Below are 230,686 nucleotides of genomic sequence, written 5' to 3' on the forward strand. Positions count from 1 at the left end.
ATCATAAATGCTTTATCACAGAACCCGGAACACAATATGTGGAAGTTCAATTAACGACGACAAAAGGAATAACGAAATCGATGAATGCCAGTGTTTCGCATTATAAAGATCCGATGTATGGACCACTGAATATCATTCGGTTTCAGGAAGTGGAAAAAGCAAGACAGGAAGAACAAAACAAAATTGCGAAGATGATTACTCACTCTATCCTGTCTGCACAAGAAAATGAGCGAAAGCGAATTTCCCGTGAGCTGCATGATGGGATTGGACAGTCCCTGTATAGCATTCTCATTCAGACAGAAGTGATGAAGTCTTTATTAGAAGAGGAAAAGGAGTCTGTGATCGATAAGCCATTAGATGCCCTGCAGGAGTCAATTCGAAACACGATTGAGGATATTCGCGATTTATCTGTCGAGCTTAGACCTTCTGCACTTGATGATATGGGACTTGTGGCTGCACTTCGTAACTATGTCCGGCTGTATGGTCAGAAATTTGGCATTCAAGTGCTGCTCACCATTGAAGGGGATAGTGAGTTGTTACCGTCTGCTCATGAAATTGCATTTTACCGAATTATACAAGAAGCTCTTACTAATGCAGCTAAATATTCACGTACAGAAGTAGTTGAAGTAAAACTGAAAATTGAACCGAGACTAGCGGAGCTTCTGATTCGCGATTACGGCGTAGGATTTACGGTGACCTCTGAACTTCGTCAAGGAGTTGGTCTTTACAGTATGGAAGAGCGAGTGAATATTCTCCAAGGTGAATTTGATATTAAATCGAGTCCAAATGAAGGAACTGTGATTGAAGTGAAAGTGCCCATTGACGAATCAAGTACCTTTTAAGAAGAGAGGATTATAGAATAGATATGGATATAAAAGTACTAATAGTGGATGACCATGCGGTGGTTCGCAGCGGGATTCGGGCTGTGCTGGATACAAAGCCGGGAATAACGGTGGTAGGTGAAGCGTCAGATGGAAGATCGTGTATAAAAAAAGCGCTTGAGCTAAAACCTGATATTGTGCTCATGGATCTGAGTATGCCAAATGGACGAGATGGACTATATACGACTAGTGAGCTTTTGCAATCCATGCCAGAGGTAAAGGTAATTATCTTAACCATGCATAACGATGAACAGTATTTGTTCAGGGCACTGAAGTCAGGAGCATCCGGATATGTATTAAAATCGGCTCCCATTTCAGAACTCGTAACTGCGATCAAGCAGGTGCAGCAAGGGATGGTCTATTTACAGCCAGCGGATACGAAAAAAGTGATACAAGCTTATTTGCACGGAAACGCAGAGGATGCTGTAGACCGATTTGAAACGTTAACAGAGCGGGAAAAAGAAATATTTACGCTAGTCGCTAAAGGTTATACCAATAAAGAAGTCGCGGAACTCCTTACAATCAGCGTGAAAACGGTGGAGAATCATAAAGGAAATATCATGGAAAAACTGAAACTGAGTAACCGCCGTGAGCTCATGGAATTCGCCTTTAAAAGGGGGTTGCTCGAATTTGACTGAACCTTCTAGCCACCATCAAACAATCCAAAAACAAATACAAACGGAACTAGAGCAGCTTAAATCGGAATTAGAACTAGACTTTATTGCTGTAGCACTTGCTGATGAGAATTATCGAGATATTCATTGGAAAATGGCGCTCGGGGCGAACACAGAACGCTATAAAAAAATTATGGTTCGTATGGGAAAAGGGATGGCTGGAAGAGTGCTGAAGACAAAAGCCCCTTATATCGTCAACTATTTTCCAGAGGAAGTACAAGATGAAATGCTGGAATATCCGATATTCCTCATTGAGTCCATCCGTTCGGGTATGGGGGTATCGGTTGACTCCTCACGGCCTGAACAAAAGTTATCCTATGGTGTATTACTTGTCGGGCAACGGGAAGAACGGATATTCAGCCCGCAAGAAGTCGAACGAGTGGAACAAAGTGCTGCAGCGCTCGCTGCTCTCTATGACCATACCGCTTCGTTTGTCTCCTTAGTAGAGCCAGATGAAGCAGAACAAGCAGATCTGACAGGTCCATTGCTACAGAAACTACGGAGTTTGCATAATGAAGGAGTTCAGTGTGAACTGCTGGATCAGCGGCTTACCCGCCTATCAAGTCATCGTCAGCAAGAAATTGCAGAAGTCTTAGATGTTTTGGTACATGATTATTATAGCGGACTGTCTAATGCCAAGATCACGATGGAGCAGGACGCCATAGGGTATACATTCGTCGTGTATGAAGGAGAGGGAGCCTGCTCCCATACTCATGAGACTTTCCATACGCTGCGAGAACTTTTAAGATCCCTCAAGTCCGATCTTGAAGTATCTGTAGCACAGAATCGTCAGTCCGTACGATTCGCCATTCCTACCCGCCAACTTTTGGATGAGATTCACTGGGAAGTATAGACTAAATAAAATAGGTGTATGAAGGGGGAATTCCTAGAGAACAATTGAGGGAATTCCCCAATTCTTTTTTACCCTCTCTATAAGGATAATGAAATCATAGCAGTTAGAGTCTTATGAGGAGGATAGGTCATGAAACCACCTAAAGCAATACTTCCCTTACAAACCCTAAGTTTGGTCTTAGGTTTTGCGGTTTGGGGTATTTTATCATCATTAATCGTATTTATTAAGGACGGAATTCCATTAACGGCAGGACAATTGTCTCTTGTTACCGCAGTACCTGTCGTACTTGGTTCGATCTTGCGAATTCCATTTGGTTTTTGGACGAACAAATACGGAGCTCGCAATATGTTTTTGGTCAGCTTCCTTGTACTGCTGATCCCGGTATTTTACATTAGCCGAGCAGATAGTTTCATTGATTTAATTATTGGAGGTTTGTTCCTGGGGATCTCGGGTGCAACATTCTCTGTCGGTGTTACTTCACTGCCTAAATACTATCCAAAAGAAAAACATGGTCTCGTTAATGGTATTTATGGACTTGGTAACTTAGGGTCCGCACTTAGTACATTCTTCGCACCGGTGCTTGCAGAGCAATTTGGATGGCGTGCTACCGTGCAAATTTATATGATTGTCCTTGCTGTCTTTGTCCTTGCTAACTTCTTCCTTGGTGATCGAAAAGAAGCAAAATTGAATACTTCACTGAAAGACCAAATTAAAGGTGTATATAAGAATGAAAAGTTATGGTTATTATGCTTCTTCTACTTTATTACCTTTGGTGCTTTCGTTGCTTTCACTGTATTCTTGCCGAATCATCTCGTGAATACTTTTGGAATCAGTAAAGTGGATGCTGGACTGCGCGCAGCTGGATTCATTACACTCGCAACATTTATGCGTACAACAGGAGGATGGCTTGGTGACAAATTCAATCCATTCAAAATCTTGCTGTTCGTGTTCGCTGGTCTAACAATCGGCGGTGTAATTCTTGCGTTCTCTCCAGGACTTTCACTCTTTACCGTAGGATGCTTGCTCATCGGACTATGTGCAGGGATTGGTAATGGTACGATTTTCAAATTGGTACCTCTTTATTTTGCAAAACAATCGGGTATTGCAAATGGTCTGATCTCAGCTCTAGGGGGACTCGGTGGTTTCTTCCCGCCGCTAATGCTTTCCTCTCTATTTGCAATTACAGGTCACTACGCGATCGGGTTCATGGCCTTGGCGATGGTTTCCTTGTGCAGTATCCTTCTCGTACTATATATGTACTGGCAAGATCGTATGAAACTTGCTGAGAAAATCGTGAACACGACGTCGCAGGCTGTACTTGTGACGAACTCTAAAGGAATCATTCAGACTATTAACCCGGCCTTTACGGAGATTACGGGTTATACTACTGAGGAGGCTATCGGTAAAACTCCTGGATTCTTGAAATCTGGTAAACATGATGGTTCCTTCTATGATTTGATGTGGAAGCAGATTAAAGAGAAGAAATCCTGGTCAGGCAACATTTGGAACAAGAAAAAGAACGGAAATCTATATCTGCAGTATTTAACGATTAACGGCATTCAAAATGATGTTGGAGAAATTAACTATTATGTAGGTGTATTTAGTGAAGTAGATCCGAAAGAGGTTCAAAATGCTTCGCTTAAGGTAGATCGTAATACAAAACAAAAATAAAGGGATACAAGCATAAACCGCCGTAGATAGTGAATACCTTTAAGTGCCGGTAACGTTTATGCAAAATATTCTGTAGGATATTGGCTGTGGAGCTTAGGCGCTTCACAGCCATTTCCGCATTATATTCGTCCTGGGTATGGGGGAATTCCCTATATTCTGTGCGGGCTGTGTGGCTGTGTAGCTGTCTAGAATATGATCTCATGATCTAGCCGAAAGGGCTTCTGCCAGAACATAATGATATGATGATGTTTAATGGAATTTAAAAAAAGGGAGGTGCTGCTATGTTATCAGGAATGAATCAAGAAGAAGAGGCGTTAAACCTAGGCAGTCTGCCTGTACTGCAGGTGATTGGCTATAAGAACAGCGGAAAAACAACCTTATGCTGCAAGTTAATTTCCGCATTATCGGCAAAAGGAGTTCGTGTTGGTTCAGCTAAACGTGATGCACATACATTTGAGCTGGACGATGCGGGTACAGATAGTTCCAAACATCTGGCCAGCGGCGCAGTAGAAACCGTACTTACATCGCAGACAGCGACTCGCATGATGCGAGGATCGGAGACATCTTTAGATCAAATTGCAGAGCACATGAAGGGGAGAGTAGACCTTTTGCTTGCAGAAGGGTTCAAAACAGCTCCTTATCCAAAAATTGCACTGCTTCGTGATCACAATGATATGGAAAGTTTGCTGAGACAAGCTTCTAATATCAAGTTATTCCTTAGCTGGCAGGATTCTCTCGTCTTCGAAGGAATTCAGTGGCAGCGAGATAACGGCTATGCAGAGATACCGATCATTTTCATGAATAACGAAACGAATGTGATTCAGCACTCTATTTCCCTCGCATTATCTCTTCTATCCGAGTAATAAGTTCACCCTCGCATTCAGTACATGAACATCGGGGAATCCCTACCTTGGAATGGGGGAGTTCCCCCCTCTTAATCACCCTAATCTTGCGTATACAATAGAAGTATCAAAATGCGCAAGGAGCTGGGAAGATGAATAAAACCAATCCTCTACTACAAAGATTAAAATTTTTCCGTAAGCGCGAAAAGAACTCGGAAGGATGGAGTGAAGTTACTCTTGCCGACCGTTCTTCTGAAGAAATGTATCGGAATCGTTGGCAACATGACAAAGTGGTACGTTCAACACATGGCGTCAACTGTACAGGTTCTTGCAGCTGGAAAATTTTTGTTAAAGATGGCATTGTTACTTGGGAAACACAGCAAACTGATTATCCTACGACTGGGCCGGATATGCCGGAATTTGAACCTCGCGGTTGCCCGCGTGGAGCAAGCTTTTCTTGGTATCTCTATAGTCCGCTGCGTGTGAAATATCCATACATTCGCGGTAAATTGCTTGAACTATGGAGAGAAGCGAAACGTGAGCATAAGGATCCTGTGAAAGCATGGAATTCGATTGTTGCAGATAAGAACAAAAAATTAACATATAAATCAGCACGGGGTAAAGGTGGAATGGTCCGCGCATCCTGGGATGAAGTATCCGAGATCATCTCTGCTTCCATGCTGCACACAATTAAGCAGAACGGACCAGACCGCATCATTGGATTCTCTCCAATCCCTGCGATGTCCATGGTAAGTTATGCAGCAGGATCTCGTTTCCTTTCTCTTGTGGGATCTCCGCTGCTTAGTTTCTATGACTGGTATGCAGATTTGCCTCCGGCATCACCGCAAATTTGGGGGGATCAAACGGATGTTCCAGAAAGTAGTGACTGGTACAATTCCAGCTACTTGCTAGTATGGGGTTCAAACCTGCCGATGACGAGAACACCGGATGCTCACTTCATGACAGAAGCACGGTACCGTGGAACGAAAGTGGTATCCATTAGTCCGGACTACGCGGAATTTGTAAGATTCGCAGATAAGTGGCTCCCAGCAAAACAAGGGACGGACGGAGCACTAGCGATGGCAATGGGCCACGTTATTTTAAATGAATTCTATGTGAAACAAAGCACACCTTATTTCAATGAATATTCTAAAAAATATACGGATTTCCCATTCCTCGTTATGTTGGATGAGAAAGACGGCGCCTTTACGGCAAATCGCTTCCTGACTGCTAAAGATCTTGGTGTGGATACCAATAATGCAGAGTGGAAAACCGTATTGATCGATGAGAATTCAGGCGAGCTTCGCATCCCGAACGGAACCATCGGTTCACGCTGGGGAGAAGAAGGAAAATGGAACCTCGAAATGGTGGATACCCTTACTGGGGAAGAAATTTCTCCACAGCTTGGACTTGGTACAACAGCGGACGGTGAACTGACTATTAAGTTCCCTTACTTTGACGACGAAGGAAATACCGTTGTTACTCGTAACATTCCATACCGTACGATCACGAATTCAAATGGGGAAACGTACCGAGTAACTAGCGTATTTGATCTTATGCTTGCCCACTACGGTGTTGATGCCGTAAACGGAAGCAATTACGATGATGCGAACACGGTATATTCACCTGCATGGCAAGAACAGATTACAGGCGTAGATCGTGAATCTGTCATTCAGATTGCACGTGAATTTGCTCAGAATGCAGTGGATAGTAAAGGTCGTTCCATGATTATCGTGGGTGCCGGTATTAACCACTGGTACAACTCCGATACCATCTACCGCAGTGTACTGAACCTTGTATTAATGACAGGCTGCCAAGGTGTGAATGGCGGAGGCTGGGCGCACTATGTTGGACAAGAAAAACTTCGTCCTGCAGAAGGCTGGGCTAATGTTGCGTTTGCACGTGACTGGACGATGCCGCCGCGTCAGCAAAATGGTACATCTTTCTTCTATTTTGCTACGAATCAGTGGAGATTTGAATCAAATCCAGTAGATGGACATACATCTGCTTTGGTAGATGGAGCACGTTATTCTCACTATGCGGATTACAACGTCATGGCTGCTCGTCTAGGATGGCTGCCTTCGTATCCGCAATTTAATAGAAACTCGATTGAAGTTGCGAAAGAAGCTTCCGAGCAAGGTCACAATACACCGGAAGACGTAGCAAATTATGTTGCTAAGCAGCTGAAAGATCGTAAAATGCAGTTTGCAATTGAAGATCCAGATGCGGAAGTAAACCATCCAAAAGTCATGTTTGTATGGCGTGCGAACTTGATCTCAAGTTCTGGTAAAGGTCATGAGTACTTCCTGAAATATTTACTTGGAGCACACAACGGACTGCTGAATGATGATTCCGAAACGATTCGTCCGAAGGAAATCAAATGGCATGACAACGCAGCGGAAGGCAAACTTGACTTAATGGTAGACATCGATTTCCGCATGTCCGGAACAGCGGTTTATTCCGATATCGTGCTTCCTGCAGCGACTTGGTATGAGAAGAGCGACCTGTCTTCTACAGATATGCATCCGTTCATCCACCCATTTAACCCGGCTGTAGCGCCGCTATGGGAATCCAAATCTGACTGGGAGACATTTAAGACGATTGCCAAAACATTCTCTGAAATGGCAGAAAGCCAGTTCACAGAACCGCAGCGTGATGTGGTAGCAGTTCCGCTTCAGCATGATACACCAGATGAATTGTCTCAGCCTTTCGGCCGAATTTTGGATTGGAGTAAAGGTGAGATTGACGCAATTCCAGGCAAAACCATGCCGAAGTTTGTAGTTGTAGAACGTGATTATGCTTCTGTGTATAAGAAAATGACAGCACTTGGACCTAACATCAAAGATAAACCTTATGGTATTAAGGGCATTAACTGGTCTGCAGCAGAAGAATATGAACTCATGAAAAAAGTGAATGGCGTAGTGGAGGAACCTGGTATTAGCGAAGGATGTCCGAAACTCGTAACAGACCGTCACATGGCGGAAGCGATCCTGTCCTTGTCCACGACAAGTAACGGTAAGATGGCGGTTAGAGCTTGGGAATCCCTCGAGCAAAAAACAGCACTTAAACTGAAAGATCTGGCGGAAGACCGGATGGAAGAACGATTCACTTTCAACGAGATTACAACACAGCCAAAAACCGTAATCACTTCACCTGCTTTCAGTGGTTCTGAACAACATGGTCGTCGTTATTCACCATTTACAACCAATGTAGAGCGCCTGATTCCTTATCGTACGCTTACAGGTCGTCAGCATTACTTCCTTGATCATGAAATGTTGACGGAGTTCGGTGAAAACATGGCGATTTATAAACCGACGATGAAACATGCACCTTTCCATACCAATAAAAAACGTCCAGCGACGAAAGGGAAAGAGATTGTACTGAACTTCATGACACCGCATAGTAAGTGGTCGATTCACAGTATGTATTTTGACTCTCTGCCAATGCTCACCTTGTTCCGCGGAGGACCAACGATTTGGGTCAATAAGGACGATGCAGCAGATGCAGATATTAAAGATAACGACTGGATTGAGTGCTTCAACCAAAATGGTGCGGTCGTTGCTCGTGCCGTTGTTACGCACCGTATGCCTCGCGGAATGGCTTACATGCACCATGCGCAGGACCGCACAATTAACGTGCCTGCAACCGATGTGACGACAACACGCGGTGGTACACACAACAGTCCGACACGGATTCACGTGAAACCAACGCACATGATTGGCGGCTATGCCCAACTGAGCTACGGATTTAACTACTATGGACCTACAGGAAACCAACGGGATCTGTATGTTGTGATCCGCAAACTTGAGGAGGTGAACTGGCTTGAAGATTAAAGCGCAAATCGGAATGGTCATGAACTTAGATAAATGTATTGGATGTCATACCTGCTCGGTCACTTGTAAGAACACATGGACAAACCGTAAAGGTGCCGAGTACATGTGGTTCAACAATGTAGAGACAAAGCCAGGTATTGGATATCCAAAACAATGGGAGAACCAAGATAAATATAAAGGCGGTTGGGAACTGAAAAAAGACGGCAAGCTTGAACTTCGTTCAGGCAGCCGTGCGAATCGCCTAAAAAATATTTTCCACAACCCGGATCAACCAACAATCGATGATTACTACGAGCCATGGGATTATGATTATGAGAAACTTCAGCAGAGTCCTGAGCTTAAACACCAGCCAGTAGCACGTCCGAAATCGCAGATCACTGGTGAATATATGAACCTGGAGTGGGGACCAAACTGGGAAGATGACCTAGCCGGGGTACATGAGTCAGGATACGAAGATCCGAATATGAAGGGGATTGAAGAATCCGTTCGTATGGAGTTTGAACAGGTATTTATGATGTACTTGCCGCGTATTTGTGAGCACTGCATTAACCCAGCCTGTGTATCGAGCTGTCCTTCCGGAGCAATGTACAAACGCGAAGAAGACGGAATCGTTCTGGTTGATCAGAATGCTTGCCGCTCTTGGAGATTCTGCGTATCCAGCTGTCCATATAAAAAAGTGTACTTCAACTGGCAAACAAACAAAGCAGAGAAATGTACACTTTGCTTCCCGCGGCTTGAGCAAGGACTGCCTACGATTTGCTCCGAGACTTGCGTAGGAAGAATTCGTTACCTGGGCGTTATGCTCTATGATGCGGATAAAGTGGAAGCAGCTGCATCCGTTACAAACGAGAAAGATCTTTATGAATCACAGCTTAATGTATTCCTGGATCCGAACGATCCTGAAGTCATTGCTGCAGCGAGAGCTGCGAATATTCCAGAAGACTGGATTGAGCACGCACAGCGTTCACCGATCTACAAGATGGTAGTCGACTGGAAGATTGCACTTCCGCTTCATCCGGAATACCGGACATTGCCAATGGTATGGTATGTACCGCCGCTCAGCCCAATTACGAACATGGTGGAAGGGAAAGGCGCATCAGCGGTACCGGAAGATATTTTCCCGGCAATTGATGACATGCGTATTCCTGTTCAGTATCTGGCAAACTTATTGACTGCTGGAGATACCGATGTGGTTACGAATGTGCTGAAAAAGATGGCTGTTATGCGTTCACATATGCGTTCTCGTAACTTAAACAAAACACCTGATCTTGACATACTGAAACAATTCGGTATGACGGAAAAAGATACAGAAGAAATGTACCGTTTACTTGCAATTGCGAAATACGAAGATCGATTTGTCATTCCTTCCGCACACCGAGAGGAGTTCGCAGATCTCTACTCCGAACAAGGAGGCTGCGGGTTCACGAATATGGCAGGCGGACCTGGACCTTGTGGCGGATGAGTCTTACGTTTCCATCGAATCGAAAAGGAGTGATCGGATATGAAAGAGATAACGCTGCGTTCAAGCTGGATGCTCTTCTCACAGCTATTGCAATACCCGGATGCAACATGGCAAGAAACGTCAGATGACATGTATGTTGACTGGTGCCATTTGATCCAGGAAGAGAACGAAGAAGTGAGAGATACTCTGCAAACCTTAGCTGGTGACTGTATTGCCTCCTTTGCGGGTATGGATGCAGAGGCAATTACATCCGCCTATGTTAAGACGTTTGATTTCAATAAGAAATCAAATTTGTATCTAACTTATGGACAACTGGGTGAAGATCGGGAACGTGGTCCTGCCTTGCTGCGTTTGAAGCAGCTCTATGAAGAAGAGGACATGATCATGGATACGGATGAATTACCTGATTTTCTGCCGCTGGTGCTTGAATATGTGGCTGTTGCAGAGATGGACAGAGGCATAGGGCTTTTAGTCTCTTTCCGTAAAGCACTCGAACAGTTGCAATCAGCACTAGATAAGCAAAATAGTCCTTATCGATATGTTATGGAAGCCATACTGTGGATACTGGATCATTCCGGTATCACGGAAGGGTTAATCGAAATATCAGCTCCGGCTGCATGCGGAAGCATGCCTTCTGCACAAGGCTGCGGTCCGATGTGGGCCGCTGCTGGATATGGACAAGTTAAGGAGGGAACCTCATGACTTGGGGGAGTCAATTTTTCTGGGTGATTTATCCCTATATCATACTCATCTTGTTTTTGGTGGGTCTTTATTATCGCTATCAAACAGATCAGTTTGGCTGGACAGCGAAATCGAGTGAACTCTTAGAGAAGAAGAAGCTGCGTCTTGGAAGTAATTTGTTCCACATTGGAATTATCCTTGTCTTCTTTGGTCATGTAGGTGGTATTCTTATCCCTAAATCTTGGCTTTCAGCACTCGGAGTTTCAGATCATGTGTATCATTTAATGGCACTTTCGATTGGGACTATTGCCGGAATCATGACGCTGATTGGTTGTATTATTCTTGTTGTTCGCCGTCTATCTGACGTTCGTATTCGGAGAACCAGCAGCTTTGGAGATATGTTATCCATCATCCTCCTTACTCTCATTGTCGTTGTTGGCATGAGTGCTACTCTCTTCAATATGGCAGGCAGCGGAGAGTTTGATTACCGGGAGACTATTGGTCCATGGCTTCGAGGGGTGCTCATCTTTAGACCGGATGCTGCACTCATGAGCGAGGTGCCTCTCATTTTCCAAATTCATGTAGTTCTAGGGCTATCGTTATTTGCGGTATTCCCTTTCACAAGACTTGTGCATATGCTCAGCATGCCTATCAAATATTTGAGACGCAGCTATGTAGTGTATCGCAAACGGGGTTAATAGGTTTTTTAAAAAATAGATATAGATATCATATGATTCGGATGTATTGAAAAAGGGCATGGTCCGCTTAGGCGGAATCCATGCCGCTTTTTTCTAAACAGGAGGTAGAGGAAGGAGGGATCGTGTGAATCAGGGTCGCTATAGCAGACAGGAGAATTTTCAGCCGATTGGTATACAGGGGCAGCAGCTTCTCTCTGATGCACATGTACTCATCATCGGTGCCGGTGCGCTTGGTTCAGGGAATGCGGAAATTCTTGCTCGATCGGGAGTAGGGACGATTTCGATCATTGATCGTGATGTGGTGGAAATGAGCAATCTGCAGCGTCAATCTTTATATGCAGAACAAGATGTAAGCGAGCAGCTTCCTAAAGCGATTGCAGCAGCGAATCGATTACAGCAGATTAACTCAGATATTCGGGTAAATCCGTATGTAATGGATTGTTCGGCACGGGACCTTCAGAACATTTTGGAGAATCACAACATCGATTTAATTCTGGATGCGACGGACCATTTTCCTATCCGCTATATGATGAATGATATATCCTACAAATATCAAATTCCTTGGATTTATGGAGCTTGCTCCGGTAGTTTTGGTGCGGTGTATAACTTTATCCCTGGAAAAACACCTTGTCTTCATTGCTTACTGAAGCGCATGCCTATCGGTTCTGCTTCTTGTGATATCGAGGGGATTATAGCCCCTGCTGTACAAAGAGTAGTTTCTACGCAATCTGCCGAAGCGCTCAAATGGCTGACCGGGAACAAAAGGTTGATGTCTGATCGTTTTATGGTATTTGATCTATGGACGAATATGTCACAGGCGATCCGGGTTCATCATGATGCAGGACATCACAACTGTCAAACCTGTGGAGCCGAGCCGACTTATCCTTACCTGAGATATGATACAGAGATCAAAACGGAGGTATTATGCGGCCGAACCTCTGTATGGGTCCGTTATCCGAGAGAAGAATTACTTGATCTCGAAGGGGTTGCTAAACGTGCAATGGGGAAAGATACTGGCGTAAGAGTGACTCCCCATCTTATTCAGATTGAAGAAGAGAATTTCAGGCTTGTTATTTTTCAAGATGGACGGGCACTCATTCATGGTACTTCGGATCCTGTAGAAGCTAAGAAACTGTATCAGCGATATGTGATGTGAATTTATGGTAAAGAAGGTGGTCCTTTATGAAAATATTATGTTTTGCGCATTTAAGTGAGCAATTAGGAACACATGAATTGAACTTAGATCTGGGTTCGATCACGGTTGCTGACTTTCGATTCGAGATGAAAAGACGTTACCCTGAGCTATTACTTGATCACGTGATGATTGCGGTTAACGAACAATTCGCAGATGAAGAGGATCAGATTGGTCCTAACGATACGGTAGCTTTGCTTCCGCCTGTTAGCGGCGGGTAAGGAGTAAGACGATGAATAAGGATAAACTAACCCATTTTAATGAACAGGGCCGGGCTCATATGGTTGATGTTACGGATAAAAAAGAAACGAAACGGATGGCTGTGGTGAGAAGCCAGATCCAAATGCAGCCGGAAACCTTAAAAAGAATTAAGGAAGGTTCCATGGAAAAAGGTGATGTCCTTGCTGTAGCCCAAATTGCCGGCATCATGGCAGCAAAAAAAACATCCGATATCATTCCCATGTGTCATCCCATCCCGCTGACAGGGATTGATATTACCTTTGAATTCGTAAGTGAAGAGGTCCTATCCTTTGAAGTGACAGTGAAGACAACCGGCGTAACGGGTGTAGAGATGGAAGCTTTAACAGCAGCACAAACCGTAGGATTAACGATATATGATATGTGTAAAGCGATCGATAAAGGGATGATTCTCGGACCTACTTATCTAGAGCGCAAGCAAGGTGGAAAAAGCGGTGACTACCATCGCCAAAACCCATGAAATATAAAGGAAAGAAAGGAGGCCGAAAGTGGACAGTTCATTATTCGTGATCACCGATCAACCGATCGAAACAGATGAAGTGATTAGCAAAGTAAAACGCAGGGAAGCAGGAGCAATTACTCTTTTTTTAGGTACAGTGCGGGAACTTACCTTTGGTAAACGCACCTTATTTCTAGAATATGAAGCTTATCCCTCTATGGCAGTTAAACAATTAGAACGTATTGGTGAGGAAGTACGCGAACGCTGGGCAGATACATGTGTAGCTATCACCCATCGTATAGGCAGGCTTGAAATTTCTGATGTTGCTGTTGCGATTGTGGTCTCTTCTCCCCACCGAAAAGCAGCTTATGAAGCGAATGAATATATTATTGAACGGATTAAACAGATTGTACCGATCTGGAAAAAAGAATACGGTGAAGATGGTTCGGAGTGGATTGGAGATCAATTAAACCAAGTCAGCTATCCAGAAGGCCGTCCTTTACTTCATGATCTACTCAAAGAAGATACGGAACATGCATAAGTAACATGGTTACAAACCACCCTATTTTATAAGAAAGGAGTTGATGAGCGGATGACAGTACCTCGCCTTATAGATTCGTTTGGCCGAAAACATGAATACTTACGAATATCAGTGACAGACCGCTGTAATTTACGCTGTGTTTACTGTATGCCGGAAGAAGGAATGGAATTTGAACCTTCGGATAAGATACTTACTTATGATGAAATCGCTGACGTCGTGCGGGTTGTTGCAGAAATGGGAATATCCAAAATCAGACTGACAGGAGGAGAACCCCTTGTCCGAAAAGAACTGGAGAAACTAGTGGGTATGATCTCTCATATTCCTGGGATTGAAGATATTGCTCTTACAACGAACGGAATTTTTCTAGGACCTCGTGCAGCGAAATTAAAAGAAGCGGGCCTGACACGGGTGAATATAAGTTTGGACTCCTTACGCCCAGATCGGTTTAAAATGATTACACGCGGAGGCAATGTTCAAAAGGTGCTGGACAGCATAGATACTTGTCTCAAAGTGGGACTGACTCCCATCAAGCTGAATGTACTCCTCATGAAGGGGGTTAATGATGATGAAATTGCTGATTTTATTTCCCTGACGAAAGATCGGGATATCCATGTGCGTTTCATCGAATATATGCCCATCGGACACAGTGACGAACAGTGGAAAAGTCTCTACCTGCCACTCAGCACAGTGAAAGAAGTATGTACCCAGCAGGAATGGGATTATGAAAGTGTAGACAATGTTAAGGGGAACGGACCCGCACAGAATTATCGACTAAAAGGTGCCGTCGGCAGTTTTGGCTTGATTCATCCGGTTAGTGAACATTTTTGTCAGTCTTGCAACCGTCTGCGTCTTACTGCTGATGGGTATATCAAGCCTTGTCTTGCATGGACTGAACAATTCCAAGTCCGAAAGGTAATCGGGGATGACGAAGCACTGCGGCAAATGTTTCTAGAGGCGATTGGTACGAAGCCCGAACATCATGAAATGTATAAGTTCCTGCAGGGTGGACAAGAAACAACTCATACACCTACTCACCGAAGAATGTCACAGATTGGTGGATAGGAGGGGGAAATATGAGGTTTTTTTCTAAGAAAGATATGAAATATGTTGTTCTTTTTTTCACATTTTTTTTGCTATTATTGGGGTGCGAGAATCAACAGGTTCAGAAGCAGACAGATGGTAAAGAAATAGAGATTACAGTATCTGCCGCAGCGAGTCTAACCGATGCTCTACAAGAAATTCAAGATAACTATAGAGCAGAAAATCCTGATGTTACGATCTATTTTAACTTCGGTGGATCGGGCGCATTGCAGCAGCAGATTGAGCGAGGGGCCCCAGTTGATCTGTTTATTTCTGCATCCAAATCTTATATAGAAGCTCTTGCTCAGGAGGGCATGATTGCAGAAGACGAGCAGACTACCTTGCTCACGAATGAACTTACGGTGATTACCACAGCGGATGATAAGACAACGATTCGAAATTTGAGCGATTTGCTGAGAACAGAAGTTAGCAGTATAGCCATTGGGATTCCTGAAACCGTACCCGCTGGTAAGTACGCGAAAGAAGCGCTTCAGCATGGAAACATATGGGGAGAGGTAGAGTCCAAGATGATTCAAGCGAAAGATGTGCGTCAGGTTCTGCAATATGTGGAGACGAAAAATGTAGAGGCAGGTTTTGTATACAAAACAGATGCGCTCTCTTCAGATAAAGTAAGAATCGCCTATACGGTGGATCCCTCATTCTATACTCCCATTGAATATCCTGTAGGTGTAATTCATTCTTCAGCAAATAAACAAGAGGTTATGGAATTCTACACTTATTTGCAATCGGAGGAAGCAATGTCTATTTTCAAAAAATATGGTTTCTCGGCTCCTGGTGAGTAGACATGGATATAGACTTTGTGCAGATATGGAGTCCGATACGCCTCTCCCTGCAGGTCGCTGCTATCTCCAGTGTTCTTAGTACCTGCGCTGGTATTTTTATCGCTTGGTGTATGTCTATTTCCAGATTCCCAGGGAAAGTGATCGCCGAGACGTTATTCATGCTCCCGCTGGTGTTGCCTCCGACCGTGATCGGTTTTTTGCTGCTTGTATTTCTCGGTAGAAACAGCTGGGTTGGACAGGTTATCGAAAGTATCTTCTCTACTTCGATTATTTTCTCCTGGGGAGCTGCAGTTATTGCTTCAATAGTCGTATCTTTTCCGCTGGTGTACCAGACGATGAAGAACGGGTTTGCTGCGATTGATACGAACCTTATGGATGCAGCGCGGTCTAGTGGTGCAAGTGAATGGCAGGTATTTCGTTATGTTACCTTACCTATAGCTCTTCCTTCGGTCATGACCGCTTATATTCTTAGTTTTGCACGCAGTCTTGGGGAGTTCGGTGCAACCCTTATGATAGCGGGAAATATCCCAGGTAAGACACAAACGGTTCCAACGGCGATTTTTGTTGCGGTGGAGTCTGGGAATATGACGATGGCCTGGCTGTGGACGATCTCGATCATTCTTATATCGTTTCTGCTTCTGCTTCTGACGAGAATGAAGAAAACGAGTTGAATAAACTACAGAAGAGAGGACCATACCGATGAAGCAGAATAAAATAGTGATTCCTCATGAACATGGGGGATGGGCCATGATTAGTGTTCCGTTCTTATTTGGCGTGATGGCAGGGACACCTCGCTTTAGCCATATTCTTTTATTTATAGCGTGGTTGTTCTTGTACTTAGCTTCGTATCCTTTATTACAGGCGATAAAAAGAAAAAAACAGCGGACACATTTATTAAAATATGCCGTCATTTATGGCGTAATTGCTATAGCAGCGCTCCTGTATCCTCTTATTGACAAACCTCAATTATTTTATTTCGGAATCCCATTCCTGATCTTATTAAGTGTGAACATATGGCATGTTAAGAAGAAAGCGGAACGAGCTATTTTGAATGATTTCTGTGCCATTGTGATCTTTTCCTTGGGAGGAGCTGCATCTTACTTGTATGCAGGCGGTTCCTGGGATGCAGAGATGCTGACCATTGTGCTCTATAACTTACTTTACTTCATGGGAACAGCGCTGTTCGTGAAAACGATATTTCGAGAAAGAGGCAATTCAGCTTGGGAGAAAGCAGCTAAAATCTATCATATATTGATTCTGTTCATTCCATTTATATTAGGTCAACCTTGGATGGTCTTACCTTATATTTTCCCGCTGGTGCGTGCGTTTCTGTACGCTGGGAAATCCATGAAGCCCATGAAAGCAGGAATTCTGGAGGTGATTGGAGCATTACAATTTATTATCATCTCGTGGTTCGTGTATTGAAGAGGACATCCATTATCATCGAGAAAAAGAGTATAAGTGTAGCAATTGCAATAATTAGACGAGAAATAGACCGATCCAGCGTGATGGCGGTCTATTTTTTATACGATCATAACGGGCTTTTGAGATGATAATGTTAAAAAATAGAGCAACTATCGACCTAAACTGCTCCATGCTACCTGTTGTAACGTTTTTTCGTTAGCGTAATGAGAGAACCTTATTTTTTCTCTAGTAGGACCCACATAACCTCAGGTTCATCTCCTACTAGGGTTATCATCCGCTCCTCATTAACCTTAGATGTTTTCCTTTATCCAAGAACGCAACTTATCAACATAGAAAGATCGTTCATCTGGATCTGACTGAGGACCCGTTGACAGATAAAGTTGATCATTAACATATCTAGGGGCATGGAGATGAAGTCCTTAAAAGCAGGGGCCAACATTAGTTGTGCTTTTTTTAGCTGTTGACTTTAAAAATCCATGCTGATAATATTAGTTTCACAGTCTAACAGTTAGATTGTGAAACTAATATTATGAAGGAGGGTTTAAATGAAAATGGATGAAAAGCAATTTGAAAACTACGTCGATACGTTTGTTCAGAGAACTCAATCAATATCAATTAATATGCAATCTATACAAAAGGAATTTTTTAAAGCGAGCAGTATTACCCCTGACCAGTTTAATTTAATGAATGTCATTAATACTACTGAGCATTGCACATCGAGTTTTTTAGCTAAAGCGCTTAATGTCAAAAAAAGCTCTATCACTGCTATAGTGAATCGCTTAACTGATAAAGGCTTAATTAAACGTGAGTTTAATGAGAAAGATAAACGAGAGGTTTTCCTTGAATTAACAGAAGAAGGACAGAACAAATTATCTGAAGAAAAGGAGAAAATATTAGAAATATTAAAACCTTTAAGAAATAACCTCACTGTTGAAGAAATAGAGAAATTAAACCTGTATTTATCTATGATTGATACGCAATTGAATCTAGTTAAGAAGGATATAATTAAACATGAAATTTAATATAAGATTATACGGCGTTATTGTTGGTTTACTATTCATCTTGTTGTCTTGGGCACAGACATTTTTTATCAATTATCTAATCCCATTAGGATTAGTAGCAATTGTTTTGTCTATAACCAATATTATAGTAGTTAAGAAGCGCTTAAATGAAAAGCTTTATCGTGGCTTGCTAGGCATTTCTGTTTTGTTCATAGCTATAGAATCCTCTGGATGATCTTTAATAAGATTGGATTATTTGCAGTTGCACAAGTTTCATTTATATTAACAGGATTTACACTAATTGTTTATGCCTTAGGGATCTATACGAAAATGAATCGAAATTTCAAATCGATAGTGTTGAGAATTGGTATATGGATTTCTCTAATCGTTTTAATTTCGGTTACTGCATTTTTATTAATTTTTGTAATTTCTCCAAAACCAGTTACTTTATATTTGCAAAGTACTAATGGGGCAGAAAATACTTACAATGTACAGCCATCAACAACCAAAATTATTGATGGTAAATATCAGTTGACTAGTAATATTCAATACGGAGAAAAATATCCACGAAGTAATTTAAATATCATTACACCAAATGGTCAATTTGACGAAAAGCGTCCAACATATTTTTATGTTCATGGTGGCGGCTTTATAATGGGAGACTCAATGCAAGGAGATCCTAACGCAGAATCGGCCAATAATGCTACGTTATACCATTATGAAAAAATGATTGATCAAGGTTATAACGTAGTAACAATAAACTACGCATTGGCTCCTCAATATGTACACCCAACACCTGTCATACAATTAACTGAAGCTGTGCAATTCATGCAAAAAAATGGAGATAAATTCGGTATTAATATGGATGACGTAGTCTTTGCCGGTGGTAGTTCTGGAGGATATATAGTTACAGAATTTACAACAATCCAAGCAAACCCTAAGTTTGCAAAAGAAGTGGGAATTGATCCCATTATTGAACTAAAGAATATTAAAGCTTTAGTATTAGAATCATCCCCGTTTGATGCGAATCGCGGCCATAGAACGGTAAAAGAAAGTGTATTTACTGACTATGTCTTCGGTCAAAGTTTGGCTGCGTATATCAATGAGCCGGTGATCAGCAGTGATAAAGAAAAATTAGAGCTTCTAAATTTAATTCCAAAAGCGACGAGTAATTTTCCTCCAACCTTTATTAGTGACGGGAACACTGGTACATTTGCAGACCAGGCGGAGGATTATTATCACCAATTAAAAGAACTTGGGGTTAAAACCGACTTGTACATTCCTGATATAAATGAAGGTGAAGAAGGTCATGGTTTTATGGTGCAAAATATTGAGAGTATAGCAGCGCAAACTTACCTTGAAAGAAAATTTGATTTTCTAGATAGTTTAGATTGATCTTTGAACAGAAAGTGAAACTATAGAAACACTTCTTTAACTGGAGTCGATGTATTTTAATCACTCTTGTTAGAGAAGTGTTTTTTCGACTTTTTCTGAGTGCATTGGAAAGAAGCTTTAAATATTGATACTTGAAAATTTTAGATCATTAGTAATTATTGTGGGGTGACAAAACTTTTGCTATTTTCGATTCAGTTTCTTTGACTCTTCATTTGGATTGCACTGGTTATTCATGTAGAAGTGCAAAACGATCCACCAAAGATTTTACCTAAATTCCATAATGCTCACTTTGGTGATTCCTAGCAGTTTGAGAAACCAGATCCAGATGCAGGACTGAAACTCCTTATTCACTCCATTTATGATGAACCTCACTATCGATGGTATTAAACTATTCTGCCAGCTACAGAAAAAGCAACCGGTCTGTTGATCGGTTGCTTACTTGTTCTTTTGAACTATCGTTTTTCCGTTAGCGTAACAATAAATTTAGATTATAGCATTGAATCCGCTATTTTTTGGATTTCCTGATCATCAAGTGGCCTTCCTGTAAAATCAGTAATTATATACTGTATTCCTGAGTGAACAAAAGTTAAGCTTTTATAATCTCTAGTTAACAAAATAGCTGGAACTTCTCCTTTTAAGAATAATTTCTTTGCATAGGAAGCTCCATCATAATGCTTAATACGATCAAATTTTTTATTCTCTTTACTAATGCTTAATAATATTTGATCTCCTGCCTCAAATCCATAATATCGGACTTCTATTTGTTCTTTACTGATATCTTTTGTTTCAGTTTTTTTTATATTGTAAGGAAGAAACGTAGGAAGAGTTATTTTTAACCCACTCCGATTTTCATATGACTTGATAACTTTCTCTTCAGTTTGATCAATGTTCACCCATTCGTTATGTCCTGATACGTTTATCATCACCATTAATACGAGTACTATGTAGTTAAACAATCTTGTTCCTCCTTAATAAAAGATCCATGTTTTTATTAAGGTTACCTGAGCAAAACTTATTATTCATCGAGATAAAGTTTCGTACATTTCGTCACGCTATCCTACTCTGCTGGTTTGTAAATAAAAGAGAGCAGTTGCCAAGTGGTAAGCTGCTCCCTGCTGTGTTCATCTAACGTTTATTCTGTTAGCTCAATGAAGAACTCGGAATATAAATACTAAATTACTATTTACTTTCTAACAGCTATCCCGTATTTTTCTGGATGATTGATGTACTCTTCATAATTAAGTGATCCTTTAAACTCAAATAACTTAGATGTATTGTTGTATTCAAACACCAGTAGTTGTCCACGAATGCCAGAATGCGTTCCGTCATCTTTCACACCAATAATGTTTGAGGAAATTTGGATGAATTCGTTATTACTGCTTACAGTTACATTGGATGGTGGAATAATTGTTGGTTCAACCTTTTGGTTAGGTTTAAAGGCAATGATCAACAAGCTTAACAGTATTCCAGTTAATATTATCTTCGTGTAGTTTTCATTCATAATATCCTCCTAAGACGCTTTTTTAAATAGCATATGTTTATATTCACCAAGTACCATAAAACCCTTTGTGAGGAATATTTATGTGTCTGTTTAATCAACTTTCCTGCCGGTTTACATAACTAAAAGGAGCAACTGCCAACTGGCAAGCTGCTCCTCCATACATTGGGGATGATATTCCTATAAGCTTAAAGAAAAGCAACCGGTTTATTGATCAGTTGCTTACTTTTTCTTCTTGAACCATATTTTCGCTAACAATATTGAATCTAATAGTCTCTCATAAATCACAACACGTCATCTAAAGAGAAGGTTACGATCAAATTTCTGAATCGAGATCTTTATTTATCCTCTATTAGCTCATCAAATTTTTCAACGAAATTTGATATCTTAGAATCTAATTCTTGATCTGCTTCACCGTTCATATAATAATAGACTATCAAATTACCATTATTCACAAGAAAAGTTTTATACTTAGGATCTTTGAAAGATTTTTCTTGTTCCTCTGCTTCTTCTGTATCTTTAAGAAAATATATAGCAAAATTCGCATCTTTATTTAAAAAATAATGATAATAATTTTCCTCCATATTATCCCCGAATGTTACTTCGATTCCTTCATTACTTAACATGTCTCCAACTTTTTTAGGAGATATCTTGTCTCCACAAGCAGTTAATAACAAAGTTAAACAGAAACATATTGCTAAAGACCATAACTTTTTCATTAGTTACTCCTTATTTCTCTTATTTTTTAATGTGTAAATGATATTGTAAATCTGCAGATGAACCTAATGCAGATGATACTTTAAAATAATAGGTTCCTGGACTTAGATATACATCGTTCCGTTCATCATAACCATCAGCACTATCTGCAAGTCTCGCGACTTGTGTTCCAGAACTGTTAAATATAGTAACATTATAGTTATAACTACCTTTAGGATTATTTAATATTACCTTATGATAGCCACCTGTTGTAGCTTGAAATTTCCAGTAGTCAGGATCTTGAGTTGAGGTAATTGTTCCTCCTCCCCATTCATTAACTAATATGTCATCTGGAGAAACAGCCATTGAGTTATTGTCTTCCCATTCATATCTGTACCTTTGATTATCTGGAGCCGTAAATTCCGGGTCAAAAGGAACAAGAATTGCACTAGAATTACCATTCACACAATATTTCCCACACCCGTAGTTAGTTCCTTCTTGTGCAGTTATTTTATACATACTCTTTGTACTATCAGTATTATCCAATTTAACTGTCGAATAATACCACTTACCTGATACAAATTCATTAGGATCGTATGATCCTACAGAAACATCTGGTTCACTTTTACTACCTGCAACACCCCAGCTGTTTAAAATTTGTGTATCTAAATATGGATCCGGAAAATTAGATTCAAAAGCTGATCCCGCTGCATCCCTAGCAAAGGCTTTATTTTCGTAATCATAAAAAACTGCTGAATGCTCATAAGTATCAAATGTAGAATCATAGAAACCTACTGTAGCACTCCTAAAATAAATTTGTTGATGACTAAATCTTTCATAACTTGAAGTAACATATATACTAGAGTCTCCTTTCCAAGGAACCCAATCTTCAGCTGGAGCAGCATTTACATTAGAAACACCTATAAAAATCATCATTGTCGCAAGAACTATCGATATGAATTTTTTAAACATTAATTTTGTACCTCCGACGTAACCGTGTTAATTGGTTTCCAATTTTCATTATCTCCAGTTACTTTTTCTACTAATCTAACTTCTTCCTGTGACTTTAATTTTAAAAGATTTTCACCAGTTCCCTTTACTTTTAAGCCATATATTTTTAGTCCGTCATTGTTAAGTTCATTCAATCTCTCTTTAAATACATGAATAAGTTCTTTTTTTGCTTCCACAGAACGTTGTTCCTCTTGTGCTTTTTCTGCATTGGGATTTTGTTCTAATATAAGTGATCTTTCTTTTAGAGAAACTTCTTCCTCATAATTTTCAATTTGATTTACAAGCATAGTTTTGAGATCATCTTCATATTTAACCACTGCATCTTCAATTGTTTGGTCCTCTTCTAAAATAAATCCACCGCTGATTACTTCGTCTTCATACGTGTATGCATGATACATTGCTTCGATTTCTATTCCCGTTTCAGTTGAAATCGCTTTAGCAATTTCAACTTCATGCTGTCCATCTAAGGAGATTAATGCCTCTATTTCTTGATTCGTGTTCTCTTCTAGTATTTTCAGCTCTTTCTCTGAAGTATTAATTCTATCACTAATTGTGAATTCATCTGAATTAAGAGCTGGATTCTCTGCCTTTAAAGTTGGTGTATTAAATACGATTCCAATTGCCATTAGAGTAGTAAAAAATAGACCTCCTATAATCAGTTTATTTTTTTTGTTTTTCATACGTCCTCCTGAGTTGTATTGTTTATTTTCAATTGGAAACTATATACTAATATTATCAGAAAATACAGGAAAAATATAACAATTAATATTCTCTATGCTAGATAGAACTAAGAAAGTTATCATCTTAATAGTCGATAATATAAGAGGCACTTTAAGTGTAGAAAGTATCACACTGTAATACTTTCTACATACATTTTAGAGAGGTTAATGATGCTAGCATTAAAATATACAGAGTTCCCAGATACATATATTGAATTCTCAAATAGAGGAATATAACCCTCTTCCAACAGAAATAGATTGCGATAACTATAAATTTTAGAAATGAAAAAAATCAGATACAAAACTTAAATAGCTTCAATTTCATTTAGTTTTTGTTCAAGATTATTTATATCTTCATTTTTCTTGGCTACAAGTTTTAAAAAGTTATTCCGAAGTCTCAGCATTAATTAAACTAATCTGTTCGTTAGCTAAAAGAAAAAGCAACCGGTCTTTTGAGCGGCTGCTTACTTGTTCTTATTGAGCTATCGTTTTACAGTTAGCTTAATGAGTTATCTCTAATAAAATCAATCATTCGGCAATGTCCAACCCCCTTAATTAATTTCAGGTGGTCCCTCCAGAAGCAAATTGATATAACCCAATTGAAATTAAAAACAGTACGAGAAAGATAATTCCGATTAGTACTACTATCTTGAATGTTCCAGAAGATTGCGATTTATGTTTGAGTTGACTTTCGACACTTATCAATCGATCTTTAATTTCTTGAATTTCTTTTTCGTGTTCCATTATTTCTCCCCTTCACTTAGGTTCATACTTTTTTTAATTAAGTGATTTTTCTTAGAATTACTGCTGTACAGACAGATACAACACTAGCTAAGTTTTTTCGTTAGCGTAAACATCAAATTATATCGATAAAGATGGATAAAGATGAAATGATTTGTTGCTGTAAATTATTACTTAAACCCTCTCAAATCGGAGTACAATGTTTTCAAGATTATCCTTGCTAGCCTTTACCTGAATACCTTGGGACTGTATAACCGTATGGGTTGGAGATAATGATTTTATAGCAAATATATCATCGATTTTTAACATCACACTTTTATAGATTTATTACTCATGGATTTGCATAGCTACCGCTTTAAGGTAATCAACTGTCACATCAGGATCAACAGTTGCAATTACATAGAGATGATCGTTTGATACTATATATACGACTTTTGGTTGGTCATCTATAATTACTGCTTTGTATCCATTAATTTCCTCTACACTGATTTTAGCGGCATCATAATATTCCGAATTTTTAAAATATTCTACTGTTGATTCTTGAGTTCCCTGTATATCATTTTGAAAAATTTGGATCTCAGATCCACTTTTCAGCTTATAATCAACTCTAGTTTGAATTTCATCACCAAAATCAGTTGCCAAAGCGTTCAAATCAATAATTGGGTTTTCACTAATTTCTGTGACTGCAGCTTTAGACTTGCTAGAAAGAGGCTTGCCTACTAAATCCAAAGGAATATGATTTCCTGCTTGATAAACCTCTAATAAAGGAGTAGTTGTATACGAGTAGTCAGTTGATACATCAGCAGTTTGTTCCACTTTATATGAAGCTGTTATTGTTTCATCACTGGCGTATACATTCAAGGTATATGCTCCTCCAAGAAGTAATGTAGCAGCAAGACTACAGGAAAGTATTTTTTTCTTCATTTTTATCCATCCCCTATATACTTATATATTTTTTCCTTGCTCTTTAAATATTACTAGAGAAGTATATCACGTCATCGTTATACTCATCAGTCATAATTTACCAATATTAATATTATTTCTATAATGACTCTTTAGTAATAGGGAATAATATTAACAAACATGCATACATCCACAAAACATCTATACTACACAGCTACCACACATTTATTGAACTATACTGCCCGTTAACTTAACGAAAGGCAATTGTAATTTTTACTGTTTCCTATCAATAAATATCCAAGTGTAATATATCAACCAAAATACAATAGGAACCAGCAACACATAATGTCTCTGATTTGCTGGAAAAAAGTAAAGTAAAAATAGCCCGATTATAAACATTGGTGGCATTAGAATAAAGAACTTCTTCTTATCCAGGTGCATCCCCTCTATTTCGTTTTTTTTTGTTTAATTCTAACAAAAAAACCACCCTATAACATAATTGACTTGCTGGTTAGCCGAACAGACTACCAAAGATCGACGGCTTGTTGTCATGGTGCTATCGTTTCTCGTTTGCTTGAATCAACTTTCTAAACATATCAGCTTTGGTTCATAAAGTATTCTACCTTTGATGCATGATCTCTCTATGTGCCGTTTCGAAATTTCATGTGAGAAAAGAAGGGGATAAGTGCAATAATATGGAACAACTACATAGCCATTAACATTACTGATGAACATATAAATGAGGTTAGAAAATGAATAAGGATAGAAATTGGACCGTTTTATTTATTGGTGGGGCATCGGGAAGTGGTAAATCAAGTATTGCTTATGAGATTGCTAGATTTTACGGGGTGAATGTCTTGGAAGTAGATGATGTTCATCTATCTGTAAAAACAGTTACAACAAAGGAGCATTTTCCTGTAATTCATTATTGGGATTCTGTTAAAGATGGGAAAAATGTTGGAGTTGACGGGACGGTAGACTGGCTGATTGATGTCAGCAAAGAGATGGCTCCAGTATTAAGAGAGCTTGCAAACAGGCATATTGAAGATAAATTACCTATCATTATTGAAGGCGATTTTATCCATCCCGCATTTACATTATCTTTCGATAACCCACAGGTGAAATCAATATCTGTACATGAATCAGATAAAAATCAAATCGTGCAGAATTATTTAGCAAGAGAAGGTGGCGAATTACAACATGACAGAGCTGAAGTAAGTATTTCATATGGAAATTGGATAGCAGATACCTGTAAGAGAAATGAAATTAAACTAATTGAATCAAAACCTTGGAACGCTGCTTTGAGCAGAGCTATAAATTGCTTATTGTAAACCTATGAGGAGCTAATGCAGCCCATTGAAATATCCTGCTGATATGACTTAATGAGGTATCATTACTTGTATATCATGTGACATGGGTTCCTTAGTTCGGACACTTCATACGTATTTTTAATACGCTGTACTAAGGGAAAAAGGGGGGTGTGATTGATAATTTAAATGAGATCATGGCGACAAGAGGTTTTTGTCAAAAGCAGAATTCAAGAATAAATAACAATATTACTTTATACTCAAAATAACTTCATCTAACAACAAACTTATACATCAAATATGATGTGGAGAGGGAGTGTCTTCCGTGGAAATGAAAGATGAGAAAGGAAATGTACTAGGAATACTAGACATCGACTCGCTTAACAGGGACAACGTGATGGAGGCCATTATTAAGGAATTAAAGCCTGGTATGGGTAAGGGAATTTATATTGCAGATACGGGTGAAAAAAAGATTAGTCAACAAACGAATTATAAAGCAGTAGAATGGACAGCAGGTCTTACTGCTTTAAGAGAAAAGGCCTCTCCGTGGGAACTCTCATTCCCTGTGGATGCGGAACTTGAGAATATTCAGGTGTACTATGGATTTGATAATTTAACGAACCAAGAAATAGATGAGATGATAGAGGAAAGCAGAAGTACGGGAAAGCACGTAGTGCTGCGAGATCTGAGGCCAAATCATACGTTAGTCGGTTTAAGCGTCACATATAACAAGGGAGGACGAGATTTTGAGTTCCGTATATTTGGAACTACCAAAAGCCGAATTCGATTATCCGATCTAGAGGACTATACATATGAAAATATACAGATACGAGGGAATGCAGCCGTGTATATTGGAGATGGTGATAAGCAACAATTAATCTGGATTGAGATGGACTCTCATGACAAGGCACTTCAATATGAGATAATAACAAAAGATAGTGACCGGGATTGGGTTATATCGATTGCTGAGAATTTGTTATAAAAAAACCCCTTTGTGCGCTGCACTTCAGGCCGGATGGACCGTGCCGAAGTGAATCACAAAGGGGTTATCTTTTTGTTATTTTTTCGATTTTGCCGAATTCATAAACCAGTAGGCCATTCCTACAAAAACGGAGCCGCCAACGATATTCCCAAGAGTAACAGGAATCATATTATGCAGCCATCCTGCAAGTGTAATCGTTTCTGGGTGCCCAGGCAGCATAAGAGCAATGGTCATGAGTGACATATTGGCTACACTATGCTCGAATCCTGCCGCAATAAATGCGTACAGCATCCACCAGATGAGAATAAGTTTCGCTGTATCTTCTTTCGTTCTCATCGATGTCCATATAGCCAAGCATACGAGCCAGTTACATAAAATGCCGCGGAAAAACAATTGGTCGATAGGCATGGTCATTTTTCCTGCAGCGGCTGTAAAGAGCAGGTGATCTGGCGGGATTTTCCCAAACACACCAGATCCATAGATCAGAAGGCAGAGTACGACAGCACCAAGCAAGTTGCCGAAGAAGACGATTGCCCAATTCTTAAATGTAAAAGCCCAAGAGGTTTGCTTCGATAAACTGCTTACCGTGAAGAGCATATTATTACCCGTAAATAATTCGGAACCCGCAAAGATGACAAGTGTGAGTGCAATGCCGAAGGACATCCCCATGACGAGCTGAACGGCTGGAGAGCCTGCGGCTTTGAATGAACCGCCTACTGTAAAAATGAGCATAATACCAATTCCGACATAAGCCCCTGCAAGCATGGCAGCAATGAAGTAACGCAACAAACTTGTTTGCATAAGCTTTTTTTTCGCTTCTACTGACTGATTAACTAGTTCGATCGTTGATTGGAACATCGTCTTCCCCTGCCTTATCTATGGTTACGAATAACGATTTAGTTAATAGTGTCTAATTAACCTAATATTACCTCATTGTAACATATATTTTATTTTCTTCTACAAGAACGGGGAAGGTGCGAACTTGACCTTCGTCCGGTGCTTGAACGCATCCATCCCGCATATCAATTTTCCAATCATACAAAGGGTCATACACATAGTGTCCAGAGACAATCCCTTCGTTCAAAGGTCCGCCTTTAGGATGAGGACTGCGATCCTCCAGTGCATAGATTTGTTCAGCAGTTTTAAATATAGCAAGACTTTGCCCCTCAATTACAACCGTTCTTCCTACACGTTCTAAAAATTCATCTGTTGTTCCGATATAAACTGACTTTTCGGTGATCGTGTTAGACATCTATGAACACTCCTTTTTTGCATAGTATACTTAAGATTTCGTTACGACTACTTTTTCAAATAAAGTTTCTTTCAGTTTTGGATCTTTCAGCACTTTTTGCCATGGATCTTCCGTACGGCTTAGTGCGATATCCATTCGCTTCGCAAGCTGTTTCCGTTGTTCAACATCTGCTACCGTATTACGTTGAATAAGATCTAGTCCCACACGTTCTACCCAGTCCGAAGTACGTTCTAAATATTTAGCTGTTTCTCTGTAGAACTGAAGTACAGCAGCACTGATTTCAATTAGTTCTTCATCTGTTTTTACTTTGCATAGCAGGTCAGCAAGTCTTGCTTTAATACCGCCGTTACCGCCTACATAAATTTCCCAACCGCCGTCATTACCGACAATACCAATATCTTTTGTACAAGATTCTGCACAGTTACGAGGGCATCCGTTTACTGCAAATTTAACTTTCGCAGGGAAGTCAACACGTTCAAATTTACGTTCAATCAGTTCACCGATATGGAGGGAATCCTGTGTACCAAAACGGCAATAAGCGGATCCGACACAAGTTTTAACGGTACGCAGAGATTTCGCATAAGCATAACCAGATGGCATATTTAGCTCTTCCCACACTTTAGGCAGATCTTCTTTTTTCACGCCCATCATACCGATCCGTTGACCGCCTGTCATTTTCACAAGAGGCAGATTATATTTAATCGATACATCGGCAATTTTTTTCAAATCCTGAGGTGTTGTCATACCGCCATACATCCGAGGAACAACAGTATAGGTTCCGTCTTTTTGAATATTCGCGTTCATACGCTCATTAACAAAGCGAGAAGCTGGCTCATCTTGATAAGTGGTTGGCCACAGCATACCGAGATAGTAGTTCAGAGCAGGGCGGCACTTCGAGCATCCTTCTGGTTGACTCCATCCGAGAGCTTTCGTTACTTCTGCAACGGTATGAAGGTTCTGCTGTTTAATTGCCTCCACAACCTCATCTCTCGACATGGTTGTACAGCCGCAGATGCCTTCTTTAACTTCTGCATCAAAACCATTTCCGAGGACAAGCTGCATTACTTGTTCTACCAGCGGTTTACATCCGCCGCAAGAGCGGGATGCGCCTGTTTTCATTTTCACTTGATCGAGCGTAGTAAGTCCGTCAATAGTAACAGCATCGACAATCATTTTTTTCGTTACGCCATTACATCCGCAGACGATATCGTCGTCCGTTAATTCAGCAGCTACGTTTACTTTCGCTCCGCCGCCGCAGCATCCGCCTGTACCTGTTAGTTCTGCATATAATTCTTCGGTCATGAGTTCGCCTTTTTTAACGAAACGTTCAAGACGGGAAGAGTCATCAATGTCCCCAAATAGAACAGCACCAACGATGACGTTGTCCTGCATTACAATCTTCTTATACGTACCTTTCCATCCGTCATGCATGGTAATGGTTGTATGTTGTTTTTCTTCCATAAAAGTACCAGTTGAGAATACATCAACGCCCGAAATTTTAAGTTTTGTCGAGCAGATCGATCCTTCGTATGGTTTCGTCTCTACACCTGCAAGGGTTTTCGCAAGTACCGCACCTTGCTCGAATAATGGTGCAACAAGGCCATAGCATGTACCGCGGTGTTCCGTACATTCTCCGACTGCGAATACATCAGGTACGGAAGTTTGCATGTAATCATCAACAACAATACCGCGGTTGACTTCGATTCCACTATTGCTTGCAAGTTCCGTATTTGGTCGAATACCAACAGACATAACGACTAACTCTGCTTCGAGCTCCGTACCATCTGTAAAAGTAAGTCCAGTAACGCGGGTATCCCCTTTTAAAGCAGTGGTTTGTTTACCTAATGCGAATTTAATACCTTGGCTTTCCAGTTCTTTTTCAAGCATTTTAGCTGCAGTTACATCTAGTTGACGTTCCATTAGATAATCAGGCAGATGAACAACCGTTACATCCATACCCAGCTGAACAAGTCCTTTTGCTGCTTCCAGGCCTAACAGTCCTCCGCCGATGACAGCTGCTTTTTTATACTTCGCTGCTGCTTCAATCATCGTCTCACAGTCTTCAATATCGCGGAAGCCAATGACCCCTTCGAGATCCGAACCCGGAATAGGGAGAATAAATGGGTTTGAACCTGTTGCGATAATAAGTCGATCATAGTCAACTTCTGATCCATCATCCATTTGAACTGTTTTTTGTTCTGTATTAATTTTTGTACCGCGTTTACCTGTAATCAGGTGGATACCGGCTGATTCATACCAAGCACGGTCATTAATTACAATATCATCAATCGTCTTGCTTCCCTCTAATACATAAGAAAGCATGATACGATTATAGTTAGGGTGGGGCTCAGCACCAATTACTGTAATGCTGTACTGATCTGTAAGTTTAAGGAGCTGTTCAATTGTATTCATACCAGCCATTCCGTTACCAACAACAACAAGCTTTTGTTTTTGAGTCATAGTTAGTTCCTCCTCGTTGATTCCACTGATATCCTGCTTAGTTCTCTGTCTAATTCATTATTATCTTTTAAAAGTAAGTGAGGTAAAAAAGTATGTGGTTTTTTTCACATGTATATTCAAAAAAGAGACTGTTATACGCTATTACATAACGTTTATTAATGTTTTCTTGATGTATCCAATAATAAACAATATAAATAATAGTTATTGTGCGAAAAATCACATTCAGCTTGTATTTTATGAAGAAATAGTGGAAGGAGGGAAAGAAGTGTTAGAAAGAAGTGTTATCCAAGTTTTTATATTATAACAGTAAAAGGTAGCATCCTTCTGTCATGAGATGTATATTTATGGAATAATCATATTCTGATTTCCAATCGATTGACTTAGGAGGTTTCTATGAAAGAATTACCGATGATTCCATTACAAAGACTTTCCTTACGGCCGTTTCGTCAAGAAGATGCCGAGCAGGTCCAGCAACTAGCAGGCGATAAGTATATTGCTGAGATGACATTATATATCCCGCATCCCTATGAGGATGGAATGGCAAAAGAATGGATCGACACACACAGTGAACAATTTAATAAAGAAAGATCACTCACCTTAGCTATTGTACATAAAGAGGAAGACTATTTGATTGGCGCTATCACGATTGGATGGAATAAGCAATTTGATCACGGGGAGCTCGCTTACTGGATTGGAAATGAATATAAGAGTAATGGCTATTGTACAGAGGCTGCAAAAGGGATTGTGCAATACGCTTTTGAAGAGATGAAACTGAACCGAATCTACGCTCGTCATTTAGCGAGGAATCCTGCATCAGGTAAAGTCATGCAAAAGATCGGTATGAAATATGAAGGATTATTAAGACAGCATGTTAAGAAATGGGGCGAATATGAAGACCTCGTATGTTACGGATTGTTAAGGGACGAGTACATATTTTGAAAGGTAGGTTAAGGAGGGATTGTCACGAAGATAATTAGAATCAGTTTAGCTGCTTGTCTGCTATCTAATCTAGGACTACTGATCGGATGCAGCGGACAAAACGAAAATCTCGTGAATGAAGTGTATACAGAATCCCAAAACATTACCCAAATAGACCAAGCAGATAAGGGAACGGCTATTCCTTATAAACAACTTCGTTACACTAAGGCTTCATCTGATTTTTCCTGGGAAGGGAGCACCAAGGAGCTGCCTGAGGAAATCATAGATCGATACGATAGTTATGCGAATTCAGTACCTGGTGGATTTGTGATACAAGAAACGCCTTCTGAATATTTTATATGTGTGAATTTTGGTAAGAAAGAGTCCGTAACTAAGGGATTTAAGATTAATTCTTTAGCTATGCATGATATAAATTCAGAGAGAAGCTTTTTAAGAATACATGCTATCCCTGTGTCTTATGAAGACGCGATGGATGAGAAAGTACATGGAGTAGTCACTATAAGAGCACTGATCAGTGTGGCGAAGAAAGATTTGCCTGAGGGCATTGAGATCAATGAGATGATCTTGAGTGTGGAAGAGGAGAAGGAGTAATTTGTATTCGCTAACAATATAGACTATCCCTAGAGGTGAGAAAAAGAATGGCAAACATTATTTTAATCGGACCCATTTGTGCGGGGAAATCAACGGTGGCTGAGTTATTAGCTCAACATACGGGAATGCCGAGATGTTCGCTAGATGACATAAGATATCAATATTATGAAGAATTAAATTATGATCACGATCATGCACTGCAATTGCAAGAAAAGTATGGTTTTTGGGAGAAGTATAAATATTGGAAGCCTTTTGAAGCTCACTTGGTTGCTCGGGTTCTCGAAGAATACAGAGATCATATTATTGATTTTGGCGCAGGCCATTCTGTTTATGAGGAGGAAGCTTTATTCCAAAAAGTAGACCGAGCGCTGCATAACGAACCTTTTGTTTTTCTATTAATCCCTTCGATAGATAAAGAAGAGTCAGCACAGATTTTATGTGAACGCTCTGAACTTGATTTTAATCGATATTTTGTTGAGCATGAATCGAATGAAAGGCTAGCAAAACATATAATATACACGAAAAATCAAACTCCTGAAGAAACGATGAGAGAAATGATGAATTATATATCTTTAATTTAATAGAAGAAAATAAGGGAGGGATTTTATTGGGCATTGAATGGTATGACATGATCGCGAGACGAAATGGCGGTTATAAAGGAAGAGCGGAATGTACAGTCGAAGGTCGTTCTGCGGAAGACATTTTTGAAGAGCGATTAATTGATCTGATTCCAAACTATCATTCTATCCTAGATGCAGGCTGCGGTCATGGGGAGTTTACGTTAAAGATGTCCAAGTATACGAATAACATCATTGGATTTGATAACTCTCAAGAACTCATCAAGATTGCACAAACTTTATTACAAAACAGTTCCGTTCAAAATGTTGACTTTGTTTACGCTACAACTAAATCCGAGATGCCTTTTGAAGATGGCCAGTTTGATCTGATTTATGACCGCAGGGGACCGACATCCATTATTAATCATAATCGATTATTAAGACCGGGTGGCATGATATTTGGAATTCATACGAATGTAGACAAGGTAAAAGTAAGGTTGGTGGAAAAGGGTTATCAAGAAATCAAAATCGAGGAATACAACGACTCTGTTACTTATTTTCCGAATGAACAAGAGTTTGCTAAGTTTCTATCTGACTTCCCTGGTAATCCAGACTATACAAAGTCAGAGCTGAAAGACGAACTAGAGAAGAAATTAAATGAAAATATCATGAACGGAAGAATTGGTGTTAGAGAACATAAATTCATTTGGAGTGCGATTAAGCCTGGTTCATAATTTGATAATTCATATACTTAGGAGCTGATCTTGGTGACAAGAAAAAGAAATGTAGCCGTGCTGCTGTATGAACATGTCGATGGATTAGATTTTTGCGGAGCATTCGATATATTTGCCACCGCAAGCGATTGGGGAAAAGACTTTTATACATATACGGTGAGCGAGAAGTCAGAGTTATTAAATACGATAAGTTCTTTTACCGTTGCTCCTAAATATAACTTTAGTGATTGTCCGAAGCCCGATATTCTAGTCGTTCCTGGAGGTATAGGGGCTAGGACGGAAATGAATAACTCAGAACTGACATCGTGGATTAGGTGTACCTCGGAAAATGCAGAAATCGTACTATCCATATGTACAGGTGCCCTACTACTAGCAAAGGCAGATTTGTTAAGTGGACTGAAAGTAACAACGAATCAGCGGGCTATGGACTTGTTAGCACAAGTCGCACCTAAAGATTGTGAAATTGTAAGAAATGTTAGATATGTAGACAACGGCAAAATTGTGATGTCCGCAGGCGTTACGGCTGGAATGGATGCTTCTTTACGTGTTGTCTCCAAGTTATTAGGTGAAGAGCGTGCTGTAGAAACTGCTTCTAGATTAGAGTATAGATGGAATCGAGAAATTCTGTAGTCAAATAGTTGAGAATTCATTTATTCGCCGCATGAAATCCAAAACAACATACTAAAGAAATAACAGAAACATAAGTATCAGAAAGGAGAACTGACTATGAAAAACATAGGTAGGGTATTTATTTTTCTCGTTATATTGCTGATAGGTTGTCAGAATCAAGATGCTGCAGATGTGACTTGGGGAAGTAAACACTCGATCAGCATAGAAGACATTAGCAGAGTTGATCTACAGATGGGGGACGGCACTGTCATAACCCTGCCACAAGAAGAGATGGTTCGTTATCTGGATGCAATAAGCAACGGTGTATTTGATAAAGGACAGCTTGATATTCGTCCAGCAGACTATGCGGCAGAACTAACTTTAAAGAACGGGAATAAAAGAGGATTATCTGTGTGGATATCGGATGGATCAAATCTATTTATGGATCATGAGGATCCGGGACATTATATATTAGATGAGAAAGCCAAAGCGACGATGATGGAGATTGTAAACGAGAAAGAAGAGCGATGAACGGAAATACAAATATCATTTTCATATAAAAAAATAGAATAGGAGTGTAGTCGATGAGTTTGATAACGAATGAAGATATACAGCTGATTAATGACGCGAAAAAAACAATAAAAGAATTATATAAAGAGGGAAAACACCATGTCGGAGCAGCAATAAGAACGAGAACCGGCAAGATTTATTCAGCCGTTCATTTAGAGGCCTATATCGGAAGAGTGTCCGTTTGTGCGGAAGCTGTTGTATTAGGGAAAGCGATTTCAGAGGGAGAATGCGATTTTGATACGATTGTGGCAGTAAGACATCCGGATCTCTGTGAAGAAGCACAAGAAATAGAAGTCGTATCTCCTTGCGGGATGTGTAGAGAATTAATAAGTGATTATGGACCAGAGATAAATGTAATTTTAAAGAAAGATAATCAGTACATAAAAGTAAAAGTTAGTGAATTGCTTCCGGAGAAATATACAAGAGGGGAATAGAATAGGATGAGCCGCCCATATCAACTAATTCTTGATGCAGCTGGAGTACTTATCACCAATCTTTCTCCGACATTTTGGTATGAGATTGCGGAAAAAGCGGATATCTCGCATGAACATTTACGAGCCCAGTATAAACAGGAAATTCGTGAATCTTTATGGTCTGGAAAAATAAGTGAAGATGATTTTTGGCAATGGCTTAAGAAACAGTGTCATTCAATAGAAATCGAAGAAGCAAAACGGATCCTATTCAAACATCTGGAGGATCTTCCCGCTTTTGATTATATCCCTGTTTGGAGTAAGTTCTCTGACATTCATATTCTTAGCAATCACCGGGCAGAATGGATCGAACCGTTATTTAGACCCATGTTACCCTATATAAAGAGTCTCACAATTTCAAGTGAAGTTGGACTGTGTAAACCTGACCCTAAAATATACGAGCTTGTTCATAAGAAACTGAATCCATATGGACAAGTTTGGTATATAGATGACCAAGAAAAAAACCTAAAACCCGCACAAGAAAGGTTATGGAACACCTATATTGCAGATCAGAACGCAAAATGGATTGAACATGTAAATGGGCTATTAGGACTCCGAGTAGGATTTATATGAACAATGGCAGTATTTCGTGTGGAGGCGTATTGTTTAATGTTGATTCAGTCCTGCTTTTGAAAATCAAATATGGTGCTAATCAAGGTATGTAGATGTTATCAGGTGGCTTCCTTGAATCGGGTGAGTCCATTGAAGAAACGGCCATTAGAGAATTTAAAGAAGAAACAGATTAAATACGAAAACAGCACGGGTAGTTTGTCTTCGTCCTGGTGAGATTTTTGGATGAAGAACGACTTTTGGCGCAGCCAACTGGAGAGATTCAGTCAAAACACCGAACAAGCAATATGTATAGATCATATAATTATTACTTACCAAACCTATTGTAAAAGGAGAAACTTCAGTGAATCCTATTTTTATGGAGTATGCGAAAGACTTGGCTTTATCAGGAGATATAAAAGAGGACATTACCTCTTTTTTTAAACTCAATCAAGATTTAAGAACATTACAGCATACACTTGAGGTTGCTGAGGAAGCGGAACGAATTGCCAAGCTATATGGGATTGATCCGGACAAAATGGTATGTGCCGCATTATTACATGATATCAGCAATGTAGTTCCAGTCTCTTCAATGATTCGAATTTCGAAAACGCTGTCAATTGAAGTGTTAGAGCAAGAACTCACGTATGACCGAAGCGTGCATCAAAAACTTTCAAAATATATGGCTGAAGATATTTTTGGAATCACTGATGACGAGATATTAGGAGCTATTGAAAGTCATACTACCCATAAGCCACATGCGAATATGACGGATAAGGTCTTGTTTGTCTCGGATAAAATCTCATGGAAGTTACCGGGAGAACATCTGTATTTAAAAGAAATGAGAAACAAGGTAGATGAGCTGGCTATAGACGAAGCCATTCTAATTTATCTGAACTATATTTGGGGACAAAGGGAGAAACTGAAGCTCGTCCATCCATGGTTGATCTCAGCTAGAGAAGAGCTATTGCAGCTAACCTATGAAAAATAATTTGGATAGTCGACTTCAAAATTAGGAGGTACGGGCGTATGAGATACAGAAAAGTGCTGCATTATGATGCGTTTTCCTCTACACCTAATAAAGGTAATCCGGCAGGGGTTGTACTGGATGCAGATGATTTAGATGAGGAGTCAATGCAGTATATAGCACAATCTGTAGGTTTTAATGAGACGGTATTTGTGCTGAGATCAGAGAAGGCAGATGTGAAATTGAGGTATTTCACCCCGGGACATGAAATCAATTTATGTGGACATGCAACTATTGCTGCTATGTATTGTTTAAAGTCTTTAGGGATGCTTCACACGGATCGAAATGAGATTGAAATCGAAACGAATGTTGGAGTATTGCCTATCTTTTTTGAGACAAGAAATGGCGAGCACTTTATTACCATGAAGCAAGACAAACCTCAGTTTACAGAGTTCAAAGGGTCAATATCGAAGCTTGCTGAAAGTATCGGGATCACCGAAGAAGAAATTGATGCCACAATGCCGATTGTGTATGGAAGTACGGGAACTTGGACCCTGTTACTACCTATCAAAAATGTATATAGTTTCTCTAAAATGAAGCCCACTAATTCTATGTTCCCTAAGATTCTTACCCAAAATTCAAAAGCATCCATTCATCCGTTCAGCTTGGAAACGGTAGATGAGAATGCTTTTATGCATGCAAGACATTTTTCCTCTCCCTATTCAGGAACGATGGAAGATGCTATAACGGGAACAGCTTCTGGAGTGATGGGCGCTTATTATCTAACTTATCTAAACCAAGATATTTCTGAGGTGAATTTTCTTGTTGAGCAAGGGCAAGAAGTAGGGCGAGAGGGAAGTGTATGGGTAACTGTTAACCGTGGTGAGCGGAATATGGACGTATATGTGTCAGGGACAGGCGTCTATGTCAGAGAATTCGAAGTGTCGTATGCCTTAGCGGAGGAGAGCATATAGTGAATGAATCCTATCCTATTCAGTTTGAGCCTGCAAAGATCTAATTCCGTCCTTAGAAACTTGGCTTAATAGGTAAACATTTAATAATGAGATGAGGTGAGGGAGATGGGAACTACATTTTTTCTTGTAAGGCATGGAATAAAGGAAAAAGCGATTGGAGACGTTCCAATCACTGCACAAGGTATCATTCAAGCACAAACTACTGCTGAGCATATTAGTAAGATATCGATCCATGCAATCATCTCTAGTCCGCTTCGAAGATCGATAGAAACGGCAGCGTATATTGCTGCTAAAACAAATGTAGAGATCATCGTAGATGACCGTTTACGAGAGCGTGCAAACTGGGGAGATCTACCGGAACAGACATTTGAGGAATTTATTCAGATGTGGGATAAATGCACTCGGGAACCAGACTTTATTCCTCCTACAGGTGATTCTGTGAAATCCGCTTGTAAAAGAATGTCCTCCTTATTAACGAGTCTAGCAGTACAGTATCCTTCTGGAAGTAATATTATCATTGTTACCCATGGGGGACTCATTACTGATTATATTGCGAATACATTTTCAGAGGATGTGCTCCATCATTTTCATCCCGAGTTTGTTGCAGAACAAAACAGTTTAGTATCTGAATGCTCTATTACAACACTTACTTTTGATGGTCAAAATTATATGATTGATCGTTTTGCCTCAATAGAACATTTATTGAATGAACATGAGGAAAATACAATATGAAAATTATGGTCATTGGTTCAAGCGGTTCCGGTAAGTCAACATTTTCACGTGAACTTGGGGAAGTATTGAATGTACCTGTGTACCATCTAGATCTCTATTACTGGAAGCCAGGTTGGATCGAAACCCCGAAGGCTGAATGGGATGATTTTAACCGGCAATTAGTCGCGAAAGATCAGTGGATTATAGATGGACATTATGGAAGAACACTGGATATACGGTTACAAGCAGCGGACGTTATTCTATTTTTCGATATATCACCTGTGATTACCACATACCGAGTACTCAAACGCAGAGTACAATATCATGGCAAGACAAGACCTGATTTAAATGAAGGTTGTCCGGAGTCGATTGATTGGGCGTTTATTAAGTATGGATGGAATTTCAGGAAAGATAAGAGACCGAATATATTAAAAAAGCTAGAGGAATATGCAGATAAGAAAATCATCATTATTAATAGCCCTGGCGAAGCCCGAAGCTTATTAAATAAGATCAGAACAGATGGAATATTAGACTTATGATGAGAGGTGATTTCCATACAATTTAGTATACTGAATCAATATGTATCTGAGATCCAGAGGCAGATTAATGCTACAGCCGCTGCAACATATATTATTCAAAACGATGTAGTCGTTAATGAGTGGTATTCAGGACGGCATGACTCATTCAGTTCATCTAGAATGGTTGATGCAGAGTCCCAATTTAATGTGGCTTCTGTTAGAAAGACTTACCTCGGATTTGCAATTAGTTTGCTTATCGAATCTGGAATGATTCACAGCATAGATGATGAAGTTGAACTATACATAAACGAAGCTCCAGATCTGGTAAAGGGAATAACGATACGGCATTGTTTAACTCATACGCATGGTCTGGATATTCGTGAAGGGAAGGTAGTGAGCTCTTTTTTGCCTGGTACAGACTGGGCTTATACGAATACGGGTATTAACCTTCTAATTGAGTTGGTTCAATGTGTAACAGGCACATCACTAGCCGACTATATTCAACATACATTATTAGAACCAGCGGGACTAGTTGAGACGGGCTGGCGAACTCAGTATGAAGAACGATTAATCTATAATTACTATCGTGACGAGGATAATTGTGTGGGACCGAATGACAGTCCTGCAGGGGAGCAGAGTAATCTATTTGTCAGTGCCAGGGAATTAGCATTGTGGGGGAATCTGCATCTTAACAAAGGGAAAATGCAGGGTAAACAGGTCTTTCCAGAATCTATTTTTGATAGAATTACAACTACTCAAACACCAGAGACATTGCCATCTCATTTACCGAGACAGGGCTTCATTTGGTGGCTGCAAAGAAGCAAATCACCCTTAAATCAAATAGGCAGTAATGTACCTGAAGGGTCATATCAAGTTCTTGGTATAACCGGATGTGCTTGTCTGGTCATTCCTAAATATCAAGCGGTAGCGGTACGGATGTATAATCAAGTACACAACAAGAGTGGTTATAACTATTTGGAGGATATAAGAGAGTTTGGAAATAAAGTGATTGAGGCATTGGATATGAATTCAGAAGAGGTAATTGGAAAGGCCGGAAAGATATATTGAAGTTCAGATCTGGGATGATGATGTGATTAAGAGATATCAATAACCTTACATGACGAAGGAGTATCCTATGAACGCACAAGAATTAGCAATACAAGCTTGTGAAATTTCTAAAGAATATCTCAAACCAGGCATTTCCGAAAAACAATTTGCAGATATCTGTGAAAAAATAATGTATTCTCTAGGAGCAGAAGATGTATGGTACCCCATGCTTGTCAATTTCAATACGAATTCGAGATATTGCACCCGGGCGAACCATTTACCCTCTGATGATGTTTATTTATTGAAGGATGACATAGTACTGATCGATTTTAGCCCAAAGGTAAACGGTTATTGGGGGGATTATTCAGAAACCATCGTGATTGGTGAAAATGAAGCATATTCCCGTCTTGCAGCAGACGCAAAGTTTATTTTTGATCAGACCTTTGATTACGCAAAAAGATGTAATACTATCGGAGAATTATTTACCTTTTGTGAGAGCCTAATAGGATCAATGGGCTATCAATTACTAGACCCAAATGGGAATATTGGACATTCCATTGAAGACGAGAACAACCAAGCAAAGAGGATATTTATAAGTCTCGACAACAGCAATACGTTATTAAGAGGAAAAAGGTGGGCCATTGAACCTCATATAGGCAAAGGTAACTATGGGGCAAAGTTTGAAAATGTAATAAACCTTTGATTAATCATCATCATAGCAGTTAGGAACTTTAGATAATATAAATTAAAGGATATGGTTGAGATTATAAAAAGAAGAGTGCTACTTATTTTCATGGCGATAATTATCATTACTGTTGTCTTAACACCCATCACATACGTGCAGGTAAACAAATACAAATACGCGGATAGAGTAACGAATTATCTATTGGAAGAAGAAAAATACAGCAGAGAAGATATAGAATCGGTAAAAGGGGTTTGGGGAAAGAAGTTACCTTCTTTTTATACACTCGTGACCTTTAAGGATGAACCTTACGTGGAATATGTGTACTTTGCTCATAATGAAATTATGCAATTTGACTATCGATTGACTGAAGAAGGTAAGGAAAAAGGTGTGACGAAATCAAAGCTGAAACATTATGTACCCCATAATTAGAGGAGGGTGTTCCCATGATTATTTATTCAGAGGAAAAAGTACAGAATGCGAGCGATGTAGCCCAAGTTTTTAAAAATTCCGGAATTAAACGACCTCATGAAGACTACGAAAGAATACAAAGAATGATAGATAACGCGGATCTATTCATTACAGCTTGGACGAACGGGAAAATGATCGGAGTGGCAAGAGCGATAACGGATTATTCGTATTGCTGCTATTTATCTGATCTAGCAGTAGATTCAGCCTACCAAAAGGATGGAATTGGAACAGAACTGGTCCGTCGTGTACAAACTCTAATTGGCGATGAGTGTTCTTTGGTACTTCTTTCTGCACCGGGAGCAGTAGAGTATTACCCTCGAATAGGATTTGAAAAAGCAGATCATGCGTTTGTAATGAAAAGAAAGAAATAATCAGAAACCACACATAGACTAACATAAAATATATTAAAGGGTGAAAAACATGTCTCATCAAGGTTTTACGAACTGTCTTCAAATGTTCCCAAGCACGGATATGGACAAAACAGCAGCATTTTATGTAAACATCGGTTTTCGGGAAGTGCGTTATCTTGATTCGGAAGAGCCTCATATTTGTCTGTATAAAGATCGAATTGAAATTGTTTTAACCCAATCAAATAATGAAAAGATCGTTCCGAATCGAGAAATGCATGGCTACGGTTATGATGCTTATTTTATAACAGATAACCAAGAGCAAATGGAGAAGGATCTCGGTAATTTAGGCGTAACGATTGTAAGGCCGCTGACCACGACCGACTATAACAATAAGGAGTTTGTATTTGAAGATATTGACCGGCGATGGATTGCAGTTGGCAAGAAACAACAATGAAGGTAGGGAAATCAGCTGAAGAGTAGTAAGTTTCTATGGTTTCTATGTTGGCATATGAAGCTCAGGGAGGTGGACTAATGAAACATTTTACTTTTGATATTCCTATGGTAAAAAGAGTCTATAAAAAGACGCATCGTGACTTATCTTTGTACATTAGCACACCGGAATCAGAAGGAGAAAATAGACCGGCTTTATTATTTTTTAATGGTGGAAGTTTCAAGAAAGATCCAATAACTCCAGACCAATTTCAGTATCAAGCTAAACATTTTTCAAGTAAAGGGATTGTAAGTATTTGTGTTGATTATCGGAATGGATCGGATGAGGATTTCACACCTGTACAAGCGATTTGTGATGTGAAATCCAGCATTCGGTGGGTTAAGGATCACCACCTAGAGTTAGGGATAGATCCGAATCGTATTATGGTGTGCGGTGCATCGGCGGGCGGATATATTACCGTTTCGGCTTTCATGTTCCCAGAGATCGATGATGAAATGAATAAGGTAACCGATTATAACGTGAGCGAGCTGATTATTTTTGCGGCGGGTATGGATGCCGTTGATATTACAACTCGGCTTTTTCCTGATTTGGTGCCTATGTCGTTAGCGTTCTCGCCTAAGCATCATATCAAGCATTGTTTACCGCGGACCCTGTGGATGTGTGGGACTGGGGATGTTCTATATGAAGAAAATAAAGAATTCATCTACCAGATGAAGGAAGCTGGAAATGATATAAGGTTTTTGACCTATGATGGTATGGAGCATGGATTTTTTAATTACGGAAGGCATGAGAACCTGTATTTTGAAAAAACAACAAAAGATATAGAGAACTACCTAAAGGAAATGCATTATATCCTGGCAGATTAAAGGCGTTACCTCTACATAATATCTAATAAAGGAAAAGAGGGTTGTTATATGAGCTATCAGTTCAATCGAGAATGGCTTGTTAAGAAATTTCAGGAGATAGAGAGACGGATTCTCCTTGTCGTGGAACAGCTCAGTGAGGAAGAATTGAATTGGAAACCGAATGAGCAGAGTCATAGTATTACTAATTTAGTCCTTCATATAGAAGGGAATATAAAAGAAAGAATCGCCAAGGGAATATTAAAACAAAACATAGTCCGAGATCGGGAAGCTGAATTTTCAGCTGTATTTATTTCGAAGGCCGAGTTAACTACAAGAGTAAAAGAAAATTTCAAATCTTTAACGGATATCGTGAGTAAACTGACAGATCGGGAATTAGAGCAAACGCAATTAGTCAGGAATAAGGAACGAACCAATATAGACATGTTGCATCAATGCGCAGCTCATTATTCCGAACATATGGGGCAGATCTTCTACATTGCGAAGCTGTGCCTAAATGAAGACTACAAATCAACTTCTATCTAACGAAAGAAGACACACTTTAATATTAGTCTCTTAAGCAGTAAAGCGAAAACTTGATTTTTGCTGAGCTGCTTTTTTTTATTTCTAGAATAGGAAGCAAATTAGGTGAAGATAAATTCTTTCATATGGTTTAAAATACAAAATAAGGAATTTTGAAAGAGGGAGGGGGGCTTAAACGGATGGCTACTGTAGGATTACTTGGAATGATTCATGATGAAGAGCTCAGACAGGAATATCATTGTACATTACCGCTTTATAAAGAAGCAATATTAGATTTTGCCCCGGATGTGATCTGCGGTGAAGTTCATCCGCTTAGTTGGAAGAGATACCTGCAAGATAACACGGATAAGGGATATTGGGGAGAGCCGGCAAGTGAATACGGGGATCTGATCTTACCATTATGTGAAGAAAAACAAATACAATTTATCCCGATTGATTGGTTTGAACTAGATGTATGGAATAATTTTGGTCCTTTTGTAAATTTGCCTGATGATCAGAAGAATATCTATGAATTAATGGAGAAAGATTGGTTTACAGAGCAGCTGCAAACGTCATTGCATGGAGAGATTCCATTTAACTCCAAAGAATTTGATGTGATAACAAAACAGAAATATGCATGGCTAAAGGATCTTAATGAAAGATCATATCAACTCAGGTGGAATATTCGTAATCAGATTATGGTTGAGAGAGTGAGAAATACGTACGAGAAATATCCGGACAAAAGAATTCTATGTACAGTAGGAGCAGATCATAACTACTTTTTTGAAGAAGAATTAAGGAAGGATCCTATCGAATTTATTTATCCGATTCGGTAATAAGCGTGAAACAAATAGGATGATGGAGGCATAATCATGGCGACTTGGGTTACTCATTTTAGAATTGCTGAGAGATTAATAGACTTGGGGTTACCTGTGAGTAAAGAAGAATTTTTAGTAGGGAATATTGGTCCGGATTGTGGGATTTACCGTGAGGGAGCAGGATTCATTCCACCAAAAGAAGCAACTCATTTTCAAATCGATAGAAAAATAGACGCAGACTTATTTTATAATCAGTACCTTCTTCATCATGAGAAAGATATTCATACGAAAAAGCAATCTTTTTATCTGGGCTATTATCTTCATCTCGTGACCGATCAGGAGTGGAGCAAAAGTTACCAAGCTAAAAAGAAAGAACCATTATATCAAGAGATACTAGGTACACCTGAATATTGGAGTTTAGTTAAAGGGGATTGGTATGGCATTGACTTTCAGTATTTAAATAACAACAAAGATCAACTCTTCTGGACTACATTTCAAAATATTACCGACTTTCCGGATTATTTAGATATTTTCCCGAAAGGACAAGTGGCTGAGCAGATTAGACGGATCACATCGTTTTATCTGGAAAATACAGTTCCGATTGATCATCAATTTATTTATCTCACAGAAAGTGAAGTTGATCAATTTGTAGAACATACCGTGTCTAGGATCATGGAGATACTAGATGCCCGTATAGGCACAAATAGGAGGAGAGATGAATATGATACAATCCATTGATACGAAGCTAAAAGAAATGAATATAACTTTGCCAGCTTCAAGTCATCCTGCTGCTCAGTATACAAATTATGTTATTGTTAATGGAATCATGTTTGTTTCTGGTAAAGGACCCTCTGGTCAGCCGAAAGGTAAACTTGGCTCTACATACACAACGGAAGAAGGATATGAGTTCGCTAGAACCACAGGAATTGAGATTTTAGCTGTACTAAAAGAGGCACTAGGCAGTTTAGACAAAGTGAAACGTGTTGTGAAGATTCAAGGTTTTGTGAACGCAGAACCTGGCTTTGAAGAGCACCATAAAGTGTTAAATGGGACATCTGATCTCATGTATGAGGTCTTTGGAGAAAAAGGAGTTCACGCAAGGTCTGTATTAGGGGCTGTATCGGTAAGAGATAATCTTCCCATCATAGTAGATTCTATATTTGAAGTGGAAGAATAGACAACCCGTGAAGTCTTAGAAAGTTCTATTACACTTATAAACCGAAGAGATTGGAGCTAACACATGAGTCAGAATACGATCGGAATCGATCTTGGTGGTACGAACATCAAGGCAGCTATTTTTGATGAAAAATATAAAACGGTAGTTGAAAAAAACGTTCAAACGGAAGCAATTCATGGCCCTGCACATGTACTAAATCGAATCAAAGAAACCATCATTGAAATGTTGAAAATCTCTAATTTATCGCAATCTGACATAAAGTGTATGGGAATGGGCATCCCCGGTCTCTTGAATCCGGATGAAGGACTCTCGATCTTCTCCCCTAATTTTCCTGGCTGGGAGAACATCCATGTTGTAAATGAGATGGAGCGTTATTTTGGCATTCCCACTTTTATCGACAATGATGTTCGTGTAAATCTTTATGGTGAGTGGCGATTTGGATCAGGTATTGGATTCGATAATGTTGTGTTAATTACCTTAGGAACCGGATTGGGGTCAGGAATCATCAGTGGGGGCAATGTGTTGTATGGAAAGACCTCAAGTGCTGGGGAAATAGGCCACATGAATATGTACAGACAAGGTCGCCCTTGCAAGTGTGGCAGTTCTGGGTGCCTCGGAAGATATGTTTCGGCTGTAGGCATGGTGAATACATTCATTGAACGGCTGAATGATGGCCATCAAAGTATTATTCAAGAATGGATTCAAGAAGATCAAAGCCAAATTACGGCTAAAATGATTTCTGATGCGTATGATTTGGGAGATAGAACAGCAATGGATGTGATGCAAGAGACGGGGAGAATCTTAGGATTCGGCCTCTCTAACGTCATTAATTTATACAATCCTGAAGTGATTATTGTCGGCGGGGGCATGTCTGCTGCTGGAGATCGATTGCTGAATGTTGTTCGGGAGACAACTGCTAAGCATGCATTAAAGCTATCCAACGAAGCATGTAAGATTCAGGAAGCTCAGTTGGGCGGAAAAGCAGGCATGATTGGTGCAGCTGTATACGCAAATGAACGTATTACCAAGAAGCTCTCCAATAGAATTGAAATAGAAACCTGATTTGTGATGAGGGGGAGAAGCAGTGAAAACGTCAGAAACATCTAATTCATCCATTGTTATTAGATCCGCTTCATTATCAGAAGCACCCATCATTCTAAACCTGTGGCAAAATTCAGCTAAGTGGCTTAATTCGAAAGGAATATACCAGTGGCGCCCGGAGTTTTTTAATGTCGATCAAGTTATAGAATTTCTAACCAATGGTTCTGACGTTTATATTGCTGAGCTAAATTCGGAAGCAGTGGGAACTTATATTATTACATGGTCAGACCCGTATATCTGGGGGGAACTGGATAATAATGATTCAGGATATATTCACCGATTTGCAGTAAATAGAGATTACATAGGAAAGAAAATTGGATATACCCTCCTAAAAACCGCGGAACAGCAGATTAAAACCAAAGGGAAAACTTTTGTAAGACTGGACTGCATGGCCGCTAACAACAAGCTAAATGCATACTATCAAGATTATGGCTTTAATTATATAAGAACGATAAATGGAGAAGGATGGAGCGCTAATCTGTATGAAAAGCAGTAAAAATGCAGTGATTTAGCGGTAATAAGGTAACATGATAAGTACTATAGAACATTTTAATAACGTTATAAAAAACATTTTATGGATTTTTATCTCGTATTTTATTTTGTTATCCTGTATATTTAACTACAAACTTTTATGCGTTTTGACAAAGAGAAGCCTACAGACTTTAATACAACAAAGGAGTGCATCGAAAAAGTGTCCATGATAACGAAAGAAATTACAGATCAAAACATGCTTGTTGCTACAGAGTATGTTCATTCCGTTTATGAGTCGGTTGTTGCAAGAAATCCACAGGAGTTTGAATTCCACCAAGCGGTAAAAGAAATCCTCGATTCTCTTATTCCCGTTATCGCTGCTCATCCGAAGTACCGGGAAAACAGCTTGCTTGAACAGCTGGTTGAACCTGAACGTGTTATTACTTTCAAAGTACCTTGGGTTGACGATCAAGGTAAGGTACAAGTAAACCGCGGATTCCGTGTTCAGTTTAACAGTGCGATTGGTCCGTATAAAGGTGGACTGCGCTTCCATCCTTCCGTGTATGCAGGGATTGTGAAGTTCTTAGGCTTCGAACAAATCTTTAAAAATGCATTGACGGGTCTGCCGATCGGCGGCGGTAAAGGCGGTTCTGATTTTGATCCAAAAGGAAAATCGGATATGGAAGTTATGCGCTTTACACAAAGCTTTATGACTGAACTATATAAGTACATTGGTTCAGATGCGGACGTTCCAGCAGGGGACATCGGTGTAGGCGCAAGAGAAATTGGTTATATGTTTGGACAATACAAACGACTTACAAGCAGTCATGAATCCGGTGTCTTGACGGGTAAAGGACTACAGTATGGCGGCAGTCTTGCACGGAAGGAAGCAACTGGATTTGGATGTGTGTACTTTGTTGACGAGATGTTGAAATCGAAAGATCTTAGCTTCGAAGGCAGTACGGTTGTTGTCTCCGGTTCCGGAAATGTATCGATCTATGCGATTCAAAAAGCTCAAGAACTGGGTGCGAAGGTAGTGGCTTGCAGTGACTCCGGTGGATATATATATGATCCAGAAGGTATCAATCTTGAGACAGTGAAATATCTAAAAGAAGTAGAACGTCTGCGGATCAGCGAGTATGTAAAAGAGCATCCTCATGCTACTTATACAGAAGGCTGCGAAGGAATCTGGTCTATCCCTTGTGACATTGCACTTCCTTGTGCAACACAAAATGAGATTGATGAACATTCTGCTATTTTGCTGGTTAAAAATGGAGTAAAAGCAATCGGTGAAGGAGCTAACATGCCTTCTACGCTGGATGCGATTGATATTTTCCATGAGCATGGCGTTTTGTTTGGACCGGCAAAAGCTGCTAATGCAGGCGGTGTAGCCGTATCAGCACTTGAAATGTCACAGAACAGCATGCGTTTGTCCTGGTCATTTGAAGAAGTGGATACCAGACTGCAAGAGATCATGCGTAACATTTATAGCAGCAGCGTTGAAGCAGCTGAACAATACGGTTGTTCAGGTAACCTGGTTGCTGGGGCAAACATTGCAGGTTTCCTTAAAGTAGCAGATGCAATGCTCGCTCACGGAATTGTCTAATAAAATGATAGTAAAGCTGTTATCAGCTGGTTAAGAATAAAGCCGTCTTCCATAGGAAGGCGGTTTTTAATTCTAAATTTTCATGTGAACGGAATGGAAATTTCCATTTTAATGATTAGATAGAGGGTTTTTACAGACAGGTCAAGAAGTATAGAGGTTATCGCTAAAACTGTACGAAGGGAGGAAGAGAATGAAACGTGTGAATCGTAAGTTCAATTGGATTCTAGGATTCGTTGGATTCATAATTAGCCTCTTCATTATAACTGCTCCAGATGAAGTGGATTACAATGAATGGCTTTCAAGTAAACAAGGCATTATCTGTGATCATAGTGGTTTGGAATCGGGATGCAAGATGGGAGATAGAGCGATTAATCGTGATACAAGCGAAATTAAAAATGCGAGGATATATTTGCAGGTAAGAGAAACTTTTTCTCAACCAAATAAGGAGTATGACATAAAAGCAGTTGGGGTATTGAATCACTTTTTTGATATGTCATCTTTTACGATATATGACTAATGAGCTGAATATCAAAGCTTTCTATTACAGCAAAGAAAGGAGTTCATAAGGATGAATATCCTCTGGGATTTTGATGGTACCTTGTTTAATACATACCCTGCTTATACTGAAATTCTTTATGAGATTCTTGATCATGGGGTCCCTAAAAAGAAATACATAATCACCTGAAAATTTCATTTACCAATGCTGTTCAGTATTACGATTTATCAGAGGAACAGGTAAAAAGACTGTTTGCCATGGAGAAAGCAGTACACCCAGCAGATACCCCGCCCTTTCCGTTCGTGGAGGACGTAGTAAAGTTTGCTGATCTAAATGTAATCATGACACATAAACCTCGTAAAGACGTGGAACATATTTTGAATTATTACGGCTGGGGAGATTACTTTACAGAGATTGTTGCTATAGATGATGGTTATCCGAGAAAACCTGATCCCGCATCGTATATGTATTTACATCATAAATATAAGATTGATCTTGTGATTGGTGATCGTGAGATTGATATCATCCCAGCGAAGTCCATTGGAATAAAAACATGTCTGTTTCAGAACAGTGCTCCGGGTGCAGATGTATACTTGTCGGCATATGAGAACTTTTTTGAGCAAAATAAAAAACCTCCAAATTATATTGGAGGATAGAAAATCATTTACTATCAGATCCTGATTGAGCGAGTACAGACCCTGCTAAGGATTTTGAGGTTTTACTAGCAGAGTTACTTTGCAAAACATGCGATGCTTTCTTAGACAATTTCTTAGAAGAAACTTTATTTGCGCTTGATTTAGCCATGATATGACACCTCTCTTCGTTTTGATTTTATATATATGTAATAAACCGCTGAGTTCATTGTAAACATTGATGCATGGAGGAAGAGTAAATGAATATCCAATTACGAGAACTGTGCGAAAGAGATCCGGAGATCATTTCGAATGCTTTTAAACAACAAGGCTGGGAAAAGCCTTTAGACTTATATGTAAGATATTCGGAGGAACAGAAACGTGGTGAACGTGTATCGATTGTTGCAGAAGTGGATGGTGATTTTGCCGGATATGTTAATGTGTTATGGGATTCGTATTATCCATCATTTCGAGAAAGAAGGATTCCAGAGATTAATGATTTCAATGTATTAATGAAGTATCGCCGATTAGGCATTGGCTCTAAATTGATGGATAAAGCAGAGGAGATCATTAAAGAACGGTCTGATTTTGCCGGAATAGGGGTAGGGTTATTTACGGATTACGGAAATGCTCAAATCTTATATGCAAAACGAGGTTATATCCCCGACGGCAGAGGAATACATAATGGTCAAGAGTATCTTGAATACGGAGATGTCGTTGCAATCAATGATGATCTTACTCTTTATTTAACTAAAAAACTGAACAAGCGAGAGATTTGCATCAAAAATATAATAGAAGAACAAGCAGAACAGTTTTGGAGAATAAGACTAGAATCATTAAGAGTAAGCCCGGAGGCATTTGGAACTTCTTACGAAGATTCTGTTGGTATTCCAATCAGTGAAGTTGTGAAAATGATCAAGAATGAGCATGACGAGTATATTTTAGGAGCTTTTACAGAAGACGATCAAATCGTAGGTATTGCAGGTTTCAAAAAAGGAAGAGGAATGAAGTTTACACATAAAGGTATGGTATGGGGAGTGTATGTAACGCCTGATTATCGAGGAAAAGGAATCGGCAAGAGTCTCATGGAAGAGATATTAAACCGAGGAAAAGAAAGTGAAGAGTTAAAGCAGATCAATCTCAGTGTGATCACGGTAAATAGATTCGCTGTAGAACTCTATAAGAGACTAGGGTTCGAGTCATATGGTATTGAAAAGAATGCTTTAGAGTATATGGGCGAGGCGTATGATGAAGAGCATATGACTTATTTTTATAAGTAAACTACAACAAGTTTGAATCAGAAAGAAGTGAAGGTAGCATGATAGGAACGTTTCTTATTGTTCTATTACTGTTAATAGAGAATCATAAAAGGACGGGAAGGATGATCAAATGAAGTTCATCGTTTCGGCAAGTGTCATTGTAATGAATGAGAGTAATCAGATTTTACTGATGAAAGGTCGCAGAGGTTGGGAGATGCCTCAGGGATGTGTAGAAGAAGGTGAGTCTATACGTCAGGCAGCGATTCGTGAAGTGAAAGAAGAAACAGGGATTGATATTGAATTGATTGATTTTTGTGGTACCTATCAGAATATAACACGAGGCGTATGTAATCATATTTTCACCGGCAAACCGATTGGCGGTGAACTTACGACAAGTACAGAGAGTGACGAAGTTGGCTATTTTTCACTAGAAGAAGCAGATCAGTTAATTACCTGGGGGAATTTCAAAGAAAGAGTTCATCTTGCATTAGATAAAGAGAAGCACCCTTTTCTTATTGAGTTTACAGAATAAACGATCTTGTGTACTTGAAAATTGAACGGAGGAACCAAAGTGGCAAAAATAGCAAAGAATCTTACTGATTTAATTGGTAACACACCGTTATTAGAACTTGTTAATTTTTCTTCGAATCATCATCTAGAGACGAATCTTATTGCTAAATTAGAATACTTTAACCCTGCGGGCAGTGTAAAAGACCGGATTGGACTTGCAATGATTCAAGATGCGGAAGAGAAGGGCGTTATTAACAAAGACACAGTCATTATAGAACCGACCAGCGGAAATACAGGAGTAGGGCTTGCTTTTGCGGCTGCAGCGTTAGGATATAAGTTAATGATTACGCTTCCCGAAAGTTTCAGTATGGAACGCCGAAAATTATTATCTGCTTTGGGTGCCGAATTAGTTCTCACTCCTGCTCAAGAAGGGATGGCTGGAGCTATCAAAAAGGCTGAAGAAATTGCCGGTACGATTCCTAATTCCTATATTCCGCAGCAATTTCAGAATCCTGCTAACCCTGAGATCCACAGGCAGACAACAGCAGAAGAAATATGGAGAGATACGGACGGGGAAGTGGATATTTTTATTAGTGGGGTAGGAACAGGCGGAACCATCTCAGGCGTAGGTGAAATTCTCAAGCAGAGAAATCCATCGGTTACAATTATTGCGGTTGAACCATTCGATTCACCGGTTCTTTCCGGCGGAAATAAGGGATTACATAAAATTCAAGGGATTGGTGCTGGATTTGTACCCGGTAATTTTCATCGTTCAGTCGTAGACGAGATCATTCAAGTGAAAAATGAAGATGCATATGAAACAACACGGCAGTTAGCGAGAAGTGAAGGGTTGCTAATAGGTATTTCATCTGGAGCAGCGACGTTCGCCGCACTACAAGTCGCAAACAGACCAGAAAATAAAGGTAAAAAAATTGTTGTATTACTCCCAGATACCGGAGAGCGTTATCTATCGGTACCCGGTCTATTTGCAGAAGTATAAAAGTAGAGCAGTTGCATGCTGAATGTAGCTGCTCTTTTTTATTGAGTGATTCATGCCCAGTCCTTAATCCCATGGGAGAAAACAAGTGAAAGTCTATCAATGCTCAAGAGTCATATGTATAATTATGGTAAATGAAAGTAAAGGAGAATGAAATGAATAGATCCATTAATTTAGACGGCATTGTTCATCTTTTTCAGGAAGAATTGCAAGATTCTCTTACTGGCATATACTTGCATGGTTCAATGGCGATGGGATGTTTTCATCCAGATCATAGCGATATAGACATCTTAGTGGTCGTTACGTCGAAACAATCCAGAGATACATATAAGAGAATAGCAGCCGGACTTATTCGGATGGAGGAAAAGCTGCATCTGACAAAAGGCATAGAGTTAAGTGTAGTGCTCAAAAAATATACAGATGAATTCGTATATCCTACTCCGTTTGAATTTCATTATTCTTTAGCACATCAGGAGAAATATAAATCGGACCCCGATTATCTATGTGGTGGTTACGAAGATACGGACTTAGCAGCTCATTTCGTAGTTACCTATCATCGGGGGATTGTACTTTATGGAGAACCCATTAAAGAAGTTTTTTCCGCGATTGATAGATCCTACTTTATCGCATCGATTCAATCTGATGTAAAGGATGCGCCAGAAGGGATTACTGAGAATCCGGTGTACTTTGTATTGAATTTATGCAGAGTATTATTCTTTCTCAAAGAAGAGATTGTGTCTTCCAAAAAAGAGGGCGGAGAATGGGCTGCCGAGGTTGTACCTATGAAATATGCAGCTATCATACATGACTGTCTTGCTGCATATCAAGGTAAAGAGGATACGTTTAAGCAGGATGACCAGCTTTTACTTGAGTTTGCTTCTTATATGTTAGATGAAATCGATAACGTGGGGAGTGTTAACGAATGGAAGAGGTAAAATGGCTTACATGGGCAAAACAGATCCAGGCAATCAGTCAGAATGGTCTCGCGTATGGTAAAGATATTTATGATATTGAGAGATACGAGCAGCTGAGAAGCTTAAGCGTTGAAATATTAAATACATATACGAAAGTCGATTCAAATCAGATTACCGATTTGTTCGCAAGTGAGACCGGGTATGCCACTCCAAAGGTGGATGTCAGGGGTGTTATTTTCCAGGACAATAAAATACTTCTCGTTAAAGAAAAAGCAGATGGTGCGTGGGCACTTCCTGGGGGATGGGCAGATATCGGGTTATCTCCACGGGAAATTGTAGTGAAAGAAGTAAAAGAAGAATCGGGATTTGATGTCGTACCTCGGCGGTTACTTGCTGTATTGGATAAAAATAAGCATCACCATGCCCCTTCTCCTTACCATGTGTACAAAATATTTATATGTTGCGACATCATTGGCGGAAGTGCGATGGAAGGAATGGAAACCAGTGAAGTGAATTTCTTTGATCGGTCTAATCTACCACAGCTCTCAGAGGAGAGAAATACATATGGTCAGGTCCAACTCATGTTTGAAAAAGGTTTACAAGCGAATAGTGAAGTGATATTCGACTGACGAAGATAAGAGAACCAATATAAAACGAAACTATATGAGTTACTAGGCATCTTCTGAATTTCAACGATTTAGAGAGGAGTAATCAAATCAATATTCAAAAAGTTAAATACATTACATTTATCGCGGCCATATCTTTGTTGCTGAATATGATATTAATTACGATGTTGATAACGAAAAACAACAGAATCGATGATGCAATTTCAAGCCATACTTTTCAAGTTCAAACCGATTTGGTGGAATTAGAGAGCACAATTCATTATCAAATGGAACAAGGTTGGAATGATGATAACGTTGTTTTAGAGAAAATGGAAGATATCAGAGAAGAATTAAATTCGTTCACGAAACTAGGTCAAAGCTTAGGAAGGTTAACAAAAGAACAAGAAAGAGAGCTTTCTATTCTTTATAACTATGTATCCAAATATCCTGATTATACAGGTGTTCCTAATACTATTCTAAGTTCTGCAGATAGAAAAAAGATAGAAGTACTAGCAAGCAATCTCCCCAAAGCAGGTTGGGGAATGAACATTAGCTTTAGTGGCGATTGGGACAGCTTTTCTGAAAAATTAAATAAATTACTTAAACAAAGTACTCATTAGAATGGCTGGTGATCTTATGATAACGGAACTAGAGATACATGAGTTTTATAAGGTGAAACCGATGATGGATCAGTGTAGAAATATAGAAGCTCGGGCAGTAGTGAATGGGATGAATCCCGGTTTCGTTTATGTAGATCACGAGACGGCGATTACTGCGACGATTGTGTGGGTTCAAGGTCAATCCGGATTTCATATTGCTGGCGATCCACATAGTGAGTCTTTCATAACTGGACTAGAAACTTACATGATCAATGAGATTGAACCTAGACTCAAAAAGCTGAGTATTGATGCTGTGGAAATAAGTGTGGAAAATGATCTCTGGGCAGAAGCACTGCAAATGATATTTAGACAGCGAAGTCTATTTAGTGACAATCAATATGTGTACAAAATTAATGATTTCAATTCAGATGAACCAATCAGTAAGCATCTAGAGGATACAATGATCCTAAGATTGGATAGAGATTTATTTGAATCTAGCAAATATGAAAACCAAAAATTTCTGAAGCAAAAGATTACACGTTTCTGGGATTCCTAGGAGAAGTTTTTACAATACGGTATTGGCTATATGGCTGAACATAAGAATAAAATCGTTGGTCTATGTTTTTCTGCTTTCGTAGTGGACCGCGTGCATGCGGTAGATATAGAAACACTAACAGAATATAGGAATCAACATGTGGGCACAGCAGTTGCTTACGCATTCATAGAAGAGTGCAAACGTAAGGGAGTAGATCCTTACTGGGATTGCATGCCTGAGAATATAGGCTCAAACCGTCTTGCGAAAAAGATGGGAATGTCTCTTTCGTTCGACTATCCAATTGTCTGGTATAACATTCCCTAATAAAATAATGGAGGTCATCTAATTGATAGACATGAATCAGATTTTTCTTATTACTGATATTCCGGGGTTTACCCCTCAGGTCAGCCGTCTACTTTCGATGATGAACTATGCGAGATTTACCACTTTAGAAGAGGTGAAGGATTTAACTGTACAAGAGTTAGATTTTTTAATGGACTCTAACAGTAATTCAATAGGTGCGCTGTTGATGCATTTTGCAGCAGTGGAATATGCTTACCAGGTGGGAACGTTTGAGAAACGGGAATTGAATGAGGAAGAAATAGCGATCTGGGGTGTTGCCTTAAGCCTTGGGGAAGAAGGGCGAGAAAAGATTAAAGGAAATGAACTAAGCTATTATACCGAGCAATTAGAAGCAGTGAGACATCGAACTTATGAATTATTTAGAACGGTAAATGATGAATGGCTCTACACAGAAGAAGAGTTTTGGGCTCAGCAGCAAGCCAATTATTATTTTATGTGGTTTCATGTGTTTGAAGATGAGATCAATCACCGAGGGCAGATTCGAATGATACGAAAGAGAATGGATAAGTAAACTGATATAAATAAAAGTTGATTTTGCAGCCGTCTCCTCTGTGAAATCAACTTTTTTATATGCTTTGGATTTGGAGTAGAAAAAGTTAAAAATTATCAAATCATACATAACGTTATTTTAATAATGTCAAGTAAAATGTTTTAAAATTTTTTAAGGTGTTTAAATCTAGAACAAGCAAGCGTCACTAAGAAATCAAAAAAACAAAAAATACGAATTACTAAAACAAAAAAAGAGAGAATCTCAAGGAGGAAATTATTATGTTAAACAAAAACACAAACCATTTGGAAGATGTAAAGAAAACAGACAAGGTACATGCAAATGAAAGAATCGTAGGTTCATTCAGAACTGAAGAAGAAGCTAGCCGAGCTATTGAGCAGCTGAAAGCGAAAGGTTATAGCGTTGATGACATTTCAGTAATTGCGAAAGATAAAAAAGATATGAAAGCAATTAGTGACGAGACAGGAACAAAAGCACCTGAGGGTGTAGCAACTGGTGCAACAGCAGGTGGACTGGTTGGCGGTATCGCTGGTCTATTAGCTGGATTAGGACTTATGGCTATTCCCGTATTCGGTCCGATCATGGTAGCTGGTCCAATTGCAGTTACACTTACAGGAACTGCAGTTGGAGCAGGTGCCGGCGGACTGGTTGGAGGCTTGATTGGTCTGGGTATTCCAGAAGACGAAGCGAAAGAATATGAGTCTAACGTAAAAGAAGGACAAATCTTGGTACTCGTAGAAGACAAAGCAGACACTAGAAATAGTGTACACGATATCTTCCGTAATAATAATGCGACAAATGCACACCTTTTTAATAGAAATCAACAAGGAGTTCGTAATTCTTCCGTAACGTCTACTCCTGATACAGCAGCTGCAAATGCGGACCGTAGAACAGCAACGGATTTAGATCGTAAAGTAACTCCTGAGAATGTTGGCAATGGCCGTTTTGATTCCGGTGAAGATGAAAAGACAATGCGTCTGCGTGAAGAACAACTGGATGTATCTAAAAATAAGGCTAAAGTTGGCGAAGTAGAAGTTCACAAAGAAGTAGTTGAAGAACAAAAAACGATTGATGTTCCTGTAAGTCATGAAGAAGTTGTAATTGAACGCAAAGCCGTTCATGATAATGCAACAAACGAACCAATCGGTAAAGATGAAAGCATTCGTATTCCTGTAAGTGAAGAGCAAGTAGAAGTTAATAAACGTAATGTAGTAACAGGCGAAGTGGAAGTTCACAAAGAAACGGTTCAAAATACGGAACAAGTTCAAGATACAGTAAAACGTGAAGAAGCTCGCATTTCCCGTGAAGGTGAACCCGCTGTGAATGCAGATGTGGATGCTACGACTGCACGTGATGGACTTAACCGTGGTACTGTAAATGATACTGCAGTTAACCGTCCAAGACGCTAATCTTGGTACAATGAACGAAAATAAACCGAATAAAATAAACCCGATGAGTCTCATACTCATCGGGTTTATTTCTGTAGAAATAAGGTTACAATCTACAATCCTAGAAAGAGAACTATATTCACAAGGAGCTGTTCGATGTACTTAAGTTGACTACGGGTTCTTCTTTAACGAATTTCACGAATAGGAACCTTACCAAAGGACCTATCAATAGTAATTGAGCAGGATAGGCAACAATAACATTTTTGAGAACCGTCCGTCCATAGTTTGCAAGGATCGAACCTTCGATACCATTCATGATCATGGATGTAATAAGACCGTATACTGACATGCAGAGGACCATACCTATAACCATACAAGTAGATGTAGCAAGAATGACATATAGCGACTTGGATTTATCAAATGGCAAGGAAAACGCGGCTTTTCGAGCACTAGGTCCAACAATAAACGATTCTACTAAAAAAGCAATTACAAATGTTAAGGCAAACTGTGATAAAATACCAGAAATAGGTAGTGTGGTTAACAGTCCATTCAAATACATATTGTAAAAGAACATGACACATACCATTCCAAAACACATCATTAATCCAAAAATAATTCCTTCTTTTTTGTTACTAGGCAATTTCTTTTTCTTCCTTTCGTTTTGCAGATAAGCTTTAGTATAGTGACATAAAAATTTCTTAGTAAGTGAACATTTTGTGAACTTTGATACAGAATTTATAAATTTTCTTTCTTAGTACAGTGAATCTATGGAGATCGGACTCGTTTTTAATCCTAGAGAAGAAGGTGTGAATGATGGATCAATATACCCACCTTGGTGTATATGGCATTCTCGTCAAAGATGAACAGATCTTACTCGTTCAAAAATCGAGAGGGCCGCATAAAGGGAAATGGGATCTCCTTGGTGGATCCATTGAGTTTGGCGAAGAGCCTTTGTTTACGCTGAAGAGAGAGTTTCTAGAAGAGACAGGGATTGAAGATATAGAAGCAGTTATTCATAGTGCTCCCTCCTATACTCTTATTCATCCGTTTAGAGAAAATCAGTTAGAGGAAATGCATCATATCGGGATAATCTACAGCGTTCGTATTAAGAATGAGAATTATATTTTGAAGGAAAGTGGAGATGGTCATGATTCTCTTGGAGCAAAATGGTTTTATAAGGGAGAATTAATGGAACTGGAAGTGACACCGTTTGTAGAAGGAATAAGAAGACAGCTTTTATGAAATAGAATCTGATTTTGATTTGGATGGGAGAACTATGCACTCGAACGGTTATTGTAAAGATCGCACTTTTGACGTAACGATTCTGATATGAGAGGGGACTTACGGATATGCCTTGGCCAATGATCCATTTTGCAGTAGCGAACGAAATATATGAGGGGCAGGTGTCCTCTGCTTTCTTACTGGGAAGTATTGCACCAGATGCAATTCATGCAAGGGAAGGGGCAACACGAAGAGAGAAAATGCAGTCTCACTTTGTCAGGGACGATCGCCTGGCTGATCCCGTGCTGCTTACTAGTAAGTACCTGAAGTATATTGATCTAAGTGAAGATCCGGCGTGGAAAGCATACATAGCAGGATATTTCATACATATCTTTACCGATGAACGATGGACGGCAACACTTTATGCTGACTTTGAGCGCAAGGTTCAGAAGGACGCGGTGAAGATTCGAAAGATATACAACGAAGAAGTAAGTCAGCTGGAGTATCATCTTCTACGGAGCAGCTACCGGATTGATAACATTCTTACCCAATTTGAGACAGCTAAAGGGTTTGAGGTGGCCCCTTTTGTGAGTGCGGAAGAAGTAGAAACGTATCGTGATATGAAGCTGGAGTGGCTAAGGAATCCGAAGAATGAACCGGGAATTGAGCTGATTTATTTTACAGAAGAAAGGGTTCATGACTTTATTAAAAAAACAGCGGATGAAGCTAAAGAACTTCTCAAAGCTTGGGAAGCGTTAGAAAAACGGACGATTCAAGGGTGAACTTACGGTCTATCTTACCTATGAATGGAGGAGAACCACGATGAAAAAGATTGTAGCAGGAGGTATTTTATTTCTTGGTGGACTAATGGAAAAAACTTATTTGATCCTCCAGAAATTACGTTCGGGGCTGTTAAACTTAGAGAAAAAATAGGTGTGTTTTATGAATTTGGTGGTCAGGCGGAAAGAAAATTCCCTGATCAAGATCTGCCTTTTCAGGCGGTAGGATTCGAAAACAACGTAAAAGAAGACGACAGCTATGTTGTCGGTGTTAAAGTAAATCTTAACTCCCATATTGTCTCAGTCTCACTTGGATATCACAAGAAGATCTACAATGAACCCTATGAGATCAGTATGAAGGACATCGAAGCTCATCCTGACAAGTATCTTGTCGAAGAAGTGAAGGATGGTTACGCGCTGTTTGTCATGGATGAATATACACAAGAAGGTTGGACCATAAGAGGTTTTGATAAGGAAGGGAATATGGTTGCTGACAAATTGTTCTCTGCTGAGCCGCGGTATACGAACTGGTAAAGAGTACATACAGCTTTAGAAACGGAAGCTAGAAAACAATAAACAAATCTGAAAGGGGAAGGGAATGCAAACTTTTTTCAGATATAACTGGATTGTAAGAGAACAGTGGTACGAGTGGTGTAAGGATCTCCCGGAAGAGGAATTATTGCGTCCACGAACGGGAGGAGTCGGAAGCATTTTACAGACCCTTTTTCATATCGTAGATGTAGAGTGGAGCTGGATTCGAAGACTGCAAGGTAAACCTGATGATCTAGAGAATTTTGATGAATATGCTTCGCTTCAGAAGGTAAGAGAGCTTGATCAGCGATTCAAACCTGAAGTGGAAGCATTCGTTGCTGCATGGGACAATTCGATGGAGTCCCGAGTATTTTACGATTATAGGCGTGATGGCAGTTTTGATATGGATGCTTGGGGTGAAGTAATGCGCCATATTATTGCACATCAGATTCACCATATGGGACAGCTATCTGTTTGGGCAAGAGAAAAAGGAATTCAGAAGAATCCCGTTTCTCCTAATGTTATAGGTAAGAATCTAATTGCAGTTCAGCAAAAATGAGAGGTGAAAACGAAGATGGAACAATGGGAATACAAAACGATGAAATATAAAACAGGTGGGTTCTTGGGAGGGAAAGTAGATACGGAGGAGTTCGAACAGGAACTAAATGAATATGGACTGGATGGCTGGGAAATCGTATCCTGTTTTGATACAAGTATTTCGCAAGGTGCATCAAAGGATGTGATTGTCGTCTTTAAAAGAAGAAGACAGTTATAAGCAGCAAAGCGAACTCACTTAATCGGAGATTGTCTCTATTGATATAATCTGATCGTGCACCTGGTAGTACAAAGGAGCGCCGAGAAGTAGAAGAACAACAAATAAGATCATTAAATTACGAAATAATTTCACGTTCTTCTCTTTCTTCGCATAGAGCCAGAAAGGAAAGCAGATACAGGCTGCCAGCAGAAAAAATAACTCAGCGATAACGATCACTGGAGCATAATCCTCAAGTCTCATTAATCTCACCTCGTCTTTTTTTATCCAATTATAGAATATTTTTCTTTGCCTTGCGATAAAAAATTTCCAATCAGGGGGCTAATAGATGAAATTCAAAGCGGTGTTTCTCGATTTCTATGGCACATTAGTACATGAAGATGATGATATTTTGCCACTGATTTATGATGAAGTGAAACGCTACAGCTCGGATCATATAGAAAATCTAGAGACAAACCATATTGGGAAGTATTGGTCCACCGCTTTTTTTGACCTGTCGAGAGAAAGTTATGGTGACTCGTTTCTCACGCAAAGGGAGATCGGTATTCAATCTTTAACAGATACAGTTCGGCATTTCAAATCATCTTGTATAGCAGAAGATATCATTCAAACTCAGTTTAATCACTGGATTCAGCCTCGATTATACGAGGATACTCTCCCTTTTTTGGAATCGATCGCTGGAAACCCTATCTACATTCTATCCAATATTGATAGGAACGATATAATGTCTGCCTTAAGCTTTCATGGGATTTCGGTAACGGACGTAATAACAAGTGAAGATGTGAGATCTTACAAACCAAGAAGTGAATTATTTGAAGAGGGACTGCGCAGAAGTGGATGTACAGCACATGAAGTGATCCATATAGGGGATTCTCTTGCGAGTGATATTGAGGGTGCTCAGCGTCTTGGCATCAAAGCAATCTGGATCAATAGGCTTGGTAGAAAGCTGCCGGATCACTATAAACCAGATTACATCTATCGTAATTTAAGTGAAATAAACTTGGAGTCTTTATCATAAAAATAGAGAAGGGATACCCGCAAATGGGTTCCCTTCTCTTTACTTTTTATAATCTTCTAAAAAAACCATAAGTTGTTCTCTGGGCATAGGACGGCCAGTGAGATAACCCTGAACTTCATGACATCCTAGATTACGCAGCAAGGACAGCTGTTGTTCTGTCTCTACCCCTTCAGCGATAACCCGCATACCTAATCGGTCTGCTAATTCAATAATGGTTTGTACAACCTTTGCTTCATTTATGTTCATGGCAATATCTTGAATGAGTGAACGGTCAATTTTAATATATTTGAATGGAAAGCGGTTCAGCATACTTAGTGAAGAGAACCCTGTCCCGAAATCATCAATTGATAATGATATACCCAGTTCTACCAAAGCACGGCAGATTTCTAGTGACTTTTTTAAATCGAATATTGCTGTACTTTCCGTGATTTCAAGACATATATTCCGCGGGGTAAGTTTATATTGCTGAAGCAATTCCGCAACGCGTTTTGCAAACAAAGGCTCTCTAAGCTGATGGGCAGACAAATTGACGGAAACCAAAATATCAACATATCCCTCATCTACCAATTGTTTCGTTTGTTTAAAAGCAGCATTCAAAACCCAGTCACCAATGAGTTTTATCATTCCTGTATCTTCCGCAATCGGTATGAATTGAGCAGGGGATACGAATCCCAGTTCAGGTGACTTCCATCGAATTAAAGCTTCTAACCCAAGAATACGATTTGTATGCGTATCGATCTGCGGTTGGTAGTATAATGTGAATTCATCATTTGCTAGAGCCGTGCTGAGGCCATTCACAATAGTTAAATTTCGTTCGGCCATGGCTTTGAGGTTTGGAGTATATGCATAGTATTGGTTACGTCCTGCTTGTTTTGCAGCATACATCGCAGTGTCTGAACTGCTGTACAATGCTTCGATGGTTCTGCCGTCCTCAGGCGCTATGCTAATACCAACCGATGCAGTAACGGTATATGGTTTTCCAAAGATATGAATGGGCTGCTGTAGAGAGGATAAAAGCTGATTAGCATAACAAATAGCCTGACCACTGTGGTTTACTGGCACGGTTATGGCAAATTCATCCCCGCCCAGCCGGGATATAACTGCAGAAGACGGCATACTATTACGAATCTGATGTGCAACATGTTGCAGTAAAAAATCCCCAGCCGAGTGACCAAGCGTATCATTTATCCATTTAAATTGATCAAGGTCTATCATAATGACAGCTGTCTGCCGATCTTCTAAATCAGAATTTTGAAGTGCCTGCTCTAAATTTTCCATAAAATGAAGCCGGTTTCCGAGTCCTGTTAAATTATCCTCATAAGCTAGTTTTTGCAGTTTTGCCTCCGCATTCTTTGTTTCTGTGATGTCACGTGTAACTAAATAACAGAAAATCTGATCATCGATTTCCAAATAGGCGCTGTCGATCTCCACGATCTTTGTTTCATGTAAAAATGTATTGATCCTCTGTTCGATATGAATAGGTGTCATCGTGTCAAATCGATCTTTATATAATTCTTTCATCATTTGCCGATCTTCCTCAGGGATAAGGGCGTTTAGATCAATCCCTTCTTCTGAAATCGCATTCGGAATTCCAATCGATCTCCGAAAGGCTTCATTCATTTCTACGGCAAATCCTGATTGGTTTACGAGTGCAATGCCTTGTCTTGATAAAGAAAATAGAACTTCAAACCTGCGATTAGGAGAAGCTAGGAAATCATAATGAACCATGGCGGAGCGGATAAAATAAGCCCAAATGAGTATACAGTACGCAGGCATGATTTCGTAAGGGAGTATTCTAAAAAGAATCTCAGTGCCAAATGAATCTTTTAATAAGGAAATGACAGACCAGAAGACAGCCCATATGAGACTGAAGACAAGCCCTTGTTTGATCCTGTGCTGACGAAGACGCTCTTTTCGCGACCAATTCTTAGATCTTCGCTGACGGTTGCCAATCCATGAAAAGAGAAACAACATCAAAAAATTATAACCTGATATCACCATAATCATTACTAACAGATAAGAGTCCAACTGTTCAGAACGCCCTAATATACTTTGTGTACTAGACACCGAAGTTTCCGGGGCATTCATTAAGATGGGAAAGATACCGATCGACGGGACTAAACAAAGCAGATGCCGGAATATCGGTTTTATTCGTACTTTGCTAACCAAGCTATAGAGATAAAGCCCGAGCGTCATGGTTACAAATATGCTGATGTACTTTACATACATCGTTACATATAAACCAGTTTCAATCGGCAGTGTTTTTGCCCAAAATCCTCCCAGAAAAAATAAACTAAGCGAAAACAATAGCAGCATGCTTAAGCGGTTTATTGTACTTCGAGGATTTTTGAAATAAACTTCAATTCCCATTGCGAATAAAATTAAAAACGGGATAAATAAACATATAATTTGTAGGATCATGTTGTACATTACCATCGCTCCATCAATTAGACTTCAGTAATAACTCTTATTCATATATCGTCGGGTATAAAGTTTTTTTTATATCTCCTAACTTAAGCAAGGCAAGATTCTATTTTACAGTATTTAACTGGTGAATATAAAAAGGTTGAATATTAATTATAGATGTGGAATCATAAAAAATATAATAATTGGAAAATAAAGCTTGTAGTTCATTTTTTGAAAATTATAAGGGGTGAGGAGAATTCATTAATGAAAAAGAGAAGGTATACAACAAAGCTCTCCCGAAAAGAATGTCTATCCTTTATAAAAGAAAATATCGATTTTATCCGCTTTGATTTTTATAACGAATTCTTTCGTGGATGGACGAAGTTCGGCATTTTTAGCATTTCGTATAACGATGGGGAACACAAGAGGAGAAGAATCATACGTAATAAGGCGGTAGGCCGGATTTCTGTAAAAGATGGAAAAACCCATGTTCGTTTTCGTCTATATAAAGGATGGACAGATCCCTTTTCTTATATCTACACGATGTTTCTTTTTCTATGTATATATTTATTCATGGGCCCCCCGTTTCTTTCTGAAATGTTTCTCCTTTGCGTAAGCCTGTTACCTGCGATTATAATTGTATATTCTTGGTTATACACGATTTTATCAGAAGATGGCCATTCCAATGAGGCGCTTTTGCTTGCTTATGTAGAGCGAGTATTTGAGCTGGAACCGGAGATGAAGCAGAGAAAATGATAAGTCATAAAAAGAAGAGGTTTTATATATGGATCAGTGCAGTCGTAATTACTTGTATTGTTGCTGCATTTTATTATCATCGGGATCTACCCTTCCATCACAATATAGAGGCAGTAATCTATTCTCCAGATACAACATTTGAGAAAAAGACAACGGTAATACTGGATGGGGAAAAATACAAAAGATTATCGGGGAAGCACCGGATTTCAGGAGAGATTAGGGTGGACGAAGAGTTATCATATCACTTTACTGCCGATTTGGAAGGAAACCAGTACGTATATATAGTTCCTTATTATGACGAGAGTGGAAATCAGCGTGCGCTTGGGGTAATTCATATTTCTAAAGACTTGGATCAGGTATGGCTGAGTTCAAGTGAACTTAACAGCCGTTATCAACTTGATGATGGGTATGTCTACGGTCCAGCAAGTTCCAAAAGGGATGTAGACGATTCGTTAACGAAGATGCTTTATGGTGAATGAGCAGCGTAAACTTTCGTGTTATAAGGAAAAGGAGTGAAATATAATGGTTTGTTATCACATTGGTGTTTTCATTTTTAATAGGTGTATTATGTGTGAAATTCGGAATGGATAACTCAAAACAAAGTAAATACAACGAGGAAATGCTGCAAGAGCTTAGGGATATTAAGGAATTACTTGAGCAAAGAAGAGAAAATTAGAGAATAGTAGGGAAAAGCAGGGGAAGTAGATTACACTTTACAGCGTGACCAACACACTCTATGAATGATACAGACTACAAGAATGAGCACACAGAAGGATTTTGCACGATGGATGTAACAACCCCGATTCCGTGGAGAAGATATTTTGCTAGAACATTTGATTATATGGTTCACGCTGCTCTGTTTCTAACTATTGGGTTATTGATAATACAAGTCTCATGCAACTATTAGATCGCAGTTCAGCGGCTATTGATTTTTTGATGCTTATCGTGTGGATTGTGGTTCGTGAGGTATGCTCTCGCATTGAATTAGCATAAAACGGTGGTTTAGGTCTGCGATGTACCGTATGATAGGAACAGGTTCGACGAATATCTATATAGGAAAAGAGAGGGATACACCGTTTCATGAAAATTACGATGGATTTAACAAAAGAAGATTATTGGAATATGAACAAGTATGTCATGTTCCATATTCCGAAGCACCGAAACCTGCTGATGCTCACATTCATCAGCCTGCCGATTATTATCATTGCACTGCTTCGTTTCGTGTTGGACTACTCATGGATATATTCTATTATTATCGGAATCCTGGTGAGTGCATTATCTGCGTTTTATATGATTTTTTCGATTAAACGCAAGGTCATGAGGGTTGTAAAAACAAACGCGGGAACGGTCGGTCAACATACAATTGAACTTAGTGGGGAAGGTATGTACGAAACCACCGAATATAATAATCTAGAGTATTCCTGGAAAGAGATCGAAGCGATTAAATCAGATAAGGAATATATTTATATTTTCGTCAATAGTGTTCAGGCGATCAACATTCCTAAACGTGCTTTTGCGGACGATAAACAAGAGCAGGCATTTGTACATCAACTCGAGCAATATACTCATAAGAAAATATCTTAATAAACAAGGCCAAGAGCGATATAAAGCTTTTGGTCTTTTTTTGCGATTTTATACAGGATAGTCGCATCCCAGTCACGAAAGAAAACAAAGAATCCCGTCATTTACGCAATTATGAAGTCATAAAGTAAATAGATCATTAAGAAAAGAGTTTGAGTTAGGGACGATTCTTAGAGGAGGAATGAATGATGGAACAAACCACATCAAGCATGACTTTTTTTCGTGACAGTTTAAAGGTACAGGTGTACGCAGACCGCAAACAGATGGGGCTTGCTGCAGCTGTACTTGTGGCAGATCAGATGAGAATTCTGCTTCAAAAGCAGGAGCGAGTCCGCTTGATTTTTGCTGCAGCTCCGTCTCAGAATGAGTTTTTGGATGCGCTGGGAGAAGCGGAAGGAATAGAGTGGGAACGGATTGATGCCTTTCATATGGATGAATATGTAGGGTTGCCGGAGTCTGCTTCACAGCGGTTTGGTCTATTTTTAAAGCGTGGTTTGTTTGATCGTGTTCCGCTTGGGAATGTTCATTATATTAATCCATCTAAGGATGCAGAGGAAGAGTGCATTCGTTATACGAAACTGCTGACTGCTTCTCCGATAGATATTGTCTGTATGGGGATTGGGGAGAACGGACACATCGCTTTTAACGATCCGCCAGTCGCAGATTTTTCTGATCCCGTCTGGATGAAACGTGTAGAGCTGGATGAGGCATGCCGTGAACAACAGGTGAATGATGGATGTTTTACGAGTCTTGATCAAGTTCCAACCCATGCGTTGACCCTTACTATTCCAGCACTATTATCCGGAAAATATATCTACTGTATGGTTCCAGGTCCGCTCAAACGAACAGCCGTTACAGCAACCTTAACGGGACCTATAGAACCAAGTTGCCCCGCTTCTATACTGCGAACGCATCAAGGAGCGATTTTGTTCCTAGATGAAGCATCATATAATTCTGAGCTGGGTCTTGGAAAGGATTGATCTGGGCCTATGAGTGAATATAACGATGCTGTTGTGGAAGGAATTCACTACAGGACAGGGGAGAGAATCAGACTCATCTGTAAAGATGGAAAGATCAGTGAAATCATAGTCTTATCTAACACTCCAGATAAATGTAATGAGAGGAGCCATCCTTTTGGTGAGGAGAAGGAGGAACTGCCTCTGATCGGTCCGGGACTCGTTGATCTTCAGATTAATGGATTCCAAGGCTACGACTTCAATAATCGGCATCTAACTCCGGAAACGGTAAAGTCGGTAACAAGATTACTGCGGCAGCAAGGCGTGACATCCTATTATCCAACGCTAATTACAAAGAGTTCAGAACATATTGAGCGAGCCCTTCGCACTATAGCTGCAGCCTGCACGGAGGATCTAGAAGTGGCAAGCATGATATCCGGAATTCATGTAGAAGGCCCTTATATCTCGCCCAAGGATGGTGCTAGGGGAGCACATGCTTTGAAGTGGGTGAGAAAGCCAGACTTTGAGGAATTTACGCAGTGGCAACAAGCTGCAGAAGGCAGAATTAAACTAATTACACTCTCACCAGAATGGGAAAATGCAGAGGTTTTTATCCGTCAATGTGTAGCCGCAGGAATTACTATCTCCATTGGTCATACCTCTGCGTCATCCTCTCAGATCAAGGCTGCGGTTGCTGCTGGAGCATCGATGTCAACCCATTTTGGCAATGGTATACAAGCAGAGCTTCCTCGTCATCCGAATGTCCTATGGGCACAGCTTGCAGCAGATGAGTTATCATGTTGTCTCATTGCGGATGGGTTTCATCTCCCAAAGGAAGTGCTTAAAGTAGCCCTGAAGGTAAAAGGAGATCAGGCGCTGCTCGTAAGTGATGCCGTTGCCCTCTGCGGAATGCCGCCAGGGTATTATGATACGCCTGTTGGGGGCAAAGTGGTCCTTACACCGGAAGGTAGACTACATCTAGCCGAGTCCCCCGAACTGCTTGCTGGCTCTGCACAGCTGCTGACTAGAGGGATCGAACATCTTACTAGAAGCGGGATCTGCCGTTTAGAACGTGCCTGGGATATGGCTTCTGTAATTCCCTCTTCCATGATGGGCTTATCTTCAGCACGTGGAATTGAGGTTGGAGCACCAGCGGATGTACTCCTGGCTTCCTGGGATGGCGATCAGTTCAAGGTCCTTCGTACGTATAAAGAAGGAAAGTGCAGCGAGTAGAGCAGACCTCTAATAAAATCACGTTTTTTATCATTGAAGAAGAAACTACGCCCACTCTATTGTTGTTATTACATATGAGCTAATCATAAAAGAGAAAACAAAATAGAGCGGAGAGTGAGTGACATGAGTGTGGCAGCAGGTAAACCTGCGGGATTTTGGAGACGCTTGGGAGCATATTTCTTAGATTCCTTTGTTATTGGCATTTTAATGAATACATTTATCGGTTTAGTAGGTGAAACAGCAACAGAAGTGCTACTAATGCTATACTTTTTGCTGCTGCCTGTGTATTGGAATGGATTTACGGTAGGCAAGTATCTATGTGGTATCCAAATTCGAAGAGTACTGGATAAATCACCTCCAACCGTAAAGAACATGTTACTCCGATTTTTTGTAGGCTCTTTTGTGTACGCTGTCTCACTAGGAATAGTTCAGATCGTTAGTGGTTATTTTGTTATAACTCGGGAAGATAAACGTTCCATTCATGATCTCATTGCCGGTACAGAGGTTGTACGAAGATAATCATCAAAAGTTTCTACTGCAAAACCGACTGTGACATAAAGAGCAGTTGGTTTTTTTATCAAAGAGGTAACAAAACCAGCTTATAATACGTCCTTTACTTATAACCTTACAACTCGTAATAACAGGTTATGGGAGGATTTTCATCATGGTAAGTGGTTCTAATCGCCAGCGGGGTACCCTTAAAAAGTGGATCCTGGCGCTCAGTATGATCATGTTAGTCTTTGTGCTGCTCAATCCGGCTGAAGGCAGATACTATGGTTGGCTGGAGCGAGAATATGGAATTACACTCGAAGAGTACGATTATTTGGATGGAAAGACTTTTGTTAAAGATGGGGAACGAATGTATGAAGCAGGACATACCCGAAATGCTTTGTTTTTCACAATAAAAGATATGAAATATTACGATATGGATCATAACGAATTAGTATATGAGATTAGCACGGTAGGGATACTCGGAACTTTTTTTGAAAGAAAATAAGGATAGGGGGAAGATACCATGAAGCCTATTAAAAGATCTAAACTCCGTATTAAGCTCGGAACGGCCTATTATCGCAGTAGACGATATGTAGAGTGGTATTTTGGAGGAACTCGGTTCGCTCAAAAACAAAGCAGTACCGTATTACCATATAAAGTTGCATCCCATAAGACTCCGCTGTTACGAAAGTTAAAGGATGTAGATATGTGGCTGCAGCATAACAAGATTATCAATTTGAAGATTGCGATGAAACGTTTGAATGGGATTATCATTCAGCCTGGGGAGACATTTTCTTATTGGAAGCTAATCGGAAATCCTAACCGCAGAAAGGGATATGTGGAAGGAATGGTGTTGTTCTATGGTGGCTTTAAACCCGGAATTGGGGGCGGCTTGTGTCAGTTGTCTAATCTCCTCTACTGGATTACCTTGCATACCCCTCTACAGATAACAGAGAGGCATCGACATAGTTATGATGTGTTCCCTGACTCAGGCCGAAGTCAGCCATTTGGAAGTGGAGCAACCTGCGCCTATAACTACCTCGATCTAAGAATTACCAATCCTACGGACCGGCCGTACCAGCTTACTCTACAAATCACAGATGAATTTCTAATCGGTTCATGGAATAGTGTAGTTCCACAGGAGCTGACCTATGAAGTGTATGAGAAGGAGCATCGGATTACCCAGGAACACTGGGGCGGACATATGAGACATAACCTGCTATACCGGCGTGTATGGAATCAGCAGGAGGAACTAATTGATGATCAGTATATTACAGAGAATCATGCGCTGATGATGTATCAGCCATTTTTGAAATCGGAGAATGAGGTGAATGAACAGCAGGAGCAAGCGTAGGATCACCTTGAAGGGCTGAATGCAATGCTCCAGCTACAAGGACAAATAGGTAGGAGGTTGAGCGTGAGAAGGAAGGACAGAATGCGGAGATCAGGTGTTTTTCTACTTTTATTCGTATGTTTCCTATGTGCTGTGTTTATACAAGGCTGTACTTCTTCTCGTCCTGCTCTTCAGAGGACAACATTATCCGAGATTTACCCAGGTGATATAACAAAGGTGGACAGAGTAGAACTGCTTGATGCCACAACGGGTAGAACGAAATGGCTGGATGATCCGGTTGAGATCCGTCTATGGATTGGAGGTTTAAACGATGTGGTACTCATTCCAGAAGAGAATCAGGAGGGGAGTGTCGGCGGGATGTATGTGATCGGATTCTACGAAGGTGAAGAAAGGAAACTTTGGTCTAGTCCGCAATCCATAGGAGATGTTTATTATGAAACAAACGAGCTTTTTACAGGTCAAATTCGGTTACTATTCGAGCGTGAATTCAGTACACCGTAAGGGAGGGGAACGTCAGGAAAAGTCTCAATAGATTACATAAGTGAAAATCAATGAAAATTCGAAAGGGGAAGATGCTCAGATGGAACATATTAAAGCGGTTATTTTTGACCTAGACAATACGCTGCTGGATCGAACAACGACCTTTCGAAAGTTTGCAGAAGGGTTTATGAGGCAATATTTTGCGCATATCGAATCAATGGATCTATGGCTTGAACAAATGATTGAGCGGGATGAAGATGGATATAAAAATAAGCCTGTGCTGTTCGCAGAGCTGCTGAGCGAATTCCCATGGGACAACGACCAAGATAAACCGCTCGTCGATGATCTGATGAAATACTATGCTGAGAACTACGTAACAAGTGCTGTCCTTATGGAACAGGCAGAAGATGTCATTGCCTATGCGAGTGAAAAGTACAAGACAGGGATCATTACGAATGGCAGAAATGCGGTTCAGTATGGCAAGATTGATCATCTTGGGCTAAGAGAATATTTTGATGTGATTGTGGTATCCGAGGAGGCGGGATGCAAGAAACCGGACCCGCGTATTTTTCAAGTGGCATTGGAGCGGCTAAACGTAAAACCTGAGGAATGCTTATTTATTGGGGATCATCCGATTAACGATGTGGAAGGGGCACACACGCTGGGAATGCACACGATCTGGATGAGGGTTAACCAGCCTTGGTGTGAAGCGAATAAGGCAAAACCACTATACACCATCAATCAGATTGGGGAACTGCTACACCTAATGTAATTGTCTTCCTTCTTTCTTACCGGTTAACTTCCTTAACTTCTGATCCTGTTCTTAATTTTCACTTTCCTTCTGGACAGCTACAGCATAGAAATAACTAAGCATCGAGATGATTTGAACAATGGTAAGTGGATTTCTCCAATGATCGGATTGCAAAGAAAGGATCGTAGAAGTGAAGAACACGAGCAAAGAAAAATACTTCAAATAATGCTGGCTTCCCATACGGAAAATGAGCAAGACACAGAATAACAGGGCGATACAAAGCAGGACGATCATGATCATGGTAAAACTCCTTTACTATTCATGAATATAACGAAGCTAATATTAATAAATATTTTATTGGGATTATATAACAAATATTAAAAGAGTGTCTATGTTTGATTTATTATGGGGTGTCAATTGTGACTGTCAATTACAGCAAGCAGCATGAGTCCTTTTATAAAGAATGTGGGTTTACACCTTGCGGCGGTGCAGTATGGAGGTCTAGAAAGGAAGAAGAGGAATGAGGATACAAGCGGCTCGCAAACTAAAAATAGGCGTCGGTGTGTTACTTGTTGTGATCGGTGTCTTCCTTGTTCTATCTAGTAACTCAGGAAACAAGAAGGAGACAGAGATTCATACCACAGCCCAGAAAATCGCCGTAGAAAAGACAGAACTGTATTTAATGAATGGCGCTGGAGAACGGTGGGCGGTCCAGGACTATATGATCTTAATCAGCAATGGACAAATCCTAAGAGGTAATGCAGAGCTTACGTATACAGGAGATCCAAGCGATCTGGCTCAAACACGGAATTTTGAGATTATCTTCTACGAAATAAATAAGGAACAAGAGAAAGTGGGAGTTTTTTCGATGGAGTATCATCTAGTCAGCAGCAGCAAAACGGTAGACAACCCTCTAAATATTTTAGACAATGCAAAAAACCTCGGCACTAACATTCATGAGTATTCTTATGACGAGTTAAAAAAGGATGAAACCACCTATGAATCTACTTTTGCTGAAATTATATGGGATGACGAAAGTGGAAAGAACCATAAAGAAGTGGTGGATCTGAGCATACGTAGACAAGTAAAGGTAGATCCATATCCACAAGAAGAGACATCTTCGGAAAATAAGTAGAAGTTCATTTTTCGTGAGAAGCTAATTAAAGATTTACATATAACTAGAGAGTATTAGAAATGAGGATATGTATGAACTTATTTTCAAAGCGTCGTTTCTTTATTCTATCCGTGATTACCTGCATATTCTTAATATCAGGTTGTGGCGGTCCAAGTAGACAAGATGTTATGAATCATTTAGAACCTTCCGGTCAAGAAAAGTATGCTGTGCATTTGTTTTACGAAGATAGCTTGCCCATGACGGAAACAAATGAATTAAATATCTTTCATAACTCTCATCCTATTTTTCTAGATACCATTAATAAAATTCAATTTTGGAATCAAGACATAGAGCCTTATAAGAAATGGGCCAAGGTACTTGGTATTAAGGATTTTCCCGTGTATTTGGTCATGAATGCTGAAGGAATTGTATTAGAAACTCCCTATCTAAGCAGAGTAAAAGAATTTTTGACGGATGAATTGTTGCCAAACGACACTAATTCAAATTAGTAAATAACCTCACTAGAAAGTCAAAAAAAGAGGATTCAGAATGAATTCTGAATCCTCTTTGTAATGACATTATTCTTTCAGCCAGATTAAATAAATTTTATTTTGATCTTACATTTTGAAGCACAATGTTGCTGTGAGGCAGTGACGGTATGTCGTTAAAGCTATAACTGAAGTCTTGTTCTGGGATTTCATAACTCATTTTATTCACAAGATAGTCTAGGCTTTCCTTCATAATCTCAATCGTAATAAACTCCCCAGCACAGCGATGTCCAGTATCGTAATCACCGCCGCCTTGCGGGATGAAATTAAACGGGGTTCCTCTCCAGTCTTTAAAACGATCCGGTCTAAACTGTTCCGGCTGATCCCACAAATCAGGATGGTGATTGGTACCATATAGGTCGAGTAGTGTAAGTTCGCCCTCCTTAAATTCATAGCCTTGCCATGTGAAATCTTCCTTCACTCTTGCTCCGCTAAAAGGGAAGAATGGATAAAAACGGCGGACTTCCTGCACAAAGTTTTGTAAGTAAGTTTCATCGCCGGAGGCTATGTTTTCACGTTCTTCCGGTTGCTGAATCACAGCTAAAGCCGTAAAAGTAATATAGATGGAGACTGCTACAATGGGCCGAATGATATTAAGAACTTCAACGGATGCCGTCTCCGGTTCAAGCAACTCTCCCTTTAAGTCACGATGCCAAGAGAAGGTGTAGAGCGCAGTATCTTCTGCTGGATGAATTTTGCCTTCTCGTACCTCTTCTACAAGACCGGTTATCCATTTCTCCGCTTTGGAACGTGCTCGTTTACCCTTCATATGCGCTACGCCTATCGCGGCAGTTGCTTCGATCATGGCACCGAGCCATCCACTTTTTTCTTTCACTTCATCCATTGCTAGAGGGACACCTGCCCATTCACAGGCAATACGGCACAAAAGCTCCTGTGATTCCTCATAGATTTCAATTTCTTTTTTTGTTTCCCAGCGACCCACGGCAAGGCCCCAATGTTTACTCGTAATCTCTCTTATTTTCTGCAGACCTTCCCGAGACATAAGCGACATGAACATTGCTTTTCGGTGATGGTGTTCTTCTCCATCTAAGGTTTGCACTCCGCCTTCACCAAAAAGTGTTTTTAATACTCGCTTGGGAGCTGCACCTTCTCTAACAAATTTCTCATTGTCATAAAAAAGCTGAGCTGCTTCTTCCCCGCGCATGCAGATCGCTTTTTCCCCAAGCAGCCGTGTCTCAAACAGGTTGGATTGAAATCCAATCGCGCGATTTGTGATATATAAGTAACCTTCTTTGAGAACGTTTAGCGTATTATCTAATCCTTCTTCTTTTGGAAAGGATCTTGTTTCTTCCATTAGATATGACACCTCCTGAATTTGAATTCTATGTACACTTGTATTATTAGATTAATACCCGAATATGAATTCTTTATAACAGAAGGTGAGAAGGAGAAGGGCTATTTTCGCATGTCACTCATTACTAAGAGTTATATATTAATTTCATTTCCTTACATATGTAGTTGTTTCACTGCTGACCGCTACGGTCCCTGCAGGGATTGAATAAGCATAGCAGCTGCCATCTTCTCTAATTTCTAAGGCATTTAATTGTTTTCCATATGCACAGGCTCCGTCAATTCCAATTTTATCGTCCTGAAACCAAATATCAGCTCGCTCGTGTAAATGGACGGTAGGCGTATGACCAAAGACAACGATTTTGTCGAGATTCGTGGCCTGATCATGAAACATCTCTCTAATCCATATAAAATCATCTTCAGGTTGCTCCTTAAAATTGGCATAAAAAGGATTGATCCCTGCGTGTACAAAGAGATGGGTAGCGTTTTCATAATATAAAGGCAAGGAAGAAAGGAATTCTAAATGGTGGGAAAAATGAGTTTTAATATAAGTTTTTGCTTGTTCATAAGTTTCCTGATTCAGCTCTTCATGAGCGCAGGATAAATCACAGTAACTGGCTAACGTTTGACGAGCACCATTTCTAATCCACCGTGCATCTTCATCCTTTAGTATCGCATCGAGAAACAGTTGATCGTGATTGCCTTTGAGAACAATGACCCCGTGATCACGGTGAAGTGTCATAATTTGGTCAACGACCTCTTTGCTGCGCGGGCCGCGATCGACGTAATCTCCTAATAGTATAAGCTGATCTTGCTCGGCTTGATATTTTACTTTGTGGAGTAAGGCGTTAAATTCGTTATAACACCCATGTAAATCACTGATAACAATGGTTCTGATACTGAGCACTCCTTTCAAAAAGATAGATAAAAACAAAGCCAGATTTCATTATTTTCCATTATATCTGAATCAAACGGATTTTGGGACATTATAATCTATCGTTTATAAAATCTTCGATACGTTTAATTAATTATTAACAACAACGAAATGTAAAGGGAGAGAACATACATGGCAGATAATAGAGAGCGCCCGACAAATCGCAAGAAAAATATGACGATCATCGGTATAATCGCAGTGGTTCTTATCATAGCAGCCTTCTTGATGAACTACTTTGGTAACTATACAACAGTAACGGGCGGTTAGGATAAATTACATTATATACAAAATATACAAAAAAATATTGCTACATACGATAAGCCCTTGCTTTGAGCAAGGGTCTTTTTGTATTTTCATAAATGAACAATAAAAACGTAGATAACCCATAAATTGTAAGATAAACTGATGAAAAGGAGGTACCTATGGTGAAATGTCTAATTTTTCTAGGAATGGTTATCCTTCTAGTTGGATGTGGGAGTACGTCTTATAAGACCATTCCACAGCCGAAAGTGCAAGCGGAAGAACCGTTTGTACAGGATCCTTTGGAATCAGAGAGCAAACCTCTCACATCTCTATCTCCTCAGTACTTAGATGAGAGTAAATATACAGGAGATGAACTTCAAATCGTAAGATTAATCAACCAGAGAGCTGAGTATTTGTGGGAAGGTAACGAAGAAGAATATCTGACGTTATTGACAGAGGATAGTCCCGTATCTCAAATTCCAGATTATCAGATTCAAGAAACTTGTGATAGAAGATGAGATCGCTGTTCAAGAACAGAAGCAAATCTATCAGGCTGCGTGCAGAATCAAAGAAATTTATATAGACAAAACAGAGAGTTCTAGAGGGTATGTATTCAAAAAAGATAAACATGATGCGCAAGCAGTTTGGAAGATAGCAGATATTGATTAAGGTGATTGGTCTTGTATTGTATTTTTATTTTTATTAATTGTAGGCACTCAGTGAAAAAGGAGACAAGAGTAATGAACCTCGCCAATCGGATTACCATCGCTAGAATCACACTGATTCCTTTGTTTATGCTCTGTTTTTACTCTTATTCCAATGTCGTAAATTCGGGACATGCCCCGATCTGGACTACAACGAGCTATGTCTTGACTGTATTTTTGTTTGTTCTTGCTGCGGGGACAGATAAGCTTGATGGTTATGTGGCTCGAAAATATAATCAAATTACGAATTTGGGTAAGCTGCTTGATCCATTGGCAGATAAGTTGCTCATCTCTGCTGCCCTAATTATGATGGCAGAAGCAGGCATGGTTCCCGGATGGATGGCTTTCATTATTATCGGCCGTGAATTTGCAATTACTGCTTTAAGAATGGCTGCTTCTGGGAGAGGGATAGCTCTTGCGGCAGATCAGTTTGGTAAAATAAAAATGGTCCTGCAGGTGATCGCCATTACGGCTGTACTTTTACATAACTTTCCGTTCAGTTTGATTACGACTTTCCCTGTCGATCAGACACTTTTAGTTGCAGCTACCTTCGTAACCCTGTTATCAGGATGTAACTATATCATCCGTAACCTGTCCTATTTTAAAAATTAAGAGGTGAAAGAATAATGCATGAATTACGTGAACGCATTCCTACAAGGAAACCGGGAGTGTCCCTTTCGGATATTGCTTACACAGAGACAAAACTTCAAGCTTTATTTCCTGCGCAATATAAAGAGCTCGTACAGCTGGTGAATCAAGCTGAAATTGATGAGTGGATTCTCTATCCTATAAAAGATAACCAGCGGCTCGCTAAAACATCCGATGATATTATCCGAAATAACGAATTGATAGATTTGAGTGATTTCCCAGAGCGTTATATTGCGATCGCTGAAGATGGAACAGGTGATCTTCTGTGCTATGCTGTGGGTGAACAAAATCAGATGAGTGAGACGATCTACTATTACGATCATGAGTCCAATGAAATGGAGCCAATCTACGAGAATCTCGCATCCATGATTGTAGAATTATCGGAGGAATGATAGGTGATAACATCATGATAAGAAATAAAGAAACAGGGGAACATTATATTTGGGGAGCAGGCTGTGATGGCTGGAAGCTTGTGAATGATCCGAGTCTAAGCATTATTCATGAAAAGATGCCATCAGGTACATGTGAATCAAGACATTACCATGAGGTAGCAAGACAATTTTTCTTCATTCTCTCTGGCGCTGTAGAACTAGAGGTGGATGGAGTTACCTACAGCCTCTCACCACAGGAAGGGATGGAAGTTCAAGCGGGAACTCCACACCAGATCTTCAATCGTTCGGAAGAAGATGCAGAGTTTCTCGTTATCTCCTCACCGAGATCAGCCGGAGATCGGGTGGAGCTTACCTAATGAGAGGAAATTTCACCTTAGTGGTATGATCTCCTTCTAGTAGACAAGAATAAAAAGACTTCTGGCATTTATAATCAAAAAGCCTCTCGTCCAAAGGGCGAGAGGCTTTAGTGCTAATACCTCGGATATATATTTATCCTTATCAGCGTTGTTCAATTAAGAATGTTTCTCCTGTTTTATCATATATCGTAACCCTCTACAAATCGTAATGCACACGCAGCATGGTAATTCGCTAAATCTTTTGCAAACTGCTCATCAGGAAATCCTCTATGAAGCAGTTTCAAACCACCCGATAGTAAGGATATATGATGGTGGAAACGGTAGAATAACATCCGATCAGGATCAAGCTTATCGTTCTTTAGATATCGGTAGAAATCCCCAAATCGTATTTCTAAAAAACTATGTTCATGCTCGATATCAAAGAACATTGCCCCCTCGATGTCAATCAAAAAGGGTTCAAGCTTGTCATTAACAAGCACATGGTTTGGGCCTAATTCCCCGTGAATGAACTCATACTGCGTTCTTGGTTTAATTCTTGATTCAAGTTCATACAAAATATCGATTAATTTGTTTTGATTGACACCAATGTCCTTCATATATTGTGAAGCATATGATAACTGTATCTTGGCATTTTCCATTTGCTCGTAATGGCAGTTCTCGGTCCCCATCTCACGATGATCCGCTTTGCCAAAAGAATGCCTTTCGTTAGCATGCATACGAGCCAGCATATCCCCCAGCCGTTCAAACACTTTATCCTGAACTTGTGAATCGGAATGATCATAATAAGATTCTGCCGTCTGTCCGTCCACATATTCAACAAGCGCATAATCAAATGGGTAACGCGTTTTTTCGGTATTGAGATCATAAAGAGTGGGGGTCTTGATTCCATGTTGTATTAGATACGTGTTATTTAATTCAAAGAGATGACTACCATAAGAATGTTGATGAATATCACCATCTTCTATATCTTCTTTAAAATAATTCATGGATAAATCCCATATATACAAAACGCAGACGAAGCCATTACTGCACGTAATCTTATAGACCACTTTCTGTGCACCGCCATGCATTTTCGTTACACTGCTAGCTAAATAACCGGTACCAAAAACTTTTTTCATATAATCCTCTAGATCAGTCTGGTCGAGATGGCATGTAAAGTTCACTAAACAACACTCCAATTTAAGTTTTTGCCGGCTACATCATTGTAGATAAATTTCCTGCCAAAATATAGACTTTTTCTTCATGAAGGATTATGATGTTGAATAAGGTCTTGAAAAAAACAAACAAAAATCCTTTGGGTTAGAATCCAAAGGATTTTTTTGATGAAACTCCACCGGCATTTAACTACGCCTTAAAATTATATAAAGGTTTAATAATCTCTACTATCTCCAGCGCATCCTTCGTATTCTCCAAAATCTCCTCGATCGGTTTATAAGCCATAGGGGCTTCATCGAGCGTTTTGGTACTAACGGAAGAAGTCCACACATCACGCATGGTATCCTTAAAATCATTCATATGAATGAGGTCTTTCGCACGTGAGCGGCTCATGAGTCTTCCAGCCCCATGGGGAGCAGAATAGTTCCAATCCGGATTTCCTTTTCCAATCGCAATAATGGAACCGTCACGCATATTGATCGGAATAATCACTTTTTCATCTTTTTTGGCTGAAATGGCACCCTTCCGTATGATCTTATCTTCTGGGTTAATATAGTTATGAATGGTAGTGAATTTGTCTAGATTCTTGTAGTCGAGCTGCAAAAATTCAGCAATTGCTTTGGACATGCCCCGACGATTTAGCAAAGCAAACTCTTGAGCGGCATACATATCTTCTAAGTACTCATCAGCCCCTGCACCTTCAAGAAACATCAGCGGTTTGGGCACTCTGTAGAGTTCCAGCTCCGCGTCATACTTTTGAATAACAGCTGGGATAGAGTCTGCATCCCCAGAAGCACGTAATAAGCGAAGTTCTTCCTCGCGTTGCTCCATGAGCTCTTGTAACCGGCTGGTGCAATAACGTTCTGCCTTTTTCTGATGGTAAGTTGCCACTTGAAGGCCCAGATTCCGGCTTCCCGAGTGAATGACCAGAATTTTGTTACCTTCCGAATCTACATTAATCTCTATAAAATGGTTGCCTCCGCCAAGAGAACCAATGCTTCGCTGATGTTTTTCATAGTCTGTCCCTGTTTTTTTAGAGATTCGCTTGATCTGTTCCTGGAGAGCAGGTTTCTCCAGTTTATGCATCACCTTTTGATGGATGGAGTGACCATGTGGAACTTTGTGCCTGATAAAATGATCCAGTCGAGCAAAATCAATTTCTATTTTTCCAAGATAGGTTACCTCCATACCACATCCAATATCAACGCCGATGAGATTAGGAACGACCCGACCTTTTAATTGTTGAGTGTAGCCGATAACGCAACCTTTTCCGGCATGGGAGTCCGGCATGATACGAACTTTCGCTCCTTCAAAGGCTTTCTGGTTACATAGTTCAAGCACTTGGCCGTAGGCCGTTTCCTCCAGGTGTGATGTGAAAATTTTAGCTGTATTATACTTTCCGATCGCTTCAAACATACAAAATTCTCCTTATAATTCTCTCGTTATTCTAATGAAGAGTATATCATCCGATAATTTCCTTAGTGTAGTTACTAATTACTTTAAAACATTTAATACGTAAGCTCATTCTTTAATAACAAGTCCAAAAATCTTAGTGAATAGAATAGCCTGTGCTGGAGAAATAATACAACCTTGAAGATCTTCAAGCGTAACACCCAGGTTGAAAAATTCATTGTTACTGAGATCAATTCCCTTAAGGCTTGCTCCAGAGAACTGTGACTCGTTTAACATACAACGCTCAAACTCAACCTTTGTGAATTCCGAATGATAGAAGTCTGACTTCAGCATAGAACAGTTTTCAAAAGACACCTGTTTCATGTTACTGAACCGGAACGTAGCATAATCACCTGCGCAATCTTGAAATACGATGTTCCGAAGAGTGGCAGCTGTGAGGTCCATCCCGATAATTTTGCAATGTTCGAATCGTACCCGGTGAAGAACAGCCTCATTAAAATCCACATTAGATAAGTCGCAGTGAGTGAATACAACATCCGTTAGTTCGGCACTTGGAAAGGATACCTGGCTAAATGTAACATGGCTAAATTGCATCTGATCAAACAGAACTTTTTCAGCCGTAACATAGGAAATTTCTTGTTCTTCGCATACCGACTGTATCCATTCTGTTCGGTCGTCTATCATTGCACTGGAGAGATCTAGTGTATTTAGCTGATGAGGCAGTTTGGGGCGGATGATTTTGAGTGGAGATTTCTCTGTATTTGGCATGGTAAAATATTCCTCCTGCGTTTTAATGTTTTATGTAAATAAATCTGAGTTTATAGCTATAGAGAAGTGTGCCTTCACGTATTGTAACAAAAACGAGATATCTTTTGATGGGTTAAATGTTCGTAAACATGGTTTGTCTTGTTATAATAAGGGTAACGGAGCATAATAGCGAGTAATGACGGGACACGATAAACCGTGTGATGATAGCTACGTTTATATTTATAGATAGGGAGTGCTTGTGCAATGAGACAACAATTTCTGATGAGTTCGTGGAAGACGGCGTCCAAGTTAGTATCGTCCTATTTTAAGAAAAGCTGGTCCATTCACGACTATCCTACCGAATATAGACAGATATCTGGCCAAGACACGGGAGAAGAGCAGTTTCCCTGGGAAGCACGGATTATTAACTGGTACTGGATGAGCGGAAAAGGACATACGAAGCAAGAAGCATTTAAGGCTTTGCAAGAGAATTTTATAGATTATCAGGCAAAAGGAAATGATCTGCCTAGACCAGGAAGTAAATCAGGAGTGGTGTTTACTTCAGTGGAGCAGATTAACTATTTAGAGCCAGAAGGCATTATTCTATTCAAAGAGATATTTGGATTGGATTATTACGGCATGTTTATATCAGATGATACGACGCTGTATGATTTCTGCGATACAAAAGAAAAAGCCCAGCGGAAAATCGCCAAAATTCAGGAGAAGTATGGGATTAGGGTGGAGGATATTTCGGGGCTGCGAATTGTGGGTATTCTGGAACGTATGCGGGAAGCAGGCGTGTGAGTGGTTTTACTTGTATAAAATAAATAGATCCATTTTGCAAATGTATGGCAAAATGGACGGTATGGAGGACCCGGTCTTTAAGATTTTAATATCTTAAGCCGGTTTTTTTATTGTTTTTTATAACTCTGTTTATGTACGGAGGATAGTTAAAAATAAATACTTTGAACCTTTTCCGGCTCTAGGCATATGCTGACCTCATAACACTGCAACTTAAAAGACCTTTTGGGTTTTATTCCCTTGGCGCCAACTTATCCCCGTAGTTCAGGAGCAGATTTAATGACAGCATTTCAGCTCGGACAACTGCTTGGAGTACTTAAAACAAGTGTTCGTAACTATGCAATTGCAATAACTGAGACAGCAACCCCACAGGTTCGTGAGATGCTGAAAAAACATTTGAATGCAGGAATCGATCTTCATGCTAAGGTATTTAATTATATGCTCGAAAGAGGCCTGTATCCTTCCTATGATCTTCCAAAATTACTGCAAAATGATGTTAAAAATGCCCAGACAGCGGTGTCTTTGTAGGAATATATAAATATCTAAAATAAGGGAGGTGCTCTCAATAGAGAGTTACCTCCTTTGACTATTTTATAGACAATTCTTTAAAAATAGTAGAGTATCATCGTTTAATAATTTATAAGACGGTTAATTAATAGACATGCAGGAGGTAAGATTACTTTCTGTAAACTAATCCAACATAAGGAGTGATTTCAAATGGCTAATAATAATCGCAATGATAAGATGAGCCGCGAGGAAGCAGGACGTATGGGTGGAGAAGCAACAGCAAAAAATCATGATAAGGAATTCTACCAAGAGATTGGCGAAAAGGGTGGAGAAGCTACCTCCAAAAATCATGATAAAGAGTTCTACCAGGAGATTGGCGAAAAAGGTGGAGAAGCTACCTCCAAAAATCATGGTAAAGAGTTCTACCAAGAGATTGGTGAAAAGGGCGGAGAAGCTCGCAGCAACTCTAATAATGATGGTAAAATGAGCCGGGAAGAAGCCGGCCGTAAGGGTGGACAAGCAAGTTCTCGCTCATAATAATGAATTTTCAAAAACATGATCTGTTTAAGTTTAATGAACCAGATTACTTGTGATGGATAATAAATATTGTTTAACTAGTAAGAGGATGACTTCTGATCACCATCGGAGGTCATCCTCTTATTCGTCTGTCTTATTCGTCTGTCAGAAGATTTAGAAGATAATGTTCTCAATATAAATTATGAAAGCGTTTAATCAGAGGTGGTGGTAAAATAAGGTTGGATGTGAGGGGGAGGCATAAATCACAATGAAAAAGATGCTCTTTGTATACGGACTTTTACTATTCGCCTTTCTAATTTATGTCTTTCAATACATGTCAGAGGATAACAGACAGGGAGATCCAGCAGGTATGGGATTAAGAGGCGAGATCTCGGAGAAATATGTCATGATCACCTTTCAATCGGGGCTTGAATATTGGAAGAGCGTACTTAAAGGCTTTGAGGATGCTGCGGATGCCATGAATGTATCTATCGAATACCGAGGAGCAACCAATTACGATATTCATGAACAGATTACGGTGCTGGAGCAGGCAATTGCCAAAAAACCAGCAGGTATTGCACTCTCGGCTATGAATTCCCATGCCCTTACAGCCGTCATTAATCGTGCGGTGGATGAAGGAATTCCCGTTGTGTTATTCGATGCAGGTGTCCCAAACAGCAAGGCATACTCCTTTTTGGCCACGAACAATTACAATGCGGGAGCGACCGCTGCCAAACAGATGTCTGAGCTCATTGGCGGGCAAGGGGAAGTTGCGGTTATTACCTTGCCTGGGCAACAGAATCATATTGAACGGACCAAAGGGTTTACGGAGACGATGAAAGAGTCTTATCCGGATATTGAGGTGGTTGATACGGTGGATGGCAAAGGACGTATCGAAGTTTCAAGAAGACAAACAGAGAAGCTGCTGGAGAAACATCCTCATCTTGCGGGGATTTTTATTACGGAAGCAACTGGGGGTGTCGGCGTTGGAGAAGTGGTTAAAGCGAGGATAGAAGCAGGGAAAAGTAGAGTTCAAATTATAAGTTTTGACACCAATAAAGGAACGCTCGATATGATTCAGGACGGGACGATATCTGCAAGCATTGCGCAAGGAACCTGGAATATGGGGTATTGGTCTTTGCTATACTTATTCCATCTGCATCATGAGCTGACGACGCCGGCACCTTCTGCTACCGATGTAGTATCGCCGCTTCCGGTACTAGTGGATACGGGGATTAATGTCGTGAATCAGCAAAATGTGGAGCAGTATTATGCGAAGTAAGAAGAAGGAGATGCCTTCATGGAAGCAGCTGCGCTTTAGCCAATTGCCTCTAAGATATCAGCTCTCAATTCTATTTTTATTGATTGGTATTGTCCCTGCTCTTGGGCTTGGCGTGGTCGTAAACTTTACCGTTGATCGAATTGTAGAAAGGCAGGTAGAAGACAACACGCTCCAATTGATTGGAAAAGTGAATCAATCCCTGGATAAGGCAATTGATAATCTGCAAACCATTACCTATCTCGCTGAATTCGATGAGGATGTCCAAGCGTTTATCCATGAAACCGGTACTGTGAGAGATCCTCGTCAGTTAACCGAAAATATGAGTGCCTTCTTTCAGGGATTCACAACATTGTACCCAGAAATAGCAGGAATCATGGTCGTAAGTTCGGGGGGAGCTTATCTGAGCAATGAGATGTATGCATACAGTGATGCAGATCTGACAAAAGAAGAGTGGTTCAAACAAGCAGCAGAGCAGAAGGGGATATTTACGGTTATCGGACATCCTGGTAATCGAAGTGTAACGACCCATGTCAATTATACGCCAGAGGAAGTTATCTCTGTGGCTAGGTCCTTTGTTGATTCGGAGACACAGGACATCAAGGGAGTCATATTAATTGATCTGAAGCTGCGTTCCCTATCGGGGATTGTTCGAGATATTACCTTAGGCAAGAATGGATATCTGATGATTCTGGACAAGGAAGGCGACAAGATCTATGCACCTGAGAATTCCGTTCTTAGGCATTTTGATGCTGCCTGGTTTGACGATAATTCATCGGGAACATTTAACAAGCAAATAGGTAATGAAAACTTTCAATTTCAATATCAGACCTCATCCTATACAGGATGGCGAACAATCGGGGTATTCGATACAGGTGATTCGGCACTTGCCGTCCGGGAAATTCATTTCTATGTTGTCTGCTACTTATTTATAGTCTGCATGTTCGGCTTAATGGCAGCTTATGTGCTGTCTCAGTCGATCTCAAGGCCTATCCATCATCTGATGTCTTTGATGCGCAAAGCGGAAAAAGGAGACATGACCCTGCGCTATTTAGGCGATAGGGGAGATGAGGTAGGACAGCTGGGTACCAGCTTTAACCGTATGCTCCAAGAGATTAAAAAGCTGATGACAATCAATCGGCAAAAGGAGAAACAAAAGCAGGAGGCAGAACTGCGGAGTCTCACGGCGCATATTAAACCGCATTTTTTGTATAACACGCTGGATACAATTCACTGGATGGCGCATAAGCAGGGAGCGGATGATGTATCGGTCATGATCCAGTCTTTATCTAAGTTGTTCCGGATTGGACTTAGTAAAGGAAGTCATATGATTCCCTTATCCCAAGAGATAGAACACATCTCCAGCTATCTGCAAATTCAAAAAACACGTTACAGGGACCGGGTTGAGTGTCATATAGATATCAAGGACGATCTGCTTGATTGTTACGTTGTTAAGCTGATGCTGCAGCCTTTAGTAGAGAATGCGATATACCATGGAATCAAGGCTAGACGCGGTGCAGGTACCATTTTAATTAAAGTCAGGAAACAAGAAGAAGTATTGATCATTACGGTATCGGATAACGGAGCGGGAATGGATGCAGACCGGCTGCGGCAGTTACGAAAGCAACTGGATGATCCTTTGGCTACTATAGAGACTCACAATGAGGAGCAACTGCCAGGCCGGAGCTATGGATTACTTAATATACAGGCTAGAATCCAGCTCACATTCGGACCATCCTATGGCATTACATTAGACAGCACGCAAGGAGAAGGAACGACAGCAACGATATTACATCCCATAGTAACGAAACCGCAAGTTATGTTAGATCATGTGATGGAGGAAGAAGAGAGATGAAGCACCCTTATCAGGTTCTGATTGCAGATGACGAGCCCATCATCCGTGAAGGTATCTTCGAGTCCATAGACTGGCGATCCCTGGGGATGGAAGTGATGGGGCTTGCCGAAGACGGAGCAGAAGCACTTGAAATGACGGAACAGCAGGTACCCGATATTATACTCGTTGACATGAATATGCCCATTATGGACGGCATTACATTGATCCAGTCCCTCCGTGAGAATAATTTGGATTCAAGATGTGTAATCATTACAGGATACGATGAATTTGGTTATGCCCAGAAAGCGATTGGGCTTGGCGTAGATGAGTATATTTTGAAACCAGTAGATCCGGCCACACTGGAAAAAGTACTTCGCCGCATCAAATTGTCACTTGATGAGAAGCAGAAGCAGCGTCTAGAACAGGAAGCAGCGAGTGAGCATGTGAAGAAGAAAAGGGAGATCCTGCGTGAACAATTAGGTCAGGAATGGATTCAAGGAAGACTCAGCGAAGGAGAAATTATCAGTCAGTTACATCTGCTGGCCCTCCCTCCTGCGCATCCTGTCAGCCTTCTCGTTATTCGCTGGCCGGAGATGCCTACAACGAAGGTCTTGTTAACAGAGAGAGATCGAAAGCTTTATATGTATGCGGTAAAAAATATAACCGAAGAACTGCTCGGAAGTGACAGTGCACTGATCTTTAAATATACAGATGACCTGATTGTGGGCATTACGTGGATTCAGATTACACCTGAGCTTCTGATGAAGATAGAGGATGCGGCAAAAGGAAGCTTGGGGATTACCGTCCATACTGCTTATGAAAATGCGGAAGGTCCATTAATCGACATTTCACAAGCTTACCAGCGGATCAAGGATAACATCTATCAGGAAGCATCCGTCTCCCCGCTGGTTCGCAGAGCTAGACATTATCTTCAAGAACATTTCCACGACCCAGCACTAACCCTGGAGCTCGCTGCAAGCGAACTGTCCGTATCACCCGTATATTTGAGCCGAATGCTAAAAAAAGAAGTAGGGGACTCTTTTATTTCTTTACTGACAGGGATTCGCATCCGCAAAGCCATTCAGCTTCTCAACGGTACCGAGCTTAGCATTCATGAGATTGCTGAACAGATTGGTTATGAGAGTCAGCATTACTTTAGTACCGCTTTTAAAAAAGTGATCGGGATCTCACCAAATAAATACCGGAAAGGGGAGGCTTTTCAAAATGAATGAAGGAGCCTCGAGCCTCAGCTGTGCTTTCATAGACATGTAATGTACTCAAAAGGGCGCCATTAGGCGTTCTTTTTTATGTGGTGAAAGGTTTGATTTTTATAAAAAAGGTTGTAAATGTGCAAAGACGGTCAATTTACTGGAGTGCTATGATAATAGACGAACAAGGAATTACTGGATATGTAAGCGCTAACTTAACGCCTGATATCCTTTTATTTTCTATATAAATCGTACAAGCGAAAGGGTGGGACCGATGAAGAAAGGATTATCAATTCTGCTTCTTTTCGTGCTCGTCATCTCTTTAAGCGGGTGCAACCTTGCGGAAACGGAAGGAAGCGACAGTAAAGGCTATGTTGGTATATCAATGCCTACTAAGTCTTCAGCGAGATGGGTAGCAGATGGGCAGAATATGGTGAAATTGTTTGAGGAGAAAGGATTCAAGACGGATATGCAGTATGCCGAAGACGTCGTTGAGAACCAGATCGCACAGATTGAAAATATGATCACCAAAGGGGTAGACGTCATTGTTATCGCTTCGGTTGACGGTAATACTTTGACCGATGTCATTAAAAAGGCACATGACGAGGGGATCCAAGTCATCGCTTATGACCGTTTGATTCGAAATACGGAGTATTTGTCCTACTATGCGACCTTTGACAATTTTCAGGTTGGTGTCCTTCAAGCTTCCTACATCGAGCAAAAGCTGGGGCTGAAAGAAGGAAAAGGGCCGTTTAACATTGAGCTGTTCGGGGGATCTCCGGATGATAACAATGCTTATTTCTTCTTTGATGGGGCTATGTCGGTTCTGCAGCCATATATCGATTCCGGGAAACTAGTTGTTCGAAGCAAGCAGACAACGATGAGTCAGATCGCCACGCTGAGATGGGACGGAGCCGAAGCCCAAAAGCGGATGGATAACCTGATTAGTGCCCATTACTCCGGTGAAGAAATTGATGCTGTCTTGTCCCCCTATGACGGAATAAGCCTCGGTATTATTTCTTCTCTGAGAGGTGTAGGGTACGGAAGTAAAACAAAACCTTTACCCATTATTACGGGCCAGGATGCGGAGTTGTCCTCTATTAAATCGATCGTTAACGGGGAGCAAACACAGACCATTTTCAAAGATACACGCAAATTAGCAGAGCGGACAGTCAGCATGGCTGAAAGTGTTCTAAATGGTACAGAGGCAGAAGTAAACGATACAGAAAGTTATGATAACGGAAAAGGCATCGTACCTTCTTATCTTTTAGAGCCGGTATCCATTGATGCTGCCAATGTGGAAGAAGAGATTATAGGTTCTGGATATTACACAAAAGAAGAAGTTGGATTGAAATAGAAGCCTATACAAGGGCAGGAGAATTTATACGCGGGAAGGTGAAATCATGGCTGAATATATTCTTGAAATGCGTGGGATCACGAAGACTTTTCCAGGAGTAAAGGCACTGGAGAATGTGAATTTAAAAGTCAAGCCGGGTGAGATTCATTCTTTATGCGGGGAGAACGGAGCAGGGAAATCAACGCTTATGAAAGTGCTCAGCGGGGTTTATCCACATGGAACCTATGAGGGTGATATCCTGTTTGAAGACGATGTATGTGAGTTCAAGACCATCAAGGACAGCGAAGAAAAAGGAATCGTTATCATTCATCAAGAGCTGGCGCTCATTCCCGATCTCTCTATTGCGGAAAATATATTTTTAGGCAATGAAAGAGTAAATAAAGGGATTATCAATTGGCATGAAACGATTATGAAAACCCGGGACCTATTAAAAAAAGTGGGGCTCAGTGAGAATCCTAACACGCTGATTACGAACATTGGCGTCGGCAAACAACAGTTAGTCGAGATTGCAAAGGCGCTTTCTAAAAAAGTGAAATTACTCATTCTTGATGAGCCGACCGCAGCGCTGAACGAAACCGACAGTCAAAATTTACTCAGGCTAATGCTCGAATTTAAGAAACAAGGGATTGCTTGTATCTTAATCTCTCATAAGCTGAACGAAGTATCCGAGGTATCCGATTCAGTTACCATTCTTCGGGATGGCAAAACAATAGAAACCTTAGATATGAGAGCTAAGGATATGTCAGAAGATCGAATTATCAGGGGGATGGTCGGTCGTGATTTGACAGATCGTTATCCGGAGCGCAAGCCGAATATAGGAGAAATGCTGCTTGAGGTCAAAGACTGGACGGTGTATCACGAGCACCATGCGGATCGCAAAGTGCTGGATAACGTAAACCTCAATGTCCGCCGCGGCGAAATTGTTGGAATTGCAGGACTTATGGGCGCAGGGCGGACTGAACTGGCAATGAGCATTTTTGGTAAAGCTTACGGACGGAAGATATCGGGTGAGCTTCGTAAGGAAGGCGCAGTCATTCAAAATAACAGCATTGGTCAAGCCATTGATAATGGATTTGCCTATGTCACAGAAGATCGCAAAGATTATGGATTGGTACTGATACAGGATATTAAACGCAATATTTCGCTGACTGGTCTTCCTAAGCTGCAAAAAGCATCAATTATAAACGAGAATGAAGAGATTGTAGTAGCTGAAACGATGCGTAAACGGCTGAAAATCAAAACTTCCAGCATCCAGCAGGAAGTTCAGAATTTGAGCGGTGGAAATCAGCAGAAGGTTGTACTTAGCAAATGGATTTATTCCGAGCCTGACATTCTGATTCTAGATGAACCGACACGCGGAATTGATGTAGGTGCTAAATTTGAGATCTATACGATCATTCAAGAACTTGCCAGCGAAGGGAAAGCTGTCGTTGTCATTTCCTCAGAGCTGCCTGAGATCCTCGGTATCTGTGATCGGATTTATGTAATGAACGCGGGAAGAATTACCGGGGAAGTGAACCGGAGTGAAGCGAATCAGGAAGTTTTGATGAAATATATGACCAAGACACCGAGCAAGGGAACAGGAGGGGCTTAAGATGGGGACATTAATAAAGCTGTTTAAAAATAACATTCGCCAGTATGGCATGATTATTGCACTAATTTTGATCATGATCTTGTTTGGACTGCTCAGCGGAGGATTGTTATTCGAACCGATCAACATTACCAATCTTATATTGCAAAATAGTTATATTCTTGTACTAGCGATCGGAATGGTGCTGGTCATCATTACCGGACACATTGATTTATCAGTCGGGTCAGTCGCGGCTCTTGTTGGAGCATGTGCTGCAATCATGATGGTGGACATGAACCTTCATCCTGTCATTGCTGTCATTCTCTCTTTATTACTGGGTGCGCTTATAGGGGCATGGCAGGGGTTTTGGATTGCTTATGTTAGAATTCCGGCCTTTATTGTGACCTTAGCAGGGATGTTACTGTTCCGGGGAATGACGATGATTGTCCTCGAAGGTCAATCCATTTCTCCTTTGCCTGAAGGATTTCAAAAGATCAGTGCCGGATTTATTCCAGACTTCGGTAATATGGAGACAAACTTGGTAGCGCTGCTCGCCGGAATTGTGGTAACGATTCTATACGTGATGAGTGAAGTGAAAAATCGCAGAAATCAGCAGAAGTATCAGTTCGAGACGATTTCAAGTTCTCTATTTATTGCTAAATTAGTTGTGATTGCTGCCGTCATTAACATATTCTCTTTTGCGCTTGCTAGTTATGCAGGTATACCAAACATTCTGATCTTGCTAGCAGTGCTAATTGTTGGATACTCTTTTATCATGAACAGGACTGTTATGGGACGTCATATCTATGCGATTGGAGGAAACGAGAAAGCCGCAGGTCTCTCTGGGGTAAAAACAAAAAAAGTAACCTTCTGGGTATTCGTTAATATGGGCGTTCTTGCAGCTATCTCTGGCTTAATCTTTACGGCAAGATTAAACGCAGCTATTCCAAGAGCGGGAACAAACTTTGAGCTTGATGCCATCGCAGCTGCCTTTATTGGCGGAGCATCTGCTTCCGGCGGGATCGGAACGGTGTATGGTGCAATTATTGGCGGTCTCGTTATGGGTGTACTGAACAACGGGATGTCATTGATTGGCCTTGGTATAGACTGGCAGCAAGGGATTAAGGGACTTGTTCTCTTGTTAGCGGTAGCTTTTGATATCTACAATAAGAATAAAAGAGCAGCTTAGAATGATCGGGTAGGAGATGTCCTTTCTTATATAAAGTGACCGGTAAGTGATAGGTTTTCACCTATTACTTATCGGTTTTTTTATTGAGCAATCCATTTTTCTTATTGTGCAGCTTCAATGTGAACGAATAGAGGAGTTATGGTCTCTGATGAAGAAGCAATCCTTAATATGGGAACTGCACCAACGCTCATGCATGGATCTTCCTATAATACAGGTTGAGGTGATTTAGTTGGCAAAACAAACATTTGTGCTTGCACCGGATTCATTTAAAGAAAGTATGACAGCTAAAGAAGTATGTATTGCTATAGAAAAGGGACTGCGAAAATCCTTTCCAGAAGCGAATTATCTGCATGTACCTATGGCAGATGGAGGCGAAGGGACAGTCCAATCTCTGGTAGATGCCACAGGCGGAAGAATGTTCGAAAAAGAAGTGACAGGTCCTCTAGGAAACCAAGTAACTGCAAAATTCGGAATTATGGGAGACGGCACAACCGCTGCCATTGAAATGGCTTCAGCAAGCGGGATCCACTATGTAACGAAAGATACGAAAAATCCCATGATTACGACCACCTATGGAACAGGAGAACTAATCCGTGAATGTCTAGATCAAGGTATAAAGAAAATTATAATGGGTATCGGCGGCAGTGCAACCAATGACGGCGGAACAGGTATGGCGGAAGCGCTCGGAGCTAAATTCCTTGATCAGAAAGGAAAAACTCTTTCTCGCGGAGGCGGTAATCTTGGTCGGCTACATACGATTGATGTGGCAGAACTTGATCCCAGACTTCAGGAGGTGGAAATTGTCGTTGCCTGTGATGTAACCAATCCACTGTGCGGTGAGAATGGTGCGTCGCATGTTTTTGGTCCACAAAAAGGGGCTACCCCTGAAATGGTCCTTCAGTTAGATAACAATCTAGCTCATTATGCGGAGGTAGTGAAGACTGTGCTGAACAAAGATATCCGTAATGTTCCTGGCGCGGGTGCAGCAGGCGGGCTGGGTGCAGGATTACTCATTTTCACAAAATCCACACTTCAAAGAGGCATTGATATTATTATTCAATACACGGGGCTGCGCGAGAAACTTGCTGGGGCTGATTACTGCTTCACAGGAGAGGGCGGAATGGACTTTCAGACCAAATTCGGTAAGACACCTTACGGCGTGGCCAAAGTTGCAAAAGAAAAAGGAATCCCTGTTATTGCACTTGCTGGTTATATTGGAGAAGGCGTGGAGGTTCTCTATGAAGAAGGGATCAATGCGATTTTTGGTATTGTTCCTGGTGCTCAAGAGATTGAAAAACTGCTTGCCGATGGTCCTCGTAATGTCGAGCGTACAAGTGAAAATATTGGTAGGCTGCTTAGCTTGAAAATCTAAATGGAAGAGCAGAGAAAACAAAGGATAGTAGAACCGTGCTTTGCCGGATAAAACGAAAAGGGGATTTGAATGAAATCTATAAGTTTTTTGTTTGGATTGCTTCTATTGTCTGCTACCATTTTAGTGGCGTGTACCTCTAATTCTTTGATGAGAAGTTCGGAGAAACAGCAGATCGTGGAACATGTGAAGACAGTGGAAGAGAGTGAATTTGATCTTATTTACTTTAACAAATCCTATAAACAATATCATAACGCTATAAATGAAATTGTAAGTGAAGAATACTGGGCATCTATCCGTAGTGAGATTATATTTGGATATGATAGTGCTACATACACCCGAGATGATTTGGTGAATATGCCTCAAGAGGAGTACGACAAACATAAAGAACATATGCTTAATTTAATTCATGGAATTGGTATGGAAAAACTTAGTGCAACGGTGCGCATATCGGATGTGTATGAAGGGGAACAGTCTAATCAAGTTAATATATACACGATTGAAAATAAAGAGTTGAAAGATCAACCGTTCTCCGCAACTACTAAGAAGTATACATTGGAGAAATACAACGAAAAATGGCTTATTACTAAAGTAGAGCAAGATAAATTTAATTATGTAAACGAGCAGACAGCAGAGGAGATGGAAGAGGGAATCAAGGGACTTAATTATCAAACCCATGAGGGCAAAGTTATTGGTTATCCGACAGTAATAGTGTTGTCAGGCGTAGGAAAAGTATAGGGTTTAATAGTGACATTGGAATTAACAGATAGAGGAGGATCGTTACAATGAATACAGAGGTACTGTTCACAGAAGAGCCGATATTTGAAACGGAACGAATAATACTTAGAAGATTAGATATGGATGACCTGGAAGAATACTATCATTTTGCTTCAGACCCGTTCGTATCGGAACGGACATTATGGAATCGGCATGAATCTACCGAGGACACCCGAGTGTTCTTAGAGAAAGTACAGAAATCATTTATAGAGAAAATAGCCTATCGTTGGGCTGTTATTTATAAGCCGGAACAAAGATTAATAGGAAGAATTGGATTTATTCATTTGGACGAAATACACAGCTGTGCAGAAATCGGATATGCAATTTCTAGTAGATATTGGGGAAAGGGTATCACTACGGAAGCAATAAAGGAAGTGATTAAATATGGGTTTAGTCATATGAATATAAATCGAATTGAAGGAAGATGTAACATAGATAACTTAAGTTCAGCCCGGATTATGAAAAAAGTCGGGATGAAGGAGGAAGGCATACTTCGAGAAAAGTTTCAGATCAAAGGAGAATTTGTGGACCAGATTCAGTTTGCGATGATTAGGAAAGATGTGCAAGAAGAAATATGGAAGTTTTAGGAAAGGAGGCAACAATACTTGAAATCGACGATGAAAGTAGCAGGAATATTTATCCTTTTCGCTCTACTTGCGTATGTGATTGTATCTTATAGTCTTAACACTTCGAATTCAAGCCATAACAAGCCTTATGATGGGAGGGAGCTCCACATTGGTATGGTAGGTGAAGCACCCGTGGTACGCGAGAAGCAGGTTTCTTTTCATAAAATAAATCTTGAGCAGATGAAGGAAGAAAGCAGCCATTTGGATGCTATTTTTATTAGTAAAGAATTTTTATCAAAGGCTGCTGCACCAGAGTTTGCAAAAGTATATAAGGAATTAGAGATCCCCGTGTTCTTTCTACAATCCGAGCGGAGTTACGTTCCTTTCTTCTATGAAGAGCTTAGTTATGAAGATGCACCAGATACATCGGTTGATCTTAGCTATGCAACTGCACTCGTTCCGCAGCAAGGAAATGAAATGGGATACTGGCAGTTTGGAGTCTATAATGACAGACGGAGTAAAAGAAATATTCAGTCTGCTTACTCCAAGATGTTTGAGGCTATTGATCAAGGAAGTATTCATGATGGAGAGAAGTAATTACGCTTCAAGAGGATTTAATTAGTTATAAACATATAAAATTTTACATAATAATGGTACAATTAGGAATAAGTTGTTTACTCAGGACTTGAGGGAAAGAGGCAAGTCCTTTTTTATTTTATATTAGAGGAGGAGTGTATGCTCATGGATCAAGGAATCGGTGTTTTCAGTATTATACCCATATTTTTAATTATCTGGTATGTCGTTTGTCTAGGATTAGGTATTTATTGTTTTGTATTATTCGTGAAACTGGCGCGGAGAGGGATTGCTGCGCTTGATATTTACATCGGTAAACATAAGAATCCAAACAATCGGATAGACCAAGAGCTGTAGTACTCTAACTTATATAGAATGAAGACATACATAGTCGCCGCTTAGCCTATTGCTGAGGGCGGCTTTTTTTCTGATAAAAATTCTATGAAACAAGGCACCTACTGCTAACGTTAATAATCATGTAGAATAGATATATTCTAATACATTACATCTTAGAGAGGAGCATGACTACACGATGAATAATAAATGGAAGAACCTTATTTTGATTCTTACCTCCATTTTACTGATTTTTGGAACGGTACAAGCGAAGAAAAAGTATGCCCAGTATCAAAATACACACAGGTATGTGCTGTCATTAATGAATCACGAATTAGTAACCAAGGGTATGAGTAATTACAGTAAACTAAATCGGCTGCTGAACGAACTGGATCGAGGCAGGATCACCATGACTCAGTTTGAGAGCGGGCTTCTAGATGTGGTTAAGAATTTGGATAGAGCTGAGCTCGCTGAATACACACTTGCAAATACCCATTGGAATTACACATACGACCAGCCCATAGGTGCAAATGATATCACAGGATTTTTAACGTATATCTCCTACAAACTGAAATATATAGCTCTCTCGGATGATGATGCGGCTAAAGTGGAAGCTGTGAAAGAACTGAAAGAGATCTTTTTGACATTGGAAAATAACTTAGATCAAGAGCGGATGATCAGTGGAAATTATCCTTCTATTAAAAACAGTTGGACCGCTGCATTGAAAGTAGTATATAAGGAACATGGCGATTCAGATCTCGTGAAAAGTTTTTTTGAAAACAATGAGAGATATACAAAATAAACAAGTGGCTTCATTCAATAAGGGGGAATGACCTCTGATTAGTATTCAGAGCGAGATCACGATTGATAGGCCGATACGTTGCTGTTTTGATGCAGCGAGAGATTTGGATCTGCATACCCGAACGGTATGGAAACATACTCACGAGAAGGTCATTTCATCCCCTGGAGGTATAGATGGACAGCTGATCGGGTACGGTGAGATGGTAACCTTTGAGGCAACTCACTTTTTAGTTCGTCAGCAGCTTACATCTAAAGTGGTAGCTTTTGAGCCGCCCTACATGTTTACAGATCAAATGCAGCAAGGCGCGTTCCACAGAATGACACACATTCACGAGTTTGAAGTCCTTGGTCCAAGTTCAACACGGCTTAGGGACACGCTTTATTTTGAAGCTCCTTATGGATGGGTAGGAAGGCTTGCGAAACGTTTCATTTTACAATCATATATGAAGAATTTCCTGGAATACCGTAATAAGCAGTTAAAGAAGATGCTAGAATCATAGAGAGTACATATAATTTACTCTTCACAAGGAGAAATAATAAAATGACCAACGGATCAAATGATATTGAAGTGAAACTGTACACGATGTGCGTAGTACGTGACGGAGATCGAATCTTATTAATGAACCGTCCAAGTGAAAACGGATTTCCAGGATGGATTGCTGCAGGAGGGAAAGTGGACTTTCCCGAGTGCTTAACCGAAGGGGCCATACGCGAAGTAAAGGAAGAAACGGGTCTTACAGTAAGCAATTTAATATACAAAGGTCTTGATGAGTTTGTTGATGTGAACGAGAAATATCGGTATATGGTATTTAATTATATTACGGATATATTTGAGGGAGAGCTGTTGGACAACCCTCCCGAAGGAGAACTTCGGTGGATCCCGCTTGATGAACTGGCACACTATCCGATGCAAGATTGGTTTAGAGAAAGACTGAGGTATTTTTTTGAAGACGGAACCTTTGAAATTTATGCTCTATGGGATGAAAAGCGTAACGAAACACAAAAGCGAACCATAACAAAATTGTAGGGAGAAAGACAAAAGTGAATCATATTCGGTACGAAGATTTGACCTATCTACTTAGTGGAAACGAAGTACAACAAGCAGCATACCGGGCACTGCAGAAACACCATGTGATGGAGATTTTATCTCCATACACTCCTATCCTTACAGGAACGATTCCGATCGATATCGATATTGCAGGTAGTGATCTCGATATTATTTGTGAGGTGCATGATTTTTCGGCATTTGAACGACTTTTACGAAGTGAATTTGGAGACTTCCAGGACTTTATTTTGACGAATAAAATAGTGAACGGAATCAGAAGAATGAAGGCCAACTTCCAGCTTGAGCAGTTTGAGGTTGAGGTATTTGGACAGCCCATTCCGGTCACTAAGCAGAACGCCTATCGTCATATGGTGATCGAAGACCGTATACTTCGTCTTTATAATGAAGATTTTAGGAAGCAAGTTCGTTCACTCAAACGAAAAGGGTATAAAACAGAACCTGCTTTTGCCATGCTGATGGATTTAGAAGGAGATCCCTATGAGAGCCTGTTAGAGGTAGAATCATGGGCTGACGAGAAAATTGAAGCAATGGGGTATCCTTCTTTTATAGATATCCATTCCATATGAACAATAGAGAGGAAGATTGCTGATGAACGTAAAAAAACGCAAGGCTTTTACTAGAGTTCTACTTCTTCTGCCGTTTCTGTTGATTATCGTTCTCCTGCCTTTTGCTTATTCAAGTAAAACATATTATCCCGCAGCCCCTTTCTCTGCAATAAGCAAGAAAGAAGCGGTTCAAGCATTAGAACCGTCTTCCAAAGAACTGATCTATTTGACAGAAGAGGATGGTAAAGGGTGGTACGGATTTAAGGGCAACCAAGGTGATGGCGCAGAGGCCGTTATTTCTTTCATGAAGTCTAAAGGATGGACGTATCAAATTCAGGAGGGAGCAAGCTATTTCTTTGGCAAAGAAAGTGGAGTAACTTCCGAGAAGGAAGCAACTGCAATCGTGGACAGTGAAATGTGGACAGGTCAATATGTTCTCTACAGCATCCCTGTTCGTCACTTGGAAGAATAACTATCCATGCACCATATACCAACCTAATATGAATTCAGGAACATCGCCAGCATAATAAAAAAAAAGACGCGAGTGGAACGGATCGCATAGAACGATCATTCCACTCGCGTCTTTTATTTATCTACAACCTATTACTTTGTTTTTTGCTTAAAATTTTCTTTCAGCAAGGAAAGAGACAATTCTGCTGTCGAGGAAACGATGAGGTCCGCTTTTTGCATTTGAGCAGGGGTACCTACGCCAACCGCATACATACCAGCGGAGAGAATAGATTCGATTCCTGCTTCTGCATCTTCAATGCCGACACATTCTTCAGGCAGAACACCAAGTTTAGCGGCACCCGTTAAGAAGATTTCCGGATCTGGTTTTCCTTGTTTAATCAAGTTCACATCAACCACATGATTGAAATAATGAGTAACTCCGAGACGATCCAGAATAAACGGTGCATTCTTACTTGCAGAGGCAAGGGCTGTGCCAATGCCAGCTTCTTGTAATTCTTTTAGGAGTGCTTCAATTCCTGGAAGCAAGTCAGCAGGTGTGACTTTTGCGATCATTTCTTTATAGAGATCGTTTTTCTTTTCAGCAAGTGCTTTTTTCTCTTCATCGGAGTAAGCAGTGTCACCTAGGGACAGGATGAGTTCTAGGGATTCCATCCGGCTGACCCCTTTTAATTTCTCGTTAAATTCCTTATCAAAAGGAAGGTTCAACTCATCAGCTAGACTTTTCCATGCTAGATAATGATATTCTGCTGTATCAGTAATAACCCCGTCGAGGTCGAAAATAACGGCTTTCATTCTTTCTCCACCTTTCAGATTCACTTAGGAAGTGGTTTTTGTAATGAGTGGCTCTTCATCTGTAATGAGCACTTCTTTATCATAAAGTTCCATCGTCAGCGGTGCACCGGAAACAAGCGTAATCTTCACTTCGTTCTGATCTACATTTACATTAATCAGGCGCTCACGATAATTGATGTGGAAGCTGTAGCTAGACCAATCTTTTGGCAGGAATGGCGAGAAGCGCAGCGTCTCTCCATGCGTACGCATACCAGCAAATCCTTGCACAATAGCAAGCCAGCTGCCTGTCATGGAAGTAATATGCAGACCATCTTCCGTGTCGTTATTATAGTTATCAAGATCAAGTCTTGCCGTACGTTTGTACATTTCTACTGCTTTTTCTTCCATCTTCAGTTCAGCAGCAAGTACGGCATGAATGGAAGGGGAGAGGGAAGATTCATGAACGGTCATTGGCTCATAGAAGTCAAAGTTCCGTTTCTTTTCTTCCATTGTGAACTCATCGCTGAAGAAATAAATTCCTTGCAGAACATCCGCTTGTTTAATGAATGGAGAACGCAAGATTTTATCCCATGACCATTTCTGATTGAGCGGAAGATCCGCTTTATCCAAGGAGGATACAGGACGCAGATCCTTATCAAGGAAGGTATCATGCTGTACATGAACACCCAGCTCCTCGTCGTAAGGGAAGTACATACGGTCCACAATATCCTGCCAGTGAGCGAGTTCCTCAGCAGAAATATTTAGCTGTTCTTTTCTCTGTTCGTCGATATCTGCTAGACATTCCATCGTATATTTCAGAACCCAAGTTGCCATGGTGTTGGTGTACCAGTTGTTGTTTACGTTATTCTCATATTCATTAGGTCCGGTTACCCCATGAATCATATATTTATTGTGACGTTTTGAAAAATGAACTCGGTCAGCCCAGAATCTGCTGATTTCGGTCAGTACTTCAATACCTTCATGTTGAAGATACGTTTTGTCACCTGTATAGTTCGTATAGTTATAGATGGCGTAAGCAATCGCTCCATTACGGTGAATCTCTTCAAACGTAATTTCCCATTCGTTATGACATTCCACCCCTGTAAAGGTAACCATCGGGTAGAGCGCACCTTTTAGACCTTGCTGACGTGCATTATGTTTCGCACCTTCCAGTTGATTGAAGCGATAGCGCAGCAAGTTTTCAGTTACACGCTTGTCAGCAAGCGCGAGATACATTGGAACCGCGTAAGCTTCGGTATCCCAGTAAGTTGCACCGCCATATTTTTCACCTGTAAAGCCTTTAGGACCAATATTCAGGCGCTCATCATGTCCATAGTAAGTCGAGAATAACTGGAAGATATTAAAGCGAATTCCTTGCTGTGCTTCAACATCACCTTCAATAGTAATATCCGCTTTCTCCCAGCGCCGAGCCCACTCCTCGATATGTTCTTCTTGAAGCAAGTTGTATCCTTTGTTCATCGCATCTGCCATCAGACGTTCCGCTGTAGGGATCAGCTCTTCTTTCTCCATATCACGTGAAGTGGTCACCACGACAAATTTCTGAATTTCTGCAGAAGCGCCGGAAGGGATTTCATATTCATAATGAGCCGCTGCATAGAGACCTGCTTCTTCTGTTGTCATCGATAAAGCATGTTCAGTTACAATGCCCATTGTTGCATTAATGGTGAAGCGCTCGATGTCAAAAGCATTTTCTTTCGTCATAGCCGAAAGACTGATGTAAGGTTCGCCGATTTTGCGATCTGCTTCCACCCAGAATGTTTCTTCATAGTTAGCGTCTTCATTTTTCGTATTTCCGTCCAAGTACGGAATCAGAGTGACCTTGATATTCTCATCTGTCAGATTGGTTACGTTATATTTAATGAGACATAGTTCAAGGAAGGAGGCACTGAGAAAACGTTCTGTTTCAATGCGCACCTGTTCATTTACGGTGAAGGAACGACGTAGAATCCCTTCTTTCATATCAAGTTCTTGGTAGAAGTCAGTGACACTGTCTTGATAAGTGTCGATTTCGTGACCATTAATTAGGACACGAATTCCAATGAAATTCATAGCATTGATAACCTTGCCGAAATATTCAGGATAGCCGTTTTTCCACCAGCCAACTTTTGTTTTGTCAGGATACCAAACCCCAGAAATATAGGTACCTTGATGGTGATCTCCGGAATACGTTTCTTCAAAATTTCCTCGCATTCCCATGTATCCGTTACCAATGGAAGTCATACTTTCTTGAAGGCGCAGATCTTCCTTATGAAGGGTATTTGTAGTGAGTTTCCAGGCATGAGTGTCAAAAATACGTTTGTATGACATGATAATCCTCCTTGAAGAGTGTGAGTCTCCACAACTCCTGTGTTAGTTAATCACGGGTAAACTTTGATACCTCATCGTACTTTGAAAGCCTTTCCTATATTGTCAAAATCCATATCTAGTATCTTATGAATAACCTTGGTCATTTGCTTTTATAAACGTACGATGTTGCATCGTGAAAGTGCTATCATTTGATTGCGTTTTCAGTATATAGTGCAACCGTTTGCCCTGTCAACCCAAAAAAAGAACAATCTCGTATTCGACTTCTCAGGATACTTTATGAAAAGCAGCTTGATGCTGATCAAATGCGTGATCATTCTTTTTGGGTGGCGTAAGGAAATTTTGCAATCCTTTAGGCCGTAGTATTCTCCATTGTTTTGCGCTGAGAAGAAGCACGCTCGACAATTCGGTGGGGGACAAGGATATGTTTCGTCATTTCTTTGGGATCTAAAATTTTCTCAATGAGACTTTTTGCTGCTTGATATCCCAATGTAAAAATATCGATGTCGACCGAGGTAAGCGGGGGATTCAACATCTCAGCAATACGAAGATTATTAAAACTTACTAGAGAGCAATCCTCTGGCAGAGAAAAGCCCATCTGACTCAGCATCGTTTGCAGAGGGAGAGCATACATATCGTCGCCGACGATAATGGCAGTTGGCCGGGTAGGCAGCGTAAAGAGTGAATCTAAATCTGCATTAGTAAAACTAGAGTCCAGAATATAGGAATCATCGGCATAGAGGACGGCATCATGCAATGCTTCTCGGTATCCGCGCACCCTTTCTTTATGAACCGTGCGGCTTACATCTGCTCCCACATAAGCGATGTACTTATGACCAAGCTCTATAAGGTATTGGGTTACGTCTTTACCCGCTTGGAAGTTGTCATTATCTACATGAGTGGTTTCATTTACATATTGCTGCGGTTTACCAATGACGGTATAAGGAATTTTCTCGTTATGGAGATAATCAACTACCGGGTCTTCTGATTTAGAGTAGAGGATAATGAAGCCATCCACCCGGTTGGCTCTTGTCATCATTTTGACACGATCAAGCAGTTCTTCATCGGTTCTTGCTGTGACAATGGCCATCGTAAAATTTTTCTCATTTGCAAGCTCACTGATTCCTCGAATACTTTCTAGAAAGAATGGATTTTGAAAAATAGCAACATCTGCATCTGGCATGATGATTCCGATCGATTGCGTCATCTTGTTCGCCAAGCTTTGTGCGGAGAAATTAGGTTCGTATCCAAGCGCTTTCATTTCTTTTCGTACTCTGGCCTTTGTTGCTTCGCTGATCTTGGGACTGTCCTGTATAACACGAGATACAGTGGAGGTAGCCACATTCGCACGCTTTGCAATATCTTTAATAGTTACTGCCATAAATCAACGCTCCTTTACTATATTCCTTTGTTATATCATACACACCCCTTGGCAAATGAACAACGTCTGAACTAAGGGTTTACATCACATTTTAAAAAAAGGGTTGCAAAATGAAAGCGATATTATTTATAATGTTCTTGCAACCGATTGCACAGAATTGCACCATGTTGCAAATCCATCAATTGAATCCCTGTCAAATTTAAAACAGCAAAAGTGTAAACGCTTAAGAAAAACGGCTGAAAATTAGTTTCTGTATTTTAACTTTGTAATCGTTTTATGTAAGGGATTTCTGTATGCGATATCAATTCCAATTATGCTAAATGGGGAATCATAATGGATGAAGCGAAGGTTGCGAAATAATAGGAACATGAGGTACTCATTATGAAAAAATTATTGTCTTTTGAGTTCTGGCAAAAGTTTGGTAAAGCACTCCTTGTAGTTGTTGCGGTTATGCCAGCAGCCGGTATTATGATTTCACTGGGTAAAGTAATCGCCATGTTCGGGGGAGATCTTTCATTCCTAGTGACCGCAGGCGGGGTTATGGAAAATCTCGGTTGGGGAATTATCAACAATCTTCACATACTATTTGCAGTTGCTATTGGTGGTTCTTGGGCGAAAGAGCGTGCAGGGGGAGCTTTTGCTGCACTAATCGCTTTTATCTTAATTAATATTACGACAGGAACGATTCTTGGCGTAAGCAGTGACATGCTCACACAAGAGGGAGCAACGACAACGACTTTATTCGGTCAGGAAATTCTAGTATCGGGCTACTTTACTTCCGTACTAGGAGCACCAGCACTGAACATGGGTGTTTTTGTCGGTATCATCTCTGGTTTCCTCGGAGCTGTCGTCTTTAATAAATATTATAATTATCGTAAACTGCCGGAAGCATTAGCTTTCTTTAACGGTAAACGTTTTGTACCTTTCGTAGTCATTCTATGGTCTGCTATTATTGCCGTTGTGATGTCTGCCGTATGGCCTTTTGTACAAACAGGAATTAATGGCTTTGGTAAATGGCTTGCTGCTTCGGGAGATACAGCACCGTTTATGGCACCGTTCTTATATGGTACGCTAGAAAGAGTACTTTTACCTTTCGGTCTGCATCATATGTTAACAATTCCAGTTAACTACACAGAGCTTGGAGGCATCTATACCGTATTAACTGGGGCGAATGCGGGCGGAACAGTAGCTGGACAAGATCCACTCTGGCTTGCATGGGCAAGTGACCTTGCTAACTTGAAAGGAACAGATCCAGCAGCATATCAGCAGCTTATTTCCACAGTTACTCCTGCACGTTTTAAAGTAGGACAAATGATCGCAGGAGCCGGTATTTTGATGGGTATTGCGCTTGCTATGTATCGCCGTGTAGATAAAGATAAACGTTCCAAATATAAATCAATGTTCCTGTCCGCAGGTTTGGCTGTATTTTTGACAGGGGTAACTGAGCCGCTTGAGTTTATGTTTATGTTTGCTGCACCATTATTGTACGGTGTATACGCAGTCATTACGGGTCTTGCTTTTGGTATGGCAGATTTAATTCATCTGCGTCTTCATTCCTTCGGTATGATCGAATTATTAACACGGATCCCGTTATCAATTAATGCCGGGCTTGTCGCAGATATTATTAACTTTGTTATTACAACTGCTGTATTCTTTGGAGCATCGTACTTTATTTCTTACTTTATGATTGGCAAATTTAAATTGGCTACACCAGGCAGACTTGGGAACTATACAGATGAGGAGTCTGATAAAGCAGATGAGGATGCTGGTTCTGCACCTGCTTCTCAAACCGTAGCTGCGGATGCAGGAGAGGAAGATCTTCCTTCTAAAATCATTACTATTCTCGGCGGACCACAAAATATTGTCGATGTAGATGCATGTATGACTCGTCTGCGGATTACAGTGAATAACGTGGATGCTGTGGGTAATGAAGAAGAATGGAAGAAACTTGGAGCACTCGGGCTGATCAAGAAAGATAATGGAATTCAAGCGATCTATGGACCGAAAGCAGATGTACTGAAATCCGATATTCAAGACAGACTAGGGTGATGAAATTTTGAGAATATTAACACTGAACACACATTCATGGATCGAAGAAAATCAGCTTGAGAAAATAGAGCAGCTTGCTCATTTTATAAACGAGCATGATTTTGATGTGATTGCACTTCAGGAAGTCAATCAATCCATGCAGGAAGAAGCACTTCCTGCTTCGGAAATGAACTATTTCTTCGAAGCGGAAGAGAATACGATTGTTAGAGCAGATAATTACGCTTATGTCCTTCGTAAACAGCTTCAAACTGAGTATTACTGGACCTATATACCTGTCCATGTCGGCTTTGCTAAATACGACGAAGGACTAGCTATTCTGTCCAAGACACCGATTAAAGAAGCGTTCGGTGCTTACGTATCGAATATGCGGGATTATACTAATTTCCGTACACGCAAACTGCTGGGAATCAAAACGGAAAACTCCGGTAAGGATACCTGGTTCGTGAATGGCCATTATAACTGGTGGCATGATGAAGAGGAACCATTCAAACCTCAGTGGAAATATTCGCTTGCTGTGCTGGACAAGTATGTTGGTTCTCTGCCTGCCTTTATTATGGGAGATTTCAACAATGCAGCTCACATTGAAGGCGAAGGTTATTCCCTGGTGACAGAGAGTGGATGGCATGATTGTTATGAGCTTGCAGCTCAGAAAGATGACGGATTCACGGTGGTTAAGGCAATTGCAGGATGGGAAGATAATAAGCAGAAACTGCGAATCGATTATGTCTTTTCCAATCAGAAAATCCCTGTCCAATCTTCAAAAGTCGTACTGAATGGAACCGAAAGCCCTGTGGTGTCAGATCATTTTGGTATCGCTGTTGAAATCTAAAGTTAACAAGTAAATAATCCCACGATCCTGGAAGGAGGATGTGGGATTATTTTTTGTATCAATAGGTTTACATCAAGGGGCTGAACTCGTATTCGTCTCTGCTGACAATATCTCCTGATATAGATCCGTAACTGCTGTGAAGAGCGGGATAGATTTGTCATCTAGGAAGGAAGAAACGTCAAGGTTTTGATTCCATTTTATTCTTCCTTTATAAGAGATAGGGGTTGTTTTAAAATAAGCAGACATAGCTGTCAGCAGTTCGCTGCATGCAAGTAGTTCCTCTTTCTTCTCTTTTAATTGCTCATTCCTAATTGCATCAATCGTAAGATAACCCACTTTTTGAACCCGAATCAGGATAGGAAAGTCTTCTTCCACATGATATGGACGATGGGTAATTTCATTAAAAGCTTGATCATATAAGGTACTGGTTCTTTTTAGCGACCGAAGTACGATATTGGACAAGATTTTTATTTCTTGGTTATGGTGTTTTTTAGCATAAGTCTTTAGCAGCTTGGCTTGGGCATCCAAAGCGGCAGCAAAAGTCCGATCCAGCCTTTTTGAAGCAGAATGAGGTGATAATACAAGCATCCCGGCTAAACCAAGAGAACAACCCAGCAAAATATCTATAATTCTTACATTTACAAAGGCAATCGGTGAATCTACCGGATGTGCCAGTGATACGAGCAGAAGAGAGATGGGTGTGATAAATACCGCAGCAAGGGCATAATTCTTGACAGCCAGCGTTTTAATAATGAATTGCATGATAGCAACACTCAGTACGATCACAATGCTTGTGGATTCTAAGAATAGCAGCAAGGACGCGAGTAATCCTCCTATGCAGGTACCAATCATAAGCTGAATTCCACGATAAATACTGGCCGTTGCTGTAGCAGCGATCAGGACAGAAGCGCATCCTATGGGAACCCATGAAGGATGCGGTGCCTGGATCATAATCGCTACTCCATAAGCAACAAGAACGAGCAGCCCCATTTTCATTGAGGCAGAGAAAATCGTTGTGTAGTGATACAGGCCTCGAATACTCCACCTGGTGCTAATGGCTTCTTTTAGTGAACGGGTGGACACCTCAAGTTTGGAAGAAGGGTTCTCGGTCGCACCCATCAGGTAAACAAATGCTTCCTGTAAGGCAGGATGAAAATCATCATCTTCTTTTATATTGCCGAGAACTTGCCAATCCACAGTCAAAGTGGAAGATCGTTTAGGTAAGGTACGGGCTATCGTTCTCAGCATACGTGGATAGGCAGCAGGAACCGATATTTGTTGATCTTCGGTAGAAACAAGAGCCCAAAACAGCTGATCCGCCGCCGTTGTAATCTCGTAGATTTGCTGAAGGGAGCGATTTTCCTTTCTCCGAGAAATCATACTTTTATAAATTTTCTTTTTCGTTTGCTGAAGAAGTTCTCCCGTCTCCAAGCGAAGAAGCGGATAGTCGCTCGTATTCAAAGACTCAAGCATCGTTGCGAGTTTTTGGTACAGGGTAGAGAGCATCCTTTTTTCTGGCCCATATCGATGAAACGCTAGAGGGATCATACATAGTAGGAGTGCAGGAATACCGCCAAGAAGCACAATCAGTCCCCGATAGGCGAATAAACCAGGATCTGCGGGTAGGCTGATTGCCATACCGCATACGAGAACAAACATATATCCTGCAGGAAGCAGAACGCCTGATATTCCACACAAAAAAGTAGCTGCTGCACCAATGAAACTAATGGCAGCTGCACTTGCCAGTAACGAAGGAGCGGCAAGGGTGCCCAGCATAATACTGAAAGCAAGCCCTAACAGAATGCAGCTCAGTTTCACAAAGCGCTGTCTTGCAGTTTCATCCCTCATATATACATTCACAAAAGCACCCATGGTTGCCAGCATTCCAAGCCCAGGTTCATGTAAGATGATACCAGTTAGCAGAGGAATGCCGGTGCTAAGCCCCGCAATAACAGCCGGTCCCCAAGGAACCGGGACTTTATTGATACGAAAAGCTTTTTTTAGATGCTGTGCGATGTAAGTTCTTGTTTTGGGTATTGATTGCTTGTTTGAATCCAAAATGATATGGCACCTCTTTAGTCTTGGGTAATTCAAGTTAAGTTTTCAGTCAAAAACTCTATTTACCACAAGACCTCGGAGTTTAAACTTGCATCAGTAATCATCTATTAGGATACAACTCGTTGAAACTGACTTTGGTACAGCTCATAATAAGGGCCTTTTGCTGCTAATAATTCCTCATGTGTTCCTTGTTCTACAAGACGACCCTGCTCAAGGTAAAGAATGGTATCTGCATCTTGAATCGTACTTAGCCGGTGGGCGATAACGAAGCTCGTTCTCCCTTGCATAAGTACCTTCATTGCCTCCTGAATATGCATTTCGGTTCTTGTATCTACACTGCTTGTGGCCTCATCCAGTATAAGAATATCCGGATCGGCCAGGATGGCTCTCGCGATGGTTAACAGCTGCCGCTGTCCATGACTCAGGTTGCTGCCTTCCGTACTAAGCATCGTGTCATATCCCTGAGGGAGTCGTTTAATAAATGTGTCTGCATTCGCGAGTACAGCCGCTTGTTCTATTTCCTCATCCGTTGCATCCAGTTTACCAAAGCGGATATTTTCCCGAATCGTCCCTGAGAAAACATGGGCATCTTGAAGTACCATCCCCATCAGCCTGCGGAGATGATCTTTGTCGATTTGGCGAATGTCCACATCATCAATCGTAATTGCTCCATCCACAATATCGTAGAAACGGGTTAACAGATTTACGACCGATGTTTTACCTGCTCCCGTGGGTCCAACAAGAGCCACCTTTTCACCTGGATGTGCAGTAAAGCTTATGTTTTGCAAAATAAGTTTATCCGGATGATAGTGAAAAGACACATCATCGAAACGTACTGCACCTTGTATATTCGTAATCGGTTTTCCATGTTCGCCTTCATGCTCCGTCTTCATATCCATAATCTCAAATACTCTCTCTGCACCGGCGACAGCAGATTGAATCAGGTTGTACTGATTTGCAAGTTCAGAGATGGGGCGTCCAAATTGACGAGAGTAACTGAGGAAACTAACGACAACGCCGACCTGGGTTTGACCCTGGAATACGAGCCAGCCTCCCACAGCCGCAATCAGGGCAAAACTGAGGTTGTTAACGACATTCATGAACGGTCCCATCATCCCAGACATCATTTGCGCCTTAATTCCAACCTGATTAAGCCGTTCGCTAATTTCCCTGAAGCGCAGAGTTTCTTTTTCTTCCTGACGGTATAATTTCACCACTTTTTGCCCGCTGATCGTTTCTTCAATCATTCCATTGAGATCACCCAGATGCTGCTGTTGTTCCTTGAAATATCTCTTTGTGTATTTAGCAATATTTCGGGTTACGACAAGAGCGAGCGGGATACTAATCAGTGCTACTAAAGTAAGCGGTATATCCAAAATTATCATAATTACAAGGGAACCGATGAGTGTCACGATACTATTCAGCAGTTGAGTAACACTTTGATTAAGCGTACTTGATACATTCTCTATGTCATTTGTTGCACGGCTCATCAGTTCTCCAGTGCTGCGCTTATCAAAGAATGAAATCGGCAATTTCTGATACTTTGAAAAGAGATCTTTTCTCAGATGAAGCACCGTATTTTGAGAGAGGGCGGTCATAATATAGGCCTGCACCCAGGTGACCACCGAACCGAACAAATGAATAGCGAGCATGATCAAGCAGATTTGAATCAGTCCCATATAGTCTCTCGGGATAATATAATTATCAATTGTTACCCCAACAAGGTAGGGACCTAGTAGAGCAGTAAGTGAGCTAAGCACAGTGAAAATATAAACCATGAGCAGTGCGGCGCGCTGTTTGTTTAAGTAATTCCAAAGCCGTTTTATCGTAGGACCCGTATGTTTTGCTCTTACCTTTGGCATTTGATGCACAGGAACTCGGGAACGCATTTGATTAGACATAGGATATATCCTCCTTGCGCTGTGAACGGTAGATATCTTGGTAAACGGAACTTGTTTTCAAAAGTTGTTCATGCGTTCCTTGAGCTGCGATCTTTCCATCGTTTAGAACAAGAATCAGATCTGCTTTTGTTACAGAAGAAATACGCTGTGCGATGATAATCTTAGTGATGTTGCTTTTTTGTTGTTCCATCGCTTTTAGTATGTTAGCTTCTGTCTTGAGATCAACCGCACTCGTACTGTCGTCCAGTATAAGTATCGAAGGATCCGTAACAAGTGCTCTCGCAAGGGAAATTCGTTGTTTTTGCCCGCCAGACAGATTTACCCCTTTTTGTCCAAGAACCGTGTCATACCCTAGTTCCAACCGTTCAATAAAAGGAGCTGCTTCGGCTGCCTTTGCAGCGGCCCTGATTTGTTCGTCACTGGCTGAAGGATTGCCGTAGCGGATATTATCCCGAATTGTTCCGCTAAACAGAATTGCTTGCTGCATTACTACGGCAACCTTGCTTCTTAGTTCCTCCAGATCATAGTCCTGTACGGGGACACCCCCCACCCGTATTTCACCGCTGTATACTTCGTAAAGTCTTGGAATGAGATGGACAAGAGTCGTTTTCCCAGCACCCGTCGCTCCAAGGATCGCTACCATTTGACCCGGTTCTGCTTTGAAACTGATATCAGTGAGGACGAGGTCGTCCTCTCGGTTATGGTAAGAGAAGCTAACATTAGAAAACTCAATAGATCCTTCATGATCACTTGACGCACGTTTTGGATGAACCGGGTTTTCAAGCTCAGAATATGTATTCAGCACTTCATTTACCCGATCTGCAGATACTTTCGCTCTCGATACAAAAACTAGCATGTTACTTAGCATCAGCATTGACATTAGGAGCTGGGTGACATAGTTAATAAAAGCGATGAGTTTACCTATTTCAAGACTTCCTTGATAATACTGCAATCCTCCGAACCAGAGCACTGCTACGATACTGGTATTCAGTACAAGCGTCATCAGCGGCATACTGAGTGCCATCAGCCGGTTAGCCCGAATTGCTGCCTGGGTATAATCGTCATTTGTTTTGTTGAATCGCTGCTCTTCATAATCACTGCGGACAAAAGCTTTGATGACACGAACACCCGACAAGTTTTCTTGAAGAACAGTGTTTACCTGATCGAGCTTGCTTTGCATTTTCGTAAATAAAGGAAAAGACCGTTTAGTTAAGAGATAGAGAATGAAGAAAAGTACAGGCACGGAAACGACTAAGATGAACGCTAGATTAGGGCTCAGCATAATGGCCATCACTAAGCTTCCGATCAGCATCAGCGGCGTACGGACAAAGATTCTTAGAATCATCTGAACAAAAGCTTGCAGCTGTACCACATCATTCGTTAAACGAGTAATGAGCGAGCCGGTTTTTCGTTCATCCAAATTGCGAAAAGAAAAGGATTGGATCTGTTCGAATAATCGAATTCGTAGATCTTTTCCAAAATGCTGTGCAGCTATGCTCGAAAAAATCGTACAGCCGGCTCCGCCTACTAGACCAATCAGCGCGACAACGATCATAAAGAGCCCGGTTTCCTGAATATGACCAAGGTTATTTTTTGTTATCCCTTCATCTATGATACTTGCCATGAGCCTGGGCTGAAGCAAATCCATAGAAACTTCGAGCATCATAAGCAGAGGAGCGAGTAAGCTCGCTGCCCAGTAGGGTTTGAGAAAAGGAAGTAGTTTCTTCATTGAAATAAGGACACCTTTCGTAAGTGAGATAGAGGGACAAAGTTTTAATAAGTGAATCAATATTGTAATTCATTACAGCAACTACAGATATGTATGGAGTGAATTCAAGTAAGCTTGTTTTTAACTTAAAGGCACGACGGAAAAATTGTCAAATCATTCCTGACAGGACTAAGATGCAAGAATTATATGTTCCAAACGTACTGTTTTCCATTGGATTAACTTTAATATTATTTTATATTTAGAATAAAAAAGCGTTTACAGAGTTTACTAGTTAGGTTTATTATGTAATTGATAGAAAGAAGATAGCAAGCAGGATTTATATTTTAATTAATTCATTAAAAATAGGGAACACGCACAGAACCATTCATTTCAATAAGGTGGAGGTTATTATTATGGTAAAAGTTCTTGTACATACGGAGACACGAAAAAGCCAAATCAACAAAAATATCTATGGTCAATTTTCTGAACATTTAGGACGTTGTGTTTATGAAGGAATATGGGTGGGGGAAGATTCGCCCATTCCAAATACGGACGGCATCCGAAATGATGTAATAGAAGCATTGAAACAACTAAAAGTACCTGTACTGCGCTGGCCAGGCGGCTGTTTTGCTGACGAGTACCACTGGGAAGATGGAATTGGTCCTCGTGAGAATCGTCCGCGTATGCTTAACACCCACTGGGGCGGAGTAGAAGAGAATAACCACTTTGGTACGCATGAATTTATGAGACTCTGTGAACTGATTGGGGCAGAACCTTATATTTGTGGTAATGTCGGCAGCGGTACAGTGTATGAAATGCAGCAATGGGTAGAATACATGAATAACGGCGGACAGTCGCCAATGGCAAGTCTTCGTGCACAGAACGGTCAAGAAGAACCGTGGAACGTGAAGTATTTTGGAGTAGGTAATGAAAGCTGGGGCTGCGGCGGGAACATGCGTCCTGAATATTACGCTGATCTGTATCGCAGATATTCCACTTATGTGCGTAATTACAGTGCTGAGCCGGTATATAAAATTGCTTGCGGACCTAATACAGCAGACTATCACTGGACAGAAGTTCTTATGCGGGAAGCTCATCATCTCATGAATGGACTTAGTCTTCACTATTACACGACAGGTACGGGTATATGGGAGAAGAAAGGCAGTGCTACTGGATTCACAAGTGAAGAATGGTTTACAACACTGAAAGCTACTCTATACATGGAAGAGCTGATTGTAAAACATTCGGCTATTATGGATAAATATGATCCAGACAAAAAAGTAGGACTGATCATTGATGAATGGGGAACTTGGTTTGAAGTAGAGCCAGGAACAAATCCAGGATTCTTATATCAACAAAATACAGTTCGCGATGCGCTCGTAGCGGGAATTAACCTGAACTTATTCCATGAACATTCCGATCGTGTAACGATGACGAATATTGCACAGATCGTGAATGTCCTTCAAGCAATGATTCTAACGGAAGGTGCTAATATGGTACTGACACCGACATATCATGTGTTTGATATGTATAAAGTTCACCAGGATGCACATTTGCTTGAGTCTCAATATGTAAGTCCATCTTATAAAATGGGTGACGAAGAAATTCCGCAGCTCAGCCTATCTTCTTCTGTAGATCATGAAGGGCATATTCATGTATCTGCTTGTAATCTCAGCCATGCAGATTCCTTGAATGTAGAACTTGATCTGCAAGGGATTGAAGACGCTGTGGTAAGCGGCCAAGTGCTGGTTTCATCTGATAAGCTCGATGCACATAACTCGTTTGATAACCCGGCTCAGGTTGCACCGAAAGAACTTCAAGGAATCACAGCAGAGAAAGGAAACGTTAGTTTCACACTGCCTGCTGCTTCCGTAGCAGTAATTAAGATTGTGCCAAAGAAAGGCTAAGGGAAGAGGATGACAACAAGAGCTGATAACGAATGCAAAGGTTGTACGGCAAGTGTGCATGTCAGCGAATCACAACTTGCCGTTATGGAACAGTCTACTGTTACATCTGAGCAAGGAATGTCAGAGCAGGCTGCTCAGGAACTGTACAAAGAGCGTTTAGCAATCTGCCGTACATGTGATGGATTCAAATACGGAACCACTTGCAAATACTGTGGATGTCTCATTCCTTTGAAAGCCAAGGTAGCCAGCGCTACCTGTCCCTATCCTTTTGAACCGAAATGGCTTAGGTAATGAATGAAGAATGTAGAATGATAAATGATAATGAAAGCATCTTCCTTTCTGAGGAAGGTGCTTTTCTTACATGAAAAGATACTGTGTTACTCTATAGTAGAGAGTAGCTTAATTGAAATTCATTTCTATAGAAAAGAGGAACTTCCTATGAAAATTGCTTTTGTTGTCTTTGACGGAATTACGTTTCTGGATTTTGCTGGATTTTATGATGTAATTACAAGACTTGCGTATTTTCCTGAAACGAAAAATACGACATGGGACATATGCGGAATGCAAGAGGAAGTAACGGATGAACTTGGAATGACAATGAAGGTTACTAAGGTGAAACCAGATCTTTCTTCTTATGATATGCTGTTTGTTCCCGGAGGGATCGGGACGAGAAAGCTTCAATACGATCATGATTTTACCCAGTGGCTGAAGAGTGCAGAGAAAGTTAAATTTAAAATTTCTGTATGCACAGGCTCGTTATTGCTTGGTGCAGCAGGTTTTCTTCAAGATAAGAGAGCGACCACCCATCCAATGCATTATGATTTGCTAGTCCCTTATTGTGCGGAAGTGGTGAAATGTCGCCTTGTTCGAGACGGCAATATATTTACCGGCGGCGGTGTAGCCACATCCATTGATTTGGGCCTCTATATTGTAAGCCTGTTTCTTAAAGAAGAAGAGGTGCACAATATTCGTAAGCAAATGGATTATCCTTATCGTCATCACGATATCATTACCATCTAACAATAGTGGACGATGAGAAAGTTCTGAAAATAGACTAAGGTTGAAGAGATGCTTCTTTTGTATATACAAAAGGAGCATTTTTTATAGATACCAAGTAGATCGAGATACGAAACTGCTAGACATATTTTTGGGAAATACAGTAAAATAATGGGATTAGAATAAAGGGGTGCAGCTGATATGTCTTTTGAAAAAGTGCTTGATCAGGGGTATGTTCGTCTAGTGAATCATATGGGGTCGGATCTGACCATAGTGAATGCGGCAAGAGTATCTTATGCCAAAGAGTCAGTAGAACTCACGGAGAGAGACATGAAACTGATACGGTTCCTAGCAAGAGAAGGTCATACTTCTCCTTTTCGTCACGTAATGCTTCAATATGAAATTTACGCACCCTTAATGGTCGCTAGACAGTGGTGGAAATACATAGTCGGCTCAAGTCATATGGAAGGTACAGGTGATAGCCTTGATGCGTGGAATGAGTCGAGTCGCAGATACATAACAGAAGAACCTGAATTCTATATTCCAAATCATCAGGAGTGGAGAGGAGCACCCGCGCATTCAAAACAAGGGAGCGGAGACGTGCTTCCAGGAGAGCAGGGTGCGAAACTAAGTGCAGAGTTACTGGAGTATGTAGAACTGGGTATAAAAAAATATGAAGCAGCCCTGGAATCAGGGGTATGTGCTGAACAAGCAAGGCTTTTTCTCCCATCTTACGGGATGTATATTCGCTGGTACTGGACAGCTTCGCTGCAATCGGTATGTCATTTTTTGAATCAGCGGCTTATGCATGATGCCCAGCAGGAGATCCAAGCGTACGCGAAAGCAATTCTATCCTTAAGTGAACCACTGTTCCCGGTAGCAATAAATGAGATGGTGCATGTTAAGGAAGAAACATTAATATAGAAAAGAGCATAACCTAAATGAGTGGCAGGAGGTAACGAACCTTGGAATACCGTAAGATGGATGTCCGCGATTATGAGCAGTGTATTGCTTTATGGAGAAGAACGGAAGGCATGAGCATCAGCAATGCAGATTCCAGGGAAGCCATAGAAAGTTATTTGGAACGTAATGAAGGATTCAGTTATGTAGCTGTTCAGAATGAAGATATCATAGGGACTCTGTTGGCAGGCCATGACGGAAGAAGAGGCTATCTATACCATTTGGCAGTCAAGCCAGAATACCGGGGACAAGGGATTGCTAAAATCCTTGTACAGTCTTGTCTGGACCGGCTTCGAGACGCAGGGATCGAGAGAGCTCATATTATGGTGATGGGTTCCAATGAGAGTGGCCAATCATTCTGGACGGGTCTTGGATGGACACGGCGCGGAGATATTTTGATATGTTCCCGGGATATTCATATGAATCCTGTAGGACAGGGATGACGTCAACAATTTTTTAAGTAGGATAGGGAGGCTGACAGTGATGAACAAGATAGATTACAATGGGCGAATCTTTACGTCATGGGAGAATTCCGGCAATGGGGAGGTCAATCGAGAGACACTTTTTCATTATTTTCAGGACGGAAACCTCGTGTGGGCTAATTATGCAGGAGGCGGTATTATAGCAGGCCATCTGATTGCAACAATGGGGGACGACGGGGCTTTAGATATGCGTTATCATCATGTTAATGAAAAGAATGAGATCATGACAGGGATATGCACTTCTACTCCCGAATTACTTGAGAACGGAAAAATACGCCTCCATGAAGAATGGACATGGACAAGCGGAGACCGGTCAAGCGGGCGCTCTATACTGCAAGAAGTCTGAAGGTGATTGTATTGTTGTATTAGAAGGAGGCAGCCATGGATTTGGATAATCTGGTCGTGTTCAGTTTTGTAGGGATCCTCTTCGTTATCATCGGTGTGATAATGAAATGGAAGCCTCCAAAGCGAATAAACAGCTTGTTTGGATATCGAACCCATCGGTCAACTCAGAATCAACGAATGTGGGAAGAAGCGAATCGTTATAGTGCGATGTGGATGATTTATGTTGGGATTTTTTTTATAATCATTGGATTGATCGTTGCTAAATTTGTTCAAGGTATCCAGGGACTTGGTATTTTGGTAGGCGTTTTTTTGACTGTTCATCTCCTTGTATTTGTCATGGTGGAGAGAAGGTTAAAGGAATTGGAATAATACATGGAAATCCAACTACAACCGATTATACAGTGAAAGTAAATGTTAGAAAAACCGAACTATTTCAGTGTTTATAAACAAAACGTATGCATTTACAATATAAGGGTATTAAGAAGTTGTGCGGCCTGCATAACTTCTTTTTTATTCCATATAAACTACGAATTAGGAGTAAAAATTAGCAAGTCAGCAGTAAAATTGAAATTCATAAATATTTTTTTGGAAAATCAAACTATTTCCTCTTAAAGCTTGTTATTATAGTACTGAACGTTGTTTTATCTGAATTCTGAATAGAAAATGTGAGTTAGTAAAGCGGATAAAATCCGCTGTGAAATAGGAAGGATGAACGGAAGTTTCCTGTGAGAAATATGGAAAATATCTTCTTAACGGATGCCCGTCAGATCGGAGTTACGGCAGCTCAGAAAGCAGAGATTATCCATTGTTAATTTTTTGACCAAATGGTGTCATTAAAAGCAAAAGGCGAACATCGGGTAGGTTATGATTCTGTGCTTCATTTGAGAACATGGTAAGAGCTGGATTGGGGCAAGCTATTCCTGATCAACCATTCATTGTAAGAAGTGAGTATACGCAATAAAACCAAAATGAGTAAGCGGACTGTACTGAAGGAGGAATAGTGATGATGATATCCTACAACCATGAATCCATCGAGTATCACACAACTACAGGAGGAATAATTATTCAGAATGGCAAAGTTCTTCTGCAAAGAGAACAAAACCAGCCGTATTGGTTTTTACCAGGCGGAAGTGTAGAAGCAGATGATACACCTGAGTATACAATCGCTAAGATGATATATGAACAGCTTGGTGTGCCTGTAATTCAAGAGCAGCAAGTATGGATGATTGAGAATATTGTCGATCTACCATTGGGGCCCAATATGCGGATTCATGAGACGGGAATGTTCTTCGTTCTGGAACTTCCATACCCACATCCGATCTTCAATCAAGATGGTGAATTTACAGGTACAAATAAAGAATATAGGTATAAATGGATTGATCTTGATGTTCTTCGGCAGCACCATGTTGTTCCGGAATTTGTCGTTCCCGAGCTTCATGTGCTGGAAATTGGAAAGGGTGTCAAGCATATCGTGAGCTAGTATTCATCGAAAATATCTCTGTTCTTTATGAGTTTGAGCAGGGAGCATACATATGCTAAGTCTTACAAATGAAAAAATAGGATGGATCTCATGAAAACCTGAGTTCGTACTCAGGTTTTTTTATGTCTTAAAATAACAGATGACTTTGCATCTTTTCGTCTGAAAAGGTATTGTAGAAAGTAATGTGAAAAGGTAAGTATGGAGGGAACCAGGGGACATGGCTAAGCAAAAATATTATGTAGTTTGGGAAGGGAAAAGCCCGGGTATTTATACAAGTTGGCCTGCATGCCAGCAGCAGGTTAACGGAGTGAATGGCGCTAAATACAAGGCATTTGAATCCAAATCAGAGGCCGAGAAAGCCTATACGGCTGGCTGGAAAGGATATTGGGGGCAAGGAGGAGCTCAAAAATCTGCAGGGAGTTCTAGCAAGCGTACGTATGGAACTGCTGATGCTGCACCTATAGAACCTGTTGACTACAATAGTATCTCGGTTGATGTAGGAACTAGGGGGAATCCCGGCCCAATGGAATACAAAGGTGTGGATACGAAGACAGGAGAAGTGTTGTTCAGTGTAGGTCCCATACCGAATGGTACAAATAATATCGGCGAGTTTCTTGCCATTGTTCATGCGCTGGCCTATCTTCAAGAAAAAGGAAGTAACAAGACCATTTATAGTGACTCAGTAAATGCGATGAAATGGGTTAGACAGAAGAAAGCAGCTACTACATTGAAAAAAGATGCCTCAACCCGTCAGGTTTGGGATTTAGTTGAGCGGGCTGAAGAATGGCTCAGAACACATACGTACCAGAATAAAATTGTGAAATGGCAAACGAAGTTGTGGGGAGAAATAAAAGCAGATTATGGACGTAAATAAATAGAGAAATCATAACATATACAATCATGGAGGGAACTTAAGAATGACTAATTATAAAGCTGTATTTTTTGATATAGATGGTACGTTGGTGAATGATGAGAAGGTTATTCCTGCAGATGCAGTTGAAGCAGTGAATCAGCTGAAAGCTCGTGGAATAGATGTTTTCATAGCGACAGGAAGAGCACCTTACTATATTACTGAATATTTAACAGAGCTTGGTCTGGACTCCTTTGTCAGCCTGAACGGATCCTATGTGGTGTATAAAGGACAACCTGTTTATAAAGCTCCTATTTCCAAATTAACAATGGAGAGACTGGAAAATACAGCACTCAGCCACAACCATCCTGTTGTGATGCAAGGTGCGGAGGCGAGCTTTTCTAACACGAAGCAGCACGATTTTATAAAGACATCTTTTGAGACTCTTCGTGTCGAGGTACCGGGTTATCGTACTTCTTACTGGAAAGAAGAACCGATTTATCAGGCGCTGCTGTATTGTCAAGAACACGAAGAACATATCTATACCTCAGAGGAAGCAGGTTTTCTAGATCTTCAGTTTGTTAGATGGCATCCTTATGCTGTGGATGTAATTCCTGCGAGTGGTTCTAAGGCCAAAGGTATTGAGGCGGTACTCAAAGTTTTGGGATTATCCAAAGACGAAGTAGTTGCTTTTGGCGATGGACTGAATGATGTAGAAATGTTGTCTTATGTCGGGCTGGGGATCGCAATGGGAAATGCCAATGAAGAAGTGAAATCATATGCTAATCATGTGACCAGTTCAGTGGATGAGAGCGGAATTCGTAAAGGCTTGGAGTATGCCGGATTATTGTAGTGAGTTTTGGTCTACATAGGACAGAGCGGTGTGAGAAGAGGATGATCCATGGGACCATCCTTTTTTCTATGCTGGCAGCCTTTATTTTTAACCTAAAAAAATTACATGAAAATTGCATAATAAGGGGAACCAATCCGCTTAAAAAAGGATATATATGGTATTATTGAACTCAAGATCGGAAAGAGGATTGGGAGTTTCCTGTGAGGAGGATGTTCATGTTCTATGTTAATGCAAGAGCTTTTATTGAAAGAGAAGGAAAACAAGGAACCGAGCTCGTCATTCAAACCCGTAACAAGCCGGGAGAGGAAGCACTTGAACTCCCAGGCGGGAGAATTGAACTATTCGAATCTATACACAAAGCGTTAATTAGAGAAGTCCAGGAAGAAACAGGTCTTACGATTACTCGGATTGAAGGCGCTTCAAAAAGGATAGATACGGTAGGGATCAATCCTGATTTTGAGGTCGAATGTGTGGAACCTTTTTGTGCATACCAAACTCTTAAGGGTCCGATTGATTCCATTGGTATGTATTTTATCTGTAAGGCAGAAGGGAAACTGTTGGAACAAGGAGACGAGACAAAGGGAGCTACATGGAAAACGCTGCAAAGTCTTCGTACGATGATCGATCAGAATCCGCTGCAGTTTAGTAACGTGGACCGAGCAGGTCTAAAATATTATCTGAAACATAGAGTTGTGCGTGATTAAGTTACCTAAGTTATTATTTTAATTTTTCTCTCATTCACTTAGTTGTCGTACATGCCTTCCTTCTTGAATAAGATGAACAATAGGTTGTCTTTTTATTCAAGAAGGAGGAGGCTGTATGATTACAAGTGCTTTTTTAGGTTACATACTGCTCGGAGTTTCGATAGCTGCGCCGATTGGTCCGCTCAATGCTGCCCAGCTTAACATTGGAATCAGACGTGGATTTTTTCATTCCTGGTTTTTTGGACTGGGCGCAGTGCTTGCTGACTTATTGTACATGCTCTTAGTGTATTTGGGAGTTGTCCATTTACTAGAGGCTCCCTTTATTCAAACGTTTTTATGGTTGTTTGGTTTTTTTGTGCTTTCCTACACAGGAATAGAAAGTATTCTTAGCACCGGTCAGATTAAAGAAACGGAGATTGACCATAAAGAACCTTTGGGTAAATCGGTGATGTCTGGATTTTGGTTATCGCTTTTTAATCCGATGTCCATTCTATTCTGGCTTGGCATTTATGGTTCCGTTTTGGCGAAAGAGACAAGCTCTGGAAGCGTAATGCATGTAGTAATTTTTAGTTCTGCCATCATACTTGGTATTTTTGTGTGGGACCTGGCCGTTGCCACCATGTCCAGTTTCTTCCGCCGTTATTTAAGTCCCGCACTTTTAAAGACCATTTCGGTCGTTTCGGGTCTATCCTTATTAGGATTTGGGTTATATTTTGGTGATCAAGCTGTCAAGGCTTTATTTTTTTAACTCTTCCCGGGAAGCGATATTTGTTCGATTTTAAGCTTTGGATCAATTTGCGATTCGGTTTGGTTCGTTTAGGCTTATCCGCAGTCCATACTTTTTTCTGCATAAACAGGGTTAAGAGACCAATGCATGCGATAAACAGAAAGCTAATCCAAAAGCCGGGTCTACCCGTCTTATGAAAGAGTGTTCCCGTTACAGCGAGTAGAATGAGAGTAAGTCCTCCATACCTTTTGACTTGTCCAAAAGGGGTCAACTTAAGCAGTTTGCCTGATGTAATTAGAATGAAGGACCAATTGTACAGGAGCATGAGTCCTGCAGCAGTGGTAATTGATTCATAGATAGTATCAGGCAACAGCAGCGCTGTTAGGATCGAAATACCGAGAAGCACAGCATTAAATCCATACGCATAAATAGGAAAACGTTCCTTCACTTTTCTGCCGAAAAGAGAAGGGGCGTCTTTGTCTTGAGCAAGGGTAACCAGCATCGTCGTTACCGCATATAAGGATGCAACCATCGTCGAGAAACCAGCAACAATCAGCACACCATTAAATAGGTGAGGAATAAAAGGAAGTTCATAAGTGGCGAGTGCCTGGATAAATGGACTCTTTTTTGTTCCATAACTCTGCCAAGGCGCTAAGGTAAGAACAAGAATCAAGGAACTTACATAGATTACGGCAAGTACCGTTATCATAATCCGACCGGACTTTGGAGCTTCTTCTGGCTTCTTCAAGCGAAGTGCCATAAGCCCCATGACTTCGACTCCGCCAAAGGCATAAAAAGAGAAGAGTAATGCTGCCCATGTACCTGTAATGCCGGTTGGGAAAATCTCAGTGAGACGAAGCGGGGCATGAGGTTTTATTCCGCCGGATAACCAGCCGAATAAACCGGCAGCTCCAAGACCAATGAACATAAGAATAGCAGAAAGTTTGATAATGGCTGCTGTCGTCTGCAGCGGATCAAACAACTTCGTACCAATTACGATGATCAGGAGACCAAGGAGTGCATATACCGACGCGAATACCCACATTGGGATAGCCGGAAACCAAAATCTCGTAAATAGGGACAAGGCAGTGAGCTGACTTCCCATAATGAGTAATTCTGAAGAAAAATACCCCCATCCACTGCTAAATCCAGCCCATTTTCCATAGGCCTTCTTCGCATAGGATCGGAAAGATCCTTGCTCTGGTTCAGCAGCTGTCATACCGGCGAGTGCATTAAATACACAATATGTACCAAGAGCAGCCAGTACAAAAGTAAATATAACGGATGGACCACCCACCTTAATTGCAAGAGCAGAACCTAAAAAATACCCCGTTCCGATGGTACCGGCAACACCAAGCAGAGAAAGTTGCCACCAAGATAGATTTCCTTTTGTCTCAGATGCCTGTTTCTTATTGTTTTTATTATCGCCCATTTTTTCTGTACCTCATTCATGTCATATTTACCTCTGTAATATAAGAAAAGAGGGACAAAAAGATACTGGAATAATTTCCTGTATAAAAATAGGCGGAAATAATTGGCAAAATATAGGGATTGGACTATGATAGATAAAAGGCGAATAAAGCAAAAAGACGGGGGAGGTGTCAGATTATGCAAGGTAAAGTACTCGAAGTAAGCACTGCCGAGCGACTTGAACGTTCTGAAATCGAATACATGATCGATCGTATGAAGGCCATGGAAGAACGGCCGGGGAATCCAATGGGCATTGAGATTCAGTATTTTGGAGAAGCTGTCGCTTTTTATAGCAGGGAGATGCCTTGGCCCCAGTTTAATACAGTGAAGGGAATCAGCTCAGCGGAAGAGTCCTATTTGCCTGAAATAATGATGTTTTATCGCTCCAGGGATCGAAATCCGCAAATAGAGATTACTCCTCTTAGAGCAGAGCCTACACTATTTAGATCTCTGACCGCACATGGATTTTTCCAGTCCTCCTTTCATGCCACGTTATATACAGAATGTAAGAAAGAGACTAACTCTTCATTAGAAAAAAAGACAAACGACATAGAAAATATTCAAATTGTAGAAATTAGCTCGCATCAATTTGATGATTATGCTACGGTTCACTGTCTAGGAACAGGATTACCGATTTCAGGGATACCGCATATTGCAGATAACAACCGGATTCTTCATGGAAGAAAAGGCTGGAAGTATTATGTCGCTTATGATAATAACGAACCTGTAGGCGCTGCGATAGCCTATATGCAAGGAAATACCGCTTCATTGACCTTTGCAACTACTTTGCCGGCCTACCGAAATAGAGGGATTCAAACCCTGTTAATAGAGCGGAGAATGAGAGATGCAGTTCAGGAAGGTTGTAATCTGATCGTTGGACAAGCCTCGTATTTGTCTTCGAGTTTTCGGAATATGCAGCGAGCAGGATTGCAGCTTGGTTACACGAGATCGACTTGGAGCAGTCTTACGCCGCTGAGCGGCCTGATGTAGAAAGAAGGGAATATAAGAGTTGAAGCAACAAACTTTATTTCGGGTGATTCTTTTTCTATATTCCGTAATGCTTCTATATTTTATGTTTGCCGGGTTTCATCGCTATGTTCATGATAACTATCGCTATAATCTAATCCCACTACATACGATATCAGCTTATGTGAGGAATCTGAGTCTAGATCATATCATTGATTCCGCCATAAACCTGATTGGAAACATTGCCGTTTTTATCCCGCTTGGTTTTCTTATTCCTGCATCGCTGTCTCGTCCTTGGTCCTATGGAAGGTTCATTCTAATCTTTAGTTCTTTAATCCTTTTGCTTGAGTGTATGCAGACTTTGCTACGAGTGGGGACCGGAGATATTGATGATCTATTATTGAACGTAATCGGTGGTTCTATTGGATATCTATTATTCAGACGATATGAGACAAAGGCCTCCTAATGGGTCCGAAACATAGAACAAATGCGGTATTTAGAAAAAGAGTGAAAAAACCGATATATATAAGGGATTTTCGGTTTCATTTTTATGACAGATCGGAAAAGAAAAGGTCATGATTGACGCAACTATTAGCCGATTTCTGCGTTCATTATAGTAGTGAATGTAAAAAAATGTTGGATGCCGGCGAGTTTACTAGACGACCAAAAGGATGTGTGAAGGTTTGAAGAAAATTGTTCTATTCATGTTGTTGTTTGTAGGGTTATGGGTGATTCCTGGGCTCAGTCATGCAGACAGTGGACAAGCTAAGATTTATCTTAATGATAAACAGCTTGGAACGACGGGAGATACGAAAGTCGAGATTATTAATAAATCTGTCATGATTCCAATCCGTATGGTAGCAGAGGAACTTGGCTATGGCGTAAAGTGGGAACAAAAAACAGGCACCGTTACGATAGAACAAAATGGCTCTACCATAAAAATGGTCGTAAATAATAAGAATGCTACGGTTGATAATGAGTCCGTAAAGCTGGATAATGCGCCCGTTCTTAGAAAGGGAACGACTTTGGTTCCGCTGCGTTTTATAGGCGAGCAGTTCGGAATGAAAGTGAAATGGAACAATACGACAAAGACAGTATATCTGGAAGATGAGAGTGGATCCGGTGCAGGCAGTCAGCCCCCAGCAGGTTCACCTACAGCTCCCAGCGAAGGGGATAGCAGTACGGTAATAAATCCTAGTGGTCTTGCTGAAATCAGCGGACTCAGCTTCAGCGATAATCATCTGCTGATTGCAACAAGCGGTACAGTTACACCAAAAGTATTCACGATGACTGGACCTGATCGAATTGTCATTGATCTGCCTAACTCTCATTTCAGTTCAACGTTTGGGCAAGATCTGAATCAGCAGGGAGCAGGTACTTTAGAAGTTACGGATTACCCGCTCGTATCTAAAATTAGATACTCACTGTTTAGTGATAAACCTTCTACCGTACGCATTGTTATCGATTTAACGCAGTCTTCTGGGTACCATGTGACGCAAGAAGGGACAAGCCTGCTTGTCATTGATTTAAATTCAGATACATCCTCTACACCAAGTACCGACAATTCGGGGACAACCCCTGTTATACCGCCGAACACGGAGAACCCTGGCGGAAATAACGGTAATAAAGTCATTGTTCTAGATGCAGGTCATGGAGATCATGATTCTGGTGCAGTCGGAGCTACAGGCAAATTAGAGAAAGACTTAAACCTCAGTCTGATCTTGAAGGTAGAAGCGTTACTTAAAAAAGAATCGGGCGTTGATGTCATTCTTACCAGAGATGATGATACATTTGTTTCTTTAACAGGTCGTGCCAAGGTAGCAAATGACCTCGGAGCGGATGTGTTCATCTCCATTCATGCCAACTCTGCCGGTTCATCTGCAAGCGGGACAGAAACGTTTTATTACAAGAATCAAGATAAAGCCTTAGCTACGATCGTTCATAAACATTTGGTCAGTGCAACGGGTTTTAAAGACCGTAAAGTGAAATCAAAAAATTTATCCGTATTAAGAAATACAAAAATGCCGGCTGCACTCCTGGAGATCGGTTTCCTTTCTAACAAAACGGAGGAAGCTGCTATGTTCAAAGAAGATTTCCAGAACCGTGTAGCCCAGGGCATTGTTGATGGTGTTAAAGAGTATTTGAACTTATAAATTATCATTATGAGAATGAAGGATCCATCATAAATATCCACGGTGTAGAGATTAGAGAAGAAGAGATCTCTACACGCATAAGAAGTCGCGAAATCGCGGCTTTTTTTGTTTTAGTAATATAAATTCCATTATCGTAAGCGAAGGAAAGGAGCTCTTTTTTAGGTCGATATATTCAGAAATGAATACCTAATCTTAAGAATTTATTATTTTTAACACATTGAAATCCATATAAAATGGAAACAACAAACATGTAAGCGCTTTAAAAGTTGTATTAAGGTGAAATTGATCTACCAAACTTTAATAGATCACTTGCCCCGGCTTTGTACATGTTTGAAATTACTCAGGAGGTGTGTGAATGAAAAAGAAGACTTGGTACACGTTGGTGGTGGTTATGATGATTTCTTTATTTTCCTCAGTGAGTGCTTTTGCAAGTTATGTTTTCTATGAACCATTAAGCTATTTCAACTCAAACACATGGGAAAAGGCAGATGGATACTCAAACGGTGGTATGTTTAACTGCACTTGGCGAGCAAACAATGTTAATTTTACAAGTGACGGTAAACTTAAGCTTAGTTTAACTAGTTCGGCTCAAAACAAGTTTGATTGCGGTGAGTATCGTTCCAAGGATAGTCACAGTTACGGACTTTATGAAGTGAGTATGAAACCCGCTAAGAACCCTGGGGTCGTCTCCTCCTTCTTTACTTATACCGGACCTGCTCATGGAACACAATGGGATGAGATTGACATTGAATTCTTAGGTAAAGATACTACAAAAGTACAGTTTAATTACTATACGAATGGGGTTGGTAATCATGAGAAGATTATCAATCTAGGATTTGATGCATCACAAGGATTCCATACGTATGCTTTCGACTGGCAGCCAGGATATATCAAATGGTATGTGGATGGAGTATTAAAACATACAGCAACCACCAATATCCCCAAAACACCTGGAAAAATTATGATGAATATTTGGAATGGGGCAGGGGTTGATGAATGGTTAGGTTCTTATAACGGTGCCAATCCATTGACCGCAGAATATGACTGGGTTCGATATACAAGTAACTAGAAGATAAAAGCAGCCGTCACTGGCTGCTTTTGATTTTTTATAACCGGATACAATTTATAACTCATTAAACATTTTAAACGATAAATTTGTAACGAAATATACTTCTAGATAATAGATTTTTACTCAAATATCATTTATCCAATATATACATTCAATTTCAAATATCCTAAATTAATGCAATAAATGTTGCAATATTAGTATGGGCATATGTATCTATTATTCATTATGATTAAACGGTAAGCAACATTACATAGACTGGGGGAAGCAATGTTGGACACAAATAAAAAGAGAAGAAGATTAGGCAGTATGGTAATGGTAGGGATGCTAGCCCTATCTGCGGTACTGAGTGGATGCGGTAATGGAGGGGACAAGGAAGCTGAATCAAGCACTCCATCTGCACCTTTGGAGCTTAAGGATGGGAAATACGATCCGCCGGTGACAATAAGCTATCTACGGCCGTGGGGTCCAGACGTTACATTTAAGTCAGGCGAGGATCAAGATAACAATGTTCATACCAAATGGGCGAAAGAAAAGCTCGGCATTGAGCTGAAAAATGAATGGGTTTCTCCATCTACCAATAATGCATTTGAGACGAAGCTTCGTCTATCTCTTGCTTCTAATGCAGAAATGCCGGATATTATCTCCTATCGTGGTGAATTTAATTTGGTGCGTGAGTTGATTGAATCCGGAATGTTTGTTGATGCAGGCGAATTATTTGATAAATATGCGAACGATACATGGAAAGATGCTATTAACGAAGATCCTACCGTTTGGTATCCGTATATGCAAGACGGTAAACGCATTGGTATCCCGATTCTGGATTATTCCTATAATGGTGACCCAGTGATGTGGATTCGAGAAGATTGGCTTAAAAAGCTTAATCTGAAAGGACCGGAGACATTAGAAGATCTTGAAGTTGTTATGGATGCGTTTACAAATCAAGATCCGGACGGAAATGGCAGAAAAGACACTTATGGTTTGACTATTGGATTCAAGAACTGGGTCAATACCTGGATGTCTGACGCTGGTTGGGTCTTTGGAGCATATGGCACGATGCCAAACCAATGGAACCTTACAGAAGATGGAAAACTTGAATACGGTTCAGTGACACCTGGAGCAAAACAGGCACTTGCTACATTACAAAATTGGATGAGCAAAGGATATATCCCAGAGGAAGCAGGCGTATATGACGAGACGAAGGCTGCTGAAGAGTTTACTGCCGGCAAGGCAGGAATTGTGGTTGGTCCTCACTGGATGCCAACTTGGCCGCTGGAAGATGTGAAGAAAAACGATCCAGATGCTGAATTTAAAGCATATCCTATTCCTACTGGTCCTGATGGCCAAGCAGGCAGACGTGGTACACCGAATGAAAATGGTGTTGTCCTGATTAATAAGAATATGAAGAATCCGGAAGCATTTTTCACTTATCAAAATTATTTGTTTGAGAATTTTGCTAACCCACAAGCAGGCGGAGAATTCGAATATGGATTTGCTGAAGGATACGATTATGTTTTGGTTGACGGCAAACCGTCAATCGATCCAAGTCTGACTGAAGGTTATGCTCCTGAGAAATATACACTGGCATTCGATGGTGCACGGATTCCAAGTCTTAGCATGAATACGCTGGCGAAGCTGGCAAATGGTGAGACGCCATCAACGCCATTTGAGAAAAAGTTAGATGCAAGTGTTCCAACAGCAATGCTGGATGCAGCAAAACTTGTTCTGGATCAAAAGGATATCTCTCTTAAACAAATGTTTACTGGTGCGCCGACGATGACAATGCAGATGAATAACGATATTCTCACGAAGATGGAGAAAGATACATTCTCTCAAATCATCTATGGCAAAACTTCAATTGATGCATTTGATTCCTTTGTAGAGAAATGGAAGTCTTCAGGTGGAGATCAGATGACAAAAGAAGTAAACGAATGGTACGAGTCCGTTAGCGGAAAGTAAGAATTGCAGGGAAGGTAGAGTACACATAAACTGCAAATTTTGAGCAAAAAATGAACATCGCAAAAAAAGGCATTGTCGGAAAAACTCCGGCAATGCCTTTTCGCATGTTAGATAACATAGAAGTAACGGCTTAAATCTAATCTTGGTTCTTCTTTAAACGGGCAGACTTTCCCGATATTCCTGTGGAGTAACGTCATAAAACTTCTTAAATACACGAATGAAGTAGGCAGTATTGTTGTAACCGACGAGCTCTGAAATTTCAAATATTTTGGCTGTTGAAGTTCGTAAATAATACGCTGCCTTCTCCATTCTTAATCGGTAGACATAGGCTGTAAGTGCTTCTCCCGTCTCTGATTTATAGACTTTGGACAAATAGACAGGATGCAGATGTACATGGTCAGCAATCGCTGGCAGAGACACATCGGAAGCCAGATGAAGATCGACAAAACTTTGTACACTGCGAACGATGGTACTGTGATTGTCCTTCAGCTCTTGTTCAGCGTCATCACGGATGTAATGAAGTGTTCGGATCGACCAGTCCATTAATTGTTTTGTCGTCGAATAGCTAGGGGCTTGAAAGTAACGATAGGACTCTGCTGGTAGAATGGAAGAGAGCTGTTTCCCATTTTTATGTATGATATAAGTAAACGCTCCGGCTAAAGCGTAGTACACTTCAATCGTTGACTCTGCGATATCGTGATATTCGTTTGAATGCAGCAAATCCTCAAAGATCTGCTCGATCTTCAGTTCAGCATCTTGGAAACGTCCGGCTTCAAGCAGACTTATTAAAGTCGGCGGTTTATAAAGCGACCTGATCGTATATAGAGAGGGCACATCTTTTTCGTCGGAAGCGGTTACGAACAAGCCTTGGACTTGTCCCATCCGCTTACGCATAGATATAACGGCTCGCTCATAGATTTCACCGATCTCATTTGGAAACTCTCCCCAATGGGAAACGGAGATCGATATCGCTCCCTTTAAGTAAGCCTGAACATTCGTTTGAATCTGGGCAGCATAATGTTCCAGCATCGTCTGAGGCGTCTCGTGTTTATTGGAGAACAACTTGCTAGAGTCCTTTACACTCACCAGTACAACGATATAATCATGAACATCTCGGGTATGCCAGATATGAAAATGGTCTTGAACAACTTCATTAATGATATTACAGATGGCATATTCCATGAGTGCAATATCGCTGTTTCCCATCTCGGAAAAATGTTCTTCCATACGAATAATCAACATTGCTAAATCTTCTCCTATAGTATAGGGAAGTTCCAGTAGCTCAAGTTTATCTGTCAGCGTCTTTTGATCATAGGTTTTGCCAGTCAACAGCTCCTGGAGCATCGTAGATTGCAATAGCGGCAAATTATCCTGAAACGCGTTGAGTGCTCTTTGATAAGATGCTGCGGTTTCCCATTTCATCTGAATTCGACTAACGAGACGCTGAACTGATTCAATCAGGTCTTCGTCACTTACAGGTTTGAGCAGATAATCAAAACTTTCTTGAGCCATTGCCTGCTTTGCATATTCAAAATCAGCATGGCCTGACAGCAGAATCGTTTGTACATGGGGCCATCTCTTATGGATCTCCGTAATCAGTGCAATGCCAGATATCTCAGGCATACGAATATCACTGATCACAATATCAATATCATGATTTTCCATAATTTCAAGCGCTAATTTTCCAGATAATGCCTCGTGGACAGTGCCAATTCCACAGCTTTCCCAAGGAATGGTTTCCGCCAGCGTCTCGACCACTGAACGTTCATCATCCACTAATAAAATTTGCAGCATGGGTAGTTCACCTACTTGTTAGTATTGTCGTGCCATATGATATCAACTTTAACCCCGCCTAGTGAAGAATGATTATAGGTTAGACCTGCTCCTTCACCGTAAAGAAAAGATAAACGCTGATGAACATTCCATGTGCCGCAGCCCATATTTTCATCCAGCGGTTTAAGAAGATCATATTTCATTTGCTCAAGTTGTTTGTCTGACATGCCAAGTCCGCTGTCTTCCACGGTAAGCATGTATACATCATCTTTGCAGTCCCCGTATATTCTGATTTCCCCATTCTCTGCTCTCGGCTCGAGTCCATGAATGACAGCGTTCTCAATAATAGGCTGAAGGGTCAACCTGGGTACCGTTTTATCTAAAATAGCATGGGAAACGTCGATTGTAAAATGCATGCGTTCAAGTCTAAGTGACTGAATCTCAAGATAATTTTTCACCATGGCTAATTCTTCTCGTATGGTTGCCATGTCATTTTCTGATCTTGTTATGTACCGGTAGTATTCTCCCAGATTTAGAGCCATGGCTACCACGGCCTTCTCATTTTTCATCCTCGCCATATTTTTGATATAGAACAAACAGTTATAGAGGAAATGTGGATTGATCTGGGATTGCAGCTGTTTCAGAGTCGCTTCGCGTCTTCTCAGTTTCTCCTCGTACACATTTTCGATTAGTTCCTGAATGCGCTGCGCCATGATGTTAAACCTGGCAAATAATAGACTGAACTCGTTATGTGCGGTGTGATTCAGTCGCACGGAAAAGTCACCGGCGGACAAGCGGTTTGTTCCTTTCACCAGTTGAAGGAGAGGGACCTGAACACTGCGGAATAGCGTATACAGAACCAGGATACTCATCACGATTAAGACAGCGATAGAGGCATAGAACAGATTCCGGCTGATCGTAATCGGCTTTAAGATTTGCTGCATAGGCACATAGTCCACATAGTACCAGCCGAGACTCTTGGACTGAATATAGGATACGTAGTATTCCGTACCATCCAGTGTAGTTCTGAACCCGCCCTTAGCTTCGAGTTTTGCACTTTGCAGTGAAGGCAGGACGGATTTCATGGTGCTTTTTTCAGTACTGTTGCTAATTAAGCCGAAGTCAGGATGAAACATAAAAGGGTCGCCTTTGTTATTTAACTTATTTTGATCAAGCAGCAATTTAAGATGATGAATCGGAAAACTAATTTTAGTAATCAATTTGGCCTTACTAGGATTGCTTATTGCTGTCGTCGGTACCGTAGTATGCCAGACAAAATGATTGTCATCATAGGTCCAGTACTGTGAGAGTGGTTCTGTGAATTGATTCTCTTCATAAGGTATGTAAGCGTCATCGTCGGTTGATATCACTTTTTTCATACGTGGAAAGTACAAGGTAATGGTTGAATGCCATTTGCTTGCTGCATTATACAGGTTCATCTTCTCTAGAATTGCAATGCCCGCTTTGGCACGCTCATAAGGAATGTCTTTGTAGTCTGGACGTTGATACTCCTGAATACTGGAATCTTGTCCAATCGACATTCCGTAAAGGGACAACTGATAAATGTTGGACTCTACAGAATCTGCAAAAGTTGACAGCTGATTCTTAGTGTTGTTCTGAATCTCATATTCTATGACTCTTACACTTTCTCTATTCGAATAGGTATATAAAAACAATACTAGAATAAGCAGAATGACAACTAACAACGCAATTTTAGTAAAAACATTTAAACGGTTCAGCAAAGCTCTGCCTCCTTATCTCATTAAAATATTCATATCATTCTTGCAATATTAGGATATAGATCGCAAAATCCCATTGTTATAATTTTACTATACAAGTTTGGGTTAACTTGTAAAACATAAATATTAGAACATGGGGGATGCAGGGGTGAAGGAACATACTTTAAAAACAACGCATAAACAGCGTTCTACCAGGGTGAGACAGCGCTGGAATTTTCAGCGGAACTGGCCATTGCATATGATGCTCATTCCAGCCGTATTACTCGCGCTGGTGTTTCAGTACATACCAATGGGCGGTATTGTAATCGCTTTTCAAGATTACAAACCATACCTTGGATTCTCAGGATCTGAATGGGTAGGTTGGGACAACTTCAGATATCTGTTTTTATATCCTGATGTTGGACAAGTCATCTGGAATACACTCTTTATTGCACTTTTCAAAATCGTGGCAGGGCTGATCGCTCCTTTGTTGTTTGCCATTTTACTAAATGAAGTACGACTAGTAGGCTTTAAAAGAGTGAGCCAAACTCTGGTTTATCTGCCGCATTTTCTCTCCTGGGTTATCCTCGGCGGGATTTTGCTTGATATCTTGTCTCCGCAAGGAGGAATTGTGAACCAGCTAATCGTAGCACTTGGAGGGGAACCGATCTTTTTCCTTGGAGATGGTACGTGGTTCCGGGTAACGCTGATCGTCAGTGATGTCTGGAAAGAATTTGGTTTTGGAACGATCGTCTTTCTTGCCTCTCTAGCAGGGATTAACCCCGCACTTTATGAAGCAGCTGAAGTGGACGGAGCTAACCGGTTTAAGCAGACGCTGCACATTACCGTTCCAGCACTAATACCAATCACAATTGTGCTTTTAACGCTTTCCATCGGTAACATTCTAAATGCCGGATTTGACCAAGTATTCAACCTGTACAATCCGCTTGTGTATGACAAAGGAGATATTATAGATACCTTTGTTTATCGACTGGGGATCTTGAACGGGAAGATGAGTTTTGCGACCGCGGTAGGATTATTCAAATCTGTGGTAGCTACCATTTTGATCGTTATATCTTACAGATTAGCTTATAAACTAGCCAATTATAGAGTTTTTTAGAGAGGAGAAACCGAGCTTGTATTACAAAACAAAAGGATATCGAATATTCAGCATAGCTAACTACACGTTCCTTGGTATTTTATCGTTGCTCTGCATTCTGCCAATCATTCACATATTAGCCGTTTCATTCAGCAGTATGGCGCCGGCTTCCTCCAATATGGTCACATTCTGGCCGATTGGTTTTACAACGGACGCCTATGTGAAAACATTCGGAAATTCAAACTTTATCAATTCTCTTTGGGTATCTGTTAATCGAACTGTATTAGCAACTATCATTGGTATCGTCATCATGCTGATTACAGCATTTCCTTTGTCGAAGGAAGATACGAGTTTCAAAGGACGCTCATGGTACACTTGGTTTTTTGTATTCACCATTCTATTCAGCGGCGGACTTATTCCAAGCTATATTCTTGTACAAAAGCTTGGTTTGATGAATACAATCTGGGCACTTATTTTGCCAGGAGCCTTGTCCGTGTGGAATGTTATCCTCATGATGAACTTTTTCCGCGGATTACCAAAAGAACTGGAGGAAGCCGCTTATTTGGATGGAGCAGGACATATCAAAACACTCTTTTTAGTATATGTTCCACTGTCTCTTCCAGCGATCGCTACTCTTTCGTTGTTCACAATGGTAGCTCAGTGGAATTCTTGGTTCGACGGCATGATCTATATGTCTGACATTAAAGATTATCCACTTGCATCCTTGCTGCAAACCATCATTGTTCAGCAAGATCTCAGTAAAATCAATGTAGACCCATCAATGCTGGAGAATATCTCCCAGCGTACTGTACGTGCAGCACAAATCTTTATCGGTGCGCTGCCGATCTTGCTTGTATATCCGTTTTTGCAACGCTTTTTTGTGAAAGGAATCGTCATTGGAGCGGTTAAAGGCTAAGCAATGAAAACTTAGTTAATGGAGGATATAGGATGAAAAAAGGATTGGCATGTATTGTTACGGGATGTTTAACAGCTTCACTCTTTTTCCCAACATTTTCTGGGGCAGAGGGTGTAGATCATCAGGTGAAAGGAGACTTGCAGGCGAAAAGCCTGCAAGCTTCTGTTCCCTACAAAGACCTGGGCAGTCATTGGTCTCAGTCTGCAGTACTTCGTATGCAAGATATGGCTTTATTACAAGGTTATGCGGATGGTACATTCAAGCCAAATCATGAGATTAACCGAGCTGAGTTTGTTATGATACTTGATCGTGTGTTTGGATTTACAGGCAGCACAGAGTCTCATTCATTTGCAGACGTTACCGCAGGGGATTGGTATTATGATGCATTGACGAGAGCAAACGGATCAGGAATTATCAAAGGAACCGATGTGGATCATCTGTCTCCTAAAGAGCCGATAACTCGTGAGGATGCTGCCGTAATGGTGGATCGTGCTTTTCAGCTTTCGAGCGGAGTGGAAGAGGAAAAGGAACTATCGAAGTTTTATGATGCAAAGGATGTTTCCAGCTATGCTACGAAAGCGCTTACCTATCTAACAAATAACCAAATCATGAAAGGTTATCAGGGTAAGCTGAATCCCAAATCTCCTATCACACGTGCAGAGACGGCAGGTCTCCTAGCTGCGATGATTGCGGATATTAAAACCTCTCCAGGAACTTATGAATCCAGCGTAAAGGGAAATCTGATTGTTCGGTCTTCTGATATTACACTCAAAAACACAGTCGTAAAAGGAAACTTACTGCTTACAGAAGGAATTGGAGATGGGTCCATTGTTCTTCAAGGAGTAACGGTTACAGGAAGTGTCATTGTTAAAGGCGGCGGCAGTCATTCCATAGACATCAGCGACTCCAAGCTGAATCGGATCGTGATTGACAAAAGCGGAGAGCCTGTAAGTGTAAAAATTAAAGAAGGCAGTAACGTACAAGAAATAACCGTTATGCAGAAAGCTAGTGTGGAACTCTCCTCAGATAGCACAGTCGATTCATTAACGGTGCTCACAAAAGCAGATCAGACACAGATTATTTCTAAAGGGAAAATTAACAAACTGAAAGTCGATGCAGCAAATGTGGTTGTTAATGGCGAAACAGTAAAACCAGGCTTTGTTACTTCTATTAAAGGAGAATCGACACAGCCTGTTCCCTCCCAGCCTGGTAACTCAACAACCGATTCGAGCACTTCAAATCCATCTTCTCCGGGTGGACAAACACCATCCGTACCAGATAGCCCGTCAGATGAGAAGCCTATTCCATCAACGACAATTCCTAATGAAGACTGGAAGCTTGTCTGGAATGATGAATTTAACGGATCTGTTATTGATGATACCAAGTGGACCGTACAGGACACGGGTCTAGTCTATAACAATGAGTTGCAATACTATAGTCCGAATAATACCCGCATTGTAAAAGATGAGGATCGAAGCGTTCTTCAAATTGAAGCAAAACGCGAAGAGAAGAGCGGTCAAAAATTCACTTCCGGTAAACTCATCTCCATGGGAAAAGGCGACTTCACCTACGGTAAAGTTGTTGTACGTGCGAAGCTCCCTAAAGAACAAGGCATGTGGCCCGCTTTTTGGATGATGCCGACAGATGAAGCCCACTATGGAGGATGGCCTGCCTCTGGAGAAATCGACATAATGGAGCTCATTGGCGGCGAAGAGAGCCACAACAAAATATACAGTACCTTGCATTATGACAGTGTGAAATCTGACGGGTCTCATGGACACGATCAGGGAAGCATCACACTTCCGGATGGAGAATCATTCGCTGATGATTATCATGATTTTCAAGTGGAATGGCTCCCGGGAATGATACGGTTTTATGTTGATGGCAAGTTGCATCATGAAGTGACTAATTGGCAGACAAAGGCTGCAGGTCAGCCGGAATACTACACGTTTCCTGCTCCTTTTGACCGTCCATTCTACCTGATTCTGAATTTGGCAGTTGGAGGAGATTGGCCGGGTTCACCTAATGATGACTTTACTTCAGAAGCGATGAACGTTGATTTTGTTCGTGTATATTCTTATGACAAATTAGACGAATGGCCTGATGTCACAACGAATCCAATTGAACCTGAAGCACAGCGTGAACCACAAGAGAATGGCAACCAGATCTACAATGATCAATTCCTGGATGGTACTGAAACAAACGGTGTTCCGCAGAAGTGGCAGTTCATTACGAACGAAGGCGGATCAGGAAATGTTGAGGTTGTAGAAGATAAGGATAAAGGAAAAGCAGTGCAGGTGACGATTGACAAAGAGGGAACTCAAAACTATTCAGTTCAGCTCACACAGATGCCGATCTACGTGAAGAAAAATAAAAAATACAAGATAGAGTTCGACGCGAAGGCGTCTGCTGATCGTACGATCTCTTCTAAGGTGACCCAATTTGAAAAAAGTTGGACGAATTACTCGGGAGATCACCCATTTGCGATCACGACAGAGTGGAAAACATACGATTATACATTTGACATGCGAGATGGAACAGACAATAATGCCAGATTTGAATTTAATTTAGGATTGGAAAATGATACTGTTCTGATCTCTAATGTTAAGCTAAGCGAGGTAGGAGAAGCAGATCCGCTGACTGTAGAGCGGAAGCCGCTGCCTGATGGCAATTACATCTTTAATGGAACATTTGATCAAGGCAAGAACCGTCTTGGATTCTGGGCAAGCTATATTGCTGAAAATGCGGTAGCTGATATCAGCGTGAACAACTTCTTGAAATTCCCGATCATGGAACGTCAACTGGTTGTAGATGTGAAGAAAACGAATGGAGAGTCTGAGCAGGTTGCGGTGAATCAAGGGAATTTGAAGCTGGAGGCGAATACCACTTATGGTTATTCTTTTGAAGCCAAAGCAGATAAGCCTCGCACGATGAACATTGATCTGATTAGCAGTGGAGCAGATTCCAAACAAAGTCATCAGAGTCAGAGTCAGAGTCAGAGTATTCAGCTTAGTCAGGATTTGAAGACGTATACCGGGGAGATTAGTATTGGTGATATTGAGCCAGACGCAACTTCCACGTTTAGACTGTTATTCGGCAGCTCTACAGGTACCGTCTATGTGGACAATGTCCGTCTAACAAAACGTGGAAATCCTATTTCTGTTGATGGCTACGCACATATACCTGCAACGGAAGCCTGGTCCATGCAGGGCCTGCAACTTGAAAATTCCGATGAAGGCGGTCAGCATATCAGTCACATGGAAGAAGGGGATCTTCTTCAGTACAAGATTAATGTAGCTGCTGATGACGAGTATGTATTATCTGCCCGAATGGCTAGTGCAAAAGATGATTCGAGTGTCCGTTTCAGCGTCAAGGATGAAGAGGGCTCTACGGTTCTACAGTCTGTGTACGCTCTTGGGGACACGGGCAGTTGGCAGAAATACAATACAGTGTACTTTCCAGCTGTTTCTTTAAAAGCGGGCAAACAATATTATGTAGACTTTGAAGGTAAGGATTATAACACCCGCTGGGTAGATATTTCGCAGAATAAGGTGAAAAATGGGAAGCTTGCATTAGCTGAGGGGAATTGGGAAAAGACTCCTGAAAAACTAGTAACTTCTGATGCCGATGGCGGAGGAGTGTTGATTCAGTTACTTGGCACAAGTAAGGATTGGTGGGAGGTGTTACTGCAACAACGACAGATAAAGCTGGATGAAGGAAAGACATACCGGCTCTCATTTGAGGCATCTGCATCCAGTCCGAAATCGGTACAAGCCGTCGTCTCACAAAATGAAGGCGATTATACAAAATATATGGAAGAAAAAATCGAGTTAACTGAGAGTAAGCAACAATATGCTTATACATTTACGATGAATGATTTTTCGGACCCCGCAGCTGTACTTGCATTTGGGTTGGGTTATCCGTCATCAATCGGGGATCATACTGTATCCATCCATAATGTATCGTTAATTGAGGTAAACCCAAGTGCCGATCAGGGTGGACAGCCTGTTAACGTAAACCTGATTTCAAACGGCGACTTTTCCAAAGGAACCGATGGATGGTTTACTTATGTGAATGGGGATGCCAAGGAGCTTGAGATAAGTGCTGGTGATCAGAAGCTTCAAGCCAAAATTGGAACGGTTGGGCAGAACGCTTGGGACCGTCAGGTTATTAACGAAGGGTTTGGTATTCAGCCAAATTCCAAGTACAAACTTACGTTTAAGGCGAAAACGGATAAGCCTAGAAAAATGAACGTAGGCATCGGATGGGTCGATGCAGCATCCAACTATGAATGGCATGGATTCTTTGGGGATAAGGTGGATTTGACTACCGAGGAACAACTTTTTACCTTTACATTTAATACGGAAGAAAATGGCTATGGAAATACTAGAATTTCACTTGATATGGGTAATATTTCGGGTGCAGAAGACGGTAATACCATTATCACATTGTCTGATGTTAGTTTGATTAATATGGGGTCTGCGAAGTAGACCGCTAAAGGTCTGTGCAGGGTTTTGAATCGTATTAAGTTATAATCTTAAACGGTTGAGGCACCATCTTCAGTAATGGAAGGTTACAAGTTACGAACTTGTGGCTGGAGACTGAGATGGTGCTTTTTACTTTCTTATCTATCCAATTAAATCACTATATTTTCCTGATATCATATATAATGGTATAGATTACACAAGGAGGAGAGGTGCAGTTCTTGGAACATCATTTGATCTATGAAGAATCTTTTTGGGGACATGACGTTCGATTAAGACACATTACACAAGGTTCCAATACGCTCGTGGTTTTCTTCCCCGGGCAAAATTATTCTTGTGAACTGCCTGTTCTGTACTACGCTGTTCAAAGCGCTACCTCTCAGGGCATGGATGCCCTGATTTTGGAGTACGGCTTTCAAAGTGCTCGTGTAGCACTGGAGAGAGAACAACGTTCCATCCTTGAAGAAGAGATATTACAGATGGTTAGACGCGGAAGTGAGGGGTATGAGCAGCTCATCTTTGTCAGTAAAAGTTTGGGAACCTTGCTTGCCGGTTACACGGCTAAACATCTCACAGATTACTCCATCCGCCACCTGTACCTAACACCGCTGGATAGTACACTTACGTATATGCAGCATTCGAAAGGTATGGTGATCTACGGAGCTAAGGATTCTTTATTCAGCGAAGAAAGCAGAGCAAAGCTCGCTTCATGTTCTGAACTGAAGGTCCATCAGGTGCTGGAAGCAGGGCACGGTCTGGAAACATCGAATCCTAGAAAATCAGCTGAATTAACATCACAGCTAGTAGAAGAATATATTCGTTTTTTTACGTCAGCCAAAGAAGAAACGGTTTCATTATAAAATAAAAAAAGAGAGTGAGCGAAGGGGTTTTTGGTATTATCCCCTCATGGTAGACAGTGAAAAAAGAGAACATGTTACAATGAACTCAAACACTGGAAAACCGGAGGGGATTTTTGTTATGTCAGCGAAGAAAGGTCAAACTTTTAATCGATATAGTGAAGAAACGAAGAAAGAGGCTGTCCGTTTGCGAGTAGAAGAAGGGTGGACGTACAGTCGAATCATGGAGAAGTTTGGAATCAAAAGTGAGAGCCAGATTATCACATGGGTTCGTAAATGCCAAAATGGTGAGGGGTTTGAGGATTACCGGGGACGTTGGGCGAAGAAGCATTTTAGTAGTGCGGAAGAAGAAAATGCATATCTGAAAGCGCAGGTAGAATATCTAAAAAAGCTAAATCCAAACTTGCACGGGGAGGGAAGCTGGATTTCGAAGCCCGGTGCCAGTCCATTCGAGAAATAAGCAAAGTGGCTCCCGTAGTTTGGCTATGTAGAATCGCTGAAATATCACGTGCAGGCTACTATAAATGGAAGAAGAATTTAGTTCATCGAGAGAAACGAGCAAATCGTGATGCAGATCTAAAGGCACACATCTTGAGCATTCATCGAATTCGTCCGTATTTCGGTTACAAGCGAATGCGTACTGCTTTAGGAAAAGAAGGCTTCGTTGTGAATCACAAGAAGGTCCGTCGCTTAATGAGAGAACTTCAGATTCGTTCTGTTATTCGCAAGAAACGTCCGTTTTGTGGCCGCAAACCATCGGCCTTGTTCCCTAATGTCTTAAATCGGGAATTCTCTGCGACTGCTCCTGTGCAGAAGCTTGTGACAGATATTACATATGTCCGGATTGGGCATGAATTTGCTTATCTCTCGGCTGTAATGGATTTATATAACAACGAAATAGTAGCCTGGGAACTCTCCGAGCGCAATGACCTAAAACTCGTTATGGACACTGTGCAGCAACTAAAAGATGGACCCTCTTTGCTCCATTCGGACCAAGGGTTTCAGTATACCTCGAAAAGCTATGCTAAGTTGCTTGAAGAGAAGCAGTTGACAGGGAGTCATTCCCGACGTGGAAACTGCTATGACAATGCTTGTATCGAGTCGTTCTTTTCCCACTTAAAGACGGAAAAGCTGTATTTGGAAAAGCCTAATAATCTGGAACAAGCAAGAAGCCAAATTACGGAGTATATTTCATTTTACAATAAGGAACGTTTCCAAAACAAACTCGGCGACCTCTCCCCAATCGAATTCCGGGAAAAAGTCGCCGCGTAAATGGAAAATCCTCTTTTTTTAATGTCTACTTGACGGGGCTATGACCATTTCACCCTTTTGCTCACTCTCTTACTTTTGAAATTAACGTGCTTTGTATCTTGTGTAAGCGTCTTGATGGATCTTAATTACTTCTTCAATACCCATTCCTTTAATGGTCTCAACAAAGGTTTCGTAATTGCTAAGAGGTTCATCGCCTAGAATGAATTTCGTAACCATTTCATCAACATAGGTGTTAACCTGACCCATGATTTGGGCTTCTTTTCTTGCTTCATCTTCTGTTTTACGCAGGTTAGGAAGAGCCATGGAGTAATCTGCTTGCATCCATGCATTATTTGCTTCTTTTTGCTGATCAAAGGTCATCAGTGCATCAAGATAACGCGTATCTTGGTTCATTGGTCCATCCATAATAGAAAGTGCATAACTAGCAAGTGCTTGGTCATAAGTCAGTCCATCCGGGTTTTTAAGAATCGTATCTGTAAATTCGATAGCGTCACCTTTACGAGTGTAACTTTCATTCTCGATACCGAAGTTAAAGAGATCATGTCCTTCCGGACTGTAGTTATAATCCATCCACTGGACAATGGCTTTCAGTTTGTCTTTGTCCGCAGAAGTAGTGATGGCTTCACCATAACTTAATACTTTGGTATCAAAACGGAAAGTACTTCTAGATACACCATTCTGATCTTTCGCCCAAGGAGCACCAACAAGGTTAAAGTTAGGATCTTTTTCAGCCATCATATTAAGGTATTTTGCCATACCGCTAAATACACCGCCGTAGTAAGAGCCGGCTTGGTTATTCGTAATTTTGTAATCAAAAGCTTTTCCGTCATTGGTCATGACTTCTGGATCGATCAGACCTTCTTCATACCACTTTCTCATGGTAGTTAAGAATTCTTTGTAACCTGGTTGAATCGGACCATATTCAATGGTTTCTCCATTCAACTGAAAACCTGCAAGGACGCCAAAGGCTGGTGCAAAATCATTTAATTTACTCATGTTACCTGGACCCCAGTTAGCGGTAAAAGGAAGTTCATCTTTCTTGCCGTTGCCATTAGGATCTTGCTCTCTAAATGCTTTTAATACGGTGTACCACTCGTCAATATTTGTAGGCGCTTTCAGGTTTAGCTTATCAAGCCAATCTTGACGCAGAATCATACCCGTTGTTCCATTAAGCTTTACAGAATCTGTACGCAGATAAGGGAACATAAAGATCGCACCGTCATCGAGTGAAATTTGTTTCCGAACTTCTTCATCTTCCGCAATGATTTTCTTTAGATTTGGAGCATAAAGGTCGATATACTCATTAAGTTTTATAATACGTCCATCCGCTAGCAGTTTCTCCGGTCCGCCTGATACATCAGCCCAGTTGTAATAAATAATGTCAGGAAGCTGATTTCCCGTAACTAAAAGATTGAATTGATCTTTTTGTTGGCCGAGTGGAGGATGTGTGAAATTCACCTTAATCCCGGTGCGTTTTTCTTTCTCTTGGTAAGCTTTCACATCGCTGAATCCGTTGCCTGAAGCGATTTTACCGTCATTTGCTCTCCAATAATTGATTGTCATTGGTTCATCTACAATCGGAAGAGAAATTTCAGTAATCGCTTGCTCGCCCTCTGCTGGCTTAGGGCCCTCTGCCTCTTTAGTTCCACTACATCCTGCAAGAAGCCCTGTTGTCATTACCAAACCAAGCATGATAGACATGACCCTCTTCATATAAACCCTCCTTAACAATCTATAGGATAAAGCTGTTACTTGCACCACGTATCATGTAAAGATGATGCAAGTACTTTGCTCTATTCTTTAATGGCTCCAATCAGTGCACCTTGAACAAAATAACGTTGGATAAAAGGATAGATCAGCAAAATTGGGAGTGTGGAAACAATGATGGTAGCATACTTGATGTTTTCTCCGATCGCAAACCCGGTGTCATTCGCTGAACCCATCGCTTCGGTACTGTTACTAAGCAAAATATCGCGAAGAATGATTTGAATCGGATATAGATCCTGAGATCTCAAGTACAAGAGAGGACCCATAAAATCATTCCAATGATCCACAGCGTAATAAAGAGTCATTACGGCGATGATCGGCTTGGATAGAGGAACAACGATCTGAAACAAAATTCGAAAGTCATGAGCCCCATCGATTTTAGCAGACTCGATCAAGGGGAGCGGGATACTCATAAAATTCGTTCTCATAATGATAAAGTTAAATGTACTGATGGCTGTCGGCAGAATCATGGCAAGTCTCGTATCCAGCAGACCTAAATTCTGAATGAGCAAGAAGGTAGGAATCATCCCGCCGCCAAAAAACATAGTGAAGGTAATTAGTTTCATGAAAAAGCTGCGTCCGTATAAATCAGGTCTTGAAAGAGCATACGCAGCGAGTGTCGTCATCAAGAGGTTAAGTGCAGTTCCTACGATAACATAAAATAATGTGTTCATATAACCACTGTAAATCTTGGGATTCTGAAATACTTTTGTGTAAGCTTCTATGGAGAATCCTTCCGGGAGCAGCATAAGCGATCGGCTTGCTAGAAGCTGCTGCGGATCAGATATAGAAGAGTTAAATATGTAGAGCATAGGATAAGCACAGAGTAACATTACGAGAAGCAGCAGAAAAATATTGATAACGTCAAATACATTTTCGCCAAAGGATTTTTTCATGTTGGGTTCACCTCTCTACCACAGACTGGTTTCATTTGCTTTTCTGCTAATGTAATTGGCACCAAGCAGTAAGGCGAAATTAATGACGGAGTTGAACAAACCAATTGCGGTAGAGTATGCCTGATCGCCAAGTAGCATCCCTTGTCTATATACAAAAGTAGAAATAACATCGGATGTCTCATACGTAGCAGCGGTTTGCATCAGTAAAATCTTCTGGAAATCTGCGTTCATAATACTGCCCATCCGCAAGATAAGCAGGATGATAACTGTTGGCATGATCCCTGGCAATGTTATATGTAATAATTGATTCCATCTGCCTGCGCCGTCCATCCTTGCAGCTTCATATTGCTCTGAGTTAATGCCGGCGAGTGCTGCGAGGAATAGAATGGAGGCCCATCCTGCGCCTTGCCACACATTAGAGAGAATATACATCGGACGAAACATGTCTTTATCAGTAAAAAACATCATCGCCTCAAAACCGAAGAATCCTCGGATTATATTAAATAGTCCACCGTCTAACGACGAAAAGGTTTTTAGCATACCTACAACAACGACGACCGAAATAAAGTGAGGCAGGTAGCTGACCGTTTGTACGGCGCTTTTAAAATATCGGTTACGCACCTCATTTAACAGTAGTGCAAGAATGATCGGCGCGGGAAATCCGATAACGAGACTTAACAAGCTAAGGATTAGGGTGTTACTCATAAGTCTCCAGAAATTATAGCTCTCGAAGAACATGGTGAAGTTATCAAAACCAATCCAGTTTCCGCCCATAATTCCTTTTGCCGGGCTGTAACTGCTTTGGAATGATAGGAGGATCCCATACATGGGTCCATAACAAAAGATCAGGTAATAAGCTAAAACAGGTACAAGCATTAAATAAATGTACTTATTACGGCGCCATTCTCTCTTGAAAAAATGCATGGCTCCTTTACTTTGAACCGTCTGTTTCACAGCCAAGGGATTATTCATTCCCATGGTTCTGATTCCTCCCCCTAAGGTACATATAATGAATCGGAAATAAACAATATCAAAATATCTGTGAACATCTGTGTTGTAAACAAAATACTACCGAATAAGCGCTTTCATTGTCAATATTTATTTTTAATATATATTATTTGATTTAGATTGCCGTTTATTTAAATTCATTCATTATTAAAGTGGAATCTTTAATTAACAGTGTTTTATAGGTCTATTTCTTAACATTTTAGGATGATAGTTCTTGTAATGGTCGTAAAAAATGATATATTCAGCACAAAAATAAAAAGAAACAAAATGTCCGAAATAAAGAAAAACAAACAAAAAAGAGTGGGAACTCGCCGTTAGACGGTTTCCCACCCTGCATTATGGAGTACATGCTGATCGCTTATCGAGACTGTAAAGCAATTTTAAGCTTATTCATGGCTTCTTCCAGCAAGTGCCTTGAACATGCTACATTCATGCGCATAAATCCTTCTCCATGTTCACCAAAGTCGGTGCCGCTGCTAAAGACGAGACCGGCTTCATGAAGCAGAAATTGATAGAGTTCTTTATGAGGTATTTGTAGATTACGAAAATCGATCCACAGCAAATAGGTTGATTCCGGCAGTTCGACTTTCAATTCCGGTAGATGTGTATGAATAAATTCGGTTACATATACCATATTTTCATGAATGTACTCCAGTGTCTCTGTAAGCCAAGGTTCACCTTCGCGGTATGCAGCTTCCGTTGCCGCAATACCGAAAATGTTCATTGAAGAGAGTGCATTTTTTTCAATGATTTTCTTAAACTTGTCGCGCAGTTCTTCATTAGCGATGACGACATTTGACGTATGTAAACCAGCGATATTGAATGTTTTGCTTGCGGCAGTACAGATGATAGAATGCATTTTAGCTTCTTCAGATATCATAGCGTAAGGGGTATGCAGTCCTTCTTTAAATACGAGATCTGCGTGAATCTCATCGGAGATAACAATTAGGTCATGCTTTGCAGCAATCTCCATTACGTTTTCTAGCTCTTCTTTGGTCCATACGCGTCCAATTGGATTATGAGGGCTGCATAATACGAGCATTTTAGCTTTTTCATGTTTTGCAACTTGTTCCAAATGAGCGAGATCCATCTTATAATGGAGCTCATCCTGAAGGAGAGGGTTTAACACCAGTTCTCGTCCATGGTTAGATGCTAACTTGTGAAAAGGTCCGTAAACAGGAGGCTGTATAATAATATGATCCCCAGGCTCAGTAAAGGCTTCTACTGCCATATTAAGGGCAGGGACGATACCTGGTGTATAAACAAGCCACTCGGGGCTTACATTCCAGCCATGGCGTTTTTGCATCCAGTCAGCAATGGATTGCTGAAATGAAGCATTAGGTGTAGCGTAGCCGAGTATTCCATGATCTGCTACATCACGTACTGCCCGCAGGACCGGCTCTGGTGCTGTAAAGTCCATGTCTGCAACCCAGAGGGGAATGGCTTCTTTTACCCCAAAAAGGGACTCCATTCCATCCCATTTCACAGAACGTGTTTCTCTGCGGTTAATCATACGATGAAGCGGATGATCATGATTTGTCGTATTTTTATTCATTATTTAGTTTCCTCCAACACAATATATAGCATAGCAATTAATAATGATTATTATCTAATAAAGTAGGTATGAACGCAATGAGACAGGAGTGGAGTGTATAAATGGAACAAAAAGCGATCGTTTTTACCGGGGGAGGATCTGCCGGACACGTAACGGTGAATTTGGCACTTATTCCTTATTTTCTGCAAAAGGGTGAAAAAGTACATTATATAGGTTCTAAAGATGGTATCGAAAAAGAACTTATTCAATCTCTAGAAGAGGTGAGTTATAAAGCAATAGCGACAGGGAAACTACGCAGGTACCTTAGTGTTAAGAATTTGAAAGATCCTTTTAGAGTGCTAAAAGGGGTGGGGGAAGCTTACCAGTACCTTGGAGATGTGAAACCTTCTATTGTATTTTCGAAAGGCGGATTTGTCTCTGTTCCCGTTGTTATGGCTGCATGGATGCGTAAAATCCCCGTTGTTATTCATGAATCGGATCTTACCCCGGGTCTCGCTAACCGAATTGCCCTGCCTTTTGCTACGAAGGTATGTACCACTTTTGAAGAAGCGGCAAAACACCTAAAAGGAAATAAGGCAATTCATATAGGAGCTGTTGTTAGAGAAGAATTACGGCAAGGCGACAAGGAGCGGGCCAGAAATTGGCTTGGTTTTGTGCAAGAGAAGCCGGTACTGTTATTTATGGGTGGCAGCCTCGGTGCGAAGAAGATGAATGATACGTTGCGGGCTATAGTGACCGAGCTTACTGGGAAATATCAGATTGTACATCTCTGCGGGAAAGGTCAAGTGGACCTAGAGATGGGTTCGGTACAAGGTTACAAGGCATTTGAATATCTTCAGGATGAGCTACCAGATGTGCTTGCTTTAGCAGATATGGTGATTTCAAGAGCAGGTTCAAATGCAATCTTTGAATTTTTAACCTTACATAAACCGATGCTGTTGATTCCATTATCTGAGAAGGTAAGCCGTGGAGATCAGCTTTTGAATGCTAAATCCTTTGAAAAATCTGGTTATGCTCATATCTTATGGGAAGAAGATCTAGCGGAAGATACCTTGCTTGAATCCATTCGTTTGCTAGGTGAGAATAAAGAAAAGATAAGAGCGAAGATGCGGGATTATAATCGACAAGATGCGATTTCAGAAATCATCAAAATCATTGAAAATTCACGGTTGAGATAAGTTTTATTTTGTGGAAAAGCAGGGGATTTCTTCTATCCTGACGAATGAAACTAGAATTGATATCTATTCCAATCTATTTCTGCGAGGGGATGAAGACGAAGTGAATACACTGCAAAAAAATTCCTTGATTGTGTCTTTTCACGAATGGCATGACTGGTTCCGCAAGTGGAGTATAGAGAAGAATACGCTGTGGGATACACCGGTTGCAGCTGGGAAATGGACGGTACGTGAGCTGATTAGTCATATGATGCGCTGGGATCGTTATTTTTGGGAAGGTGCGATATCTCTGATCATTTCGGGAGAAGAGAAACAGCTGCAAATTCAGCATCTGGATTTCGATATATTTAATGAGGCGGCGCGTGAACATGCACATACGATCAGTATAGAAGAGTTAGTGCAAGAAACACTCCACTACCGTGAGCAGATTATCCGTGCGCTTCATGAGCTGCCTGCTGAGGATTGGACGAAAGAATATAAGGGACTGGATGGCGGACCTTTTACGGTACAAAGTTATGTTGAAGATTTTATTTGGCACGATCGCCATCATATGAAACAACTTGAAGATATGACTAAATCATTATAGCGAGGACGATGTGCGATGATTCTGGAAAGTGCCATGCTGTATGTAACGAAAGGGAATGAATCTGCTTTTGAACAAGATTTTGCTAAGGCATCTACGATCATATCAAGCATGACAGGGTATATTCATCACGAATTGTACAAATGCATGGAAGCAGATCATCAGTATCTCCTGTTAGTTCAATGGGAAACACTGGAGGATCACACGATTGGATTTCGAGGTTCGAAAGAATATCAGCAGTGGAAAGAAATCTTGCATCACTACTATGATCCTTTTCCAAAAGTAGAGCATTTCGTGAAGGTTAGCTTGTAAATAGTGAACTATAAAAGCATTTTCGCATTTCCCATGCATCAAGGGGGAACAGATATGGAATACACGATCCGGTCAATGGAGAAGGAAGACCCCATACCTTATGACCTACTACTCCTCGCTGATCCATCGAAAGATGTGATAGACGAGTACCTACCCCGCGGACAAATAAGCGTTGCCGTATCTCATAGAGCCGTCATAGGAATTGTGGTGCTGCTGCATACCAGGCCGCACACGTATGAGATTGTAAATTTGGCAGTGAAAGAGGAGTATCAAGGTAAGGGTATAGGAAGAGCATTACTGCGCTATGCAATGGATCATGCAAAGGATCAGGGAGCCTTGACTATTGAGATCGGTACTGGCAATTCAAGTCTGGATCAGCTCGGTTTGTATCAAAGAGAAGGGTTCCGAATTACGGGAATTGACCGTGATTTTTTTATTAAACACTATCCTGACCCTATTATCGAAAATGGTATACCTTGTGTAGATATGCTGCGTCTATCCAAGGAGGTGTAGCCTATGGTTATTGAGATTTTAGTTATTACTTGTGCAGCTTATACTCCTATTATTTATAGTTTGATCAAAAGAATAAGACGTCTCGAAGAACAGGTTAAAGAGTTGAAACAGTGAGAAAATTAAATGATGAGAAATAAGCCATCGTAATCCTCAATAAGGATAGATGGCTTTTTGTTTTTCTTATTGCTGTAATTTTTTATTGAAGTGCTATAAATCAGGAATTTCAATCGTCACTTCTTTTCTTGCCGCTGAAGAACGGAGAACTCCGTCAATAATCGCCTGATTATATAAAATTTGCTCACCCGGTATGGGAGCTGGTAACCGTTTTTGAATGGCATTAGCGTAGTCAAATATTTTTGCATGAAATAAATTGAGCTGATGATGTTGAATAGGAAGAGGACTTTCTGTATGATGACCAGCAATGTCGTGATACAGCGTCATGCTGCCGATTCGGCCTTCCCAGCCTCCGCTCCAAGGACCGCTTCCTGCAGGAGTAACTTTTAAACCGGCATCCGTACCAAGAAACATCGTGGGTCCGAGTGTATCCATATGCATAGCCCAGGAGATTTTGTAGCTTAGCAAAATATCGCCTTCTAAACGAACCATCGCCGCACCAAAGTCTTCTACGTTAAACATATTTGCTTCTGGGTGATATTTGGGATTCGTGCCAAAATAATTGGAGGTATAGGCAGATACCGTAAGCGGTTTTGGATAACCTAGCGCATGGAGGACCATATCTAGAGAATAGCAGCCAATATCCGCCATAGCTCCTGCGCCGGCAAGATCTTTTCTGATGAATGTCCCCCCAGGCATACCGCGCCTGCGGCCGCCGCCTGCTTCGACATAATATACCTTTCCCAGCTGTCCATCTTGAATCAAGCTGCGAATGGACTGCATATTTGGATCATATCTGGGTTGAAATCCAACAGTAAGCATCTTTCCCGTGCGTTTAGAGACCTCTACCATTTCAATCGCTTGATCGAGCGTTACTGACATCGGTTTCTCTACCATGACATGTTTTCCGGCGTTCAGTGCATCAATAGTAATATTGTAATGGGAGAAGTTCGGTGTACAGATGCTGACACCGTCGAGATCCAGTTCCAGCAGATGCCCATGATCGTCAAAGGCTTTTGCCATAGGCAGATTTGTTTGTTCTATGAATAAGGATGCTTTGCCTGGAATAATGTCCGCAACGGCTACAACCTCTACATAGTCAAGTTGTTTATAGGCATTTGCATGAGCTCTTGCAATACCTCCGCTTCCAATGATTCCGATTTTAATTGTACGTTCCAAGCATCATTCCTCCTTTACCAAATCCATTGATTAATGAAATTACTCTTGCCTTATGGTTACCACAATATGCCGCAATGAAACCAGTGTTTTTATATTTATTCTTGTTAACAAGAATATAATTCTACTCCGCAGAGGAAGAGACTCACCAATGTAAAAGCATTAGCTCAATATCAACAGTTGACTAAAAAGTATAAAATCCATTCAAAACGTGAAAAGTGGGGTACTATAGAGATAGTAACTACCTTTTTAAAAGGGGAGATTCCCAAGACTTTTGTCTTCTTACTCGTTATTTGGTAGAATCTATAATTGGTGTATTGAAACGTAAATAATGATTCATCTAATTAATGCATCAATTACCTTTAAAATTGGAAATGCTCTTCGCTTCAAATCTTTATAGAATAGAATTAGGAACCACAACCATCCTTTCGGATCGGTAGAATAATTAAATGAGGTGACCGCCTTGGGCTAACATGAGCATCAGTTTACATCTACTATATGAAATAAAGAAACTCACCTTTTTATTGTGAGTGCCCGTAATTCATCGAATATGTAGTAATGTAATGAAAGATGAGGATGACCAAAGAGCGATTCATTAGTGAAGTTAATTCATATTCTCTTCATATTCACGATTTATAATATGTTTTTAATTAATCAGATTTTTATATGGTATTCCGTCCTGGAACAATCCAAAATAATTGACGGAGGGAACATTTATGGCTAACGAAGATGGCAATATGCAAAGCCCTTGGAAAGCTTATTACGGACCTAATATGGGTTATGTTCAAGAACAATATGATATTTATATAGTAAATCCGGATTCGGTAGATGCTGAATACCGTTTACTTTTTGAGCAATGGGGACCTCCTCCTGTAGAGGAAATAACAAGTAATAATGAGACTGGGAGTACGGTTGCTTCCGGTGTAGCTGATATCCACCTTTTAAGGAAAGCGGTTACAATAGGTGAACTGGTACAAAATATACGAAGATTCGGTCATTTAAAAGCGGATATTGATCCTCTTGGAATCAGCGAAAATACAGATACAGATCTTCTATCTCCTGGACATTTCGGTCTTAGCGAGCAGGATTTAAGATCATTGCCGGCCTCTATTGTTTGGGAGAATGCAGATCAGACTACCAAAACAGCTTTTGACGCTGTTACGCGTCTAAATGAATTATATACTGGGCCGATCGCTTTTGAGTTCACGCATATTCAGGACGAAGAAGAACGAAAGTGGCTTAATGAATATATCGAGTCGGGCAAATTACAAGAGGAACTTAAGGAAGAAGAACGAAAAACACTCTTAAAACGTTTGGTAGAAGTTGAACAGTTTGAACAATTTTTGCACAAGACATTTGTTGGACAAAAATGGTTTTCTATTGAAGGCAATGACATGCTTGTCCCTATGCTTGATACTTTTATTGATACGATGATGGATGCAGGTTCAAGTCATATTCTAATGGGGATGGCTCATAGGGGTAGACTTAATGTACTTGCTCATATTCTTGGTAAGCCTTACGGCAAAATCTTCTCCAAGTTCCATCAAGCGATCAACAAGGATCTTGTTCCTTCGGAATCATCTTCCGGTGTGAACTATGGATGGACGGGTGACGTAAAGTATCATTTAGGTGCTACACGCACGCTTAAAAAAGCGGATAACATTCAGGCTAAAATCACTCTTGCAAATAATCCGAGCCACCTCGAGTACGTGAACCCTGTCGTTCAAGGTTTCGCTCGTGCTGCGCAAGAAGATCGAAGCGAGTCAGGTTATCCTAAACAAGACGTGTCTAAAGCCGCAACGATTCTAATGCATGGTGACGCTGCTTTCCCTGGTGAGGGGATCGTAGCTGAAACTTTGAACTTTAAAGCACTGAAGGGCTACCAGAATGGCGGAACACTTCATGTTATCGTAAATAATCGAGTAGGTTTTACAACGAACAGCGATGACTCACGGTCTACGCTTTATTCTAGCGATTTGGCAAAAGGTTATGAAATTCCGATTGTCCACGTTAATGCGGATCATCCGGAAGCATGTGTTGCTGCGATGAGACTTGCATCAGCGTACCGAAACCGCTATAAGAAAGACTTTTTAATAGATCTGATTGGTTATCGCCGTTATGGTCATAATGAGACCGATGATCCGGAAACGACACAACCTACTGTGTATGCAAAAGTGAAAAAGCATGCGCTGGTTACTGAATTGTACGCTGAGTATCTTAGCCAAAAGGGAATTTCATCCGATCTTCTGGCTGAGTATCGTACAGAAGCGCAGCGTGTTCTGAAACAGGCTTACGAGGAAGTAAAACAAGGAACGGTAAGTCATGAAGAAGTCCATAATAAAGTGGATGCGGGCAGCAAACGTCTGGATCGACCAGAACGCATGACAAATATGCCGACAGGGGTACCGTTAGAAAAACTTCGTGAGATCAATTCAGAATTACTGAAATGGCCGGAAGGATTCAAGGTGTATCCGAAGTTGCAGAGAATTTTACAACGTCGTCAAAATGCTCTGGATGAGGGAGAAAAGGTAGACTGGAGTCTCGCTGAAACATTGGCCTTTGCTTCCATCCTTGCGGATGGTAAACCGATTCGAATGACGGGTCAAGATGCACAGCGTGCAACCTTTGCCCATCGTAACCTGGTTCTACATGATACGGAGACAGGCAAAGAGTACAACATGCTGCATCGTTTGCCGCAAGCTAAAGCGTCATTTGCTCTTCATAACAGTCCTTTATCAGAAGAATCTGTTCTTGGATTTGAGTATGGATATAATGTTTTCTCTCCAGAGACGCTTGTCATCTGGGAAGCGCAATTCGGTGATTTTGCTAACTGTGCTCAAGTTGTCTTTGATCAGTTTATATCTTCTGGCCGTTCAAAATGGTCTCAGAATTCGAGTTTGGTTATGCTTTTACCTCACGCAAGTGAAGGACAGGGGCCTGAACATACAAGTGCAAGATTGGAGCGTTTTTTGCAGATGAGTGCGGATGATAACTGGATTGTTGCCAATCTCTCAAGCAGTGCGCAGTACTTCCACTTACTTCGTCGCCAAGCTGCCTTGACGGAAACCGAAGATGCAAGGCCGCTCGTACTCATGTCACCGAAGAGCCTGATTCGTAATCCTAGAGTAGCATCGCCAGCTAAGCTGCTTAGCGAAGGCAGTTTCCAGGCAGTACTCGAACAACCTAACCTTGGTATACAGTCAGAGGGAGTGGAACGGGTATTGTTATGCAGCGGCAAGATAGCTATTGATTTAGAAGAGGCGATTGATAAAGATAAGGATAAAGACTGGTCTTGGCTTCATATTATCCGTGTAGAACAGCTGTATCCATTCCCTGAACAGGAGATTAAACGGATACTGGCTAGATTCCGCAATCTGAAAGAACTCGTATGGACTCAGGAAGAACCTAAAAATATGGGAGCCTGGAACTATATGGAACCTAAACTGCGCGGTCTTGCACCAGAAGGTGTTAAAGTAGAGTATGCGGGACGCACCGAGCATTCAAGCCCGGCTACTGGATTCCAGCACGTTCATATTCAAGAACAACAACAAATTATCGCTAAAGTATTGAAACAAAATTCGAAGAAAAACATACCACTGGGGAGGTAGCTTGCTGTGAGCGAAATTAAAGTACCGGCTATGGGGGAATCCATCACGGAAGGGACAATATCCAGATGGGTCGTTAAAGAAGGAGACTCTGTAAATCAAGGGGATGTACTTCTAGAAGTTGAAACTGATAAAGTAAATATCGAGATTAGTGCGGAAGAGAGCGGTGTAATCACCAGCATCTTGCATCAAGAAGGAGATACGGTGCAAATTGGGGAGGCGATTGCGCTGCTTGAAGCAGGCGCAGGCGCCAAGGAATCTGCAGCAGCTTCAGCGCCGGCTCCGGAAGCTCCGGCTCCTGCAGCGTCACCAGAACCAGCTCCTGAACAAAGCAAGCAAAAGGAGGATGCTGCTGAGAGTGGAAGCCCTAAAGCTTCTCCATCTGCACGCAAGCTTGCCCGTGAACGTGGTATCGATCTTGATCAAGTACAGAGCCGCGATCCTATTGGACGTATCTACCAAGAAGATGTGAAAACTCATGGTTCGGTGCAAGCAGCCCCTGCTGCAGCACCTAGTAAGCCAGCAAGTGCTCCTTCTGCTCCAAAAGAGCAAGCAAGCTTCACTAAGCCAGTAGAACGTCAGAGAATGTCTCGCCGCCGCGCAACCATTGCGAAGCGTCTTGTGGAGGCACAACAAACTGCGGCTATGCTAACTACATTTAATGAAGTTGATATGACTGCCATCTTGGACGTTCGTAAACGTCGTAAAGATAAATTCAAAGAAAAACATGATGTAGGTCTTGGCTTTATGTCATTCTTTACGAAAGCAGTTGTAGGGGCGCTTAAACAATTCCCAACAGTTAACGCGGAGATTGACGGCGACGATATTATTCTTAAAAAATATTATGATATCGGTATAGCTGTATCTGCTAAAGAAGGACTTGTTGTTCCGGTTGTCCGCGATGCTGATCGTCTGAGCTTTGCTGAGATTGAGCGCAACATTGGAGAACTTGCATCTAAAGCGCGTTCGAATACCTTGTCTCTAAATGAACTGCAAGGCGGAACATTTACCATCACAAACGGCGGAGTATTTGGCTCACTCTTATCTACTCCGATCTTGAATGCTCCGCAAGTGGGAATCTTGGGTATGCATAAGATTCAGGTCCGCCCTGTAGCTATTGATGATGAACGTATGGAGAATCGCCCAATGATGTATATTGCTCTATCTTATGACCACCGTATTATTGACGGCAGTGAAGCAGTTCGCTTCTTGGTAACGGTGAAGGAATTGTTAGAGGATCCAGAATCACTGCTGCTTGAAGGATAAGAAAGCGGAATATTGAATAATAAGAAGAACAGATACGCGCATCTTATGTGGCGATTTGTTCTTCTTTTTATATTACTTTTAGCAGGGGGAAATGGAAAATGCTGAGTATCGCAGAGTTACAATATCCTATTGGGCAAGAGGAAGACATGCCCGTAACGGAGGATAACCTCAAAGAATGGATTGAAAACTTGGTAGAGTTACCTCAGAAGCTGAAAGAAGCGGTAGCCGGTTTATCTGATGAACAGTTAAATACTCCTTATCGCCCGGATGGATGGTCGGTTAAGCAAGTTGTGCATCATGTGGCAGACAGCCATATGAATAGTTATATTAGATGTAGACTTGCTCTAACTGAGCGGAACCCCACCATTACACCTTACGAAGAGACATTATGGGCAGAAATGATTGACGCAAGCTTAATGCCGGTAGCACCTTCCTTACAGATCCTAGAAGGGCTTCATGCACGCTGGACTTCACTGCTTCATTCTCTGTCTTTAGAAGATTATCAGCGTACATTTTATCACCCTGGTACCCAGAAAACCTTAACCATTGGAGAGTGTGTACGTCTATATTCGTGGCATAGCCTACACCATACTGCTCATATTACTTCCCTTCGAGGGCGTATGAATTGGTAGAAGTAAGATAACGACAAAAAACCTCTCTTGTCATTGAATGATGAGTTCAATTTCAAGAAAGGTTTTTTGGTGTGATTATAGATCATACCGAAGGAGAAGGAGAAGGAGAAGGAGTAACATGACGAAGGAGCCAATCGGCCACATGTTCTTCTACTTCTTTGCGGTTAATTTCATGCAGCATTTCATGCCTGCCTTCTGGGTAAATTCGGTATTCCAAATCTCTTATCCCTAGTTCTTTATACATTTCCACTAGGTTCAGTACACCTTTGCCATACATACCCACAGGATCATTTCCTCCTGAGAAGATGTAGACAGGTTTATCTTTAGGTATATCAGCTAAATGATGTGGAAGGTGAATCTCCATAAGCAGTTCGAAAAAACCTTGGTAAAAGCGGGCAGTGCATAGTGAGCCGCATAAAGGATCATCTATAAACTTCCTTACTTCTTGCTCATCTCTTGATAACCAGTCAAAAGGAGTAGCAGCAGGACGGAATGATCGGTTAAATCCACCGAACACGACGGCATTGAGAAGAAAACTTCGACGTTGTTTTCCCTGAATAAGACTTTGGAGTTGAGCAAGGAGTTGACCGAACTTCAGTAAACTCCTTTTTCCGTTGGAACCGGTTAGAATATAGCCTGCATACAGATCAGGACCTGTATACATTACCTTTTGGGTAAGGAAGGAACCCATACTGTGTCCTAGTAGAAAAATAGGTAAGCCAGGATGCTCCTGTTGTATGAATTTTCCTAGTTCGCCCATATCTTTGACCATCCATTTAAAAGCATCTGGTCCGCCGTCTCCTAACATCCCTTGATCAAAGGCTGTCTTACCATGACCACGATGATCATTGGCATAAATGATGAACCCGTGATTAGTTAAGCATTCAGCCAGTTCTTTATAGCGTTTCGCTGTTTCGGACATCCCGTGTGCAACCTGGACAATTCCTTTGATAGGCATTTCCTCTTCCGGAGCCCACCGATACACAAAGACATTGACCTCATCGCTGTCCAGCATTTGAAACGTATATTCCTGCATGGTGAGTCCTCCTTCCAGAGAGAATGTCGGTAAAATAATGAAAATAATAAATTAGGGGAGATAAGAGCGTAAAACCGTTGTATTTCCATCAAGTTGGTAATTTCCCAGGCTAGAAGGCAGTAAATAACACTGTCCCGCTTTTAGATCAAGTACTTCCGTATCATTCCAGAATAATTGACCGCTGCCTTCACAGACAACGAGGATCGTAAAACTATCTTCACTAGTCGACAGGTTCCAAGAACGATTTACCATTCCTTTTTCAACGACAAAATAAGGGCAGGAAGCAAGAGTAAGCCATTCACCAGGAACAGCCTGATTTGTTTTCATTGAAGTAGCTCCTGTATTTTTGAACACGGTTACGTTTAAAGAATCTTCGATATGAAGTTCACGAGGTTTGCCGTCAAGACCAGGTCGGTTGTAATCAAAAATACGGTAGGTTGTGTCAGAGTTTTGCTGAATTTCAGCAACTAACACGCCGGCACATAAGGCATGAACCGTACCTGCTGGGATAAAGAAGGAGTCTCCTGCTTCTACGGGGACTTCCTGCAGGGTATCCATTACCGTACCGTTTTCTAGCGCATCACGAAGCTGATCGTGAGTAACATTTTCTTTTAATCCATATATAATTTTTGCATCCGGTTTGGCATCAAGCACATACCACATTTCTGTTTTGCCGAGTTCTCCTTTTGGAAGTCCCGCGTAATCATCGGTAGGATGAACCTGTATGGATAGATCATCATTACAATCAAGCAACTTAATGAGTAGAGGGAAGCGGCCTCCTTGTTCGGAAACTCCCTTGTTACCAAGCCAATCCCGTCCGTATGTTTCTCTTATTTCGTCAAGTCCAAGACCAGCGAGTTCCCCGTTAAGCACTTTTGTTGTTCCATTGGGATGATCAGCAATCATCCAACCTTCCCCAATATGTCCATCAGGTATCGTAAGACCAAATTGTTCTAAAGCACGACCGCCCCATACTCTTTCCTTAAACTCGGGCTGAAATTGCAACGGGTAAGGCTTATGCATGATTATTCTCTCCTTATGATATGAATTTAGTCTTTCTTCTACCCATATTAGATTCTGTTACTTTTTCTCAATAGCGATGAGATAAGGGGAAGTAGCTCTCTGCAACTGTCTGTATGTAACTGCTTGACCAATAGCTATAGGAAGTTTTGCAGCCCATTCACTAACTGCATGTGCTTCTTCATCGCCGCCTTTGTGTCCGGGATACAATACGACAGTCAGGATTCCTTTGGGTCGAAGTAAATCAAGGGATACTTCCAAAGCAGAAATCGTAGTTGCAGTAAGCGTAATAACAGAAGGATCAGCTTGATCCGCCGGCAGATATCCAAGATTGAACATGATGGCCCCGATATGACCATGGAAATGGGAAGGGATATAATTTCTCATATCCCCATGATTTTGTCTAAAAAAGGTAACGGGAGCAAATTTATCTTGATCAGCGGCACCCGCAAATCTATTTTTTGCAAGGTCAATTGCTTGTTCTTGGATATCAAAGCCAAAGACGTGCCCCTTAGATCCAACGGTCCGTGCCAAAAATAAAGTGTCTGCTCCTGTCCCTACTGTAGCATCAATAGCTGTGTCTCCAGGACGCAGCCTCTCCGCTGTCCAAAGATGTGCACAACTAAGAATGGATCGAAAACCCATAAATTAATATCCCCTCCAGTATTTCCCTTGCCAAGTATTACGAGCTTTTAGCTCGGCGTCAATACCATTTAATACTTCCCACTTTTTAAGGGACCACATGGGACCAATTAAAAGATCTCTTGGAGCATCCCCGGTTAGGCGGTGAACAATCATGTCCGGCGGCAAAATCTCCAGTGAATCTACAATAAGTTTTATATATTCATCTTGCTCCAGAAAACGAAGAAGACCTGCTTCGTATTGTTTTACCATCGGTGTCTTGCGCATAAGATGAAGAAGATGAATCTTGATTCCTTGTACACCCATGTTTGCTACTGCTCTTGTTGTCTCAAGCATCATTTCATGGGTCTCTTGAGGAAGTCCGTGAATAATGTGTGTACATACACGGATATTGTGTTTTCTTAACTTTTCAACAGCTTCAATATAGCATTTTGTATCATGTGCCCGGTTAATTAACTGTGAAGTTGAATCATGGATCGTCTGCAGACCCATTTCAATCCATAGGTAGGTCCGTTCATTGAGTTCAGCAAGATACTCAACCACGTCATCTGGTAAACAGTCGGGACGTGTCGCGATCGATAAGCCAACGACTCCCGGCTGTTTTAAAATCACTTCAAAATATTCTCGCAGTTCTTCAACAGGAGCATAAGTGTTTGTATACGCCTGGAAATAACCAATGTATTTTGCATTCGGCCACTTTTGATGCTGGCGATCGCGGATCGTATTAAACTGCGTTACCAAATCGTTTCGTCTTGATCCCGCAAAATCGCCAGACCCTCTCGCGCTGCAGAACGTACAGCCGCCTTTGGCGATCGAGCCGTCTCGGTTCGGACAAGTAAAACCAGCGTCAAGCATGACTTTAAATACCTTATTGTCAAACTGCTCCCGCATTTCATAGTTCCATGTGTGGAATCGTTTATCTCCCCAGAGTAGTGGGGAGGAAGTTGGTAAATTCATTGTAGTGCTGCTCCTTTTGACTAAGTTCTTTCTGTATATAAATATAAAAAGATAAAGTTGAAAATGAGTTAACGATAACCTTTACCATTGTATCAAAAAGCTTTACAAAAAGGGAATTCATCTCCCAAATAATACAGAAAAAGATCACAGACAAAATTAAAAAAATAAGCGCTTTCCTATTGTAAACCTTACACAGTAATGTTATATTATAACTAGGTCAGACCTTAATATTATTGCTTACAAATTTCGCTAGAATTCATACATTTTGCTCGTCTCGGCCATACTAATAATGAGGTGATAACATGAATTCGATAATAAAAGCAGGACAGCACAAAGTAACGGTTGAGCTTACAGCGGATGAAGCACTAGCACTTACGGGAGTAAGGTTCAATAACAACCCGCAAGTAGAAACAATTGCTAAGAAAAAAATACGCAGAGCCTTCGAAAAGACATTTGATTTTTCTACCCAAGATAAGGTAGACTATGAACTGTTAAAGTAGTTGGACCCCAATTCCAAATAAATGAAAAAGGAATTATATGCCGTGCCTATTGGGTACAGTGTGTAATTCCTTTTTCTTTTATCTTTACTTTTCACTGATATTTAGGCACAATTAATGCCGATGAATTTTTTATATAACGGAGGAGAATTATGCGTTTAAGGGGCAGAAAAGGGATTCGCGAAAATTTAGAAGAACAAAAAGATCTTGTTATTCTGAATCCTGCTGATTATAAAGGGAAATGGTCAGAATTGTTTGGAAACGATAGACCAATTCACGTGGAATTCGGTATGGGTAAAGGACAGTTTATCAGTCAGATGAGTTATCGCAACAAGGAAGTCAACTATATCGGAATCGATATGTATGATGAACTTGTTCGTCGTGCAAGTGATAAGGCTAGATCAGCTTGGGAGCCAGAAGGTGTCGAAACTCCGCCAAACCTTAAATTGGCACTCGCAAACATTGAAGATATTCTTGATGTCTTTGAAAAAGGGGAAGTGGAACGGATTTACTTAAACTTTAGTGATCCGTGGCCTAAATCCAAACATGCAAGAAGAAGACTGACTCATCCGCGTTTTCTTGATAAGTACAAAGAGGTGCTGAATAGTTTGGGGCAGATTCACTTCAAGACGGACTCGGAGACTCTATTTGAGTTTTCACTTAACTCATTTGCTGATTATGGTCTTCAAATGACGAATATCTCTCTTAACTTGCACCGGGATGGAATCAATGAAGAGCATGTAATGACCGAATATGAACAGAAATTTATGGGCAAAGGAATGAACATTCACCGCGTAGAGGTTATTATCGGAGAACAAGCCCTTGCTGAATATAATGCTTCGCGTCTGAAGAAGTATCGTTTAACAGAAAGTACAGGCAAACAAGACCCAGAACAAAATTAAAAAATGGGAATATTTACTTGCCTGTCCTCATAAGATTTGAATAGTGGAAAATAAGAAAGGTGCCTTTTTAGAAAGGCACCTTTCTTGTTTCTACCATTTCAATGATGCTTTTTGCACTCTGCATCGGGTGGAATTTTTCAATCTCTTTTAAATGACGCTCTCTTGTTTCGACAATGGTCTCATACTCACTAAGAAGACGGTTCATCCATTTCTCGACAACTTCTAAAGAAGTGATGGGTTCACCAAGTCCTTGTTCTGTGAAATACAGACAATTTTCTTCTTCCTGACCCGGTAAGGGGTTATGAAACAGCATTGGAATTCCTTTAGCGAGTCCTTCTGAACAAGTCATTCCGCCAGGTTTCGTCACTAGAACATCGGATACTTCCATTAGCTTGTCGATTTCTCTCGTGAATCCCATGATATGGATGTTGGGTTTTTGATAAAGAGGATTTTGCTCCATATGGGCTCTCGCTTTGTCGTTATTCCCCAGCACGTAGATTAATTGAACCTGTTGTTGCCACTGAGCAAGGTACTCATTGACAATTTCATCGGTCATCAGACCCCAGCCGCCATCCATAACTAGAACCGTAGGCATATCTTTCAGCTCAAATTTGAGACGGATCTCTTCACGGCTTGGATGTTCCCAAAAATTAGGATGGACCGGAATGCCGGTTACCTGAATTTTACTTTTTGGAACACCGCGGTTTATAAGCTTGAGCTGGACTTCCGTGGTTGAAACGAGATAACGATCAACTTCTGGGCTGATCCATGTTCCATGAACGTCGTAGTCCGTAATAACCGTACATAACGGAACCTCAACTCCAAGGCGCTTAAGACGAGCGATGACAGCACTTGGTATTGGATGAGTGCAAACAATGATATCAGGTTTAAGCTGTCTTACAATGCTTCTAGTATGGGTGTAAAACAGCCTGTGTAATGCGAGCGTTGCGAAACGATTAATTGGTTTTTTATACTGTTTTCGATACATAAGTGCAACAAGCTTGGGTTGTTTTGTAATCGTTCTTTTGTAAGCATTTATAATGAGGGGAGCAACATGCGGGTTGAGAAAACTCCCTAATTCAAGCACTTTCGTCTGCACATCAGATGAGAGTCTCCTTAAACTGCTCGAGAGTGCGTATGCTGCTTGAGTATGTCCGGCTCCGAAACCTTCAGATAATAACAACACTCTTTTTTTGGTCACTCTCAGCTCACCTGTTCCTTGCTCTTTGTTTTCTGTCATTCAAAGATACTAAACATTATGGCCAAAATGCAACCGTTCCGAGTGCAACGGAAGTCCCAATTACTGCTCCAGCGAGTACGTCAGAAGGATAATGTAATCCAAGATAAATTCTTGAGAAACCAACAATGCTTGCTAATGGCAGTAGGACGGAGGTTACACTGGGTACGATCATCATAAAAGGAACCGTGACAGAAAAAATCGCGGTGGTATGACCGGACGGGAAAGAATGATCAGATAAGGGATTACGAAACGTATTTGTACCAGGCAGCGCTAGATAAGGTCTAATCCTAGGATACAGCTTCTTTGCTGCTGCAACAGGGATATGACTAATCGCTAAGGCGGCACAAGCCATATAACCAGCTTGTTTCCATGGCTGAGGTGCGAGTGTAGCTATGAGAAGAGAAGCTGCAATCGTAAACGTTGCCCCACCCAAATGAGTTAAGTAGTAAAGCCAAAAATTCAGGAAACGGTTATGAAGACGTCCGTTAATCCACATAAAAATTTTTTGTTCGAATGCTTGTAGTCTTACGAAAAAACGGCTCATATAACATCCCCCTGCATCAATTGCGTCCACAATAAGTATTAATCCTAGTTTATCACATTTTTAAATGTTATCCCTTTCAATAATAACCCATTTACACCCTGTAAAAAAACAGTGCTTTTGACTTTACTCAAGAAAAAAATATAAAATGATTCAAGCCACTGATTCTGGTTTAAAAAGTTTAAAGGTTTGTTTAAACCTTTTTCCTGCTTTTTGCGTTTAATATTTAGATCTTATTCCTGCATTTAGAAATAAATAAAAATGAAGAAGGAAAAGATCAAATAAAAAACGCGTAAATGGATGAAAATAAGACTTAACTGCTTTGAATGAAGGCTTGAAGTAGTTCTTTTAGCGAAATCAGCCCAAAAGAACGCTTTATTGCCGAGATGCTGTCATTTGAGGATTTTGACAAAACTTCAGAAAGCATACAAAATCGAGTAGGCAGTTAAGAATAGTGGTGAAGATATAGAAAAGAAACAAAAAACGGGTCATGTACTACAAAAAAAAAGATGTGCGTAAAAAAAGAGAAGCTCATATTAAAGAGGGGGTAGCAGAGAACAAATGTTTAATGCGATATTTGTGACGTTCCAAGTGATCTTGGCGTTTCTTGCTGTGTATCAGTTTAGTTTTTCTCTGTTCGGTCTGATTAAAAAGAAAAAGAAACAACAGTTTCCGCCGAACAAGTCATTTGCTGTATTGGTTGCTGCTCACAATGAGGCAGAAGTTATTGGAGCATTGCTTGAGAATATGAAGAAGCTTGATTATCCAAAAGAGTTGTACGATGTGTTTGTAATCTGTGACAACTGTACAGATAATACAGCTGAAATTGTTAGAGAACATGGAATGAATGCTTGTGTCAGAGTGAACCCAGAACAACGCGGTAAAGGTTATGCGATTGAATGGATGCTCAAAGAACTATGGAGCATGCCAAAACAATATGATGCAATCGTTATGTTTGACGCAGATAATTTGGCAGCTACAAATTTCCTTCAAGAAATGAATAATGATTTAAATCGCGGAGCTCGCGTTATCCAAGGATATATCGATACTAAGAATCCGGAAGACTCCTGGATTACAGCTGCTTACGGTATTTCTTACTGGTATATTAACCGTTTGTGGCAGTTGTCCCGTCATAACCTGAATATGGCTAACTTTTTAGGTGGTACGGGTATGTGTTTTGAAAGTAAACTCCTTAAAGAAATGGGCTGGGGAGCTACATCCCTGGTAGAAGATCTTGAGTTTACGATGCGTGCTGTTGAACGTGATGTGTATCCTGTATTCAACTATGACGCGAAGGTGTTCGATGAGAAGCCACTTACGTTCAAAGCATCTGCAAGACAACGTCTACGCTGGATGCAAGGTCACTTCACGGTAGCAAGAAGATATTTCTTCCCGCTGATTTGGAAGAGTATCAAACAGGGCAGCTTGGTTAAATTTGACCTTGCTGTATATAGTGCGAACGTGTATGTCGTATTACTGACGTTTCTGATGACGGCGGTCAGCTTGATCGATATTACGTTGTTTAAAGGTCCGAATATCATCAATATTTACGGATACTTGCCATTATGGGTAGGATTTACTGCGATTTTGGCAAACGTTGTGACGTTCCTAGCGTCTCTTGCACTGGAGAAGGTGAAAATCAAGAAGGTGTATACCTCACTTATCTTGTTCCCGATCTACCTATTATCCTGGTATCCAATTACGCTGTACGCGTTCTTTACACAGAATAACAAACAGTGGAGCCACACGAAGCATACACGTGTTGTTCGCTTGGAAGAAGTACAAAGCAAACAGGGATAAAAAAATATAGATTTTATGCTTGACGGTTTTGATAAGCTATGTTATATTAATCAAGTGATTGTTTACGGAATCATAAGAAGAAGGTACGACTTCTCACCTGATCGGCTGAAGCTGACGGGTACGATCCCAATGATTTATGAAACTTGATTTTTCATGAAGAATTGACGATTGTTCAGGGATGTCGGTAGCCTACCGGCATCCCTATTTTTTTCGAATGGGTATCGATAACGACATGGAGGTGGACAGTTATTAGTAAAGAACACATGATTAACGATGAAATTCGGTCGAAGGAAGTTCGTTTGGTTGGAGCTGAAGGGGAGCAAATTGGAATAACACCAATTCGCGAAGCATTGCAGATGGCTGCAGATCTCAACTTAGACTTGGTGAATGTAGCACCGCAAGCGAAACCGCCGGTATGTCGTATTATGGACTACGGTAAGTTCCGTTATGAGCAACAAAAGAAAGAAAAAGAAGCACGCAAGAATCAAAAGATTGTGGACATTAAGGAAGTATGGTTCCGTTCTAACATTGAGGAACACGACTACCAAACAAAACTTCGCAATGTAGTTAAGTTCTTGAAGGACGGCGACAAAGTGAAGTGCTCCGTCCGCTTCCGCGGACGTGAGATTGCCCATGCGGATATCGGTCAAAAGATTTTGGAACGCGTTAAAGCAGAAGTTGCTGAGATCAGCAGCATCGAACGCCAACCAAAACTTGAAGGTCGAAGCATGATTATGATTTTGGCTCCTAAAGCTTGAGCCAGTTAAACTTGGAGGAGGAAATACAAAATGCCTAAAATGAAAACTCACAGCAGTCTGAAGGGTCGTTTCAAAATTACAGGTACTGGTAAAGTGAAACGTTACAAAGCATACAGAAATCACTTGCTTTCCCACAAATCCAAACGTACAAAACGCGTTCTTGCTGGTAGCCCTGTAATGGCACCTGGAGATGTTAAACGTTTGAAACAAGGTTTAGCTAACCTTAAATAGTCGCGTAATGCCAACAACTGCATGTAAGCAGTATAACTACTAAACATATATATTTTCTGGGAGGTCTTCTAATATGGCAAGAGTAAAGGGCGGATTCGTTGTTCGTCGTCGTCATAAAAAAGTATTGAAACTTGCTAAAGGTTATTTTGGTTCTAAACACCGTATCTTTAAAACTGCTAATGAACAAGTAATGAAATCCATGGTATATGCATACCGTGACCGTCGTACTACAAAACGTAACTTCCGTAAATTGTGGATCGTTCGTATCAATGCAGCAGCTCGCATGAACGGATTGTCTTACAGCAAATTCATGCACGGTTTGAAACTCGCTGGAGTAGACATGAACCGTAAAATGCTCGCTGATCTTGCAGTGAACGATATCAATGCATTCAACTCTTTGGCTGTTGTAGCTAAAGAAAAAGTGAACGCATAATTTAATAATATGTTGCCGCCGTTATAGGCGGCTTTTTTATGGACATCTTTAAGTTCATTTACATAAATGAACTAGGTCTTCTGACATAATGTGCTAAATCATTCTCTTTGTATAATACCTAAAATAGTGCAAATAATAATTGGGACTTAAGGAAGTAAAAGGGATGATAAAGATACTTATATGGCAAGGAAAGTCACATGTAAGTTACATTAACGTGTTAAATCACGAAAGTAAAAACGCTTACATTACTTTTTTCCTATAAAAACTTAAAATTAAGTGATGAAACTGCTGGATTTTAAAAAAGGATGATTGTATAATCACACCTAGTAGGACAGTCCTACTTGAACTTCTCATTCGGTTAAACTACAAACGCCTCGATTTAGATTCAAAATGAATTGTGGCAGGTAGATGAGCGAACGAAAGAATCAAGAAGGCAATATTTTAAGGGGGAACAATTCCAAGATGAAGAAAGTATTGAGTTTGTCTCTAAGTATGATCCTTGCAGCATCAGTTGCACTTGCCGGTTGCGGTAATGACAACAGTGGCAGTAACTCGCAAGGTAGCGATGGTAACGAAGGAGCAGCAAAATCTGACGTACAAATCGGTATGGTAACGGATGTCGGCGGTGTAAACGACAAATCCTTTAACCAATCTGCTTGGGAAGCTCTGCAAGCTGTAGAAGCGGAATCAGGCGCAAAAGTTAAATATTTGCAGAGTAAATCGGATAGTGACTATAACACAAACCTAAACGAGTTCGTACAAAACAATTATAATCTTACTTGGGGAATTGGCTTCCAACTGGCCGATGCAATTAAAACGGTAGCTGAACAAAACCCAGAATCAAATCTAGCGATTATTGACAGCGTTGTTGATGCACCAAATGTGAAATCTGTTACTTTTGCAGAAGAACAAGGTTCTTTCCTCGTAGGTGTGATCGCTGGTAAAATGACAAAAACAAATAAAGTTGGTTTTGTCGGCGGTATGAATAGTCCGCTTATCAAGAGATTCGAAGTTGGTTTTAGAGAAGGTGTTAAAGCTGTAAATCCTGATGCTAAGTTTATTCCTACGTACACTGGTAACTTTGATAAACCGGACGAAGGAAAAACGGCAGCAGCAACACTTTACAACGATGGAGTAGATATTATTTTCCACGCTGCTGGTGCTACAGGTACTGGGGTGTTTAACGAAGGTCTCTCCCGTAAAAAATCCGGCCAAGATGTGTGGGTAATCGGTGTAGATAAAGACCAATCTATCGAGTTTGGTGATGAAATCACACTGACGTCCATGATCAAAAAAGTAGACGAAGCAGTAAAAAAAGTATCACTTGAGTTAGTAAACGGTACTTTCGAGGGTGGAATTGAAGAGCTTGACCTTGCCGACAACGCTGTAGGTATTGCTGAGACTTCAACAGCTAACGTTCCTGAAGATGTTCTGAAACTCGTTGACGAGTATAAAGAAAAAATCATCAGCGGCGAAATTGTTGTTCCAACTGAGTAGTATAACTAAGTAGTACAACTGAGTAGTTCAAGTTTTACTGTTTCTTACGTAAAAGTAGATACGATGTAAATAAGCATAATGACAAGGCTGGTTATTAGAACTAGCCTTGTTCTCACGTCTAGGGCCATAATTACTAATAAATTCTATATAAGGGTGATCTCATGGGTGCAGCAACTCCTGTTGTAGAGTTAAAGCAAATTACAAAACGCTTCCCAGGTATTGTCGCCAATGATTCCATAAGTTTGCAGCTGCACAAGGGTGAAATCCATGCGCTGCTAGGGGAGAATGGTGCGGGTAAATCAACGTTGATGAATATTGTATTTGGATTGTATCAGCCTGATGAAGGCAGCATCGAAGTTAACGGCAAGCCTGTATTAATTGATAGTCCAAACAAAGCAATTGAACTGGGAATTGGAATGGTCCATCAGCATTTTAAGCTGGTGCAACCTTTTACTGTAGCTGAGAATATTATACTGGGTTCTGAACCAAGAAAAGGGCTGGGTATTAACTATAAAAAGGCAGTAGCAGAGGTTACACGTTTATCAGAGATGTATGGATTACAAGTAAATCCAAACGCCAAGATTGAAGATATATCTGTAGGTATGCAGCAACGTGTTGAAATTCTTAAAACACTGTATCGAGGAGCAGAGATTCTCATCTTTGACGAACCAACAGCAGTGCTAACACCACAGGAAATTACGGAATTGCTTGTGATTATGAAGAAGCTCGTTGCTGAAGGAAAGTCCATTATTTTGATTACTCATAAACTGAAAGAAATTATGGAGATATCAGATAAGGTTACCATTATCCGCCGCGGGAAAGTAATTGATACGGTTAAAACTTCTGAAACTTCTCCAAATGATCTAGCAGCTAAAATGGTAGGACGAGAAGTGACTTTCAAGGTAGATAAGAAACAGGCCGAGCCTAAAGAAGTAGTTCTGGATATTCAAAATCTTACATCCAAGAATCAAGATCACATCGCTGTTCTTGATCAATTGAATCTGAAAGTGCGAGCTGGCGAAATTGTCGGAATTGCCGGGGTAGACGGTAATGGTCAAAGTGAACTGATCGAGGCTATTACTGGACTGCGTAAAGTTGATTCAGGAAGTATCAAGCTCAACGGCAAAGAGATTAAGAATCAAACTCCTCGTAAAATTTCAGAGTCAGGTGTAGGCCATATACCGGAGGATCGTCATAAACATGGTTTGGTACTTGACTTCTCTGTAAGTGAAAATATGGTACTCGAATCTTACTACAAAGAACCATTTTCAAAGAAAGGTTTCTTGGATTTTAAAGAGATCGATAAGCATACGGTGAAATTGGTAGAAGCATTTGATGTTAGAACACCAAGCATTGATACGAAATCTCGTGCACTCTCTGGTGGTAATCAGCAGAAAGCGATTATTGCGAGAGAAGTGAATAAAAATCCGGACCTGCTTATCGCTGCACAGCCGACACGCGGACTTGACGTTGGTGCAATTGAATTTGTACAAAAACAACTCATTGCTCAGCGCGATCAAGGGAAAGCTGTTCTTCTTATTTCTTTTGAACTAGATGAAATTATGAATGTATCAGACCGGATCGCTGTTATCTATGAAGGACATATCGTAGGTGAAGTCCTGCCAGAGGAAACAAATGATCAAGAACTCGGACTTATGATGGCAGGCAGCATGAAGAAGAGAGGTGCAGCGGGTGAATAATGTATTAAAATGGTTTACGAAGGACTCATTTATCTATCCTGTAGTCGCTATTATTATGGGTCTATTCTTGGGTGCATTCGTTATGCTGATTGGTGGATATAATCCTATTACCGCTTATGGTGCACTGATTGATAAAGTTTTTGGAAGTACCTATAACTTTGGTGAGGCAATTCGTGAGATGACTCCGCTCCTAATGACGGGTCTCGCTTTCGCTTTTGCTTCACGAGCAGGTTTGTTTAATATCGGGGCTGAAGGTCAGTATATCGTAGGTATGACCGCAGCTACGTTTATCGGAATTAAATTTACTAGTTTACCCTTAATCATTCATGCACCGCTTGCTCTCATTGCTGGGGCGATTGCAGGTGGACTTTGGGCTTCTGTAGCGGGTTTTCTTAAAGCGACACGCGGAGTTAACGAAGTTATCACCAGTATTATGATGAACTGGATTGCTCTTTATATGGCTAATCTTGTAGTCAGACAGTTCTTACTTATGCCTGGTGAGAATCGCTCAGAGCAAATTCAGCCTAGTGCGTCGATCGCGATCGGCTGGTTGTCTGAACTGATGAACAATTCACGTGTTCACTGGGGAACGTTAATTGCTCTTGTCGCAGCCTTGTTTTTCTATATTTTCATGTGGAAGACGAAGCAAGGTTTTGAGCTGCGTGCCGTTGGTTTCAACCATCATGCCGCACAATATGCCGGGATGAGAGTAAACCGAAATGTAGTAAAAGCGATGTTTATCAGTGGGATATTTGCTGGTCTTGGCGGTGCGTTCCAAGTACTAGGGGTATTTGGATATCAAACGGTGTTCCAAGGTTCTCCAGGTATCGGATTTGACGGAATTGCCGTTGCTCTGATTGGTATGAATCATCCACTTGGTGTTGTACTAGGAGCCATTTTATTTGGCGGATTAACCTATGGTTCTTCCGGAATGAGCTTTGCTGCGGATGTTCCACCGGAATTGATCCGAATCGTAATCGGTTCGATCATCTTCTTTATAGCTGCACAAGGGATTGTGCGCTGGGTGCTTAAACCCTTTAACTCCAAGCGCAAGAAAGAGAAGGTGTTGTAAACATGGACTTCATAACCCTTTCTGGACAACTGATTAATACTACACTCGTTTTCGCAACTGCGCTTGTTTTTGCTGCGCTAGGCGGTATTTTTTCCGAGCGTTCCGGGGTAACAAATCTCGGGATCGAAGGTTTTATGATTTTCGGAGCTTTTGCAGCAGGTGTTACGGCTCACTATGCACAAGATGCAGGCATGTCGGGAGGAGCCGCAGCGGTGATCGGTCTTATTGCTGCTGCCGTATTTGGACTGATTGTATCTCTTATTCACGCAGTAGCTTCGATTACATTTAAAGCAGACCAAATTATCAGTGGTATCGTTATTAACTTCCTGGCGGCAGGAAGTACCCTATATATGGTTAAGTTACTCTTTGATGGTTCGGGGGAAACTCCGCTTATTTTAGGTTTTGAAAAATGGGATCCAACTTTGTTCGGTATTAAGTTAGCTGAAATTCCGTTCTTTGGAAGTGTATTTATTAATCATTATCCGACTACGTTCTTGGCTATATTGTTCGTTATTATTGCTTACTACTTCCTGTATAAAACGCCTTATGGACTGCGTCTTCGTTCAGTCGGGGAGCACCCTAGTGCCGCAGATACAATGGGAATTAACGTAACGAAATATAGATATGTTGCAGTTATGATTAGTGGAGCACTAGCAGCGATTGGTGGTGCAACACTGACTCTTACTACAACAGGAGTATTCTCACACAATACCATTTCCGGACAAGGATACATTGCAATTGCTGCGATGATCTTTGGTAAGTGGAATCCGATTGGTGCATTTGGTGCTGCCTTGTTCTTCGGATTGTCTCAAGCCGTTCGTAACTATATTCAAATATTCGAATGGTCTCAGGCTATTCCCCAGGAAATTATTTTCATGTTGCCGTATGTACTTACCATTGTCGTATTGGTCGCTGCCGTAGGTCGCTCTTCTGCTCCTGCTGCACTCGGTCAACCATACGATCCAGGCAAACGATAATATTAGAAAATGGACAGATAACCCGAAGGTGTTCGCATTTATGTGTGCACCTTCGGGTTTTTTTGTACATGCAGGACATAGGAACAGGCAAATCTCTGATCTATGAATAAAATAATAGTGAATTCTACTCAGAAGGAGGGAGAAAGATGAGTAAATCTGTGAGCGCTAATGAAGCGAAAAAATGGATTGGACAGGAAATTGTAGCACTTCGGAAAGATGGAACACAGGTTGCAGGCAAGCTGGTATCTGTATCGGGTAATAAACTTATACTCGAACCAGTGGGTGGAAAAGAGGCAGCTACCCGGGCCATTCTTCCTTTGGTATTATTTGATCTTCTCGCAATTGGAACATTACCTTTTGCAGGGGGCGGCTTTGGCGGTCCATATGGCGGTGGCGGTTACCAAGGCGGGTATAATGGAGGAGGCTACCAGGGCGGCGGATATCCTGGCGGCGGTTATGGCTACGGTGGCAAACCAGGCGGAGGTTATGGATATGGACCAGGTCCAGGACCGGGCCCAGGCCCAGGTTTTGGAGGCGGATATGGATTTAAAAATAAATTTTTCTACTAGAAAATCCATTGCATCATACCTGATTCCTGAAAGTCACTCTTTTCATTCATTTCAATAAATTTCTAAATTCTTTCCCATCTCATAACAACGGCCAATGTCCATATAACGAATCAATTCGTAACCCGATTTCTTATAGAAAAGCACTCCTTTATGGTTGCCTTCGTCTACCATCACTTTTGATTTTTTACACCCTCGTGAGATTCCAAATTGTTCTGCTTTGAGTAACAATTCTCTACCGTGATTCTTCCTCTGCTGTTTTGGCGAGACAGCCATCATGTCGATATAAAGCAGATCCCCATGCATCATAAAGTGAATGAAGCCAAATAAATCTGAATCGTATGTCGAAGAGGATACCAAAGAAATTCCCCTTGATAATCTGAAGGGGATTTCTTTTATGACTTGATCGATGTCCTGCTTGCTCATGTGAGAAAGAGGGACCAATTGGGTTTTAATGAGGTCCATGATAGCAGAGTCATCTTGTTTAGGTCTTCGATTTCGAATCATGGAAAATACCTCCTTGTTGAGCAAGTTTTTGTTGAAATAGTATATGTATAGACGGGACAACAGGTGCTGTTTTCCAGGGCAAAACAGTTGTTACAGCAAGGTTTGTCCAAAAACTGTAATACTTTTGAAAAATAAAGTGTTGACTATTTCCATAAATGAATCATATAATGTTCCTAACATTTAACCGCTATAGTTCATCGGCAATGATGAGGACGAAGTTGTAAGGGCGCTTATGCTCAGAGAGTGGACGGAATATGCTGCAAGCTCCACCATAATCCCTTATATACGAGCTCACCTCGGAGCTGTTTTCCTGAAAGGCATTTGCTTATTAGGGAAAATCGTAAAGTCTACGTTACAGACTAGGTAAGAAGATGGGGTGGGGTTATTTCCCTTACTATTCTTCTACTTGCTAAGGTCAGATTCTGTGAGGAATCCGACAAAACTGGGTGGTACCACGGAAGAAACAACCTTTCGTCCCTTGCGAGGCACATATTGTGTCCGCTTGAGATGAGAGGTTTTTTTATTTTCTAGTTTGCAAGTTCAATGTAGTTTTTTAGAAGGGGGAGATCTTAGAGTGAATGCACATAATTCTGAAATGCGGTCAACAGATCAACTACGAGAAAAATGGATGAAGCCGGAAGTCATTACCGGTTCGGATATCTTGCTACGAAGCTTGCTTCTTGAAGGTGTTGAATGTGTGTTTGGTTATCCAGGCGGTGCAGTACTTTATATTTATGATGCGATGCATGGATTCGAAGATTTCAATCATCTTCTTACACGCCATGAACAAGGAGCTATTCATGCGGCTGATGGTTATGCACGAGTAAGTGGAAAAGTTGGGGTGTGTATTGCTACTTCAGGTCCGGGCGCTACGAACCTTGTTACCGGAATTGCAACAGCGTATATGGATTCCGTACCTCTTGTTGTCATCACAGGAAATGTCGCTTCAACCCTGATTGGTACCGATGCATTCCAAGAAGCTGATATTACGGGGATCACCATGCCAATCACGAAACATAGTTATCTGGTACGTGATGTTGAAGATTTGCCTCGCGTCATTCACGAAGCATTCCATATTGCAAACACAGGTAGAAAAGGGCCGGTACTCATTGATATCCCTAAAGATATTTCTTCAGCGAAGACCCTTTTTAAACCGCATACCGAACCAGTGCAGATGAGAGCTTACAATCCGAAAGTAATTCCAAACCGGATTCAGCTTGATAAACTGCAACAAGCCATTCAAGAAGCAGAACGTCCAGTGATTCTAGCTGGTGGCGGGGTTGTATATTCGGGAGGACATGAAGCACTGTATGAATTTGTTAAGCAAACGGAAATTCCGATTACAACTACACTTCTTGGACTGGGAGGCTTCCCAAGCGGTCATGAATTGTGGATGGGGATGCCGGGTATGCACGGAACCTATACAGCAAATCAAGCTATCCAACAAGCAGATCTCCTAATCTGTATCGGTGCAAGATTTGATGACCGGGTTACTGGTAAGCTGGATGGTTTTGCACCTAAAGCAAAAATTGTTCACATCGATATTGACCCAGCTGAGATTGGCAAAAACGTCGCTGCCGATATTCCAATTGTGGGTGACGTAAAAACCGTATTAGAAATTCTTAATCAAGATGCAGCTCGTGCCGATAAGGCAGATGCATGGCGGGAACAGATCAAAGAATGGAAAGGCGATCGTCTCTATCATTACAAAGATTCAGATGAAGTCTTAAAACCACAGTGGGTTATTGAAATGTTGAATGAGACCACAAATGGCAGCGCCATTGTTACAACAGATGTAGGTCAACATCAGATGTGGGCTGCGCAATATTACAAATTTAATCAACCGCGTTCATGGGTTACTTCTGGCGGGCTTGGTACCATGGGATTTGGTTTCCCTTCTGCGATTGGTGCACAAATGGCTCATCCAGATCGACTGGTTATTTCCATCAATGGAGATGGCGGAATGCAAATGTGTTCTCAAGAACTTGCCATCTGCGCGATAAACAAAATTCCGGTTAAGATTGTAGTCATTAACAATCAGGTACTTGGAATGGTTAGACAGTGGCAGGAATTAATTTATGAAAATCGATATAGCCATATTGATTTAGCCGGTAGTCCTGATTTTGTAAAATTGGCCGAAGCATACGGAGTAAAAGGCTTGCGTGCAACAAACAAAGAGGAAGCTCAGCAAGTTTGGGAAGAAGCAATGAATACGGATGGTCCTGTACTTGTCGAATTTGTAGTTAATAAGGACGAAAATGTATATCCGATGGTAATGCAGGGTTCGACAATTGATCAAATGCTGATGGGAGATGCATAAATCATGAATAGACATACGATTGCCGTGCTGGTAAACGATCAGCCAGGAGTACTTCAACGGGTATCAGGTCTGTTCGGTCGCCGTGGATTTAACATCGAAAGTATTACAGTAGGTCAATCGGAAGAAGCAGGTTTATCTCGAATGGTCATTGTAACACTTGGAGACGACAAATTACTCGAGCAAATTGAGAAGCAACTTTACAAATTAATTGATGTAATTAAGGTAGTCAATCTTAGTTCAAATCCAATGGTAGGACGCGAACTAGCGTTGATAAAAGTAAAAGCAGATCCTTCAGAACGACCAGAAGTAATGGGACTCGTTGAGACTTTCCGCGCTTCAGTCGTGGATATCGGAAACACCTCATTGATGGTACAAGTTGTAGGGGATACAGATAAGATTGATGCAATGATTGAGCTTCTGAAGCCTTACGGAATCCGTGAATTATCCAGAACCGGAGTTACCGCAATGATTAGAGGCAATGTATAAAAAATTATTAGGATGAATAGTTAATTCATGGAATTGTCATTCATTCTCTTTTTTAAAATTATAATTTAGTCATTCACCGCGACAGGAAATCACAGTCCTGAAGAATGGGCGGGGGTTTGAGGGGATTACTGCTACTTCATAACTAAGACGATGATAAGCAGTTTAGGAGAATAGTCCCTTGAAACACCCGCTCATTCATGCAGGGTTTCTTTACAATACAAAGGAGGACTTTAACAATGGCAGTTACAACGTACTATGAACAGGATGCAGAACTAGGTGTATTGAAAGGTAAAACCATCGCCGTAATCGGATATGGTAGTCAGGGACACGCTCAGGCACAAAACTTACGTGACAGTGGACTAAATGTAGTAATTGGTCTGCGTGAAGGTAAATCATTCCAAACGGCTCAAAATGATGGTTTTGAAGTACTTTCCGTAGCAGAGGCAACAAGCCGTGCTGATGTTATTCAAATTTTGATGCCGGATGAAACACAAGCTTCCGTATACAAAAACGAAATTGAGCCTAACTTGAAAAAAGGCGCTACCATCATGTTCTCTCACGGTTTTAACGTTCATTTTGGTCAAATCGTTGCTCCTAAAGATAGCGATGTATTGCTTGTGGCTCCTAAATCTCCAGGACATATGGTTCGTCGTACATATGTAGAAGGTTTTGGGGTACCTGGTTTGATCGCAATCGAACAAGATGCAACAGGTAAAGCGAAAGAAATTGGTCTTGCTTATGCAAAAGGAATTGGCTGTACTCGTGCGGGAGTTATCGAAACTTCTTTCCGTGAAGAAACCGAAACTGATTTGTTCGGTGAACAAGCAGTATTGTGCGGTGGTGTAAGTGCACTCGTAAAAGCAGGATTTGAAACACTAACAGAAGCAGGTTATGCACCAGAAATGGCATACTTCGAATGTCTGCACGAACTTAAACTGATCGTGGATTTGATGTATGAAGGCGGACTTGCAAGCATGCGTGATTCGATCAGCAACACAGCTGAGTATGGTGACTATGTTACAGGTCCTCGTGTTGTAACAGAAGATACAAAAGCAGCTATGAAAGCAGTTCTGACTGACATCCAACAAGGTAAATTTGCTCGTGACTTTATTCTCGAGAACCAATCAGGTCGTGCATTCTTGACAGCTACTCGCCGTAATGAAGCAAATCACCCGATTGAAGTCGTTGGTAGTCAATTGCGTGAAATGATGCACTGGACTCATAAATAAGAATTGATCTTACCCGAAAAATAATGATTTAAAATATTTCTTCCTAAGCGGCCGTGCGATTATGCGTGAGCCGCTATAGGAGGTTAAACATAACATTTTTTGGAGGTGCTGAGTGTGCGCAAAATTCATATCTTTGATACTACACTGCGTGACGGAGAGCAATCTCCTGGCGTCAATCTGAACACGCGGGAGAAACTGGAGATCGCTTATCAGCTTGAAAAATTAGGAGTGGACCGGATGGAGGCTGGTTTTCCGGCTGCCTCCCCGGGCGACCTCGCTGCCGTAAATGCCATTGCTAGAGCGGTAAAAAACTCAACGGTTATTGGACTTTCACGTTCTAGAGAACAGGATATTGAAGCTGTTCGGGAAGCGCTTCAAGGAGCACAAGATCCGTGTATCCACCTGTTTCTAGCTACTTCGCCAATACATCGTCAGCATAAACTTCGCATGGACAAAGCACAGGTGCTTGATACAGCAAGATCTGCCATTCGGTATGCGAAACGTTATTTTTCCAAAATCGAATTTTCACTTGAAGATGCCGGCCGTACAGAACACGACTTTTTAGTTGAAGTGACTTCGATGGCAGTCCAAGAGGGAGCAGCCGTTGTAAATATTCCGGATACGGTAGGTTATTTATATCCTGAAGAATATGGTAATCTGTTCAGAATATTAAAAACGCAAGTACCGGATATTGAGAAGGTGCAACTCAGCGCTCATTGTCATAATGATTTGGGAATGGCGACTGCCAATACACTGGCTGCGATTATGAATGGGGCAGATCAAATTGAAGGTACGGTTAATGGAATTGGGGAACGTGCCGGAAATACAGCTATTGAAGAAATAGCGATGGCTTTAGAGACAAGACAAGAATTATTTGGGGCAAAAACAACACTTGAGTTATCTGAGATTGCTCGGACCAGTCGGCTCGTCAGCAGATTAACGGGGATGGTCGTCCCTGGTAATAAGGCGATCGTCGGTGCTAATGCATTTGCTCATGAGTCAGGTATTCATCAAGACGGTATGCTCAAAGAAAAAACAACCTATGAAATCATGACACCAGAAACCATTGGACTGAAAGAGAGCAAACTTGTACTTGGTAAACATTCAGGTCGGCATGCTTTCCGTGAGAAATTGGTTGAGCTTGGGTTTATCCTTGAAGAAGATGAAGTAAACCGAGCTTTTGCACAGTTTAAAGATCTTGCAGATAAGAAAAAAGAAGTGACGGACGACGATCTAATTGCGCTCTTAGAAGAAAAATTAGTCGATAGTCCCGAAGTATTCAAACTTCAAGAGATGTATGTCACTTATGGAAATGCCTCTGTTCCCTCCGCTAGAATCAGCCTTTGCTTGGAAGACGGGAAGTATGTGACATCAGAAGCTGAAGGAAATGGCTCGGTAGATGCGATCTATAATGCGATTGATAAAGCAAGTGGAGAAGATGTGATCCTTGCTGATTATTCTATTAAGTCCGTTACTCACGGTAAAGACGCCTTGGGTGAAGTACATGTCGTCCTAAAACAGGATAAGATGACGGTGCAAGGACGCGGAGTGAGTACCGACATCCTTGGAGCCAGCGCCCGTGCTTATGTAGATGCTCTCAACCATCTTGTTGAAAAACGTAAAACATATACAGAGCGCATTAATGTAAATTTATAAAATCATAATGATTCGATAAAAAAGCCCTTTTTGGAACTTTTCTCAGATGAGTAAAGATTCCTAGAAAGGGCTTTTCGGGTACTTTTATATTTATTTAAAAATCAAATGAATCTAAGTTACAAATGTATCCTTTTATTGAATGATGAAAATAACACAATTAACTGTTTATATAGGTCTACCAAGCATATGCATTAGGTGCATGTCCGCCAGGTCCTGGGAAAATTTCATCTAGGCGTTTCATCGTGGATTCATCAAGGTTTACATCTAGTGCATCCAGTGTACTTTCAAATTGCTCCATGGTTCGAGGTCCGATAATCGGAGCAGTTACTGCAGGATTTGCCAGCAGCCAAGCAAGAGCAACGTTATCTTGAGGTTCACCAAGTTCACGGCAGAGTGCAGCAAACTCTTCCAACTGCTCCCGGTGCTGATCGATGTAAGCTGCATTATTACCGGTACGAGTCCCTTCGAGTTTTTTTAGGGCATTCCGGCCAAGCAATCCACCATCCAGCGGACTCCAAGGAATAATCCCAAGTCCTAAATGTTGAGCTGCAGGAAGGACTTCAAGTTCTGGTAGCCGGCAATTGAGGCTGTATTTATGCTGTTCTGAGATAAGTCCGAGGAAATGCCGCTGTTTGGCAGCACTTTGGGCAACCGCAATTTGCCAGCCTGCAAAATTACTAGAGCCAACATAGCCGATTTTCCCCTGTGCAATGCTGACTTCGAACGCTCCCCAAAGTTCCTCCCATGAAATGACGGGATCGACGTGGTGCATTTGGTAAAGTTCAATATGATCCGTTTGTAGACGCTGTAATGATCCTTCCAAGTGACGACGAATTTTATAGGCAGATAAACCTGCGTCATCGTTAGGGCCATCCGACTGATCCTGCATGGAACCATAGACTTTTGTAGCGAGTACCACTCTTTCACGGCGGCCTCCACCTTGTTTGAACCATCTGCCGATAATTTTTTCAGTTAAGCCGGAATGTTCACCCCAACCGTATACATTTGCTGTATCAAAAAAATTGATTCCTGCATCAAGAGCGGCATCCATAATTCGGAATGCCTCTTTTTCATCTGTTTCGGGACCAAAGTTCATTGTACCAAGACATAGTTTACTTACTTTTAAACCAGACTTACCCAGGTAACTGTACTGCATAGTCCACTCATCCTTCCTCATAGGAACCAAATTTACCTTTCTATGTTATTGTAAACGGTTAATTCAAGTTCAATCAACTGATTTACTTACAATCCTTTGAATGAATTAGGAAATTGAATGCAGCGGTTATAGTCTAAACCTATTAAAGCAATAGATTCTATATCTTGGTCAAATCCACCATATCTATGGTACAAAGATATATAAGAAGTTTACAACGTCGAGAAAATTGAAATTTATGATTTTACATAAAAAAGGAGCGTGTTGTTCATGTCAGATGTGAAGAAAATAGCAGTCATTTCAGGTGATGGGATCGGCCCTGAGGTTGTTGCGGAAGCAGAGAAAGTATTAAAACGGACAGAGGAGCTGTTCGGTTATACGTTTGAAACGAGCCATGCCTTATTCGGCGGGATTGCTATTGATCAAAAAGGAACACCGCTTCCGGAAGAAACGCTCGAAGTATGTCAGAATGCAGATGCAGTTCTGCTTGGAGCAGTGGGTGGTCCGCAGTGGGATAATAACCCTAAAGAACTTAGACCAGAGACAGGATTACTGGGAATTCGCAAGGCACTTGGTTTATTCTCTAATTTACGCCCGGCTGTTGTATTTGATTGTTTGAAAGATGCATCTACCTTGAAACCAGAAGTTCTAGAAGGAACGGACTTAATGGTCGTAAGAGAACTGACCGGCGGGATCTATTTCGGTGACAAACTTCGCAGACAAGGAGAGCATGGGGAAGAAGCAGTTGATACCTGTGTTTACAACGTAACAGAAGTGGAACGCATTGTTAGACAGGCTTTTGAAATTGCACAAAAACGGAAAAAGAGACTTGCTTCAGTAGACAAAGCTAATGTACTGGAAACATCGAGACTATGGCGTGAAGTGGTAAACCGTGTAGCTCCTGACTATCCTGATGTAGAAGTAGAACATGTACTTGTTGATAACTGTGCAATGCAGCTTTTACGGAGACCAGCGAGCTTTGATGTCATTGTAACCGAGAATATGTTTGGAGATATCCTAAGTGATGAAGCAGCCATGTTGACGGGTTCGATCGGGATGTTATCTTCTGCATCTTTGGGAGAAGGCAGCTTCGGGTTGTATGAACCAGTTCATGGTTCCGCTCCTGATATTGCGGGACAGGGAGCAGCAAACCCTATTGCAACGATCCTATCTGTCGCTTTAATGTTCCGAATGACTTTTGGATATGAAGATGCAGCAGATGCCATTGAAAAAGCAGTAGCTAAAGTGCTGGATGAAGGTCATCGTACAAGCGATATCGCAGTAGATAAGAGCCAAGCAATCAGTACTTCAGCGATGGGAGATTTAATCGTGAAGAATATGGAGAAATCGACACTAGTTTCTTCTATTAAATAAGTAACACGATAGAGAGTAGATATTCTTTAGATTCCGTATATATTTACGGAGAAGAGAGTAGCTGCTCTCGATCCTTTTCATGTACTGCCCATTTGACTTTGAGTTAAACGAGTGATAGGATCTATATATTATTCGTAGAATGGGCTAAGGATCTTAATACATTTTCTTTTTCCTAAGCCGATCAGTAACCTATAAATTTCCGCATTTTTCAAAAATAATAGACAAGCCCTTACAGCATTTCTTATGTTGTGAGGGCTTTTTTCACCAAATAACGCGGGTGCCTTTTTTTTACAAAAAATGCGTTTAAGAACTGGGAAAAAGGTGTTATAAGGGGTATGGAATCTTTTTTATTATAAAGAGGAAAACGAACTGTCATAACGAATAGGGTAAAAGAATACGCTATTGAACATAATGTAAATAATGCATCCGGTGCGTTTCTACAAGGAGGGTGAACAAATGAGTTTTTGTTGTGGAGCAAGTATGATTGGAACGAAGGGAACATTAAAACATTACCGTACGCAGGTCCACAATGTTCCCCTGCTCTTTTGTCCAGTATGTCATCGGGTAGAAGTCCATTACAAAGTAGAAAATGAATATGAAATTTTAGCTGAATATGCACATGGTGACGGTGCCTCTGAGATTGACTTTCAAGATTATGTAATGGAAGACGAAGATACGATTTATGAGAACTGTGTAAACCGTGAGAATGAAGATCCGCTCGAAGTCGTCCAAAGACAAATCGATACGTCTCTTGACTTGTTGTCCATAGCCAAAAATATAAAAGACGAGAAGTGGGAGAGCGAATTAAAGCGCAGGCTTGCTGTCATGAGTAAAAAACGCTCAAAGCTGAAGCACAATCAACCGGGAAGACAACCATAGTATGTTTGCAAAGACGACCTTTGCCCTAGGGCAAAGGTTTTTTTTATGGAGAAGTCATCCTTTATACCTGAACGAAAAGGATTTATCTCAATTATTTCTGTTTATTCGACAGTATCTCTGATTGACTAGGATTGGTAACCTTGTCTATGATAAAATAGACTTCTTTCAAAGCGGAATCAGCTAATTTATAAACATTGGCTCACATTATCGCTATTCCGTAACGGAAAATAGATCAGCGAAAGTCTTATGATAGGCAAATCTAATGCCCTTCTGATTGGAAGATCACATACTTCAAGGTAGACGGTCTTACTGTTCTGCGACCATTGCTAGTCCGATCGGCAAGTTCCATTTAAGTAAAAAGGGGGAACCTGAGTATGATCAGTGAGTTTCAGGACACTTTGATTTCTGCCAATGAGGCTTTTCCACTAAGGCATCTTGATAATAGTAATTATGAGAACATTTTGGAACATTTGGACAGTGGAATTATGCTGTTTGATAGCGAAGGTTTTCTAACTTTTATCAATGTACAGATGGCAAAATTGCTGGAGCTTCCAAGGCAACAGTTACTAGGATGTAACGTCCTTCAATTAGTTCAACATCCTTATATCAGCCGGTTCAAAAAGAAGAAAATTCTTAGGATATATCGAGAGACCATCTTCCATCGTAAGCGCTATCATGAACTGCTGGATGAGTATGGAAAACATTGGCTCATTACAATGACCTATGGGGATCAGATGGATGGGAATTTTCTGCTGAGTGTAAAAGATGTATCAGATTTTAAACAAATTGAACAGACCGCGTATCAGAATGACAAGCTTGCGATGCTCGGCCAAATATCCGCTTCCATTGCACACGAAATTCGAAACCCGCTTACCGCGATTCGGGGGTTCATTCAACTGCTTCGTCCTCATTTGCTGCAGCTGGGTAAGGATGAATATGCGAAAATTATTTTGACAGAAATTGACCGAGCTAACGATATTATTTATGAATTCTTGAATTCCTCAAAACCATCTGCACCTCAGAAGACGGTCATTCCTATCCAGTCTTTACTTAAAGAAATTGTTCTTCTTACGGAGAGTGAAGGTTTAATGAATGGCTGTGAGATCCAGCTGAATAATGATCTGACTCCGCTTTATGTCTCCATAGATATTAAACAGATTAAACAAGTCATGCTGAACATAGTGAAAAATGCGATGGACGCTATGGACCCTGTAGGAGAAGACTATTCTGGCATCATTCAGATTGCTACGCATGAGGAGCAAAGCCATGTAATCATTTCTATAAAAGATAATGGTCATGGGATGGACAACAACACACTAGTTCGATTATTTGATCCGTTTTTTACAACAAAAGAGACAGGGACGGGACTTGGACTTTCTGTCAGCTATCGCATCATCAAGAACCATGGCGGGACTATAGATGTACATAGCAAATTAGGAGAAGGGACCACGTTTAACATTTCTTTGCCTCTCGTGTAGATTGTTTTTTACGAATTTTCACTTCATCATTAAAGCAGGCCTGGAGCTTGACCCGCTTCCGGCCTGTTTTGTTTTTGTACATGTGACGAAGGGTATATATGAGTAGTATGGAACACGTGTATGAATGAATTGAATTCTAAATACCTTTCGTTGCTTTATTCAGAACGATATACCGATTGGGAGATGAAGAGATTGATGTACAACACATTAGAGATCACATGGAAAACGGCAGCTCCTGTAGAATCAATTGAGGCACATGCCGTCATATGTATGGTATCAGAAGCCGAGTGGATTACAGGACATTTTCCGGAATCATGGAAGCAAGCGATTACTTCCGTAAAAGAAAGAGGACTTTTTAATGGTTCCGAGAATCAACTGTTCACCATCCCTGTAAAGCAGGGGAGTGCAGCTGCTACACTCGTTTTAGCAGGAACAGGGGAGCATCCCATGAGCGTGGATGAGCTCCGTAATCTCGCTGCAAAAGCAGCCAAAGCTTCACTGCAGGTGAGTGCAGATGAAGTGGTATTTGCTATGCCTTCGTCACTGGTGTCCTATTCCGATACACTTGATGTTTCTAAAGTAGCGCACGCGTTAACGGAAGGTTTTATTTTAGGAGTATACCAAAGAAAAAACTATAAACAGAAACAAAAAGCTTATATAGGACCAAGTAAATTAACTTTCCATCAAGAAAAAGTCACAGATCCTGATTTTCAAAAAGAATGGGAGAAAGGGATCGAGCGGGGTCAAGCTTTTGCGGCAGGAACCAATTATGCCAGAGATTTAACCAATCTTCCAGGGAATATGCTCGTTCCTGAAGATCTTGCCATAGCCTCCAAACAACTAGCTGAGAAACATGGACTAGAGTATTCCATTTTAGATGAAAAAGAACTCGAGAAAAAAGGGATGGGCGGAATTCTCGCTGTAGGAAAAGGCAGCATCCATCCGCCCAAAATGATCGTCATTAAGTATCAAGGAAAAGAAACATGGGATGGCGACATTGTGGGACTTGTAGGAAAAGGAATTACCTTTGACACAGGCGGTATTTCGCTCAAACCTCGTGTCGGTATGGAAGAAATGATCAGTGATATGGGCGGTGCAGCTACCGTGCTCGGCGCACTTGAGACCTTATGCATTCTTCGTCCGAAACTAAACGTACTAATCGTTATTCCGACCGCTGAGAATATGCCTTCTGGCAGTGCATTCAAACCAGGTGATGTCATTACCACACTTAGCGGCAGAACCGTTGAAATTCTGAATACAGATGCAGAAGGAAGAGTTGTACTTGCTGACGGTATGACCTACGCGAAGGAATTAGGTGCAACTCGTCTTATTGATGTAGCAACGTTAACAGGGGCTGTATTATCAGCACTTGGAGATGTTGCCACTGGTGCGGTAACGAATGATGAGACGTTTTTGAGTCGGTTTATTTCAGCTTCTAGACGAACCGGTGAAAGAGTATGGCCGCTTCCTGCGTATCCCGAATTCCAAGAGATGCTGAGAAGTGATGTGGCTGACTTACGGAACAGCACAGGAAGAAATGCAGCTTCAAGTACGGCTGGTTTGTTTATAGGGACCTTTGCTGACGGGATCCCTTGGATTCATCTGGATATCGCTGGAACTGCATTTCTTTCGAAAGAGCGAGGCGTAAATCCGAAAGGAGCCACAGGTGTCATGGTCCGGACCATTGTAGAGTGGATCACAAGTGAGGAACAAGAATAGGATTAGAATGGTAGATAGGTATATGCCTGGGAGAAACCAGGGGTATACCTTCTTTTTTTACATAAAATGCATGTTTTCTGTCATTGTGATAAAATAAAAACACATATATGAAAACGTTTCCTCATTATAAGTATAAAGGTGGTCTTTCTGTGGTCGAGGCTGAAATCAAGGCAATTGCGAACATGGCACAAGAACTGAGAACAAATATAGCAAAGTACATGATCGGCAAAGAAGAATCGGTAGATTTATTGCTGACCGCACTCATCGCTTCAGGTCATATCTTATTGGAAGATGTTCCCGGGACAGGTAAGACGATGCTCGCTAAAACGGTAGCTGCTTCGATGGAATGTTCATTTCGGCGGATTCAGTTTACTCCCGATTTATTACCGTCGGATTTGACGGGAATTCATTTCTACAACCAGAAAGAGGGACAGTTTGAATTTAGGCCAGGCCCCTTATTTGCAAATATCGTATTAGCGGATGAGATTAATAGAGCAACGCCGAGAACACAATCCAGTTTGCTAGAGTGTATGGAGGAGAGGCAAATAAGTGTGGATGGACAAACTCATGTACTATCCAAACCTTTTATTGTCATAGCAACGCAGAATCCAGTTGATAACCAAGGAACTTTTCCGCTGCCAGAAGCGCAAATGGATCGATTCATGTTAAAAATGAATTTGGGTTACCCTTCCCAAGCCGAAGGCATTGAAATCTTAAAACGGACGATAGAAGGCGGTTTTCAGTCTCCTATAACCCCTGTGATCACACAGGAGGATATGATTTCAGCCCAGCAATCCTTTAAGTCCGTACAAGTCGAGCAAGATCTCCTCCAGTATATGATTGCAATAGCAGAGGCTACAAGACGTCATCCTGATATTGCCCTTGGTGTAAGCCCGAGAGGAACACAGGCACTGGTTAGAGCTGCCCAAGCCAGGGCTGCCATAAGAAATAGGGACTACGTCCTGCCTGACGATATCAAAGCGCTCGCTCTGCCTGTTTTATCTCATCGACTTGTGCTCCACCAAAGATCAAGACAACAGGAAGGGAAGGCGGCAGCCCTGCTTCAAAGTATCATTGAACAAATCCCAGTCCCGAGTGAAAACATGGCTTCAGAAAGCAGCATAGGCTAGCTGATGGATCTCTTATGGTTTATTGTTGTCGGTCTTTTGCTAATTATGGTGGAGCAAGCGATATTTGGACTTCCTGTACTTAGGCGCGTTACGTATTCGAGAGAATTTGAAAAAGATCGCTGTTATGCAGGTGATCAGTTAGTTATGACGGAAAAGATTGCTAATGAAAAAAGACTGCCTATTCCTTGGCTGCGTCTAGAAGCGATGATGCCTGCTTCCTTTTCTTTTCAAACCGGAGAAGAAATGGGGATCAGTAAAGGAAATATTTATCAAAATCATCAAAGCGTGTTTACGATGAGACCCTTCACTAAAATCTCAAGAAGACACTTCGTGGTATGTCAGAAACGAGGTGTTTATCAGATGGAGACGGTCACGATGACGGGAGGAGATCTCTTTAATATCTACTCTACAAGTCAAAAATTGCCCGTATCCATTGCTTTGACTGTATATCCGGAAATCCTCTCCGATCATGAAATGCCGTCAAACTTCGAAGTATGGCAAGGAGAGCTGGAAGTATCCAGGTGGATCGTGGAAGATCCTTTTTTAATCGTAGGGGTTCGTCCTTATGGGGAAAGTGATCCAATGAATCGTATTCACTGGAGTGCTACCGCAAGGACAGGTGATCTTCAAGTATTTAAACAGGGCTTCAGTTCTGACCCACAGACGATGATTCTATTTAATATACAGGAATCGGAGGAGATGTGGAGTGTAGTGACTAGACCGGAACTTGCGGAGCGAGGCTTGTCTTATGCATCCACAGCAGTTAGTTATGCTGCCAGCAGAGGACTGAAGGCAGGGTTTGCACACAATGCTTATTCGGAACAGGGAGATACAGCTATTTGGATTGATACAGACTATGGCTCTGTTCATGCCGAATATATTATGCAGGCTATGGCTGAGGTTCAATTAAAGTGCCTTATGCCAATGGAACAAATGCTGCGGGATGAAGCTGACCGGCAAGAAGATGAGGAACGGAAGCTCGATTATTTACTGGTTACCGCCTATGTGTCACAAGCGATGGAAACCCAGTTAGCAAGACTGCGAACCGCTGGTAACCGGATTACCGTTCTGTTCATAGAGGATAAGGAGGGGGGCAATGGATAAGCAACAAACCTTTACTTTTCCTGTTCAGGCTATAGTACAAGGCGCTGCCGAATTAATCTATGGCTATGCTCTTATTGTTATTTTATCTGTCTATGTTCTGGGAGTTTCTCCTATGTATGTGCTCTGTATTGGTTTTGTTACGATCAGTGTCGGGGTATTGAGCGGCAGGGTGCTATCTATGAAGAGTTCAGCATTTGCTGTTGCTACAGCAGTACTTGGTGGAATGGTAATTACCACTGCGGCTTTTATGGCAGGATCTACGGAGAATCGTTTACCCTTCATCATAGCAGGTGTCGTTCTTGGCGGAACTATAGGCTGTCGGGGATTTTACTTGCAGAAGCATATCAAGCATACGATTTTTATATCGGAAAAATATCGGGTCGTTGGTCTCGTATCATTGGTAGTACTCAGTTTTTTTGTGGGAAGATATTCTTCGCTTACGCCATACAGTGCGGGGGTTTATGTAAGCGGACTGGCTAGTTTTATATTACTGCTTTGGGATCGCCATACCCAGGAAATGCGGAAGGTTACGCTTGATTTCAAGGGGCAAAGGCCGCTTGTAAGAAGTTTTACGAAGATTAATCAATTACGTACCTTACTCTTTCTTATGATCGTTTTACTTGTCGGAGGCTTTCAGCGTTTATCTGAAGTTGCTGCCTCTGTATGGAGTTGGTTTACTGCCTGGGTGAGAAATCTATTCAGCGGTGAGACGCAGCAGCAGAATATCCCCAATTCCACGGGTGTAACGGAGTCTCCTCCTCCCTTTCTGCCAAATGAGGAGAGAATTCCGAAAGAACCATCACCGATTTGGGAATTTTTACTGAGAGCAATTGTTTTCTTAGCAGCTGTCGCATTGCTATGTTTTATATTCTATAAGGCTTGGAAATTATTTGTGAAATTCACTGAGTATTTAGAACATCGTAAAAAGAATTCAGTGCCGGTCATCCCGCCTAAAACGGCATATATTGATATCATTGAAACGATTGAAGAAAAGCCGAAGAACAAGAAGAGCTGGCTTCGCTTCTTTCAAAGAGAGTCCGTGCCGAGCGATCCTAAGGAGCGCATTCGGTATTATTATCGAGAGTATGTTCTCCGGGTCAAAGGACAGGGACTTGAGATCCCAGCTCATCTAACCCCTTTTGAAGTAAAACAAGAGCTCGATAAGATAAAGACGACAGCTAAGATAGAAAGAACAAATAAAAGACATAAGGATGAGTTGGGAGCAGTTTCAGATGAACTATTCCCCTTATATAACGAAGTTAGGTATGGAAAGAAAAATGTAAGTGAAGAAGTGATTCAACAAATAGATAGGCAATGGAAGTCAAATGAGTAGGTAAACCTTCTCTTTACTTTTCCTTCTACGTTCAAGTATCATGGTAGAAATAGATAAAGATGCCAAAGGAGCTTATGCATGAAGACATTGACGAACACAAGCAAAATTGTAGATTGCACGATTCGAGACGGCGGTCTCGTAAACAATTGGGATTTCAGCGTTGAGTTTGTCCAAGGACTTTATGAAGGGCTGAATGAAGCAGGGGTAGAGTACATGGAGATTGGTTATAAAAACTCTCCCAAGTTGCTAAAAGGAGCAGATAAAGCAGGACCATGGCGCTTTTTGAATGATGATTTTCTGCGTAAAGTGATCCCGCAAAAAGGAACTACGAAATTATCTGCTTTAGTTGATATTGGCAGAGTAGACGAAGCTGATATTTTACCTCGCAGCGAAAGTATGCTGGATTTAATTCGTGTTGCTTGTTATATCAAGGATGTGGACAAAGGTCTAGAGCTTGCACAGACATTCCATGACCGCGGTTACGAGACAACGCTGAATATCATGGCTCTTTCTAACGTGATGGAGAATGAACTCTTAGAAGCTTTTGAAATGATTAATGAGAGTGTTGTAGATGTAGTCTACATCGTAGACTCATACGGCAGCCTGGATCATAACGATATGAAATACCTCGTTGAAAAATTCAAAAAGCATCTTCCTAATAAACGACTTGGTGTACATACACATAACAATATGCAGCTAGCTTTCTCAAATACACTGATTGCCTCAGAACTTGGTGTAGAACTTCTTGATGCATCTGTATACGGAATGGGACGTGCAGCCGGCAATTGTCCGACAGAACTGCTTATTGCTCATTTGAAGGGAACCAAGTACAAATTGCGTCCGGTTCTAAACGTGCTGGAGAACTGGCTTGTGCCTTTACGGGAAAAGGAAGAATGGGGTTACCTTCTGCCTTATATGGTCACAGGACATCTTGATGAACATCCTCGTTCAGCAATGGCTCTTCGAGCTTCGGAAAGCAAAGATCAGGTCGTAGATTTTTACGACAAGCTCACTACACCCGAAGTTAATTTTGAATAGATAACCAATTCGCAAAAAAAATTAGCTTATAACCAGGCGCTCTATGTGGATTCACATAGAGCGTTTTTCTTTGTGTTTAATCGTTTTGTTATGAGTCTTTAGAACTATAAATTACGTTGATATGCATCGTTGTTCACAAAAAAAGATACACGATCTGCTTAAAAAATGGTATTATAGTCCAGGAAAGTGGAAGGGAATTGTTGAAATGTGTCAAATTAGAATGAATATTGAGCAAAAGTAAGTTGGTTTTAGATATAGATGAATGGAGGCATGGAAAATGTTATGAACTTAAAAAGTGGATATTACAAATCCATCAAAATGGTGACAGCGGGTTTGTTCTTATGTTTGCTGACTCCTTGGATACCAGGTTCATTATCATCAATCGTAAATCAAGAATTTTTTCATCTATTAGGTCTTGGAATTTCATTAGTTTCGATGATTATTTGTTTATCTGCTTATAACCAGAGCAGAATGCAGGCAAAAGGGGATCGAACCAGGAATGGTCAATACTTTTCTTACGTCTTCTTTGCGGGAGGACTGCTTGAACTTTTGCTGTTTCTTTATTATGGGGAAATAAAGATCGGCTATAAACTGTTGGTGGATTCCATAGATGTACTTGTCATTATTTTTATGGCTCGCTTAATCTGTGTGGTGTGTATGTTGTTTCTCGGATTTAAGCTGCCTGCAAAGCAAAAGCCATTCCCAAGATGGGTAAGTATTACGATGGGGACCCTGTATATCAGTTTTCTTATGTTGGTTCTATACAATAACGGCATAACAGAATCTGTTCTTAGCCGTTCTGATCCGTGGGCACAGTCGATCAATTCAACTCATTATGTTATGCATGCATCGCTTCTTTTATTTTTTGTGTTCGCGTTAGCCGGTATTATTTTCTCACGAAAGAAGCGCAGTAAGGAAATTAATTTCCGGCTGATCCTGGGCGTTTGTTTTTGTATTATAAGCCAAAGCTTTATACTTCAAGTTACTTATGTTCAGGATGTATACTTTACCTTTTCGATGTTGTTTCAATTGATTTCGTATATTATTTTTCAAAATATTTATTATAACGTCTATATTAAGAGTCCGTTAGAAGAACAAAAAGTAACAAGAAAAAAATTAGACTACATGGCTCATTATGATGAGACCACTGGGCTTGGTAACCGGAGATCTTTGCTTCACTATGTGAGTGAATGTCTAGAAAAATTAGAGGCTGATGGGGCACTGTTAGGTTTGCTTGTTATTAACATTAGTCGATTTAAGATCATTAATGATTCCCTTGGTTATATACTCGGGGACCAGCTGTTGAAACAGACAGGGGAACGCTTGCTTAACGATCAAGGGGGAAAAGAAGTGTTTTCTCTTGGAGGAGATCGATATGCAATCGTTTTGACCGGAATAGAAAGCGTAGAAATGTTACATAATCGGGTTTATGAAATTTTAGAGCGTGTAAAAGATCCTATTTTTATAAATGAACGAGAACTATACATTACCCCTTCGGCAGGAGTTAGTATATATCCTTATGATGGTGCTAAGCCGGACGAACTTCTTCGTAATGCAAATACAGCTTTATATTTTGCCAAGAATGAAGGACAAGATTTCAATAGATATACCTTATCTATGAAGAGAGAAGCTCAAGAGAGCTTACAGATGGAACACGATATACGCAAAGGCCTAGAACGTAATGAATTCTATCTTGAGTATCAGCCGCAGATGAATCTCGCTACCGGTGAAGTGGTTGGAGTTGAAGCGCTTGTTCGGTGGAACCATCCGGTGAGAGGACGTATATCACCCATCGATTTTATCCCGATTGCTGAAGAATGCGGACTTATTGTCCCGCTCGGAGAATGGGTGCTTAAAGAAGCGTGTCATCAGAACCGAATGTGGCAAAATCAAGGATACAAACCTTTGACGATATCCGTGAATTTATCGATCCAACAATTTCAGGAAGTACAGCTTGCAGAACGAATTGAGCGTGTGTTGCAGGACACAGGCCTTGACCCTGTATACTTAGAACTTGAAATAACAGAAAGTACGATGTTTGATATGACGCAAGGCATGAGAGTACTCGAACGTATTAAAAAGCTTGGAGTGCAGATCAGTATTGACGATTTTGGTACAGGATACAGTTCACTTCATTATCTGAAAAATCTGCCTATCGATCGTCTTAAAATCGATCAGTCCTTTGTGCGGGAGCTGATGGTAGATCGGAACAATAAAGCAATCGTATCCACGATTACCTCTATGGCAAAGCATCTTCAGCTCAAAGTGACTGCGGAAGGGGTAGAGAACGAAGACCAGCTTTTATTTTTACAAGAACAGCACTGTAATGATGCGCAAGGTTATTTCTTCAGCAGACCGCTTGCATCGATTGATTTCGAATCTCGGTTTTTAAAAGCTATCGCCTAAAATGATTCTCAAGGGATGCTCAGCACATGCATTTATTTTTTGTTTGCCTGAACTGCATGTGCTGTGACTGAGAAAAATACATTGTAGTTATAAACTTAGGGTTGCAGAGAAAGCAGAGTTATGATATATTATTTCTTGTCACTAATGAATGGCGCTCATTCATTTGACGGGACGTAGCTCAGCTTGGTAGAGCACCTGGTTTGGGACCAGGGGGTCGCATGTTCAAATCGTGTCGTCCCGATCGTCACTGTGCGGGTGTAGTTCAATGGTAGAACTTCAGCCTTCCAAGCTGATAGCGTGGGTTCGATTCCCATCACCCGCTTCATAGTAAGAGTCTCTTGCCTAAGGCAAGGGGCTTTTTTTGTTTTCCAAGAACCTAATTCATAATCAATTATAACCAAAGCTTTAGTATAATAGATTTACGATCGTTTTATTTTACATAATGAGGAGGAATGAGCGGGAAATGGAAGGTGAATATGGATCGGCAACAGCCGTTTCTACGGCAACTAATTTCATCTTGGAGCAGGAAACAGCCTCTACACGTACCTACCGGACATACCTAAGACTGAGAGAAACAGGTCAGCTTGATTTAAAGTTTTGGCATAGTAATGCGGTAGACTCGACTTGGGATGTAGGGAACACGGCAAAAGGAAGTATGCCTGGCGGTGTGTGGGTTATTGAAAGCGCTTATGTAGCGGTCAGTGGGCATAAACGAGATGGCAGTATTATACCTGGCAGCGCAGAAAAGGTGACATTTGATGGAGAAGTGAGTAAAGAAGTCACTCCTGCAGAGAAGTTCTGGAGTGATTCAGTACATATAGATGTTCCGGCAGGACATGATTTAGTGTTCTCATGGACAATTTCAGCTCCAGCAGGAAAATCATTTCCATATAATACGGAGGGGCTGCTTGTATCTGCTTTTGAAGCAGAGGGGAATAAGGCAGATGAAGAAGGTGCGCTCTTTACAGCTTCTGAGAATCGGCTAGTTCTGCCTGCTTTTATAGGATATAAAAGACAACGGAAGGAAGAGATTGTTTTCTTGGGAGATTCCATAACGCAGGGAGTAAGAACAGGGCAGGACGGCTATGAGTACTGGGTTTCTCGCATAGCTGATGGTCTTGGTCCTGAATATAGTATTTGGAATATCGGTTCCGGATGGGCAAGAGCCTATGATGCAGCAACGGACGGCCCGTGGCTTGCTAAATCCAAACAGGGCAGTATCGTGGCCATTGTCCTCGGGGTGAATGATATGGATATTGGAAATCGAAGCACAGATGAATTGCTTGCGGACTTATCATTTATTATCCGAAAAATAAAGCAAAATCCCGAGCGAAGGGGTGTGCGGGTGGTCTTATTTACGGTGCCGCCGTTTAATTTTACAGAGGATAGAGAGAAAGTGTGGCGAACTGTCAATGAAACGATTCGGACGTGTCAACCCGAAGGAACGGATGCAGTGTTTGATATTGCCAAAGTTTTATCCTGCCCTGCACCACAGGAACACCGGATTCAGCCTAGATTTATGAGTAATGAATTTGACCCGCATCCAAACGGCATTGCGGGAAAAGAAGTCGCAGATGCTTTTCTAGAGTGGTTTCGCGAACAAAATTTATGAAGCGCAAAAAATTACATGTTTAGAAATAAATGATGCTGTGCTATACTAACTAACAATTAAAGATGAATGAGAGGTAACCACACGTCCCATGAAGTAAAGCACATGAAATCCTACGGATAACTGCAAACCGATGGTGAAGCAGGTTAGCTGTTTGCGGCTGACGACCCTAGGATAAGTGTGCCTACATTCAGTCATGGGAATGGTGTGGTTTTTTTGTGCTTTTTGTACCTTGAATAAGTTCTGTTCATTAACTATGGCAGAGTAAGGTAGCACATTTAGACCTGGACTTATTTTACCTACCACCCATCTTTAGGTGCATTCATTTCTATAGGCTCTCGTCTTCGCTGCAGGCTGCTTGCTTGCAGTGTTTTAGCTTGCGCGAAGAGAAAGAGGGAGATATTCATATGACGACACTAATTCATATGCATGAAATAAGTAAAGAATGGAACGGTAGACAGCTGTTTGAACATGTAAATATGGAAGTGAACGAGCATGAGCGAATTGCTATATTTGGCCGTAATGGATGTGGTAAAACGACCTTACTGCACATTTTGACGGGAAGCGAACAGGCATCAGAGGGGACGCTTACCATTCACTTAGAACAGGAAGAGATTGGATTTATGCGGCAAGATTTCAAAGCAGATGCGGTGGAATCAGTACAAGAAGTTGCCTATAAGGAAAGCGGGGCTTGGGGAAGCTTGAAACTGAAATTGCAGAAAGCGGAGGCAAACCTTGCATCAGGCGATCAAGATAAGATCTCAGAATTCATGGAGCAGTATGAACAGATTACGGAACAATATGAAGTACACGGCGGCTATGCTAGAGAAATAGAACTTGAAAAAATGATGACGCACCTTGGGATTGGAGCAGAGTTATGGAACCGTCCTTATGTATCACTCAGTGGTGGGCAAAAGACTAGACTGCGTCTAGCCGCTTTATTAACCAGAAAACCGCGTCTTCTTATTCTGGATGAGCCAACCAATCATCTGGATCAAGAAAGTTTGATTTGGCTTGAAAACTGGATTTTATCTTATGAGGGCACCCTCATATTTGTCTCACACGACCGGACATTCTTAGATCATGCAGCGACATCGATCTGTGAACTCAGCAAAGACGGTGTTCGTAAATATCCCGGAGGATATGAAGATTATAAGAAGCAGAAGAAGCGTGAGGGCAAAGAGCAGGAAACGAAGTATCGCAAACAAGAACTTGCAAAAAAAGCATTAGAAGAATCCATTCGTAAATATCAGGAGTGGTTCGTAAAATCTCACAATAATGCAGGTAATGTGACTGAAACGAGAGCAGCTGCAAGCTATTACAAGGCGAGAGCGAATAAAAACATATCAAGATATCATGCCAAGCAGAAACAGCTGGAACGATTAGAAGGAGAGCGTGTGGAACGACCGCGTTTGGAACCGAAAGTCAGTATGGAACTCAAGGATGGTGAGTTCGAAGCCCGCACTTTTGTTCAGCTTCAGGATGTAGAATATCGATACGAAGAAAGTGGAAAACCTGTCATCACAGGAGCTACTTTTTCGGTCCAACGCGGGAAGCGATTAGTCCTTCGGGGTCCGAACGGAGCAGGAAAAACAACACTGCTTAAGCTGATCACGGGTAGTTTGACCCCGCAAAAGGGAAATGTAGTTCTTCATCCGAAGACGAAGATCGGCTATTTCTCTCAGGAGCTGGAAGGTCTTCATACAGAAATGACATTACTGGACAGTTTACTCGTTAATCCCTATATGACGCAGACCGAAGCTCGTACTGTACTCGGTAATTTTTTATTCTCAAAAGATGATGCGTTTAAGAAGATAGGTGATCTGAGTATGGGGGAAAAATGCAGAGCGGCATTTATTCGTCTATATTTCAGCGGAGCAAACTTACTTGTTCTGGACGAACCGACTAACTATTTAGATATTGATACGCGCGAAGTGATGGAGACGGCTCTGCTTCGTTACGAAGGATCTCTGGTATTTGTATCCCATGACCGTACGCTTGTTAGAAAGATTGCTAATCAGCTGATTGAGCTAAGCGGGGATGAACAAGGTCGGCTCGATATATATGATGGAACTGTGGAAGAGTATGAAGACCATCTGGACCGCAAAAATAAAGCTCCGGCAGAGCGTGAGGAAGATAATCGGCGTATGCATTTGCAGCACCGTTTGCATGAATTACTGACAGGATCAGTCGTTTCAAATCATCGTAACGGTCAGCCTGCGGATGTAGAGTCTTACTACATGGGAGAGTCTGTTCTAGAGGAAATCCGCCAAATACGTGCACAGCTTGATGCATATGAGAAGAAGTAGTGCCTATTTTTGAGGCGAGGACTTGATTGGGACTTGTCATTTGCGTATAATAATGTAGCAAACAATGTAGAAAAACTAACGGAATGAAGCAAAGATTTGTGACGGCCTTTAGTTTCATCTATATATGAGATTTTTATGAGCAAAATGCATGGATGGAGAAGAGTACACAGTGCTTTTGTACAGGGAGGAAGCGCCGCTTAGATTGAGAGCGTTTCTACGAAATCAGGCTGTCGAAGTTCGCTCCGGAGCAGTTCCTTGAACAGCAGATAGGGTGTCTATGTAAATGCCTTATTTCATGGTCAGTAGAGGATACCGGTTCACGACCGTTACAAACGTGCTAAAGTGAGATTGAATTCGTACAGACTAGCTCGGTTTTATTATAAAACCGTAGATTTATTTTAGTCGTACATGAATCTAACAAGGGTGGTACCACGGTCTTTTCGTCCCTTTTTTGGGGGAGAAAAGGCCTTTTTTATTGGTCAAAATCTAAAGAGTTACGAAGGGAGTAACCGCAACATGAAAGAAAGATTGGAAGCACTGCAAGTTGAAGCTCTCGCTGAGCTTGCAAACGTAGCCGATGATAAGGCGCTAAGTGAAATACGTGTGAAATATTTAGGTAAAAAAGGAGCACTCACTGAGATTTTACGCGGTATGGGTGCCCTGAGTGCAGAGGAACGTCCGGTTATCGGGCAAGTGGCGAATGAAGTACGCGGTGCGATTGAGTCTGTTATTCAGGAAAAACAAGATGCTTTCCAAAAAGAAGAAACAGCAAGACGTCTTTCTAAAGAAAAAATTGATATTTCCTTGCCAGGACGCCGTATGCCTGAGGGAGGTCTTCATCCGTTAACAAAAGTAATTCAGGACCTTGAAGATATCTTCGTTGGGCTTGGTTACAAAGTAGCAGAAGGACCAGAAGTGGAAACGGATTATTTTAACTTTGAAGCACTTAACTTGCCGAAGAACCACCCAGCTCGTGATATGCAGGATTCGTTCTATATTACAGATGACATCCTCATGAGAACACATACTTCTCCCGTGCAGGTTCGTACCATGCAAGCAATGCAAGGTGAATCCCCGGTAAAAGTAATCGTACCAGGAAAAGTATATCGCCGAGATGATGACGACGCGACTCATTCCTTCCAGTTCCATCAGGTAGAGGGAATCGTTGTAGGCAAAAACATCCGAATGAGTGACCTGAAAGGTACCCTTTTGCAATTTGTTCGTGAAATGTTTGGTGCTCATACCGAGATCAGACTTCGTCCAAGTTTCTTCCCGTTTACAGAGCCGAGTGTAGAAGTTGACGTTACTTGCATTAAATGCGGCGGTGAAGGATGCAGACTTTGCAAACAAACAGGTTGGATTGAGATTCTTGGAGCAGGAATGGTACATCCAAAAGTGCTGGAGATGGGCGGATACGATCCGGCTGAATACAGCGGTTTTGCATTTGGTATGGGTGTTGAGCGTATAGCCATGCTGAAATATGGTGTGGATGATATCCGTCATTTTTATAACAGCGATATGTCATTCTTGAAGCAATTTGCAAGATTATAGATTATTCGTAATTACAAATAACAAGGTAAACCTATTTTTATAGAAGGAAGTGAACGTCCGTGAGAGTATCTACAGAGTGGTTGTCTGATTATATATCTCTTGAAAATGTAGCTCCGGAAGATCTGGCTGAGCGTATTACAAGAGCGGGGATTGAAATTGATGCAGTGGAAAACCGTAACCAAGGAATTACGAAAGTTGTAGTCGGTTACGTGAAGAGTAAAGAAAAACATCCGGATGCGGATAAACTTAATATTTGTAAAGTCGATGCAGGTCTTGAAGAAGAACTTCAAATTGTATGCGGCGCGAAAAATGTAGATGCAGGTCAAAAAGTACCGGTAGCTATGATCGGAGCCAAACTTCCCGGCGGTCTTGATATCAAAAAAGCAAAACTGCGCGGGGTATTATCCCAAGGGATGATTTGTTCTGCGAAAGAGCTGGGACTGAATGATAAATTGCTGCCAAAAGAACAACAAGAAGGCATTCTTGTTCTGCCTTCCGATCTTGAACCAGGTACGCCGATCGAACAAGTACTCGGTCTTAATGATCAAGTGCTCGAACTTGATTTGACACCAAACCGTTCTGACGCATTATCAATGATTGGTGCAGCTTACGAAGTGAGCGCGATTTTAGGCAGAGAAATTACTTTGCCAAAACCGGAAGAACAATTGACAGAATCGGGTTCCCCAGCAGCGGAGCATATCTCAGTAACGGTGAATGCGCCTGAGCTCTGCACTCACTACGCTGCTCGCTATATTACCGGAGTACAGATTGCTCCTTCTCCACTGTGGATGCAAAATCGTCTTATGGCAGCGGGTATTCGTCCAATTAATAATATTGTGGATATTACGAACTATGTCATGCTTGAATATGGACAGCCTTTACATGCATTCGATGCAGATAGCCTTGCTCACGGTAACATTGTTGTACGTACGGCAGCTGAAGGCGAAACAATGGTGACCCTTGACGGACAAGAACGCAAGTTGAAAGAAACGATGCTTCTTATTACCGATGGTGAAAAACCGGTTGCAATCGCAGGGGTGATGGGCGGAGAAAACTCCGAAGTAACAAGTAGTACGGTTAACCTGTTGCTCGAATCTGCTAAATTTGATGGAACAACGGTTCGTAAAACATCTCGTGATCTTGGGCTTCGCTCGGAATCTAGTCTTCGTTTTGAGAAAAATGTAGATCCGAACTCCGTCATTCCAGCACTGAACCGCGCAGCATCTCTGATCGCTCAGTATGCAGCGGGTACGGTACATCCAGGGGTTGTAGAATCTGCACCCGCTCAAACAGAAGAGCTTGTGATTTCTTTATCTACTGATAAAGTGAATCAATATCTGGGAACCCTGCTCACAACAGAAGAGATTAAAGCGATCTTCGATCGTCTTCATTTTGCATATGAGGTATCATCTGGTGATGAAATTAAAGTAACTGTTCCTACCCGCCGCGGTGATATTACCCGTGATGTAGATTTGATTGAAGAAGTAGCAAGGTTATATGGATATGACCTTATTCCAACAACCGTAATTGAAGGTCCAACTACACCAGGTTCCTTCACGAAGGAACAAACGATTCGCCGTGCGCTTCGCGCTCTTCTTTCAAATGGCGGTTATCATGAAGTGATCAGTTACTCTTTCGTAAATCCGGTGCGCGGTTCATTGTTCTCGGAACTTACCAAAGGCAGTCACTCTGTTAAACTGGCTATGCCGATGAGTGAAGAGCAAAGTGTGCTGAGAACTAGCATTTTGCCGCAGATGCTTTCCGCAGCAGAATACAACCGAAATCGTAAACAGGACAGTCTGGCACTTTTCGAGATCGGAAATGTGTTCTATACAGAAGAAGAAAGCTTGACAAAACAGCCGCGTGAAATTCCTGCACTATCCCTGCTTCTTAGTGGGAATCGTGTAGAAAAACAGTGGAATACGTCTGTACAAAAAGTAGACTTCTTTGATCTTAAGGGAGCTATTGAGACTATTTTTGCTTACCTTGGTCTTGATAAAAACGTGTCCTATGTTGCAAATGAACCGAAGGACTTCCATCCGGGACGTTCAGCCTCTATTTATCTAAATGTAGAAGGTAAAGATGCGATCCTGATCGGAACATTGGGGCAGGTTCATCCTGAAATTCAAAACAGCTATGATCTGGCGGATACGTATGTTGCCGAATTATCGCTTGAAGCAATCTATGAATATGCTAGACCTGCACTTGTGTATCGGGAGCTTCCTCGTTTCCCTGCTGTTGAACGTGATATTGCAGTTGTCGTTGAGGAGAATGTTGAAGCAGGAGCAATGCTTGCATCGATTCGCGATTCGGCAGGAGAACTGTTACAATCAGTTCAGGTGTTCGATATCTTTACTGGAGAAAAACTAGGTCTTGGTAAGAAAAGTGTTGCTCTTGCCCTGACATACCGTCACCATGAACATACGCTGACAGAAGAAGAAATTACAGCCGTTCATAGTAAAGTAGTAGAAGATCTTTCTACTCGTTTTGGAGCCGAACTCCGAAAATAAGGATATGACGAGCTTGACGTGTAAGTTTCTATGTTTCTCCTTTATTTTTTGAGGAATTAATTGAAGGAATTGCTCTAAGTCACATCGAATCCTTAAAGATAAAGGCTTCGATGTGACTTTTTGTTTAGGGATCTTTATACTTACACTTATAACCTAATAAATAGGGTTACATCATCTAAGAATCAACATACAGACTTGAAGGAGGGCACAACTGTGACTACACCTGATCGTACACGCGTTACCGTAGAGATCTACGGAACTACTTATAAATTGGTCGGCAGCAGTGCCGAATATATGAAACAAGTGGCCAGTATGGTCGATGAAAGAATGAACACCATTTCTAAAAATCATGCCAGACTGGATACTCCAAGACTTGCAGTACTCACTGCAGTACATATGGCAGAAGAGTCTCTTCAGGTTCAGCAAGTAAAGAATGAACTGAAGATGGTCACTGGTGAACGTACTCAGCTTGTTACTGAGCTGGATAAACTCAAAACGACTTATGAACAACAAAAAGAAAAATTAGAGCAGTTTGAAACGGCTGCGAAAGAGATGGAGAAAGAAAAGCAATCTGCTCAGCAAGCACTGGCTCAGCTTGAGAGTGTTCGTGCCGAAGAACAAAAAGCACTCAAAGCTCAGCTTGAAGAAGCTCTTGCGAAGGTTTCACTTCGGGAGGGAGAATTAAAACAGGCGAAGCAAAATAATACGGAACTCTCTACTCGTATGCAGCAGAACGATAAAAAGTGGCAGCAACAATTATCGGACAAACAAAAAGAGCATACGGCAGCGCTTGAGGCTCGGCGTAAGGAAGTGCTGGCTGAAGCAGAGCAAAAGCAGAAGAAACTTCAAGAAGAAGCAGATCAAAAGCAAAGGAAACTTCAAGAAGAAGCAGACGCAAAAGTGAAAGAGCTGAATGTACTCCTGAGTCAGCGTTCGGCTGAACTAAATAAAGTGGTTCAAGAACGTAAAACACTTGAAACTAAATTCCAGACCGATCAACAGAATTGGGAAAAACAACTTAAGGCAAACAAAGAACATTGGGAGAAACAGCTCCAAACAGATAAACAAAATTGGGATAAAGAACTTCAAATTAAACTTAAAAACCTTACGGAGCAACACCAGCGTAAACAGCAGGAACTTGAGAACAATTGGCAACAATTGAAAAAAGACCTTGAGAAGAAATTGGAACGTAAGGAACAGGAACGTGCGGCTGCAGATCAAGCGCTGCAAGATTATAAACAGCAAGCTGCAGAAGAATTACAAACCATGCAGGAACTGGCTGACACCGAAATTCGTGAAGCTCGCACCGCAGCTGACGAACAGATTCGCCTTGCAGAAGCACAGCTGCAATCGAAGCTTGAACAATGGCAAGAACAGCATGCGCTTGATATCGAATCCATCAAAGCAGAGGCTCAGGCAGAAGCAGAGAAGAGTATTAATGAAGTTATGGAAATGCTCACGGAGACCGAAGAAAAGCATGCAAATGTAATTTCATCACTTAAAGCAGATGCGCTAGAGCGTACAGAACAGCTGGAACATCGTCTTCAACAAGCAAATGATGATCTGGAAGCAGAACGCGAAAGATCAGAAGAACAGCTTCAAGAATTGAAGAAGGAAATGGAAGCTAAAGTGCAAGAGGCTGAGCGCCTTGCGTTGGAAGAAGCAGAGAAAGCCGAGACAGAAGCGTATGAACTGTACAAAACAGAACTGAATAACACGAAACAGCAAATGATGGCTGATCATGATAAGAAAGAGCAGAAACTTCTTCAAGAATTGGCTCAATTGCAGGAGAGTCTCGAAAACGAGCGAAAAGAAGCGAGTTTACAGCTTGAAGAAGCGATGAGGGTACTATCTGAAGAAGAAGAAGGGCGCAAACAATTGACGGCTGTATTAGAAGAGGAGAAGGCTCGAATCCAGAAACTTGAATCTTTGAATGTTGCTGCGGAAGAGAACATTTCAAAACATACGCGCCGAATACAGGAACTTGAACAACAGATTACGGAAACCAAAGAAAACAGTGTTGCTCTGCAGAGAAAGCTTCATGCAGCTGAACAAGATCGTTCGAAAGCACAGGAAAGAATAGAAGAGCTGAAACAAAAAGTACAACAAGCAGCTGAAAGGGAAACAGCGAGTACTGCGCTCATCCGTAAATTGCAGGAGCAACAAGCGACTAGCCAGCAGGAATTGAATAAAATGAAACAAGCGGGAGTCAAAGCGGAAGAGGAACAGCGCCGATTGCAAAAAGTACTCGAACAAGCTCATGCGGCAACCCGTAAATTACAAAGTGAAATTGCAACACTTACGGAAAGTGAAAAAAATTGGAGAATCATTGCGGAACAAAGAAAACAGGAGATTAGTCAGCTGGAGAATGACGTCTTAGAAAGTGCAGAGCAATTGGAGTCTGCAGAAGCGCGTCATCGCGAATTACAGCAGAAGCTGAATAGCGCTCAAGAGGAAGCACAAAAAGCGCAACAGCAGGCCGATCATCTTAGAGAACAGTTGTCTGTTCTTGACGGTAAGTATGCTGAACTGAATGATCAATTTGAATCTTCTGTAGAAGAGGCTCAGCAGCATCTTCAAATGTCAGAGCAATACGAACAAGAGTTGCAGCGGCTTCGTAAAGATCTAAATATTCGTGAAGCTGAACTGAAAGATACCAAAGAAGAAGTGAATAATACGCAGTCTCTGCTCAATAAAGCTGAAGAAGAAGCGATTGAATGGCAATTAAGATGTGAAGAGCTTACAGAAGCGGAGTCCAAGCTTCAGCAGGAACGCAAACAATTGGAAGAGGAACAGAAACAACTTCGCAGTCAACTTAGAGATTGGGCTGAGAAAGAACAGGAATGGACAAATCAGCAGGAGCGAATGGATCAAGAGAATAAGGAACTTCAGCGCGAATATCAGTATCTCATGAACCAACAAGCTGATTGGGAAGCAAATCGCAAGCATCTAGAGGAAGAAGTGAAGAGCTGGCAGAAACAAATTGCAGCTGGTAATGATAGATTGCTTGAATTATCCTATGAGAAAAATGAAGCGATCTCTCGTTCTTCTTCACTCGAAAGCGATAAAAAAGCACTTGAAACCGAACTTCAGGAAATTATGGAGCGTTATGAAATAACCGCACACCAGTTGAGGCTCCTAGAAGTTGAACGTGAAATGCATCAAGATAAATCAGAAGATTTGGCGAGTGAATACCGTAAACTGCAAGAAGAGTATGCTAAACTCCAAACGGAGTATAATGAATGGATTGAACTGATTGAGCAGGATCAAAACTAATGCAGCTTTTATTCACTAGAAGAAGCATTGTATAATTCATTGTAAAAGACCCTCGTGCCAGGCTAGTCAGCCTTGCGCGAGGGTCTTTTGTATTGCTATTCTTCCACAATAATTTTAGATATCATTGAGGAGTGACCTTTACCGCAGAAAATAGAACAGGCAACTTCAAATTCGCCAGTCTCTTTCGGGGTAATCACAGTAGAACTCTCTTTCGTGTCGAGCTGCACGCCGAGTCCTGGTACAATAATTCCATGGTTCCCTTCTACGTTTTCAAAAACAATACGAACGGGAACTCCTTTTTTTATACGGTATTCAGGTTGATCAAATTCGTAATTTGTTGCTTTAATAGTAATTTCTTCACTTGCTGCCACATCTGGTTCCGTAATTCCGCTGTCTGAACCCGATTTCGAGTCTTGACCGCATGCAGCAAGTACGAATAGTAACATTGCACTGAGAAGTAGTACGATTGCTTTTTTCAAGAGTGAGAACCTCCCATAAAAATATTTTAGGTACATACATCTTTATGATACCGTAGTTCTTCTCGGGGTGAACGTTCCAATTACGTCATATTTTTGAATTATCGAACAATAAAAACAGCAAAAAGGTCTCCTTCATGAAGAAGAAGACCTTTTTGCTGTTATGTTCCATTGATTAATGTTTTTTGGCTGCATCGAATGGAGTTGGGACAAAAATATCAATGATCCCAATCACAAGGGCTGCTAGAAGAGCACCGAGAATACTTGCGGATACATCGTTAACAATATATTGGGATAACCAGATGACAAGCGCACTAACTAGGAATCCCACGATCCCCCGACCAAAGGGAGATACTCTCTTGCCGAAAATACTTTCGACCACCCATCCGAGTAGTGCGATGACCAGTGCTAACAGTAGTGCACTGCCAAAACCGTGTACAGAGAAACCAGGAACGATCCAACTTACCAGCAACAATACAATTGCTGCCACAATAAAACGAACAATTGCCCCTAAAATTGACATATCATATAACCTCCTAAGATTTTGATGTATTCTTGGGTATGCAGAACCTATTATGTAGCAAATCGACACAAATTATGTGTAGATTTGATTTCTCAAATGGCGCAAGTCCTGCTCATTCGGTATAATGAAATATAGAGCCTGAGAGGAGTTGTCACATTGGATTCGAAAATTTTGCATACGTTAGAATATCGTAAAATTTTAAATACAATATCTCTATACACACAAACCGAGATAGGTAAACATAAAGCGGAAAGTTTAATGCCTGTATCTGATCTTGAAGAAGTGAAATCTTTGCTTACCGGAACAGACCAAGCTGTGGCTGTAGATCGTTTAAAAGGGATTCCTTCTTTTACGGGAGTGACCGATATTACATCGGCTGTGAAAAGAGCTCGAATCGGAGGAACACTCAGCCCTCATGAGTTGCTTGCAGTTCATAATACGGTTCATACGGCACGCAGGATTAAACGAATCCTTCACAGCATGGAAGATGAGATTGAGATCAGCAAGTTGTCATTTTTAAGCGAACAGATTTCAGAACAAAAACCGCTGGAAGATGCCATTAAATCTTGTATCAGCGAAACAGCAGAGGTGCTGGATTCTGCGAGTTCCGCATTATCACAAATCCGAAGAGAACTTCGGTCAGGTGAATCACGGATTAGAGAAAAACTTGACTCCATGATTCGTTCATCTACGGTTTCTAAAATGTTACAAGATCAGCTGATTACGATTCGCGGGGATCGGTTTGTTATCCCTGTAAAAGCGGAGTATCGCGCCCACTTCGGTGGTATTGTTCATGACCAATCAGGATCGGGGGCTACTTTGTTTATAGAACCGGAATCCATCGTTGCGATGAACAACAAGCTGAGAGAGACACGTTTAGCAGAAGAACGCGAAATAGAAGTTATTTTGCAGAAATTGACTGCTCTTGTAGGCGAACAATCCGAGTGGCTCATTGATGATGTCGAATTGTTGGGAACCCTTGATTTCATTTTTGCGAAGGGTCGGGTTGCCCGTGAAATGAAAGCGACACTGCCAATCATGAATGATCGCGGGTTTATGAAGATCAAAAAAGGGCGTCATCCTTTAATCCCACTGGATAAAGTGGTACCGACGGATCTTGAACTTGGAAATTCATATAGTTCGATCATTGTGACAGGACCGAATACAGGAGGGAAGACGGTTACCCTTAAAACGGTTGGTCTCCTCAGTCTTATGGCGATGTCAGGGTTATTTGTGCCTGCTGAAGATGGAAGTCAGCTATGTGTTTTTGATGCGATCTATGCTGATATCGGTGACGAGCAAAGTATTGAACAAAGTCTCAGTACGTTTTCAAGCCATATGACGAATATCATTCGCATTCTATCCCAGATGACACCGAAAAGTTTGGTTCTTTTGGATGAGCTGGGCGCAGGGACAGATCCTGCTGAAGGTTCTGCGCTTGCGATCTCTATTCTTGAGCATATTCACTCTACAGGTTGTCGTATGATTGCAACAACTCATTATAGTGAACTAAAAGCATATGCATACGAACGAAAAGGAATTATTAATGCGAGCATGGAGTTTGATGTCGCGTCACTAAGTCCGACGTACCGCCTATTAATTGGTGTACCTGGCCGTAGTAATGCCTTTGCGATCGCTGAACGTTTAGGTCTGCAATCGGACATTCTCGACTATGCACGCGGTGAAGTGAAAGAGGAAGATCAGCGTGTTGAGAATATGATCGCATCCCTTGAAGATAACCGGCTTAAAGCCGAGCAGGAACATGATAAAGCTCAGCAAATTCGTGCAGAACTGGAGCAGCTTCGAAGTCAGCATGAACATGAAATTAAAAAACTGGAAGAACAACGTGAGAAATGGTTAACGAAGGCGGAACAAGAAGCTCGCGATATCGTAGCCAAAGCACGTCAAGAATCCGAAAAAATCATTCATGATCTTAGAAAAATGGCACTTGAAGAAGGTGCTTCTGTCAAAGAGCATAAGTTGATTGCTGCACGTAAAGGGCTCGAAGAAGCGGAGCCGGCAGAACGCAAGAAAAAAGTGAAGAAGGCAGCGGAGACCAAAAAAATTGGTCTTGGTGATGAAGTGAAGGTCAGCAGTTTGAATCAAAAAGGTCATGTGGTTGAATTGTCTGACAAAGAGGCACTTGTTCAAATAGGCATTATGAAGATGAAAATAGCTGTCTCCGATCTGGAACTAATTGAAACATCGCAAAAAGCATCGACTCAGGTCCAGCGCCATGTTACCGCGGTGAAACGGACTCGTGATGATAATGTGCGTTCTGAACTTGATTTGCGTGGAGCGAATCTTGAAGAAGCACTGATTGAAGCAGATCGTTTTATTGACGAAGCATTTTTATCTAACTTAGGACAAGTGTACTTAATTCACGGTAAAGGAACAGGAGTACTCCGTACAGGAATTCAGGATTATTTAAGAAAACACAAAAATGTCAAAAGCTATCGTCTTGGAAATTATGGAGAAGGCGGTTCCGGTGTGACCGTTGTTGAACTGAAATAAGAAGGTTCTATAAGTACAGGAGGATCTCATGAAAAATTTAACCCGGATTTTGTTTGCTGCTGCCATCATTTTTTTTGCAGCAGGAATCGTGTATATGATGAACGGGTAATGGGCTAAGATGAAATGGGAGAGTATGAAAGGATGAATGAAATGGAAACAACAGTATGTCCATGGTGTCAAACAGAAATCGTATGGGATGAGGAACTGGGTCCAGAAGAAGAGTGCCCTTATTGCAATAATCCTCTATCAGCCATACCAGACCAAGAAGAACCTGACACCACTGCAGATGCGTTACAAACGGGTAACCAAAAAGAAGATCTTCCTAAAGTGAATCTTGAAGGATATCGTACGGTGAACGTGACGCTCACAGAGGAAGAGGAACTTTTACAAGAAAGAGCAGCTGCGGAAGTAACCGAAGAAGATTATGATCAGCTTTGGGAGGACGAAACAGATACACTTCTTCCTACTGCCAGAGTGCTTGATCAATATGAAGATTCCGGGGTTGATTTGGCTAAATATTCTGATGCTGTGCAGTCTATTCTCGATTTACAAGAGGAAGCACCTGAATGTCCAAACTGCCGAGAATTTTTGCTTCATACCGGTGTACAGACGGTAACAAGAGACAGCTTCACAAAAATTCAATCCGTGATGCCTCCGCTCGAAGCACCATTTGGTTTGAATATCTATGTTTGTCCTTCCTGTTTTCATACAACACAAAGTCTAGCCTCCGAGGATCGACTGCGTATGGTGAAACGCTTAAGTCAAAGTAAATAAAAAATATGTAATACACGGGAATACATGCCGCTTCTTCAAGGTATGTGTTCCTTTTTTTTTGTTTCCAATTTTACGAAATTGATAAATAGGGACAAGTTTTCTGTGAAGAGAGGACATATTAGTTTTGTTACTTATGGTAGTCCTGCTTCCTATAGGAAGCAGAGCGTAAGGAGGGAAACGAAATGAAAAAAGCGATGCTTGACGGGCAATCCAAGCTGCTTCTATTTGTGAATGGTCTATTTGTTCTTGCGAGTGCCTTATCGGGCACCTTTATTAATGTGTTTCTATGGAAAAGCCGGCAAGATTTCACCATGATTGGCTGGTTTACCATCAGTCAGCAGATCGCGCTTGTCCTTACTTTTTGGCTGGCTGGAAAGTGGGTGAAAGAACATAACAAAATGAATGTCATCAGGGTCGGCATTTTATTATCTGCTGTATTCTATCTCCTTGTACTCTGGCTTGATCAGCAGGCCGTATCGTATATTTGGCCTTTAGGGTTGTTACTCGGAACTTCGCTTGGTTTGTTCTGGATCTCCTTTAATGTGGTTTATTTTGAAGTGACGAGTCGAGATAACCGTGACTTATTTAATGGATGGGTCGGGCTTATTGGTTCACTTGTTGGGATCGTGGGTCCCTGGGCATCGGGTCTTGTCATTTCGCTATCGAAGGCAAATCAAGGTTACAGAATCATTTTTATGATTTCGATGGTTGTTTATGGAGTAGGCGTCATTGTCAGCTTCTTTTTGAAAAAAAGAAAGACAGAAGGGACTTACTACTGGATAGAACCTTTTCGCCAACTAAAGAATACAGCGAGTCCGTGGCGTCATGCAGCACCTGCTCTTGCTTTCCAAGGGATCAGAGAAGGCGTGTTTTCATTTTTAGTAAACCTCTTGGTATATATCGCTACAACTCAAGAAGTAAAATTAGGACAATTCTATCTGTATACATCTTTAGTGGCACTAGTCAGTTATCATTTTGTTGGAAAATGGTATAAACCAGCTCACAGGTACTATGGTTCCTTAGTGGGGGCTTTGCTGCTTTCTTTGCTTACACTGCCTTTATTATGGGCTGTTAATTACAGCACCTTACTCATTGTTGGTATTGGATCAGCGTTATTTATGCCGTTTTATATTTTGCCGATGATCTCTTCTGTATTTGATCTCATGGGCACAAGTGAGGAAATGGTGTCAAAAAGAGTCGAACTTGTCGTATTACGTGAAATTTGTCTAAGCGCAGGGAGAATTGCAGGAGTTCTTATCTTTATCCTAGTCCTATCTATTCATGATTCAAGCAAAACCATGACATGGCTTATGGTCATTCTCGGGTTTTCTCCGGTTCTTAGTTGGCTGTTTCTTCGTAAGCTCGTTCGTATCTAGCAGTACATAAAGGTCTTGAATACGGGCAAGCTATCAAACGAGAATGAAGAGTCATACCTAAAAGGAGGTAAGAATGATGCAAAATGGATCAATGCAGCCGATCACCGGTAAGGAACTCGAGTACATTGCGGATTGTTTATCGAATGAGGATTTATTGACCAAACAGTGTGCAGCAACCGCATCAAGTACTCAAAATCCAGCACTGAAGCAAGTTTTAAGTCAGCATATTCAAATGCATAAACAGCATGCGGATAAGCTTATTGGCGCTTTGCAGCAACATCAGCCGCTCGCACCCACACAACCATCTAATTAGCAGATATCTAAACCATTTTACATTTAAATATTGAGAGGGAGGCAGAATAAGATGAATTCATCTTCCACTGGTTCATTTATGCCTGATGCAGATTTAGCGTATACCATCTTAGCCGATTTAAAAAGAACGGTACGAGAATACAGTACGGCAACTACCGAATCTAACTGTCCAACTGTTCGCCAAATGTTTACGGATCTAACGAACAGTACTTTGAAATTACAGGGCGAACTTTATAACGTTATGCAACAAAATAATTTGTATCCAGCTCCAGGGAAAGCACTCCAATCGGATATTAATAAACAAATACAGACAGCAAATCAAACAAAACAAGAATGTGAACAGTTCGTACAACAAAAAAATATCAATACAGTACCCGGCTCACCAATGGGTCAGTCTTATGGGTCACCATTAAATACAAGTGAATATTCCTCCAACCCATACGTACGGTAGGAACTATGTTTATAGGAAAACAGCACCTCGCTAACAATGAGGTGTTGTTTTTTTTATTTGCAGTAATATTCATTTCATGTCATATTATATTTAATCTGCTTAACGAAAAGGCACTGCATGGCCCGTAACACGGACCCGCTTACTGAAGATGTACACTCTCTGGAGGGAAATGCATGATAGAACTTAATGATTTGAAATTAAAAGTACTTAATTTGTTAAAAGAAGACGCGAGAAGAACCCCAGCACTCCTTGCTACTTTACTTGGGACTTCAGAAGAAGAAATCAAGAAAGCGGTATCGGAACTGGAGAAAGACAATGTAATCGTAAAGTATGCGACCGTTGTGAACTGGGAAAAAGTCGATGATGAGAAAGTAACCGCCTTGATTGAAGTTCAAATTAGTCCTGAACGCGGTCGTGGTTTTGAAGGAATTGCAGAGCGCATTTATTTGTATCCACAAGTAAAATCAGTGTACCTCATGTCAGGAGCGTATGACCTCCTAGTTGAGATTGAAGGACGCAATTTACGTGAAGTCGCTAATTTTGTATCGGAAAGACTTTCTACGATTGATTCTGTATTGTCGACCAAGACAAACTTTATTCTTAAAAAATATAAACAAGACGGCATCATTTTTGAGCCACATCAAGAAGATAAACGGCTCCCTATTTCGCCATAAAAGGAAGTATGAGAGATGATAGTTAACCAAGATAAAAAAGATAATAAACCCGCTTCAAAATCAATGAGCTCGTATCTAAATCCAGGGGCTCAGCAAATACCGCCGTCAGGGATTCGTAAGTTTTTTGACCTCGTTGGTCCTAACAAAGGGATTATTTCTCTTGGCGTAGGAGAGCCTGATTTTATTACACCATGGCATATGCGTGAAGCTTCTGTATACTCGCTTGAACGCGGATTTACGAGTTATACGTCAAACGCCGGAATGATTGAACTTCGAGAAGCGATCAGTGATTACCTTGAGCGAGGATTTCATACTCCATACGATCCTGAAGATGAAATTCTCGTTACGGTAGGTGGAAGTGAAGCGATTGACCTGGCATTACGTGCACTGATCGTGGCGGGTGATGAAATTTTGGTTCCTGAGCCTTGTTATGTAGCTTATTCGCCTATTATTGCGCTTGGCGGCGGCGTTCCCGTAGGTGTAGAAACGGTAGCAGAAACCAATTTTAAGCTGACTCCGGAAGCACTTGAAGCAAAAATTACGCCAAAATCCAAAGTGTTAATTCTCTGTTATCCAAGCAATCCGACAGGGGCTACCATGACTTATGAAGATTGGCTGCCCATTGCTGAGATCGTAGAGAAGCATGATCTTATCGTCATTTCAGATGAAATCTATGCAGAGCTTACCTATAATCAAAAGCATGTAAGTTTTCCATCGATCCCTGGGATGAGAGACAGAACCATCCTGGTAAGCGGGTTCTCTAAAGCTTTTGCAATGACAGGTTGGAGAATTGGTTACATGTGCGGAAATTCGGATCTGATTTCAGCCATGCTTAAAATTCACCAATATACAGTAATGTGTGCTCCGTCCATGGGGCAAGTTGCTGCTTTGGAAGCTTTGCGTAATGGGATTGAGGAAAAGGATCGAATGGTCGAGTCCTACAATCAGCGGCGCCGATTAATTGTTCAAGGATTTCGGGACATTGGACTTGATTGTCATGAACCTCAAGGTGCATTCTATGCATTTCCAAGTATACGCAAAACAGGTCTTACTTCAGAGGAGTTTGCCCACAGGTTATTAACGGAAGGTAAAGTTGCAACGGTTCCAGGCGGCGTTTTTGGTTCGGGTGGAGAAGGTTATTTACGGTGTTCCTATGCAACTTCTCTAGCTCAATTAAACGAAGCTTTAGAAAGAATCGGAAATTTTGTTTATAAACTCGAACAAGTGGGTAAATAAAAATAGTATCTGATTTTTTCCTTTGCAGCTGGTATAAATAAAGCCAAAATGTAAACAATTCAACAATTTCCGTAAATTGTAACAATTGGTACTTGGGTTTATTCGTTTTTATGCTATAATCTGTAAGGATATAGATTTCTAGGGAGGGATTTACCTTGTTTTGTGCCGATTATGATTTGCCGACATACCGAGGTCAATATGCTGTGGATACCGATAGCAGCACCTCTTGGCTTATAAACTCGGAGAAAGCATCATCACGCAATCTTTCCTTGGAAGATGAAATCCATATCCTGCGCAGCAAGATGGAAAGAATCTTTTTAGAAGAGAAGTCTTTTACTTCAGACATAGTGATCGAGATCAGCAGTTTGCTTGATTTAAAGATCAATGAATATATGAAGACCTATCCTAAGAAAGCATAAAAGCGTGAGCTCATTTTACAGGAGAAGACCCTTTTGAGGGTCTTCTTTTTTTGTGAAGCAGTATTGTGATATGATGTGAAATAAGGGAAAAAGGAGGAATCATTAAAGTGGCTAACAGAAGCAGATGGGCTCTAGTTGCATTATTATTCATGGTATTACTTACGGCATGCGGCAAAGAGGAAGATACGGCGTTCCGGATTTTTATGACAGATGATCAAGGCAGTATTGCCAGTATTGAAGAAGAACTTCAATCTAAGTTACAAGAAAAGTATGGGGACAGAATAAAGATAGAAGTCATATCGAGTCCGATCTATAATCAACAAAAACTTCTGCTTGAATACGTTGGAAAAGCGAATGATCTGATGATTATGCCCGAAAATGACATGAAAGCATATGGTAGTCAAGGATCACATATTGAACTTGAAGATACATTTAACCCGGAAACTTATAGTCGTGGTTTTTTTAAGGGCGGTACATATGAGATTGATGAAAATGGAGATATGTCTAAAGATATGGTGATGGGTGATCATTTGTTTGGAATTCCACTAGATGAAATGAAGATATTCCAAGAGTTGAACTATCCAGCAAAAAATTTGTTCGCAACCATCCCGGTTTCTACATCTGATATCGCATTAGCAAAAGAAGTTCTTAAGTTTATGACGGAATTAAATTAATTTATAATGAACGGACAAAGTGATATACCAGTAGGAGGGGGGCCGAGGGATGCTCATTATGGTAACAGGGGGAGTAAGCAGCGGTAAAACTCAGTTTGCACTATCCTATGCCTCAACACTTGCACGGGAAGGCATTTATATAACAGATGAATATGCAAAACCTTTGCCTGAAAAAATGAGAGCCCCGTCCAAACTGCGCAGAGTACATATCTCTTCACACCAGACACTTCCAGATACACTTGATCATATCAACAGGGAATCTAACTTGTTCCGTGCGGATCGTCGAATTGTTATTATTGATAGTTTGACCAGCTGGATGATGAGTGAATGGAGAAACTGTTGGAATAGTGCGGATCAAGCTCGTATTATAGCAAGGTTGGAGAAATTAAAGGAAGTTATTTTATCTTATCAGGGATTACTGCTGATTATTACTAACGAAATGCAGGGGAGTTTTCATCCTTCTGAGGAGGAAAAACAATTCATTTCTTCAATGGCTGAGATGAATCGTATAATTGCAGTCAGAAGCGACCAAGTGTTTCAGCTCACTTCGGGCATTGCAAGCGAGATCAGCAGGAACAAAATCAGATATTAAGTGGAGGATATAATGAAGATCTATACTAAATCAGGTGATAAAGGACAGACTTCGGTAATTGGAGCAAGAGTATCAAAAGACGATGACCGGGTCGAGGCTTATGGCACGATTGATGAACTGAATAGTTTTGTCGGTCAGGCCATCAGTATCATAACGAACGAAGAAAAATATGAGGACTTGAAAGAAGAACTGGAGACCATTCAGCAGGAATTATTTGATTGCGGATCAGATCTTGCTTTTGTCAAACTAGAAGAAGGAAATTATAAAGTGTCTGGTGATATGGCAGAACGTTTAGAACAGTGGATCGATCTTCATCAAGCGGAAAATCCACAAATCGAACGTTTTATTATTCCGGGAGGGTGTGCTTTATCTTCTGCACTTCATGTGTGCCGTACCGTAAGCCGGAGAGCAGAACGCCGAGTCGTAACGCTTGGGTCTCACACTGAAATTAATCCTAGCGTCAGACTATATATGAATCGTCTGTCTGATTACTTTTTTGTAATCGCCCGTACGGCAAATGTTCGTGCTGAAGTTCCCGATGTTGAATATCTTCGCAGCAAAAAGGTGTTTCGAAGCAAATGATGTCTTACTATGATCCTATTGTGTATGTTGTTCTTCCAGAAGATGAAGGGATGCTTCTAAAAACGGTTTTGCAAAACAGATTAGGAGTTTCCCGCAAATTAATGTCCAAAGTGAAACTGACCGAATATGGAATTCAATTAAATGGTCAGCGTGTCTATATCAGCGAGAAAGTAAAGGGCGGAGATCGAATTGAACTTCGAATGGAGAAAGAGACTTCGGAAGATATTTTACCGGAACCGATTCCTTTTGATATCCTATATGAGGATGCGCATCTGCTCGTTGTGAATAAACCTGCTGGACTTATTGTACATCCAACAAGTGGTCACTATACGGGCACTCTTGCCAATGGAGTGGTACATTACTGGCAGGAAAAAGGTGAACAGGTGCGTTTTAGACCTGTCCACAGGCTGGATCAAGACACCTCAGGAGTGCTGTGTATTGCAAAGAACCCATACGTGCATCAACATATCTCCGAGCAAATGATACAAGGAACGGTAGATAAGTATTATACAGCGATTGTGCATGGTTATCCTGAACCTGCAGAAGGAATTATTGACGGACCTATTGACCGAGACCCACTAGAGCCGCATCGCCGGATCGTTACACCGGATGGTTATCCAGCTCGCACATTGTATCATATCGTGGAACGTTATCCACATGGAAGCATGGTGCAAATAAAGCTTGAGAGTGGACGAACCCACCAAATCAGGGTGCATATGAGTTCAATTGGTTGTCCGCTTATAGGAGATACCTTTTATAGTGCTGATCAGCTGACACATGTTGAATTTAACCGTGAACAGGCACGGCTAACGGATACATGGATAAATAGACAGGCTTTACATGCCAGCAAGCTCTCTTTAACACACCCGCTTTCGGGGGAAAGAGTGACATTTACTGCGGATTTACCAGCAGATATGGCACAGTTAAAAGCACAACTTGAACAATCGCAAGATTAACAAAGATCATAACAATAGAGCTATCGATGTAGGAGGACCGTAGTATATGAGTAAACTCACCGTATATCAATATGCGAAATGCGGCACTTGCCGTAAAGCAGTAAAATGGCTGGAGGCAGCTGGACATGATCTAACGCAAATTCCAATTTTTGAAGAGCCGCCTACAGTAGAGGAATTAGCATCCCTTGTTGAAAACAGCGGACTAGAGCTGAAAAAGTTTTTCAATACAAGTGGAGAAGTCTATAAGGAAATGAATCTTAAGGACCAGCTAAAAGGAATGAGCAGAGAAGAACAGTTACAACTGTTGGCCTCTAACGGCAGACTGATTAAACGTCCGATTGTGACGGACGGAAGCAAGGTAACCGTTGGTTTCAAAGAAGAACAATTTCAAGAAACTTGGGGTTGACCTGATCACCCCTTTTTAGAAGCGTGACTTTGGTATGCTTTCCAGTGTTTTATCCCCAAACCTAGTGCAGCCTGTGCTATAATACAGGTATTATAAATATAGGTATGGAATAGAACAGGAGCGTTATCATAAGTGAGTAATGAAACAAAAGAACAACAATCGGTATTGATCGTCGACGGTATGGCCGTCTTATTTCGTGCGTATTTTGCTACAGCTGCTGGCGGGTATATTCGTCGTACAAAAGACGGGCTGGCCACAAATGCAGTTTATGGCTTTATTCGGTATTTTTGGGATGCAGTTCAGACATTTAACCCGACACATGTGGTATGCTGCTGGGATTTAGGTGGAGGAACTTTCCGAGGCGAGCATTATGCGGCATATAAGGGGAATCGTCCGGAAGCGCCGGAAGATTTAATTCCTCAGTTTACCATGATTCAAGAAGTAATGGAGAGTCTCGGTATTCCAAACATTAGTGCTCCAGGTTATGAAGCTGACGATTGTATTGGAACGTTAAGTCGTCTATATAGCGAAGATCTTGGTATGAATGTGATGATTCTGTCTGGAGATCACGATCTTCTTCAGCTTGTAAATGATCGTACCAGTGTGATTATAATGAAAAAAGGGCATGGTAATTATAAAGTATATACTCCTGATTCCCTATATGAGGAGAAGGGGCTGCGTCCTCGTCAAATCATTGATATGAAGGGGCTTATGGGGGATGCAAGTGATAATTACCCGGGCGTTCGAGGAATTGGCGAAAAAACAGCGATGAAGCTAGTTCAAGAGTATGAATCGATTGAAGGGATTCTTGAACATCTGGATGAACTTAGTCCTTCTATTCGCAAGAAGATTGAGAATGACTTGGAGATGTTACATCTATCTCGCAAATTGGCTGAGATCCATTTGGAAGTTCCCGTTGCTTGTTCTCTGGAAAGTTGTGTTCTAAGTTTAGACCATCATCAGGTTATTGCGAAATTTGAAGAGCTTGAAATGAAAAGCTTGTGTTCACTGATCGGGGTTGCGATTAGTTAAAGATAGAATGAGATACGGAAGATTCTTTTCCGTATCTTTTTTTGTGTATTTAGGCATTGACCTAAAACCGATTTCGGGGGATGATTAGATAAAGCCGGATCCTATCCTTATAAAGCGATAATTAACTTCTTGGTATCTAGAAAAAATGGAGGCGTTACCATTGAATGATATAGAGTCAGTTTTATATCGGATCGTATCTCTGAACGTGGGAACCAAGAAACGGATGAAAAGCGGCAGGCAAGAGTTTTATTCAGCCATCGATAAACATCCTGTTTCAGATCGTATATATTTATCAAAACAGGGTTTGCCCGTGATGAACAGGCTGATCTGATACACCATGGAGGCGTGGATAAGGCCGTATGTGTATTTGACTATCTTGCCTATCCTTCGTATGAAGCTTTTTTGGGACAAAACTTACAGCCAGGTGCATTTGGTGAGAATATTACGGTATCCGGCTGCAGTGAGCAGGACACATATATCGGTGATATATGGAAGCTTGGAGAAGCAACAGTACAAGTGAGTCAGCCGCGCGAACCTTGTTTTAAACTAGGTGTGAAACACAACAATAAGGAGCTTCCTTTGAAGTTTCAAACCACTGGAATTACAGGGTACTATTTTCGAGTGCTGGAAGAAGGATATGTCTCTGCTGAAAGTGAACTTGTTCTCTATTCACGTGCAGTAAGCAGTGTAAGTGTAATGGAGGCAAACTACATTATGCATCAGAATAAAGATGATGTTCATGCAGTACATAAGCTTCTTTCTGTGGATTCTCTATCAGCGAGCTGGAAATCCACACTGACAAAAAGATGGGAAAAGCAACAACTCAACTAGAATCATACGAAAGGGTGTTAATGTGCGAGTATTAGGTGCTATTGAAGCTGGTGGAACAAAATTTGTATGCGGGATCGGTAATGAAGAGGGTGAAATTTTTGAAAGGGTTAGTTTTCCGACCACAACGCCTGAAGAAACGATGGCCCAAGTGATTGCTTATTTTGAAGACAAGAAATTCGATGCACTTGGTGTAGGTTCCTTTGGACCAATCGATCCCATTAAGAATAGTCCTACCTATGGACATATTACGACAACACCTAAACCGTTTTGGGGCGGTTATGATATGATTGGCAAGCTAAAAGAACACTTTGATGTACCTATGAATTTCGATACAGATGTAAATGGAGCTGCGCTTGGTGAGTATACTTGGGGCGCTGCAAAGGGATTAGACAGCTGTATTTACATCACTGTCGGTACGGGAATCGGCGCAGGAGCCGTTGTTGGAGGACAACTGGTTCATGGTCTATCACATCCCGAAATGGGACATATCAGTGTAAGACGCCATCCGAATGATACCTTTGAAGGCTTCTGTCCATTTCATGCTGATTGTCTTGAAGGGATGGCAGCCGGGCCTGCGATCCTTAAACGCTGGGGAAAAGCTGGCGCGGAACTGGCGGCCGATCATCCGGCTTGGGAGATGGAAGCTTATTATTTGGCTCAGGCTTTGGTCAATTATGTACTTATACTTTCACCGCAAAAAATTATTATGGGCGGCGGTGTAATGAAACAGGAGCAATTGTTCCCTGAGATTAGACGCCAATTGAAGACACTCTTAGGGGGATATGTACAACATCCGAGTATTACCGAACACATCGATCAGTATGTCGTGTATCCGGAACTCGGAGACAATGCGGGTATTTGCGGTTCACTCGCTCTTGCCAAGCTGGCATTAGAAGAACTATAAAAAGTAGTTTGAAATTATTTACATTTATGATATAGTATTCGGTAACAGAACAGCGCGGAGTTACATGAGGAAGCACCTCTCTCACATGGATATGTGAGAGAGGTGCTTTTTTGCGTGTTACTTTTGTACTGTCTGATTTTGAGAGAAGGCTGGGAAGAGGATGAATATTGTATTTATGAATCAATTATCTGTAACTTCAGAGCAGAGCGAAGCAAAGTATGCACGGTTATGGATAGGGGAAGAAGAAGACTTGTGGCAGCTTGGCTGGAGCAGTATGAATACGGGGGAAGAACAGGTCGATATTTGGTATGAGGGCGGTTCTTGGAATGAGCTATTGCATATCTATCGTTTTCAGCTGGCAATCAAGATGAGTGAAGGCTACAGGCCGCTTATTGACGGCATATTTCATGAAACCGAAGAAGTGAAACAGCGAAATCAGCATACGCAGAAACTACAATGTTATAGCGAACTATATAGTCGTGAAGAGTTATATCAAGCTTTATGTATATGGCGGCGAAAGAAAGCATCAACGGAGCGCAAAGCGCCTTATTTTATCGCGAGTAATCGATTGCTTCGGATGATTAGCACCTTTGTGCCTCATACCTTGGAAGAATTGCGGGAATTACCTGGTGTAGGTGAGAATAAGTTGGCTGAATATGGCGAGGAATTGCTGGAAATCACCACGAAAGAAACAAGAGAACATGGTTTCCCGCTTAATTGGGTAGCTACAAAGCTGTCGGAAGAAGAATATGAGTCATGGAATTATCGGCAAAAAGAGCAAAAGTATAAACAGGAGCTGGAAAAATTCAATCTAAAGAAATCCGTTCTAACAGGGATAGTTGAGGGTCAGTCTCTTGATGATCTCAGTACACTTACAGGTGTCAACCGTAGAGAACTCGTTGATTTTCTGGAGGAACTTGATAAGAGTGGTTATGATACAGAGATACTGATCGGAAAAGAACTAACATGGATGACAGATGATGAGCAAGAGCTGATCTGGAATGCTTATGATGAGCTGGGAACAAGCTTTTTAAAGCCTGTATTACACCGAGTGTATGGTGAAGATCCTGCAGGAGCCGGCTCCCTTGATCAATTGTATGAGCGGCTGCGTATGGTTCGTATTCGTTACCGGAGACAGACGGAGACAAGCAAACAGGTTGGATAAAAGGAGGAAGGTCACGATACATATAACTTCTGTAAATAACTCAGTCTGAGGATATAAAAAGGCAGGGTGGATTATATAGCAAAGGTTCCTCCACAAATGAAGGAACCTTTGCTATATATGATATTTAGATGAAGATTAGATGAAGAATTAGTGATAATATCGGTGAAAGTGATCGCTAAAATTTCTAAATCCAATCTTTTTTACGGAATATCAGGTACATCGTGATCCCAAGCGCTGCTATAATTCCAATGACGATAAAATATGAATATTCATAATCGAGCTCAGGCATATTTTTAAAGTTCATTCCATAGATCCCGGTAATCAGTGTGAGCGGCATAAATACGGTAGTTATGGCCGTAAATACACGCATGATCTCATTCGCCCGGTTGGAAATACTCGACTGATAAGCTTCTCGTAAGTTGCCCATCAAATCCCGATACGTATCAAATGTTTCTGATATTTTTACTGCATTCTCATAAATATCACTAAAATATTTTTGCAATTGATCATCAATGAGACGCAGATCTTTTTTATTCAGTGTATTAATGACTTCTTTTTGAGGACCAAGCCCCTTCTTGAGCCATAAAATCTCACTCCTGAGACCAATAATTTCATTCAGATGACTTTTCTTGGTATGCATTAAAATATCTTCTTCCAGCTTTTCAATTCTTGCTTCCAGCCGGTCACCTACTGTGAAATAGTTATCTACAATGGAATCAATGAGCAGATATAAGAAACGATCGGGCGAATTAACTTCCTGTTCCCAGAGGATCGGTTTCAGGGTCCGCAGTTCATTTACCTTCTGCTTCGTTACCGTAATAATATAATGTCTACCGAGGAAGACGTTGACCGCACGTAAAAATATTTCCTCGTCATCAAAACGGATGCTATTCACAACGATAAAATAATGACTTTCATAAATTTCGAGCTTCGGACGCTGCTCTTCGTCACTCAGACAGTCTTCTACTGCAAGATCGTGCATGTGAAAAGTGGGCTGAAGAACGGCAAGATCGTCTACATCCGCATCGATCCAGTAAAAGCCTTCTTCAGGTGGAGTCAGTGTATCTTCAATATGATCAAGCGAAGTAAAAACTCCTTGGTTAACATATCTAATCTTCATTTGAACCACTCCTTAAGTAAACTCCCGGAATTTAAGCGGGACAAGCTGAATAACTAAGGAATGTGAACATCAGTGCCGACAATAGGTACAAAGAGGGCAAACATCAGAAATTACGCGTCCCGTTAGCCGGCAAGCTGATGGTACATCCTATGCTGTTATAATCATTCGGCTGCCAGTCAGGCCTCGGGTCGCCGTCCATTTTTGTCACCCCATTATGTTTAAATTGACACTGATTCTTAGTATAACGCGCTATATTTCAGCAATCAAGATAAAATGTTTATGACCTATCTTATGTCCAGATTTTCATAGAGGTGACTTGTTTTTTAAGAATGTTATAAATCCAGTTCTTGACGGAAACCTACCTCATGCTATAGAGTAATGGTAACAATTAGTGAATTGTTCTTTATTGTAAAATTAAATACAGCGAAATCTTATCAAGAGTGGTGGAGGGACTGGCCCTTAGAAGCCACAGCAACCGGCGAGCAATCGCACGGTGCTAATTCTTGCTATTTAAGTTATATGCCGATTTTGGACTATAACTTGAATTGAGAGATGAGAGAGGAGCATTACCGTATACGGATGAACGGCCTTTCTCGAGTGTAATGGGATAGGTCGTTTTTTTATCTTCCACGGGAATAAATTCGCTTCCTTACTAACCTCTCACTCTATTATCCAACAAAACGTTTTTAAGGAGGAATTACCCTTGCCCATTAAGATCCCTGATACTTTACCAGCTAAAGAAATTCTCGCAGGTGAGAATATTTTTGTTATGGATGAGACGCATGCTTTCAAACAAGATATTCGCCCTCTACGTATTGGCATTCTCAATTTGATGCCTACGAAAGAGACCACGGAGACCCAGTTACTTCGTCTCATTGGCAATACACCTCTTCAAGTGGATGTCATTCTAATTCATCCAAAATCGCATGTTTCAAAAAATACATCTCAAGAATATCTCGATATGTTTTACAAAACGTTTGATGAAGTAAAGGATCTGCGCTTTGATGGGCTGATCATTACGGGTGCCCCGGTAGAACAGATGGAATTTGAAGAAGTGACATACTGGGAAGAAATTCAGCAGATTTTTAACTGGTCCAAAGCGAATGTGACTTCTACAATGCATATCTGTTGGGCTTCACAAGCAGGGCTGTATCACCATTTTAATGTACCCAAAGTGGCCCTTCCTGAAAAATGCTTCGGTGTGTTTTCACACACGCTAAGTAAATCACATGTAAAACTCCTTCGAGGATTTGATGAGTTATTTCTTGCTCCTCATTCTCGTCATACCGAAGTACGGCGAGAAGATATTGAGAAAGTGGCGGGGCTTGATATTTTATCAGAGTCAGAAGAAGCGGGAGTATACATTGTGGCAAGTGAGGATGGCAAACAGATCTTTGTGACAGGGCATTCCGAATATGATCCGTTATCCTTAAAGTGGGAATATGACCGCGATAAGGAGAGAGGATTAGATGTGAAACTGCCTGAGAACTATTTTCCGAATGATGATCCGAGCAAGGTACCGTTGTCCAGCTGGAGAGCACATGCAAACTTATTGTTCTCGAACTGGCTTAACTACTATGTTTACCAAGCAACACCCTATGACCTTGAAACACAAAAATAGTCTATATATATATAAGGGGGATATCACATTATGGAAAACAAGCTGAAATTAGAAAGTAAGCTCGCACAAATAGGATCAATTAAAGAACCTGTAACGGGAGCCATCAATTTTCCAATCTATCAATCGACTGCATTTAGACATCCTGAACTGGGAAAAAGCACGGGATTTGATTACATACGTACGACAAACCCAACTCGAAAAGTATTAGAAGAAGCTGCAGCTGAACTGGAATCAGGGGATGCAGGTTTTGCCTGCAGTTCCGGTATGGCGGCCATCATGACGATTTTCGCTAAGTTTGGGCAAGGGGACCACCTGATCATTTCACTTGATCTATATGGGGGAACATACCGTCTTGTAGAGCGAATTCTAGCTAAGAATGGAATTACTGCAAGTTATGTAGACACGAACGATTTAGAGGCTCTTGAGAAGGTGCGCCAAGAAAATACAAAAGCGATTTTTATTGAAACTCCGACAAATCCGCTGATGATGATCACAGATATTAAAGAAGTCTGTACATGGGCTAGAAAACACGAAATTTTAACCATTGTAGATAATACGCTGCTTACTCCATTTTTTCAGCGCCCGCTTGAACTTGGTGCAGATATCGTAATGCACAGTGCTACGAAATATCTTGGTGGGCATAACGATGTACTGGCAGGTCTTATTGTGACAAAAGGCAAAGAAATCTCGGAAGAGATCGCTTTTCTCCATAATTCGATTGGGGCCGTGTTATCGCCGAGCGATAGTTACCAGTTAATGCGCGGAATGAAGACGCTTGCGCTGCGTATGGAACGCCATGAATATAATGCAACAAAAGTAGCAGAATTTTTGCTGTCACATGAACTGATTACAGATGTTTATTACCCTGCTTTGCCGGGTCACCCGTCTTACGAAATCCAAAACAGACAGTCTAGTGGAAATACAGGGATCCTGTCTTTTAAAGTGAAAGATGCTCGTTATGTGGAACCGATTCTAAGACATATCAAGCTCATTGCCTTTGCAGAAAGTTTGGGCGGGGTAGAATCACTAATGACGTACCCTGTGGTACAGACTCATGCGGATATTCCTGCTGAGATTCGTAATGCAGTAGGTCTTGATGATCGTCTGCTGCGCTTCTCTGTTGGAATTGAACATATTGATGATATCATAGAGGACTTAAATGCTGCATTTCACGAGGCAGCTTTAGAGCTGGAAGGAAGTGTTGTTCGTGGCTAATAAAAAAGAAGACCAGCCTAACGATTATAAATTTGATACCAAGTTGCTGCATTTTGGGGCAGAGATTGATGAGACAACCGGCGCATCCAGTGTGCCTATATATCAAGCCTCTACGTTCCACCATCATGATATTTTTTCGCCGCCAACTCATGATTACAGCCGTTCAGGTAACCCAACACGGCAGGCACTTGAAGATTATATCGCTCTGCTAGAGGGCGGAGTACGTGGTTTTGCATACTCTTCGGGGATGGCTGCGATCTCAAGTTCTCTTATGATTCTGTCTGCGGGTGATCATATTATTGCCACGGAAGATGTGTACGGCGGAACATACCGCTTGCTAAGCAGCATTCTTACTCGGATGAATATTGAGACTACGTTCGTAGATATGACGGATCTAGCAAATGTAAAAGCCGCTTATCGTCCAAATACGAAAGCTGTATATATGGAAACACCCTCAAATCCGACACTGCGCATTACAGATGTAGCAGGCATTACCGGATGGGCAAAGGAAAAAGGTCTGCTGACGCTGCTTGATAATACGTTTATGACGCCTTATTACCAAAAGCCGATTGAGCAAGGAGTAGATATTGTAGTTCATAGTGCTACTAAATTCCTTGGTGGACACAGCGATGTACTTGCAGGGCTTGCAGTAGCAAGAACAGAAGCGATTGGCGCACAGCTGAAGCAACTTCAAAATGGACTGGGTACTGTGCTTGGCGCCCAAGAATCCTGGCTGCTCATGAGAGGGATGAAAACGCTTGGCGCTCGTATGGCTCATTCCGAGATTAGTGCGGCGAAACTTGCAGCTTGGCTTATGAGTCGCTCTGACATTCCTGCTGTATACTATCCGGGACTCCTTGATCATCCTGGACGAGAGATACATGAGAAACAATCTACCGGCTACGGTGCAGTGGTATCATTTGATGTAGGTTCAGGAGAACGTGCCAAAGCTGTACTGAATAAAGTCCGTTTACCTCTTGTTGCTGTGAGTCTCGGTTCAGTAGAGAGTATCTTGTCCTATCCTGCAATGATGTCTCATGCAGCGATGCCGAAAGATTTTAGATTAGAGCGAGGAATCACAGATGGTCTGCTTCGTTTCTCCGTAGGACTTGAAGATATTGATGATTTAATTGCTGATTTGGATCAGGCATTATCTAACACATAACATAAGGTTTTCTTCCTAAAAGAAGCATGCTAGCATTAGGTGCTTCTTTTCACATGTATCCTATGTTACGATATAAGAGACAATATTTGATATTATTGTTACATTTCTTACGATAAGGGAGGCTGCCGTATGAGTGCGGTGAACCATATCTTAAATAAAGCGTTGAACGGAGAGCGTCTGAATGTAGAAGATGCTATTGCTTTGTTTGAATCTGATGAAGTTGAAAAAATCGGTGAAGCAGCTCATGTAATTATGAAGCGGATGCATCCCGAACCAATCACCACCTTTGTTATTGGTAGAAATATTAACTACACGAACGTATGCGACGTCTACTGTCGTTTTTGTGCGTTCTATCGTAGACCAGGCTCTGATGAAGGTTATGTACTACCGGATGAGCTCATTTTCCAAAAGATCAAGGAAACGGAAGATGTAGGCGGAACTGAAATTTTGATGCAGGGCGGTACCAATCCGAATCTACCATTTAGCTACTATACTGATTTGCTTCGCGGTATTAAGGAACGATTCCCTAATATTACGATGCATTCTTTCTCACCAGCTGAGATTATGAAGATGAAAGAAGTATCGGATGGACTTTCTCTAGAAGAAGTGGTGCGTCAAATTCATGAAGCCGGACTTGATTCGCTTCCAGGCGGGGGCGCTGAAATCCTTGATGATCGGACTCGCCGCAAAATTAGTCGTCAAAAAGGATCATGGCGTGATTGGATGGACGTCATGCAAACTGCGCACCGTATTGGTATGAATACAACAGCTACAATGGTTATTGGTTTTGGTGAAACCATGGAAGAGAGAGCTTTGCATCTACAGCGTGTACGGGATGCTCAAGATGAATGTATTCAGAACGGATATGATTCGGAAGGATTCCTTGCGTTTATTCCATGGACTTTCCAGCCAGACAACACAAACCTGAAAAAAGAGCGTCAAACACCAGAAGCTTACCTGAAAACAGTAGCAATTAGTCGTTTGTTCCTCGATAATATCAAGAATATTCAGTCTTCATGGGTAACGATGGGACCTGAGGTAGGTAAACTTTCGCTTCGATATGGATGTAATGACTTTGGCAGTACGATGATTGAAGAGAATGTTGTATCTGCTGCGGGTGCAACCCATAAAGTCAATATTCATTCCATTCTGGATCTGATTCGTGAAACAGGCAACATTCCTGCTCAGCGAAATACAAAATACGAAATTCTTCGTGTTTTTGATGAATCAGATCATGCGGTTGTAAATGATTTTGTCATGCAGAACTAATATTTCTTATATAAAAATAAAGCGTACAAGCATAGCCGCTATGCTTGATGTAAATAGGAAAGACCCTTTGACTTCTTTAGAGTCAAAGGGTCTTTTTTATAACCGATTCATATCTCTATCGAATAGAATGCTGGCATTCGGATCGATAGAACGAACGATATATTTGATTCGGCGAGATTCAAATGAATGTATTTTGTAATATAGTACAGGTAGTGTTCCCCACGGCTCGGAATGAAGTGTTGTCTCTTCGAGTTTGTCAACGAATGCTTCGGGGTCACGGTGTAACCGTGTCCTAATGGACTCTTCAATCCGGGTTTTCTCGGTACTTACGATACAGATTTTTCGGTTAAAGGTGTATCCTCTCAAAGAAAAGTGAACACCTTCAAATGCAATCAGATAGGCGATGATGGAGTACATTGCTTGCTGCATTCCAAATGTAACTCCCGCAGCGGTAAGCACAACCAAGTTCACAAGCATAATGACTCGCTCTAATCGATATTTAGATCGATGATTATAAGAGTGATCCAGCGGCCGGATCGTCAGTGTATCGAGCGTACCGCCTTCATATAAGACCATCCCAATTCCAAGTCCGAGGAATAACCCACCGCAAGCCGCAGCAAGCAGTGGGTGTTCAATAAGAGCAGGAAAGGAATGAAGCATAAGAGAGCTAAGTGAAAGAACAACGAGTCCCAGAACCGTCAATATTGCATATTGCCTCTGTACTCTTCGGTAAGAAAGAAGTATAAATGGCAAGTTGAATAAAAATAAGAAAAGTCCTAATCGCATCTCGGTTTGATAGGCGAACATGGCTGAAATTCCTGTTACACCGCCGATGATGAGTTGATTGGGATGTAAAAATAACTCAAGCCCAATAGAAGCAAGAATTCCACCAAGAATAACAAATAGTAGTTTCTTTATCCATGTTCGGTAGGATAGTTTGGCTGATGAGGAAAGAACGGAGTGTGGAGATTGATTCATCTTTGTTCCTCCTTTTCCTACATATTTGTGAAGCCTTTACTGATGATCTATAGGTTTTTCTTTTAACATTTTAGGTTTTGGTTTCTTCTTTTTGTCTTCAAATTTAAATAGTTTATTAAGACCACGGTAGATATGTTTCGATTCTTTCGTAAGCAGTGGTCCTAAGATTGCTAGAATCAAAACATAGATCGCAGCGAAAGGCTGGATAATCAGCATGAGTCCGCCAGCTTGAGCCATATTCGCGAGAATAATAGAAAACTCACCGCGCGATACAATGGTAAGACCAATATTTGAAGAGGCTTTTGTTGAAAGTCCCGCGCTTCGTCCTGCAAGCATACCGGCAATAAAGTTACCAATGAGAGTAACAACGACCGCAATCAGAGCGAGCCAAACGGCTTCTCCACCGAGGGACAAAGGATCAATGGATAATCCGAAGCTGAAGAAGAATATCGCACCAAAGAAATCTTTGAATGGCATAATTAAATGTTCAATACGCTTCGCGTGAGTTGTTTCTGCTAGAACCAGTCCCACGAGAAGAGCACCGATTGCTTCAGCAACGTGAATCGTTTCAGAGAACCCTGCTACGAGGAATAAAGAACCGAAGATAACAAGACCAAACAACTCATTATTACGAATATTAAGCAATTTATTAAGCACAGGAACGAGTTTGCGTCCTACAATAATAACGATAAGCATGTAACCAAGTGCAATCAGTGCACTTAGAATGACACCGCCGACCGAAGAAGAATCACTAAGAACAAGTCCGGAAAGAATGGAAATGTATACAGCGAGGAATACATCTTCAAACATAATAATCCCAAGGATCATCTCTGTTTCCGGATTAGCGGTTCTTTTCAGATCAACTAATACTTTCGCTACAATGGCACTAGACGAAATCGTCGTAATCCCTGCAATAACCAGTACTTCCGCGATCGGAAATCCTGACATAAATCCTAGCAAAAGTCCAAGCGTAAAATTAATGCCTAAATAGATACTTCCACCAACGACAATCGATTTTCCTGATTTAATCAATCGTCCGACTGAGAATTCAAGTCCCAGATAGAAGAGCAAGTAGAGCACACCGATACGACCAAGGAAAGAAATAAAAGGCTCGCTCTCAATAAAACGAAAATCAAGATGCCAAATCTGTGCGGCATGCGGTCCTACTGCCATACCTATCAAAATATAGAAAGGGATAACAGAAAAGCGCAGTTTTGAAGAAATCAGTCCAGCTGCCGCGATGAGTGCAATTGCCAAACCGACTTCAAGTACTAAATGATCCATCGGTTCACCAACTTCCATCCTTTAAGATTTGTTTTAATTTTTGCTGCTGATGTCTTTCTCCGACCGCAACCACTGTCGAGTCTGCTGGAATCTTCACATCAGGACCAGGGCTTACATGTTTATTCTTGTTATTCTTATCGACTACGGCAATAATAGTTGCCCCTGAATTCTGACGGATATCCAGTTCACCAATGGATTTACCGACACAACTGTAATTTGCATCAATTTTATACCATTCAATAATCAGATCATCGAGCGTCATCTCCATACGCTCCAGTTGTTTTGGTTTGTAAGTCATCCCGCCCACGATCGCTGCAAGCTGTCTTGCTTCGTAGTCTTCCAGCGTAATCATTGAAATACTTTGTTCTGGATCATTATATTCAAAGTGATACATTTCACGTCTTCCGTCGTCATGAATCACCACAATAACTTTGTCTCCACTGCTTGTCGTCGCTTGAAATTTACGTCCGATTCCAGGCAGGTCAGTTTCACGAATTTCCATATAGATTAAATCCTCCTAAAGTTTGTTTATAGCCATGAAGCTTTCATAGCAGCGTACATAAAGTGTTTACCATTCGGTTTCTCTATGCACTTACAAACGTGGAGGTGAATTTAACGGGTTTAAGATAAAGCCGGCGCTTTATATTGTCATAAAACACTTTGAATGGCGGTTCGATCATGGGAACCCGAAAAATCATCAGAATGGACAGTATCGTAAAGAGGTATTGCAAAGGGTTGACGGCAGTTAACTTTAGAGGCAACATCGATTTTCGGATCATGGCTTTGGGGTGATGATTCCCCGAGAAATCCATGGGTTCCATGGTTGAATCATGATCGAAAATAGAATGTGACCCTGCAGTCGTGTTACCGAGGGTGGGGATTTGATAAGAAAAAATCACAAATAGACATAGAAAAATCAGTAAGAAACGCTGAATCCAATTCTCTTTTTTCATCCCATCCCCCTCTCTGCAAGATACTGTTACTAAAATAATAACACAAATTTGTTTGGACTCCAAATCCGTTTTTCTTTTTCCCATTCTGAGAATACATGTCATTCTTTCCATTAAGCCGCTTCGTATATCCCCTTCGACTGGGCCATATAATATTTAGAGAAGGGAGTGGGTCTTGTGGAATTGTTCGCGGTATGGACAGAAGTTAACAGCCAATCAGCAGAAGATTGCTTTTATCGATTTATCAAAAATAAAACAAAAGGTCTACATATAAGTAAACAAGGCTTTCGATTTTCCTTTAGGAAACATGGAGGCAAGGCAGCATGGATATGTAAAGGAACGGAAAGTCATCCTGGTTTTAAGGAAGGTTTGCCACGGATGTATCAGATTATGGCTGCAGGTGTAGCTGATTACATTCTTGATCAAAAAGAAGAGGAACAGCTGGGTCACATCCTGAAGCGAGAATGCGTAAATATGGATGCTGAGGAACTTTCAAGGGTCAAAACAATATGCGAACCGCTGCTGAGATCAAGATTCGAAACAGAGCAGGGGACAAGAGAACGAAGGCATGCCAAGCTAACGGAAGGGCTTCTACAAGGAATGAAAGAAATACCTATAATTCATCTGGATGGAGTACTGCGATTTCGGATGCAGAGTTATAAGAAAGAACTTCATGAAATTGTGGAATATGCACTAGATGAATTTTATATGGATCGGCAGTATGAGGAGTTTATGAGTCTTTTGAAATATTTTGTTTATTTCCAAGAGACGAAGGTGCCTCTCGTGCATGTTGTGCATAAAGATCAGCACGAATTTGTCTTGTATGATGAATACATGCGTCCTATGGTACTTCCTCCCGATGAAAGTGTCGTTATGGAAATGCCAGGTATAGAACTTGAAATGGAAGTCGAAGATATGATTATCAGCAGGCTGATCTCCATTTCTCCGAAGAAAATGAAACTGCATACACAGACAGAAGATTTTCCGGTTATCCGATCCATTACACAGATTTTTGAAGATCGAGTGGAAATTTGCCATAATTGCAGACATTGCCGCAACGTGAAAGAAACGGGACAGCTGGCGCTTGACGAAGAGGAATCTTTGGAATTATAATAACTGGTATTAAAAGCAATGACAAAGACATGAGCCGTAGAGACTGGGCCGTACAGAGAGAAGAAACCTGGCTGTAATTTCTTCCGGATACCAACTGCGACTTACCCCTTTGTAGCTGTGGTTTAGAACGCTTGCATTTATGCAGACAAGTAAGAACCGCCGGATTCATGCCCGTTATCTTGCATGCTTCAATGAGGGTTGTCCTGTTTATGAGAGACAACTGAATTAGGGTGGAACCACGAGTATTACACTCGTCCCTTTGCCGGGACGGGTGTTTTTTGCGTCTGCAATAAACATAGCATCGTTCCCCGGCATCCAAAAGGATAAAGGAGGAAATAACAATGTCAGTAAGTATTAAATTACCAGATGGTTCTGTTCGTGAATATGAGAATGGAGCTAGTATCCTTGATGTAGCTGCTTCCATTAGCAGTGGACTCAAAAAAAATGCACTTGCAGGTAAAATGGATGGGATTGTTGTCGATCTTTCTACTCCACTACGTGAAGGTGCACTTGTAGAAATCGTAACTTATGATTCACCTGAAGGGCTTGAAGTGCTTCGCCATAGTACAGCGCATTTGCTGGCACAAGCCGTAAAACGTCTGTTTGGCAGCAAAGAAGTCTTCTTGGGTGTAGGACCTGTGATTGAGGATGGATTCTATTATGATATGGATCTCGAACATGCACTGAATCCAGAAGATCTGCAAAAGATCGAGAAAGAAATGGAACGTATCGTAAATGAGAACCTGCCTATCGTTCGTAAGGAAGTAAGCAGAGAAGAAGCCATTCGCATCTTTGAAGAAGTTCAAGACCCTTATAAACTGGAACTCATTCGTGACTTGCCAGAAGACAGCATCATTTCGATCTATGAGCAAGGCGAATTCTTCGACCTTTGCCGTGGACCGCATGTCCCTTCTACTGGAAAAATCAAAGTGTTTAAGCTGATGAACGTAGCCGGCGCATACTGGCGCGGAGACAGCAAAAATAAAATGCTTCAACGGGTATACGGCACTGCATTTGCTAAAAAAGCACAGCTGGAAGAACATCTTCATTACTTGGAAGAAGCAAAAAAACGCGATCACCGTAAACTTGGTAAAGAACTTAACATGTTTACTTTTTCACAGCTTGTGGGTCAAGGTCTTCCGATCTGGCTTCCAAACGGAGCAAAACTGCGCCGTACGCTAGAACGCTATATTGTAGACCTGGAAGAAAGTCTTGGTTACAAACATGTATATACTCCTGTCCTAGGAAATGTTGAACTATACAAAACTTCTGGACATTTAGAGCACTATGAGGAAGATATGTTCCCAAGAATGGTACTCGACAACGAAGAACTTGTACTTCGTCCAATGAACTGTCCTCACCATATGATGGTATATAAGAGTGAAATGCACAGTTATCGTGATTTGCCGGTTCGTATTGCAGAGCTTGGTATGCAGCACCGTTATGAAATGTCAGGAGCACTGACAGGTTTGCATCGTGTTCGTGCGATGACGCTTAACGATTCTCATATTTTCTGCCGTCCGGATCAGATCAAAGAAGAGTTTGCTCGTGTTATTGAGCTGATTATGATTGCTTATAAAGATTTTGGTATTCACGACTACCGCTTCCGTCTGTCTTATCGCGATCCTCAGGATACTGAGAAATACTTCCCGAATGATGAGATGTGGGAAATGTCCCAGCGTATGTTGAAGGAAGTTGTAGAAAGTCTAGATATGCCGTTCTATGAAGCTGAAGGGGAAGCTGCTTTCTATGGTCCTAAACTTGATGTTCAAGTTAAAACTGCACTGGGTAAAGAAGAAACACTATCGACTGTTCAGCTCGACTTCTTGCTTCCAGAGCGTTTTGAACTGGAGTATGTAGGTGATGATGGACAAAAACACCGCCCAGTTGTTATCCACCGCGGTATTTTGGGAACTATGGAACGTTTCACTGCATTCTTGCTCGAAAATTATGCAGGTAATTTGCCGCTTTGGCTGTCTCCAGTTCAAG

Annotated in this window: 230 protein-coding genes, 2 tRNA genes, 2 pseudogenes, 1 riboswitch and 1 other annotated feature (2 of these 236 cut by a window edge); of the genes and pseudogenes, 186 read left to right on the forward strand and 48 right to left on the reverse strand. The window is 41.1% G+C overall.

Going from position 1 to position 230,686, the window contains the following annotated elements:
• From QPK24_RS06140 to QPK24_RS06230, 19 genes are all read left to right on the forward strand, one after another.
• A protein-coding gene (locus QPK24_RS06140) for a sensor histidine kinase (protein ID WP_285749136.1) crosses the window boundary here: on the forward strand, nt 1–842 show its 3' portion. It extends 409 nt beyond the left edge of the window; only the last 842 of its 1,251 coding nucleotides appear in the window; its start codon lies beyond the left edge, outside the window; its stop codon occupies nt 840–842.
• A 23-nt stretch (nt 843–865) separates the two neighbouring features.
• On the forward strand, nt 866–1,519 hold the full coding sequence (locus QPK24_RS06145; RefSeq protein WP_285747065.1) for a response regulator: 654 nt from the start codon (nt 866–868) through the stop codon (nt 1,517–1,519).
• Nucleotides 1,512–2,408, forward strand: a complete 897-nt coding sequence (locus tag QPK24_RS06150; RefSeq protein WP_285747067.1) for a hypothetical protein — start codon at nt 1,512–1,514, stop codon at nt 2,406–2,408. The genes QPK24_RS06145 and QPK24_RS06150 overlap by 8 nt, the downstream gene beginning before the upstream one ends.
• 129 nt (nt 2,409–2,537) lie before the next feature.
• On the forward strand, nt 2,538–4,079 hold the full coding sequence (locus QPK24_RS06155; RefSeq protein WP_285747069.1) for a nitrate/nitrite transporter: 1,542 nt from the start codon (nt 2,538–2,540) through the stop codon (nt 4,077–4,079).
• Nucleotides 4,080–4,360: 281 nt separating this feature from the next.
• Nucleotides 4,361–4,942, forward strand: a complete 582-nt coding sequence (mobB, locus tag QPK24_RS06160) for a molybdopterin-guanine dinucleotide biosynthesis protein B (protein ID WP_285747071.1) — start codon at nt 4,361–4,363, stop codon at nt 4,940–4,942.
• A 131-nt stretch (nt 4,943–5,073) separates the two neighbouring features.
• The gene (locus QPK24_RS06165; protein ID WP_285747073.1) at nt 5,074–8,754 is read left to right on the forward strand and encodes a nitrate reductase subunit alpha; all 3,681 of its coding nucleotides are present in this window, start codon (nt 5,074–5,076) and stop codon (nt 8,752–8,754) included.
• Nucleotides 8,744–10,216, forward strand: coding sequence for a nitrate reductase subunit beta (gene narH / locus QPK24_RS06170; RefSeq protein ID WP_285747076.1), 1,473 nt, complete (start codon nt 8,744–8,746; stop codon nt 10,214–10,216). The genes QPK24_RS06165 and narH overlap by 11 nt, the downstream gene beginning before the upstream one ends.
• 39 nt (nt 10,217–10,255) lie before the next feature.
• Entirely contained in the window at nt 10,256–10,918 is a 663-nt protein-coding gene (gene narJ / locus QPK24_RS06175; RefSeq protein ID WP_285747079.1) for a nitrate reductase molybdenum cofactor assembly chaperone, read from the forward strand.
• On the forward strand, nt 10,915–11,595 hold the full coding sequence (narI, locus tag QPK24_RS06180) for a respiratory nitrate reductase subunit gamma (protein ID WP_285747081.1): 681 nt from the start codon (nt 10,915–10,917) through the stop codon (nt 11,593–11,595). The genes narJ and narI overlap by 4 nt, the downstream gene beginning before the upstream one ends.
• Before the next feature lie 124 nt (nt 11,596–11,719).
• Entirely contained in the window at nt 11,720–12,751 is a 1,032-nt protein-coding gene (locus tag QPK24_RS06185) for a ThiF family adenylyltransferase (protein WP_285747083.1), read from the forward strand.
• Between the two features lie 26 nt (nt 12,752–12,777).
• Nucleotides 12,778–13,008 (forward strand): MoaD/ThiS family protein, encoded by a 231-nt coding sequence (locus tag QPK24_RS06190; protein ID WP_285747085.1) that lies wholly within the window; start codon nt 12,778–12,780, stop codon nt 13,006–13,008.
• An 11-nt stretch (nt 13,009–13,019) separates the two neighbouring features.
• A complete protein-coding gene (gene moaC, locus QPK24_RS06195; protein WP_285747087.1) occupies nt 13,020–13,505 on the forward strand; it encodes a cyclic pyranopterin monophosphate synthase MoaC in 486 nt (161 codons plus the stop codon).
• 28 nt (nt 13,506–13,533) lie between these two features.
• Complete coding sequence (locus QPK24_RS06200; RefSeq protein ID WP_285747089.1) at nt 13,534–14,025, forward strand: molybdenum cofactor biosynthesis protein MoaE; 492 nt, start codon at nt 13,534–13,536, stop codon at nt 14,023–14,025.
• A gap of 51 nt (nt 14,026–14,076) precedes the next feature.
• On the forward strand, nt 14,077–15,087 hold the full coding sequence (moaA, locus tag QPK24_RS06205; protein WP_285747091.1) for a GTP 3',8-cyclase MoaA: 1,011 nt from the start codon (nt 14,077–14,079) through the stop codon (nt 15,085–15,087).
• 11 nt (nt 15,088–15,098) lie between these two features.
• Nucleotides 15,099–15,908: a molybdate ABC transporter substrate-binding protein gene (gene modA / locus QPK24_RS06210; protein ID WP_285747093.1), complete on the forward strand. Its 810-nt coding sequence runs from the start codon at nt 15,099–15,101 to the stop codon at nt 15,906–15,908.
• Between the two features lie 2 nt (nt 15,909–15,910).
• The gene (gene modB, locus QPK24_RS06215; RefSeq protein WP_285747095.1) at nt 15,911–16,579 is read left to right on the forward strand and encodes a molybdate ABC transporter permease subunit; all 669 of its coding nucleotides are present in this window, start codon (nt 15,911–15,913) and stop codon (nt 16,577–16,579) included.
• A 28-nt stretch (nt 16,580–16,607) separates the two neighbouring features.
• Complete coding sequence (locus QPK24_RS06220; protein ID WP_285747097.1) at nt 16,608–17,333, forward strand: YwiC-like family protein; 726 nt, start codon at nt 16,608–16,610, stop codon at nt 17,331–17,333.
• A 545-nt stretch (nt 17,334–17,878) separates the two neighbouring features.
• On the forward strand, nt 17,879–18,355 hold the full coding sequence (locus QPK24_RS06225; RefSeq protein WP_285747099.1) for a MarR family winged helix-turn-helix transcriptional regulator: 477 nt from the start codon (nt 17,879–17,881) through the stop codon (nt 18,353–18,355).
• A gap of 210 nt (nt 18,356–18,565) precedes the next feature.
• A complete protein-coding gene (locus tag QPK24_RS06230; RefSeq protein WP_285747102.1) occupies nt 18,566–19,729 on the forward strand; it encodes an alpha/beta hydrolase in 1,164 nt (387 codons plus the stop codon).
• Nucleotides 19,730–20,217: 488 nt separating this feature from the next.
• On the opposite strand, the gene QPK24_RS06235 is transcribed toward QPK24_RS06230, so the two are convergent.
• The 6 genes from QPK24_RS06235 to QPK24_RS06260 all read right to left on the reverse strand — a co-directional run bounded on the left by QPK24_RS06235 (nt 20,218) and on the right by QPK24_RS06260 (nt 25,318).
• Nucleotides 20,218–20,685, reverse strand: a complete 468-nt coding sequence (locus tag QPK24_RS06235; protein WP_160037248.1) for a DUF4367 domain-containing protein — start codon at nt 20,683–20,685, stop codon at nt 20,218–20,220.
• Nucleotides 20,686–20,912: 227 nt separating this feature from the next.
• On the reverse strand, nt 20,913–21,230 hold the full coding sequence (locus QPK24_RS06240; protein WP_160037214.1) for a hypothetical protein: 318 nt from the start codon (nt 21,228–21,230) through the stop codon (nt 20,913–20,915).
• Nucleotides 21,231–21,565: 335 nt separating this feature from the next.
• Nucleotides 21,566–21,946: a hypothetical protein gene (locus QPK24_RS06245; protein WP_160037213.1), complete on the reverse strand. Its 381-nt coding sequence runs from the start codon at nt 21,944–21,946 to the stop codon at nt 21,566–21,568.
• A 19-nt stretch (nt 21,947–21,965) separates the two neighbouring features.
• Nucleotides 21,966–22,895 carry a hypothetical protein gene (locus tag QPK24_RS06250; RefSeq protein WP_160037212.1) on the reverse strand — a complete coding sequence of 310 codons (930 nt, stop codon included), beginning with the start codon at nt 22,893–22,895 and terminating at the stop codon, nt 21,966–21,968.
• Nucleotides 22,895–23,614, reverse strand: a complete 720-nt coding sequence (locus QPK24_RS06255; protein WP_160037211.1) for an anti sigma factor C-terminal domain-containing protein — start codon at nt 23,612–23,614, stop codon at nt 22,895–22,897. Before QPK24_RS06255 ends, QPK24_RS06250 begins: the two co-directional genes overlap by 1 nt.
• A 1,107-nt stretch (nt 23,615–24,721) precedes the next feature.
• On the reverse strand, nt 24,722–25,318 hold the full coding sequence (locus QPK24_RS06260) for a hypothetical protein (protein ID WP_285747107.1): 597 nt from the start codon (nt 25,316–25,318) through the stop codon (nt 24,722–24,724).
• A gap of 731 nt (nt 25,319–26,049) precedes the next feature.
• Between QPK24_RS06260 and QPK24_RS06265 the strand changes: the two genes are divergently transcribed.
• Nucleotides 26,050–26,628: a hypothetical protein gene (locus QPK24_RS06265; protein ID WP_285747109.1), complete on the forward strand. Its 579-nt coding sequence runs from the start codon at nt 26,050–26,052 to the stop codon at nt 26,626–26,628.
• Between the two features lie 307 nt (nt 26,629–26,935).
• Nucleotides 26,936–27,586, forward strand: a complete 651-nt coding sequence (locus tag QPK24_RS06270) for a DUF4367 domain-containing protein (RefSeq protein ID WP_285749138.1) — start codon at nt 26,936–26,938, stop codon at nt 27,584–27,586.
• Nucleotides 27,587–27,661: 75 nt separating this feature from the next.
• Here QPK24_RS06270 and QPK24_RS06275 read toward each other — a convergent pair whose 3' ends face one another.
• From QPK24_RS06275 to nirB, 3 genes are all read right to left on the reverse strand, one after another.
• Entirely contained in the window at nt 27,662–28,444 is a 783-nt protein-coding gene (locus QPK24_RS06275; protein ID WP_285747111.1) for a formate/nitrite transporter family protein, read from the reverse strand.
• 67 nt (nt 28,445–28,511) lie between these two features.
• Nucleotides 28,512–28,838, reverse strand: coding sequence for a nitrite reductase small subunit NirD (gene nirD / locus QPK24_RS06280; protein WP_285747113.1), 327 nt, complete (start codon nt 28,836–28,838; stop codon nt 28,512–28,514).
• A gap of 30 nt (nt 28,839–28,868) precedes the next feature.
• A complete protein-coding gene (gene nirB, locus QPK24_RS06285) occupies nt 28,869–31,298 on the reverse strand; it encodes a nitrite reductase large subunit NirB (RefSeq protein ID WP_285747115.1) in 2,430 nt (809 codons plus the stop codon).
• A gap of 393 nt (nt 31,299–31,691) precedes the next feature.
• On the opposite strand from nirB, the gene QPK24_RS06290 reads away from it, so the two are divergent.
• The 28 genes and pseudogenes from QPK24_RS06290 (at nt 31,692) to QPK24_RS06420 (ending at nt 50,177) form a co-directional block, all read left to right on the forward strand.
• Nucleotides 31,692–32,237: a GNAT family N-acetyltransferase gene (locus tag QPK24_RS06290; protein WP_285747117.1), complete on the forward strand. Its 546-nt coding sequence runs from the start codon at nt 31,692–31,694 to the stop codon at nt 32,235–32,237.
• A gap of 111 nt (nt 32,238–32,348) precedes the next feature.
• Nucleotides 32,349–32,828, forward strand: coding sequence for a hypothetical protein (locus QPK24_RS06295; protein WP_285747119.1), 480 nt, complete (start codon nt 32,349–32,351; stop codon nt 32,826–32,828).
• 47 nt (nt 32,829–32,875) lie between these two features.
• Nucleotides 32,876–33,409, forward strand: coding sequence for an AAA family ATPase (locus tag QPK24_RS06300; RefSeq protein WP_285747121.1), 534 nt, complete (start codon nt 32,876–32,878; stop codon nt 33,407–33,409).
• A gap of 26 nt (nt 33,410–33,435) precedes the next feature.
• Nucleotides 33,436–34,119, forward strand: coding sequence for a class I SAM-dependent methyltransferase (locus QPK24_RS06305; protein ID WP_285747122.1), 684 nt, complete (start codon nt 33,436–33,438; stop codon nt 34,117–34,119).
• Nucleotides 34,120–34,152: 33 nt separating this feature from the next.
• The gene (locus QPK24_RS06310) at nt 34,153–34,749 is read left to right on the forward strand and encodes a DJ-1/PfpI family protein (RefSeq protein WP_285747123.1); all 597 of its coding nucleotides are present in this window, start codon (nt 34,153–34,155) and stop codon (nt 34,747–34,749) included.
• Between the two features lie 96 nt (nt 34,750–34,845).
• On the forward strand, nt 34,846–35,259 hold the full coding sequence (locus QPK24_RS06315) for a YhfM domain-containing protein (RefSeq protein ID WP_285747124.1): 414 nt from the start codon (nt 34,846–34,848) through the stop codon (nt 35,257–35,259).
• 53 nt (nt 35,260–35,312) lie between these two features.
• The gene (locus QPK24_RS06320; protein ID WP_285747126.1) at nt 35,313–35,732 is read left to right on the forward strand and encodes a cytidine deaminase; all 420 of its coding nucleotides are present in this window, start codon (nt 35,313–35,315) and stop codon (nt 35,730–35,732) included.
• Between the two features lie 6 nt (nt 35,733–35,738).
• Complete coding sequence (locus tag QPK24_RS06325; protein ID WP_285747128.1) at nt 35,739–36,341, forward strand: HAD family hydrolase; 603 nt, start codon at nt 35,739–35,741, stop codon at nt 36,339–36,341.
• 92 nt (nt 36,342–36,433) lie between these two features.
• Nucleotides 36,434–36,514: an NUDIX domain-containing protein gene (locus tag QPK24_RS23575; protein WP_407082997.1), complete on the forward strand. Its 81-nt coding sequence runs from the start codon at nt 36,434–36,436 to the stop codon at nt 36,512–36,514.
• Between the two features lie 167 nt (nt 36,515–36,681).
• Entirely contained in the window at nt 36,682–37,308 is a 627-nt protein-coding gene (gene yqeK, locus QPK24_RS06330; protein ID WP_285747130.1) for a bis(5'-nucleosyl)-tetraphosphatase (symmetrical) YqeK, read from the forward strand.
• A 38-nt stretch (nt 37,309–37,346) separates the two neighbouring features.
• Nucleotides 37,347–38,258 carry a PhzF family phenazine biosynthesis isomerase gene (locus QPK24_RS06335; protein WP_285747132.1) on the forward strand — a complete coding sequence of 304 codons (912 nt, stop codon included), beginning with the start codon at nt 37,347–37,349 and terminating at the stop codon, nt 38,256–38,258.
• Between the two features lie 105 nt (nt 38,259–38,363).
• Nucleotides 38,364–38,990 carry a histidine phosphatase family protein gene (locus QPK24_RS06340; protein ID WP_285747134.1) on the forward strand — a complete coding sequence of 209 codons (627 nt, stop codon included), beginning with the start codon at nt 38,364–38,366 and terminating at the stop codon, nt 38,988–38,990.
• Nucleotides 38,987–39,508 carry a DNA topology modulation protein gene (locus QPK24_RS06345; RefSeq protein ID WP_285747135.1) on the forward strand — a complete coding sequence of 174 codons (522 nt, stop codon included), beginning with the start codon at nt 38,987–38,989 and terminating at the stop codon, nt 39,506–39,508. Before QPK24_RS06340 ends, QPK24_RS06345 begins: the two co-directional genes overlap by 4 nt.
• A gap of 6 nt (nt 39,509–39,514) precedes the next feature.
• Entirely contained in the window at nt 39,515–40,555 is a 1,041-nt protein-coding gene (locus QPK24_RS06350) for a serine hydrolase domain-containing protein (protein ID WP_285747137.1), read from the forward strand.
• Between the two features lie 67 nt (nt 40,556–40,622).
• Nucleotides 40,623–41,237: a M24 family metallopeptidase gene (locus QPK24_RS06355; RefSeq protein WP_285747139.1), complete on the forward strand. Its 615-nt coding sequence runs from the start codon at nt 40,623–40,625 to the stop codon at nt 41,235–41,237.
• Nucleotides 41,238–41,288: 51 nt separating this feature from the next.
• Nucleotides 41,289–41,648, forward strand: coding sequence for a DUF3139 domain-containing protein (locus tag QPK24_RS06360; protein WP_407082956.1), 360 nt, complete (start codon nt 41,289–41,291; stop codon nt 41,646–41,648).
• 14 nt (nt 41,649–41,662) lie between these two features.
• Nucleotides 41,663–42,058, forward strand: coding sequence for a GNAT family N-acetyltransferase (locus QPK24_RS06365; RefSeq protein WP_285747143.1), 396 nt, complete (start codon nt 41,663–41,665; stop codon nt 42,056–42,058).
• Between the two features lie 49 nt (nt 42,059–42,107).
• On the forward strand, nt 42,108–42,491 hold the full coding sequence (locus QPK24_RS06370; RefSeq protein ID WP_285747145.1) for a VOC family protein: 384 nt from the start codon (nt 42,108–42,110) through the stop codon (nt 42,489–42,491).
• Between the two features lie 77 nt (nt 42,492–42,568).
• Complete coding sequence (locus QPK24_RS06375; RefSeq protein ID WP_285747147.1) at nt 42,569–43,354, forward strand: alpha/beta hydrolase; 786 nt, start codon at nt 42,569–42,571, stop codon at nt 43,352–43,354.
• Between the two features lie 48 nt (nt 43,355–43,402).
• On the forward strand, nt 43,403–43,876 hold the full coding sequence (locus tag QPK24_RS06380) for a DinB family protein (protein ID WP_285747150.1): 474 nt from the start codon (nt 43,403–43,405) through the stop codon (nt 43,874–43,876).
• A 176-nt stretch (nt 43,877–44,052) separates the two neighbouring features.
• Nucleotides 44,053–44,688, forward strand: coding sequence for a hypothetical protein (locus QPK24_RS06385; RefSeq protein WP_285747152.1), 636 nt, complete (start codon nt 44,053–44,055; stop codon nt 44,686–44,688).
• A 36-nt stretch (nt 44,689–44,724) separates the two neighbouring features.
• Nucleotides 44,725–45,408 carry a zinc dependent phospholipase C family protein gene (locus QPK24_RS06390; RefSeq protein WP_285747154.1) on the forward strand — a complete coding sequence of 228 codons (684 nt, stop codon included), beginning with the start codon at nt 44,725–44,727 and terminating at the stop codon, nt 45,406–45,408.
• Nucleotides 45,392–45,847 carry a RidA family protein gene (locus QPK24_RS06395; RefSeq protein ID WP_285747156.1) on the forward strand — a complete coding sequence of 152 codons (456 nt, stop codon included), beginning with the start codon at nt 45,392–45,394 and terminating at the stop codon, nt 45,845–45,847. Before QPK24_RS06390 ends, QPK24_RS06395 begins: the two co-directional genes overlap by 17 nt.
• Nucleotides 45,848–45,910: 63 nt before the next feature.
• Nucleotides 45,911–46,909: an ROK family protein gene (locus QPK24_RS06400; protein ID WP_285747158.1), complete on the forward strand. Its 999-nt coding sequence runs from the start codon at nt 45,911–45,913 to the stop codon at nt 46,907–46,909.
• A gap of 22 nt (nt 46,910–46,931) precedes the next feature.
• Nucleotides 46,932–47,444, forward strand: a complete 513-nt coding sequence (locus QPK24_RS06405) for a GNAT family N-acetyltransferase (RefSeq protein ID WP_285747159.1) — start codon at nt 46,932–46,934, stop codon at nt 47,442–47,444.
• A 201-nt stretch (nt 47,445–47,645) separates the two neighbouring features.
• Nucleotides 47,646–49,025 carry an NADP-specific glutamate dehydrogenase gene (gdhA, locus tag QPK24_RS06410; RefSeq protein WP_285749140.1) on the forward strand — a complete coding sequence of 460 codons (1,380 nt, stop codon included), beginning with the start codon at nt 47,646–47,648 and terminating at the stop codon, nt 49,023–49,025.
• Nucleotides 49,026–49,215: 190 nt separating this feature from the next.
• Nucleotides 49,216–49,542 carry a hypothetical protein gene (locus tag QPK24_RS06415; RefSeq protein ID WP_285747161.1) on the forward strand — a complete coding sequence of 109 codons (327 nt, stop codon included), beginning with the start codon at nt 49,216–49,218 and terminating at the stop codon, nt 49,540–49,542.
• A 51-nt stretch (nt 49,543–49,593) separates the two neighbouring features.
• Nucleotides 49,594–50,177: pseudogene (locus tag QPK24_RS06420) on the forward strand (HAD-IA family hydrolase).
• A 4-nt stretch (nt 50,178–50,181) separates the two neighbouring features.
• Here QPK24_RS06420 and QPK24_RS06425 read toward each other — a convergent pair.
• Nucleotides 50,182–50,325, reverse strand: a complete 144-nt coding sequence (locus QPK24_RS06425) for a hypothetical protein (protein ID WP_201450690.1) — start codon at nt 50,323–50,325, stop codon at nt 50,182–50,184.
• An 88-nt stretch (nt 50,326–50,413) separates the two neighbouring features.
• Between QPK24_RS06425 and QPK24_RS06430 the strand changes: the two genes are divergently transcribed.
• The 10 genes and pseudogenes from QPK24_RS06430 to QPK24_RS06475 all read left to right on the forward strand — a co-directional run bounded on the left by QPK24_RS06430 (nt 50,414) and on the right by QPK24_RS06475 (nt 57,852).
• Nucleotides 50,414–51,433 (forward strand): GNAT family N-acetyltransferase, encoded by a 1,020-nt coding sequence (locus QPK24_RS06430; RefSeq protein ID WP_285747165.1) that lies wholly within the window; start codon nt 50,414–50,416, stop codon nt 51,431–51,433.
• 109 nt (nt 51,434–51,542) lie between these two features.
• Nucleotides 51,543–51,944, forward strand: coding sequence for an NUDIX hydrolase (locus QPK24_RS06435; RefSeq protein WP_285747167.1), 402 nt, complete (start codon nt 51,543–51,545; stop codon nt 51,942–51,944).
• Between the two features lie 39 nt (nt 51,945–51,983).
• The gene (gene cysK, locus QPK24_RS06440; protein WP_285747168.1) at nt 51,984–52,922 is read left to right on the forward strand and encodes a cysteine synthase A; all 939 of its coding nucleotides are present in this window, start codon (nt 51,984–51,986) and stop codon (nt 52,920–52,922) included.
• Between the two features lie 152 nt (nt 52,923–53,074).
• Nucleotides 53,075–53,854 (forward strand): aminoglycoside adenylyltransferase domain-containing protein, encoded by a 780-nt coding sequence (locus QPK24_RS06445; RefSeq protein ID WP_285747170.1) that lies wholly within the window; start codon nt 53,075–53,077, stop codon nt 53,852–53,854.
• Nucleotides 53,842–54,462 carry an NUDIX hydrolase gene (locus QPK24_RS06450; RefSeq protein WP_285747171.1) on the forward strand — a complete coding sequence of 207 codons (621 nt, stop codon included), beginning with the start codon at nt 53,842–53,844 and terminating at the stop codon, nt 54,460–54,462. The genes QPK24_RS06445 and QPK24_RS06450 overlap by 13 nt, the downstream gene beginning before the upstream one ends.
• 161 nt (nt 54,463–54,623) lie before the next feature.
• Complete coding sequence (locus QPK24_RS06455; protein ID WP_285747172.1) at nt 54,624–55,058, forward strand: hypothetical protein; 435 nt, start codon at nt 54,624–54,626, stop codon at nt 55,056–55,058.
• Nucleotides 55,059–55,110: 52 nt separating this feature from the next.
• Nucleotides 55,111–55,593, forward strand: coding sequence for a GNAT family N-acetyltransferase (locus tag QPK24_RS06460; RefSeq protein ID WP_285747173.1), 483 nt, complete (start codon nt 55,111–55,113; stop codon nt 55,591–55,593).
• A gap of 12 nt (nt 55,594–55,605) precedes the next feature.
• Nucleotides 55,606–55,896: pseudogene (locus QPK24_RS06465) on the forward strand (GNAT family N-acetyltransferase); the annotation flags it as partial.
• A gap of 31 nt (nt 55,897–55,927) precedes the next feature.
• The gene (locus QPK24_RS06470; protein ID WP_285749142.1) at nt 55,928–56,446 is read left to right on the forward strand and encodes a DinB family protein; all 519 of its coding nucleotides are present in this window, start codon (nt 55,928–55,930) and stop codon (nt 56,444–56,446) included.
• A gap of 257 nt (nt 56,447–56,703) precedes the next feature.
• Nucleotides 56,704–57,852, forward strand: coding sequence for a YsnF/AvaK domain-containing protein (locus QPK24_RS06475; RefSeq protein WP_285747175.1), 1,149 nt, complete (start codon nt 56,704–56,706; stop codon nt 57,850–57,852).
• Nucleotides 57,853–57,970: 118 nt separating this feature from the next.
• Here the strand turns inward: QPK24_RS06475 and QPK24_RS06480 are convergent, their stop codons facing one another.
• A complete protein-coding gene (locus tag QPK24_RS06480) occupies nt 57,971–58,471 on the reverse strand; it encodes a DUF2798 domain-containing protein (RefSeq protein ID WP_285747176.1) in 501 nt (166 codons plus the stop codon).
• 170 nt (nt 58,472–58,641) lie between these two features.
• Between QPK24_RS06480 and QPK24_RS06485 the strand changes: the two genes are divergently transcribed.
• The 5 genes from QPK24_RS06485 (at nt 58,642) to QPK24_RS06505 (ending at nt 61,137) form a co-directional block, all read left to right on the forward strand.
• Nucleotides 58,642–59,073 carry an NUDIX domain-containing protein gene (locus QPK24_RS06485; RefSeq protein WP_285747178.1) on the forward strand — a complete coding sequence of 144 codons (432 nt, stop codon included), beginning with the start codon at nt 58,642–58,644 and terminating at the stop codon, nt 59,071–59,073.
• Between the two features lie 107 nt (nt 59,074–59,180).
• Nucleotides 59,181–59,834 (forward strand): hypothetical protein, encoded by a 654-nt coding sequence (locus QPK24_RS06490; RefSeq protein ID WP_285747180.1) that lies wholly within the window; start codon nt 59,181–59,183, stop codon nt 59,832–59,834.
• A gap of 153 nt (nt 59,835–59,987) precedes the next feature.
• Nucleotides 59,988–60,365 (forward strand): hypothetical protein, encoded by a 378-nt coding sequence (locus QPK24_RS06495; RefSeq protein WP_285747182.1) that lies wholly within the window; start codon nt 59,988–59,990, stop codon nt 60,363–60,365.
• Nucleotides 60,366–60,429: 64 nt separating this feature from the next.
• Complete coding sequence (locus QPK24_RS06500) at nt 60,430–60,921, forward strand: DinB family protein (RefSeq protein WP_285747184.1); 492 nt, start codon at nt 60,430–60,432, stop codon at nt 60,919–60,921.
• A gap of 15 nt (nt 60,922–60,936) precedes the next feature.
• On the forward strand, nt 60,937–61,137 hold the full coding sequence (locus tag QPK24_RS06505) for a DUF4177 domain-containing protein (RefSeq protein ID WP_285747186.1): 201 nt from the start codon (nt 60,937–60,939) through the stop codon (nt 61,135–61,137).
• Between the two features lie 18 nt (nt 61,138–61,155).
• Here the strand turns inward: QPK24_RS06505 and QPK24_RS06510 are convergent, their stop codons facing one another.
• Nucleotides 61,156–61,377 carry a hypothetical protein gene (locus tag QPK24_RS06510; protein ID WP_285747188.1) on the reverse strand — a complete coding sequence of 74 codons (222 nt, stop codon included), beginning with the start codon at nt 61,375–61,377 and terminating at the stop codon, nt 61,156–61,158.
• Between the two features lie 85 nt (nt 61,378–61,462).
• Between QPK24_RS06510 and QPK24_RS06515 the strand changes: the two genes are divergently transcribed.
• Nucleotides 61,463–62,152 carry an HAD family hydrolase gene (locus tag QPK24_RS06515; RefSeq protein WP_285747190.1) on the forward strand — a complete coding sequence of 230 codons (690 nt, stop codon included), beginning with the start codon at nt 61,463–61,465 and terminating at the stop codon, nt 62,150–62,152.
• Nucleotides 62,153–62,191: 39 nt separating this feature from the next.
• Here the strand turns inward: QPK24_RS06515 and QPK24_RS06520 are convergent, their stop codons facing one another.
• Nucleotides 62,192–64,582 (reverse strand): putative bifunctional diguanylate cyclase/phosphodiesterase, encoded by a 2,391-nt coding sequence (locus QPK24_RS06520; protein WP_285747193.1) that lies wholly within the window; start codon nt 64,580–64,582, stop codon nt 62,192–62,194.
• Nucleotides 64,583–64,822: 240 nt separating this feature from the next.
• Between QPK24_RS06520 and QPK24_RS06525 the strand changes: the two genes are divergently transcribed.
• The 10 genes from QPK24_RS06525 to QPK24_RS06570 all read left to right on the forward strand — a co-directional run bounded on the left by QPK24_RS06525 (nt 64,823) and on the right by QPK24_RS06570 (nt 72,182).
• The gene (locus tag QPK24_RS06525; RefSeq protein WP_285747195.1) at nt 64,823–65,314 is read left to right on the forward strand and encodes a hypothetical protein; all 492 of its coding nucleotides are present in this window, start codon (nt 64,823–64,825) and stop codon (nt 65,312–65,314) included.
• Nucleotides 65,311–65,793, forward strand: coding sequence for a hypothetical protein (locus tag QPK24_RS06530; protein WP_285747197.1), 483 nt, complete (start codon nt 65,311–65,313; stop codon nt 65,791–65,793). Before QPK24_RS06525 ends, QPK24_RS06530 begins: the two co-directional genes overlap by 4 nt.
• Nucleotides 65,794–66,394: 601 nt before the next feature.
• A complete protein-coding gene (locus QPK24_RS06535; protein ID WP_285747199.1) occupies nt 66,395–66,898 on the forward strand; it encodes a YcxB family protein in 504 nt (167 codons plus the stop codon).
• Nucleotides 66,899–67,080: 182 nt separating this feature from the next.
• Complete coding sequence (locus QPK24_RS06540) at nt 67,081–67,875, forward strand: glucosamine-6-phosphate deaminase (protein ID WP_285747200.1); 795 nt, start codon at nt 67,081–67,083, stop codon at nt 67,873–67,875.
• Nucleotides 67,876–67,884: 9 nt separating this feature from the next.
• Nucleotides 67,885–69,084: an N-acetylglucosamine-6-phosphate deacetylase gene (locus tag QPK24_RS06545; protein WP_285747202.1), complete on the forward strand. Its 1,200-nt coding sequence runs from the start codon at nt 67,885–67,887 to the stop codon at nt 69,082–69,084.
• A gap of 123 nt (nt 69,085–69,207) precedes the next feature.
• Nucleotides 69,208–69,603 (forward strand): RDD family protein, encoded by a 396-nt coding sequence (locus QPK24_RS06550; RefSeq protein WP_285747203.1) that lies wholly within the window; start codon nt 69,208–69,210, stop codon nt 69,601–69,603.
• Between the two features lie 145 nt (nt 69,604–69,748).
• The gene (locus QPK24_RS06555) at nt 69,749–70,081 is read left to right on the forward strand and encodes a hypothetical protein (RefSeq protein WP_285747204.1); all 333 of its coding nucleotides are present in this window, start codon (nt 69,749–69,751) and stop codon (nt 70,079–70,081) included.
• Nucleotides 70,082–70,099: 18 nt separating this feature from the next.
• A complete protein-coding gene (locus QPK24_RS06560; protein ID WP_191797578.1) occupies nt 70,100–70,930 on the forward strand; it encodes a VanW family protein in 831 nt (276 codons plus the stop codon).
• A 216-nt stretch (nt 70,931–71,146) separates the two neighbouring features.
• Nucleotides 71,147–71,431 (forward strand): hypothetical protein, encoded by a 285-nt coding sequence (locus tag QPK24_RS06565; protein WP_285747206.1) that lies wholly within the window; start codon nt 71,147–71,149, stop codon nt 71,429–71,431.
• Between the two features lie 79 nt (nt 71,432–71,510).
• The gene (locus QPK24_RS06570) at nt 71,511–72,182 is read left to right on the forward strand and encodes an HAD family hydrolase (protein ID WP_285747208.1); all 672 of its coding nucleotides are present in this window, start codon (nt 71,511–71,513) and stop codon (nt 72,180–72,182) included.
• A 51-nt stretch (nt 72,183–72,233) separates the two neighbouring features.
• Here the strand turns inward: QPK24_RS06570 and QPK24_RS06575 are convergent, their stop codons facing one another.
• A complete protein-coding gene (locus tag QPK24_RS06575) occupies nt 72,234–72,461 on the reverse strand; it encodes a hypothetical protein (protein WP_285747210.1) in 228 nt (75 codons plus the stop codon).
• Nucleotides 72,462–72,681: 220 nt separating this feature from the next.
• Between QPK24_RS06575 and QPK24_RS06580 the strand changes: the two genes are divergently transcribed.
• On the forward strand, nt 72,682–73,296 hold the full coding sequence (locus tag QPK24_RS06580) for a hypothetical protein (protein WP_285747212.1): 615 nt from the start codon (nt 72,682–72,684) through the stop codon (nt 73,294–73,296).
• 71 nt (nt 73,297–73,367) lie between these two features.
• Entirely contained in the window at nt 73,368–73,784 is a 417-nt protein-coding gene (locus QPK24_RS06585) for a hypothetical protein (RefSeq protein ID WP_285747214.1), read from the forward strand.
• Between the two features lie 97 nt (nt 73,785–73,881).
• Here QPK24_RS06585 and QPK24_RS06590 read toward each other — a convergent pair whose 3' ends face one another.
• Both QPK24_RS06590 and QPK24_RS06595 read right to left on the reverse strand, forming a co-directional pair.
• On the reverse strand, nt 73,882–75,138 hold the full coding sequence (locus tag QPK24_RS06590; protein ID WP_285747216.1) for a CYP152 family fatty-acid peroxygenase CypC: 1,257 nt from the start codon (nt 75,136–75,138) through the stop codon (nt 73,882–73,884).
• Nucleotides 75,139–75,282: 144 nt separating this feature from the next.
• Nucleotides 75,283–76,041, reverse strand: coding sequence for a metallophosphoesterase family protein (locus QPK24_RS06595; protein WP_320416910.1), 759 nt, complete (start codon nt 76,039–76,041; stop codon nt 75,283–75,285).
• Nucleotides 76,042–76,200: 159 nt separating this feature from the next.
• On the opposite strand from QPK24_RS06595, the gene QPK24_RS06600 reads away from it, so the two are divergent.
• From QPK24_RS06600 to QPK24_RS06620, 5 genes are all read left to right on the forward strand, one after another.
• On the forward strand, nt 76,201–76,335 hold the full coding sequence (locus QPK24_RS06600) for a hypothetical protein (protein WP_283771253.1): 135 nt from the start codon (nt 76,201–76,203) through the stop codon (nt 76,333–76,335).
• Nucleotides 76,336–76,490: 155 nt separating this feature from the next.
• Nucleotides 76,491–76,829 carry a putative periplasmic lipoprotein gene (locus QPK24_RS06605; protein WP_285747218.1) on the forward strand — a complete coding sequence of 113 codons (339 nt, stop codon included), beginning with the start codon at nt 76,491–76,493 and terminating at the stop codon, nt 76,827–76,829.
• Nucleotides 76,830–77,051: 222 nt separating this feature from the next.
• Nucleotides 77,052–77,627 carry a CDP-diacylglycerol--glycerol-3-phosphate 3-phosphatidyltransferase gene (gene pgsA, locus QPK24_RS06610; protein WP_285747220.1) on the forward strand — a complete coding sequence of 192 codons (576 nt, stop codon included), beginning with the start codon at nt 77,052–77,054 and terminating at the stop codon, nt 77,625–77,627.
• A 14-nt stretch (nt 77,628–77,641) separates the two neighbouring features.
• On the forward strand, nt 77,642–78,055 hold the full coding sequence (locus tag QPK24_RS06615) for an SMI1/KNR4 family protein (protein ID WP_285747222.1): 414 nt from the start codon (nt 77,642–77,644) through the stop codon (nt 78,053–78,055).
• Between the two features lie 14 nt (nt 78,056–78,069).
• Nucleotides 78,070–78,411, forward strand: coding sequence for a cupin domain-containing protein (locus QPK24_RS06620; protein WP_285747224.1), 342 nt, complete (start codon nt 78,070–78,072; stop codon nt 78,409–78,411).
• A 179-nt stretch (nt 78,412–78,590) separates the two neighbouring features.
• Here QPK24_RS06620 and QPK24_RS06625 read toward each other — a convergent pair whose 3' ends face one another.
• The 3 genes from QPK24_RS06625 to QPK24_RS06635 form a co-directional block, all read right to left on the reverse strand.
• The gene (locus QPK24_RS06625) at nt 78,591–79,529 is read right to left on the reverse strand and encodes a phosphotransferase family protein (RefSeq protein WP_285749146.1); all 939 of its coding nucleotides are present in this window, start codon (nt 79,527–79,529) and stop codon (nt 78,591–78,593) included.
• A gap of 226 nt (nt 79,530–79,755) precedes the next feature.
• Entirely contained in the window at nt 79,756–80,982 is a 1,227-nt protein-coding gene (locus QPK24_RS06630) for an RtcB family protein (protein ID WP_285747226.1), read from the reverse strand.
• A gap of 105 nt (nt 80,983–81,087) precedes the next feature.
• Complete coding sequence (locus QPK24_RS06635) at nt 81,088–81,747, reverse strand: pentapeptide repeat-containing protein (protein WP_285747228.1); 660 nt, start codon at nt 81,745–81,747, stop codon at nt 81,088–81,090.
• A gap of 243 nt (nt 81,748–81,990) precedes the next feature.
• Here QPK24_RS06635 and QPK24_RS06640 point away from each other — a divergent pair, with 243 nt between their 5' ends.
• The 19 genes from QPK24_RS06640 to QPK24_RS06730 all read left to right on the forward strand — a co-directional run bounded on the left by QPK24_RS06640 (nt 81,991) and on the right by QPK24_RS06730 (nt 98,489).
• Complete coding sequence (locus QPK24_RS06640; protein WP_285747231.1) at nt 81,991–82,530, forward strand: hypothetical protein; 540 nt, start codon at nt 81,991–81,993, stop codon at nt 82,528–82,530.
• 276 nt (nt 82,531–82,806) lie between these two features.
• Nucleotides 82,807–83,055 carry a spore coat protein gene (locus tag QPK24_RS06645; protein ID WP_285747233.1) on the forward strand — a complete coding sequence of 83 codons (249 nt, stop codon included), beginning with the start codon at nt 82,807–82,809 and terminating at the stop codon, nt 83,053–83,055.
• A gap of 189 nt (nt 83,056–83,244) precedes the next feature.
• The gene (locus QPK24_RS06650) at nt 83,245–83,571 is read left to right on the forward strand and encodes a KGG domain-containing protein (protein WP_285747235.1); all 327 of its coding nucleotides are present in this window, start codon (nt 83,245–83,247) and stop codon (nt 83,569–83,571) included.
• A 247-nt stretch (nt 83,572–83,818) separates the two neighbouring features.
• Nucleotides 83,819–84,832 (forward strand): substrate-binding domain-containing protein, encoded by a 1,014-nt coding sequence (locus tag QPK24_RS06655; RefSeq protein ID WP_285747237.1) that lies wholly within the window; start codon nt 83,819–83,821, stop codon nt 84,830–84,832.
• Nucleotides 84,822–86,684: a cache domain-containing sensor histidine kinase gene (locus tag QPK24_RS06660; protein ID WP_285747239.1), complete on the forward strand. Its 1,863-nt coding sequence runs from the start codon at nt 84,822–84,824 to the stop codon at nt 86,682–86,684. The genes QPK24_RS06655 and QPK24_RS06660 overlap by 11 nt, the downstream gene beginning before the upstream one ends.
• Nucleotides 86,681–87,895: a response regulator transcription factor gene (locus QPK24_RS06665; protein ID WP_285747241.1), complete on the forward strand. Its 1,215-nt coding sequence runs from the start codon at nt 86,681–86,683 to the stop codon at nt 87,893–87,895. Before QPK24_RS06660 ends, QPK24_RS06665 begins: the two co-directional genes overlap by 4 nt.
• 250 nt (nt 87,896–88,145) lie before the next feature.
• Nucleotides 88,146–89,228 (forward strand): multiple monosaccharide ABC transporter substrate-binding protein, encoded by a 1,083-nt coding sequence (gene chvE / locus QPK24_RS06670; protein WP_285747242.1) that lies wholly within the window; start codon nt 88,146–88,148, stop codon nt 89,226–89,228.
• Nucleotides 89,229–89,274: 46 nt separating this feature from the next.
• On the forward strand, nt 89,275–90,822 hold the full coding sequence (gene mmsA / locus QPK24_RS06675) for a multiple monosaccharide ABC transporter ATP-binding protein (RefSeq protein WP_285747244.1): 1,548 nt from the start codon (nt 89,275–89,277) through the stop codon (nt 90,820–90,822).
• A 1-nt stretch (nt 90,823) separates the two neighbouring features.
• On the forward strand, nt 90,824–91,987 hold the full coding sequence (gene mmsB / locus QPK24_RS06680) for a multiple monosaccharide ABC transporter permease (RefSeq protein ID WP_285747246.1): 1,164 nt from the start codon (nt 90,824–90,826) through the stop codon (nt 91,985–91,987).
• 229 nt (nt 91,988–92,216) lie between these two features.
• The gene (locus QPK24_RS06685; protein ID WP_285747248.1) at nt 92,217–93,359 is read left to right on the forward strand and encodes a glycerate kinase family protein; all 1,143 of its coding nucleotides are present in this window, start codon (nt 92,217–92,219) and stop codon (nt 93,357–93,359) included.
• A 69-nt stretch (nt 93,360–93,428) separates the two neighbouring features.
• The gene (locus QPK24_RS06690; protein ID WP_285747250.1) at nt 93,429–94,094 is read left to right on the forward strand and encodes a hypothetical protein; all 666 of its coding nucleotides are present in this window, start codon (nt 93,429–93,431) and stop codon (nt 94,092–94,094) included.
• Between the two features lie 47 nt (nt 94,095–94,141).
• Entirely contained in the window at nt 94,142–94,720 is a 579-nt protein-coding gene (locus QPK24_RS06695; protein WP_285747252.1) for a GNAT family N-acetyltransferase, read from the forward strand.
• A gap of 18 nt (nt 94,721–94,738) precedes the next feature.
• Complete coding sequence (locus tag QPK24_RS06700) at nt 94,739–95,296, forward strand: hypothetical protein (RefSeq protein ID WP_285747254.1); 558 nt, start codon at nt 94,739–94,741, stop codon at nt 95,294–95,296.
• A 144-nt stretch (nt 95,297–95,440) separates the two neighbouring features.
• Nucleotides 95,441–95,629, forward strand: a complete 189-nt coding sequence (locus QPK24_RS06705) for a hypothetical protein (protein ID WP_285747256.1) — start codon at nt 95,441–95,443, stop codon at nt 95,627–95,629.
• 175 nt (nt 95,630–95,804) lie between these two features.
• Nucleotides 95,805–96,407, forward strand: coding sequence for a hypothetical protein (locus tag QPK24_RS06710; protein WP_285747258.1), 603 nt, complete (start codon nt 95,805–95,807; stop codon nt 96,405–96,407).
• 103 nt (nt 96,408–96,510) lie between these two features.
• Entirely contained in the window at nt 96,511–96,906 is a 396-nt protein-coding gene (locus tag QPK24_RS06715; RefSeq protein WP_320416911.1) for an SRPBCC family protein, read from the forward strand.
• A gap of 41 nt (nt 96,907–96,947) precedes the next feature.
• Nucleotides 96,948–97,433, forward strand: coding sequence for an 8-oxo-dGTP diphosphatase (locus tag QPK24_RS06720; RefSeq protein ID WP_285747260.1), 486 nt, complete (start codon nt 96,948–96,950; stop codon nt 97,431–97,433).
• A gap of 14 nt (nt 97,434–97,447) precedes the next feature.
• A complete protein-coding gene (locus QPK24_RS06725; RefSeq protein WP_285747262.1) occupies nt 97,448–98,038 on the forward strand; it encodes a DUF4269 domain-containing protein in 591 nt (196 codons plus the stop codon).
• A gap of 22 nt (nt 98,039–98,060) precedes the next feature.
• Nucleotides 98,061–98,489, forward strand: a complete 429-nt coding sequence (locus QPK24_RS06730; RefSeq protein ID WP_285747264.1) for a hypothetical protein — start codon at nt 98,061–98,063, stop codon at nt 98,487–98,489.
• 131 nt (nt 98,490–98,620) lie between these two features.
• On the opposite strand, the gene pgmB is transcribed toward QPK24_RS06730, so the two are convergent.
• The 3 genes from pgmB to QPK24_RS06745 all read right to left on the reverse strand — a co-directional run bounded on the left by pgmB (nt 98,621) and on the right by QPK24_RS06745 (nt 102,965).
• Nucleotides 98,621–99,280: a beta-phosphoglucomutase gene (gene pgmB / locus QPK24_RS06735; protein ID WP_285747266.1), complete on the reverse strand. Its 660-nt coding sequence runs from the start codon at nt 99,278–99,280 to the stop codon at nt 98,621–98,623.
• Between the two features lie 24 nt (nt 99,281–99,304).
• Nucleotides 99,305–101,587 (reverse strand): glycoside hydrolase family 65 protein, encoded by a 2,283-nt coding sequence (locus QPK24_RS06740; RefSeq protein ID WP_285747268.1) that lies wholly within the window; start codon nt 101,585–101,587, stop codon nt 99,305–99,307.
• Between the two features lie 349 nt (nt 101,588–101,936).
• A complete protein-coding gene (locus tag QPK24_RS06745; RefSeq protein WP_285747269.1) occupies nt 101,937–102,965 on the reverse strand; it encodes a LacI family DNA-binding transcriptional regulator in 1,029 nt (342 codons plus the stop codon).
• 381 nt (nt 102,966–103,346) lie between these two features.
• Here QPK24_RS06745 and QPK24_RS06750 point away from each other — a divergent pair, with 381 nt between their 5' ends.
• Both QPK24_RS06750 and QPK24_RS06755 read left to right on the forward strand, forming a co-directional pair.
• The gene (locus QPK24_RS06750) at nt 103,347–105,014 is read left to right on the forward strand and encodes a PTS transporter subunit IIBC (protein ID WP_285747271.1); all 1,668 of its coding nucleotides are present in this window, start codon (nt 103,347–103,349) and stop codon (nt 105,012–105,014) included.
• Between the two features lie 7 nt (nt 105,015–105,021).
• Nucleotides 105,022–105,843: an endonuclease/exonuclease/phosphatase family protein gene (locus QPK24_RS06755; RefSeq protein ID WP_285747272.1), complete on the forward strand. Its 822-nt coding sequence runs from the start codon at nt 105,022–105,024 to the stop codon at nt 105,841–105,843.
• Nucleotides 105,844–105,915: 72 nt separating this feature from the next.
• Here QPK24_RS06755 and QPK24_RS06760 read toward each other — a convergent pair whose 3' ends face one another.
• The 3 genes from QPK24_RS06760 to QPK24_RS06770 form a co-directional block, all read right to left on the reverse strand.
• Nucleotides 105,916–107,901: an FUSC family protein gene (locus tag QPK24_RS06760; RefSeq protein WP_285747274.1), complete on the reverse strand. Its 1,986-nt coding sequence runs from the start codon at nt 107,899–107,901 to the stop codon at nt 105,916–105,918.
• 107 nt (nt 107,902–108,008) lie between these two features.
• Entirely contained in the window at nt 108,009–109,802 is a 1,794-nt protein-coding gene (locus QPK24_RS06765; RefSeq protein WP_285747276.1) for an ABC transporter ATP-binding protein, read from the reverse strand.
• The gene (locus tag QPK24_RS06770; protein ID WP_285747277.1) at nt 109,795–111,531 is read right to left on the reverse strand and encodes an ABC transporter ATP-binding protein; all 1,737 of its coding nucleotides are present in this window, start codon (nt 111,529–111,531) and stop codon (nt 109,795–109,797) included. The genes QPK24_RS06765 and QPK24_RS06770 overlap by 8 nt, the downstream gene beginning before the upstream one ends.
• 392 nt (nt 111,532–111,923) lie before the next feature.
• Here QPK24_RS06770 and QPK24_RS06775 point away from each other — a divergent pair, with 392 nt between their 5' ends.
• The 12 genes from QPK24_RS06775 (at nt 111,924) to QPK24_RS06830 (ending at nt 120,835) form a co-directional block, all read left to right on the forward strand.
• Nucleotides 111,924–113,417, forward strand: coding sequence for an alpha-N-arabinofuranosidase (locus QPK24_RS06775; RefSeq protein ID WP_285747279.1), 1,494 nt, complete (start codon nt 111,924–111,926; stop codon nt 113,415–113,417).
• Between the two features lie 9 nt (nt 113,418–113,426).
• The gene (locus QPK24_RS06780) at nt 113,427–113,708 is read left to right on the forward strand and encodes a DUF6171 family protein (RefSeq protein ID WP_285747281.1); all 282 of its coding nucleotides are present in this window, start codon (nt 113,427–113,429) and stop codon (nt 113,706–113,708) included.
• A gap of 147 nt (nt 113,709–113,855) precedes the next feature.
• Nucleotides 113,856–114,437, forward strand: coding sequence for a DJ-1/PfpI family protein (locus tag QPK24_RS06785; RefSeq protein WP_285747283.1), 582 nt, complete (start codon nt 113,856–113,858; stop codon nt 114,435–114,437).
• A 177-nt stretch (nt 114,438–114,614) separates the two neighbouring features.
• A complete protein-coding gene (thyX, locus tag QPK24_RS06790) occupies nt 114,615–115,337 on the forward strand; it encodes an FAD-dependent thymidylate synthase (protein WP_285747285.1) in 723 nt (240 codons plus the stop codon).
• 41 nt (nt 115,338–115,378) lie between these two features.
• The gene (locus tag QPK24_RS06795; RefSeq protein WP_285747287.1) at nt 115,379–115,816 is read left to right on the forward strand and encodes a GNAT family N-acetyltransferase; all 438 of its coding nucleotides are present in this window, start codon (nt 115,379–115,381) and stop codon (nt 115,814–115,816) included.
• 37 nt (nt 115,817–115,853) lie between these two features.
• Nucleotides 115,854–116,201, forward strand: coding sequence for an avidin-fold protein (locus tag QPK24_RS06800; RefSeq protein WP_407082957.1), 348 nt, complete (start codon nt 115,854–115,856; stop codon nt 116,199–116,201).
• Between the two features lie 35 nt (nt 116,202–116,236).
• Complete coding sequence (locus QPK24_RS06805; RefSeq protein WP_285747290.1) at nt 116,237–116,569, forward strand: SdpI family protein; 333 nt, start codon at nt 116,237–116,239, stop codon at nt 116,567–116,569.
• Between the two features lie 634 nt (nt 116,570–117,203).
• A complete protein-coding gene (locus QPK24_RS06810) occupies nt 117,204–117,680 on the forward strand; it encodes an NUDIX domain-containing protein (protein WP_285747292.1) in 477 nt (158 codons plus the stop codon).
• 217 nt (nt 117,681–117,897) lie between these two features.
• On the forward strand, nt 117,898–118,554 hold the full coding sequence (gene rnhA, locus QPK24_RS06815; RefSeq protein WP_285747294.1) for a ribonuclease H: 657 nt from the start codon (nt 117,898–117,900) through the stop codon (nt 118,552–118,554).
• Nucleotides 118,555–118,597: 43 nt separating this feature from the next.
• Nucleotides 118,598–119,383, forward strand: a complete 786-nt coding sequence (locus tag QPK24_RS06820) for a Cof-type HAD-IIB family hydrolase (RefSeq protein WP_285747296.1) — start codon at nt 118,598–118,600, stop codon at nt 119,381–119,383.
• Between the two features lie 215 nt (nt 119,384–119,598).
• Nucleotides 119,599–120,087 (forward strand): NUDIX domain-containing protein, encoded by a 489-nt coding sequence (locus QPK24_RS06825; protein ID WP_285747298.1) that lies wholly within the window; start codon nt 119,599–119,601, stop codon nt 120,085–120,087.
• Nucleotides 120,088–120,202: 115 nt separating this feature from the next.
• Nucleotides 120,203–120,835: a LysE family transporter gene (locus tag QPK24_RS06830; protein ID WP_285747300.1), complete on the forward strand. Its 633-nt coding sequence runs from the start codon at nt 120,203–120,205 to the stop codon at nt 120,833–120,835.
• On the opposite strand, the gene QPK24_RS06835 is transcribed toward QPK24_RS06830, so the two are convergent.
• Nucleotides 120,816–122,246 (reverse strand): amino acid permease, encoded by a 1,431-nt coding sequence (locus QPK24_RS06835; protein ID WP_285747302.1) that lies wholly within the window; start codon nt 122,244–122,246, stop codon nt 120,816–120,818. The two genes, QPK24_RS06830 and QPK24_RS06835, sit on opposite strands and share 20 nt — an antisense overlap.
• A gap of 176 nt (nt 122,247–122,422) precedes the next feature.
• Between QPK24_RS06835 and QPK24_RS06840 the strand changes: the two genes are divergently transcribed.
• From QPK24_RS06840 to QPK24_RS06860, 5 genes are all read left to right on the forward strand, one after another.
• Nucleotides 122,423–123,274: a GNAT family N-acetyltransferase gene (locus QPK24_RS06840; protein WP_285747304.1), complete on the forward strand. Its 852-nt coding sequence runs from the start codon at nt 122,423–122,425 to the stop codon at nt 123,272–123,274.
• 19 nt (nt 123,275–123,293) lie between these two features.
• Nucleotides 123,294–123,716, forward strand: coding sequence for a VanZ family protein (locus QPK24_RS06845; RefSeq protein WP_285747306.1), 423 nt, complete (start codon nt 123,294–123,296; stop codon nt 123,714–123,716).
• A 217-nt stretch (nt 123,717–123,933) separates the two neighbouring features.
• Nucleotides 123,934–125,403 (forward strand): N-acetylmuramoyl-L-alanine amidase family protein, encoded by a 1,470-nt coding sequence (locus tag QPK24_RS06850; protein ID WP_285747308.1) that lies wholly within the window; start codon nt 123,934–123,936, stop codon nt 125,401–125,403.
• Nucleotides 125,404–125,758: 355 nt separating this feature from the next.
• Nucleotides 125,759–126,472 (forward strand): beta-glucanase, encoded by a 714-nt coding sequence (gene bglS / locus QPK24_RS06855; protein ID WP_285747310.1) that lies wholly within the window; start codon nt 125,759–125,761, stop codon nt 126,470–126,472.
• Between the two features lie 267 nt (nt 126,473–126,739).
• Nucleotides 126,740–128,428 carry an extracellular solute-binding protein gene (locus QPK24_RS06860; protein ID WP_285747312.1) on the forward strand — a complete coding sequence of 563 codons (1,689 nt, stop codon included), beginning with the start codon at nt 126,740–126,742 and terminating at the stop codon, nt 128,426–128,428.
• 153 nt (nt 128,429–128,581) lie between these two features.
• Here the strand turns inward: QPK24_RS06860 and QPK24_RS06865 are convergent, their stop codons facing one another.
• Both QPK24_RS06865 and QPK24_RS06870 read right to left on the reverse strand, forming a co-directional pair.
• Nucleotides 128,582–130,222: a response regulator transcription factor gene (locus QPK24_RS06865; RefSeq protein ID WP_285747314.1), complete on the reverse strand. Its 1,641-nt coding sequence runs from the start codon at nt 130,220–130,222 to the stop codon at nt 128,582–128,584.
• Nucleotides 130,223–130,233: 11 nt separating this feature from the next.
• Nucleotides 130,234–131,943, reverse strand: a complete 1,710-nt coding sequence (locus QPK24_RS06870) for a sensor histidine kinase (protein WP_285747316.1) — start codon at nt 131,941–131,943, stop codon at nt 130,234–130,236.
• 235 nt (nt 131,944–132,178) lie between these two features.
• Between QPK24_RS06870 and QPK24_RS06875 the strand changes: the two genes are divergently transcribed.
• From QPK24_RS06875 to QPK24_RS06895, 5 genes are all read left to right on the forward strand, one after another.
• The gene (locus tag QPK24_RS06875) at nt 132,179–133,039 is read left to right on the forward strand and encodes an ABC transporter permease (RefSeq protein ID WP_285749152.1); all 861 of its coding nucleotides are present in this window, start codon (nt 132,179–132,181) and stop codon (nt 133,037–133,039) included.
• A 16-nt stretch (nt 133,040–133,055) separates the two neighbouring features.
• A complete protein-coding gene (locus QPK24_RS06880) occupies nt 133,056–133,934 on the forward strand; it encodes a carbohydrate ABC transporter permease (RefSeq protein WP_285747318.1) in 879 nt (292 codons plus the stop codon).
• 32 nt (nt 133,935–133,966) lie between these two features.
• Nucleotides 133,967–138,424, forward strand: coding sequence for a carbohydrate binding domain-containing protein (locus QPK24_RS06885; RefSeq protein ID WP_285747321.1), 4,458 nt, complete (start codon nt 133,967–133,969; stop codon nt 138,422–138,424).
• A gap of 215 nt (nt 138,425–138,639) precedes the next feature.
• Entirely contained in the window at nt 138,640–139,278 is a 639-nt protein-coding gene (locus QPK24_RS06890; protein WP_285747323.1) for a hypothetical protein, read from the forward strand.
• Between the two features lie 118 nt (nt 139,279–139,396).
• Nucleotides 139,397–140,547 (forward strand): IS3 family transposase gene (locus QPK24_RS06895; RefSeq protein ID WP_407082915.1). Its coding sequence is split into 2 segments (ribosomal slippage): nt 139,397–139,658 and nt 139,658–140,547, totalling 1,152 coding nucleotides; the frame shifts between segments, so codons are not numbered across the junction.
• A gap of 81 nt (nt 140,548–140,628) precedes the next feature.
• Here the strand turns inward: QPK24_RS06895 and QPK24_RS06900 are convergent.
• From QPK24_RS06900 to QPK24_RS06915, 4 genes are all read right to left on the reverse strand, one after another.
• Entirely contained in the window at nt 140,629–142,260 is a 1,632-nt protein-coding gene (locus tag QPK24_RS06900; RefSeq protein WP_285747325.1) for a type 2 periplasmic-binding domain-containing protein, read from the reverse strand.
• A gap of 80 nt (nt 142,261–142,340) precedes the next feature.
• Nucleotides 142,341–143,210: a carbohydrate ABC transporter permease gene (locus QPK24_RS06905; protein ID WP_160032066.1), complete on the reverse strand. Its 870-nt coding sequence runs from the start codon at nt 143,208–143,210 to the stop codon at nt 142,341–142,343.
• 15 nt (nt 143,211–143,225) lie between these two features.
• Nucleotides 143,226–144,182 carry an ABC transporter permease gene (locus QPK24_RS06910; RefSeq protein WP_160032476.1) on the reverse strand — a complete coding sequence of 319 codons (957 nt, stop codon included), beginning with the start codon at nt 144,180–144,182 and terminating at the stop codon, nt 143,226–143,228.
• Between the two features lie 394 nt (nt 144,183–144,576).
• Complete coding sequence (locus tag QPK24_RS06915) at nt 144,577–145,773, reverse strand: MalY/PatB family protein (RefSeq protein WP_285747328.1); 1,197 nt, start codon at nt 145,771–145,773, stop codon at nt 144,577–144,579.
• 101 nt (nt 145,774–145,874) lie between these two features.
• Here QPK24_RS06915 and QPK24_RS06920 point away from each other — a divergent pair, with 101 nt between their 5' ends.
• The 4 genes from QPK24_RS06920 to QPK24_RS06935 are packed head-to-tail and all read left to right on the forward strand — an operon-like array spanning nt 145,875 to nt 148,356.
• Nucleotides 145,875–146,951, forward strand: coding sequence for an undecaprenyldiphospho-muramoylpentapeptide beta-N-acetylglucosaminyltransferase (locus QPK24_RS06920; protein WP_285747330.1), 1,077 nt, complete (start codon nt 145,875–145,877; stop codon nt 146,949–146,951).
• 10 nt (nt 146,952–146,961) lie between these two features.
• Nucleotides 146,962–147,534, forward strand: coding sequence for a DinB family protein (locus QPK24_RS06925; protein ID WP_285747332.1), 573 nt, complete (start codon nt 146,962–146,964; stop codon nt 147,532–147,534).
• Between the two features lie 15 nt (nt 147,535–147,549).
• On the forward strand, nt 147,550–147,843 hold the full coding sequence (locus QPK24_RS06930) for an antibiotic biosynthesis monooxygenase family protein (RefSeq protein WP_285747334.1): 294 nt from the start codon (nt 147,550–147,552) through the stop codon (nt 147,841–147,843).
• A gap of 54 nt (nt 147,844–147,897) precedes the next feature.
• Nucleotides 147,898–148,356, forward strand: a complete 459-nt coding sequence (locus tag QPK24_RS06935; RefSeq protein WP_285747336.1) for a GNAT family N-acetyltransferase — start codon at nt 147,898–147,900, stop codon at nt 148,354–148,356.
• A gap of 207 nt (nt 148,357–148,563) precedes the next feature.
• Here QPK24_RS06935 and QPK24_RS06940 read toward each other — a convergent pair whose 3' ends face one another.
• The gene (locus tag QPK24_RS06940) at nt 148,564–149,649 is read right to left on the reverse strand and encodes a Gfo/Idh/MocA family protein (protein ID WP_285747337.1); all 1,086 of its coding nucleotides are present in this window, start codon (nt 149,647–149,649) and stop codon (nt 148,564–148,566) included.
• Nucleotides 149,650–150,362: 713 nt separating this feature from the next.
• On the opposite strand from QPK24_RS06940, the gene QPK24_RS06945 reads away from it, so the two are divergent.
• From QPK24_RS06945 to QPK24_RS06955, 3 genes are all read left to right on the forward strand, one after another.
• The gene (locus tag QPK24_RS06945) at nt 150,363–153,254 is read left to right on the forward strand and encodes a 2-oxoglutarate dehydrogenase E1 component (protein ID WP_285747339.1); all 2,892 of its coding nucleotides are present in this window, start codon (nt 150,363–150,365) and stop codon (nt 153,252–153,254) included.
• Between the two features lie 6 nt (nt 153,255–153,260).
• Nucleotides 153,261–154,517 (forward strand): 2-oxoglutarate dehydrogenase complex dihydrolipoyllysine-residue succinyltransferase, encoded by a 1,257-nt coding sequence (gene odhB, locus QPK24_RS06950; RefSeq protein WP_285747341.1) that lies wholly within the window; start codon nt 153,261–153,263, stop codon nt 154,515–154,517.
• A 107-nt stretch (nt 154,518–154,624) separates the two neighbouring features.
• Nucleotides 154,625–155,149, forward strand: coding sequence for a YfiT family bacillithiol transferase (locus QPK24_RS06955; protein WP_285749156.1), 525 nt, complete (start codon nt 154,625–154,627; stop codon nt 155,147–155,149).
• An 82-nt stretch (nt 155,150–155,231) separates the two neighbouring features.
• On the opposite strand, the gene QPK24_RS06960 is transcribed toward QPK24_RS06955, so the two are convergent.
• Genes QPK24_RS06960 through QPK24_RS06975 form a run of 4 tightly spaced genes read right to left on the reverse strand, consistent with a single transcriptional unit; the run spans nt 155,232 to nt 158,804 of the window.
• On the reverse strand, nt 155,232–156,185 hold the full coding sequence (locus QPK24_RS06960) for an alpha/beta fold hydrolase (RefSeq protein ID WP_285747343.1): 954 nt from the start codon (nt 156,183–156,185) through the stop codon (nt 155,232–155,234).
• A gap of 51 nt (nt 156,186–156,236) precedes the next feature.
• Nucleotides 156,237–157,208, reverse strand: coding sequence for a type I phosphomannose isomerase catalytic subunit (locus tag QPK24_RS06965; RefSeq protein WP_285747345.1), 972 nt, complete (start codon nt 157,206–157,208; stop codon nt 156,237–156,239).
• A gap of 57 nt (nt 157,209–157,265) precedes the next feature.
• Nucleotides 157,266–157,850, reverse strand: a complete 585-nt coding sequence (locus QPK24_RS06970) for a tRNA 5-(aminomethyl)-2-thiouridylate-methyltransferase MnmM (RefSeq protein WP_285747347.1) — start codon at nt 157,848–157,850, stop codon at nt 157,266–157,268.
• A 3-nt stretch (nt 157,851–157,853) separates the two neighbouring features.
• Complete coding sequence (locus QPK24_RS06975) at nt 157,854–158,804, reverse strand: tRNA modification radical SAM protein MnmL/YtqA (RefSeq protein WP_285747349.1); 951 nt, start codon at nt 158,802–158,804, stop codon at nt 157,854–157,856.
• 302 nt (nt 158,805–159,106) lie between these two features.
• On the opposite strand from QPK24_RS06975, the gene QPK24_RS06980 reads away from it, so the two are divergent.
• Nucleotides 159,107–159,304, forward strand: a complete 198-nt coding sequence (locus QPK24_RS06980) for a hypothetical protein (RefSeq protein ID WP_160032816.1) — start codon at nt 159,107–159,109, stop codon at nt 159,302–159,304.
• 149 nt (nt 159,305–159,453) lie between these two features.
• Nucleotides 159,454–160,203, forward strand: coding sequence for a tRNA (guanosine(46)-N7)-methyltransferase TrmB (gene trmB, locus QPK24_RS06985; RefSeq protein WP_160032817.1), 750 nt, complete (start codon nt 159,454–159,456; stop codon nt 160,201–160,203).
• A 67-nt stretch (nt 160,204–160,270) separates the two neighbouring features.
• Here trmB and QPK24_RS06990 read toward each other — a convergent pair whose 3' ends face one another.
• Both QPK24_RS06990 and QPK24_RS06995 read right to left on the reverse strand, forming a co-directional pair.
• Nucleotides 160,271–161,404: an MGDG synthase family glycosyltransferase gene (locus QPK24_RS06990; RefSeq protein WP_285747354.1), complete on the reverse strand. Its 1,134-nt coding sequence runs from the start codon at nt 161,402–161,404 to the stop codon at nt 160,271–160,273.
• A gap of 55 nt (nt 161,405–161,459) precedes the next feature.
• Complete coding sequence (locus QPK24_RS06995; RefSeq protein ID WP_160032819.1) at nt 161,460–161,987, reverse strand: phosphatase PAP2 family protein; 528 nt, start codon at nt 161,985–161,987, stop codon at nt 161,460–161,462.
• 558 nt (nt 161,988–162,545) lie between these two features.
• Between QPK24_RS06995 and QPK24_RS07000 the strand changes: the two genes are divergently transcribed.
• The 9 genes from QPK24_RS07000 to QPK24_RS07040 all read left to right on the forward strand — a co-directional run bounded on the left by QPK24_RS07000 (nt 162,546) and on the right by QPK24_RS07040 (nt 171,021).
• Nucleotides 162,546–163,784 (forward strand): glycosyltransferase family 2 protein, encoded by a 1,239-nt coding sequence (locus QPK24_RS07000; RefSeq protein ID WP_285747358.1) that lies wholly within the window; start codon nt 162,546–162,548, stop codon nt 163,782–163,784.
• A 263-nt stretch (nt 163,785–164,047) separates the two neighbouring features.
• Nucleotides 164,048–164,542, forward strand: coding sequence for a translation initiation factor IF-3 (infC, locus tag QPK24_RS07005; protein ID WP_160032821.1), 495 nt, complete (start codon nt 164,048–164,050; stop codon nt 164,540–164,542).
• A gap of 30 nt (nt 164,543–164,572) precedes the next feature.
• Nucleotides 164,573–164,773, forward strand: coding sequence for a 50S ribosomal protein L35 (rpmI, locus tag QPK24_RS07010; RefSeq protein WP_160032822.1), 201 nt, complete (start codon nt 164,573–164,575; stop codon nt 164,771–164,773).
• 73 nt (nt 164,774–164,846) lie between these two features.
• The gene (gene rplT / locus QPK24_RS07015) at nt 164,847–165,206 is read left to right on the forward strand and encodes a 50S ribosomal protein L20 (protein WP_160032823.1); all 360 of its coding nucleotides are present in this window, start codon (nt 164,847–164,849) and stop codon (nt 165,204–165,206) included.
• A 462-nt stretch (nt 165,207–165,668) separates the two neighbouring features.
• The gene (locus QPK24_RS07020) at nt 165,669–166,703 is read left to right on the forward strand and encodes a BMP family lipoprotein (protein ID WP_285747360.1); all 1,035 of its coding nucleotides are present in this window, start codon (nt 165,669–165,671) and stop codon (nt 166,701–166,703) included.
• A 161-nt stretch (nt 166,704–166,864) separates the two neighbouring features.
• Nucleotides 166,865–168,403 (forward strand): ABC transporter ATP-binding protein, encoded by a 1,539-nt coding sequence (locus tag QPK24_RS07025; protein ID WP_285747363.1) that lies wholly within the window; start codon nt 166,865–166,867, stop codon nt 168,401–168,403.
• Nucleotides 168,396–169,475 carry an ABC transporter permease gene (locus QPK24_RS07030; RefSeq protein ID WP_213531990.1) on the forward strand — a complete coding sequence of 360 codons (1,080 nt, stop codon included), beginning with the start codon at nt 168,396–168,398 and terminating at the stop codon, nt 169,473–169,475. Before QPK24_RS07025 ends, QPK24_RS07030 begins: the two co-directional genes overlap by 8 nt.
• 2 nt (nt 169,476–169,477) lie before the next feature.
• Nucleotides 169,478–170,452 carry an ABC transporter permease gene (locus tag QPK24_RS07035; RefSeq protein ID WP_285747368.1) on the forward strand — a complete coding sequence of 325 codons (975 nt, stop codon included), beginning with the start codon at nt 169,478–169,480 and terminating at the stop codon, nt 170,450–170,452.
• 146 nt (nt 170,453–170,598) lie between these two features.
• Nucleotides 170,599–171,021 carry a hypothetical protein gene (locus QPK24_RS07040; RefSeq protein WP_285747370.1) on the forward strand — a complete coding sequence of 141 codons (423 nt, stop codon included), beginning with the start codon at nt 170,599–170,601 and terminating at the stop codon, nt 171,019–171,021.
• 51 nt (nt 171,022–171,072) lie between these two features.
• Here QPK24_RS07040 and QPK24_RS07045 read toward each other — a convergent pair whose 3' ends face one another.
• Nucleotides 171,073–171,525 carry a GNAT family N-acetyltransferase gene (locus tag QPK24_RS07045; protein ID WP_285747372.1) on the reverse strand — a complete coding sequence of 151 codons (453 nt, stop codon included), beginning with the start codon at nt 171,523–171,525 and terminating at the stop codon, nt 171,073–171,075.
• 595 nt (nt 171,526–172,120) lie between these two features.
• Between QPK24_RS07045 and ilvB the strand changes: the two genes are divergently transcribed.
• From ilvB to QPK24_RS07065, 4 genes are all read left to right on the forward strand, one after another.
• On the forward strand, nt 172,121–173,845 hold the full coding sequence (ilvB, locus tag QPK24_RS07050) for a biosynthetic-type acetolactate synthase large subunit (RefSeq protein ID WP_407082998.1): 1,725 nt from the start codon (nt 172,121–172,123) through the stop codon (nt 173,843–173,845).
• Nucleotides 173,846–173,848: 3 nt separating this feature from the next.
• Entirely contained in the window at nt 173,849–174,331 is a 483-nt protein-coding gene (ilvN, locus tag QPK24_RS07055; protein ID WP_201450698.1) for an acetolactate synthase small subunit, read from the forward strand.
• 236 nt (nt 174,332–174,567) lie between these two features.
• Complete coding sequence (gene ilvC, locus QPK24_RS07060; RefSeq protein WP_285747376.1) at nt 174,568–175,560, forward strand: ketol-acid reductoisomerase; 993 nt, start codon at nt 174,568–174,570, stop codon at nt 175,558–175,560.
• A gap of 114 nt (nt 175,561–175,674) precedes the next feature.
• Nucleotides 175,675–177,216, forward strand: coding sequence for a 2-isopropylmalate synthase (locus QPK24_RS07065; protein ID WP_285747378.1), 1,542 nt, complete (start codon nt 175,675–175,677; stop codon nt 177,214–177,216).
• Nucleotides 177,217–177,391: 175 nt separating this feature from the next.
• Here the strand turns inward: QPK24_RS07065 and QPK24_RS07070 are convergent, their stop codons facing one another.
• Complete coding sequence (locus QPK24_RS07070; RefSeq protein WP_285747380.1) at nt 177,392–178,372, reverse strand: aldo/keto reductase; 981 nt, start codon at nt 178,370–178,372, stop codon at nt 177,392–177,394.
• 267 nt (nt 178,373–178,639) lie between these two features.
• On the opposite strand from QPK24_RS07070, the gene leuB reads away from it, so the two are divergent.
• From leuB to QPK24_RS07150, 16 genes are all read left to right on the forward strand, one after another.
• On the forward strand, nt 178,640–179,743 hold the full coding sequence (gene leuB / locus QPK24_RS07075) for a 3-isopropylmalate dehydrogenase (protein WP_160032834.1): 1,104 nt from the start codon (nt 178,640–178,642) through the stop codon (nt 179,741–179,743).
• Nucleotides 179,744–180,199: 456 nt separating this feature from the next.
• Nucleotides 180,200–180,622 (forward strand): hypothetical protein, encoded by a 423-nt coding sequence (locus QPK24_RS07080; protein ID WP_160032835.1) that lies wholly within the window; start codon nt 180,200–180,202, stop codon nt 180,620–180,622.
• Nucleotides 180,623–180,996: 374 nt separating this feature from the next.
• Complete coding sequence (locus QPK24_RS07085; RefSeq protein WP_285747385.1) at nt 180,997–182,100, forward strand: ATP-binding protein; 1,104 nt, start codon at nt 180,997–180,999, stop codon at nt 182,098–182,100.
• Nucleotides 182,101–182,295: 195 nt separating this feature from the next.
• Nucleotides 182,296–183,819, forward strand: coding sequence for a leucyl aminopeptidase (locus tag QPK24_RS07090; protein ID WP_285747386.1), 1,524 nt, complete (start codon nt 182,296–182,298; stop codon nt 183,817–183,819).
• Between the two features lie 182 nt (nt 183,820–184,001).
• Entirely contained in the window at nt 184,002–184,949 is a 948-nt protein-coding gene (locus QPK24_RS07095; RefSeq protein WP_285749158.1) for an AAA family ATPase, read from the forward strand.
• A 3-nt stretch (nt 184,950–184,952) separates the two neighbouring features.
• Nucleotides 184,953–186,053, forward strand: a complete 1,101-nt coding sequence (locus QPK24_RS07100) for a DUF58 domain-containing protein (protein ID WP_285747388.1) — start codon at nt 184,953–184,955, stop codon at nt 186,051–186,053.
• The gene (locus QPK24_RS07105) at nt 186,046–187,386 is read left to right on the forward strand and encodes a hypothetical protein (RefSeq protein ID WP_285747390.1); all 1,341 of its coding nucleotides are present in this window, start codon (nt 186,046–186,048) and stop codon (nt 187,384–187,386) included. Before QPK24_RS07100 ends, QPK24_RS07105 begins: the two co-directional genes overlap by 8 nt.
• A 78-nt stretch (nt 187,387–187,464) precedes the next feature.
• Entirely contained in the window at nt 187,465–188,424 is a 960-nt protein-coding gene (locus QPK24_RS07110; protein ID WP_285747392.1) for an aldolase catalytic domain-containing protein, read from the forward strand.
• Between the two features lie 282 nt (nt 188,425–188,706).
• Nucleotides 188,707–190,830, forward strand: a complete 2,124-nt coding sequence (locus QPK24_RS07115) for a putative bifunctional diguanylate cyclase/phosphodiesterase (RefSeq protein ID WP_285747394.1) — start codon at nt 188,707–188,709, stop codon at nt 190,828–190,830.
• A 167-nt stretch (nt 190,831–190,997) separates the two neighbouring features.
• Nucleotides 190,998–191,071, forward strand: a tRNA-Pro gene (locus QPK24_RS07120).
• A 10-nt stretch (nt 191,072–191,081) separates the two neighbouring features.
• Nucleotides 191,082–191,152, forward strand: a tRNA-Gly gene (locus QPK24_RS07125).
• A 141-nt stretch (nt 191,153–191,293) separates the two neighbouring features.
• Entirely contained in the window at nt 191,294–192,442 is a 1,149-nt protein-coding gene (locus QPK24_RS07130) for an SGNH/GDSL hydrolase family protein (protein ID WP_285747396.1), read from the forward strand.
• Between the two features lie 404 nt (nt 192,443–192,846).
• Complete coding sequence (abc-f, locus tag QPK24_RS07135) at nt 192,847–194,748, forward strand: ribosomal protection-like ABC-F family protein (RefSeq protein WP_285747398.1); 1,902 nt, start codon at nt 192,847–192,849, stop codon at nt 194,746–194,748.
• Between the two features lie 516 nt (nt 194,749–195,264).
• Nucleotides 195,265–196,299 (forward strand): phenylalanine--tRNA ligase subunit alpha, encoded by a 1,035-nt coding sequence (gene pheS, locus QPK24_RS07140; RefSeq protein WP_285747401.1) that lies wholly within the window; start codon nt 195,265–195,267, stop codon nt 196,297–196,299.
• Nucleotides 196,300–196,358: 59 nt separating this feature from the next.
• Entirely contained in the window at nt 196,359–198,809 is a 2,451-nt protein-coding gene (gene pheT, locus QPK24_RS07145) for a phenylalanine--tRNA ligase subunit beta (RefSeq protein ID WP_285747404.1), read from the forward strand.
• 213 nt (nt 198,810–199,022) lie between these two features.
• The gene (locus QPK24_RS07150; protein WP_285747406.1) at nt 199,023–202,085 is read left to right on the forward strand and encodes a hypothetical protein; all 3,063 of its coding nucleotides are present in this window, start codon (nt 199,023–199,025) and stop codon (nt 202,083–202,085) included.
• Between the two features lie 95 nt (nt 202,086–202,180).
• Here QPK24_RS07150 and QPK24_RS07155 read toward each other — a convergent pair whose 3' ends face one another.
• The gene (locus QPK24_RS07155) at nt 202,181–202,564 is read right to left on the reverse strand and encodes a cupredoxin domain-containing protein (protein ID WP_285747407.1); all 384 of its coding nucleotides are present in this window, start codon (nt 202,562–202,564) and stop codon (nt 202,181–202,183) included.
• A 172-nt stretch (nt 202,565–202,736) separates the two neighbouring features.
• On the reverse strand, nt 202,737–203,084 hold the full coding sequence (locus QPK24_RS07160; protein ID WP_285747410.1) for a phage holin family protein: 348 nt from the start codon (nt 203,082–203,084) through the stop codon (nt 202,737–202,739).
• 156 nt (nt 203,085–203,240) lie between these two features.
• Between QPK24_RS07160 and QPK24_RS07165 the strand changes: the two genes are divergently transcribed.
• The 17 genes from QPK24_RS07165 (at nt 203,241) to QPK24_RS07245 (ending at nt 217,982) form a co-directional block, all read left to right on the forward strand.
• A complete protein-coding gene (locus QPK24_RS07165) occupies nt 203,241–205,598 on the forward strand; it encodes an endonuclease MutS2 (RefSeq protein WP_285747412.1) in 2,358 nt (785 codons plus the stop codon).
• Between the two features lie 141 nt (nt 205,599–205,739).
• On the forward strand, nt 205,740–206,372 hold the full coding sequence (locus QPK24_RS07170; RefSeq protein WP_285747415.1) for a hypothetical protein: 633 nt from the start codon (nt 205,740–205,742) through the stop codon (nt 206,370–206,372).
• Between the two features lie 182 nt (nt 206,373–206,554).
• Nucleotides 206,555–207,748, forward strand: a complete 1,194-nt coding sequence (locus tag QPK24_RS07175) for an MFS transporter (protein ID WP_285747417.1) — start codon at nt 206,555–206,557, stop codon at nt 207,746–207,748.
• A gap of 73 nt (nt 207,749–207,821) precedes the next feature.
• On the forward strand, nt 207,822–208,061 hold the full coding sequence (locus tag QPK24_RS07180) for a hypothetical protein (RefSeq protein ID WP_407082958.1): 240 nt from the start codon (nt 207,822–207,824) through the stop codon (nt 208,059–208,061).
• Nucleotides 208,062–208,112: 51 nt separating this feature from the next.
• Entirely contained in the window at nt 208,113–208,511 is a 399-nt protein-coding gene (locus QPK24_RS07185; protein WP_285747419.1) for a spore coat protein, read from the forward strand.
• Between the two features lie 173 nt (nt 208,512–208,684).
• Nucleotides 208,685–209,185, forward strand: a complete 501-nt coding sequence (locus QPK24_RS07190) for an Lrp/AsnC family transcriptional regulator (protein ID WP_160032851.1) — start codon at nt 208,685–208,687, stop codon at nt 209,183–209,185.
• 15 nt (nt 209,186–209,200) lie between these two features.
• Entirely contained in the window at nt 209,201–210,421 is a 1,221-nt protein-coding gene (locus QPK24_RS07195) for an aminotransferase class I/II-fold pyridoxal phosphate-dependent enzyme (RefSeq protein ID WP_285747423.1), read from the forward strand.
• A 233-nt stretch (nt 210,422–210,654) separates the two neighbouring features.
• On the forward strand, nt 210,655–210,840 hold the full coding sequence (locus QPK24_RS07200) for an aspartyl-phosphate phosphatase Spo0E family protein (protein ID WP_374705797.1): 186 nt from the start codon (nt 210,655–210,657) through the stop codon (nt 210,838–210,840).
• Nucleotides 210,841–210,947: 107 nt separating this feature from the next.
• Complete coding sequence (locus QPK24_RS07205; protein ID WP_285747427.1) at nt 210,948–211,514, forward strand: hypothetical protein; 567 nt, start codon at nt 210,948–210,950, stop codon at nt 211,512–211,514.
• Nucleotides 211,515–211,563: 49 nt separating this feature from the next.
• Nucleotides 211,564–212,106, forward strand: a complete 543-nt coding sequence (locus QPK24_RS07210; RefSeq protein WP_160032855.1) for a bifunctional adenosylcobinamide kinase/adenosylcobinamide-phosphate guanylyltransferase — start codon at nt 211,564–211,566, stop codon at nt 212,104–212,106.
• 12 nt (nt 212,107–212,118) lie between these two features.
• A complete protein-coding gene (locus QPK24_RS07215; protein ID WP_285747431.1) occupies nt 212,119–212,688 on the forward strand; it encodes a cob(I)yrinic acid a,c-diamide adenosyltransferase in 570 nt (189 codons plus the stop codon).
• Entirely contained in the window at nt 212,685–213,644 is a 960-nt protein-coding gene (locus QPK24_RS07220) for an RluA family pseudouridine synthase (protein ID WP_285747433.1), read from the forward strand. The genes QPK24_RS07215 and QPK24_RS07220 overlap by 4 nt, the downstream gene beginning before the upstream one ends.
• A gap of 46 nt (nt 213,645–213,690) precedes the next feature.
• Nucleotides 213,691–214,050, forward strand: coding sequence for an arsenate reductase family protein (locus QPK24_RS07225; RefSeq protein WP_285747435.1), 360 nt, complete (start codon nt 213,691–213,693; stop codon nt 214,048–214,050).
• A 132-nt stretch (nt 214,051–214,182) separates the two neighbouring features.
• A complete protein-coding gene (locus tag QPK24_RS07230) occupies nt 214,183–215,082 on the forward strand; it encodes a 5'-3' exonuclease (protein ID WP_407082959.1) in 900 nt (299 codons plus the stop codon).
• Nucleotides 215,083–215,427: 345 nt separating this feature from the next.
• The gene (locus tag QPK24_RS07235) at nt 215,428–215,913 is read left to right on the forward strand and encodes an MOSC domain-containing protein (RefSeq protein WP_285747437.1); all 486 of its coding nucleotides are present in this window, start codon (nt 215,428–215,430) and stop codon (nt 215,911–215,913) included.
• 22 nt (nt 215,914–215,935) lie between these two features.
• Nucleotides 215,936–216,817 (forward strand): ROK family protein, encoded by an 882-nt coding sequence (locus tag QPK24_RS07240; RefSeq protein ID WP_285747439.1) that lies wholly within the window; start codon nt 215,936–215,938, stop codon nt 216,815–216,817.
• A 160-nt stretch (nt 216,818–216,977) separates the two neighbouring features.
• Entirely contained in the window at nt 216,978–217,982 is a 1,005-nt protein-coding gene (locus QPK24_RS07245; protein ID WP_285747441.1) for an HRDC domain-containing protein, read from the forward strand.
• Between the two features lie 184 nt (nt 217,983–218,166).
• Here QPK24_RS07245 and corA read toward each other — a convergent pair whose 3' ends face one another.
• Entirely contained in the window at nt 218,167–219,102 is a 936-nt protein-coding gene (corA, locus tag QPK24_RS07250) for a magnesium/cobalt transporter CorA (protein ID WP_285747443.1), read from the reverse strand.
• Between the two features lie 428 nt (nt 219,103–219,530).
• Nucleotides 219,531–219,661, forward strand: a riboswitch (SAM riboswitch).
• Nucleotides 219,662–219,805: 144 nt separating this feature from the next.
• On the opposite strand from corA, the gene metA reads away from it, so the two are divergent.
• The 4 genes from metA (at nt 219,806) to mqnC (ending at nt 224,372) form a co-directional block, all read left to right on the forward strand.
• Complete coding sequence (metA, locus tag QPK24_RS07255; protein ID WP_285747445.1) at nt 219,806–220,723, forward strand: homoserine O-acetyltransferase MetA; 918 nt, start codon at nt 219,806–219,808, stop codon at nt 220,721–220,723.
• A gap of 30 nt (nt 220,724–220,753) precedes the next feature.
• Nucleotides 220,754–221,938 (forward strand): aminotransferase class I/II-fold pyridoxal phosphate-dependent enzyme, encoded by a 1,185-nt coding sequence (locus QPK24_RS07260; RefSeq protein WP_407082960.1) that lies wholly within the window; start codon nt 220,754–220,756, stop codon nt 221,936–221,938.
• Nucleotides 221,931–223,103 (forward strand): trans-sulfuration enzyme family protein, encoded by a 1,173-nt coding sequence (locus QPK24_RS07265; protein ID WP_285747447.1) that lies wholly within the window; start codon nt 221,931–221,933, stop codon nt 223,101–223,103. Before QPK24_RS07260 ends, QPK24_RS07265 begins: the two co-directional genes overlap by 8 nt.
• A 129-nt stretch (nt 223,104–223,232) precedes the next feature.
• Nucleotides 223,233–224,372 carry a cyclic dehypoxanthinyl futalosine synthase gene (gene mqnC / locus QPK24_RS07270; protein WP_285747449.1) on the forward strand — a complete coding sequence of 380 codons (1,140 nt, stop codon included), beginning with the start codon at nt 223,233–223,235 and terminating at the stop codon, nt 224,370–224,372.
• Between the two features lie 96 nt (nt 224,373–224,468).
• Here mqnC and QPK24_RS07275 read toward each other — a convergent pair whose 3' ends face one another.
• The 4 genes from QPK24_RS07275 to QPK24_RS07290 form a co-directional block, all read right to left on the reverse strand.
• Complete coding sequence (locus QPK24_RS07275; RefSeq protein ID WP_285747451.1) at nt 224,469–225,350, reverse strand: YitT family protein; 882 nt, start codon at nt 225,348–225,350, stop codon at nt 224,469–224,471.
• A gap of 36 nt (nt 225,351–225,386) precedes the next feature.
• Nucleotides 225,387–226,634, reverse strand: a complete 1,248-nt coding sequence (locus tag QPK24_RS07280) for a cation:proton antiporter (RefSeq protein ID WP_285747453.1) — start codon at nt 226,632–226,634, stop codon at nt 225,387–225,389.
• A 4-nt stretch (nt 226,635–226,638) separates the two neighbouring features.
• Nucleotides 226,639–227,136 carry a cation:proton antiporter regulatory subunit gene (locus QPK24_RS07285; RefSeq protein ID WP_160032869.1) on the reverse strand — a complete coding sequence of 166 codons (498 nt, stop codon included), beginning with the start codon at nt 227,134–227,136 and terminating at the stop codon, nt 226,639–226,641.
• 82 nt (nt 227,137–227,218) lie between these two features.
• Nucleotides 227,219–227,587, reverse strand: coding sequence for a hypothetical protein (locus tag QPK24_RS07290; RefSeq protein ID WP_285747456.1), 369 nt, complete (start codon nt 227,585–227,587; stop codon nt 227,219–227,221).
• Between the two features lie 174 nt (nt 227,588–227,761).
• Here QPK24_RS07290 and QPK24_RS07295 point away from each other — a divergent pair, with 174 nt between their 5' ends.
• Both QPK24_RS07295 and thrS read left to right on the forward strand, forming a co-directional pair.
• The gene (locus tag QPK24_RS07295; RefSeq protein ID WP_285747458.1) at nt 227,762–228,697 is read left to right on the forward strand and encodes a putative sporulation protein YtxC; all 936 of its coding nucleotides are present in this window, start codon (nt 227,762–227,764) and stop codon (nt 228,695–228,697) included.
• 9 nt (nt 228,698–228,706) lie between these two features.
• Nucleotides 228,707–228,959 (forward strand) — a binding site (T-box leader).
• Nucleotides 228,960–229,038: 79 nt separating this feature from the next.
• Nucleotides 229,039–230,686, forward strand: partial view of a threonine--tRNA ligase gene (gene thrS / locus QPK24_RS07300; RefSeq protein ID WP_160032872.1) — the 5' portion only. 290 nt of this gene lie beyond the right edge of the window; only the first 1,648 of its 1,938 coding nucleotides appear in the window; the start codon lies at nt 229,039–229,041; the stop codon falls past the right edge of the window.

It is taken from the genome of Paenibacillus polygoni (genome assembly GCF_030263935.1).
In the GTDB taxonomy this organism is placed as follows: Bacteria; Bacillota; Bacilli; order Paenibacillales; family Paenibacillaceae; genus Paenibacillus; species Paenibacillus polygoni.

Coding starts and splice junctions, on each gene's coding strand:
- QPK24_RS06145 (WP_285747065.1), top strand. CDS start 866: ATGGATATAAAAGTACTAATAGTGGATGACCATGCGGTGGTTCGCAGC.
- QPK24_RS06155 (WP_285747069.1), top strand. CDS start 2,538: ATGAAACCACCTAAAGCAATACTTCCCTTACAAACCCTAAGTTTGGTC.
- mobB (WP_285747071.1), top strand. CDS start 4,361: ATGTTATCAGGAATGAATCAAGAAGAAGAGGCGTTAAACCTAGGCAGT.
- QPK24_RS06165 (WP_285747073.1), top strand. CDS start 5,074: ATGAATAAAACCAATCCTCTACTACAAAGATTAAAATTTTTCCGTAAG.
- narJ (WP_285747079.1), top strand. CDS start 10,256: ATGAAAGAGATAACGCTGCGTTCAAGCTGGATGCTCTTCTCACAGCTA.
- narI (WP_285747081.1), top strand. CDS start 10,915: ATGACTTGGGGGAGTCAATTTTTCTGGGTGATTTATCCCTATATCATA.
- QPK24_RS06190 (WP_285747085.1), top strand. CDS start 12,778: ATGAAAATATTATGTTTTGCGCATTTAAGTGAGCAATTAGGAACACAT.
- moaC (WP_285747087.1), top strand. CDS start 13,020: ATGAATAAGGATAAACTAACCCATTTTAATGAACAGGGCCGGGCTCAT.
- moaA (WP_285747091.1), top strand. CDS start 14,077: ATGACAGTACCTCGCCTTATAGATTCGTTTGGCCGAAAACATGAATAC.
- modA (WP_285747093.1), top strand. CDS start 15,099: ATGAGGTTTTTTTCTAAGAAAGATATGAAATATGTTGTTCTTTTTTTC.
- modB (WP_285747095.1), top strand. CDS start 15,911: ATGGATATAGACTTTGTGCAGATATGGAGTCCGATACGCCTCTCCCTG.
- QPK24_RS06220 (WP_285747097.1), top strand. CDS start 16,608: ATGAAGCAGAATAAAATAGTGATTCCTCATGAACATGGGGGATGGGCC.
- QPK24_RS06225 (WP_285747099.1), top strand. CDS start 17,879: ATGAAAATGGATGAAAAGCAATTTGAAAACTACGTCGATACGTTTGTT.
- QPK24_RS06230 (WP_285747102.1), top strand. CDS start 18,566: ATGATCTTTAATAAGATTGGATTATTTGCAGTTGCACAAGTTTCATTT.
- QPK24_RS06240 (WP_160037214.1), bottom strand. CDS start 21,230: ATGAATGAAAACTACACGAAGATAATATTAACTGGAATACTGTTAAGC.
- QPK24_RS06245 (WP_160037213.1), bottom strand. CDS start 21,946: ATGAAAAAGTTATGGTCTTTAGCAATATGTTTCTGTTTAACTTTGTTA.
- QPK24_RS06250 (WP_160037212.1), bottom strand. CDS start 22,895: ATGTTTAAAAAATTCATATCGATAGTTCTTGCGACAATGATGATTTTT.
- QPK24_RS06255 (WP_160037211.1), bottom strand. CDS start 23,614: ATGAAAAACAAAAAAAATAAACTGATTATAGGAGGTCTATTTTTTACT.
- QPK24_RS06260 (WP_285747107.1), bottom strand. CDS start 25,318: ATGAAGAAAAAAATACTTTCCTGTAGTCTTGCTGCTACATTACTTCTT.
- QPK24_RS06265 (WP_285747109.1), top strand. CDS start 26,050: ATGAATAAGGATAGAAATTGGACCGTTTTATTTATTGGTGGGGCATCG.
- QPK24_RS06270 (WP_285749138.1), top strand. CDS start 26,936: ATGAAAGATGAGAAAGGAAATGTACTAGGAATACTAGACATCGACTCG.
- QPK24_RS06275 (WP_285747111.1), bottom strand. CDS start 28,444: ATGTTCCAATCAACGATCGAACTAGTTAATCAGTCAGTAGAAGCGAAA.
- nirD (WP_285747113.1), bottom strand. CDS start 28,838: ATGTCTAACACGATCACCGAAAAGTCAGTTTATATCGGAACAACAGAT.
- nirB (WP_285747115.1), bottom strand. CDS start 31,298: ATGACTCAAAAACAAAAGCTTGTTGTTGTTGGTAACGGAATGGCTGGT.
- QPK24_RS06290 (WP_285747117.1), top strand. CDS start 31,692: ATGAAAGAATTACCGATGATTCCATTACAAAGACTTTCCTTACGGCCG.
- QPK24_RS06300 (WP_285747121.1), top strand. CDS start 32,876: ATGGCAAACATTATTTTAATCGGACCCATTTGTGCGGGGAAATCAACG.
- QPK24_RS06315 (WP_285747124.1), top strand. CDS start 34,846: ATGAAAAACATAGGTAGGGTATTTATTTTTCTCGTTATATTGCTGATA.
- QPK24_RS06320 (WP_285747126.1), top strand. CDS start 35,313: ATGAGTTTGATAACGAATGAAGATATACAGCTGATTAATGACGCGAAA.
- QPK24_RS06325 (WP_285747128.1), top strand. CDS start 35,739: ATGAGCCGCCCATATCAACTAATTCTTGATGCAGCTGGAGTACTTATC.
- QPK24_RS23575 (WP_407082997.1), top strand. CDS start 36,434: ATGTTATCAGGTGGCTTCCTTGAATCGGGTGAGTCCATTGAAGAAACG.
- QPK24_RS06335 (WP_285747132.1), top strand. CDS start 37,347: ATGAGATACAGAAAAGTGCTGCATTATGATGCGTTTTCCTCTACACCT.
- QPK24_RS06340 (WP_285747134.1), top strand. CDS start 38,364: ATGGGAACTACATTTTTTCTTGTAAGGCATGGAATAAAGGAAAAAGCG.
- QPK24_RS06345 (WP_285747135.1), top strand. CDS start 38,987: ATGAAAATTATGGTCATTGGTTCAAGCGGTTCCGGTAAGTCAACATTT.
- QPK24_RS06355 (WP_285747139.1), top strand. CDS start 40,623: ATGAACGCACAAGAATTAGCAATACAAGCTTGTGAAATTTCTAAAGAA.
- QPK24_RS06360 (WP_407082956.1), top strand. CDS start 41,289: ATGGTTGAGATTATAAAAAGAAGAGTGCTACTTATTTTCATGGCGATA.
- QPK24_RS06365 (WP_285747143.1), top strand. CDS start 41,663: ATGATTATTTATTCAGAGGAAAAAGTACAGAATGCGAGCGATGTAGCC.
- QPK24_RS06370 (WP_285747145.1), top strand. CDS start 42,108: ATGTCTCATCAAGGTTTTACGAACTGTCTTCAAATGTTCCCAAGCACG.
- QPK24_RS06375 (WP_285747147.1), top strand. CDS start 42,569: ATGAAACATTTTACTTTTGATATTCCTATGGTAAAAAGAGTCTATAAA.
- QPK24_RS06380 (WP_285747150.1), top strand. CDS start 43,403: ATGAGCTATCAGTTCAATCGAGAATGGCTTGTTAAGAAATTTCAGGAG.
- QPK24_RS06385 (WP_285747152.1), top strand. CDS start 44,053: ATGGCTACTGTAGGATTACTTGGAATGATTCATGATGAAGAGCTCAGA.
- QPK24_RS06390 (WP_285747154.1), top strand. CDS start 44,725: ATGGCGACTTGGGTTACTCATTTTAGAATTGCTGAGAGATTAATAGAC.
- QPK24_RS06395 (WP_285747156.1), top strand. CDS start 45,392: ATGATACAATCCATTGATACGAAGCTAAAAGAAATGAATATAACTTTG.
- QPK24_RS06400 (WP_285747158.1), top strand. CDS start 45,911: ATGAGTCAGAATACGATCGGAATCGATCTTGGTGGTACGAACATCAAG.
- gdhA (WP_285749140.1), top strand. CDS start 47,646: ATGATAACGAAAGAAATTACAGATCAAAACATGCTTGTTGCTACAGAG.
- QPK24_RS06415 (WP_285747161.1), top strand. CDS start 49,216: ATGAAACGTGTGAATCGTAAGTTCAATTGGATTCTAGGATTCGTTGGA.
- QPK24_RS06425 (WP_201450690.1), bottom strand. CDS start 50,325: ATGGCTAAATCAAGCGCAAATAAAGTTTCTTCTAAGAAATTGTCTAAG.
- QPK24_RS06430 (WP_285747165.1), top strand. CDS start 50,414: ATGAATATCCAATTACGAGAACTGTGCGAAAGAGATCCGGAGATCATT.
- QPK24_RS06435 (WP_285747167.1), top strand. CDS start 51,543: ATGAAGTTCATCGTTTCGGCAAGTGTCATTGTAATGAATGAGAGTAAT.
- QPK24_RS06445 (WP_285747170.1), top strand. CDS start 53,075: ATGAATAGATCCATTAATTTAGACGGCATTGTTCATCTTTTTCAGGAA.
- QPK24_RS06450 (WP_285747171.1), top strand. CDS start 53,842: ATGGAAGAGGTAAAATGGCTTACATGGGCAAAACAGATCCAGGCAATC.
- QPK24_RS06455 (WP_285747172.1), top strand. CDS start 54,624: ATGTTGATAACGAAAAACAACAGAATCGATGATGCAATTTCAAGCCAT.
- QPK24_RS06470 (WP_285749142.1), top strand. CDS start 55,928: ATGAATCAGATTTTTCTTATTACTGATATTCCGGGGTTTACCCCTCAG.
- QPK24_RS06475 (WP_285747175.1), top strand. CDS start 56,704: ATGTTAAACAAAAACACAAACCATTTGGAAGATGTAAAGAAAACAGAC.
- QPK24_RS06485 (WP_285747178.1), top strand. CDS start 58,642: ATGATGGATCAATATACCCACCTTGGTGTATATGGCATTCTCGTCAAA.
- QPK24_RS06490 (WP_285747180.1), top strand. CDS start 59,181: ATGCCTTGGCCAATGATCCATTTTGCAGTAGCGAACGAAATATATGAG.
- QPK24_RS06500 (WP_285747184.1), top strand. CDS start 60,430: ATGCAAACTTTTTTCAGATATAACTGGATTGTAAGAGAACAGTGGTAC.
- QPK24_RS06505 (WP_285747186.1), top strand. CDS start 60,937: ATGGAACAATGGGAATACAAAACGATGAAATATAAAACAGGTGGGTTC.
- QPK24_RS06510 (WP_285747188.1), bottom strand. CDS start 61,377: ATGAGACTTGAGGATTATGCTCCAGTGATCGTTATCGCTGAGTTATTT.
- QPK24_RS06515 (WP_285747190.1), top strand. CDS start 61,463: ATGAAATTCAAAGCGGTGTTTCTCGATTTCTATGGCACATTAGTACAT.
- QPK24_RS06520 (WP_285747193.1), bottom strand. CDS start 64,582: ATGTACAACATGATCCTACAAATTATATGTTTATTTATCCCGTTTTTA.
- QPK24_RS06525 (WP_285747195.1), top strand. CDS start 64,823: ATGAAAAAGAGAAGGTATACAACAAAGCTCTCCCGAAAAGAATGTCTA.
- QPK24_RS06530 (WP_285747197.1), top strand. CDS start 65,311: ATGATAAGTCATAAAAAGAAGAGGTTTTATATATGGATCAGTGCAGTC.
- QPK24_RS06535 (WP_285747199.1), top strand. CDS start 66,395: ATGAAAATTACGATGGATTTAACAAAAGAAGATTATTGGAATATGAAC.
- QPK24_RS06540 (WP_285747200.1), top strand. CDS start 67,081: ATGATGGAACAAACCACATCAAGCATGACTTTTTTTCGTGACAGTTTA.
- QPK24_RS06545 (WP_285747202.1), top strand. CDS start 67,885: ATGAGTGAATATAACGATGCTGTTGTGGAAGGAATTCACTACAGGACA.
- QPK24_RS06550 (WP_285747203.1), top strand. CDS start 69,208: ATGAGTGTGGCAGCAGGTAAACCTGCGGGATTTTGGAGACGCTTGGGA.
- QPK24_RS06555 (WP_285747204.1), top strand. CDS start 69,749: ATGGTAAGTGGTTCTAATCGCCAGCGGGGTACCCTTAAAAAGTGGATC.
- QPK24_RS06560 (WP_191797578.1), top strand. CDS start 70,100: ATGAAGCCTATTAAAAGATCTAAACTCCGTATTAAGCTCGGAACGGCC.
- QPK24_RS06570 (WP_285747208.1), top strand. CDS start 71,511: ATGGAACATATTAAAGCGGTTATTTTTGACCTAGACAATACGCTGCTG.
- QPK24_RS06575 (WP_285747210.1), bottom strand. CDS start 72,461: ATGATCATGATCGTCCTGCTTTGTATCGCCCTGTTATTCTGTGTCTTG.
- QPK24_RS06580 (WP_285747212.1), top strand. CDS start 72,682: ATGAGGATACAAGCGGCTCGCAAACTAAAAATAGGCGTCGGTGTGTTA.
- QPK24_RS06585 (WP_285747214.1), top strand. CDS start 73,368: ATGAACTTATTTTCAAAGCGTCGTTTCTTTATTCTATCCGTGATTACC.
- QPK24_RS06590 (WP_285747216.1), bottom strand. CDS start 75,138: ATGGAAGAAACAAGATCCTTTCCAAAAGAAGAAGGATTAGATAATACG.
- QPK24_RS06600 (WP_283771253.1), top strand. CDS start 76,201: ATGGCAGATAATAGAGAGCGCCCGACAAATCGCAAGAAAAATATGACG.
- QPK24_RS06605 (WP_285747218.1), top strand. CDS start 76,491: ATGGTGAAATGTCTAATTTTTCTAGGAATGGTTATCCTTCTAGTTGGA.
- pgsA (WP_285747220.1), top strand. CDS start 77,052: ATGAACCTCGCCAATCGGATTACCATCGCTAGAATCACACTGATTCCT.
- QPK24_RS06615 (WP_285747222.1), top strand. CDS start 77,642: ATGCATGAATTACGTGAACGCATTCCTACAAGGAAACCGGGAGTGTCC.
- QPK24_RS06620 (WP_285747224.1), top strand. CDS start 78,070: ATGATAAGAAATAAAGAAACAGGGGAACATTATATTTGGGGAGCAGGC.
- QPK24_RS06625 (WP_285749146.1), bottom strand. CDS start 79,529: ATGAAAAAAGTTTTTGGTACCGGTTATTTAGCTAGCAGTGTAACGAAA.
- QPK24_RS06630 (WP_285747226.1), bottom strand. CDS start 80,982: ATGTTTGAAGCGATCGGAAAGTATAATACAGCTAAAATTTTCACATCA.
- QPK24_RS06635 (WP_285747228.1), bottom strand. CDS start 81,747: ATGCCAAATACAGAGAAATCTCCACTCAAAATCATCCGCCCCAAACTG.
- QPK24_RS06640 (WP_285747231.1), top strand. CDS start 81,991: ATGAGACAACAATTTCTGATGAGTTCGTGGAAGACGGCGTCCAAGTTA.
- QPK24_RS06645 (WP_285747233.1), top strand. CDS start 82,807: ATGACAGCATTTCAGCTCGGACAACTGCTTGGAGTACTTAAAACAAGT.
- QPK24_RS06650 (WP_285747235.1), top strand. CDS start 83,245: ATGGCTAATAATAATCGCAATGATAAGATGAGCCGCGAGGAAGCAGGA.
- QPK24_RS06655 (WP_285747237.1), top strand. CDS start 83,819: ATGAAAAAGATGCTCTTTGTATACGGACTTTTACTATTCGCCTTTCTA.
- QPK24_RS06660 (WP_285747239.1), top strand. CDS start 84,822: ATGCGAAGTAAGAAGAAGGAGATGCCTTCATGGAAGCAGCTGCGCTTT.
- QPK24_RS06665 (WP_285747241.1), top strand. CDS start 86,681: ATGAAGCACCCTTATCAGGTTCTGATTGCAGATGACGAGCCCATCATC.
- chvE (WP_285747242.1), top strand. CDS start 88,146: ATGAAGAAAGGATTATCAATTCTGCTTCTTTTCGTGCTCGTCATCTCT.
- mmsA (WP_285747244.1), top strand. CDS start 89,275: ATGGCTGAATATATTCTTGAAATGCGTGGGATCACGAAGACTTTTCCA.
- mmsB (WP_285747246.1), top strand. CDS start 90,824: ATGGGGACATTAATAAAGCTGTTTAAAAATAACATTCGCCAGTATGGC.
- QPK24_RS06690 (WP_285747250.1), top strand. CDS start 93,429: ATGAAATCTATAAGTTTTTTGTTTGGATTGCTTCTATTGTCTGCTACC.
- QPK24_RS06695 (WP_285747252.1), top strand. CDS start 94,142: ATGAATACAGAGGTACTGTTCACAGAAGAGCCGATATTTGAAACGGAA.
- QPK24_RS06705 (WP_285747256.1), top strand. CDS start 95,441: ATGGATCAAGGAATCGGTGTTTTCAGTATTATACCCATATTTTTAATT.
- QPK24_RS06710 (WP_285747258.1), top strand. CDS start 95,805: ATGAATAATAAATGGAAGAACCTTATTTTGATTCTTACCTCCATTTTA.
- QPK24_RS06720 (WP_285747260.1), top strand. CDS start 96,948: ATGACCAACGGATCAAATGATATTGAAGTGAAACTGTACACGATGTGC.
- QPK24_RS06730 (WP_285747264.1), top strand. CDS start 98,061: ATGAACGTAAAAAAACGCAAGGCTTTTACTAGAGTTCTACTTCTTCTG.
- pgmB (WP_285747266.1), bottom strand. CDS start 99,280: ATGAAAGCCGTTATTTTCGACCTCGACGGGGTTATTACTGATACAGCA.
- QPK24_RS06740 (WP_285747268.1), bottom strand. CDS start 101,587: ATGTCATACAAACGTATTTTTGACACTCATGCCTGGAAACTCACTACA.
- QPK24_RS06745 (WP_285747269.1), bottom strand. CDS start 102,965: ATGGCAGTAACTATTAAAGATATTGCAAAGCGTGCGAATGTGGCTACC.
- QPK24_RS06750 (WP_285747271.1), top strand. CDS start 103,347: ATGAAAAAATTATTGTCTTTTGAGTTCTGGCAAAAGTTTGGTAAAGCA.
- QPK24_RS06765 (WP_285747276.1), bottom strand. CDS start 109,802: ATGTCTAATCAAATGCGTTCCCGAGTTCCTGTGCATCAAATGCCAAAG.
- QPK24_RS06770 (WP_285747277.1), bottom strand. CDS start 111,531: ATGAAGAAACTACTTCCTTTTCTCAAACCCTACTGGGCAGCGAGCTTA.
- QPK24_RS06775 (WP_285747279.1), top strand. CDS start 111,924: ATGGTAAAAGTTCTTGTACATACGGAGACACGAAAAAGCCAAATCAAC.
- QPK24_RS06780 (WP_285747281.1), top strand. CDS start 113,427: ATGACAACAAGAGCTGATAACGAATGCAAAGGTTGTACGGCAAGTGTG.
- QPK24_RS06785 (WP_285747283.1), top strand. CDS start 113,856: ATGAAAATTGCTTTTGTTGTCTTTGACGGAATTACGTTTCTGGATTTT.
- thyX (WP_285747285.1), top strand. CDS start 114,615: ATGTCTTTTGAAAAAGTGCTTGATCAGGGGTATGTTCGTCTAGTGAAT.
- QPK24_RS06805 (WP_285747290.1), top strand. CDS start 116,237: ATGGATTTGGATAATCTGGTCGTGTTCAGTTTTGTAGGGATCCTCTTC.
- QPK24_RS06810 (WP_285747292.1), top strand. CDS start 117,204: ATGATGATATCCTACAACCATGAATCCATCGAGTATCACACAACTACA.
- rnhA (WP_285747294.1), top strand. CDS start 117,898: ATGGCTAAGCAAAAATATTATGTAGTTTGGGAAGGGAAAAGCCCGGGT.
- QPK24_RS06820 (WP_285747296.1), top strand. CDS start 118,598: ATGACTAATTATAAAGCTGTATTTTTTGATATAGATGGTACGTTGGTG.
- QPK24_RS06825 (WP_285747298.1), top strand. CDS start 119,599: ATGTTCTATGTTAATGCAAGAGCTTTTATTGAAAGAGAAGGAAAACAA.
- QPK24_RS06830 (WP_285747300.1), top strand. CDS start 120,203: ATGATTACAAGTGCTTTTTTAGGTTACATACTGCTCGGAGTTTCGATA.
- QPK24_RS06835 (WP_285747302.1), bottom strand. CDS start 122,246: ATGGGCGATAATAAAAACAATAAGAAACAGGCATCTGAGACAAAAGGA.
- QPK24_RS06840 (WP_285747304.1), top strand. CDS start 122,423: ATGCAAGGTAAAGTACTCGAAGTAAGCACTGCCGAGCGACTTGAACGT.
- bglS (WP_285747310.1), top strand. CDS start 125,759: ATGAAAAAGAAGACTTGGTACACGTTGGTGGTGGTTATGATGATTTCT.
- QPK24_RS06860 (WP_285747312.1), top strand. CDS start 126,740: ATGTTGGACACAAATAAAAAGAGAAGAAGATTAGGCAGTATGGTAATG.
- QPK24_RS06865 (WP_285747314.1), bottom strand. CDS start 130,222: ATGCTGCAAATTTTATTAGTGGATGATGAACGTTCAGTGGTCGAGACG.
- QPK24_RS06875 (WP_285749152.1), top strand. CDS start 132,179: ATGATGCTCATTCCAGCCGTATTACTCGCGCTGGTGTTTCAGTACATA.
- QPK24_RS06885 (WP_285747321.1), top strand. CDS start 133,967: ATGAAAAAAGGATTGGCATGTATTGTTACGGGATGTTTAACAGCTTCA.
- QPK24_RS06900 (WP_285747325.1), bottom strand. CDS start 142,260: ATGAAGAGGGTCATGTCTATCATGCTTGGTTTGGTAATGACAACAGGG.
- QPK24_RS06905 (WP_160032066.1), bottom strand. CDS start 143,210: ATGAAAAAATCCTTTGGCGAAAATGTATTTGACGTTATCAATATTTTT.
- QPK24_RS06910 (WP_160032476.1), bottom strand. CDS start 144,182: ATGAATAATCCCTTGGCTGTGAAACAGACGGTTCAAAGTAAAGGAGCC.
- QPK24_RS06915 (WP_285747328.1), bottom strand. CDS start 145,773: ATGAATAAAAATACGACAAATCATGATCATCCGCTTCATCGTATGATT.
- QPK24_RS06920 (WP_285747330.1), top strand. CDS start 145,875: ATGGAACAAAAAGCGATCGTTTTTACCGGGGGAGGATCTGCCGGACAC.
- QPK24_RS06930 (WP_285747334.1), top strand. CDS start 147,550: ATGATTCTGGAAAGTGCCATGCTGTATGTAACGAAAGGGAATGAATCT.
- QPK24_RS06935 (WP_285747336.1), top strand. CDS start 147,898: ATGGAATACACGATCCGGTCAATGGAGAAGGAAGACCCCATACCTTAT.
- QPK24_RS06945 (WP_285747339.1), top strand. CDS start 150,363: ATGGCTAACGAAGATGGCAATATGCAAAGCCCTTGGAAAGCTTATTAC.
- QPK24_RS06960 (WP_285747343.1), bottom strand. CDS start 156,185: ATGCAGGAATATACGTTTCAAATGCTGGACAGCGATGAGGTCAATGTC.
- QPK24_RS06965 (WP_285747345.1), bottom strand. CDS start 157,208: ATGCATAAGCCTTACCCGTTGCAATTTCAGCCCGAGTTTAAGGAAAGA.
- QPK24_RS06970 (WP_285747347.1), bottom strand. CDS start 157,850: ATGGGTTTTCGATCCATTCTTAGTTGTGCACATCTTTGGACAGCGGAG.
- QPK24_RS06975 (WP_285747349.1), bottom strand. CDS start 158,804: ATGAATTTACCAACTTCCTCCCCACTACTCTGGGGAGATAAACGATTC.
- QPK24_RS06980 (WP_160032816.1), top strand. CDS start 159,107: ATGAATTCGATAATAAAAGCAGGACAGCACAAAGTAACGGTTGAGCTT.
- trmB (WP_160032817.1), top strand. CDS start 159,454: ATGCGTTTAAGGGGCAGAAAAGGGATTCGCGAAAATTTAGAAGAACAA.
- QPK24_RS06995 (WP_160032819.1), bottom strand. CDS start 161,987: ATGAGCCGTTTTTTCGTAAGACTACAAGCATTCGAACAAAAAATTTTT.
- QPK24_RS07000 (WP_285747358.1), top strand. CDS start 162,546: ATGTTTAATGCGATATTTGTGACGTTCCAAGTGATCTTGGCGTTTCTT.
- infC (WP_160032821.1), top strand. CDS start 164,048: ATGATTAACGATGAAATTCGGTCGAAGGAAGTTCGTTTGGTTGGAGCT.
- rpmI (WP_160032822.1), top strand. CDS start 164,573: ATGCCTAAAATGAAAACTCACAGCAGTCTGAAGGGTCGTTTCAAAATT.
- rplT (WP_160032823.1), top strand. CDS start 164,847: ATGGCAAGAGTAAAGGGCGGATTCGTTGTTCGTCGTCGTCATAAAAAA.
- QPK24_RS07020 (WP_285747360.1), top strand. CDS start 165,669: ATGAAGAAAGTATTGAGTTTGTCTCTAAGTATGATCCTTGCAGCATCA.
- QPK24_RS07025 (WP_285747363.1), top strand. CDS start 166,865: ATGGGTGCAGCAACTCCTGTTGTAGAGTTAAAGCAAATTACAAAACGC.
- QPK24_RS07035 (WP_285747368.1), top strand. CDS start 169,478: ATGGACTTCATAACCCTTTCTGGACAACTGATTAATACTACACTCGTT.
- QPK24_RS07040 (WP_285747370.1), top strand. CDS start 170,599: ATGAGTAAATCTGTGAGCGCTAATGAAGCGAAAAAATGGATTGGACAG.
- QPK24_RS07045 (WP_285747372.1), bottom strand. CDS start 171,525: ATGATTCGAAATCGAAGACCTAAACAAGATGACTCTGCTATCATGGAC.
- ilvB (WP_407082998.1), top strand. CDS start 172,121: ATGCGGTCAACAGATCAACTACGAGAAAAATGGATGAAGCCGGAAGTC.
- ilvN (WP_201450698.1), top strand. CDS start 173,849: ATGAATAGACATACGATTGCCGTGCTGGTAAACGATCAGCCAGGAGTA.
- ilvC (WP_285747376.1), top strand. CDS start 174,568: ATGGCAGTTACAACGTACTATGAACAGGATGCAGAACTAGGTGTATTG.
- QPK24_RS07070 (WP_285747380.1), bottom strand. CDS start 178,372: ATGCAGTACAGTTACCTGGGTAAGTCTGGTTTAAAAGTAAGTAAACTA.
- leuB (WP_160032834.1), top strand. CDS start 178,640: ATGTCAGATGTGAAGAAAATAGCAGTCATTTCAGGTGATGGGATCGGC.
- QPK24_RS07080 (WP_160032835.1), top strand. CDS start 180,200: ATGAGTTTTTGTTGTGGAGCAAGTATGATTGGAACGAAGGGAACATTA.
- QPK24_RS07085 (WP_285747385.1), top strand. CDS start 180,997: ATGATCAGTGAGTTTCAGGACACTTTGATTTCTGCCAATGAGGCTTTT.
- QPK24_RS07090 (WP_285747386.1), top strand. CDS start 182,296: ATGTACAACACATTAGAGATCACATGGAAAACGGCAGCTCCTGTAGAA.
- QPK24_RS07095 (WP_285749158.1), top strand. CDS start 184,002: ATGGCACAAGAACTGAGAACAAATATAGCAAAGTACATGATCGGCAAA.
- QPK24_RS07100 (WP_285747388.1), top strand. CDS start 184,953: ATGGATCTCTTATGGTTTATTGTTGTCGGTCTTTTGCTAATTATGGTG.
- QPK24_RS07105 (WP_285747390.1), top strand. CDS start 186,046: ATGGATAAGCAACAAACCTTTACTTTTCCTGTTCAGGCTATAGTACAA.
- QPK24_RS07110 (WP_285747392.1), top strand. CDS start 187,465: ATGAAGACATTGACGAACACAAGCAAAATTGTAGATTGCACGATTCGA.
- QPK24_RS07115 (WP_285747394.1), top strand. CDS start 188,707: ATGAACTTAAAAAGTGGATATTACAAATCCATCAAAATGGTGACAGCG.
- QPK24_RS07130 (WP_285747396.1), top strand. CDS start 191,294: ATGGAAGGTGAATATGGATCGGCAACAGCCGTTTCTACGGCAACTAAT.
- abc-f (WP_285747398.1), top strand. CDS start 192,847: ATGACGACACTAATTCATATGCATGAAATAAGTAAAGAATGGAACGGT.
- pheS (WP_285747401.1), top strand. CDS start 195,265: ATGAAAGAAAGATTGGAAGCACTGCAAGTTGAAGCTCTCGCTGAGCTT.
- QPK24_RS07160 (WP_285747410.1), bottom strand. CDS start 203,084: ATGTCAATTTTAGGGGCAATTGTTCGTTTTATTGTGGCAGCAATTGTA.
- QPK24_RS07170 (WP_285747415.1), top strand. CDS start 205,740: ATGAATGAAATGGAAACAACAGTATGTCCATGGTGTCAAACAGAAATC.
- QPK24_RS07175 (WP_285747417.1), top strand. CDS start 206,555: ATGAAAAAAGCGATGCTTGACGGGCAATCCAAGCTGCTTCTATTTGTG.
- QPK24_RS07180 (WP_407082958.1), top strand. CDS start 207,822: ATGATGCAAAATGGATCAATGCAGCCGATCACCGGTAAGGAACTCGAG.
- QPK24_RS07185 (WP_285747419.1), top strand. CDS start 208,113: ATGAATTCATCTTCCACTGGTTCATTTATGCCTGATGCAGATTTAGCG.
- QPK24_RS07190 (WP_160032851.1), top strand. CDS start 208,685: ATGATAGAACTTAATGATTTGAAATTAAAAGTACTTAATTTGTTAAAA.
- QPK24_RS07195 (WP_285747423.1), top strand. CDS start 209,201: ATGATAGTTAACCAAGATAAAAAAGATAATAAACCCGCTTCAAAATCA.
- QPK24_RS07210 (WP_160032855.1), top strand. CDS start 211,564: ATGCTCATTATGGTAACAGGGGGAGTAAGCAGCGGTAAAACTCAGTTT.
- QPK24_RS07215 (WP_285747431.1), top strand. CDS start 212,119: ATGAAGATCTATACTAAATCAGGTGATAAAGGACAGACTTCGGTAATT.
- QPK24_RS07220 (WP_285747433.1), top strand. CDS start 212,685: ATGATGTCTTACTATGATCCTATTGTGTATGTTGTTCTTCCAGAAGAT.
- QPK24_RS07225 (WP_285747435.1), top strand. CDS start 213,691: ATGAGTAAACTCACCGTATATCAATATGCGAAATGCGGCACTTGCCGT.
- QPK24_RS07245 (WP_285747441.1), top strand. CDS start 216,978: ATGAATATTGTATTTATGAATCAATTATCTGTAACTTCAGAGCAGAGC.
- corA (WP_285747443.1), bottom strand. CDS start 219,102: ATGAAGATTAGATATGTTAACCAAGGAGTTTTTACTTCGCTTGATCAT.
- QPK24_RS07260 (WP_407082960.1), top strand. CDS start 220,754: ATGGAAAACAAGCTGAAATTAGAAAGTAAGCTCGCACAAATAGGATCA.
- mqnC (WP_285747449.1), top strand. CDS start 223,233: ATGAGTGCGGTGAACCATATCTTAAATAAAGCGTTGAACGGAGAGCGT.
- QPK24_RS07275 (WP_285747451.1), bottom strand. CDS start 225,350: ATGAATCAATCTCCACACTCCGTTCTTTCCTCATCAGCCAAACTATCC.
- QPK24_RS07280 (WP_285747453.1), bottom strand. CDS start 226,634: ATGGATCATTTAGTACTTGAAGTCGGTTTGGCAATTGCACTCATCGCG.
- QPK24_RS07285 (WP_160032869.1), bottom strand. CDS start 227,136: ATGGAAATTCGTGAAACTGACCTGCCTGGAATCGGACGTAAATTTCAA.
- QPK24_RS07290 (WP_285747456.1), bottom strand. CDS start 227,587: ATGAAAAAAGAGAATTGGATTCAGCGTTTCTTACTGATTTTTCTATGT.